220 protein-coding genes, 2 tRNA genes, 1 other RNA gene and 4 pseudogenes (1 of these 227 only partly in view) are annotated in these 221,517 nt (G+C 66.1%); 114 read left to right on the top strand and 113 right to left on the bottom strand.

Annotation, left to right across the window (positions count from 1 at the left end; genetic code table 11):
- From Q4F19_RS16940 to Q4F19_RS21505, 4 genes and pseudogenes are all read left to right on the top strand, one after another.
- Nucleotides 1-638 carry the 3' portion of a glycosyltransferase family 2 protein gene (locus tag Q4F19_RS16940; protein WP_303544995.1) on the top strand. The gene continues 331 nt to the left of window position 1, outside the view, so 638 of the gene's 969 nt are visible here — the last part of the coding sequence; the start codon falls outside the window, past its left edge; the stop codon is at nucleotides 636-638.
- A complete protein-coding gene (locus Q4F19_RS16935; RefSeq protein WP_303544993.1) occupies nucleotides 635-1,783 on the top strand; it encodes a glycosyltransferase family 4 protein in 1,149 nt (382 codons plus the stop codon). Before Q4F19_RS16940 ends, Q4F19_RS16935 begins: the two co-directional genes overlap by 4 nt.
- Before the next feature lie 218 nt (nucleotides 1,784-2,001).
- Nucleotides 2,002-3,315, top strand: coding sequence for a UDP-glucose dehydrogenase family protein (locus Q4F19_RS16930; protein WP_303544991.1), 1,314 nt, complete (start codon nucleotides 2,002-2,004; stop codon nucleotides 3,313-3,315).
- Nucleotides 3,316-4,372: 1,057 nt separating this feature from the next.
- A pseudogene (locus Q4F19_RS21505) lies at nucleotides 4,373-4,504 on the top strand (PEPxxWA-CTERM sorting domain-containing protein); the annotation flags it as partial.
- A 661-nt stretch (nucleotides 4,505-5,165) separates the two neighbouring features.
- Here Q4F19_RS21505 and Q4F19_RS21500 read toward each other — a convergent pair.
- Nucleotides 5,166-5,396 carry a hypothetical protein gene (locus Q4F19_RS21500; RefSeq protein ID WP_431312417.1) on the bottom strand — a complete coding sequence of 77 codons (231 nt, stop codon included), beginning with the start codon at nucleotides 5,394-5,396 and terminating at the stop codon, nucleotides 5,166-5,168.
- A gap of 333 nt (nucleotides 5,397-5,729) precedes the next feature.
- On the opposite strand from Q4F19_RS21500, the gene Q4F19_RS16915 reads away from it, so the two are divergent.
- Complete coding sequence (locus Q4F19_RS16915) at nucleotides 5,730-7,514, top strand: type I secretion system permease/ATPase (RefSeq protein WP_303544986.1); 1,785 nt, start codon at nucleotides 5,730-5,732, stop codon at nucleotides 7,512-7,514.
- A gap of 14 nt (nucleotides 7,515-7,528) precedes the next feature.
- The gene (locus tag Q4F19_RS16910; protein WP_303544984.1) at nucleotides 7,529-8,878 is read left to right on the top strand and encodes an HlyD family type I secretion periplasmic adaptor subunit; all 1,350 of its coding nucleotides are present in this window, start codon (nucleotides 7,529-7,531) and stop codon (nucleotides 8,876-8,878) included.
- Between the two features lie 159 nt (nucleotides 8,879-9,037).
- On the opposite strand, the gene Q4F19_RS16905 is transcribed toward Q4F19_RS16910, so the two are convergent.
- The 3 genes from Q4F19_RS16905 to Q4F19_RS16895 all read right to left on the bottom strand — a co-directional run bounded on the left by Q4F19_RS16905 (nucleotide 9,038) and on the right by Q4F19_RS16895 (nucleotide 11,702).
- Nucleotides 9,038-9,730, bottom strand: a complete 693-nt coding sequence (locus Q4F19_RS16905) for a sugar transferase (protein ID WP_341850199.1) — start codon at nucleotides 9,728-9,730, stop codon at nucleotides 9,038-9,040.
- A 438-nt stretch (nucleotides 9,731-10,168) separates the two neighbouring features.
- Nucleotides 10,169-10,375, bottom strand: a complete 207-nt coding sequence (locus tag Q4F19_RS16900; protein ID WP_303544980.1) for a hypothetical protein — start codon at nucleotides 10,373-10,375, stop codon at nucleotides 10,169-10,171.
- 112 nt (nucleotides 10,376-10,487) lie between these two features.
- Nucleotides 10,488-11,702, bottom strand: coding sequence for an argininosuccinate synthase (locus Q4F19_RS16895; protein WP_303544978.1), 1,215 nt, complete (start codon nucleotides 11,700-11,702; stop codon nucleotides 10,488-10,490).
- A gap of 347 nt (nucleotides 11,703-12,049) precedes the next feature.
- Between Q4F19_RS16895 and Q4F19_RS16890 the strand changes: the two genes are divergently transcribed.
- Nucleotides 12,050-12,436 carry a hypothetical protein gene (locus tag Q4F19_RS16890; RefSeq protein ID WP_303544976.1) on the top strand — a complete coding sequence of 129 codons (387 nt, stop codon included), beginning with the start codon at nucleotides 12,050-12,052 and terminating at the stop codon, nucleotides 12,434-12,436.
- 324 nt (nucleotides 12,437-12,760) lie between these two features.
- Here Q4F19_RS16890 and Q4F19_RS16885 read toward each other — a convergent pair whose 3' ends face one another.
- The 7 genes and pseudogenes from Q4F19_RS16885 to Q4F19_RS16855 all read right to left on the bottom strand — a co-directional run bounded on the left by Q4F19_RS16885 (nucleotide 12,761) and on the right by Q4F19_RS16855 (nucleotide 18,738).
- A complete protein-coding gene (locus Q4F19_RS16885; RefSeq protein WP_303544974.1) occupies nucleotides 12,761-13,012 on the bottom strand; it encodes a hypothetical protein in 252 nt (83 codons plus the stop codon).
- Nucleotides 13,013-13,703: 691 nt separating this feature from the next.
- Nucleotides 13,704-14,077: pseudogene (gene msrB, locus Q4F19_RS16880) on the bottom strand (peptide-methionine (R)-S-oxide reductase MsrB).
- A 118-nt stretch (nucleotides 14,078-14,195) separates the two neighbouring features.
- Nucleotides 14,196-15,026: an aldo/keto reductase gene (locus Q4F19_RS16875; RefSeq protein ID WP_303545049.1), complete on the bottom strand. Its 831-nt coding sequence runs from the start codon at nucleotides 15,024-15,026 to the stop codon at nucleotides 14,196-14,198.
- Between the two features lie 478 nt (nucleotides 15,027-15,504).
- Nucleotides 15,505-16,248 (bottom strand): sensor histidine kinase, encoded by a 744-nt coding sequence (locus Q4F19_RS16870; RefSeq protein WP_303544972.1) that lies wholly within the window; start codon nucleotides 16,246-16,248, stop codon nucleotides 15,505-15,507.
- A 371-nt stretch (nucleotides 16,249-16,619) separates the two neighbouring features.
- Nucleotides 16,620-17,192, bottom strand: coding sequence for a thermonuclease family protein (locus tag Q4F19_RS16865; protein WP_303544970.1), 573 nt, complete (start codon nucleotides 17,190-17,192; stop codon nucleotides 16,620-16,622).
- 66 nt (nucleotides 17,193-17,258) lie between these two features.
- Nucleotides 17,259-17,651 carry an aldo/keto reductase gene (locus Q4F19_RS16860; protein WP_303544967.1) on the bottom strand — a complete coding sequence of 131 codons (393 nt, stop codon included), beginning with the start codon at nucleotides 17,649-17,651 and terminating at the stop codon, nucleotides 17,259-17,261.
- Nucleotides 17,644-18,738 carry a mannose-1-phosphate guanylyltransferase/mannose-6-phosphate isomerase gene (locus Q4F19_RS16855; protein ID WP_303544966.1) on the bottom strand — a complete coding sequence of 365 codons (1,095 nt, stop codon included), beginning with the start codon at nucleotides 18,736-18,738 and terminating at the stop codon, nucleotides 17,644-17,646. Before Q4F19_RS16855 ends, Q4F19_RS16860 begins: the two co-directional genes overlap by 8 nt.
- A gap of 1,619 nt (nucleotides 18,739-20,357) precedes the next feature.
- Between Q4F19_RS16855 and Q4F19_RS16850 the strand changes: the two genes are divergently transcribed.
- Nucleotides 20,358-20,528, top strand: coding sequence for a hypothetical protein (locus Q4F19_RS16850; protein ID WP_303544965.1), 171 nt, complete (start codon nucleotides 20,358-20,360; stop codon nucleotides 20,526-20,528).
- A gap of 415 nt (nucleotides 20,529-20,943) precedes the next feature.
- On the opposite strand, the gene Q4F19_RS16845 is transcribed toward Q4F19_RS16850, so the two are convergent.
- Complete coding sequence (locus Q4F19_RS16845) at nucleotides 20,944-21,417, bottom strand: Ros/MucR family transcriptional regulator (protein ID WP_303544962.1); 474 nt, start codon at nucleotides 21,415-21,417, stop codon at nucleotides 20,944-20,946.
- Nucleotides 21,418-22,141: 724 nt separating this feature from the next.
- Nucleotides 22,142-22,417, bottom strand: a complete 276-nt coding sequence (locus tag Q4F19_RS16840) for a hypothetical protein (protein ID WP_303544959.1) — start codon at nucleotides 22,415-22,417, stop codon at nucleotides 22,142-22,144.
- A gap of 458 nt (nucleotides 22,418-22,875) precedes the next feature.
- On the opposite strand from Q4F19_RS16840, the gene Q4F19_RS16835 reads away from it, so the two are divergent.
- Nucleotides 22,876-23,664: a PEPxxWA-CTERM sorting domain-containing protein gene (locus tag Q4F19_RS16835; protein WP_303544957.1), complete on the top strand. Its 789-nt coding sequence runs from the start codon at nucleotides 22,876-22,878 to the stop codon at nucleotides 23,662-23,664.
- A 147-nt stretch (nucleotides 23,665-23,811) separates the two neighbouring features.
- On the opposite strand, the gene Q4F19_RS16830 is transcribed toward Q4F19_RS16835, so the two are convergent.
- Genes Q4F19_RS16830 through Q4F19_RS16815 form a run of 4 tightly spaced genes read right to left on the bottom strand, consistent with a single transcriptional unit; the run spans nucleotide 23,812 to nucleotide 32,810 of the window.
- Entirely contained in the window at nucleotides 23,812-26,568 is a 2,757-nt protein-coding gene (locus tag Q4F19_RS16830) for a patatin-like phospholipase domain-containing protein (protein ID WP_303544954.1), read from the bottom strand.
- 18 nt (nucleotides 26,569-26,586) lie between these two features.
- Complete coding sequence (locus Q4F19_RS16825) at nucleotides 26,587-28,440, bottom strand: GMC family oxidoreductase (RefSeq protein ID WP_303544951.1); 1,854 nt, start codon at nucleotides 28,438-28,440, stop codon at nucleotides 26,587-26,589.
- Between the two features lie 16 nt (nucleotides 28,441-28,456).
- Nucleotides 28,457-30,949, bottom strand: a complete 2,493-nt coding sequence (locus tag Q4F19_RS16820) for a hypothetical protein (RefSeq protein WP_303544948.1) — start codon at nucleotides 30,947-30,949, stop codon at nucleotides 28,457-28,459.
- A gap of 40 nt (nucleotides 30,950-30,989) precedes the next feature.
- Nucleotides 30,990-32,810: a di-heme-cytochrome C peroxidase gene (locus Q4F19_RS16815; RefSeq protein WP_303545046.1), complete on the bottom strand. Its 1,821-nt coding sequence runs from the start codon at nucleotides 32,808-32,810 to the stop codon at nucleotides 30,990-30,992.
- Nucleotides 32,811-33,252: 442 nt separating this feature from the next.
- Between Q4F19_RS16815 and Q4F19_RS16810 the strand changes: the two genes are divergently transcribed.
- Complete coding sequence (locus tag Q4F19_RS16810; protein WP_303544946.1) at nucleotides 33,253-34,023, top strand: N-acetylmuramoyl-L-alanine amidase; 771 nt, start codon at nucleotides 33,253-33,255, stop codon at nucleotides 34,021-34,023.
- 80 nt (nucleotides 34,024-34,103) lie between these two features.
- Nucleotides 34,104-37,964, top strand: a complete 3,861-nt coding sequence (locus Q4F19_RS16805) for a hypothetical protein (protein WP_303544943.1) — start codon at nucleotides 34,104-34,106, stop codon at nucleotides 37,962-37,964.
- Nucleotides 37,965-38,314: 350 nt separating this feature from the next.
- Here the strand turns inward: Q4F19_RS16805 and Q4F19_RS16800 are convergent, their stop codons facing one another.
- Nucleotides 38,315-38,869: an FxDxF family PEP-CTERM protein gene (locus Q4F19_RS16800; protein ID WP_303544940.1), complete on the bottom strand. Its 555-nt coding sequence runs from the start codon at nucleotides 38,867-38,869 to the stop codon at nucleotides 38,315-38,317.
- A 635-nt stretch (nucleotides 38,870-39,504) separates the two neighbouring features.
- Here Q4F19_RS16800 and Q4F19_RS21495 point away from each other — a divergent pair.
- The gene (locus tag Q4F19_RS21495) at nucleotides 39,505-40,107 is read left to right on the top strand and encodes an HIRAN domain-containing protein (protein ID WP_431312416.1); all 603 of its coding nucleotides are present in this window, start codon (nucleotides 39,505-39,507) and stop codon (nucleotides 40,105-40,107) included.
- Between the two features lie 22 nt (nucleotides 40,108-40,129).
- Here the strand turns inward: Q4F19_RS21495 and Q4F19_RS16790 are convergent, their stop codons facing one another.
- Nucleotides 40,130-42,529 carry a PAS domain-containing protein gene (locus tag Q4F19_RS16790; RefSeq protein ID WP_303544935.1) on the bottom strand — a complete coding sequence of 800 codons (2,400 nt, stop codon included), beginning with the start codon at nucleotides 42,527-42,529 and terminating at the stop codon, nucleotides 40,130-40,132.
- Between the two features lie 768 nt (nucleotides 42,530-43,297).
- Nucleotides 43,298-43,666: a hypothetical protein gene (locus Q4F19_RS16785; protein WP_303544932.1), complete on the bottom strand. Its 369-nt coding sequence runs from the start codon at nucleotides 43,664-43,666 to the stop codon at nucleotides 43,298-43,300.
- 1,415 nt (nucleotides 43,667-45,081) lie between these two features.
- On the opposite strand from Q4F19_RS16785, the gene Q4F19_RS16780 reads away from it, so the two are divergent.
- A complete protein-coding gene (locus Q4F19_RS16780; protein ID WP_303544930.1) occupies nucleotides 45,082-46,188 on the top strand; it encodes an acyltransferase family protein in 1,107 nt (368 codons plus the stop codon).
- A gap of 465 nt (nucleotides 46,189-46,653) precedes the next feature.
- Here the strand turns inward: Q4F19_RS16780 and Q4F19_RS16775 are convergent, their stop codons facing one another.
- The 8 genes from Q4F19_RS16775 to Q4F19_RS16740 form a co-directional block, all read right to left on the bottom strand.
- A complete protein-coding gene (locus Q4F19_RS16775) occupies nucleotides 46,654-46,995 on the bottom strand; it encodes a hypothetical protein (protein ID WP_303544928.1) in 342 nt (113 codons plus the stop codon).
- A gap of 829 nt (nucleotides 46,996-47,824) precedes the next feature.
- A tRNA-Arg gene (locus Q4F19_RS16770) sits at nucleotides 47,825-47,901 on the bottom strand.
- On the bottom strand, nucleotides 47,879-48,604 hold the full coding sequence (gene nth / locus Q4F19_RS16765) for an endonuclease III (RefSeq protein ID WP_303544925.1): 726 nt from the start codon (nucleotides 48,602-48,604) through the stop codon (nucleotides 47,879-47,881). The genes Q4F19_RS16770 and nth overlap by 23 nt, the downstream gene beginning before the upstream one ends.
- Nucleotides 48,601-49,362, bottom strand: a complete 762-nt coding sequence (gene dapB, locus Q4F19_RS16760; RefSeq protein ID WP_303544921.1) for a 4-hydroxy-tetrahydrodipicolinate reductase — start codon at nucleotides 49,360-49,362, stop codon at nucleotides 48,601-48,603. The genes nth and dapB overlap by 4 nt, the downstream gene beginning before the upstream one ends.
- A 32-nt stretch (nucleotides 49,363-49,394) precedes the next feature.
- On the bottom strand, nucleotides 49,395-50,006 hold the full coding sequence (locus Q4F19_RS16755) for an ABC-type transport auxiliary lipoprotein family protein (RefSeq protein ID WP_303544919.1): 612 nt from the start codon (nucleotides 50,004-50,006) through the stop codon (nucleotides 49,395-49,397).
- Nucleotides 50,007-50,020: 14 nt separating this feature from the next.
- Entirely contained in the window at nucleotides 50,021-50,956 is a 936-nt protein-coding gene (locus tag Q4F19_RS16750; protein ID WP_303544916.1) for an MlaD family protein, read from the bottom strand.
- On the bottom strand, nucleotides 50,956-51,891 hold the full coding sequence (locus Q4F19_RS16745) for an ABC transporter ATP-binding protein (RefSeq protein WP_303544914.1): 936 nt from the start codon (nucleotides 51,889-51,891) through the stop codon (nucleotides 50,956-50,958). Before Q4F19_RS16745 ends, Q4F19_RS16750 begins: the two co-directional genes overlap by 1 nt.
- Nucleotides 51,888-52,994 (bottom strand): MlaE family ABC transporter permease, encoded by a 1,107-nt coding sequence (locus Q4F19_RS16740; protein WP_303544911.1) that lies wholly within the window; start codon nucleotides 52,992-52,994, stop codon nucleotides 51,888-51,890. The genes Q4F19_RS16745 and Q4F19_RS16740 overlap by 4 nt, the downstream gene beginning before the upstream one ends.
- Nucleotides 52,995-53,132: 138 nt before the next feature.
- Between Q4F19_RS16740 and Q4F19_RS16735 the strand changes: the two genes are divergently transcribed.
- From Q4F19_RS16735 to Q4F19_RS16695, 9 genes are all read left to right on the top strand, one after another.
- Complete coding sequence (locus tag Q4F19_RS16735) at nucleotides 53,133-53,807, top strand: HAD family hydrolase (RefSeq protein ID WP_303544908.1); 675 nt, start codon at nucleotides 53,133-53,135, stop codon at nucleotides 53,805-53,807.
- 85 nt (nucleotides 53,808-53,892) lie between these two features.
- Nucleotides 53,893-56,220 (top strand): FtsK/SpoIIIE family DNA translocase, encoded by a 2,328-nt coding sequence (locus Q4F19_RS16730; protein WP_303544905.1) that lies wholly within the window; start codon nucleotides 53,893-53,895, stop codon nucleotides 56,218-56,220.
- Between the two features lie 98 nt (nucleotides 56,221-56,318).
- Entirely contained in the window at nucleotides 56,319-56,570 is a 252-nt protein-coding gene (locus Q4F19_RS16725) for a hypothetical protein (protein WP_303544903.1), read from the top strand.
- The gene (locus Q4F19_RS16720) at nucleotides 56,557-56,970 is read left to right on the top strand and encodes an aspartyl protease family protein (RefSeq protein ID WP_303544900.1); all 414 of its coding nucleotides are present in this window, start codon (nucleotides 56,557-56,559) and stop codon (nucleotides 56,968-56,970) included. The genes Q4F19_RS16725 and Q4F19_RS16720 overlap by 14 nt, the downstream gene beginning before the upstream one ends.
- A 19-nt stretch (nucleotides 56,971-56,989) precedes the next feature.
- Nucleotides 56,990-58,930, top strand: a complete 1,941-nt coding sequence (locus Q4F19_RS16715) for a S9 family peptidase (RefSeq protein ID WP_303544897.1) — start codon at nucleotides 56,990-56,992, stop codon at nucleotides 58,928-58,930.
- Between the two features lie 49 nt (nucleotides 58,931-58,979).
- Nucleotides 58,980-59,585 (top strand): LolA family protein, encoded by a 606-nt coding sequence (locus tag Q4F19_RS16710; protein ID WP_303544895.1) that lies wholly within the window; start codon nucleotides 58,980-58,982, stop codon nucleotides 59,583-59,585.
- Between the two features lie 276 nt (nucleotides 59,586-59,861).
- Nucleotides 59,862-60,665 carry an exodeoxyribonuclease III gene (locus Q4F19_RS16705; protein ID WP_303544893.1) on the top strand — a complete coding sequence of 268 codons (804 nt, stop codon included), beginning with the start codon at nucleotides 59,862-59,864 and terminating at the stop codon, nucleotides 60,663-60,665.
- Nucleotides 60,662-61,732, top strand: coding sequence for a GTP cyclohydrolase II (gene ribA, locus Q4F19_RS16700; RefSeq protein WP_303544890.1), 1,071 nt, complete (start codon nucleotides 60,662-60,664; stop codon nucleotides 61,730-61,732). Before Q4F19_RS16705 ends, ribA begins: the two co-directional genes overlap by 4 nt.
- Nucleotides 61,732-62,229, top strand: a complete 498-nt coding sequence (locus Q4F19_RS16695) for a L,D-transpeptidase family protein (RefSeq protein ID WP_303544887.1) — start codon at nucleotides 61,732-61,734, stop codon at nucleotides 62,227-62,229. Before ribA ends, Q4F19_RS16695 begins: the two co-directional genes overlap by 1 nt.
- Here Q4F19_RS16695 and Q4F19_RS16690 read toward each other — a convergent pair.
- Nucleotides 62,216-62,881: an HAD family hydrolase gene (locus Q4F19_RS16690; protein ID WP_303544881.1), complete on the bottom strand. Its 666-nt coding sequence runs from the start codon at nucleotides 62,879-62,881 to the stop codon at nucleotides 62,216-62,218. The genes Q4F19_RS16695 and Q4F19_RS16690 overlap by 14 nt on opposite strands.
- Nucleotides 62,878-63,555, bottom strand: a complete 678-nt coding sequence (locus tag Q4F19_RS16685; RefSeq protein ID WP_303544878.1) for a YggS family pyridoxal phosphate-dependent enzyme — start codon at nucleotides 63,553-63,555, stop codon at nucleotides 62,878-62,880. Before Q4F19_RS16685 ends, Q4F19_RS16690 begins: the two co-directional genes overlap by 4 nt.
- A gap of 21 nt (nucleotides 63,556-63,576) precedes the next feature.
- Here Q4F19_RS16685 and Q4F19_RS16680 point away from each other — a divergent pair, with 21 nt between their 5' ends.
- Nucleotides 63,577-64,116 (top strand): thiamine phosphate synthase, encoded by a 540-nt coding sequence (locus Q4F19_RS16680; protein ID WP_303544876.1) that lies wholly within the window; start codon nucleotides 63,577-63,579, stop codon nucleotides 64,114-64,116.
- A gap of 137 nt (nucleotides 64,117-64,253) precedes the next feature.
- On the opposite strand, the gene Q4F19_RS16675 is transcribed toward Q4F19_RS16680, so the two are convergent.
- Nucleotides 64,254-64,982 (bottom strand): hypothetical protein, encoded by a 729-nt coding sequence (locus tag Q4F19_RS16675; protein WP_303544873.1) that lies wholly within the window; start codon nucleotides 64,980-64,982, stop codon nucleotides 64,254-64,256.
- A gap of 196 nt (nucleotides 64,983-65,178) precedes the next feature.
- Between Q4F19_RS16675 and Q4F19_RS16670 the strand changes: the two genes are divergently transcribed.
- Genes Q4F19_RS16670 through holA form a run of 4 tightly spaced genes read left to right on the top strand, consistent with a single transcriptional unit; the run spans nucleotide 65,179 to nucleotide 69,784 of the window.
- Nucleotides 65,179-65,631 (top strand): DUF3576 domain-containing protein, encoded by a 453-nt coding sequence (locus Q4F19_RS16670; RefSeq protein ID WP_303544870.1) that lies wholly within the window; start codon nucleotides 65,179-65,181, stop codon nucleotides 65,629-65,631.
- A gap of 4 nt (nucleotides 65,632-65,635) precedes the next feature.
- Nucleotides 65,636-68,242 carry a leucine--tRNA ligase gene (gene leuS, locus Q4F19_RS16665; RefSeq protein ID WP_303544867.1) on the top strand — a complete coding sequence of 869 codons (2,607 nt, stop codon included), beginning with the start codon at nucleotides 65,636-65,638 and terminating at the stop codon, nucleotides 68,240-68,242.
- Nucleotides 68,239-68,745 carry an LPS assembly lipoprotein LptE gene (gene lptE / locus Q4F19_RS16660; protein WP_303544863.1) on the top strand — a complete coding sequence of 169 codons (507 nt, stop codon included), beginning with the start codon at nucleotides 68,239-68,241 and terminating at the stop codon, nucleotides 68,743-68,745. Before leuS ends, lptE begins: the two co-directional genes overlap by 4 nt.
- Nucleotides 68,746-68,758: 13 nt before the next feature.
- Nucleotides 68,759-69,784: a DNA polymerase III subunit delta gene (gene holA / locus Q4F19_RS16655; RefSeq protein WP_303544858.1), complete on the top strand. Its 1,026-nt coding sequence runs from the start codon at nucleotides 68,759-68,761 to the stop codon at nucleotides 69,782-69,784.
- Between the two features lie 9 nt (nucleotides 69,785-69,793).
- Here the strand turns inward: holA and Q4F19_RS16650 are convergent, their stop codons facing one another.
- Genes Q4F19_RS16650 through Q4F19_RS16625 form a run of 6 tightly spaced genes read right to left on the bottom strand, consistent with a single transcriptional unit; the run spans nucleotide 69,794 to nucleotide 75,417 of the window.
- Entirely contained in the window at nucleotides 69,794-70,672 is an 879-nt protein-coding gene (locus Q4F19_RS16650; RefSeq protein WP_303544855.1) for a ParB/RepB/Spo0J family partition protein, read from the bottom strand.
- Nucleotides 70,669-71,451 carry a ParA family protein gene (locus Q4F19_RS16645; protein ID WP_303544852.1) on the bottom strand — a complete coding sequence of 261 codons (783 nt, stop codon included), beginning with the start codon at nucleotides 71,449-71,451 and terminating at the stop codon, nucleotides 70,669-70,671. Before Q4F19_RS16645 ends, Q4F19_RS16650 begins: the two co-directional genes overlap by 4 nt.
- Nucleotides 71,448-72,074 (bottom strand): 16S rRNA (guanine(527)-N(7))-methyltransferase RsmG, encoded by a 627-nt coding sequence (locus tag Q4F19_RS16640; protein WP_303544849.1) that lies wholly within the window; start codon nucleotides 72,072-72,074, stop codon nucleotides 71,448-71,450. Before Q4F19_RS16640 ends, Q4F19_RS16645 begins: the two co-directional genes overlap by 4 nt.
- The gene (gene mnmG, locus Q4F19_RS16635; protein ID WP_303544846.1) at nucleotides 72,071-73,849 is read right to left on the bottom strand and encodes a tRNA uridine-5-carboxymethylaminomethyl(34) synthesis enzyme MnmG; all 1,779 of its coding nucleotides are present in this window, start codon (nucleotides 73,847-73,849) and stop codon (nucleotides 72,071-72,073) included. Before mnmG ends, Q4F19_RS16640 begins: the two co-directional genes overlap by 4 nt.
- A gap of 42 nt (nucleotides 73,850-73,891) precedes the next feature.
- Nucleotides 73,892-75,184 (bottom strand): tRNA uridine-5-carboxymethylaminomethyl(34) synthesis GTPase MnmE, encoded by a 1,293-nt coding sequence (mnmE, locus tag Q4F19_RS16630; RefSeq protein WP_303544843.1) that lies wholly within the window; start codon nucleotides 75,182-75,184, stop codon nucleotides 73,892-73,894.
- Nucleotides 75,181-75,417 carry a DUF6489 family protein gene (locus Q4F19_RS16625; protein ID WP_303544840.1) on the bottom strand — a complete coding sequence of 79 codons (237 nt, stop codon included), beginning with the start codon at nucleotides 75,415-75,417 and terminating at the stop codon, nucleotides 75,181-75,183. Before Q4F19_RS16625 ends, mnmE begins: the two co-directional genes overlap by 4 nt.
- Nucleotides 75,418-75,526: 109 nt before the next feature.
- Here Q4F19_RS16625 and Q4F19_RS16620 point away from each other — a divergent pair, with 109 nt between their 5' ends.
- Nucleotides 75,527-76,225: a dienelactone hydrolase family protein gene (locus Q4F19_RS16620; protein ID WP_303544837.1), complete on the top strand. Its 699-nt coding sequence runs from the start codon at nucleotides 75,527-75,529 to the stop codon at nucleotides 76,223-76,225.
- A complete protein-coding gene (locus tag Q4F19_RS16615) occupies nucleotides 76,222-77,196 on the top strand; it encodes a quinone oxidoreductase family protein (protein WP_303544835.1) in 975 nt (324 codons plus the stop codon). The genes Q4F19_RS16620 and Q4F19_RS16615 overlap by 4 nt, the downstream gene beginning before the upstream one ends.
- A 3-nt stretch (nucleotides 77,197-77,199) precedes the next feature.
- Here the strand turns inward: Q4F19_RS16615 and Q4F19_RS16610 are convergent, their stop codons facing one another.
- From Q4F19_RS16610 to hemE, 4 genes are all read right to left on the bottom strand, one after another.
- The gene (locus Q4F19_RS16610; protein ID WP_303544833.1) at nucleotides 77,200-77,844 is read right to left on the bottom strand and encodes a TerC family protein; all 645 of its coding nucleotides are present in this window, start codon (nucleotides 77,842-77,844) and stop codon (nucleotides 77,200-77,202) included.
- A 112-nt stretch (nucleotides 77,845-77,956) separates the two neighbouring features.
- The gene (gene rho / locus Q4F19_RS16605; protein ID WP_303544830.1) at nucleotides 77,957-79,213 is read right to left on the bottom strand and encodes a transcription termination factor Rho; all 1,257 of its coding nucleotides are present in this window, start codon (nucleotides 79,211-79,213) and stop codon (nucleotides 77,957-77,959) included.
- Between the two features lie 198 nt (nucleotides 79,214-79,411).
- On the bottom strand, nucleotides 79,412-79,882 hold the full coding sequence (locus Q4F19_RS16600) for a CopD family protein (RefSeq protein ID WP_303544827.1): 471 nt from the start codon (nucleotides 79,880-79,882) through the stop codon (nucleotides 79,412-79,414).
- Nucleotides 79,879-80,934, bottom strand: a complete 1,056-nt coding sequence (hemE, locus tag Q4F19_RS16595) for a uroporphyrinogen decarboxylase (protein ID WP_303544823.1) — start codon at nucleotides 80,932-80,934, stop codon at nucleotides 79,879-79,881. The genes Q4F19_RS16600 and hemE overlap by 4 nt, the downstream gene beginning before the upstream one ends.
- Before the next feature lie 305 nt (nucleotides 80,935-81,239).
- Here hemE and Q4F19_RS16590 point away from each other — a divergent pair, with 305 nt between their 5' ends.
- The 9 genes from Q4F19_RS16590 (at nucleotide 81,240) to Q4F19_RS16550 (ending at nucleotide 86,906) form a co-directional block, all read left to right on the top strand.
- Nucleotides 81,240-82,058: a pyruvate, water dikinase regulatory protein gene (locus tag Q4F19_RS16590; RefSeq protein ID WP_303544820.1), complete on the top strand. Its 819-nt coding sequence runs from the start codon at nucleotides 81,240-81,242 to the stop codon at nucleotides 82,056-82,058.
- The gene (locus Q4F19_RS16585) at nucleotides 82,055-82,654 is read left to right on the top strand and encodes a Maf family protein (protein WP_303544817.1); all 600 of its coding nucleotides are present in this window, start codon (nucleotides 82,055-82,057) and stop codon (nucleotides 82,652-82,654) included. The genes Q4F19_RS16590 and Q4F19_RS16585 overlap by 4 nt, the downstream gene beginning before the upstream one ends.
- Nucleotides 82,651-83,505 (top strand): shikimate dehydrogenase, encoded by an 855-nt coding sequence (gene aroE / locus Q4F19_RS16580; RefSeq protein WP_303544815.1) that lies wholly within the window; start codon nucleotides 82,651-82,653, stop codon nucleotides 83,503-83,505. The genes Q4F19_RS16585 and aroE overlap by 4 nt, the downstream gene beginning before the upstream one ends.
- Nucleotides 83,502-84,098: a dephospho-CoA kinase gene (gene coaE / locus Q4F19_RS16575; protein WP_303544813.1), complete on the top strand. Its 597-nt coding sequence runs from the start codon at nucleotides 83,502-83,504 to the stop codon at nucleotides 84,096-84,098. The genes aroE and coaE overlap by 4 nt, the downstream gene beginning before the upstream one ends.
- Nucleotides 84,099-84,107: 9 nt before the next feature.
- Entirely contained in the window at nucleotides 84,108-84,809 is a 702-nt protein-coding gene (gene dnaQ / locus Q4F19_RS16570; protein ID WP_303544812.1) for a DNA polymerase III subunit epsilon, read from the top strand.
- Between the two features lie 69 nt (nucleotides 84,810-84,878).
- Nucleotides 84,879-85,457 (top strand): ribosome hibernation-promoting factor, HPF/YfiA family, encoded by a 579-nt coding sequence (gene hpf, locus Q4F19_RS16565; RefSeq protein WP_303544810.1) that lies wholly within the window; start codon nucleotides 84,879-84,881, stop codon nucleotides 85,455-85,457.
- Nucleotides 85,458-85,494: 37 nt separating this feature from the next.
- A complete protein-coding gene (locus Q4F19_RS16560) occupies nucleotides 85,495-85,962 on the top strand; it encodes a PTS sugar transporter subunit IIA (RefSeq protein WP_303544807.1) in 468 nt (155 codons plus the stop codon).
- A gap of 1 nt (nucleotide 85,963) precedes the next feature.
- Nucleotides 85,964-86,290: a DUF1491 family protein gene (locus Q4F19_RS16555; RefSeq protein ID WP_303544805.1), complete on the top strand. Its 327-nt coding sequence runs from the start codon at nucleotides 85,964-85,966 to the stop codon at nucleotides 86,288-86,290.
- 133 nt (nucleotides 86,291-86,423) lie between these two features.
- Nucleotides 86,424-86,906 carry an MmcB family DNA repair protein gene (locus Q4F19_RS16550; protein ID WP_303544802.1) on the top strand — a complete coding sequence of 161 codons (483 nt, stop codon included), beginning with the start codon at nucleotides 86,424-86,426 and terminating at the stop codon, nucleotides 86,904-86,906.
- A gap of 115 nt (nucleotides 86,907-87,021) precedes the next feature.
- Here the strand turns inward: Q4F19_RS16550 and Q4F19_RS16545 are convergent, their stop codons facing one another.
- Nucleotides 87,022-87,633 (bottom strand): ankyrin repeat domain-containing protein, encoded by a 612-nt coding sequence (locus tag Q4F19_RS16545; RefSeq protein WP_303544800.1) that lies wholly within the window; start codon nucleotides 87,631-87,633, stop codon nucleotides 87,022-87,024.
- 76 nt (nucleotides 87,634-87,709) lie between these two features.
- Here Q4F19_RS16545 and Q4F19_RS16540 point away from each other — a divergent pair, with 76 nt between their 5' ends.
- Genes Q4F19_RS16540 through Q4F19_RS16530 form a run of 3 tightly spaced genes read left to right on the top strand, consistent with a single transcriptional unit; the run spans nucleotide 87,710 to nucleotide 89,431 of the window.
- The gene (locus Q4F19_RS16540) at nucleotides 87,710-88,306 is read left to right on the top strand and encodes an SCO family protein (RefSeq protein ID WP_303544797.1); all 597 of its coding nucleotides are present in this window, start codon (nucleotides 87,710-87,712) and stop codon (nucleotides 88,304-88,306) included.
- Nucleotides 88,303-88,734 carry a YcgN family cysteine cluster protein gene (locus Q4F19_RS16535; protein WP_303544795.1) on the top strand — a complete coding sequence of 144 codons (432 nt, stop codon included), beginning with the start codon at nucleotides 88,303-88,305 and terminating at the stop codon, nucleotides 88,732-88,734. Before Q4F19_RS16540 ends, Q4F19_RS16535 begins: the two co-directional genes overlap by 4 nt.
- Complete coding sequence (locus tag Q4F19_RS16530) at nucleotides 88,724-89,431, top strand: M48 family metallopeptidase (protein WP_303544792.1); 708 nt, start codon at nucleotides 88,724-88,726, stop codon at nucleotides 89,429-89,431. The genes Q4F19_RS16535 and Q4F19_RS16530 overlap by 11 nt, the downstream gene beginning before the upstream one ends.
- 111 nt (nucleotides 89,432-89,542) lie before the next feature.
- Here Q4F19_RS16530 and Q4F19_RS16525 read toward each other — a convergent pair whose 3' ends face one another.
- The 8 genes from Q4F19_RS16525 to Q4F19_RS16490 all read right to left on the bottom strand — a co-directional run bounded on the left by Q4F19_RS16525 (nucleotide 89,543) and on the right by Q4F19_RS16490 (nucleotide 99,850).
- Nucleotides 89,543-91,636 (bottom strand): transglycosylase domain-containing protein, encoded by a 2,094-nt coding sequence (locus Q4F19_RS16525; protein WP_303544790.1) that lies wholly within the window; start codon nucleotides 91,634-91,636, stop codon nucleotides 89,543-89,545.
- A 76-nt stretch (nucleotides 91,637-91,712) separates the two neighbouring features.
- Nucleotides 91,713-92,123: a peptide-methionine (R)-S-oxide reductase MsrB gene (gene msrB / locus Q4F19_RS16520; protein ID WP_303544789.1), complete on the bottom strand. Its 411-nt coding sequence runs from the start codon at nucleotides 92,121-92,123 to the stop codon at nucleotides 91,713-91,715.
- A gap of 31 nt (nucleotides 92,124-92,154) precedes the next feature.
- The gene (locus Q4F19_RS16515; RefSeq protein WP_303544787.1) at nucleotides 92,155-93,213 is read right to left on the bottom strand and encodes an NAD(P)/FAD-dependent oxidoreductase; all 1,059 of its coding nucleotides are present in this window, start codon (nucleotides 93,211-93,213) and stop codon (nucleotides 92,155-92,157) included.
- Complete coding sequence (locus tag Q4F19_RS16510; protein ID WP_303544785.1) at nucleotides 93,192-93,884, bottom strand: methyltransferase domain-containing protein; 693 nt, start codon at nucleotides 93,882-93,884, stop codon at nucleotides 93,192-93,194. The genes Q4F19_RS16515 and Q4F19_RS16510 overlap by 22 nt, the downstream gene beginning before the upstream one ends.
- Nucleotides 93,881-94,933 carry a type III polyketide synthase gene (locus Q4F19_RS16505; protein WP_303544782.1) on the bottom strand — a complete coding sequence of 351 codons (1,053 nt, stop codon included), beginning with the start codon at nucleotides 94,931-94,933 and terminating at the stop codon, nucleotides 93,881-93,883. The genes Q4F19_RS16510 and Q4F19_RS16505 overlap by 4 nt, the downstream gene beginning before the upstream one ends.
- A 3-nt stretch (nucleotides 94,934-94,936) precedes the next feature.
- Nucleotides 94,937-95,824, bottom strand: a complete 888-nt coding sequence (locus Q4F19_RS16500; RefSeq protein WP_303544778.1) for an aldose 1-epimerase family protein — start codon at nucleotides 95,822-95,824, stop codon at nucleotides 94,937-94,939.
- Entirely contained in the window at nucleotides 95,824-98,301 is a 2,478-nt protein-coding gene (gene gyrB / locus Q4F19_RS16495) for a DNA topoisomerase (ATP-hydrolyzing) subunit B (protein ID WP_303544777.1), read from the bottom strand. The genes Q4F19_RS16500 and gyrB overlap by 1 nt, the downstream gene beginning before the upstream one ends.
- Before the next feature lie 46 nt (nucleotides 98,302-98,347).
- The gene (locus tag Q4F19_RS16490) at nucleotides 98,348-99,850 is read right to left on the bottom strand and encodes a winged helix-turn-helix domain-containing protein (protein WP_303544774.1); all 1,503 of its coding nucleotides are present in this window, start codon (nucleotides 99,848-99,850) and stop codon (nucleotides 98,348-98,350) included.
- Nucleotides 99,851-100,054: 204 nt separating this feature from the next.
- Between Q4F19_RS16490 and Q4F19_RS16485 the strand changes: the two genes are divergently transcribed.
- Complete coding sequence (locus tag Q4F19_RS16485; protein WP_303544771.1) at nucleotides 100,055-100,363, top strand: UrcA family protein; 309 nt, start codon at nucleotides 100,055-100,057, stop codon at nucleotides 100,361-100,363.
- 65 nt (nucleotides 100,364-100,428) lie between these two features.
- Nucleotides 100,429-101,847 carry a M20/M25/M40 family metallo-hydrolase gene (locus Q4F19_RS16480; protein ID WP_303544769.1) on the top strand — a complete coding sequence of 473 codons (1,419 nt, stop codon included), beginning with the start codon at nucleotides 100,429-100,431 and terminating at the stop codon, nucleotides 101,845-101,847.
- A gap of 69 nt (nucleotides 101,848-101,916) precedes the next feature.
- Here Q4F19_RS16480 and Q4F19_RS16475 read toward each other — a convergent pair whose 3' ends face one another.
- From Q4F19_RS16475 to argH, 6 genes are all read right to left on the bottom strand, one after another.
- Entirely contained in the window at nucleotides 101,917-102,099 is a 183-nt protein-coding gene (locus Q4F19_RS16475) for a hypothetical protein (protein ID WP_303544767.1), read from the bottom strand.
- Between the two features lie 110 nt (nucleotides 102,100-102,209).
- Nucleotides 102,210-103,319: a DNA replication/repair protein RecF gene (recF, locus tag Q4F19_RS16470; RefSeq protein WP_303544764.1), complete on the bottom strand. Its 1,110-nt coding sequence runs from the start codon at nucleotides 103,317-103,319 to the stop codon at nucleotides 102,210-102,212.
- 168 nt (nucleotides 103,320-103,487) lie between these two features.
- Nucleotides 103,488-104,354: a UTP--glucose-1-phosphate uridylyltransferase GalU gene (gene galU / locus Q4F19_RS16465; protein WP_303545044.1), complete on the bottom strand. Its 867-nt coding sequence runs from the start codon at nucleotides 104,352-104,354 to the stop codon at nucleotides 103,488-103,490.
- 2 nt (nucleotides 104,355-104,356) lie between these two features.
- Nucleotides 104,357-105,634 carry a diaminopimelate decarboxylase gene (lysA, locus tag Q4F19_RS16460; RefSeq protein ID WP_303544761.1) on the bottom strand — a complete coding sequence of 426 codons (1,278 nt, stop codon included), beginning with the start codon at nucleotides 105,632-105,634 and terminating at the stop codon, nucleotides 104,357-104,359.
- 1 nt (nucleotide 105,635) lies between these two features.
- Nucleotides 105,636-105,875 carry a hypothetical protein gene (locus tag Q4F19_RS16455; protein ID WP_303544758.1) on the bottom strand — a complete coding sequence of 80 codons (240 nt, stop codon included), beginning with the start codon at nucleotides 105,873-105,875 and terminating at the stop codon, nucleotides 105,636-105,638.
- Nucleotides 105,872-107,248: an argininosuccinate lyase gene (argH, locus tag Q4F19_RS16450; RefSeq protein WP_303545041.1), complete on the bottom strand. Its 1,377-nt coding sequence runs from the start codon at nucleotides 107,246-107,248 to the stop codon at nucleotides 105,872-105,874. Before argH ends, Q4F19_RS16455 begins: the two co-directional genes overlap by 4 nt.
- 88 nt (nucleotides 107,249-107,336) lie before the next feature.
- Between argH and Q4F19_RS16445 the strand changes: the two genes are divergently transcribed.
- Nucleotides 107,337-107,837, top strand: a complete 501-nt coding sequence (locus Q4F19_RS16445) for a TlpA family protein disulfide reductase (protein WP_303544755.1) — start codon at nucleotides 107,337-107,339, stop codon at nucleotides 107,835-107,837.
- 56 nt (nucleotides 107,838-107,893) lie between these two features.
- Nucleotides 107,894-108,451, top strand: coding sequence for a 2'-5' RNA ligase family protein (locus Q4F19_RS16440; RefSeq protein ID WP_303544752.1), 558 nt, complete (start codon nucleotides 107,894-107,896; stop codon nucleotides 108,449-108,451).
- Between the two features lie 116 nt (nucleotides 108,452-108,567).
- Here the strand turns inward: Q4F19_RS16440 and Q4F19_RS16435 are convergent, their stop codons facing one another.
- Nucleotides 108,568-109,290, bottom strand: coding sequence for a sterol desaturase family protein (locus tag Q4F19_RS16435; protein ID WP_303545038.1), 723 nt, complete (start codon nucleotides 109,288-109,290; stop codon nucleotides 108,568-108,570).
- A 53-nt stretch (nucleotides 109,291-109,343) separates the two neighbouring features.
- On the opposite strand from Q4F19_RS16435, the gene crtY reads away from it, so the two are divergent.
- The 6 genes from crtY (at nucleotide 109,344) to Q4F19_RS16405 (ending at nucleotide 115,279) form a co-directional block, all read left to right on the top strand.
- Nucleotides 109,344-110,498 (top strand): lycopene beta-cyclase CrtY, encoded by a 1,155-nt coding sequence (crtY, locus tag Q4F19_RS16430; protein WP_303544749.1) that lies wholly within the window; start codon nucleotides 109,344-109,346, stop codon nucleotides 110,496-110,498.
- Entirely contained in the window at nucleotides 110,498-111,982 is a 1,485-nt protein-coding gene (locus Q4F19_RS16425; protein WP_303544746.1) for a phytoene desaturase, read from the top strand. Before crtY ends, Q4F19_RS16425 begins: the two co-directional genes overlap by 1 nt.
- Before the next feature lie 118 nt (nucleotides 111,983-112,100).
- Complete coding sequence (locus tag Q4F19_RS16420) at nucleotides 112,101-112,682, top strand: LOG family protein (protein WP_303544744.1); 582 nt, start codon at nucleotides 112,101-112,103, stop codon at nucleotides 112,680-112,682.
- On the top strand, nucleotides 112,679-113,614 hold the full coding sequence (locus Q4F19_RS16415) for a phytoene/squalene synthase family protein (RefSeq protein ID WP_303545036.1): 936 nt from the start codon (nucleotides 112,679-112,681) through the stop codon (nucleotides 113,612-113,614). Before Q4F19_RS16420 ends, Q4F19_RS16415 begins: the two co-directional genes overlap by 4 nt.
- 56 nt (nucleotides 113,615-113,670) lie before the next feature.
- Nucleotides 113,671-114,312, top strand: a complete 642-nt coding sequence (locus Q4F19_RS16410) for a DUF2490 domain-containing protein (RefSeq protein WP_303544742.1) — start codon at nucleotides 113,671-113,673, stop codon at nucleotides 114,310-114,312.
- Between the two features lie 82 nt (nucleotides 114,313-114,394).
- On the top strand, nucleotides 114,395-115,279 hold the full coding sequence (locus Q4F19_RS16405; RefSeq protein WP_303544740.1) for a 5'-methylthioadenosine/S-adenosylhomocysteine nucleosidase: 885 nt from the start codon (nucleotides 114,395-114,397) through the stop codon (nucleotides 115,277-115,279).
- Nucleotides 115,280-115,408: 129 nt separating this feature from the next.
- Here the strand turns inward: Q4F19_RS16405 and ahpF are convergent, their stop codons facing one another.
- The 4 genes from ahpF to Q4F19_RS16385 all read right to left on the bottom strand — a co-directional run bounded on the left by ahpF (nucleotide 115,409) and on the right by Q4F19_RS16385 (nucleotide 118,696).
- On the bottom strand, nucleotides 115,409-117,007 hold the full coding sequence (ahpF, locus tag Q4F19_RS16400; RefSeq protein WP_303544738.1) for an alkyl hydroperoxide reductase subunit F: 1,599 nt from the start codon (nucleotides 117,005-117,007) through the stop codon (nucleotides 115,409-115,411).
- 72 nt (nucleotides 117,008-117,079) lie between these two features.
- Entirely contained in the window at nucleotides 117,080-117,643 is a 564-nt protein-coding gene (ahpC, locus tag Q4F19_RS16395; RefSeq protein WP_303544736.1) for an alkyl hydroperoxide reductase subunit C, read from the bottom strand.
- 149 nt (nucleotides 117,644-117,792) lie between these two features.
- The gene (locus Q4F19_RS16390) at nucleotides 117,793-118,125 is read right to left on the bottom strand and encodes a hypothetical protein (RefSeq protein ID WP_303544734.1); all 333 of its coding nucleotides are present in this window, start codon (nucleotides 118,123-118,125) and stop codon (nucleotides 117,793-117,795) included.
- 73 nt (nucleotides 118,126-118,198) lie between these two features.
- Entirely contained in the window at nucleotides 118,199-118,696 is a 498-nt protein-coding gene (locus Q4F19_RS16385) for a sterol desaturase family protein (RefSeq protein WP_303544732.1), read from the bottom strand.
- Between the two features lie 129 nt (nucleotides 118,697-118,825).
- Between Q4F19_RS16385 and sucC the strand changes: the two genes are divergently transcribed.
- The 5 genes from sucC (at nucleotide 118,826) to Q4F19_RS16360 (ending at nucleotide 122,760) form a co-directional block, all read left to right on the top strand.
- Nucleotides 118,826-120,025, top strand: a complete 1,200-nt coding sequence (sucC, locus tag Q4F19_RS16380) for an ADP-forming succinate--CoA ligase subunit beta (protein ID WP_303544728.1) — start codon at nucleotides 118,826-118,828, stop codon at nucleotides 120,023-120,025.
- Between the two features lie 245 nt (nucleotides 120,026-120,270).
- Nucleotides 120,271-121,020: an electron transfer flavoprotein subunit beta/FixA family protein gene (locus tag Q4F19_RS16375; protein WP_303544725.1), complete on the top strand. Its 750-nt coding sequence runs from the start codon at nucleotides 120,271-120,273 to the stop codon at nucleotides 121,018-121,020.
- Nucleotides 121,017-121,943 (top strand): electron transfer flavoprotein subunit alpha/FixB family protein, encoded by a 927-nt coding sequence (locus tag Q4F19_RS16370; protein ID WP_303544722.1) that lies wholly within the window; start codon nucleotides 121,017-121,019, stop codon nucleotides 121,941-121,943. The genes Q4F19_RS16375 and Q4F19_RS16370 overlap by 4 nt, the downstream gene beginning before the upstream one ends.
- 179 nt (nucleotides 121,944-122,122) lie before the next feature.
- Nucleotides 122,123-122,482 carry a hypothetical protein gene (locus Q4F19_RS16365; protein ID WP_303544720.1) on the top strand — a complete coding sequence of 120 codons (360 nt, stop codon included), beginning with the start codon at nucleotides 122,123-122,125 and terminating at the stop codon, nucleotides 122,480-122,482.
- Entirely contained in the window at nucleotides 122,479-122,760 is a 282-nt protein-coding gene (locus tag Q4F19_RS16360; RefSeq protein WP_303544717.1) for an acylphosphatase, read from the top strand. The genes Q4F19_RS16365 and Q4F19_RS16360 overlap by 4 nt, the downstream gene beginning before the upstream one ends.
- A gap of 20 nt (nucleotides 122,761-122,780) precedes the next feature.
- On the opposite strand, the gene infC is transcribed toward Q4F19_RS16360, so the two are convergent.
- Nucleotides 122,781-123,320, bottom strand: a complete 540-nt coding sequence (gene infC, locus Q4F19_RS16355) for a translation initiation factor IF-3 (protein ID WP_303544714.1) — start codon at nucleotides 123,318-123,320, stop codon at nucleotides 122,781-122,783.
- A gap of 75 nt (nucleotides 123,321-123,395) precedes the next feature.
- A complete protein-coding gene (locus Q4F19_RS16350; RefSeq protein WP_303544711.1) occupies nucleotides 123,396-123,917 on the bottom strand; it encodes an ankyrin repeat domain-containing protein in 522 nt (173 codons plus the stop codon).
- 127 nt (nucleotides 123,918-124,044) lie between these two features.
- Here Q4F19_RS16350 and Q4F19_RS16345 point away from each other — a divergent pair, with 127 nt between their 5' ends.
- On the top strand, nucleotides 124,045-124,575 hold the full coding sequence (locus tag Q4F19_RS16345) for a PEPxxWA-CTERM sorting domain-containing protein (protein ID WP_303544708.1): 531 nt from the start codon (nucleotides 124,045-124,047) through the stop codon (nucleotides 124,573-124,575).
- A gap of 6 nt (nucleotides 124,576-124,581) precedes the next feature.
- Here the strand turns inward: Q4F19_RS16345 and Q4F19_RS16340 are convergent, their stop codons facing one another.
- The 6 genes from Q4F19_RS16340 to Q4F19_RS16315 form a co-directional block, all read right to left on the bottom strand.
- Nucleotides 124,582-124,953, bottom strand: coding sequence for a putative quinol monooxygenase (locus Q4F19_RS16340; protein ID WP_431312415.1), 372 nt, complete (start codon nucleotides 124,951-124,953; stop codon nucleotides 124,582-124,584).
- Nucleotides 124,950-126,944, bottom strand: a complete 1,995-nt coding sequence (thrS, locus tag Q4F19_RS16335; protein ID WP_303544705.1) for a threonine--tRNA ligase — start codon at nucleotides 126,942-126,944, stop codon at nucleotides 124,950-124,952. Before thrS ends, Q4F19_RS16340 begins: the two co-directional genes overlap by 4 nt.
- A 72-nt stretch (nucleotides 126,945-127,016) precedes the next feature.
- The gene (locus Q4F19_RS16330; protein WP_303544703.1) at nucleotides 127,017-128,042 is read right to left on the bottom strand and encodes a hypothetical protein; all 1,026 of its coding nucleotides are present in this window, start codon (nucleotides 128,040-128,042) and stop codon (nucleotides 127,017-127,019) included.
- A complete protein-coding gene (locus tag Q4F19_RS16325) occupies nucleotides 128,033-128,809 on the bottom strand; it encodes a glycosyltransferase family 2 protein (RefSeq protein ID WP_303544700.1) in 777 nt (258 codons plus the stop codon). Before Q4F19_RS16325 ends, Q4F19_RS16330 begins: the two co-directional genes overlap by 10 nt.
- Before the next feature lie 133 nt (nucleotides 128,810-128,942).
- Nucleotides 128,943-129,494: a recombinase family protein gene (locus Q4F19_RS16320; protein WP_303544697.1), complete on the bottom strand. Its 552-nt coding sequence runs from the start codon at nucleotides 129,492-129,494 to the stop codon at nucleotides 128,943-128,945.
- A 354-nt stretch (nucleotides 129,495-129,848) separates the two neighbouring features.
- A complete protein-coding gene (locus Q4F19_RS16315; protein WP_303544695.1) occupies nucleotides 129,849-130,064 on the bottom strand; it encodes a hypothetical protein in 216 nt (71 codons plus the stop codon).
- A gap of 49 nt (nucleotides 130,065-130,113) precedes the next feature.
- Between Q4F19_RS16315 and Q4F19_RS16310 the strand changes: the two genes are divergently transcribed.
- The 3 genes from Q4F19_RS16310 (at nucleotide 130,114) to Q4F19_RS16300 (ending at nucleotide 132,704) form a co-directional block, all read left to right on the top strand.
- Nucleotides 130,114-130,548, top strand: a complete 435-nt coding sequence (locus Q4F19_RS16310) for a hypothetical protein (RefSeq protein WP_303544693.1) — start codon at nucleotides 130,114-130,116, stop codon at nucleotides 130,546-130,548.
- A 268-nt stretch (nucleotides 130,549-130,816) separates the two neighbouring features.
- Entirely contained in the window at nucleotides 130,817-132,052 is a 1,236-nt protein-coding gene (locus Q4F19_RS16305) for a hypothetical protein (protein ID WP_303544691.1), read from the top strand.
- Nucleotides 132,036-132,704 (top strand): hypothetical protein, encoded by a 669-nt coding sequence (locus Q4F19_RS16300; RefSeq protein ID WP_303544686.1) that lies wholly within the window; start codon nucleotides 132,036-132,038, stop codon nucleotides 132,702-132,704. Before Q4F19_RS16305 ends, Q4F19_RS16300 begins: the two co-directional genes overlap by 17 nt.
- 268 nt (nucleotides 132,705-132,972) lie before the next feature.
- Here Q4F19_RS16300 and Q4F19_RS16295 read toward each other — a convergent pair.
- Nucleotides 132,973-133,486: pseudogene (locus Q4F19_RS16295) on the bottom strand (SOS response-associated peptidase family protein); the annotation flags it as partial.
- Between the two features lie 160 nt (nucleotides 133,487-133,646).
- Between Q4F19_RS16295 and Q4F19_RS16290 the strand changes: the two are divergent.
- A complete protein-coding gene (locus Q4F19_RS16290) occupies nucleotides 133,647-137,051 on the top strand; it encodes a class I SAM-dependent DNA methyltransferase (protein ID WP_303544681.1) in 3,405 nt (1,134 codons plus the stop codon).
- A 607-nt stretch (nucleotides 137,052-137,658) separates the two neighbouring features.
- On the opposite strand, the gene Q4F19_RS16285 is transcribed toward Q4F19_RS16290, so the two are convergent.
- From Q4F19_RS16285 to Q4F19_RS16260, 6 genes and pseudogenes are all read right to left on the bottom strand, one after another.
- Nucleotides 137,659-138,705: an acyltransferase family protein gene (locus tag Q4F19_RS16285; RefSeq protein ID WP_303544679.1), complete on the bottom strand. Its 1,047-nt coding sequence runs from the start codon at nucleotides 138,703-138,705 to the stop codon at nucleotides 137,659-137,661.
- Nucleotides 138,706-139,191: 486 nt separating this feature from the next.
- A pseudogene (locus Q4F19_RS21490) lies at nucleotides 139,192-139,302 on the bottom strand (PEPxxWA-CTERM sorting domain-containing protein); the annotation flags it as partial.
- Nucleotides 139,303-139,953: 651 nt separating this feature from the next.
- Entirely contained in the window at nucleotides 139,954-140,328 is a 375-nt protein-coding gene (locus tag Q4F19_RS16275; RefSeq protein ID WP_303544674.1) for a hypothetical protein, read from the bottom strand.
- Between the two features lie 186 nt (nucleotides 140,329-140,514).
- Nucleotides 140,515-141,117, bottom strand: coding sequence for a hypothetical protein (locus tag Q4F19_RS16270; protein ID WP_303544670.1), 603 nt, complete (start codon nucleotides 141,115-141,117; stop codon nucleotides 140,515-140,517).
- Between the two features lie 274 nt (nucleotides 141,118-141,391).
- Nucleotides 141,392-142,291, bottom strand: coding sequence for a hypothetical protein (locus Q4F19_RS16265; RefSeq protein ID WP_303544669.1), 900 nt, complete (start codon nucleotides 142,289-142,291; stop codon nucleotides 141,392-141,394).
- Nucleotides 142,292-142,361: 70 nt separating this feature from the next.
- Complete coding sequence (locus Q4F19_RS16260) at nucleotides 142,362-142,934, bottom strand: hypothetical protein (RefSeq protein ID WP_303544667.1); 573 nt, start codon at nucleotides 142,932-142,934, stop codon at nucleotides 142,362-142,364.
- 267 nt (nucleotides 142,935-143,201) lie between these two features.
- On the opposite strand from Q4F19_RS16260, the gene Q4F19_RS16255 reads away from it, so the two are divergent.
- Nucleotides 143,202-144,776, top strand: coding sequence for a recombinase family protein (locus Q4F19_RS16255; RefSeq protein ID WP_303544664.1), 1,575 nt, complete (start codon nucleotides 143,202-143,204; stop codon nucleotides 144,774-144,776).
- A gap of 53 nt (nucleotides 144,777-144,829) precedes the next feature.
- Here Q4F19_RS16255 and Q4F19_RS16250 read toward each other — a convergent pair whose 3' ends face one another.
- From Q4F19_RS16250 to Q4F19_RS16240, 3 genes are all read right to left on the bottom strand, one after another.
- Nucleotides 144,830-144,988, bottom strand: a complete 159-nt coding sequence (locus tag Q4F19_RS16250; RefSeq protein WP_303544661.1) for a hypothetical protein — start codon at nucleotides 144,986-144,988, stop codon at nucleotides 144,830-144,832.
- Nucleotides 144,985-145,545, bottom strand: a complete 561-nt coding sequence (locus tag Q4F19_RS16245) for a hypothetical protein (protein WP_303544659.1) — start codon at nucleotides 145,543-145,545, stop codon at nucleotides 144,985-144,987. Before Q4F19_RS16245 ends, Q4F19_RS16250 begins: the two co-directional genes overlap by 4 nt.
- A 76-nt stretch (nucleotides 145,546-145,621) precedes the next feature.
- Nucleotides 145,622-146,320: a glycosyltransferase gene (locus tag Q4F19_RS16240; RefSeq protein WP_303544657.1), complete on the bottom strand. Its 699-nt coding sequence runs from the start codon at nucleotides 146,318-146,320 to the stop codon at nucleotides 145,622-145,624.
- A 95-nt stretch (nucleotides 146,321-146,415) separates the two neighbouring features.
- Here Q4F19_RS16240 and nhaA point away from each other — a divergent pair, with 95 nt between their 5' ends.
- The 10 genes from nhaA to Q4F19_RS16190 all read left to right on the top strand — a co-directional run bounded on the left by nhaA (nucleotide 146,416) and on the right by Q4F19_RS16190 (nucleotide 155,877).
- Nucleotides 146,416-147,564, top strand: a complete 1,149-nt coding sequence (gene nhaA / locus Q4F19_RS16235; protein ID WP_303544654.1) for a Na+/H+ antiporter NhaA — start codon at nucleotides 146,416-146,418, stop codon at nucleotides 147,562-147,564.
- 18 nt (nucleotides 147,565-147,582) lie between these two features.
- Nucleotides 147,583-147,680: signal recognition particle sRNA small type (ffs, locus tag Q4F19_RS16230), an RNA gene on the top strand.
- A gap of 57 nt (nucleotides 147,681-147,737) precedes the next feature.
- The gene (locus tag Q4F19_RS16225) at nucleotides 147,738-148,064 is read left to right on the top strand and encodes a DUF1905 domain-containing protein (protein ID WP_303544652.1); all 327 of its coding nucleotides are present in this window, start codon (nucleotides 147,738-147,740) and stop codon (nucleotides 148,062-148,064) included.
- A gap of 10 nt (nucleotides 148,065-148,074) precedes the next feature.
- The gene (locus Q4F19_RS16220) at nucleotides 148,075-149,718 is read left to right on the top strand and encodes a DNA polymerase III subunit gamma/tau (RefSeq protein ID WP_303544650.1); all 1,644 of its coding nucleotides are present in this window, start codon (nucleotides 148,075-148,077) and stop codon (nucleotides 149,716-149,718) included.
- On the top strand, nucleotides 149,715-150,050 hold the full coding sequence (locus tag Q4F19_RS16215; protein ID WP_303544647.1) for a YbaB/EbfC family nucleoid-associated protein: 336 nt from the start codon (nucleotides 149,715-149,717) through the stop codon (nucleotides 150,048-150,050). Before Q4F19_RS16220 ends, Q4F19_RS16215 begins: the two co-directional genes overlap by 4 nt.
- A gap of 100 nt (nucleotides 150,051-150,150) precedes the next feature.
- Nucleotides 150,151-151,338 (top strand): glycosyltransferase family 4 protein, encoded by a 1,188-nt coding sequence (locus Q4F19_RS16210; RefSeq protein ID WP_303544644.1) that lies wholly within the window; start codon nucleotides 150,151-150,153, stop codon nucleotides 151,336-151,338.
- Entirely contained in the window at nucleotides 151,335-152,516 is a 1,182-nt protein-coding gene (locus Q4F19_RS16205) for a glycosyltransferase family 2 protein (RefSeq protein WP_303544642.1), read from the top strand. Before Q4F19_RS16210 ends, Q4F19_RS16205 begins: the two co-directional genes overlap by 4 nt.
- Before the next feature lie 58 nt (nucleotides 152,517-152,574).
- Complete coding sequence (gene lptB / locus Q4F19_RS16200) at nucleotides 152,575-153,345, top strand: LPS export ABC transporter ATP-binding protein (RefSeq protein WP_303544639.1); 771 nt, start codon at nucleotides 152,575-152,577, stop codon at nucleotides 153,343-153,345.
- 132 nt (nucleotides 153,346-153,477) lie between these two features.
- Entirely contained in the window at nucleotides 153,478-154,944 is a 1,467-nt protein-coding gene (gene rpoN / locus Q4F19_RS16195) for an RNA polymerase factor sigma-54 (protein WP_303544636.1), read from the top strand.
- A gap of 204 nt (nucleotides 154,945-155,148) precedes the next feature.
- Nucleotides 155,149-155,877 carry an EF-hand domain-containing protein gene (locus Q4F19_RS16190; RefSeq protein ID WP_303544632.1) on the top strand — a complete coding sequence of 243 codons (729 nt, stop codon included), beginning with the start codon at nucleotides 155,149-155,151 and terminating at the stop codon, nucleotides 155,875-155,877.
- Nucleotides 155,878-156,137: 260 nt separating this feature from the next.
- On the opposite strand, the gene Q4F19_RS16185 is transcribed toward Q4F19_RS16190, so the two are convergent.
- From Q4F19_RS16185 to Q4F19_RS16175, 3 genes are all read right to left on the bottom strand, one after another.
- A complete protein-coding gene (locus tag Q4F19_RS16185) occupies nucleotides 156,138-157,373 on the bottom strand; it encodes an SAM-dependent methyltransferase (protein ID WP_303544629.1) in 1,236 nt (411 codons plus the stop codon).
- 18 nt (nucleotides 157,374-157,391) lie between these two features.
- Nucleotides 157,392-158,594, bottom strand: a complete 1,203-nt coding sequence (gene rlmN, locus Q4F19_RS16180) for a dual-specificity RNA methyltransferase RlmN (protein ID WP_303544627.1) — start codon at nucleotides 158,592-158,594, stop codon at nucleotides 157,392-157,394.
- Between the two features lie 225 nt (nucleotides 158,595-158,819).
- Nucleotides 158,820-159,299: a hypothetical protein gene (locus Q4F19_RS16175; protein WP_303544624.1), complete on the bottom strand. Its 480-nt coding sequence runs from the start codon at nucleotides 159,297-159,299 to the stop codon at nucleotides 158,820-158,822.
- A 137-nt stretch (nucleotides 159,300-159,436) separates the two neighbouring features.
- On the opposite strand from Q4F19_RS16175, the gene Q4F19_RS16170 reads away from it, so the two are divergent.
- The 4 genes from Q4F19_RS16170 (at nucleotide 159,437) to Q4F19_RS16155 (ending at nucleotide 163,175) form a co-directional block, all read left to right on the top strand.
- Nucleotides 159,437-160,021 carry an outer membrane protein gene (locus Q4F19_RS16170; protein WP_303544621.1) on the top strand — a complete coding sequence of 195 codons (585 nt, stop codon included), beginning with the start codon at nucleotides 159,437-159,439 and terminating at the stop codon, nucleotides 160,019-160,021.
- Nucleotides 160,022-160,202: 181 nt separating this feature from the next.
- On the top strand, nucleotides 160,203-161,315 hold the full coding sequence (gene dnaN / locus Q4F19_RS16165; RefSeq protein WP_303544618.1) for a DNA polymerase III subunit beta: 1,113 nt from the start codon (nucleotides 160,203-160,205) through the stop codon (nucleotides 161,313-161,315).
- A gap of 157 nt (nucleotides 161,316-161,472) precedes the next feature.
- Nucleotides 161,473-162,213, top strand: a complete 741-nt coding sequence (locus Q4F19_RS16160; RefSeq protein WP_303544616.1) for a precorrin-2 dehydrogenase/sirohydrochlorin ferrochelatase family protein — start codon at nucleotides 161,473-161,475, stop codon at nucleotides 162,211-162,213.
- The gene (locus Q4F19_RS16155) at nucleotides 162,210-163,175 is read left to right on the top strand and encodes a zinc transporter ZntB (RefSeq protein WP_303544613.1); all 966 of its coding nucleotides are present in this window, start codon (nucleotides 162,210-162,212) and stop codon (nucleotides 163,173-163,175) included. Before Q4F19_RS16160 ends, Q4F19_RS16155 begins: the two co-directional genes overlap by 4 nt.
- 25 nt (nucleotides 163,176-163,200) lie before the next feature.
- On the opposite strand, the gene Q4F19_RS16150 is transcribed toward Q4F19_RS16155, so the two are convergent.
- Both Q4F19_RS16150 and guaA read right to left on the bottom strand, forming a co-directional pair.
- Entirely contained in the window at nucleotides 163,201-164,130 is a 930-nt protein-coding gene (locus Q4F19_RS16150) for a formylglycine-generating enzyme family protein (RefSeq protein ID WP_303544611.1), read from the bottom strand.
- A 139-nt stretch (nucleotides 164,131-164,269) separates the two neighbouring features.
- Complete coding sequence (gene guaA, locus Q4F19_RS16145) at nucleotides 164,270-165,829, bottom strand: glutamine-hydrolyzing GMP synthase (protein ID WP_303545030.1); 1,560 nt, start codon at nucleotides 165,827-165,829, stop codon at nucleotides 164,270-164,272.
- Nucleotides 165,830-165,940: 111 nt separating this feature from the next.
- Between guaA and Q4F19_RS16140 the strand changes: the two genes are divergently transcribed.
- The 4 genes from Q4F19_RS16140 to Q4F19_RS16125 all read left to right on the top strand — a co-directional run bounded on the left by Q4F19_RS16140 (nucleotide 165,941) and on the right by Q4F19_RS16125 (nucleotide 170,136).
- Complete coding sequence (locus tag Q4F19_RS16140; RefSeq protein ID WP_303544608.1) at nucleotides 165,941-167,026, top strand: methyl-accepting chemotaxis protein; 1,086 nt, start codon at nucleotides 165,941-165,943, stop codon at nucleotides 167,024-167,026.
- Nucleotides 167,027-167,145: 119 nt separating this feature from the next.
- The gene (locus Q4F19_RS16135; RefSeq protein WP_303544606.1) at nucleotides 167,146-168,399 is read left to right on the top strand and encodes a NupC/NupG family nucleoside CNT transporter; all 1,254 of its coding nucleotides are present in this window, start codon (nucleotides 167,146-167,148) and stop codon (nucleotides 168,397-168,399) included.
- A gap of 149 nt (nucleotides 168,400-168,548) precedes the next feature.
- Nucleotides 168,549-169,325, top strand: coding sequence for a transglutaminase-like domain-containing protein (locus tag Q4F19_RS16130; RefSeq protein ID WP_303544602.1), 777 nt, complete (start codon nucleotides 168,549-168,551; stop codon nucleotides 169,323-169,325).
- A gap of 244 nt (nucleotides 169,326-169,569) precedes the next feature.
- Entirely contained in the window at nucleotides 169,570-170,136 is a 567-nt protein-coding gene (locus Q4F19_RS16125) for a PEPxxWA-CTERM sorting domain-containing protein (protein WP_303544599.1), read from the top strand.
- 120 nt (nucleotides 170,137-170,256) lie between these two features.
- Here Q4F19_RS16125 and Q4F19_RS16120 read toward each other — a convergent pair whose 3' ends face one another.
- From Q4F19_RS16120 to Q4F19_RS16110, 3 genes are all read right to left on the bottom strand, one after another.
- Nucleotides 170,257-170,748 (bottom strand): methylated-DNA--[protein]-cysteine S-methyltransferase, encoded by a 492-nt coding sequence (locus Q4F19_RS16120; protein WP_303544596.1) that lies wholly within the window; start codon nucleotides 170,746-170,748, stop codon nucleotides 170,257-170,259.
- 81 nt (nucleotides 170,749-170,829) lie between these two features.
- Nucleotides 170,830-172,020, bottom strand: coding sequence for a DUF3667 domain-containing protein (locus Q4F19_RS16115; protein ID WP_303544594.1), 1,191 nt, complete (start codon nucleotides 172,018-172,020; stop codon nucleotides 170,830-170,832).
- A gap of 46 nt (nucleotides 172,021-172,066) precedes the next feature.
- Nucleotides 172,067-173,698: an ATP-binding protein gene (locus Q4F19_RS16110; protein ID WP_303544591.1), complete on the bottom strand. Its 1,632-nt coding sequence runs from the start codon at nucleotides 173,696-173,698 to the stop codon at nucleotides 172,067-172,069.
- A gap of 87 nt (nucleotides 173,699-173,785) precedes the next feature.
- Between Q4F19_RS16110 and Q4F19_RS16105 the strand changes: the two genes are divergently transcribed.
- Together Q4F19_RS16105 and Q4F19_RS16100 are read left to right on the top strand one after the other, a co-directional pair.
- Nucleotides 173,786-174,517, top strand: a complete 732-nt coding sequence (locus Q4F19_RS16105) for an alpha/beta fold hydrolase (protein ID WP_303544588.1) — start codon at nucleotides 173,786-173,788, stop codon at nucleotides 174,515-174,517.
- A complete protein-coding gene (locus tag Q4F19_RS16100) occupies nucleotides 174,518-175,282 on the top strand; it encodes a tetratricopeptide repeat protein (RefSeq protein WP_303544587.1) in 765 nt (254 codons plus the stop codon).
- A gap of 116 nt (nucleotides 175,283-175,398) precedes the next feature.
- Here the strand turns inward: Q4F19_RS16100 and Q4F19_RS16095 are convergent, their stop codons facing one another.
- Together Q4F19_RS16095 and pspF are read right to left on the bottom strand one after the other, a co-directional pair.
- Nucleotides 175,399-176,022 carry a superoxide dismutase gene (locus Q4F19_RS16095; protein WP_303544585.1) on the bottom strand — a complete coding sequence of 208 codons (624 nt, stop codon included), beginning with the start codon at nucleotides 176,020-176,022 and terminating at the stop codon, nucleotides 175,399-175,401.
- Between the two features lie 97 nt (nucleotides 176,023-176,119).
- A complete protein-coding gene (gene pspF, locus Q4F19_RS16090) occupies nucleotides 176,120-177,151 on the bottom strand; it encodes a phage shock protein operon transcriptional activator (RefSeq protein WP_303544584.1) in 1,032 nt (343 codons plus the stop codon).
- A 176-nt stretch (nucleotides 177,152-177,327) separates the two neighbouring features.
- Here pspF and Q4F19_RS16085 point away from each other — a divergent pair, with 176 nt between their 5' ends.
- The 8 genes from Q4F19_RS16085 to Q4F19_RS16050 all read left to right on the top strand — a co-directional run bounded on the left by Q4F19_RS16085 (nucleotide 177,328) and on the right by Q4F19_RS16050 (nucleotide 180,948).
- A complete protein-coding gene (locus Q4F19_RS16085) occupies nucleotides 177,328-177,810 on the top strand; it encodes a TonB family protein (protein WP_303544581.1) in 483 nt (160 codons plus the stop codon).
- 119 nt (nucleotides 177,811-177,929) lie between these two features.
- Nucleotides 177,930-178,610: a phage shock protein PspA gene (gene pspA / locus Q4F19_RS16080; protein WP_303545027.1), complete on the top strand. Its 681-nt coding sequence runs from the start codon at nucleotides 177,930-177,932 to the stop codon at nucleotides 178,608-178,610.
- 1 nt (nucleotide 178,611) lies between these two features.
- Nucleotides 178,612-178,908: an envelope stress response membrane protein PspB gene (gene pspB / locus Q4F19_RS16075; protein WP_303544578.1), complete on the top strand. Its 297-nt coding sequence runs from the start codon at nucleotides 178,612-178,614 to the stop codon at nucleotides 178,906-178,908.
- 37 nt (nucleotides 178,909-178,945) lie between these two features.
- The gene (gene pspC, locus Q4F19_RS16070) at nucleotides 178,946-179,335 is read left to right on the top strand and encodes an envelope stress response membrane protein PspC (RefSeq protein WP_303544575.1); all 390 of its coding nucleotides are present in this window, start codon (nucleotides 178,946-178,948) and stop codon (nucleotides 179,333-179,335) included.
- A 29-nt stretch (nucleotides 179,336-179,364) separates the two neighbouring features.
- Nucleotides 179,365-179,619: a hypothetical protein gene (locus Q4F19_RS16065; RefSeq protein WP_303544572.1), complete on the top strand. Its 255-nt coding sequence runs from the start codon at nucleotides 179,365-179,367 to the stop codon at nucleotides 179,617-179,619.
- Between the two features lie 42 nt (nucleotides 179,620-179,661).
- Entirely contained in the window at nucleotides 179,662-179,934 is a 273-nt protein-coding gene (locus Q4F19_RS16060) for a hypothetical protein (RefSeq protein ID WP_303544570.1), read from the top strand.
- A 2-nt stretch (nucleotides 179,935-179,936) separates the two neighbouring features.
- Nucleotides 179,937-180,191: a hypothetical protein gene (locus Q4F19_RS16055; RefSeq protein WP_303545024.1), complete on the top strand. Its 255-nt coding sequence runs from the start codon at nucleotides 179,937-179,939 to the stop codon at nucleotides 180,189-180,191.
- A gap of 52 nt (nucleotides 180,192-180,243) precedes the next feature.
- Nucleotides 180,244-180,948 (top strand): NAD-dependent deacylase, encoded by a 705-nt coding sequence (locus Q4F19_RS16050; protein ID WP_303544568.1) that lies wholly within the window; start codon nucleotides 180,244-180,246, stop codon nucleotides 180,946-180,948.
- A 3-nt stretch (nucleotides 180,949-180,951) separates the two neighbouring features.
- Here Q4F19_RS16050 and Q4F19_RS16045 read toward each other — a convergent pair whose 3' ends face one another.
- From Q4F19_RS16045 to Q4F19_RS16030, 4 genes are all read right to left on the bottom strand, one after another.
- Nucleotides 180,952-182,130, bottom strand: coding sequence for a vWA domain-containing protein (locus Q4F19_RS16045; RefSeq protein ID WP_303544565.1), 1,179 nt, complete (start codon nucleotides 182,128-182,130; stop codon nucleotides 180,952-180,954).
- A complete protein-coding gene (locus tag Q4F19_RS16040; protein WP_303544562.1) occupies nucleotides 182,130-182,558 on the bottom strand; it encodes a GFA family protein in 429 nt (142 codons plus the stop codon). The genes Q4F19_RS16045 and Q4F19_RS16040 overlap by 1 nt, the downstream gene beginning before the upstream one ends.
- Before the next feature lies 1 nt (nucleotide 182,559).
- A complete protein-coding gene (locus Q4F19_RS16035; protein ID WP_303544559.1) occupies nucleotides 182,560-183,405 on the bottom strand; it encodes an AAA family ATPase in 846 nt (281 codons plus the stop codon).
- A 118-nt stretch (nucleotides 183,406-183,523) separates the two neighbouring features.
- The gene (locus Q4F19_RS16030; RefSeq protein WP_303544558.1) at nucleotides 183,524-183,790 is read right to left on the bottom strand and encodes a hypothetical protein; all 267 of its coding nucleotides are present in this window, start codon (nucleotides 183,788-183,790) and stop codon (nucleotides 183,524-183,526) included.
- Nucleotides 183,791-183,980: 190 nt separating this feature from the next.
- Here Q4F19_RS16030 and Q4F19_RS16025 point away from each other — a divergent pair, with 190 nt between their 5' ends.
- The 9 genes from Q4F19_RS16025 (at nucleotide 183,981) to Q4F19_RS15985 (ending at nucleotide 190,799) form a co-directional block, all read left to right on the top strand.
- Nucleotides 183,981-184,619 (top strand): phosphoribosylanthranilate isomerase, encoded by a 639-nt coding sequence (locus Q4F19_RS16025; RefSeq protein WP_303544555.1) that lies wholly within the window; start codon nucleotides 183,981-183,983, stop codon nucleotides 184,617-184,619.
- Nucleotides 184,616-185,848 carry a tryptophan synthase subunit beta gene (gene trpB, locus Q4F19_RS16020; protein ID WP_303544553.1) on the top strand — a complete coding sequence of 411 codons (1,233 nt, stop codon included), beginning with the start codon at nucleotides 184,616-184,618 and terminating at the stop codon, nucleotides 185,846-185,848. The genes Q4F19_RS16025 and trpB overlap by 4 nt, the downstream gene beginning before the upstream one ends.
- Nucleotides 185,849-185,941: 93 nt before the next feature.
- On the top strand, nucleotides 185,942-186,277 hold the full coding sequence (locus Q4F19_RS16015) for an endonuclease domain-containing protein (protein ID WP_431312418.1): 336 nt from the start codon (nucleotides 185,942-185,944) through the stop codon (nucleotides 186,275-186,277).
- On the top strand, nucleotides 186,277-187,095 hold the full coding sequence (trpA, locus tag Q4F19_RS16010) for a tryptophan synthase subunit alpha (protein ID WP_303544547.1): 819 nt from the start codon (nucleotides 186,277-186,279) through the stop codon (nucleotides 187,093-187,095). Before Q4F19_RS16015 ends, trpA begins: the two co-directional genes overlap by 1 nt.
- Nucleotides 187,092-187,946, top strand: coding sequence for an acetyl-CoA carboxylase, carboxyltransferase subunit beta (accD, locus tag Q4F19_RS16005; protein WP_303544544.1), 855 nt, complete (start codon nucleotides 187,092-187,094; stop codon nucleotides 187,944-187,946). The genes trpA and accD overlap by 4 nt, the downstream gene beginning before the upstream one ends.
- Before the next feature lie 36 nt (nucleotides 187,947-187,982).
- The gene (locus Q4F19_RS16000; protein WP_303544541.1) at nucleotides 187,983-189,308 is read left to right on the top strand and encodes a bifunctional folylpolyglutamate synthase/dihydrofolate synthase; all 1,326 of its coding nucleotides are present in this window, start codon (nucleotides 187,983-187,985) and stop codon (nucleotides 189,306-189,308) included.
- A gap of 69 nt (nucleotides 189,309-189,377) precedes the next feature.
- Entirely contained in the window at nucleotides 189,378-189,821 is a 444-nt protein-coding gene (locus Q4F19_RS15995) for a DUF6628 family protein (protein ID WP_303544539.1), read from the top strand.
- A gap of 104 nt (nucleotides 189,822-189,925) precedes the next feature.
- Nucleotides 189,926-190,312: a vgr related protein gene (locus tag Q4F19_RS15990; RefSeq protein WP_303544537.1), complete on the top strand. Its 387-nt coding sequence runs from the start codon at nucleotides 189,926-189,928 to the stop codon at nucleotides 190,310-190,312.
- 55 nt (nucleotides 190,313-190,367) lie between these two features.
- Nucleotides 190,368-190,799: a pyridoxamine 5'-phosphate oxidase family protein gene (locus tag Q4F19_RS15985; protein WP_303544534.1), complete on the top strand. Its 432-nt coding sequence runs from the start codon at nucleotides 190,368-190,370 to the stop codon at nucleotides 190,797-190,799.
- Between the two features lie 12 nt (nucleotides 190,800-190,811).
- Here Q4F19_RS15985 and Q4F19_RS15980 read toward each other — a convergent pair whose 3' ends face one another.
- From Q4F19_RS15980 to rpmF, 5 genes are all read right to left on the bottom strand, one after another.
- Nucleotides 190,812-191,156, bottom strand: a complete 345-nt coding sequence (locus Q4F19_RS15980; RefSeq protein WP_303544531.1) for a MerR family transcriptional regulator — start codon at nucleotides 191,154-191,156, stop codon at nucleotides 190,812-190,814.
- Nucleotides 191,157-191,167: 11 nt separating this feature from the next.
- Entirely contained in the window at nucleotides 191,168-191,467 is a 300-nt protein-coding gene (locus tag Q4F19_RS15975; protein WP_303544528.1) for an integration host factor subunit alpha, read from the bottom strand.
- Nucleotides 191,468-191,552: 85 nt separating this feature from the next.
- Nucleotides 191,553-192,515 carry a beta-ketoacyl-ACP synthase III gene (locus Q4F19_RS15970; RefSeq protein ID WP_303544525.1) on the bottom strand — a complete coding sequence of 321 codons (963 nt, stop codon included), beginning with the start codon at nucleotides 192,513-192,515 and terminating at the stop codon, nucleotides 191,553-191,555.
- On the bottom strand, nucleotides 192,512-193,555 hold the full coding sequence (gene plsX / locus Q4F19_RS15965) for a phosphate acyltransferase PlsX (RefSeq protein ID WP_303544522.1): 1,044 nt from the start codon (nucleotides 193,553-193,555) through the stop codon (nucleotides 192,512-192,514). The genes Q4F19_RS15970 and plsX overlap by 4 nt, the downstream gene beginning before the upstream one ends.
- Before the next feature lie 40 nt (nucleotides 193,556-193,595).
- The gene (gene rpmF, locus Q4F19_RS15960; RefSeq protein WP_303544519.1) at nucleotides 193,596-193,775 is read right to left on the bottom strand and encodes a 50S ribosomal protein L32; all 180 of its coding nucleotides are present in this window, start codon (nucleotides 193,773-193,775) and stop codon (nucleotides 193,596-193,598) included.
- Between the two features lie 194 nt (nucleotides 193,776-193,969).
- On the opposite strand from rpmF, the gene Q4F19_RS15955 reads away from it, so the two are divergent.
- A complete protein-coding gene (locus Q4F19_RS15955; protein WP_303544516.1) occupies nucleotides 193,970-194,365 on the top strand; it encodes an MAPEG family protein in 396 nt (131 codons plus the stop codon).
- Nucleotides 194,366-194,372: 7 nt separating this feature from the next.
- Here the strand turns inward: Q4F19_RS15955 and Q4F19_RS15950 are convergent, their stop codons facing one another.
- A complete protein-coding gene (locus tag Q4F19_RS15950) occupies nucleotides 194,373-195,068 on the bottom strand; it encodes an MBL fold metallo-hydrolase (RefSeq protein WP_303544513.1) in 696 nt (231 codons plus the stop codon).
- Nucleotides 195,069-195,270: 202 nt separating this feature from the next.
- Between Q4F19_RS15950 and pabB the strand changes: the two genes are divergently transcribed.
- The 3 genes from pabB (at nucleotide 195,271) to msrA (ending at nucleotide 199,175) form a co-directional block, all read left to right on the top strand.
- A complete protein-coding gene (pabB, locus tag Q4F19_RS15945) occupies nucleotides 195,271-197,013 on the top strand; it encodes an aminodeoxychorismate synthase component I (protein ID WP_303544510.1) in 1,743 nt (580 codons plus the stop codon).
- Nucleotides 197,014-197,080: 67 nt separating this feature from the next.
- Complete coding sequence (locus Q4F19_RS15940; RefSeq protein WP_303544508.1) at nucleotides 197,081-198,283, top strand: pyridoxal phosphate-dependent aminotransferase; 1,203 nt, start codon at nucleotides 197,081-197,083, stop codon at nucleotides 198,281-198,283.
- A gap of 193 nt (nucleotides 198,284-198,476) precedes the next feature.
- On the top strand, nucleotides 198,477-199,175 hold the full coding sequence (gene msrA / locus Q4F19_RS15935; RefSeq protein ID WP_303544506.1) for a peptide-methionine (S)-S-oxide reductase MsrA: 699 nt from the start codon (nucleotides 198,477-198,479) through the stop codon (nucleotides 199,173-199,175).
- Nucleotides 199,176-199,336: 161 nt separating this feature from the next.
- Here the strand turns inward: msrA and pdeM are convergent, their stop codons facing one another.
- Nucleotides 199,337-200,008, bottom strand: coding sequence for a ligase-associated DNA damage response endonuclease PdeM (gene pdeM / locus Q4F19_RS15930; protein ID WP_303544503.1), 672 nt, complete (start codon nucleotides 200,006-200,008; stop codon nucleotides 199,337-199,339).
- A 155-nt stretch (nucleotides 200,009-200,163) separates the two neighbouring features.
- On the opposite strand from pdeM, the gene infA reads away from it, so the two are divergent.
- From infA to Q4F19_RS15905, 5 genes are all read left to right on the top strand, one after another.
- On the top strand, nucleotides 200,164-200,382 hold the full coding sequence (infA, locus tag Q4F19_RS15925; protein WP_003049127.1) for a translation initiation factor IF-1: 219 nt from the start codon (nucleotides 200,164-200,166) through the stop codon (nucleotides 200,380-200,382).
- Complete coding sequence (locus Q4F19_RS15920) at nucleotides 200,342-200,983, top strand: Maf family protein (protein ID WP_431312414.1); 642 nt, start codon at nucleotides 200,342-200,344, stop codon at nucleotides 200,981-200,983. Before infA ends, Q4F19_RS15920 begins: the two co-directional genes overlap by 41 nt.
- A gap of 1 nt (nucleotide 200,984) precedes the next feature.
- The gene (locus Q4F19_RS15915) at nucleotides 200,985-201,980 is read left to right on the top strand and encodes a ribonuclease (RefSeq protein ID WP_303544499.1); all 996 of its coding nucleotides are present in this window, start codon (nucleotides 200,985-200,987) and stop codon (nucleotides 201,978-201,980) included.
- Nucleotides 201,973-202,161, top strand: coding sequence for a DNA gyrase inhibitor YacG (locus Q4F19_RS15910; RefSeq protein WP_303544497.1), 189 nt, complete (start codon nucleotides 201,973-201,975; stop codon nucleotides 202,159-202,161). Before Q4F19_RS15915 ends, Q4F19_RS15910 begins: the two co-directional genes overlap by 8 nt.
- 38 nt (nucleotides 202,162-202,199) lie before the next feature.
- Nucleotides 202,200-202,275, top strand: a tRNA-Phe gene (locus Q4F19_RS15905).
- A gap of 287 nt (nucleotides 202,276-202,562) precedes the next feature.
- Here Q4F19_RS15905 and Q4F19_RS15900 read toward each other — a convergent pair.
- From Q4F19_RS15900 to Q4F19_RS15860, 9 genes are all read right to left on the bottom strand, one after another.
- Nucleotides 202,563-203,432: a hypothetical protein gene (locus Q4F19_RS15900; RefSeq protein ID WP_303544494.1), complete on the bottom strand. Its 870-nt coding sequence runs from the start codon at nucleotides 203,430-203,432 to the stop codon at nucleotides 202,563-202,565.
- Entirely contained in the window at nucleotides 203,429-204,766 is a 1,338-nt protein-coding gene (locus Q4F19_RS15895) for a lipopolysaccharide biosynthesis protein (RefSeq protein ID WP_303544491.1), read from the bottom strand. The genes Q4F19_RS15900 and Q4F19_RS15895 overlap by 4 nt, the downstream gene beginning before the upstream one ends.
- Nucleotides 204,763-205,482, bottom strand: coding sequence for a nucleoside/nucleotide kinase family protein (locus tag Q4F19_RS15890; protein ID WP_303544487.1), 720 nt, complete (start codon nucleotides 205,480-205,482; stop codon nucleotides 204,763-204,765). Before Q4F19_RS15890 ends, Q4F19_RS15895 begins: the two co-directional genes overlap by 4 nt.
- Nucleotides 205,483-205,484: 2 nt before the next feature.
- Nucleotides 205,485-206,420 (bottom strand): nucleoside/nucleotide kinase family protein, encoded by a 936-nt coding sequence (locus tag Q4F19_RS15885; protein ID WP_303544484.1) that lies wholly within the window; start codon nucleotides 206,418-206,420, stop codon nucleotides 205,485-205,487.
- Complete coding sequence (locus tag Q4F19_RS15880; RefSeq protein ID WP_303544481.1) at nucleotides 206,417-207,559, bottom strand: MBL fold metallo-hydrolase; 1,143 nt, start codon at nucleotides 207,557-207,559, stop codon at nucleotides 206,417-206,419. The genes Q4F19_RS15885 and Q4F19_RS15880 overlap by 4 nt, the downstream gene beginning before the upstream one ends.
- Before the next feature lie 45 nt (nucleotides 207,560-207,604).
- Entirely contained in the window at nucleotides 207,605-208,981 is a 1,377-nt protein-coding gene (locus Q4F19_RS15875; RefSeq protein WP_303544478.1) for a sensor histidine kinase, read from the bottom strand.
- Nucleotides 208,982-208,983: 2 nt separating this feature from the next.
- Nucleotides 208,984-209,673 carry a response regulator transcription factor gene (locus Q4F19_RS15870; RefSeq protein WP_303544474.1) on the bottom strand — a complete coding sequence of 230 codons (690 nt, stop codon included), beginning with the start codon at nucleotides 209,671-209,673 and terminating at the stop codon, nucleotides 208,984-208,986.
- A 251-nt stretch (nucleotides 209,674-209,924) separates the two neighbouring features.
- A complete protein-coding gene (locus Q4F19_RS15865; protein ID WP_303544472.1) occupies nucleotides 209,925-210,119 on the bottom strand; it encodes a hypothetical protein in 195 nt (64 codons plus the stop codon).
- A gap of 94 nt (nucleotides 210,120-210,213) precedes the next feature.
- Nucleotides 210,214-210,864, bottom strand: a complete 651-nt coding sequence (locus Q4F19_RS15860; protein ID WP_303544470.1) for a retropepsin-like aspartic protease family protein — start codon at nucleotides 210,862-210,864, stop codon at nucleotides 210,214-210,216.
- Between the two features lie 269 nt (nucleotides 210,865-211,133).
- On the opposite strand from Q4F19_RS15860, the gene Q4F19_RS15855 reads away from it, so the two are divergent.
- The 3 genes from Q4F19_RS15855 to fghA are packed head-to-tail and all read left to right on the top strand — an operon-like array spanning nucleotide 211,134 to nucleotide 213,504.
- Nucleotides 211,134-212,243, top strand: coding sequence for an S-(hydroxymethyl)glutathione dehydrogenase/class III alcohol dehydrogenase (locus Q4F19_RS15855; protein ID WP_303544468.1), 1,110 nt, complete (start codon nucleotides 211,134-211,136; stop codon nucleotides 212,241-212,243).
- An 18-nt stretch (nucleotides 212,244-212,261) separates the two neighbouring features.
- On the top strand, nucleotides 212,262-212,651 hold the full coding sequence (locus tag Q4F19_RS15850) for a VOC family protein (RefSeq protein ID WP_303544466.1): 390 nt from the start codon (nucleotides 212,262-212,264) through the stop codon (nucleotides 212,649-212,651).
- A gap of 13 nt (nucleotides 212,652-212,664) precedes the next feature.
- On the top strand, nucleotides 212,665-213,504 hold the full coding sequence (fghA, locus tag Q4F19_RS15845; RefSeq protein WP_303544464.1) for an S-formylglutathione hydrolase: 840 nt from the start codon (nucleotides 212,665-212,667) through the stop codon (nucleotides 213,502-213,504).
- A 216-nt stretch (nucleotides 213,505-213,720) separates the two neighbouring features.
- Here fghA and Q4F19_RS15840 read toward each other — a convergent pair whose 3' ends face one another.
- A complete protein-coding gene (locus Q4F19_RS15840; protein WP_303544463.1) occupies nucleotides 213,721-214,704 on the bottom strand; it encodes a cation diffusion facilitator family transporter in 984 nt (327 codons plus the stop codon).
- A gap of 131 nt (nucleotides 214,705-214,835) precedes the next feature.
- Here Q4F19_RS15840 and Q4F19_RS15835 point away from each other — a divergent pair, with 131 nt between their 5' ends.
- Together Q4F19_RS15835 and Q4F19_RS15830 are read left to right on the top strand one after the other, a co-directional pair.
- Nucleotides 214,836-215,612, top strand: coding sequence for an enoyl-CoA hydratase-related protein (locus Q4F19_RS15835; RefSeq protein WP_303545021.1), 777 nt, complete (start codon nucleotides 214,836-214,838; stop codon nucleotides 215,610-215,612).
- Complete coding sequence (locus Q4F19_RS15830) at nucleotides 215,609-216,928, top strand: amidohydrolase (protein ID WP_303544461.1); 1,320 nt, start codon at nucleotides 215,609-215,611, stop codon at nucleotides 216,926-216,928. Before Q4F19_RS15835 ends, Q4F19_RS15830 begins: the two co-directional genes overlap by 4 nt.
- 31 nt (nucleotides 216,929-216,959) lie before the next feature.
- On the opposite strand, the gene Q4F19_RS15825 is transcribed toward Q4F19_RS15830, so the two are convergent.
- The 3 genes from Q4F19_RS15825 to Q4F19_RS15815 form a co-directional block, all read right to left on the bottom strand.
- Nucleotides 216,960-217,352, bottom strand: a complete 393-nt coding sequence (locus Q4F19_RS15825; RefSeq protein ID WP_303544459.1) for a flagellar export chaperone FliS — start codon at nucleotides 217,350-217,352, stop codon at nucleotides 216,960-216,962.
- A gap of 2 nt (nucleotides 217,353-217,354) precedes the next feature.
- Entirely contained in the window at nucleotides 217,355-219,325 is a 1,971-nt protein-coding gene (gene fliD / locus Q4F19_RS15820) for a flagellar filament capping protein FliD (protein WP_303544458.1), read from the bottom strand.
- Nucleotides 219,326-219,416: 91 nt separating this feature from the next.
- Nucleotides 219,417-220,556 carry an EscU/YscU/HrcU family type III secretion system export apparatus switch protein gene (locus Q4F19_RS15815; protein WP_303544456.1) on the bottom strand — a complete coding sequence of 380 codons (1,140 nt, stop codon included), beginning with the start codon at nucleotides 220,554-220,556 and terminating at the stop codon, nucleotides 219,417-219,419.
- A 180-nt stretch (nucleotides 220,557-220,736) separates the two neighbouring features.
- On the opposite strand from Q4F19_RS15815, the gene Q4F19_RS15810 reads away from it, so the two are divergent.
- Nucleotides 220,737-221,162, top strand: coding sequence for a CBS domain-containing protein (locus Q4F19_RS15810; RefSeq protein WP_303544453.1), 426 nt, complete (start codon nucleotides 220,737-220,739; stop codon nucleotides 221,160-221,162).
- Nucleotides 221,163-221,517 lie beyond the last annotated feature (355 nt).

Below are 221,517 nucleotides of genomic sequence, written 5' to 3'. Positions count from 1 at the left end.
CGCCCTCCGTTGGCTTAGTTTACTCTGGGTATTACACGTTTCCTGATGGTGCTCTCAATGCCGCCCGTAAAGCACGCGTTTTGGATATTTCGGAAAGCAGAGGGGGGGCGGCTGGCGCCCTTACTCGGCGCTACTTTCTCAACGATCCGCCGATCATTCCCTCAACGGTGATCGTCCGCCGTGATCTGTTCGAAGCCGTTGGCCAATTCGACGCAAGTATTCGTGTTTTTGAAGACACCGACTTCTTTTTGCGCATGTCGAAGCTCTGTAGTTTTGCAATGGTGCACAACCCCTTGCTCTACAAACGCAACCATTCAGCGAGTATCACTGGTGGGCGTACAGACTTGATGGCACATCATGCTCGCGTGGCCTTCAACTTTGCGGTCAGCGATCCAGCTATGCTTACGCTCGTTCCACGACGTCTTGCGGAGCGGGCTCGCAAACTAGGAAATCAGAGATTTCTCGCTAGGGATCGCGAGGGCGCGCTTCGGCTTCTTCGGCTCGCGACGAAGCTAGACGTTTGGAACGGGCGCGCCTGGGGATCGCTTTTTGTCGCAAAGTTTCTCTCGAGACCGGTAGAGAGATTGCTTCGAAAATCACTGACGGCACGGCGTTCGGCGATGGGCGAGAGCAAATGACGACGGACAAAGCTTCCCGCAGCGTCGTGGTCCTCACCTGCGAGTATCCCCCCTTCCCCGGCGGTATTGCCAGCTATTCGGGACAGGTCGCAGCAGCGCTTCGCGACATTGGATATGCTCCAATCGTCGTTGCCCCAAACTATCCGGATCTCCCGAAGCCTACGGTCCCTGAACCTGGGGTGTTCCGGCTATTTAGTCACCATAAGATCACACCGAGAGCAGCCCTAGCAACGTTTCGATTACTTGCCACCCAGCCTAGTGATGCAATCATACTTGCAGCCGATATTCGCACTGTGTTGCTGGCTGCATCATTTTCGATCCTGACCGGTCGTCCCTTCCGAGCGATGGTTCATGGCAGCGAGGCAAGTAAGTTCGCTGGGCGATCGTTCGGTGGCGCCATTGTGCGGCGAGCATATCACCGGGCCGAGGTCATCCTTGCTAATTCGCTGGCGACGCTGAACATTTTTACGCAAAGCTTTGGCGTGCCAAGCGTAGCGCGCGTCACATATCTAGGAATAGACGCAAAGTGGTTTGGCGAACCCAGTGAAGGGACGTTCGATAACCCGGCGCTTTCCGCGCTTCCGATCGACACGCGGCTGTTCGTATCCGTAGGCCGAATTGAGGATCGCAAAGGCCAGCTCGCCGCGGTGCGCGCCCTCGCCGAGGTAAAAAAAACAACCGGATTACCGATTGCATATGTGGCGGTCGGGCGAACTGAGCAATCCGATTATGCGCAGAAAGTAGTCGCCACGGCTGCCTCGTTGGAGTTGCCGCTCATTATGGCAGGCCATTTAGGCGACGGTGATATAAAGTTGCTTTACCGTCGATCTATAGCGCATCTTCTGTTGGCGCAGCCTCACCCTACGAAGATTGAGGGTTTCGGACTCGTTCTTCTAGAGGCAGGCGCCCAGCACTGCCCTTCGGTTACGACCCGAGTGGGGGGCATCCCGGAGGTGGTTGGTGCCGACTGCGACCTACTGCTTGAGCCGGATGACGACAATGGTATCGTTCGGGCCCTCATCTTTCTCGCCACTGACGAGGCAAAGCGACAGAAGGAGGCTCAGCGCGCTTTCGACCGCACATCATTGTTCAGCTGGCGGCGGTGCACGGAACTCAGTTTTCCGGAGTTGGCCAGCTCGGATTGATCGTCCGGATCGGGCGACAGCGCCAAGCAAAAAGATTTTGCCGAGCGGCGCTGTCGATGCAGGAATACAGGAATGTCGTGCCGTTGAGTGGTGCAGTGCACAAAAAATTTGGCTAAGGCGATCGCTCGCTCTAAGGAAAATGTCGGAACACGACGTTGGTGGTGGTCTCCTGGTTGAGCACCTATCGGCGACGGCCAGAATTTGGACGGAGGGCTAACGTGCGTATTACGATGATCGGAACCGGGTATGTGGGGCTTGTTTCTGGAGCTTGTTTCTCGGATTTCGGCCACACCGTCGTCTGCGTTGACAAGGACGAAGCCAAAATAGAGGCTCTGGGCCGGAACGTCATGCCGATATTTGAGCCAGGCCTCGACGATCTGGTTCTTCGCAACGTTAAGGCCGGACAGCTCTCTTTCACGACGGACCTCGCAGCAGGTGTAAAGGGTGCGGACGCGGTGTTCATTGCCGTCGGAACGCCTTCGCGACGCGGCGACGGGCATGCAGATCTGAGTTATGTTTTCGCTGCGGTCCGAGAAGTTGCCCAAGCGGCGGACACACCGATCGTGATAGTTACGAAGTCCACTGTGCCGGTAGGGACGGGTGACGAGGTTGAGCGCATTGTCACCGAAGCGGCACCTGCCAAGGGTATCAGGGTCGCATCCAATCCCGAATTCTTGCGCGAAGGCGCTGCAATCGAGGACTTTAAGCGCCCCGACCGTATCGTCTGCGGCACCGATGACGAGGGAGCACGAGAGGTACTGCGAGGTATATACAGACCTCTGTCGCTCAACCAGGCCTCCCCAATCCTGTTTACCGGCCGTAGAACAGCCGAGGTTATCAAATATGCGGCTAACGCATTCCTGGCGACGAAGATCACGTTTATCAACGAGATGGCTGATCTGTGCGAGGTAGCTGGAGCAGACGTCCAGCAGGTTGCCCGCGGCATCGGGCTCGACAACCGAATTGGAGGGAAGTTTTTACACGCCGGTCCTGGATACGGTGGATCTTGCTTTCCTAAGGACACGTTGGCGCTGCTGAAAACAGCCGACGATTACGGGACGCCCTTGCGTATCGTTGAAGCGGTGGTTTCGGTGAATGACGCTCGGAAGCGCGCTATGGGCCGCAAGATAATCAAGGCTCTGGGCGGCGATGCGCGCGGGAAGACAGTTGGCGTGCTCGGCCTAACTTTCAAGCCTAACACCGACGACATGCGTGACTCGCCGGCCATAGCTATCATCCAGACGTTGCAAGATGCAGGCGCTCTGGTGCGTGCTTATGATCCGGAAGGAGCGGAGCAAGCAAAAAAGATGCTTTCTAACGTTGAGTTTGTCGAGGGGCCGTACGCTGCGGCTCAGGGTGCCGACGCCGTCGCGCTGGTAACCGAGTGGGATGCGTTCCGTGCGCTCGATTTGTCGCGATTGGCCGGGCTCATGAAGCAGCGAATCCTTGTCGACCTGCGCAACATTTACCCGCCCGAAGAGGCTGAGCGTGCGGGCTTTGAGTATCATGGGGTAGGCAAAGGGCCGGTCTAACGAGGGAGAGACCCTTCGGAAGTACTTTCGCTTCGCTGATCCTTGTTCGTAAAGCGGCGAAACGGGCGCATGAGGCACCCCACGTGGTCAGATTCCGGCTCTCGCTTACCAAGCCAATCGGTGAGCGAGAGCACCCATCGGTCTTTGCGTGGATCTCTGCGGTTCGCGGCGCTGGCGCGACTTTGTCGCTTGACCGTCAGTGGTCGAGCCAATGGGACGAGTTAACAGCGGATCCATTGTGGTGATCCTTTTGGCCGCGTGTCACCCAAAGATTTCCCTTCTAACGGCGCTCGCTTGTCCGCGAAGCGAAGGGTGTACGACCCAGCTATGTTCGGCGCCATGCCGTGGCGCGCCTTCCGCCTCCGGTTATAATCTTCGACCGCTATCTGGCACGACCATCCACGGCATCGAAATTAGTAATATGGGAAGCTCTGATTCGTTGCGACAATGACGAGCGAAGCAGCTTTCTCGGCATGGTCCACTTCGCCACAGCCAGATACTGGCTCAAATTTGCCCACGCGGCGTGGCGCATTAACCATTAAAATGAATCGGCCCTAACAAAACGTTAGGTCTTGAGGCTGCTTGATGTTACGTCTCGTGGCCCTTGGTTAGTAGCGTTCCGGAGAGTTTTGTAATGCGACACTGCCTTGCATTTGGCTTGGGTTTTTTTTTGGTGGCGGGTTCGGCGAATGCCGCGCCTATTACGAGAGTAATTGAGCTTAAAGACTTGGCTTCTGGTGCCACCTCCTCCATCGGCCCGGTAAATTTTGACTTCTCGGTTAGCTTTGACAATGCTGCCGATATAGCTGCAACCGATGTCGGACTGACAGTGACAAGTTTGAGCCCTATGCTCTCACCGATGTTTAAGTTCGTATACACAAAGAGCTCGGACACGCTGTCAGTCGGAAACCTGCCTCAAAACGGCGGGTTTGTTTTGGCGGGCCCGAATAAGTTTGGCGCGCTGATTGCAGCCATCTCGACGAATGAACCGCTGGCTATTCTATTCGGTTATAGTGACCAAGCAGGAAGACCCTATTTTTCAAGTCAGGTTTCGACGATTGCTTCGGTACCGGAGCCGGCGACTTGGGCTATGATGGTCGGAGGCTTCGGGTTAATCGGGAGCATGATGCGTCGTCGTAGATCGACCTCGCAAGGTGTCTCGGCGTTGGCAATTGGCAGGGCGCGATAATTTTTGTTTTAGGACATCCGACGCGGGACCAATGCAGGCCGCACGGACACGAAATTAAGCAATCTGCGGCTTTCTCTGCTAGTTGAGCGACTAGAGCATGGAGCATGGAATGTGAACCGTGTTGAGGATTCACTTCGTAAGCGGGTGCAAATGACCTTATGGGGGAGGTGGGTCATGGGCCTCATTGCTCGCAGGGCCAGCGCGATCTCCGAGCGTGGGACCATGTGTCGTCGGGTCAACCTCTACGCGATGCGGCGCGCCGATTTGGCCTGAGCGCGAGGCGCGTGCGAAGCCAGTTCACTTTTGACGAGGACAGGATCAGCGGCACCGGCTCACCGATGGCGTCCGCCTAACGCAGGCAAGCTCCTGCCGCATACGGTGAAGCTGGTCTCCATGAGTCGGAGCGCAGCAAAAAATTACCATGATGAAGCTTGTCGTGAAGCCTAAGTGCGGGGCAAAGGTCGTGGCGCATCCTACATTTCCATACCCGGCACTGATCGAGCAGATTGCGATATAATTAACCCTGATGGTGTCGGAGTCCGGGTTTAACGACGTCTCCCAGCACCGCAGCGCAGCGCTGCCGGCTCGATCGTCAATCGCGGATGCGCGAGCAGTCACGCACGCTGCGTCTTCATCGACCAAACTGCAACCTCAACGAAGATTACACGCCTGCGCGACCGAGCACCTCAGAGCAAGCTTGAAGGCTCGGGCAGCGTTCGGACATTAAAAGACGCAGACCGGCATCGCCGGGCTCCGCTACGGTGGCCTCACTGCCCCCTGGATCATCGATCGGCCGATGACGAAGGCCATCTTTGAAAAGTTCGTCGAAACCGAACTTGCGCCGGCGCTGGAAGCTGGCGACGTCGTCATCCTCGACAAACTGCCGGCTCATACGAACACATCTCAGACGCATCGCGGCCAAGCGCACCGACGACCCTTGGAAGGCCGTCGGCAACATCTGCGACCGCCATATAACCGACGAATGCCGACTACATCAAAGCCGCATGGTATACGTTCAGTTAAGCTCACCGCTCTGATATTGCCCAACCGTCAGCGCAATGGTCGCGAACATGCGACCTTGGTTAATCCACACAGTTAACCGGCTATTATTGAAGTCGCTTTATTCGACTCGGTGATCGGTTGGGCCGCAAGTGACGCGAATGTTCGCGTCGGCGGCTCCTGTGGGACGCGCTACATGCTGAGATTGCCGTTCGGATCTTCCTCCATGAGCGATCCTTCCGATCCTATCGGACGGGCGATCCAGGCGTGCCGCCGCCATTTCGTCCATGCGGCTTTGTTCAGCGCGTTCCTCAACCTGCTCTATCTCGCGCCGACGCTCTACATGCTGCAGGTCTATGACCGGGTCGTGCCGACGCGCGGCGCGGCCACGCTGGCGATGCTGACCGCAATTCTCGCCACCGCCGTCCTGACCCTCGCCGCGCTGGATCTGGTCCGCACGCGCCTGCTGGTCCGCGCCAGCGCACGGCTGGATCGCGATCTCGCCGGGCCGATCCTCGATGCGCTGCTCCGTGTCCCCGCCGCCGGCCGGGCGCGCACCACGATCGTGCTCCGCGAATTCGATACGTTCCGCCAGACGATGACGGGCGTCGGCGTGCTCGCGCTGTTCGATCTGCCGTGGGCGCCGCTCTACATCATCGTCTGCTTCCTGCTCCACCCCGCGATCGCCGCGCTGGCGCTCGTCGGCGCGATCCTGCTGTCGGGCCTCTCCTGGCTCAACGAGCGCGGCACGGCCGAGCCGATCAAGAATGCCAACCAGTCGGCGCAGCTCGCTTATACCGGCATCGACGCGACGCTCGCCGCCTCGGGCGTGGTCGGCGCGCTCGGCATGCGCCAGGCGATGGTCCGCCGCCATCTGCGCGACCGGCGCGCCTCGTCCGCGCTCACGATCGACGCGACCTTCCGCAGCGCGGGCTATACCTCGGCGATCAAGGCGCTGCGCCTGATGCTCCAGTCGCTGGCGCTGGGCCTGGGCGCCCTGCTCGCGATCGAGGGCAAGATCTCGCTCGGCTCGCTGTTCGCGGCCTCTTTGCTCGTCAGCCGCGCGCTCCAGCCGATCGAGCTGGTCAACGGCGCGTGGAAGAACATCATCCAGGCGCGCGCCGCCTATCGCGCGCTCGCCGATCTGTTTGCGACGCGCGGCGCGCTCCGCCGGCCGACGCAATTGCCCGATCCGGTCGGCGCGCTCTCGGTCGAGAATCTCGCGGTCGCCTCGCCCGCCGGCGATCGCGCGATCCTGCACAATATCCGCTTCGATCTCGCCGCCGGCGAATCGCTCGGCATCATCGGCCCGAGCGGGGCCGGCAAATCGACGCTCGTGAAGGCGATCGCCGGTATCGTGCCGGGCGCACAGGGCAGCGTTCGCCTCGACGGCGCGGCGCTCGAGGACTGGCCCGAGGAGCAACTGGGCCGCGCGATCGGCTATGTGCCGCAGGAGCCCATGCTCTTCCGCGGCACGATCAAGGAGAATATCGCGCGCTTCCAGACCGAGCTGCTGCCCCCGGGCGTGCTCGATACCGAGGTGGTTCGCGCGGCCAAGCTCTGCGGCGCGCACGATTTCATCCTGCGCCTGCCCAATGCCTATGAGACCGAGCTGGGCTGGGGCGGCGTGGGCCTCTCGGTCGGCCAGGCGCAGCGGATCACGCTGGCGCGTGCTTTGTTCGGCGCGCCGCCGTTGCTGATCCTCGACGAGCCCAATGCGAGCCTCGATGCCGATGGCGAAAAGCAGCTCGCCGCCGCGCTCGAGGAATTGCGCGCCAACAAGGTCACGATCATCATCGTCGCGCACCGCGTTGGCATCCTCGCCTCGGTCGACAAGCTCATGTTCCTGCGCGACGGCAAGATGGAGCTGTTCGGCGCGCGCAACGCCGTCCTCGCGCGCCTTTCGGCCAAGCCGGCCGCCGCGGGCCAGGCCCCCGACGCCGTTGATCAGGCCCCCGACGCCGTTGATCAGGGCGCCGCGCCCGCCCATCCCATCGTCCCGGCCCAGTGATACGGATGCCCAGCATGTCCACCGAGATCGTCGACTTCAGGGATTACCGGCAGACGATCGACGTCGATCTGCCGCGCGAGGCGCGGATCGGCTGGCTCGTCGTGCTCGCCTTCTTCGGCCTGTTCCTCGGGTTCGCGGCGCTCGTCCGGATGGATGCCGCCGCCTTCGCCGAAGGCACGATCAAGGTTTCGGGCAGCCGCCGCGCCGTCCAGCATCGCGACGGCGGCGTCGTGACCGCGCTCCACGTTCGCGAAGGACAGCGCGTGAAGGCGGGTGATGTCCTGATCGAGCTGGCCGGCGCCGAAGTCGCCGCCAATGAGCGCGGCCTCGCCTCGCAGGTGATAGGCCTCCAGGCGCAGCGCGCGCGCCTGCTCGCCGAGCAACATGGCGCGGCCACGATGACGCCGCCGCCCGAATATGCCGGCCTGCGCGGGCCCGACCGCCAGCTCGCCGACGATGCGATGCGGATGCAGACGAGCGAGATGGCCGCGCGCCGCAGCGCCATCGCGACGCAGAAAGGCGTGCTCCAGCAGCAGGCCGCGCAGCTCAACCTCAAGATCCAGGGCCTCGGCCAGCAGATCGGGTCCACCAAGCGCCAGAGCGAATTGTTCGGCGATCAGCTGAAGGGCATGCGCGAGCTCGCCACCAAGGGTTATGCCAGCGTCAATCGCGTGCGCGAGCTGGAGCGCGCCGAGGCGTCGCTCACCGGCGACACCGCCAATCTCGCCGCGACCAGCGCGTCGGCGCGCGAACAGATCGGCGAGACGCGGATGCAGGCGCTGACGATCGATTCGCAGCGGATGCAGCAGGTCGCCGACGATCTCCAGAAGAACGAATCCGCGCTCAACGAGGCGTGGCCCAAATGGCAGGCGGTCCGCCACCAGCTGGAGGCGACCCAGATCCGCGCTCCTGCCTCGGGGCAGATCGTCGGGCTCGGCGTCTTCACCGTCGGCGCGGTCATCGCGCCGGGGCAGAAGCTGATGGAGGTCGTGCCCGACGCGACCCCGCTCGTGATCGAGCCGATGATCTCGCCGTCCGACGCCGCTGATCTCTATGTCGGCCAGAAGGCCGAGGTTCGCTTCCCGAGCCTCCACGGGCGCGATCTGCCGATCTTCGAGGGTAAGATCACCCGGCTCTCGGCCGACAGCTTCGTCGATGAGAAGACCGGCGCGCGTTATTACACGGCCGAGGTCACGGTCCCGCCCGAGGCGCTCGCGAAGGCGAAGGATGCGGGCGACGGGCTCAGCCGGCTGAAGCCCGGTCTGCCCGCCGACGTGCTCGTGCCGCTACGCAAGCGGACCCTGCTCAATTATCTGTTCGAACCGATCGGCCAGTCGCTTTGGCGAAGCGGCCGCGAGCATTAAGAGACGAAATACATAACCAGATCAGACGATTCTAGCTGATCGTCTGAAATTGAAACTGTCATCGCAAACTGCGACCGCTGACGATGATTTCGACCTTCGGCCGTATCGCGCTAAAATTCTGGATCCGAAATTCGCGACCTGCGAACCTGACGAGCCGGATTAGCAAGAGCCTCGTGCAAGGAGTACACTTGGAACGGTCATAAAGAGAATCTTCACGTTAAGGCCCAGGGACCGCGACCGCGAATATGCGACATCCATCGCCACCCGACGACGATAAGTCGTCCCGCTGCGGCCGCTAACCTGCCAAAGACCAGTAATCCCGGGCCGAACCTGAGTGTAGTGGCTAAAGTAACGCCCGTACCGACGCACCTCATCTAGAACGATCGGACGTGGCCCTACTAAGCTCATGTCGCCGCGCAAAACATTAAAAAGTTGCGGAAGCTCATCTAGGCTGCTCTTGCGCAGGAACGCGCCGATCGGCGTAATCCGCGGATCGTTCTTGAGCTTGTGATCCCGCTCCCATTCCTGCCGCGCACACGCATCGGTCGCGAGCAAGTTGGCCAGACGCTCCTGCGAGTCGGTGACCATGCTGCGGAATTTAAGACAATGAAAGGCTCGGCCGTCGCGGCCTAGACGCTTGTGCCCGAAAATGATCGGACCGGGGTTGGTCACCAAAATGATCGCTGTGACGACCATCATCAATGGCGCCAGGAACACCAACAGCGCGAAGCTAACCAAAATATCGAAGATTCGAGTCGCCAGCAGATCGACAGAACGGCCCCGCCGTTTCTGCTCATGCGGCGCGCCGCGGCCCGCATTGGGCGCCGCCCCCTGATACGCTAAACTCGACATCTTACCCACTAGTCCTCGAATAAGTGGCACCAGCGATACCCGCATACACTTGCTGCATCGCAAAAGAAAGATGCTAACAAAAGGCTTAAGCCTATTTTGGCAGATTTCCGTCGGGAGCGAGGTTTTCTACCCACCGCGCCGCGCGACAACCATCAAACGGATATAGCTTTCGCCGCGGCGCACCTGCCGCTTTCGTCAGCACAGGAATCCAGATGTCTGGGATAATCGCGCGATTTCAGATAGTTTGTACGGCGCGCAGATGCGGATGTCGCTGAACCCTGCACGTGGCGAGACGACGCGTTTCCGTTGTCAGGATGGCGATATCAATCTCATCAGCGGCCGATAGCCTTGGCGCTGGAAGGCCCGAGACAAGCAAAATCCAATATTGATGCTAGTCGACTCGAAGAAGCGACGCGTGGGGTCCGAGTCGAGCCTAGCTCAACGGAGAGCGGTCACGGCAATCGCAACGCCGCTCATCCAAAGAAGCGCTGACACGGGAACCGCAAAAGCAAGCGCGCGGAAGAGTCCGTCCGGGTCCTTCGGCGCCGACGCGGGCGACGCAAACCCAGGCGCACGATCGAGATCACGCGTCACATGCGTGATCACACGATCGAAAACGGGCTTATGCGCCGCAACCTGATTCATGACACCCTCTCCGGTTTCATATTTCAGTAAGGTAAACGCAACTTTCGCGCCAGCCGTTCCTTAAGTGCGACGAAAAGAAAGCTTTGAAATCCGACTCTTGTGCAGTGCAGCACTACCGATCGCGACGCCCGAGCAGGCGAAGGCGTAATGCATTGAGCTTAATGAACCCGGCTGCGTCACGCTGATCATAGGCCCCTTGGTCATCCTCGAACGTAACGACCTTTTCGGAGTAAAGACTGTTGGGTGATCGGCGGCCGATGACGCTGACCGAGCCCTTGTACAGCTTCAGGCGCACTGTGCCCGACACCTTTTCCTGGCTGTGATCGATCGCCGCTTGCAGCATCTCGCGCTCGGGCGAGAACCAAAAGCCATTGTAGATCAGCTCGGCATAGCGCGGCGCGAGCTCGTCTTTGAGGTGCGCTGCACCACGATCGAGCGTGATCTGTTCGATGCCGCGATGGGCCAGATGATAGATGGTCCCGCCCGGCGTTTCATACATGCCGCGGCTCTTCATGCCCACGAATCGGTTTTCGACGAGATCGAGCCGGCCGATGCCGTGCAGCTTGCCAAGCTCATTCAGCTTGGTCAGCAGCGCCGCGGGCGACAGGGCCTCGCCATTGACCGCCACCGCATCGCCGCGCTCAAAATCGACCGTGATGACCTCTGGCGTGTTCGGTGCGGTTTCGGGATTGTCGGTGCGCGAGAACACATAGTCCGGCACTTCCTCCCAGGGATCCTCGAGCACCTTGCCCTCAGATGAGGTGTGGAGCAGGTTTGCGTCGGTCGAAAACGGGTTCTCGCCGCGCTTGTCCTTGGGCACGGGGATCTGATGCTGTTCGGCATATTCGATGAGCCGGGTGCGGCTCGTCAGATCCCACTCACGCCACGGCGCGATCACCTTGATGTCTGGCGCGAGCGCATAATAGCCAAGCTCGAAGCGAACCTGGTCATTGCCCTTGCCCGTCGCACCGTGGCTGACAGCGTCCGCCCCGACCTGGCGCGCGATCTCGATCTGGCGCTTGGCAATCAGCGGCCGCGCGATCGAGGTTCCGAGCAGATACAGGCCTTCGTAGAGCGCGTTGGCGCGCATCATCGGCATCACATAATCGCGTACGAACTCTTCGCGCAGATCATCGACGAAGATATGCTCGGGCTTGACGCCCATCAGCTCCGCCTTGCGGCGGGCCGGCTCCAATTCTTCGCCCTGACCCAGATCAGCGGTGAAAGTGACCACCTCGCAAGCGTAGGTCTCCTTCAACCATTTCAGGATCACGCTCGTATCAAGTCCGCCGGAATAGGCGAGCACGACCCGCTTGATGTCGCTCACGTGTAAGGCGCTCCATGCCTGTAGGACGATCGGTGTGGCTCGTCGGCGAGCCTGCCCGGTCAATTGCTCGCGGCCTCTAGCGGCATGCGGCGTCTGAGAAAAGACGCACGGCTAGGGCCGATTCGGTGCGAATCGTGGAAGCGGCCGGCCAGGCGCTTCGATGTGCGCCCCCGGGCCCATCAGGGTTCGCTCGCGCACTGCGCCACCGCTGCCTGCTGTCGCGCGACGCTCTTGCAATGGAAGTCGTGCCGACCCGCTGACTGCGGACAGATGAGCAGCTTTTTCGGCTTGCGGTTTGCGAATCGTAAATCAAGATGTCGAGCGCCGAACGAGAAGAGGAGGGGCAAATGACAGTGGCAGATAAAGCGGCGCAGCTTGCCGCGACCGGACGCTATTTCGACGCCAGAGACATCTTTTCGAAGCTTTCCAGAGACGGTTACAGCGACCCTGCTGGCGCGATCGACAGATCGACGCGCCAAAACTTGGATCGGGCATGCGCGGCGGCGATCCGCAAGAGTGCGCCTTCAGAAGCGGATCGCGCGCGAGCCCGCGCCCGACGTCGGGCGCGGCGCGAAAGGAAGCGCCGCCTTCGCACGGCCCTTGTCATCGCGAGCCTGACCGTCGTCGTCGGCACATTCCTTGCGATTGCGATCATGGCCTGGGCGCTGGTCGGCGACATCAATGTCAAAGCTGCCATCATGCGCACGGTGACCATCGCACATCGCGCGCTCTGACAAACGCGCGTCGCGCGGCGCCAATTGGCCGCCTCCGTAGATAATATGAGAGCGGATCTGCGTGGCACTGGATGACCGCAATACCAGACGCGCGCTCATATGGGGCGGCCCCGCATGTCGCTGCGGTGACGCGCGTTCGTCGAGCGTCGACGACGGCATTGATCGGCGAGGAGATTTGCGGGTCAGGATCCGCGGGGGGCCGTCCTTTTGCGTTTTCGGCACGCAGCGACGGGACGTAGCCTCTATCAGGCCTGGACATGGTGCCGGCTCTAAGCCGGCAAGCCATAGGAGCTCGTTTTGATCTGGTCGGCCTGTCGCACGCCGTCACCCGTGCGACAGGCCTTCGATCGACCATCGCATCAGGATCACGCCGGCCACGCAGCAAATGGCGCTGGTGAAAATGCCGACGAAGGACGGCGCACGCCCAAACAAGGGTGGCGCAAACCCTTCCGCGACGAGGGCGACGCCCATCAGTGCCACGATCTGAAGTCGGCTCTCATGGTGCCGGATCACCACGCGGCTGAGAAGTCCAAGCGCGAAGAAGGCCAAAGCGGACACGAAAAGGGGGTGTTTCATCAGGCCTCCCTGCCCGCGGTTACCTGCCACGTCAAAAACGCATCGCGCGTGACGCTTCTGTTGGTAACAACGCCGGGCTCCGGTGCGGGTTAGCGAATCGACTGCCGACCCGCGACGCGACGGTCGGACGCGCGACGTCGCCGATTGCGGGCTCGGCGCGAATACCGCCACAGCAATCAGTCGGCAGGCGGCGCCTCAGTAAAGCCGTCTGTTTTGGAGAGATTGCGCTGGTTCAAAAATGCCCGAGAAACCTGTTTGGCCTGCGAAACCGAGTCGGATCTCCCTCTCCCAGGTCGTGACGCGCTCCACCACTGCGCGTTCGCTGAGCGCTGCTACAAGCGCCGGTCAGCACCCGCCCACAATCCGCCGACCGGGCATCGCCGGCATCAACGATAGCCAGCAACGTGGCCAGCCGAGCCGAGGCGCCCCGCCACGTCCGATCCCGGTCCGGCCGCACCATGTGCGCGTTGAGCGATTGGATGGTGCTGCACGATGTCCGCCGAAGCCAACTGCCCGACAGCAAGCCGAAATGCTTCGCGGCCCGCGAGTCGCTGGATCGAGTTGCTCATCGCGAACAGAGACCCCGCCGCAGCACCGCAATAGCCTGCTCAGTCGAGACGACTCCGGGCAGCCGACGAATCAGGTCCTGCTGTCCCAGAACCAGTCTCCGCCAGGTCGGTGCGTTCGGTGCTCATCCCCTCAACCTGGGAGATCGGCGCCATAGCGCCTTCATATCGTCGCGATCGACGAAGCGCAGCGATGCAGAATTGATGCAGTAGCGCAGCCCGCCAGACTCGCGCGGGCCATCCGCCAAAACATGCCCTAAATGACTGTCGCCGTGCTTCGAGCCGACTTCGGTGCGGGTCATGAACAAGGATGTGTCGGCAAGTTCGGCGACATTTGCCGGCTCGATCGGTTGAGTGAAGCTCGGCCAACCGCATCCGGATTCCTATTTGTCCGAACTTGCGAACAGCGGCTCGCCGGAGACGATATCGACATAGCTGCCCGCCGCCTTGGTGTGGAGCAGTGCGCCCGTGCCCGAAGCTCGGTGCCGTCTTTCTGCATCACCTGATATTGCTCAGGCGTCAGTGCGCCGATTGCCTCGTCCGTCTTGCCATAGCTTTGCCTGGGATCTTCTCGTCTGCCGAGAAATTGGGGTCCGAGGCCATTTGCGAGCGGTGGCTCACAGCATCTCAAGCGCCAAACGATCGCGCGGTCGTGGGAAAGCGGCATCGAGCGCGGCCAGATCGTCGGTCGACAGGTCCAGGTCGGCGGCTGCCCGATTCTCTTGGACATGTGCGACGCTCGCGGCTTTCGGGATGGCGATCACGTCGCCTTGCCGCATGGTCCAAGCAAGCGCGACCTGCGCTGGCGTGGCGCCGATCCGGGCCGCGACATCCACCAGTAGCCGGTGGCGCAGCAATCGGCCTTGTTCCACCGGGCTATAGGCCATGATCGGGATGTCATGATCGGCGAGCCACGGCAGCAGATCATGCTCGGGCCCGCGACGCGTCAGGTTGTAGAGGATCTGGTTGGTGGCGCAGGCGCTACCGCCGGCGGCCATGAGCTCCTCCATATCCTCGGTATCGAAATTGCTGACGCCCCAGCGCAGGATCTTGCCCGCGTTCATCAGCCGACTCATCGCGTCCACGGTTTCGTCGAGCGGCACGTTGCCTCGCCAATGCAGCAGATAGAGATCGATTCGATCGGTTCCAAGCCGCTTCAGGCTGGCCTCGCACGCCCTCGCGAGCTGCGCGTGCGACGCGTTTTGCGGATAGGCCTTGCCGACCAGGAACACGCCGTCGCGGATGCCGGAGATGGCCTCGCCTACGAGCTGTTCCGACTCGCCGTCGGCATACATCTCCGCTGTGTCGATGAGCGTCAGACCAAGGTCGATCCCGGCGCGCAAAGCCGCGATCTCAGCGGCGCGGCGGCCGCTATCTTCCGCCATCATCCAGCTGCCCTGCCCGAGAGCAGCGATCGTTGTCCCGTCGGCAAAGCGGATCATTTTCATGGCAAATCCCCGAGCTTTCGTACCAGCTGACATAATGCGTATCGCGCACGCGGTGGCGGACTGAGAGCTCGCAGCCGCGCCACCAGACCGGACCCACCGTCGCCAAGCGCGACAGGCCGCATTGGCAGCGGCGCGAGCCACCGCCAGCAGGCCCGGCCGCAGTCTTGAGCGCGCGGCCAACAGCGCAGGCTTGCCGACACGCACCCGTTTTTCCTCATCGGCCGTTCCCGGATTGGTCACAGCCCCGGATTGGCCCACAGGCAGCGCGAACGACGCGATAGCGGCCAATGGGGGTGATCAGCGCGGCAACGATGGCGACAAGGCCATAGGACGGAGCGCGTATCGTCAACGCGAGGCTACCTGGCAGCCGCAGTCGGGGCGGCGGGATGGGTCCCAAGCGCCAGGCCAGTGCATTTGCGCGGGGGGCGCTCGCAAGCGGCAAGATGGCAGGGGCCCGGCGTCGAGTCGTAAGAACATGTCAGTGGCTCGGCTCGGTCGCTGCAGGCGTCGCGCCGACCAGCGGCATGCGGATCGTCGCATGAAAATCGTCGCCGATGCGTGCCACGCCGAGCGATGCGGCCTTGCCATAGCGCTTTGCGAGACGCTCACGGATGTTGGCAAGTCCGATGCCCTCGCGTTTTCGAGTGCCGTCCAACGGGGCGCGCTCGGCTTTGTCGGCAGGCGCGCTGTTCGCAATTCGAAGGACAAGAACGTCGCCTTCGCCTTTCGCCACAATCTGGATGATCGACGGCGCTCTGGCTTTTGCCACCCCATGCTTGATCGCATTCTCCACCAGCGGCTGGAGGATGAAGTTGGGCACTGCCGCGCCCATCACCGCGGATTCAAGGTCGAACTCGATCGAAAGCTCATCTCCAAAGCGTGTTGCCTCGATATCGAGATAGGCTTCGATGACTTCAAACTCTTGCGCGAGCGGGACGTCGCCCAAGGGATCTGAGTCGAGAGATCCGCGCAGAAAATCACACAGGCGCGTGATCATGACCTCTGCATCCTGCTTACGATCGACCAGCACGAGGCTCGAGATCGAGTTCAGCGTGTTGAACAGGAAATGCGGGTTCAGCTGAAGGCGAAGCGCCGCCGCCTGAGCATGAGCCGCCGCGATTTCGGCGCTCGCTGCGCGCGCATTATTGGCGTCAGCGGCTCTGGCGAGGCGCACCACGCCGAGCACCGTGAGCGCCAGGCAAAAGGTCCATAGATAGATCACCGCGGTGGTGACGATCCGCTGGGCCGTCAGCGTCAGCGACCATTCCTGCCAGCTGGGAACGAGCGTGAGCGCGATCCAGCGTATCCAGTAAAGATCGAAGAGAGATTGGATCAGCGACGTTGCGACGAGCGCGACCGCAAGGCCTGCCCACCGCCTGATCGGCGCGTACGCTGTCGAGGATCTGAGGCTCTCGAGCGCCAGCGTCTGCCCGACACCCAGCACGAACATCGGTGAACAGAAAATGAGATAAAGCCCGAGCGCGCTCCGCCCGGTCAGGAAGGCGAGCAGATCGGCCAGAACATAGCCGAACCCCCAGACGACAATGGCGGGCCCGAGCGCCGTCTGACCAAAGCCGTCCCGGAGCCGTGCGATCATCGGCGCCGCGGTATGCACGGGATCATCAGGCCCGTCGGATCATATTCGGGCCAGCGGACGGCTTTGCCGCTCTTGATCATGGCGCAGCTGACGTCGAGCCCCGTCGCCGTGCGGCAGCTGGCATCGACCCGGTTGTAGGAGGGGCCAAAGGACAGGCATTGCATGCGCCCGACCGCGATCCGGGTCAGCTCCGCCTTGGCCTCCGCCCCGGATGCGACGGGGCACAGATCTGCGTAACGGCAGCTATTGTCGACCTCCCGCGCCTCGATGCCGCGCAGGCGAACCTTGACCTGGTTGCCCGCGCTGTCGATCTCCGCACAGTTGATCGGGCCATCGCCGTCATACACGCTGAGCACGGTGCACGAAAAATGCTGGCCCTCGGCCGTATCGACGGTCACCGGCTTTCGCGACGAGAAGGCGCTGAACGCGATAAAAGCGAGCGCTGCCAGAATGATGGCTCCGACCGCCAAACCGGCCGCGCCGACGCGTTTCGGCTTTTTCTGAGTGTCCGCTATGGCCATAGCATCTCCTTGCCCGTCAAACGGGTCATTGCGCTGGGCGCCGAGCATCTGGTCACTCCGCGCGGCGATCGTCTGCCAGCGGGCAAGTCCGTCGACCTCGCCGCGCCAAGGACGCTAGCTGCCACGCTTCGCGACGTACATATGCAGGCTGTAATTGGTGCCGCGCCGCTTGCGCGAGGCGTCCGCCGCGGCGGTAGGACAGCGATCCGGCCGCTTGCCGCCAGGACCCTTGCGCATCCCGAACCTGGTCGCGATCAGCACGTCGTCGCGCCGACCGCGCGCCTTCAGCCATTCGCCGATGATCGTCCCGCTCTCGCCGCCGGCATTGCCCGGCACCCAGGCCGAATAGACTTCGGCGGTGTCGATCAGCATCCCGCCGCCGGCCACGAACGCATCAAGGATGTCGAAGCTCGTCCGGCGGTCGGCGGTCCAGCCGAAGACGTTTCCGCCGAGCATCAGCGGCGCGGTGACGAGCCCGCTCGCGCCGAGCGCGCGCCGCTCAGGCATCGAGCAGATCTTTCGCAACCGTGGTGAAGCGATCGAGCGTGACGTGGCCGTCGCGCTTCAAATGCTCGATCGCGCGCTTCACGTCCTGACTGGAGCCGCGCGGCAGGATCAGCACCGCATCGCCGGTCGCGATCACAATCAGATCGTGGATGCCGACCGCGGCGACGAGCGGGCCGTCGGTGCGGATCAGGCAGCCCGACGTGTCGATCGCGACGACTTCGCCATGATGCGCATTGTTGGCGGCGTCGCGCGGCGCGATCGCGTGGAGCGCGTCCCAGCTGCCGAGATCGGACCAGCCCATGTCGACGGGTACGACCGCGACGCGATCGACCTTCTCCATCACCGCATAATCGACCGATTCGCTCGGCGAGGCGCCGAAGGCGTGCGGATCGGGATAGAGGCGGCCGCCTTCGCGCCGCGCCTTGTCCATGCCCTCGGTCGCGGCGGCGAGCATCGCCGGCTCCAGCCGGCCGAGCGCGCCGAGATAGGCGGCGGCGGTAAACAGGAAGATGCCGCCGTTCCAGCTATACGTCCCCGCGGCGAGATAGGATCGCGCGGTCTCGATATCGGGCTTCTCGACGAAGCGTTCGACCTTGTTGACGCCGGGGGCGAGCTCGTCGCCGCGGCAGATATAGCCATAGCCGGTCTCGGGCGCGTCGGGGGTGATGCCGAAGGTGGCGAACCAGCCCTGCGTGCAGAGCGGCTCGGCGACGGCGACGGCGGCCATGAACGCGTCGACATCGTCGATCACATGGTCGCTCGGCATCACGAGCAGCAGGTCGGACGGCTGGGCGGCGAGCGCGGCAAGCGCGATGGCGGGCGCGGTGTTGCGCGCGGCGGGCTCCAGGACGATTCGGGCATCGGTGATGCCGATCTGTGCGAGCTGGCTCTCGATCTCGTCGGCATGCGCGGCATTGGCGACGATGATCGGACTGGCGAAACCGACGCGCGCCATCGTCCGCCGCGCGGTGAGCTGCAGCATCGTTTCCGCACCGGTCAGAGACAGCAACTGCTTGGGACGCTCCGCGCGCGACATCGGCCACAGCCGCGTTCCCGACCCGCCCGAAAGGATGACGGGTATGATCATGCTGAAATTCTCCCGGTAACGATCTTCGCGCGGACGCGCCGGAGGCAATGACGTTAAAGCCGCGCGCCTGTTGCACAAGCCCGCCATGCTGCCGCGAACGAGAGGAGCGCGTGTTCAAGATCTGGCCGCGCCAGAACGAAGTACCCCCAAATCAGACGCGTCGTAGCATGTGACGGCTTTGGGCCCCGCGGGTGCCGCATTTCGCGACATCCCGTGCTGTCACGCCCTTCATCGATGCTGTCACGGCTGACACGTGAGGAACCTTGCCGCCCAGAATGGAGCGACGAAACGTGGCTATGGAGAAGCGCGGGGGCGGCCAGAGCAGGGTGTGTCATCACGACCCCGCTTTTCTTGGTGCGTCGCGTCATAAAAAGACTGCAGCCCGCGCGCCGAGGTCGACAGCGCGGTGCGCGTGTCGCCACGGCCAGGATGAGGTCGGGATCGAGTCTCACGGTCGTCCGCCCTTTGCTGACGCCGCATCTTCACCGCCAAATCCTCATTGTAACCAACCAAATTGCGGGGCGCGGCAAACGCTTCGGGTCGGATCAGATCCTGCTTTCAGGCGGGCACGGCAAGATATTGTGGCCGTGCCGCTTCGCGCGCGCAGGCGGCGCCAAAGCGTAATAGCGCGAGGCGCGCCTCGCTCGGCCATGCTGGAGCAGGTGCCAGCGCTGCCTCCCCCGTGCGCCCCGATCGCGCCATCGTGGGTGGTGGCTGGCCGTCACGGTGACCGCTGGATTCACGGACGCCGATTCGGTATGAAAACGCATGACGAATGCGCTTCAAGCGGACGGCGTTGGAGCCTTTTTGGTCGTCATCCTGATCGTCGCATTGTCCCTCCTTTGCTGGACGACAATTCGTTGGTCGCGCATCACCGCGCGCGAACCCTGCCCCGACTGTGGACGACCAAGCGGCACCAATGATTCTTGCCCAGAATGTGGGCTGGATTCACCCTGGTGAGACCGTGAACGAGCAGGGCCAAACGACCGCGCTTCAGCGTCCCGGCAAGAGCAGGGCACGTCGCGACGCGTCGGCGGTGAAGAGCGCCAGCCGCACATAGCGGGTCGTCAAACAGCGTGCGGATCGTGCCCGAGCGTCCCTAGTGATGCGTGGGCGCGGCGAAAGGCGGCGCTGAATCCTGTCGGTCGTCGTCGCACGCTCTGGGCGCATCACCCACATGCGCGCTGCCGCCCTCATCAAAAGGATGAGAGGCGCTCTGCCGACGATTTTTGCGTCTCCGCTAACCCGCCGCCGACATGTTGCGACGCCGGCCTCTGCCTCCAAAGGTGAACCAGCTTAAGGCGATGGAGACAGGATCCTGCCAGATCGAAAGGTGCAATTCTGCGTCGCGAGCCTGACATCGGCTCAGTCTATCCGATCTGGGTAGTCCCTATGCTCATCTGCTAACCATCCTGAGTAGCCGCGTCCCAGCCCATCCTCTGAGACAATCATAGATCTGAGTTGCTCTGTGCCCACGTTGCTCCGTTTATGCACGAGGATGTCGGCCCCAAGTCAGGTTCTGCATCGGATCGACCTGTTGCCTTTTGGTCGAGCGGCAGGCGCCGGCGAACACATGGCACGCGTGCGCTCGGCATCGTTCCGCTGCGGCCTGAGAACCGGTGGACGGCGCGTTCCCGCAGGCTCGCCGACGTCAGAAGAGCCTCGATCAAGAGGCCAAGGACGATGTCGCCGCGACGAACGCGCGTCGCAAGGCCGTGCCCGACGAATCGGTGACCGGTGCGGGCGAGAAGTCGATCCTCAAGGGCAAACCCGTCGCTCTGCTCGTATAGTCTGCGCTAAGCGGAGTGGTTCGGAACCGACCGCGTCCCAGGAAGGAGCGACCGTGGCCTTTGCGGGCCAATTCCTCGGGCCCGTCGGCCGCAGACTGGAGACCTTTATCGAGCTTCTGTGGAACGAACCGATGTCCCATCTTCGCCGCTGGCCAAGCTTCGAACCGTTGCGCCCGATCGCCGCAAACCCGAAGGCCTTCACTTTGGGTGCTCGCGACCTGGCGTCTGTCCTAGCAAGGATGGCAGGACGATGGGTCCGGATCCGCTCAAGCCCGTCGACGAGGCGAGGCGGCACGCGGCTATCTTGCGCCCGCCGCCCCTACCGACGCAGGATGCGCGAACGCGACGCGCGCCTATCCTTGTCCCTGCGGGTGCCCGACACGCCCGAGGGCATGGCCCCATCTGCCGCCAAATGTCAGCCCTTTGCGAACGCGCTGATCGTTCCCGTGCGACGCTTAGGCACGGCTGGCGCGGCTTCCGCTTTCTGGCCGAGGCCGATCGCAAGCGCGATCGCGCGCCGTTTCTGGCTATAGCCAGGGGCAGTCATCGGATAGTCATGAGGCAGATTGAAGGCTTGGCGGTAACTCACTGGCGTATGCCCGTTATTGCTCAAATGCCGGCGCAGCATCTGATAGGCTTTGCCGTCGATCATGCTGATGATGCGGTCCGGGTCCGCGAGCGACCTGCGAACGCTGACCGCGCCCGGTGACGCGCCAAGTCTCGCAGGTGCCTCAGGCGCCGTCCGCAGACCGGCCAGCGTGCGGTGAATCTCTCCGATCAGCGCCGGCACGTCGCCCGCTTGCATCGGATTATGAGCGACATAGGCCGCGACGATCACGCCTGTCAGTTCGAGAAGTGTCTCGAAGCTCCCTGTCTCATCCTGGCTCATAAGTTATTCCGCATGACAAATGTTAGGTGACTGTCTAGCGACGTCGCCAGCCCGCGCAAGGCTTACAGTGTGTTAATCGCCTCATGGCCGTTATTCGCTGTGAACACTGTCATATAAAGTCTCGCCGCGGCGGAGGAGTCCAAAAATTGCCAGAAAGCTTGGTTTTTTTTAAGTCTGTGACCGAGACCACCCAGTCTTGGATCCACAAGCCGCCGCGATTCGGTTGAGCCACACGCCACCATCCGTCTTCGCCGACACGCTACCCGACATGCCACGGACTGCCGCTCGGTCCGCCGGCAATCCGGATCCGAGGTCCGCGCTATCGGCCGCTCGCCTCTGATCACCGACCTTGGCGCTCCTGTTCAATGTTATGCGCCAAACAACACGTTCCGATCAGGCAACGCGAGCGCCCGCCCCCGTCGCGGCGACCGCAATGCGCGGTTCAGTCTGTGTCGTCCGACAGCGCGACGCGCGCTTGGGCATTTGGGATGAGCGGCGGACCGGCTCGTGCCTGTGTTCGGCCGCGCCTCGCGGATTGGGCTTGCTCACCGCCGTCATGAGCCTGGCGGAATGCCCCGCCGCCTCGGCGGCGACCCTTGGACGATTGTTCACGAGACTATGCTCACCGCGCTCAACGGGATGCGGACGCCGCCGAAATCGCGCGTGGTGGATCTGCAGATCTATCGACGGCATATGACGGGCAAATTGGTGACAATGCGACCCCTCAGGCCGCTTGGCAGCGCTCGCGCACCGGATCAGGTTCCTGCGCGGTGGGCGCATCGCAAACCGGAGGATCTGCTGATCGCGCGCCCGCTGCGGGCGCGCTCGTCTCCGGGCGGGCGCTGCGCTGGAAGACAAGGTCCAACGCCACTGCCCGCTGAAACTCTCGCAACCGCTCCATGCGCTGCTCGTCGGGCCGCGCTTTGAGCTTTTCAATGGCGATCTCGCGATCGATCCGCCTTCGCTGCACGATCACGAAGTTCTGTAAGGTACCGGGCATAAACACTACTCACACAGGCGGCCACCGACTCGCGCCTGACAGCAAAGCACACTGCTCTTCGAAGGGAAGTCCTTTTGCAGATCTGGGGCATATATGAGGGGAGCCGTGCTGTCCGCAGGCTGAAATCGATCGCACGTTAACGATTCCGTCGCCGCCCCATGCGCGGAGCATAAAGCATTTGCTCTGTCCTCCAGCGCATGAAGAAGCCTTCTCCCCAAACACGCTCCGCCCGCCGTCAACCCTGCGCGCGACCGGCCGGAGCGCTGAGGTGCCAGATGGCAGACCGCGGCAATCGCAGCCTTTCCGCACAAATGTTGATGATAGATCCCGCGTTAACCATCTTTTCTTTTGCCCCGCACGCGCAGGTCTGTTTACGCAGCGTTAGCTGACGCCCCAAAGGCGCGGCCGACGCTCCCAGCCTATCGTTGGGACCGTGTGATAACAGGGGTGATGAAGTGATGACGTCTCGTATCCAGGGTCTGGCGATCGCCGCGACCGCCGCTGCCATCGCCATCGCCGCCCCTGCTGCGGCAACATCCTTCGTTTTCAACACCACCGGCAACAACACGACCGTGTCGTCGAAAGTGTTCAGCTCGACCGTCGCGGGCACGACCCTCAACGTGCGCGTCAGCGCCTGGCAGGCGGTCGACAAGGCCGGCAATACCGACCTCGACGACATCCAGTCGGCGAGCCTCGGCCTGTGGGACGGCGGCCTCGGCGTGACGGGCTATCTTAATGGCAGCTCCGGCTCGAGCGAAAGCACAGCGGGCAACCACCATCAGATCGACAATATCGGCAATGTCGATTTCATCATGCTGCAGTTCGACAAGGCTGTGTCGCTGACGAGCATCTATCGCAACGTCTATGATCTTGAGGGCGTCAAAGGCGCCGACGACAGCGATGCCGCATATTGGGCGGATACGGGCAAGGCCATCGGGACCGACTGGACTGCGGTGTATCCGCTGTCCGGGCTGGACGTGTCCGAGAAGCTCTGGACAGAAATCGCCGGCAATTCGTCGGACGGCAGCGCTGTGCTGACCGGCACCGTGCCGACCGCATCGGTCTGGCTGGTGGGCGCAAGCTTCCTCGCGACGCGCAACGACGGCTTCAAGATTTCGTCGCTGACGGTCAGCTACACCCCGCCGGCAGTCCCCGAGACCGCGACGTGGGCGATGATGGTCATGGGCTTCGGTGCCGTCGGTGCCGGTCTGCGCCGTCGCCCGCGGGTGGCGGTCACTTTGGCCTGATCCCGCCGCAGAGGTACCGGCGCCGCCGATCCCCAATCAGCGGCATTGCTATGTCCGCAGGCTATCGCGGCGCCGTCGCGTCTCGTTCGACACCAATGAGGCTCTCCCCGCTGCAACGCGATGCCGGCCTTACGCTATCCATACCCCTCAGCGTCGAACCGCGGGAGCGCGTCGCGCCTGATCCCCCTTCGATGTCGCGCCGGCGCGTCCTCCGACGGGCACTGGGTCGGCGAGCAATCGAGGGCATGCCGCGAGCAAGCGGCGCATCGCCTCCTCGCCCAGCCGCCGATAGGACTCCCACTGCGCCTCGTCGAAAAACTGGTCGCCGGTGGGCTGCTGCGGAAAAGGCGGCATCGTCGCCGCATAGCCCGCCACATCGGCCGGCATGCCAGGCAGCAGACGCGGCTTGATCCACAGCAGATGAAGCACGTCGTCGCCGAGTGTCACGCGCAGCAATAAGATGAACGGCCGGCTCCGGGCGTCGATCATGCTGGCCCTCCAGTCGGGATCGGCGGCCGGATCGACGAAGACCGACGCATCGACCACGCCCAATATCGCCAGCTGATCGGCCAGCTCGACGCCTTCGAGAATCATGGTCTCGCCGCCGAGATCGATGCGCGTCTGTCGCACCAATGTCTGCAGATCTTCGAAGGCATAGTCCGGATCGGCGCCATTGTCCGACACGATGATGAACGGCACACGCCGGCGGATCAGCGGATAGGCGCCGCTATTCTCATAATGGCCGCCGTCGGTGAGATATTTGCGATCATAGCCGCGTGAATAACGGCAGGTCATCTCGTTCGCGAGATAAACGAACGTCGCGAAATTCTGCGCGACCCATCCTTTGAAGCCGAGCGTCTGCGGCACATCCTCGCACATGCGCGGCGCCCACCACCAGTAGCCGAGCCGCACATTGGCAAAGGTGAACGCCAAAGCGAAACCCAGGCTCGTCATCCGCCCCATTGCCGAAGAGGCCGCCGCGCCCGAAATCGCAATCCACTGGCCCAGGCTGACATTCTCCGCGTGGCTGCGGTCGGGATCGGGCGGATCGTTCGTCAGCCGGCGCCAGTCGGCGAGCTGTCGCCCGATCCGCACGCCGCCCGGCTCCAGGCTCATAATATCTCCCTTGCGATCCCGCGCGACGATCTGCGAGCGCAGATCCAGCGTCTCGTTGATCGTCACATTGATGATATGGATCGGCGCGGGCAGATCGAGTTCGCCGTAGACGCGCGGCTGGATATAGTCGCCGGCATGATTCTCGTTGACGGGCACGGGATCGCGCGTGCGCACATGCCCACCGCGCACCGGATGCTCATCCTCGCGCACATCGGGCAGGGCGAGCCGCTCGATGTTGCCGGCCCCCAGATAGGCGCGCGTCAGCCGCGCGCTGTAGAGCGTGTGCAGCGACGAAAGGTTGATGAACCCCTCGGCTTTGCCGGACACGATCGCCAGCAGCCACGCCAGCGCCAGAAGCACGATGAGACGGGGCCAATTCGCTTGGTCCGTCCAGATGGTGTCGCTCCACGCGGCGTGATGGACGAGCGCGGTCGCAGCCACTGCGAGCAGTCCGTACAGCACGAGGCCGAAGACGAGCGCGGTCGTCGTCGCGAAACGCTTGACCAAGCTTTTGATGGCGGATTTGCCCGTGCCACCGAACCAGTCGGGCAGCTTTTTGATGAGGAAAGCAAAGACGGGCAGCATCCCGGCGAGGAGCGTGCGGCTGACCCCGCCTTCCACCAGGCGGTTCAGCATGGCCGCGAGGCTGTCGATGAGCCCGGCGCCGACAATCAAACCGAGCAGCAGGTTCGCGCGCGCGAGCCGATTGGTGAGACGCGCGCGCAATTCGGCCGTCAGCATCGTCCCTTGCGTCTTGAGCTGGTCCGCATGGTAGCGATCGGTCGCCGCGCCAAGCGAAGCGGCGACGATGCCGAGCACCACCGCGCCTGTCAGAAACCGCCCGACATGCCGGGTGACCGCCTGGCCGAGTGGCTCGGCATACCACCATGCCACCCCGATCAGCGCCACCAGCAAGACCACGGCCGCCGCAGCGGTGGCCACCGCCACGCGCCCCAGCGTCTGGTTGAGATTGTGGTGCTGCTTGGCCGCGCTCGGCTCGTTGGCGGACATCGCCTGCGTGCCCCAATAGCCGATCACCAGCGCCACGATCTGCACGATGGGAATCAGCGCGAGCCCGAACAGCGGGCTCGCCGGAAGCGGCCCGACAGGACCGCCACGCACCCAGCCGAGCAAGCCGAGCAGACCCGCCTCCACCGCCACCGTCACCGTCGCGACCGCGGTGCACGCCAGCACGAACAGATAGACCATCGCCAGCCAGTTCCGCGCGAGATAGGCAATGGCGAAACTGAAGTCGGTCGGCCCGTTGGGCGCGAGATAGCGACTATGTTCGCGCAGCCACCACATGGGGTTGCGCACGGTGCGCGGCTTCCCCTGATTGTGCGCCTGGAACGACAATTCCTGCTGGTTGGGCGCGCTGGCGAGCGCCGCGCGGGCAAAGGCATATTGCTCGGCAATGGCCTCGATCACGGCATCGTCGGCCAGGACCGGCTGCGCCTTGATCCCTCGCCGGGAGGCGGGGACGAACAGGCTTCGTAGGAAAACGCCCGCATAGCCGCCGCCCGACACGGTCGACAGCACGTCAATCTTGGACAGCGCGTCGCGCGGCGATTGAGCGAGGCCCTGGATGAGGCCGAGGCAGAAGGTTGCGCTGCGAATGCCGCCGCCCGAAAAGGCAAGGCCAACGGGTGGCTGCGGGTCTGCCGCGTCGCTCCACGCGTCGTCACCGCCCCACCAGATGCGGACCCGGCGCCGTCGGTCGATGAGCGCCTTGACCGACTCCAGCGCGGTGGCAGGCACCGCAACCGTCTTCGCCCCCTCTTGCGGCATCATGCCCCCCTTGCTCGTCTAGGCCGAGGCGCTACGGCGGGCGCACACGGGCTGCTCCAAAATCAGGTCCGCCGCGCGCTCCGCCGCCATGTAGACGGCACTCACGATGAAATAGCCGGGGATGCGCGGGAAAATCGACGCATCGACGATCCGCAAGCGGTTGACGCCGTGCACGCGCAGCCGGCCGTCCAGCACGCCGCCATCGCTGAGCTTGCCAATTGGACAGCTACACGATGCGTGATGCCCCCAGGCATGATCGCGGACCCAGTCGTCCAGAGCTGGGCCGCGAATGTCCTCGCCCGGATCCAGCTCCCCCTCGATCAGGCCCTTGCGCTTGAGCGGCGCGGTCGCCTCGCGCACGAACGCCACGCCCTGCGCGACCGCTCTCAGATCGCGTCCCGCATGGTCCGATCCCTCCTCAAAATAGTGAAACTGGACGAGCGGCGGATCACGCGGATCGGCGGATCTCAGCCGCACCGTGCCCGCGCGATTGTCCGTTCGCGCTTTCAAGATCGCCCAGCTGATCACGTCCGGCCCGGTTGCCAGCGCCTTCGAATAGCCCGGAAAATAGCCTTTGAAATTGCCGAGAAGCGCGAAGATGAACAGGTCCGCTTCGTCGAGCGCCGGATCCGATTTTCGCTTGAAGGCGAGCGCGGCGCCGTTCGAAATATAAATGCCGGTGCGCTTTTGCGCCCACATCAGCCCAACCGGATCATCCGCCTCATAGCGAACCTGCTCAAGCGACTCCCATGTGTGCGCGAGCTTCGACTGGACGCAGACCTCATAGCGATCCTGCAAATTGGTGCCCACGCCCGGCAGGTCGACGCGTACGGTGATGCCGTGACGCTCGAGCTCGGCGCGTGGACCGATGCCGGAGAGCATGAGCAATTGCGGTGTATTGAAGGCGCCACCGGACAGAATGACCTCGCGGCGAGCGCGCAGCGTGCGCAGCGCCCCGTCCGCGACCGCCGGGTTTGGCGCCGCGCGATACAGGCGCCGTCCAGAGCGATATTCAACGCCGATCGCGCCGCCGTCGGCGTCAAACAGGACGCGCGTGACGAGCGCATTCAGCTCAACGCGCAGACGCTCCGGATAGCGCTTCGCGACCGACAGCACGCGCTCGCGTGCACCGGTACGGCGATGACCGTCGTTCGCGAGCGGCGCGTAGCACAGGCCTTCGGCCCCGTTGGTGCGCCGATCGTTCGGATCCAGCGCGCCTTGGAACAGCCGCTCGATCGACGCGCGCAAGCCTGTGATGCGCCGCGCGGCTGCGATCCCCGCGACCTCGAGCAGATGGCGCAGCTTCGTGTCCGCTAGTGCCTCGCGCGGCTTGCCAACTTCGATCGGCAGCCACCCTCGCCAGCCATGGCCGGTCGGCGTGATCCCGAGCCGCGCGAGCCAGCGCCACACCGGGCGGTGGCGGCATGCCTCCACGCGCTCTTGGTAGCGCGCCATTGACGCGCTGCCCCACCCCGGATCGCCCGAGAGATGGGCAATCAGATCCCAGTCGCACGCCTGTGCGGTCAGGAAAATCATCGCATTGTGCGCGGTGCATCCGCCCAGCGTACCTGCCCGTGGATAGAGCACGCCCTTGCCGGGCACCCGTTTGGGATCGCGCGCCGCTTGCGTCGCATCCGCGAAATGTTCGACGAACATGTTCCACGCCATCGCCGGATGTTCGGAGGCGAACGGATGGAAAGCGGGGATGTCATAGTCGCCCGGAAAGCGATCAATCCCGACTTCGCTCCGGGGATCGCCGCCCGCCTCGAGCAGGATGACGTGCATCCCCTCTTCGGCAAGCCGCGCCGCCAGCGTGCCACCGCCGGCGCCCGATCCGACGACGATATAATCGCAGTCGAAGCCGTCGCTCATTGCGCGTGCCCTGCGATCACAGCGTCGCCAAAAAGGCAATCAGCGCCTTCTTGTCGGCTTCGGCAAGCGGTGCTTCTTCACCCCAGGACCGCTCGTCTGCGGTTCGCCCCTGGTTGAACTGCGCGGTGCCGAAATAATGGCCGCGATTGACGACGAAATCGGGACATTTGCTGAGCTGCAGGAGCGGTGCGCGAAGCGACGCGAAGGCTTGGCGCAGCGCATGATCGTCAAGCGACTTGCCTTTCGTCATGATCAGCGCCTTCTTCAGCTCGGTCAGCGCCACCAGCACCTGATGATAATGGCCGGCAATAGCGCCTGCCTCCTTGCTCTCGGCCAGGGGTTGAAGGCTGGCGAGCAGATTGATCGGCACACCTTTCGGAATGGGCCCCAGCACCAAATCTCCGTCCTTGTTGACGAGCTGGCGCAGTAGCCCGCGGTCCGGATCGGCCAGCAGGTCCTGCAGTCCGAGCAAATAGGATTTGGGCACGAACAAATAGGTTCGGCGCGTCGTGCGATCGATCAGCCCGCCCGCGCGCGCGCCAAGTTCGCTGTCCATCGCGCGCCGCTCGGGCCACAGCATCTGTTCGATCGAGCTTTGAAACTCTCGATAACGAGTCGCCACCGAAGGATCAGGGCTGAACGGACCGACCGTGTTGTTCACCAAATAGGGCGCCGTCGACCACAGCGAGATCAGGCTCGGCACGCGCGTATAGCCGCGCCCGCCCCCCGGCATCTTGTAGGCCGCAGGCTGTCCCGTGAAGGGATTGATCACCGAGACCGTTCCTACTGCCGGCAACGTCTTGTAGGTTTGCGATGAGAAATTGTCCCAGATGTTGCCGGCGATCGCGTTGGTGGCGAGCGGACTGCACAAATTGGTACGCAGCAGGGTCACCGGGATGCGGCGGTCGGTGGACAGGTAATTGTCCGCGAGGAAATCCGGGCGATGCACGATCGCGCGCATCTGTGTCTGGTAGTCGCCGCTCTGCGTCCACCGCCACCAACGATGCGTGCCGTCCAGATAGTCGCCCGCGCTTGTCTTTACGTCGGACGGAACCCGGTCGGGCTGCTTGCTCGAATGGCAGCGCGCGCAGCTCTGCGCAAACACATCCGCGCCATGCGAGACCAAAGCCGCTTGCGGTGCGAGCAAAGCCCGCCCGCCCGGCGCGTCGGCCAGCCTGTCGGGCTGGGCCGCCTTGAGGAAGAACAAGGCGATCGCAGGCGTGCCCTTCTCGGTCGCGCGCCAATAGGCCGAATGCGCGCGCGCGTCCGCGATTCTGATCGGCGACGGCGGCTTGCCCCCGACCACGGGATTGAAGTGGCGCAGCCATTCCTCGCTGAACAGGCCGATATTTAGGAAGACGCGGTTGAGCGCTCCCAGCGCGCCGACCGAATCCGCACCGTCTTTCAGCACGTGCGGCGTCCAGACCGTGGCGGGCTTTTGGAAGAAGTCGGTCAGCCAGCCGGTCCTGACCACTTGGTTGAACTGCGCATTGTCGAGCCCGCCGCCGGCGAGCGTCTCGCGCGCGTGCGGCTTGGCCGCGCGCAGTCGCGCACCCAGCTCGTAAATCGCATTCTGTGTGCGAGGATTGTTGATATTGTCGGTCGAGACGAGCGACGTGTCCAATGCGCCGGGCCGATAAGTTCGGATCCACTGATAAACAAAATTGGCCTCGTTCGGCTTCCAGAAGAACAGCCGGTCCGACCAGAGATATTGCGCACCGACGGTGGAATTCAGTTCGGACCATTTCGGGTTGGCCGGGTCAGCCGGCGGGTGCATCGGGCTTGGCCCCACATGGCAGAAGGCGCACGCCATGCCGACGCGATAAGGACGGACGAGGTTGGGATCCTGATAATAAGCCGGATCATTATAATAGCGGACAGGATCCCATTTCTTTTCGGCCGCCGCGTCGAACGCAGGATTGGGAAAAAGGCGCAGGCCCACAATTCCGGTGGGCCAGCCATAATAAGAGCCAAGCGGCAGCGTCTTGCCATCGGCGAATGTCGTGCCCCGCGCACCAATCATTACGCCCGGATATTTGGTTTCATCGGCGAACGGGTCGGCGGGACAATCGGCTTGGCGCTGATCGAAATACAGGCCGAACCGAATCGGATCCGGCGTGTCGGCGACCTGGAAACAGGGCTCGTTGACCGCGCCCAGCCAGCGCCAGCGGGTTGGCCGCCGCAGCGGACTGCCCGGCGGCGGCGCGACGATCTTGAGCAGATCGAAGGTGCCGAGCGTCGGCTTGCCCATTCTGTCCCAGAACCGGTCGTTGCCGCCCGACCAAACGAGCCACATATTGCGGCCCTTCACCTCCTCCGGCGAGAGCGCGACGCCATTGTCCATGTCGCGGAAATAATCCTCGCCCGCATGGACGAAGTGATCGTCGGCGACACCGGCCTGCACTGCTTCGTCGATCACCGGATCGATCTTGCGATGGCAGGCCGTTGCCAGCAGCGCGAGACCCGACAAAGTCACGCAGCGCGATGCGGCGATTCGCTTGCCCACCATGGTCCTCCCCTCGCTTCTTCTTCGGCGGCTCGCGCCCCTGTCACAGCGTCTTCAGATATTCGACGAGCGCCCGCCGATCGGCTGGGCTCAGCATCGGCCCGATCGTGCCCGGGCGCGGATGGGCCGGGTCCACCGGCGTTTCGAACAGATGCCCGCCATTGCCATTGCCCCGGATCGGCGCGCCTGTCCGTGCGTCCGCGGCGACCATGCGAAAGCCGCCCGCAAGCGGGCCGGTGACATAGCCCACCTTCACTGGATCGAATTCACGATTGCCGAGCCAGAAGTCGCGCGGCCGCTCGGCATAAGGCGACAGCAGATCGTACAGCGTCGGCACCGAGCCGTTGTGCAGATAGGGCGCTGTGGCCCAGATGCCGTCGAGCGGCCGCGCCTTGTAGGCGGGCACCGTTCCGTTCGGGCTCGCAATGCCATCGCGAATCCCGTTCGGGCGATAACCGTTCATCCGATCCCGATCGGCAGCCGGCGTCGGCGGCGTCTGCGCGTCATACCAGCGGATGACGACCTTCTCGACGATCTGCCCCAGCGCCGGCCCGAAGGGATAGAGTCCGACCGCGCCGTCCTTGCCCACTGCGCCGCTGAAGCCGAATGATAAAGGCGCCCGCACGACCCGATTCTTCATGTCCACCGCCTGCGCGGGGTCCGTGCCGATCGCGGTGACGGGCACGACGGCGAGCCGCAGATACCGTTCGCCAGCGGCGTTGGCGGGCGACCATGCGGGCGAGGACCAGAAAGCCGGCGTCTGCACCGCCGGCAGATGGCAGCGGCTGCAATGTTGCTCATAGAGGCCCGCGCCCCGCGCCGCCAAAGTGCGATCAATGCGCGACAGCACGTCCTCCGGCCACGCGGGTGACCTGAGTCCGTTGAAACGCGCGTGCGCGGTCGGCGCCTGCTTGCCGGCAAGCATCGTCTCGATCTCGTGCAGCGTCTGCATCGAGATCGTCGACGTAAACCGCGGCAAGGCGACTCCGTCATAGTTGACGAGCGCGCGCACCCCCATCGCCTCGCCCGCATTCCGGACCATCGGCTGCTCGATCGAGCTATTATACTGGACCCAATCGAACCAGGGTGCGTCCCAAATATGGGGATAGGCAACGGGCGCGCTCAGCGCCACATGGTTGCGATTGTCGCCGAGCTGAGCGGCGAACACCTCATTGCCGATGCGGTTGAGCGCGTCGAGACGACCAAAGCCCTCTTCCACATCGCCCTTGGGATGCGGCCCGGCCAGCTGGAGCTTGAAGCCTTCCTTGACGGTCGCTGCGAGCGCCAGCTTGAGCTGCGCCAGCGCCGCTGCTGAATAGCCAGGTCCCAGCACACGCTGTGCAAAACGCAGGAAGCGCGGTGGCGAAACCAACGTCAGGCCCAGCGCGAAGCCCAGCGCCCCGCGGAACTTGCCAATGTCCGTCATCGCCGGACCACCATCAATATAGACGGCAGTGCCGCGATAATCGAAACGTCCGGTGTGACAGGCGGCGCAGGTGAAGCCGAGCTGATCGAACGGCTTACCGTTTGTGGGATCGACGGCGCGCGTCCGTGCGAAGCCGACAGACAGCGCCCCAGGATTGCTGGCCGTTGCCGGGCTGGGAATGAAGCCGAATCGATCGAGAAAAGCGGGATCGCTGAACAGTCCGGGCGAGCGCAGCGACACGTTCGGCCGCTCGAGCGCCAGAAACCAGGAATAGGGGATCGGCAAAGTGTCGGTCCCCTGCGAAACGTGATGGAACCAGTCCCGATCGCCTGACGACCATCCCTGATCGAGCCACAGCGTGCGCGTGGCGGCCGCATAAACGGGGATCTGCGGCGGCTTGGCGGCGATGGGACCGCCGAGCACGAGGCCGGCCGACACCAACGCAAACCCCGTTCGCTGGATGACGGCGCGAAGCCGAAGCAACCTGAATTGCAAGCGTCCCCTCCCTGCGAGGCCGTCTATTATGCGATGATCAATAGCATGACCGGTGCGAAGCGCAACAGACGCGGTCTTTGACACGACCTGTAGACCGACAGATGAGCAGTGCAGCCCGAGGAGTCCACAGAAATAGTGATGCTACGGTCAGGCACCGGCTGCACTTGGTGCGCGTATCAGCTGACATGTAATCGGGTGTTCCGAGCCTGAGATGACTCCGCGCCATGGTCGCTAGCAGACGAAGGTGTTAGCATCGAGACCGCCGTCCGATGGCATCGATACGGAATGGGGGCGAACAATGGCCATCACCGGTCACACACTCAAAGATTGCTGGGTTGGACAGCCGCCCACTTGGAGTGATGCTTTGACGGAGGGTCCCTTTAGAGTGACGCACTTCACGGCGCACGGTGGCGGCGATCTCGGCGGCGATGCCAACTGGTTCCGCAACAAGCAGGCTCAGGCGGCAGCGCATGTCTGGGTCGGGCGCGATAAGACGCCGAAGCAAGCGACGCCCTTTACCATGAGGACGTGGCACGCCGACGTCTCAAGCTGGGGCGGGCGGCGTAACGGCACCGAGCATTCGATCGGAATCGAGGTCGATACCTGGCAGCGGCTTGCGACGGCCGCGGACACGCGCACGCGCTCTTTCACCGGTGCTCTGGTCGGGCCCGCGCGCGCCGCCTTTCTTCAGTTCAAACAGGAGCAGGCGCCGCGCTACGGGGACATCTATGCCGAAGCCCAGCTCGACCTGCTGGCCGACGGGAGCCGCATGGGCCTGCTCGCTTATCCCTCGACCACGCAGAGTGTCGGCCAAAGCGTTATCGCGCCGCCGCGAAAGGTCGATCCAGGCCCCGCTTTTCCTGATGAGCCGCTTCGTCAGCCGGGTCCGCGGGCGTGGCAATGCGCCGGAGGTGGAGCGCGCCGTTATCGACGCGAAGCCGAACGCGTGCGGCGGTGCGGGCCCGCCCATCGAGATGCTCGGCCAATTCACCGGGGGCGAGCGGGTCACGGTCTTATAGGGTTCACCAAGGAACCTGGGGGCAAGCCAAAGGCGCGCTCAGCATGGGCGCCGTCGTCACAGCCCGAGTCGCAAACGCGTCTCGGTGGTGAAGGCCTTGGCGCGCCATCGGATCGCCGCCTGATCCGGGAACGATAGTCATGGCCATATCCGCTGACGGTCCCGCCACTGCCCTTACGCCCACTGCCGCACCATCGCGCGTCGCCGGATGGCTGCGCATGGTGAGCCTTTTCATCATGGTGATCCTAGTGATCACGGCTTTGTGGGTGTTCCGCGCCGGCCAATTGTTTCTGGGCGACGCGCACCGGCGCAACATGCACGCTTTGTCCGTGGCCGCGAATGGGCTGCAATATTGGCCAGACTCGATGCGGGGTCTTGCAGTCTCGCAGCTGATCAACGCGAACGTTCAACCCGCCTCGCCGCGCCAGGAGCTCGAAGGCTGGCGGCTCACCACCACGATGCGCAATCCGGATCTCGGCACCTTCACGATCGTCTACGCCTTTGCCGGCAGCCCGCTGCGCGAGCAAGGCTCAGGCCAGCACGCGCGCGATTGCGCGACGCTGCAACAACGGATCGAGGGCAAGGAGGGAACAAGGCTCCCCTTCATCGACGGCTATGCCGCGGGCGAGGGCGCGGTGGTGAAGGTCTTAGGCTCAATCTCGCTGGCACAAGCGCGTCTGCTCGATTTCACGCGGCTGCACCCGACGATCGCGCCGACCGAGGACATAGCCGCCGTCCTGCAGAAAGCGGGCTTTAAAAAGCCGCCATCTTCCGCCGGCGTAGAGCTGTGCTTCGGTGCGTCGGTTGCGACGCGCAACCTGCTTTCGTTTGGCGAAACCCGCTCTTATTTTTCGAACTTCCTGATCGTCGACGGCGACAAACGTGTCGTGCAGCAGGTCGGCGAAGAGTCGCTGCCGGTCGAGGGACTCGAGCAGCTCCGTCGCAAGAGGGATGCCATCAGCCCGAAGCTCATGGCGGCGGCCCTCAGCGGACGGGTCGTGCCCGACACCCCAAGCGACGATCCTGAGCTTTCCCAGGCGTTGGCGCCCACGACGCTCGAAATCGCCGGACGTACTTATATCGCTTATGTCCGCCCCTTCCACCTACCCGGCGGCCTGCACGGCTGCGACAGCGCCAATGGAGCGAGCACGGCCGCCCAAGCAGGGCCGAAGCCCCGATCGACCTGCTATCTGGTCGGCCTGGTGCCCCGCGCGAAGCTTTGGAGCGACGCCGTGCGCGCGACGCCCATCGTCGTCATCAGCTTCTCGCTCCTCGTCGGGCTAATCGCCAGCCTCTTCCCCATCGCGCGATTGCTGCTGATCGGCCCCAATGAGTCGCTGGCCCGTTACAATCTCCCGTTGATCGTCGGGGGTGCCATCATCGGCATGAGTCTCGTCACGCTGGCCCTGCTCACTTGGGCGGATATCGCCTTCGAGCGCAATCGCATGCTGGCTGAGGCCGAGGCGACCGCAGGAATGATCGCCGAAGGCGCAGCCGCCGACCTGGCAGCGCTCATGAGCGCCGCCATCGCCCACCGCGAGCCCACAGTCCCTGAACCAACCGGCGGGGCCGATGTCGCGGCGCGCGCGGACACGGTGCTAATCGCACCGCAAAATCTCGGTTCGGCCGTCGCCGGTCCAGCGAGCTTTATGGCGGTTGAAGGGCTGGAAAGCGTCACGCACATTGCGGCCAACGGACGGCCCGTCGCATGCGGCGTACCGTCTATCTACACGCACGATTTCGGCACAAGTCGGTTCGAAGTGCCGGGGCGCGCCTATTTCCAGAAGTTCAGTGCGAATGCCTTTACCGGCTATTACCCCTGGGCGCAGACGCGCGGCGCTGCACCTCGCCTGCCCGCCGGGAAGGCCGTGCCCCCACTCGGCTATGTCGTGGACCAGGTCCGCGACCAAACGGACGGTGTGAATAAGGCGATCATCTTGTTCGAGGCGCCCGATCCCGCGCACGCAATACCCGGACGCCTTCCCCGCACGTCCAGCTCGCCTTGCTGGACCGCCGGCTACTTGGTGACCGGGGTGATCGGCTCGCTGCTGTCGCCGGCTCTGCCCCGCGGTCTGGAAATGGCGGTCGTCGATGCCACGGATCCGACGCTGCCCGTCAAATTCCATTCTCATTCCGAGCGGATCGGCGTCGAACAACTGGCCTATTCGATAAACGCGCGCGCGCTGCGCCAGCTTCGCCAATGGCTTGGCTACTCGCTCACCAGCGAAAAGGCCGCCGCCGAAAACTTGCCCTTCACCGCCACGAGCGACGGGGCGAGCCGGCAGTTCGTCGCGCAGCGCATTCCCCACACGCCCTGGGTTGTACTGGTGAGCTACGCTTATGCCGATGTCGACAAGCTGCCCGTAAAACGCACGGCGCGCGCGGTCATAAGCGGGCTCACATTAGGCCTTGTCCTGCTTCTCATCTGGTGGCTGTCGGCGCTGATCTATCCCCAGGTCGCGCGCAATCTGTGGCCGCACGAGAAATTGGCACCCGGCATCACCGGCATTATCCCGTCGCTCAGCTACGCCACCGTCACATTCGTGATGGTCGGGCTGATCGGGGTGGAGATCCTGACTCTGCTGATGGCCGGGCTTTACCCGATCGCCGCCATCGCGCTGCTCACCACATTGGCCGTCGCGCTGCTCTATTTCCAGTCACACGGCATCCCCCAGCTCACGGGAACGCTGTCTCCTGCCAGCGAGCGCGCGTTCACCCGCTTGTCCTTGGTCTTCCTCTGCTGCGTCTCCGTGCTCCCGACAATCGCGGTCTGGCGCGACGCGAGCATCTATACAGATAGCGAGGAACGGCTCGCGCGTGCGATCGCCTTCGCCGGACCGGACGGAACGGTTGCCAAGCATCGCCAGGCGCTCGCCGACATCGCCTCAAGCTGGTTCCCAAGCGATGCGGCGACTCGTGTCGCCGCGAGCGGCTTCTTGTGCGACCGACACATCTTCGTGGGCGGCGGACCGGCGCGCTGCGCCGAGCCGTCCGGCCTCGCGACTGTCGCTCGCCCCGACAGTTTCTATCAAACATGGTTTTCGCCGAGCATCGAATCGACCACGCCCGCCGACCTGACCGATGCCTTCCCAGGATGTGCCCCCGTTCGAGGCGGAGCGCCCCTCTCGCGCGACGATTTCTGCACATCTGCCAAGGACGGCGTCCGCGCCTTTGGCTATATGTCCGATCATCGATGGACCACGCCGGCGCTACACGGACGCTATGCGACATCGCTGCTACTGCTGCCGCCGGTGATGTTACTCCTTGGCTTCGCACTTTGGCGCCTGCTACGCGGCTCGCTCCGCGCGCTTTTTGGCTTTGGCGCTTCGCTCGGCATCGACGGGCGCACTCCGTCGGCGTTCGATTCCCGCTTCCCTCTGCGCCAGGCGCTTCCGGCCATGGCGGAGCGGCTCGACGCGCTGGGTATGGATCGCTCCGATGACGCACGCCGCGCTTTTCGCACCCTCATATTCGAGACGCAGCTGTTGCCGGCGCATGTGATTTCCGGGACCCTCGCGGCAGACAAAGGCGGCAGTCCTGCGATGACGGACCATCTCGACGAAGCGGCTGCGCTTGCCATCGCATTCGACTGGGCGACTCGCGTAGATGCGCCTTCGCGCGGCGAAGCGCTCGAGCATCTCCGGCGACTGCTTGCGCCTTACTACCAGGCCCGATGGGACGAGCTGACCACCACCGAGCGCATCGGCCTGCATCATCTGGCCAACCTGCGCGTCATGAATGTCGGGCGCGCGGCGCTCGTCGTCGGCGCGCTGCTTCGGCGCGGACTGATCGTCCTCGATCCTTCCCCGCGGTTGATGAACAGTAGTTTTGCCAATTTCGTGCGCCAGGTCGAACAGGTGTCCACCATTCATGGCTGGGCCAAGGAAGAGGGGCTGAGCGCGTGGAGCAGCAGCCGGTTGCCACTGCTGATTGGCGTCCCCGCGCTGCTGGTCTCGGTGACGCTGATTTTCTTCTGGGCAGATATGGACGCATCCACCGTCCTCCCGCTCTTCGCAACGGGCATTCCCGCGTTGTTCGCTATCTTCCAGAAGCTGAAGCCGGCCAAAGCGCTTCTCTGAAGGGCGGCTTCCTTCCGGTGGACATTGCGGTGAAGAGCGCGGCGCATCCGGGCAGCGACAGCGTGCGGCACAGCCGGCCCGATGCGCTGGAGTGCGGCGGTGCGCGGCGTGGCGCTCTCTTTGGGCGGCGGATCATTGGCCCACAGCGCTCGACCACGCAAAGCGTGAGCCTCACTCGTTCCGGCAGCCAGGCAACATTTGAGCCGGCTCGGACGCCACGCAAATGGTGTCCGGGCCGGCCCGTATCAGGCGAGCTAAGTTGAGCTTCGCCTAGGTGGAGCATGCGCAACCGTAGAGCCGTATTGCATCCACGCGGACGAGCGCGTTCGATACCGGCTATAAAGGCCGGCTCAGGCGAACCTGACCGTCCGGCTACGCGAGCGCATTGCGCCGCCGATCAGGCCAAAGCCGACGATCGTCATCATCCAGGTCGCAGGCTCGGGAACGTCGGCCGCCGCTGGGATGAAGGTGGCATTGCCCCCATAGGAACCGTTGCCACGCGACTGTCCTGCGACCGTGATTGTGTTGAGTTGCCCGAATATGATCGGAACAGACGAGATCGAGAAGAATTCGGACAGGTTGTCCGGCGTCATCATCTTCGTCGCTAACAGCCCATTGATGATGACCGACGTGATATCAAGGTCAGTAGGGCTTTGAAAAATCGACGTGCTGGTTGACAAGGACCCACTTCCAGTACCCGTCTGATCAATCGTGAAGCTGAATGTATCGGAAAAAGCGCCGAGCGCGATACCAGCATTTCCGATTGTAGCCGATACTGTACCATTGGTTATGTCACCGACGACCTGAAATTGCGGGTCGCCAGGAAAGAAATTGGTCGCACCTGCCGATGGTGCCAGCATCAGCGACGCACACAGTGCGACGCCGCTCAAGGCAAGCTTTCTCATGGCCCTTTACTCCCCAAACCTGACGATCACGCCACAACCGAGTATCGGAACAGCGACTCGCCCGATATCGACAGATTACTGAGAGGTTAACTCACCTGTCAATCTGGTGTAGTGCGCCGTAACGATCAGAGACTGTCGGTAACGGTACAGTTGGGAGCGAGCGCGACTCTGCGCTGACCGCTCTGATCTGACATGGTCAAATGTTCTGACCTTCTTTCTCGCCAATAATAGCCCATTATCCCCAATGATGGCCCATTTGCTTCACAGATGACCCTTTTTAGTCATGGACGGGTCGCGCAAAAGTCCGGCGCGCGCGGTGTCGCGAGTCGGACTGCGCCATTCGATGCCTTGCGCGGTCCACGCCAAACGCCGGCGCTACGACGCGCCCACCCGACTTTGCGCCAAGGATCACCGACGCAGCGCTCGGGAAACGTTTCGACGCCGGAAGCAAGGTCCGCGCCGCGGCGCCATCGTCGGACGCATCTATTGCGCGCACAGCCTCCATCGTCGCCCGCGCATTGCGCAGTCCCGCTTATGGTGGAAAGGGCACAGGCATAGCGAGTCGCCCGTGCCACGCTTATCCCTTTCGCGCTGTTAAACCTGATTGCTCAGCTGTTTTTAGCCGAATCGGGAGCATGACTGCGCGAATGCACCATCTCAGCCTCGCCGTAATTGGGCCCTGCCATTCCCACCGGAACGCGCCAAAGCGTGTTAGCGCCGCAGTACGATGCAGGCCGGGCGAACCCGTGATGCTTGTCTCGCAACCACAGGCCGATGACGACCGGCTCGTCGTTCAGATTATCACTCAGCAGGGTCAGCCAATCGGTCGCCTGACACCAGAACGCTCCGCCTGGTTGGTACGTCTCATGTCGGGGCGCGAAGTACGCGCGGTTTATCAAGAAATGGCAGAATATGGCGCCGTCATCCGCGTCGCATTTGACGGAGAGCAGCCTGCGGTGCCCGCCCCCCAACAGACTATATCCGGCGACCTTCATTCACCGGTCGGCGCAGCGCGCGTCCGGTCTGGTCAACCACGCGGCTCAAGCGGCGCGCTGACCGAACCCGTCAGCGTGCCCGGGCGATCGCCATCCAGCCTGAACGACACAGCAGCAAGCGATGCCATGTCGACGCACTTTGAAGGAATGCGCGACCGGTGGAGGACGCATCGCCGAGCGCGACACCGGCAATCGCCCGCATCGGCCCGGCTTGCCGGGTCCGTGTCTGGCGCGAGTGCCTAAAGTCGCCGCGATTAAAGGGCGGTCAGCGCATCATTTCGGCGACTTTCGTGGCGAACGCCGCGACCGTGAAGGGCTTCCTGAGAACGTCCATACCCGTCTCAAGGCTCAGGTCGCTGGTCGCGTCGCTGTCAGCAAACCCTGTAATGAAGAGAATTTTGAGCCCCGGCCGACGGGCTCTCGCTTTATCAGCGAACTGACGCCCATCCAGCCCATTGGGAAGTCCAACGTCGGTGATGAGAAGGTCTATCGACGCACCATTTTCGACGGCGGCGAGACCAGCAATTCCGTCGTCTGCGGCCGCCACCCTATAGCCTAAATCGGCAAGCTTTTCAGTAATCAAACCCCTGATGATAGGCTCGTCCTCCACCACCAAGACGGCCTTACCGGATTGATGAACCTGCGGTGTGGCTACAGCGCGCTTATCGACCTCGTCGAGGGAACCGCTGTGCCGGGGCAGATAGATGCAGATCGTCGTGCCGCGCGCAATTTGAGAGCGGATTTCAACATGTCCGCCGGACTGTCGCGCGAATCCGAAGACCATTGAAAGCCCGAGCCCGGTTCCCGCGCCGAGCGGTTTCGTCGTGAAGAATGGCTCGAATGCGCGTTTGATCGTCTGCTCGTCCATCCCGAGCCCGGTATCCGACACGCATATCGAGACATATGCACCCGGTGGGACATCCCGCTCGCGCGCGGTGCGATCATCGACGATCCTATTGGCGGTTCGGATATGCAGCTCACCGCCATTGGGCATCGCGTCTCGCCCATTGATACTCAGGTTCAGCATCGCATTTTCCAGCTGACCGCGATCGGTGTTGACCGACCACAAGGCTACCTCGCTCGTGACAGCAAGTTTGATGCTTGTTCCGAGCGTTATCCGCAAAATCTCGCGCAGATCTTCGATTAGCCAGTTCACATCAATGGGTCGCCGCTCTGGTTGCTGGCCTCGGGAAAATGCCAGCAGGCGCTGGGTCAGCGATCCGGCGCGGCGCCCCGCCCCTTCTGCTGCGAGCAGGTACCGGTTGAGGTCCTCCAGCTCCCCCCTCGCGAGGCGCGCCCGCAATATCTCCAGATTGCCCAGCAGGCCGGTCAGCAGATTGTTAAAATCATGCGCTAAGCCCCCGGTGAGCTGCCCGACCGCTTCCATTCGCTGAGCCTGACGCAAGGACTGTTCGGCAAGGCGCAATGCTTCGGCTTGCTCCTTTTCGGCCGTGATATCGCGGCCGCTCCCATAAGTGACGCCTTGCCCCGCGGCGTTCAGCCAGGAGATCCAGCGCGGGGAGCCGTCTTTGTGGAGGCACATTGCTTCGTGGGGTCGGCCGCAGACCAACCTGCTCGCAATTTCGGACGGATGATCGGGATGGACAAAGCTGCGGTGGCTTCGGCCGACGACTTCGCCCACGGGCCAGCCCAGAATGCTAGTCCAGGCGTCGTTCGCGGCGACGATAATGCCATCGTCATTGACCACCGACTGAAGATCGCGAGAATGCTTCCAAGCCAGCTCCCATTCTCGGGTGAGATGCTCCACCTCATTCTCAAGACGCCCGGCGAAGCTGCGAAGCTCTTCTTCGGCCTGCTTGATCGCTGTGACATCGCGCGCGACCGACAGAATTTTGTCAGGCTCGTGATCGGCGCCCACGATAAGAGAGAGCTGAACGTCCCACCACCGTTGGCTGCCGCCTATCACCGATACAGCTTGAAAGCGGGCGGTTTGTCCCGCCCGCGCCGCAGCGAGCGCCGTCGCTGCCGCCCCGCTGCCGCCCCACATATTCGCCCACGGGGCCTCGGTTAGGATAGGGGAGTCGTGCTCCTCAACAACGCGCCGACAAACGTCATTCCTGTAGATGATCCGCCCCTCCAGGTCGAGCACCATAGTACAGTCATTGCAGCTCTCTATAATACTTCTATTAAACGCTATGCTCCTCCGAAGTGAGGCGATAGCCGTTTCGCGCTCCGTGACGTCATATCCTTCGACGAAAATCCCGCTGATCTGCCCATTCTCGTCGAAGATTGGCTGATTGACGAAATCTAATAGCCTCTTCTCGCATCCTTCGTCGCCTGCGTGCGCAAATTCGGCAGCAACTGCGCGGCCGACAACGGGCGTGCCGGAGCGATACGCTTCGTCAAGCCGCTCGTAAAATCCTTGTCCGTCAATATCCGGCAACGCCTCGCGGACAGGTAAACCGATAATGTTCCGCTGCCCGACGATGCGGCGGTAAGCGGCGTTCGCCATTACGAAAACGTGGGCGGGACCCGCCAGCATGCAAATGAAGCCCGGCGCCTGCTCAAATGTGCGCACCAGATACGACAGGCAGTCGTTTGCACTATTGGCCGACGAGGCCCGAGCAATAGCTCTCTCCAGCTCGCCGACGCGCAGCGTCAGCCTCGACGAATCCGGACTTGCATCTTTCGTCTTTTCAAGCATCTCGTTGAGCTGCCTTTGCGACATTTCGCATGGCAAAGAGGACCGCGGATTACCGTGGCTCTGTCATCGAAACAGGCGCATTCTCGCCAAATTATCTCACTCCAATCAGGATAAGCTCGAATCAAACGCAAGTTTACTCGAGATCATTACCAAATCGATCGGCCCACGTTCAACCCGCTCGTCAAGGTTATATGCGCAACGACTCTATTTTTGCGTCAGAGACGCATCCAGGGATACTGCCGGCGATTGGAAAATAGCTGTTTTTTGTGAAAAACGTTAAATATGCATCGACGATGCTCGGCACTGCTGGCTATATTGCCGGCAAGCCCCTCACGCGCACGATCGATAGCGGGGCTGTCGTCGCCGATCGTGAGCGACGTGTTCGCTGGCTTGGGGAGGCGAATCATGGACGGGCCTAAGCATTATCATCACAGTCGACCGGCAAAGTCCGTCAGCTCAAGATCAGCCGGCGGATCCGCAGATTGACCACGTCTCCGACCGTCTTGAGCGAAACGGTCGGCCGCCGAGCTGGCGGCTTGATAGGGTAGAGTGGCTGCCGATCAGGGCTGCGGCGAGTCCGAGGCCCGCAAAGGCGAGTGCGGCACCCCCGGCGCAAGCATGAGCGGCCTGCCCTCTCCTCCGAAAATCCGCTGTCCGGTCCGCGCCCGCGAGGCGTAATACCGCCGCGGTGATGCCGACGCCGAGCCCGATACCGACCGATGCGCCGATCAATCTCAGACGACGCCTCCGCGAGCAGTGTGGCGCGTATCAGACGGCGTGAGGCACCGAGCATGCGAGCAGCGCGAAGTTGGGGCGTCGCCGCGCGACGGCAAGCGATTGCGCGGAAGAGACGAAAAAGGCGCCGGTCAGGAGTGCAACCAGCGCCAGCATGTCGATGTTGACGCGATAGGCACGCGGCCGCGCGTCGGCGCGGCTGCTATCACTCTCGACACCTCCGAACACTGCCTCGCGGTTGTTTACATTTTCAAAACCGCGCAGCAAATTTACCCCAAAGAATGGGGGAATTGTGATGCAGCAACCGATTCGCGACCGCAGGCCGATGAGCGCCGAGGAAATGACGCGTATCGCAATGTGTCGGCTTGCCGCCGCCGCCGCGATATGGGTCGGTGTGGCCATCCTGATCGCCGTGACTTTACGCTAGCACACGGGCTTCACTGCCTTGGACGACTCCGGCTTATGGCATGGCGCGAACGTCGTGGTCGGTGATTAGACACGGTACCATGAATCCAGCCTGGGTGTCCGAGGAACATGAAGCAGATTGACCGCGCAAGAGCCAAGCTAAGAGTCCATAATATCATGGCTTTGCGTACTCTCTCGATCGTGCTCGCTGGCGCGCTGTTGGCGAACTGCGCCACAGGCGATTCGGCTGCAAAGTCCATGCCGCCATGGACGAAGCCGCTTGGCTGTACGCGGGTTGAGCATCGCATGAACTGCTGAGCAGGCCGGCATTTCAGTGATGGGACCAAGCTAAGCCGGTCAGTCGGATCGGCAGCTCGAAGATCGATAGCCGTTCCGACTTGGGCTTGCCAGGACCTGCGGTCGCCAAAGCTTGTCATAGAGAGAATTTTGAGCGCGCTCCCCGGTGGCCGAAATGTTCGCAAAATAATTGGGCCATGAGTGGAAACGTTCTTGTGCTATGCCCTGTCATGCATGGCAACGCTTCGGCGGGAAACGGCTTTGCTTGCTTCCCGAACTATGGGTATCAGCGCTTTGGCTCTCGGGCCCGCTCGCCGGTCATGGCGTCAACAACCTGACCGGCGCGCGTAGCCTGGTTACCCCTTCACTTGCTAACCGCATAGTGGCCAACGCCACCATGGTTCTCTCGCCGCTTAAGGCAGGCTCTGATAGGCGAGCTACTTGTCCCGTCAAAGCGCTGTCGCGAAAGTCTGGAGCCGCTGATCGAGGCAGAGCACCAGGTCGCCCGCAAGGCCGCTTTCAAAGTGCAGCTCGCCTGGGATGAGACGCGCTTCGACGCAGGCGGGCGGGGCGGCAAACGCAGCATCGCGTGCGGAGGGTGTACGGACAATTGTGGGAAAAATGCGCGCGTCAGGCAAAGATCCTTGGGGAAATTGGTGCTCTCGGAATCGTGAAGATGCTCGCTAGCATCACTCAGATCAAGCGAGCCATCGGTCGGCAGGCCGTGCCTGATCCATCACGCTGAACGCGGCAAACGCGCGACTAACAATAGAAGTTGTTACGATAGGCAGTGAGTCAGCTGCGAATATTTGCCGCGATACATGCTTCCGTTGAAAAAGCGTAATGCCCGATTGTGACGATAGGTTTTTGCGCAGCCATCATATGACGAGCGGCCTCTTCAATTCTGCCCGATATTGCGCCTGGGTCATCGCCTCAGCGTCTCAATTTGGAACAGCGCATCGCGGCGTGATCTTCTCCCTGCGCGCCCGCTTCGACGACGCGCGGGCCGCATGGTGTGGGATCCGTAATAGCTGCGGAGCTCATCCCTTGTAGATCTTGCTGCACCGCTGCTAACGTCCAAATCTGCATGGCTTCTTAGCAGAAGGTCATGCGGTATGGATGCTGCGTCGGGATCGGGCCACGGCGAAAGACACAATAACGCATTTGGGCTGGCGCGGCTGCTATTGGCAATTGCGGTGGTCTTTTCTCACACGCCGGAGATCATAGATGGCGATCGCCATCGCGAGCCGCTGGTATACCTGTTCGGCACTATTTCGCTGGGCGATCTGGCTGTGGACGGCTTCTTCCTCGTCAGTGGCTATCTCATCACCAGAAGCTTCCTCGATCATCCGAAGCTTGGCGCGTTCCTTCTCAAACGGGCTGCGCGGATCTACCCAGCTTTCACCATCGCCACCCTCATCTCGCTTGCAGCAGGCGCGCCTCTCGCCGGAGCGCGTTTCTTCGATATCACGTCCTCCGCTGGTCGCTTGATCGCAAGATCAGTCGCACTGCAGCGACCGGAGTTACCAGGCGTCTTCGCTGGTACGCTCCATCCCTCGCTTAACAACCCGATGTGGACCATCGCCTACGAATTTCGATGCTACCTTCTCATCCCCGTACTCGGCGCGGCAGGTGTTCTGCAGCGTCCCCGAGCAATCTTTGCCTTAGCAATGATCTTGCTGGCCGCCTTCGAACTCGGCGATGCCGCATACTGGCGCCAGGTCAACGCCGTGCTGCCGAGCTCGTTGATATGGCTCGGCTTCTTCGATCAGACACTCAGGTTCACGGGGTTGTTCCTGTTCGGCGCGTTGTTCTTCCTATGGAGAGACGCAATTCCGTTCAACTGCATAGGCTTCGCTCTGAGCGCGTGCGGTCTGACATTGTGCCTCTTCGTACCCGCTCTCGCGGAGCCAGGCGCGGCAACCTTCGGCGGCTATCTGCTGATCGGTGCGGCTGTGTCATGCAGAGGTCAGCTATTCAGCCGCATCAACAACCGTACCGACATCTCCTATGGCCTGTACCTCTACGCGTGGCCCATTTCAAAGCTTCTTCTGTGGTCCTCGCCCGCCATGTCGATCGCGGTGGTCAATGGCGTGACGGTGCTTGGTGCAGCATTGTGCGGACTGCTCAGCTGGCACCTTGTCGAGAAGCCGATCCTCAGCCGATGGCGCCGCGCGGGGGCCTCCAGCTCCCCGCGAGCAGCGCAACCAGCGCTCGTTTGATCGGTGGCGATACATCGCCCCCCGTCTATCTCATTGCTCAGATCGCGGTGTCCGACACGCGCTTCGGACTCGAAGTCACGGCCCGGCACGCTGGTCCGGCGCATCTCGGTCGGAGCGGTAACGCGTAATGAGGCGGGCGCTCCGTGGCGTTTGGCGGCCTAAACATGTCGGCTCTTGCGCGATCGTCGGCGACCAACGCCTCCACGGTATGGTCAATGTCGAACGGTCGCCAGTCGCCCTGCCTTCACCGACGAAGCAGCGATCACTTTTGACCATCTCATCTTACGCAACGGCACGGCCACGCTCATCAGCAGTCGGCGCACGCCTGCAAAAGTCCCGGACTTGCCATACCGCGGACAAGCAGGTCATTTGCCGGACATCTTCGCCGCTTTGACCGACGCACGGACAGGGCAGGCGCCTTTCTTTAAGGACGGGGTCGACGGTCGCACCGCTAGCCGCTGACCTTCAGGGCGCACGGCCATGGTCGCCTTGCAAGCGACCCACTTCCCGGTGCGCCTTGCGCACGACCCGCTCCGTCACGTGGGCGGCTTTTTCGACCGTCCAGATGATCTTCGTGTGTCCTGTGAAGATGAGCGAGAGCAGGACCGCCCACATGAGCAATGAGACGAACGACGCCCATACCAAGGTGCGTCGTATCACATAGTGCCAGGCCGGTCGGCTCGGCGGCGTTTGATCTTCACGGTGTTGCATCGTCGGCATCGATACACCGTTGTGCCGGGCCGCGCAGTCGCCTTTGCGCGCCATCGATGCAGACCCATCCAGCATAGAAATCGCATATTTGCCCACCCCCCATGGGCAACGGCTGTGTGATCGCCGGCTAACGAATCGTCAATATGTACAATTTGAGCCGATATTCTTGTCGGACCCGGTTTGTTGCGCGAGCATCACCGCGCGGCCGTCAAGACAATGTCCTCGGCGCGGCAACCTAGTCCAAGATCAGGCTCAATATCGCACCGATCCCGGCCCAGGCAATGCTGCAATAAACAGCAGCACCGACAAGACCGACCATGGTGCGGCGTGACGGGGGCCTGATCCTTTGCAGATTCGCCCGCTCTATAGACGCTCGGCTCACCGCTGCCTCCTCATGACTTGCCCGGCGCGCACGGGGAGCAGACGGCCGGCCACAAGCGCTGGACGCTTTGCTACGACCATGCGTGGCGGCGCGATTCGATCATGCTGGGCGGGCGAAGTCAAACATCAGGACAAGTGCCCGTCCACAGCACAACTGTCTGTTGGAGCGGCAAGCTCTGGCCAGGGAGGATCGACACGTGCGCGAGACATCGCTGTGGCGATCTGCGGTTCCGCAAAGGGCGATGGGGTTGGCGTCGCTGCGGCACCGCGACCGGTTTGCGATCCGATCATCCGTCTCGCACGAGCAGCATTGTCCGGTCGGGCTCCCGCTCAGGATCCTCAGAATATAGCCGCCGCTCCTCCGCCTCGCCCGCGTTGCGGACGAGCGTCTTGTGTCGTGCGGGGGGGCATGCAGATTTTTGACACCGATCCCGACGAATCGTTTTTGCCTGGGGATATGCAGTGCTGGCGCGAACCGACTTGCGTACCGGCTGCGTACGCGCACCGGAGCGCGAACCGAAATCGGCCTAAGTCATTGAAATTATGGTGCACCCGACACGATTCGAACGTGTGACCCCTGCCTTCGGAGGGCAGTGCTCTATCCAGCTGAGCTACGGGTGCCTGGGCGCGCCGATAGCAGGGGATGGTCGCGCTCGCCACCCCCAGCGGCGACGGGCGCGACGTCTTTCGGCGCGGGCGTCTTCGGGCGGAACGCGCACAGATCGATCTCGATGCAGCGCCAGCATTCGGGCCGCCGCGCCTTGCACGTATAGCGGCCATGGAGGATCAGCCAGTGGTGGGCGTGCTGCCGGAACGGCTGGGGCGTCACCTTCTCGAGCCTGTCCTCGACGATGCGGACATCCTTGCCGCGGGCGAGCCCCGTGCGATTGCCGACGCGGAAGATGTGCGTGTCGACCGCGATCGTCTCCTCGCCGAACGCCACATTGAGCACGACGTTCGCGGTCTTGCGGCCGACGCCGGGCAAAGATTCCAGCGCGATGCGATCGTGCGGTACCTCGCCGCCATATTCGGCGATGAGCTTTTCGGACAAGGCGATGACGTTCTTGGCCTTCGTGTTGAACAGGCCGATCGTCTTGATATGCTCCTTCAGCCCCGCCTCGCCGAGCGCGACCATCCTGGCGGGCGTGTCGACCTCGGCGAACAGCCGCTTCGTCGCCTTGTTGACGCCGACGTCGGTCGCCTGCGCGGACAGCGCGACCGCGACGAGCAAAGTATAGGGGTTCGTCCATTCCAGCTCGGTCTCGGGCGAGGGATTGTCCTCGGCGAGGCGGCGATAGAATTCGAAGACGTCGGCCTTTTTCACGAAAAGCCGAGCGCGTCCGCCATCGAGTAGCGCCCGGCAGGCTTGCCCGCGAGCCACGTTGCCCCGCGCAGCGCACCCTTGGCGAAGATCGCGCGGCTCTCGGCGCGGTGGCCGAGCTCGATCCGCTCGCCCTCGCCCGCGAATATCACCTGATGATCGCCCGCGACCGATCCGCCGCGCAGCGACGCATAATAGATGCCGCCCTCCTCGCGCTCGTGCGCACCCTCTTGCATGCGATCGAAGCGGTTGCGGTCGGTCGTCGAGGAGGCGCCCCGCCCGAGGTTGGCCGAGGCCCCAAGCAACAACGCGGTGCCCGAGGGACTGTCCAGCTTGTGCCGATGGTGCATCTCGACGATCTCGATGTCCCAATCCGTGCCGAGGATGCGCGCCGCCTGCTCGACGAGCCCGCGCAGCACATTGACGCCGAGCGAGGTGTTGGCGGTCTGGAGGATCGCGATGCTCCCGGCGGCGCGATCGATCGCGGCATGATGCTGGGGCTGGAGGCCGGTCGTGCCGATCAGCAACGGGATGCCGGCGGCGACGGCGCCGGCAAGATTCGCGTCGAGCGCGGCGGGCGAGGAGAAGTCGATCAGCACGTCGGCCGCCGTGGCGAGGCTCGCCAGATCGGCGAACGGCCCCGTCACCGCTCCGTCACGGCCGATGCCTCCGGCCACCGCGACACCGGACTCCGCTGCCGCATTCACGATCGCGCGGCCCATGCGTCCGGCCGCGCCGAGGATTCCGATGCTGATCGTCATGGCCGCTCCCTAGAGCGCGGACGGCGCCGCGCCTAGCGGGTGCCGATCCAGTCGGCGACTTCGCCCGCGACCTGGTTCGCTGCCTGATCGAGCGCCATGCCGACCGGCTGCGGATCCTCCGAGGCGACCGGCACGCGCGCGGAGAAGCGGCGCGTCTCGATCTGCGTCGATCCCGATCGCGTGATCGTCCCGTCATAGGTGACGACCACCGTCATGCCCGGCCCGTCGAGCCCGAATTCGCTGAGCGTGCCGCTCAGCCGCGTATCCGGCTGGACGCCCGTGAAGCGCGTATCCGGCACGAACCGGCCGGTCTTGGCGCTGATCGTCTCGGCCAGCAGATTGCGCATCAGCACGGTCGGCGACGCCGCCCACAGCGCATTCTTGAGATAGGCGATCGAATTCGGGCCGGCCTGCACCATCACGCGCTGCGTGCCCAAGGTCGGCGGCGCGGCCGGCACGGTGACCGACACCGCATGCGCATCGTCGCTCGTCCGCGCCGCACCCGCGGCGAGCGGCGAGATCGCATGGAGCGACATCAACGTCGGCGGCGGCTTCGGGCCGAAGCTGATGCAGCCGGCGAGCGGCAGAGCAGCCGCGCCGATCAGAGTGGCGCGGACGAGCAGGCTGGCGAACTTGGCGGTCATGGCGTCCTCGTCCCTCACTTGGCGGGCTTGTAATCGGGCAGGCGGCTGCCGCCGATCAGGCCGGTCGCGCCGCCGCGATCGAAGCGGGCGGTGATCGCCTGCAAGGCGGCGGCGGTCTCGGCGAGATCGCGGATCAGCGCGTTCGCCGCGGGCACGGTCTGGGTTGAGATCGCCTTCATCCCCGGGCGGGCATCACTGATCGCGGCATCGAGATTGGCCATGCTCTTCTTGGCCGATCCGACCGCCTCATTCATGTTGACGAGCAGAGGCCCGACATTCTGGTTGGTCGTGTCCGCCAGCGCGCCGATCTTCTCGGCGGCATCGCCCGCCTGCTTCACCGCGGTACGCGCCTGCGCCAGCGTCGCGGCGATTTCGGGTCCGCGATCCGCGAGCGAACCGCTGAGCGTATCGATATGCTGGAGGATGCCGGTGATCGAGCGCTGATTGTCCGGATTGAGCAAGTCGCTCACGCGCTCGGTCAGCACGGTCAGCTTCTCCAGCAGGCGCGGCGCATTGTTCAGCAGCGCGCCGAGGCCGCCCGTCTTGGGCGGGATCAGCGGATAGCCCCACGGCCCCGGCTGATCGATCGGCGGCGCATTCTGGACCGCGCCATCGAGATTGATCTGGCTGACGCCGGTGAAGCCGACGCCCGCAATCGTCGCGGTCGTGCCCTGCAGGATCGGCGTGTCGTTCTTGATCGCGATGCGGACGCGGATCAGCTCGGGCTGATCGGGCATGATCGCGATATCCTCGACCTTGCCGACCGGCACGCCCGAGAAGGTGATCGCCGAGCCCTTCGCCAGGCCGTCGACCGAGGTCTTGAAGAGGATGTCGTAGCGCTTCTCGCTCGATCCGCCGAAACCCGCGAGCCAGATCAGGAAGACGACCGTGACGAGCAGCAGGACGAGCACGATGCTGCCGACGAGGATATTGTTGGACCGGTTTTCCATCAGCGTTCCTCATCCTTCGTCGTCGTCGATGCGGGCGTCGCCGCGGCATCCTCGCTTTCGTCTCCCCCGGCCGATGCCAGCGCCGCCTCGCGGCGGCGGCGATCCTCGGCCGGATCTTCCTTTTCGTGTCGTTCGGCAGACTCGGCGGCAGCGCGGCCGCGCGGTCCGCTGAAATATTCCTGGATCCAGGGATGATCCAGCGCGAGCAGTTCGGGAATCGTGCCGACTGCGACGACCTTCTTGTCCGCCAGCACCGCCACCCGATCGCAGATGGCGTGGAGCGTATCCAGATCGTGCGTGATCAGGAAGACGGTGAGGCCGAGCGTCTCCTTCAAGCCCTTGATGAGATCGTCGAAGGCCGCGGCGCCGATCGGATCGAGCCCGGCGGTCGGCTCGTCGAGGAACAGCAATTCGGGATCGAGCGCGAGGCTGCGCGCGAGGCCGGCGCGCTTGCGCATGCCGCCCGACAGCTCGGACGGGAATTTGGGGCCTGCCTCGGGCGGCAGGCCGGTCATCGCCACCTTGTAGGCAGCGATCTCGTCGAGGAACTTCTCGCCCAATTGCGGGAAATATTCGCGCAGCGGCACCTCGACATTCTCGGCCACGGTCAGGGTCGAGAAGAGCGCGCCGCCCTGGAACAGCACGCCCCAGCGCTGGCGGACGTTGCGCGCATCCTGCTCGTCGCGGCCGATCATCGGCTCGCCGAACACGTCGACCTCGCCCGCGATCGGCTCCTGGAGACCGATGATCGAGCGCATCAGCACCGATTTGCCCGTGCCCGATCCGCCGACCACGCCGAGGATTTCGCCACGCCGGACATCGAGATCCAGATTCTCGTGGACGACCTGCTCGCCGAACGCGTTCGACAGCCCGCGTACGCAGATGACCGCTTCCTGCTCGGCGGGCGCGGTTTTCGAGGCTGCGACCGCGTTCATATCCAGCCGACCGATGCGAAGAAGACCGCGAAGAAGGCATCGAGCACGATCACGAGGAAGATCGACTGGACGACCGCGGCGGTGGTCCGCAGCCCGACCGCCTCGGCATTGCCCTCGACCTGCATGCCCTGGAAACAGCCTGAAATGGCGATGATCAGTCCGAAGACGGGCGCCTTGATCAAGGCCTGCCACACGTCGGTGATCGGCACGACCTCGCGGATGCGCGCGACGAAGGTGACGGGCGGGATATCGAGCGAGGTCCAGCAGAAGAGTCCGCCGCCGACCATCGCCACCATCGCCGCATAGAAACCGAGCAGGGGCATCATCACCACCGCCGCAGTGATGCGGGGGATGACGAGCGCCTCCATCGGCGAGACGCCGATCGTGCGCATCGCATCGACCTCTTCGGCGAGCCGCATCGACCCGATCTGCGCGGCGAAGGCCGAGCCCGAGCGGCCGGCGACCATGATCGCGGTCATCAGCACGCCCAGTTCGCGGAAGGTCAGCCGGCCGACGAGGTTGATCGTGAACACCTCGGCGCCGAACTGGCGCAGCTGGATCGCGCCCTGCTGGGCGATGACGATCCCGATCAGGAAGCTCATCAGCCCGATGATCGCGAGCGCCTCGACTCCGACCACCTCGAACTGGCGGACGATCGCGTTCCAGCGCAGCCGCTTCGGATGCCGCGCGAGATCCCAGTAAGTGACGAGCACGCCGCCGAAGAAGCCGATCAGCCCGAGCGTCGTCCGCCCGGACATCCGCGTCGCCGCGCCGATCTGGTTGAGCACGCGGAACAGGGGCAAAGTGCGATCGGGCCGGATCTTGAGCGGCTTGTCGGCGGCGGCGACCTGCTCCAGCAGATGCGCCTCCTCGGCATTGGCGCCGACGATCTCGGCATCATTGTCGCGGACGATCCGGTGGACGAGCCACGCGCCGACCGTGTCCATCCGACCCACCTCGCCGATATCGACTTTGGCGGGGCGGCTGGCGAGCGAATCGAGGCGGTGCGGCAGCGTGCCCAGACGCGCGAGCGTCATGTCACCGGTGAAGCGCAAGGTCCCGCCGTCGCGGTCGTCGAGATTGAAATCGGCAGCCGCGCTCATGGGTTAGGGATATCGTGCCTGTGGAAAAGCGCAACGGGCGCGAAACGAGACGTTGCGAGCGAAGCGCGCGGCTGCGGCGAAGGTTCCGACGCGCCTCGCCCCTTGCGCGGGGCGCGCGCTTCGTGTCGGGGCGGCTGGATGATCGAACTCGCCATCTATGACATGGATCGCACGGTGACCCGGACGGGCACCTATACGCCCTTCCTGCTGCATGCGGCCGCGCGGCTGGCGCCGTGGCGGCTCGCGCTCGCACCCGCCGTGCCGTTCGTGATGGCGGCCTATGCGATCCGGGCGATCGACCGGCGGCGGCTGAAGGAGATCAACCAGCGCCTCCTGCTCGGCGGCGCGGTGCCGCGCGCGAGGCTCGCGCCGGTGACGGCGAGCTTCGCCGCCCTGATCCGGAAGACCAATATCCACCCCGGCGCGCGCCGCCAGATCGCCGAGGACAAGCAAGCGGGCCGACGGCTCGTGCTCGCGACCGCCTCCTATCGCTTCTACGTGGAGCCGATCGCCGCCTTGCTGGGCTTCGACGATGTGATCGCGACCGGCAGCGTCACCGGGCTCGACGATATCATCCGCGCGAGGATCGACGGCGAGAATAATTACGGGCCGGCCAAGCTGCGCCTGATCAAGGCATGGATGGAGAAAGAGGGCATCGCACGCGACGAGGCGCGCATCCGCTTCTATTCGGACCATGTCTCGGATGCGCCGGTGCTGGAGTGGGCGGACGAGCCCTTCGCGGTCAATGCCAGCAGGAAACTCCGCACGCTCGCCGCACGGCGCGGCTGGCCGGCGCTCGACTGGGGCCTCTGACCCGACGCGCGCGGATCGTCGCGGAAGGTTTGCCCCGGCGGAACATTTGCGGCACAATTGCCTGCGCAAAAGGGACGAAGCGGCGATGGCGACACGGGCGCGAGACGGAGGCTGGCAGGGCACAGTCGGCCATTTGGGCCGGCGCGGCGGGGCGATGGTGGGCGCGCTCGCGATCCTCGCGGGCATCCTCCTCACCGCCTTCGCGCTCGCCAGCTATCGGCCGACCGATCCGGGGCTGAACACTGCCGCGGGCGGCCCGCCCGCCAATGTGCTGGGCCTGCCCGGCGCGTGGATGGCGGATCTGCTGCTCACGCTCATCGGCCTGCCCGTGATCCTGCTGCTGCCGCCTTTGGTCGTGGTCGCGCTGCGGCTGTGGCGCGGCGTGGGCGCGGGCCGCTGGAAGCGGATGCTGCCGATCACCTTGCTGGCGATCCTGCTGCTCGATGCGGCGGTGGGCCTGTTCCGCGGCGAGACCGGCCTGCCTCTACCCGCGGGTCTGGGCGGCATCGTTGGCATCGGCGCATCGGCCGCTGCCGAAGCGGGGCTCGCCGCGCTGCCCGATCCCGGGCTCGCCCCGCCGATCCGGCTGGCGGGCGCGGCGCTGCTGCTGGCGCTGGGCCTGACCGTCTCGCTCTATTCGCTCGGCCTGGATGCGGCCGAGCGCGCGACACTCTTCCGGCGCCGCGAGCGCTACGAAGAGGATGAGGATTTCGTCGCCGAGGCGCCGACGATCGCGGTCGAGCCGCCGGCGAAGCGGCCCGCCAAGCCCGCGCCGCGCGCGACGATCGTGCCCGATGACGATGACGCGCCGCGCACCAACATCACCGCACCATCGCCCGCCCCGGTGATCAGCCAGCGCGTCAATCGCGAGCGGCAGGCGAAGCTGGCGCTCGGCGACACGTGGGTGCTGCCGACGCTCGACCTGCTCGCGCCCGTGCCGGTCGGCGGTGCGCTGCCGATCGACAAGCCCGCGCTGGAGCGCAATGCGCGGCTGCTGGAGACGGTGCTCGAGGATTTCCATGTGCGCGGCCACATCACCGAGGTCCGCCCCGGCCCGGTCGTGACGATGTACGAGCTGGAGCCCGCGGCCGGCATCAAGGCGAGCCGCGTCACTGCTTTGTCCGACGATATCGCGCGCAACATGTCGGCTTTGTCGGCGCGCATCGCGACCGTGCCGGGCCGGACCGTGATCGGCATCGAACTGCCCAACCAGAAGCGCGAGGCGGTCGCCTTCTCCGAAATGGTCGCGAGCCGGACGTTCGAGGAGCAGGCGCCGGGCACGCTGCCCTTAATTCTCGGCAAGAATATCGCGGGCGATCCGGTCATCGCCGATCTGGCGCCGATGCCGCATCTGCTCGTCGCGGGCACGACGGGTTCAGGCAAGTCGGTCGGGCTCAATTCGATGATCCTGTCCCTGCTCTACCGGCTGACGCCCGACGAGTGCCGGATGATCATGATCGATCCGAAGATGCTGGAATTGAGCATTTACGAGGACATCCCGCATCTGCTCGCCCCCGTCGTGACCGATCCGCCCAAGGCGATCCGCGCGCTGAAATGGGCGGTCGAGCAGATGGAGGATCGCTATCGGATGATGGCCTCGGTCGGGGTGCGCAGCATCGCCTCGTTCAACGACAAGATCCGCGCCGCCAAGGCCAAGGGCCAGCCGCTCGGGCGCAAGGTGCAGACCGGCTACGATGCCGAGAGCGGCCAGCCGATCTACGAGGAAGAGAAGCTCGAATTCGAGCCCTTGCCCAAGATCGTCATCATCATCGACGAGCTCGCCGATTTGATGATGACCGCGGGCAAGGAAGTCGAATTCCTGATTCAGCGCCTCGCGCAGAAGGCGCGCGCGGCAGGCATCCACCTCATCATGGCGACGCAGCGCCCCTCGGTCGACGTCATCACCGGCGTCATCAAGGCCAATCTGCCGACGCGGATCAGCTTCTCGGTCACCTCGAAGATCGATTCGCGCACGATCCTGGGCGAACAGGGCGCCGAGCAACTGCTGGGCAAGGGCGACATGCTCTACATGCCCGGCGGCAAACAGATCGTCCGCGTCCACGGGCCGTTCGTCTCGGACGACGAGGTCCGCGCGGTCGCCGATCACTGGAAGGCGCAGAAGACGCCCGAATATATCCAGGCGGTCACCGAGGAACCCGAGGATGGCGGGTTTGCGCTCGACGGCGCGCCCGCCGGCGACGATTCGCCCGACGCCGCGCTCTATCGCAAGGCGGTGCAGGTCGTCGCCGAATCGCAGAAGGCCTCGACCAGCTACGTCCAGCGCCAGCTGCGTATCGGCTATAACAGCGCGGCGCGGCTGATCGACCGGATGGAGAAGGAAGGTGTCGTCGGTTCCCCCGACCATGTCGGCCGCCGCGAAGTCCTGATCGATCGCAACGGCCAACCGGTCTGACACAGGCAACGCCCGGACTCGTTTTCGCCACGGTTCGACTCAAGGTTGCTGCGATAGTTGCGGCCCGTGGCACGATCGCCGGAAGTCGCGAGGACGCCATGGGACAATCTGCGCAATTGGCCGAGGTCGATCGGAATTACGATGCCTTCGTGCGCAACCTTTCGATGTATCTTCAAGACCATCGCGGCGCGTTCGCGCTCATGAAGAATGCGAACGTCATCGGATTCTATGGCAAGCCCGGCGACGCGTTCCGTGAAGGCGCCGCGCGATTCCCGGATGGAATCTTCTCGATCCAGGAAGTGACCGACGAACCGATCGATCTCGGCTTCTTGTCGCATGTCGGAAATTAGCTGGCGGATCGTAGATCGACGGCCGCTACTTCCAGTCCTGATCCTTTCGCCCGACGTCAACGATCTTCGCACTGTCGATGCCGTCGCGCTGGTCGATACGGGCGCCACTGCGAGCGCCGTCACGCGTGATCTGGCTGAGCGGCTGGCCCTTCCGGTTATTGGCAAACGTCTGGTTGCATCAGCGCACGGAGATCAGCACGTCGATCGCTATATTTTCCGGATCGGTATCCGCTTGCCCCGGGAGGGCGAGATGCCAGCCTTTCCTTTCGTTTTTGAAGCTGTGGAAGGCTTCCGTATCCGCTCGGGCTTTGCGTTCGACGCGCTTCTCGGCATGGACGTGCTTTCGCAGTGCGACCTGACCATATCGGGTGGCCAGACCGGCATTTTGCGATTCGGCTAGCGAGGGACGGGCGGACAGCATGGCTAGACTGATCTACGGACTCCTCTTCGGGATGCTTGCAGCCGGCGCCGGGGCGACCCAGGAACGCACCATCGCCCCGCCCGCCGCGATCACCGGCGATGGCGTGCCTGCGATCCCGGCGGCGCTGGCGGCGAAGACGCGGCCCTATCTCGAATATCGCGCGGCGATCTTCGAGGGCTGGAACCCGGCCACCAAGGCGGCGCTGATCGCGACCAATTTCGGCAATACGCGCCAGCTGCACGAAGTGGCGTTGCCGATGGGCGATCGGCGGCAGATCTCGTTCGAGACGGATACGATCGCAGCGGGCGATTATGCGCCGGGCAAGGGCGATGCGCTCCTTGTCCAGAAGGATGTCGGCGGCAGCGAATTCTGGCAGCTCTACACGCTCGCGAACGGCCGTCTGACCCTGCTGACCGACGGCAAGAGCCGCAACCAGATCGGCGCCTGGTCGCGCGACGGACATTGGCTCGCCTACAGTTCGACGCGCCGCAACGGGACGGACAGCGACCTCTATATCGTCGATCCGCGCGACCCGAAGAGCGACCGCATGCTCGCGCAGCTCAGCGGCGGCGGCTGGTCGGTGACCGGCTTCACGCCCGACGGGACGAGCGCGATCGTGCGGCGCTATGTGTCGATCGCGAAGAGCGACCTGTTCCTGATGGACATCGCCAACGGCGCGATGCGGCCGATCGGGGATCACAAGAAAGCGATATCCTACGCCGACGCGCGCTTCGCCAAGGACGGCGTGCTGTGGGCGACATCGGACGAGGGATCGGCCTTCCAGCGGCTCGGCACGATCGATCCGAGCAGCGGGATCTTTACGCCCGTCCCCGGCCAGACGAAATGGGACGTCGAATTGTTCTCGCTTTCGGCCGAGGGCGATTTCGTCGCCTTCGTCATCAACGAGGCGGGAGTCAGCCGTCTCAAGGTGCTGGACACGCGGACGGGCGCCATCCGCCCGGTCGCCGATCTGCCGGTCGGCGTGATCTCCGCGCTCAAGGTCGCGCCGTGGGGCGAGATCGGGCTGAGCCTCGCCTCGGCGCGCGCGGCGAGCGACATCTATTCGGTCGAGCCCAAGACGCTGAAGGTCACGCGCTGGACGCAGAGCGAGACGGGCGGGCTGGATCCGGCCGCGAACGTCGAGCCGGAGCTGGTGACGGTGAAGAGCTTCGACGGCGAAACCGTCTCGGGCTTCCTCTACCGGCCCGATCCGAAGAAATTCCCCGGCAAGCGCCCGCTGATCGTCGACATCCACGGCGGGCCCGAGAGCCAGACCCGGCCGGGCTTCCTCGGCCGCGCTAACTATTATCCGAACGAGCTGGGCGTCGCGCTCTTCTATCCCAATGTCAGGGGTTCGAGCGGCTACGGCAAGCGCTTCGTCGGGCTCGATGACGGACCGTTCAAGCGCGAGGATTCGGTCAAGGATATCGGCGCCTTCCTCGATCGGCTCGTCGCCGACCCGCAGATCGATGCGGCGCGGATCGGCGAGACCGGCGGCAGCTATGGCGGCTATATGTGCTACGCCAGCGCGATCCGGTACGGGCCGCGCTTCAAGGGCGCGATCTGCCTGCGTGCCGTCTCCGGCTTCGTCTCGCTGCTCGAACATACGCAGAGCTATCGCCGCGATCTGCGCCGCGTCGAATATGGCGACGAGCGCGATCCCAAGCAGCGCGCCAAGCTGCTCGCCATCTCCCCCGTCACGCATGTCGCGGAGATCAAGATCCCGCTCGTGATCATCACCGGCGGCAACGATCCGCGCGTGCCGCCGTCCGAATCGGAGCAGATGGTCAAGGCGGTGCGCGCCAACAACGTCCCCGTCTGGCACGTCCTCGCCGCCGACGAGGGGCATGGCTATGTGAAGAAGGACAATCTTGATTATCAATTCTGGGCGAGCCTGCTCTTCTGGCAGAAGAATCTGCTCGGCCCCGGGGGCAAGTGACCGCGCCGAGTTCAGTGCGGGTTCAATCCGCCCGCGGCAGGGTCACCGGATGATCCGATATCCTGTCACGGCGCTCGCCGCCGCTTTCGCCGTGCCGGTATATGCCGCGCCGGCGCCCGAACTCGTCCAGGTCCAGGCGCATCTGCGCGCGGTGACGACGATGACCGCCGCCTTCCAGCAGATCGACGCGACCGGCAAGACGCGCGCCGGCATGCTGACGCTGAAGCGGCCGGGCAAGATCCGCTTCCAATATGAAAAAGGCGTACCGCTGCTGATCGTCGGCGACGGCAAGGCCCTGACGATGATCGACTATCAGGTGCGGCAGGTGTCGCGCTGGCCGATCGGCGATTCGCCGCTCGCCGCCCTGATCGATCCGAATCGCGACGTCTCGCGCTACGGCCGGCTGATCCCGGCCCCGCCGGGGCGGATTCTGGTGGAGGGCAAGGATCCCAAGCATCCCGAATTCGGGACGATCACGATCGGCTTCACGAAGGCACCGAGCGCGCCCGGCGGGCTGATGCTGGCGGGCTGGACGGTGATGGATGCGCAGGGAAATCGATCGACCGTCGTGCTGACCGACCAGCGATTCGGGATGGCGATCAGCGACAAGGCGTTCCTCTGGAGCGACCCGCGCCCGCAAAATCGCGGACGCTGATCACCCATTCATGTTCGCGACAGGTCCCCTGTCCTAAACAGATTTTGCGGTCGCGAAGCCGCTCCTCGGATTCCCCCCTGTTCCCGAGGGCACTTGCTTCGCTTCCTGCCTGCGTGACGAACGCCAGGTCGGCCCTCGCTCCAAGCCCCCGGAGCGAGGGCCATTCCGTTTTCGGGCCAGGCCCGATCGGACCAGCCAACATCATACGAAACCGACGTTGACACTCAGGCCCGCCCCGCTGGCGGAGCGCCGCGCCCGTCGCTACATCGCACGCCTATGGCCGCCCTCAAGATCGCTTCGTGGAACATCAATTCGGTGCGCGCGCGGATCGGCATCGTCGAACAGTTCCTGACCACAGAGAATCCCGACATCCTCTGCCTGCAGGAGACGAAGGCGGCCGACGACGCCTTCCCGGCGCAGGCCTTTCACAAGATGGGCTATGTCCACCAGCGGCTGCACGGCCAGCGCATGCATCATGGCGTGGCGATCCTGAGCAGGATCCCGTTCCGCGACGCGTCGGACGCATGCTGGCGCTACGACTGGCAGGACAATGGCGAGGCGCGGCATGTCGGCGTCTGGCTGGAGGCCGGCTTCCGGCTCGAAAATGTCTATGTGCCCGCAGGCGGCGACGTGCCCGATCCCGCGGTCAATCCGAAGTTCGCGCAGAAACTCGCCTTCGTCGAGCGGATGGTCGACTGGTCGCGCTGCCTGAGCGAGCCGACGTTGGTGGTCGGCGACTTCAACATCGCCCCGCTGGAGTGCGACGTCTGGAGCCACAAGCAATTGCTCGACGTCGTCAGCCACACGCCGGTCGAAGTCGAGCTGCTCGGGCGGATGCAGGCGGCGCACGACTGGGTCGATCTCGGCCGCCATTTCTATCCGGCGCCGGCGCGGCTGCACACATGGTGGAGCTACCGCTCGCCCGACTGGACGGTCAATGATCGCGGCCGGCGGCTCGATCATATGTGGGCAAGCCCGGCGCTCGCGGCCAAGGCGACCGCGCATACGGTCCACGAATCGTGCCGCAACTGGCTGAAGCCGTCGGACCATGTGCCGCTCGTCACCGAGTTCGAGGTGTGAGCGCAGCCGACCCGCGCGCGGCGGCGCAGGCGATCGACGCGCTGCGGCGCGGCTGGCCGGTGACGATCACGAGCGACACCGGCGCGGCGACGGTGCTGGCGGTGGAGACCGCCGACGATGCGCGGCTTGCGGCCTATGATCCGGCGGCCGCCGCCGACCTTTTGCTCTCCTCGCACCGCGCGACGGTGCTGAAGCTCGCCAACCAGCGCGATGCGGCGACGCCGGGCCTGCCGGTGCTGGTCGAACGGGTGCGCTGGCTGGATCTGCCCGCCGCGCATGCGCTGGCCGATCCGGCGCACGACCTCGCGACCCCGCTCAAGGGCCCTTACCGGACGAAGCCGCTCGCCGATGCGGGGACCGCAGCCGCCGCGCTGGCGCTCGCGCGGCTCGCCGGGCTGCTGCCTGCCCTGTTCCTGATCGACGGCGCGATCGAGGGAGCGACGCCCGTCTCCGCCGCTTCTGTCGTCGGTTATGAGGACCCCGCGCAGCTCGTCATCGCCGTGCGCGCGCGGCTGCCGGTGGCGGCTGCCGAGCGCGCCGAGATCATTGCCTTCCGCGGGCCGGCCGATGCGGGCGAGCATGTCGCGCTCGTGATCGGTACGCCCGACGGGACGCCGCCGCTGGTGCGCCTGCACAGCGAATGCCTGACCGGCGACGTGCTCGGCAGCCTCAAATGCGATTGCGGCCCGCAGCTGGCGGAGGCGCTGAAGGAGATTGCCGGGGTCGGCTGGGGCATATTGCTCTATCTGCGGCAGGAGGGGCGCGGCATCGGGCTGGTCAACAAATTGCGCGCTTATGCGCTGCAGGATCAGGGCTTCGACACGGTCGATGCCAATCTGCGGCTGGGCTTCGCGATCGATGCGCGCGATTTCGGCGTCGCCGCGCGGATGCTGACGTTGCTCGGGCAGGAGCGAGTCCGGCTGCTGACCAACAACCCGGCCAAGGTGACGGGGCTCACCGCGCACGGCATCGAGGTCGTCGAGCGGCTGCCGTTGGTGCTGCCCGCGAACCCGCACAACGCGCATTATCTCGATGTGAAGCGCGATCGGACCGGGCATCTGCTGTGATGCTGGTGGCCGATACGCGCGCGGGGCTGCTGCGCGGGCCGATAGGCGACATCGCCTGCAGCATCGGACGGGGCGGGACGATCGCGGCGGCGGACAAAAGCGAGGGCGATGGCGCGACGCCGCTTGGCGATTGGCCGATCCGGGGCGTGTTGCTGCGGCCCGATCGCGTGGCTCCCCTGTCGCTGGCTTTACCCTGGCGCTGGCTGCGGCGCGACGATGGCTGGTCGGACGACAGCGCCGACCCCGCTTATAATCGCCCCATCCGCCACCCGCATCCCTATTCGGCGGAGCGGCTATGGCGCGACGACGGGCTCTACGACGCGATCGTCATCCTGGGCCACAATGACGCGCCGGCCGTGGCCGGCGCGGGCAGCGCGATCTTCCTGCATTGCTGGCGCGACGGCGCGACGACCGAGGGCTGCGTTGCTATCGCGCGCGACGCCTTGCTGACGCTGCTGCCGGCGCTTCGGCCCGGAGACCTGCTCAGGATCGAATGAAGGCGGCGACTTCGATGAAATCGTGCGCGATTCTCGAAACGCCGAGCGCGCGCAGCCGATCGGCATGGCCCAGGCCGCAATGGCGCCCGGCGCACAGCCCGATGACGGTGGCGCCCGAGGCGACCGCGCCGGTCGCGCCCACCACCGAATCCTCGAGGATGACGGTGCGTTCGATCGGCACGCCGAGCGCAGCGGCGGCGAAAAGATAGATGTCGGGCGCGGGCTTGCCGCGCACGACATGCTCGCGGCCGCTGAAGATCCGATCGCCGAATGCATCGCGCAAGCCCAGATGATCGAGACGCGCGACGATCCAGGCGGTCGAGCTGGACGAGGCGATCGCGATCGGCAGATCCGCGGGCAAGCCGCGCACGAACGCGATAGCGCCCGCGACCGGATCGAGGCCCTCGGCCATTTCGCGCGCCTGTTCGGCCTGGCGGATCGCCTGGAAATCGTCGGGCAGGCGCCGCCCGGCCCAGCCCTCGACCGCGCCGATGAAATCCGCGCCCGCGAGCCCCATGAACTGCGTCATCGCCTCTTCGGGGGCGATCGGGTGGCCGAGGTTCGTCAGATACTCGGCGAGATGACGATTGCCGGAATGCTCGCTCTCGAGCAGCACGCCATCGAAATCGAAGATGATCGCGTCGGGCGTCATCCGCGCCCTCCGAACAGAGCGGTGCCGACGCGCACGCAGGTCGCGCCAAGCATCACCGCGGTCTCGTAATCGCTCGACATGCCCATGCTGAGGCCAGGCAAATCGTGGCGGCGGGCAAGCTCGGCGAGCAGGGCGAAATAGGGCGCGGCCTCGGTCTCGGCGGGCGGCACCGCCATCAGGCCGACGATCGGCAGGCCCGCGTCGCGCGCCTGCGCCAGCAAAGCGGGCAGATCGGCGATCGCGCAGCCGGCCTTTTGCGGCTCCTCGCCGATATTGACCTGCAGATAGCAATCGGGGCGCTTGCCGGCCGCGTCCATCGCCGCGGCGAGCGCGGTCACGAGCGAAGGCCGATCGACGGCGTGGATCGCATCGAACAGATCGACCGCATCGCGCGCCTTGTTCGACTGGAGCTGGCCGACGAGATGGAGGCGGACATCCGGGAACAGGCCGCGCAAGGCCGGCCATTTGCCCGCCGCCTCCTGCACGCGATTCTCGCCGAAGCTGCGCTGGCCAGCAGCGAGCAACGGCACGATCGCCTCGGCGGGATGCGTCTTGGAGATGGCGATCAGCTCGACGCCGCTCGGCGCGCGCCCCGCCAAACCGGCGGCGCGGGCGAGCGCGGTGCGGACCTCCGCCAGATTTTGCGCGGCGGTCGGAATTTCGGGCTGGGGCATCGCGCCCCTATAGGAGGGGCCATGCCCGCTCGCCAACCCGTGCCGACGTTGTGGCTGTTCACCGACGAGCGCGCCGATATCGGGCTTGAGCGCGCGCTGGGGCGGCTACCGCGCGGCGCGGGAATCGTGTTTCGCCACCACGCCACCCCACGCGCGGCGCGGCGGGCGCGGTTCGAGACGGTGCGGCGGATCGCCAAGGCGCGCGGGCTCGTCCTCATTTTGGCCGGCGATCCGCGCGATGCGATCGGCTGGGGCGCGGATGGCTGGCACGGGCGCGGGGTGCTTCGGCTGCCGCTGCGATTCCGGACCGCACCGGTGCATGATCCGCGCGAACTGGTCGCCGCACGACGAGCAGGCGTGGATGTCGCCTTTGTTTCGCCTGTCTTCGCGACCCGGTCGCATCCGGGCGCGCCTGCATTAGGTCCGATCCGACTCGGGCAGATGGCAAAGCGATCGACGCTGACGATCGTCGCGCTCGGCGGGATGGATGCGCGGCGCTATCGGCGGATGCGCGCGCTCGGCGCTTCGGGCTGGGCGGCGATCGACGCGTGGAGCAGCTAACCTGCGGCGGTTTCTGGAGGAACTCCTTTACCGTTCGTGCTGAGCGTGCCGAAGCACAGCTCTTCTTGGCGGCAAAAAACACGGCACTTCGACAAGCTCAGTGCGAACGGCACGAGGGAAACTTATCCGCCGACGAATCAGAAGCGGAAGGTCGTGCCCAGATAGACGGACTGGCTGTCGCGGCGATCGTCGACGAGCGACTGGAACTGCTCGCGCTGCGCACGATAGCGGACGCCGCCGGTCACATCGAGATTGTGCGTGAGCGCGTAGGTCGTGCCCAGGCCCAGCGACCAGCTCTGATCGATGCCGACCGCGATCGGACGATCGCCCGCGGCGCGATCGGCAGCGAGATCCAGCTTCGTCGCCCAGCGGCGGCCATAATAAGCCAAGCCGATATCGGCCGATTCGCGGCCATCGGGGAGCAGCCCGCCATCGGTGCGCGACATGTCGCCCGAGATGGCGAAGCGCTTCCAGCCGACCGACATGCCGAGGCTGTAGGCCGACGGCGCGATATCGGCGGCGATCGCGAGATTGCGCGCGGCCTCCGCCTTCGTGACGACGCGCGAGCGGACCGCCACGGTGATCGCGCGGCTCTTGGCCGGCGCTGCCGGCGTGAAGCGGAAGGCGCCGCCTGCGAAATTGGACGTGCCGAGCCCGCTGCGCGCGAAGGCTGCGGCCATGCGCGGATCGGCGGCGGCGGGGGTGAAGGCGCCGAAGCCGGACATGGCCAGCGGCGATCCCTTGGCACTCTTGGCGCGCGGCGCCCGGGCCGAGGCAGGCGCGAGCGACAGCGCGGCGACGAGCGCGAGCGCGCCGCCCCATTTCGCCATCCTGTCACCCGTGCCGATCATCAGACTTGGACTCACCCCTGTTGCAATGTCGCCTACCATACAGCGCGCGCAACGTTCCACGCCGATATCCGAATCTTTTCGGTCTGTTGCACCTTATCCACAGGGCGACCATTGCGGCCGGAATGGCTGCGACGGGCCGCGCTTGCGGGTGTGGCGGCGCATCTATAACGGTGCCGCTCTTTCGCAAGCCCCTAATTCCAAGGTTTGATCCATGAACCGTGCCGCCCGCATCGCCCTCGGCCTCGTCCTGTGCACGAGCCTCGCCGCCTGCGGGGGTGGCCTGTTCGGCCATCGGGACAAGAAGGCGCCGACCGCCAAGCAGCTCGCGCCGGCGCGGATCACGACGATCGGTGTCAACGCCTATCTGTGGCGCGCAACGCTCGACACGCTCTCGTTCATGACGATCGCGCAGACCGATTCTAACGGCGGCGTCATTGTCACCGAATGGTATGTGAACCCGGCGATCCGCACCGAGCGGATGAAGGCTTCGGTCGCGATCCTCGATCAGGAGCTGCGCGCCGATGCGGTGCGCGTCTCCACCGCGCGCCAGATCCTGCAGGGCGGCCAGTGGGTCGATACGTCGGTCCAGGCGGGCACCAACCAGAAGCTGGAGGAGGTGATCCTCCAGAAGGCGCGCGACCTCAGGCGCAACGCCGCCGGCTGATCCGATGAGCGACGACCGGAACGACCGGCAGGCTGCGCGCTTCGATCCGGCCGCCGCCGATAGCCGCTGGCAGCAGGAATGGGCCGCGCGCGGGACCTTCCACGCCGACGACGACAGCCCCAAGCCCAAGAGCTACGTGCTCGAGATGTTTCCCTATCCATCGGGGCGCATCCACATGGGGCATGTCCGCAACTATACGATGGGCGACGTGCTGGCGCGCTTCCGGCGGATGACCGGGCACGAGGTGCTCCACCCGATGGGCTGGGACGCGTTCGGCATGCCCGCCGAGAATGCGGCGATGGAGAAGGGCGTCCATCCGGGCGACTGGACGCGTGCCAATATCGCGGCAATGCGCGAGCAGCTTCAGCGGATCGGCTTCGGGCTCGACTGGAGCCGCGAGCTGGCGACCTGCGAACCCGAATATTATGGCCAGGAGCAGGCGCTGTTCCTCGACATGTTCGCGGCGGGCCTCGTCTATCGCAAGGAAAGCGCGGTCAATTGGGACCCGGTCGACATGACCGTGCTCGCCAACGAGCAGGTCATCGACGGGCGCGGCTGGCGCTCGGGCGCGCTCGTCGAGCGGCGCAAGCTCAGCCAGTGGTTCCTCAAGATCACCGATTTCGCCGACGAGCTGCTGGAAGGGCTGGAGAGCCTCGACCAGTGGCCCGACAAGGTGAAGCTCATGCAGGCGAACTGGATCGGGCGATCCAGGGGGCTGCGCCTCCATTTCGCGCTGGACGGCGGCCCACTGCCGGGCGTCGAGGTCTTCACAACCCGGCCGGACACGATCTTCGGCGCGTCGTTCGTCGCGGTGTCGGTCGATCATCCGCTCGCGCAGGCGCTCGTCGCCGCCGGGACGCCCGGAATCGACGCGTTCGTCGCCGAATGCCGGCGCACGGGCACGGCGGCGGCCGAGATCGAGACCGCCGAGAAACTGGGCTTCGATACCGGCCTGTCTGCGGTGCATCCGCTTGATCCGACGTGGAAACTTCCCGTCTTCATAGCGAATTTCGTGCTGATGGACTATGGCACCGGCGCGGTGTTCGGCGTGCCCGCGCACGACCAGCGCGATCTCGATTTCGCGCGCAAATATATGCTGCCGGTGACGCGCGTCGTCGCCGCTTCGCCCGAGCAGGCCGAAGCGCCGATCCACGACGAGGCGGACAGCACGCCGGGCTTGATGGTCCATTCGCGCTTCCTCGACGGGATGACCTCGGAGGCCGCCAAGGCCGCCGTCATCGCCCGCGCCGAGAGCGAGGGCTGGGGCACCGGCACGACCGTGTTCCGGCTGCGTGACTGGGGGGTGAGCCGCCAGCGTTACTGGGGCACGCCGATCCCGATCGTCCACTGCGGCACGTGCGGCGTCGTCGCGGTGCCCAAGGCGCAGCTGCCGATCGTGCTGCCCGAGGATGTCAGCTTCGACATCCCCGGCAATCCGCTCGACCGCCACCCGACCTGGAAGCATGTCGATTGCCCGAAGTGCGGCCAGCCCGCGCGGCGCGAGACCGACACGCTCGATACGTTCGCGGATTCGTCCTGGTATTATATCCGCTTCGCCAGCGGCCCGGTCGACAGACCGTTCGACAAGGCCGTCGCCGAGCGCTGGCTGCCGGTCGGCCAATATATCGGCGGGGTCGAGCATGCGATCCTGCACCTGCTCTATGCGCGCTTCTGGACGCGCGCGCTGCGCCATCTCGGCCAGCTCGACATCGCCGAGCCCTTCACCGGCCTGTTCACGCAGGGGATGGTGACGCACGAGACCTACCAGACGAAGGTCGATCTGCCCGCCACGCCCGAGGAGAAAGGCGCGCTCGGCACCGATACGGTGAGCGTCTCGACTTGGGTCGCGCCCGAGGATCTCGATCGCCGCGCCGACGGCCTCTTCCACCGCCCGACCGGCCATCCGGTCCATGTCGGGCGCGTCGAGAAGATGTCCAAGTCCAAGAAGAATACGGTCGATCCGGCGCCGATCCTCGATCGCTATGGCGCGGATGCGGCGCGCTGGTTCATGCTCTCGGATTCGCCCCCCGAGCGCGATCTGCCGTGGAGCGAGGCCGGGATCGAGGGCGCGGCGCGGCTGGTCCAGCGCGTGTGGCGTTTGACCGAGCCCGCTTTGGACACGGTAGACGCCAGCAACGGCGACATCAGCTTGCGCAAATTGCTCCACCGGACGAGCGCCGGGATCGCCGAGGATGTCGAGGCGCTGCAGTTCAACAAGGCCGTCGCCAAGATCTTCACATTGCTCGGCGCACTCGAGAAAGCGGCCCCCTCGCCCGACCGGCGCGAGGCCGCACGAACATTGATCCTGCTCGTCGCGCCGATGATCCCGCATCTTGCCGAATCGGCGTGGGAGCGGATCGGCGGCGACGGGCTCGTCGCCGACGCGGCCTGGCCCGTGGTCGACCCGGCGATGCTCGTCGACGACGAGGTGACGATCGCGATCCAGGTCAACGGCAAGCTGCGCGACACGATCATGGCCGCCAAGGGCGCGCCGAAGGACGAGCTGGAAGCGCTGGCGATCGCGAGCGCAAAGGTGCAGATCATCCTCGCGGGGGCGAGCCCCAAGAAGGTGATCGTCGTGCCCGATCGACTCGTGAACATCGTCGCATGAAGCGGATCGCTCTCGCGCTGGCGCTCGCCGCCGCTCTCCCGCTGCTCAACGGCTGCGGCCTGCACCCGCTTTATGCCGCGGGCGGCAAAGGGCCGGTCGCGCAGACGCTCAGTTCGGTCGAGGTCGGCCCGATCGGCGGCAAGAATGGCTGGCTGGTGCGAACCGCGCTCGTCGATCGGCTCGGCCAGAAAGGCGCGTCGCGCTATCGGCTGGATGTCGAGCTGGACGACCAGATCCTGGGCATCGGCGTGCGCACCGACAACACCGTGACGCGCGAGCGGCGGACGCTGCGCGCGCGCTACAAGCTCGTCGATGCCGAAGCGGGCACCGTGCTGCTCGATGCGACCGCGGGATCGGATGCGGGCATCGACGTGGTCACCTCCGAATATGCGGTGATCGCGGCCGAGCAGACCGCGCTGGAGCGGCTGTCGGGCGAGGTTGCCGACCAGATCGTCGCGCGTCTCGCGCTCTACGCCTCGCGCACCAAGACCGCCGACCAATGACGCGGGGCGCGCGATGAAGCCCGCCGAGGCGCGGCTGGTCCGCGCGCTCGATGCCGCCGACCCCGCGATCCGCCTCTATCTGTTCTACGGCCCCGACGAGGCAGGGGCGCGCGCGCTCGCGGCGCGGCTGGGCAAGGCGATGGGGGAAGGCGTCGAGCGCGTAGATTTCACCTCCTCGCAGCTCAAGAGCGATCCCGCGCGGCTGGCCGACGAGGCGGCTTCCATCTCGATGTTCGGCGGGCGGCGCTGGATCCGGCTCGATCCCGCGACCGACGACGCCGCCGAAGCGGTGGCAGCTCTGCTGGAGGCGTCGGCGGCGGGCAATCCGGCGGTCGCGATCGGGCCGGGGCTGCGCAAGGATTCGAAGCTCGTGAAGGCTGCCACCGCGAGCGACGCGGCAATCGTCCATGCCTGCTATGCGCCCGAGGGCCGCGATGCCGACGGCTTGGCTGCCGAGATGGGGCGCGCGCTCGGTCTGTCGATGCGCCCCGATGTCGCGCGCCGGCTCGTCGCTGCCGCTTCGAACGACCGGGCGGTGCTCGCGCAGGAACTGAAGAAGCTCGCGCTCTACGTCGACGCCGCGCCGGATCAGGTGCGCGAGATCGGCCATGAGGCGCTCGATGCGCTCGGCGCGGGTATCGAGGAGGGCGACCTGACCCGGCTCGCGCATGCCGTGTTCGGCGGCGAGGCGGCCACCGCCGACTCCGAGCTCAAGCGCCTGACGAGCGAGGGGATCGAGGGGGTGCCCGTCCTGCGTGCGCTGAGCCGGCGGGCGTTGCTGTTGGCGCAGTTGCGTGGGCAGATGGAAGGCGGCGAGGGGATCGATCGGGTGATGGAGACCGCCGGCCGCGCGATCTTCTGGAAGGAGACCGCCGCGGTCCGCTCCGAACTGTCGCGCTGGACCGCCGAGTCGCTCAGCATCGCGATCGGGAGGCTCGGCGAGGCCGAGCGGCGGCTGAAGACGACGGGCTATGCGGGCAGCTTCGTGGCCGACGAGGAGATACTCGCGATCAGTCGCCACGCCGCGCGGCGGCGCTAGTGCCGCGCTCTAGATCGGTCCGCCGCTGAGCCGCTGGCAGATCAGATCAAGCTGATCGAGCGTCGAATAGGAAATCGTGACCGTCCCGCCCTTCGGGCCATGCGCGATCGCGACCTTGAGGCCCAGCAGATCGCCGAGCTGGCGCTCCAGCGCCTCGGTATCGGTGTTGCTGCCCTTATATTCGATCGGGCCGAGACGCTTTTCCTTGCCGCCCTTGGCCTGCTTGGCGAGCCGCTCGGTCTCGCGCACCGACAGGCCCTGGCGGATGACCTGATCGGCGAGCCCGGCGGGATCGGCGGCAGTGATCAGCGCGCGCGCATGCCCCATGCTGAGCCGTCCGTCGGCCAGAGCGAGCCGGACTTCGGCCGGCAGATCGAGGAGGCGAAGCAGATTGGCGATGTGGCTGCGGGATTTGCCGACGAGCTTGCCGAGCACCTCCTGCGTATGCCCGTAATCGGCTCCAAGCCGTTGATAAGCCTCGGCTTCTTCGATCGCATTGAGATCCTGCCGCTGGACATTTTCGATGATCGCGAGCTCGAACGTCTCGGCGTCGTTCATGCTGCGGACGATCGCCGGAATCTCGTGCAGCTGCGCGCGTTGCGCGGCACGCCAGCGCCGTTCTCCGGCGACGATCTGATAGCCGCCGTCGATCGTGCGGACGATGATCGGCTGGAGCAGGCCGCGCGCCTTGATCGAGGCGGCGAGCTCGTTGAGCGCGCTTTCGTCGAAATGGCGGCGCGGCTGATCGGGATTGGGGCGGATCGCGCCGACATTGATCGTGCGGATGCCGCCGTCAGTGCGCTGTTCGGGTGGCGTCAGCTGTTCGCGCTGCGGATCGCCGAGCAGCGCCGAAAGGCCGCGACCCAGGCCGCGCTTGACCTCGCTCACGCGGCCGCCGCCGTCGTCTGCGGCAGCCGCCCGATCAGCTCGCGCGACAGAGCCATATAAGCCTCCGAGCCCGGGCAGCGATGATCATAGACCAGCGCGGGCAGGCCGTGGCTCGGCGCCTCGGACAGGCGGACGTTGCGCGGGATGATCGTCTTGAACACGAGATCGCCGATCACGGCGCGGACGTCCTGCGCGACCTGTTCGGACAGGCGGTTGCGGCGATCATACATGGTAAGCGCGATTCCCAGGATCGTGAGGTCGGGGTTGAGCCGCGCGCGGACGCGCTCGACCGTGTGGAGCAGCTGGCTGAGCCCTTCGAGCGCGAAGAATTCGCACTGGAGCGGCACGAGCAGCGACGACGAGGCGACGAGCGCGTTGATCGTCAGCAGCCCGAGCGAGGGCGGGCAATCGATCAGGCAGATATCCCAGCGGCCATCGGCCTGATCGAGCGCCGCGCTCAGGCGATGCGCGCGATCGGCTTCGTCGACGAGCTCGACCTCGATCGCCGAAAGGTCCTGCGTGGCGGGGACGATGTCGAGCTTGGGGACGCTCGTCGCGCGGACGACCTCGTCGAGGCGCGCTCCGCCGGTGATGAGCTGGTAGGAGGATTTAGCGCGGCTGGTCTGATCGATGCCGAGCCCGGTCGAAGCGTTGCCCTGCGGATCGAAATCGACGAGCAGCACGCGCAGACCGGCCACGGCGAGCCCAGTGGCGAGGTTGATCGCGCTCGTCGTCTTGCCGACGCCGCCTTTCTGGTTCGCAATCGCGATCCGGTTCATGCCCGCTTCCTCCGTATGCCCCGCGCCACGACGATCGCCGAATCGGGATCCGAAAGACTCGGCACCAGGCGAAATGCACCCTGCCACTCTCGCCGCGCCTCCGCCACCTCGGCGGCTGCAGATCGGCCCTTCGGCAGGAGCCAAAGCGTGTCGTCGGTCGCATGGCGCGCCGCCATCGCGAGCAGGGCAGGGAGAGAGGCGACCGCGCGCGCGCTGATGATCGCGCAGGGGTGGTCGATCGGTGCCGTCTCGACGCGCGAGGCGAGGATCGTCGTCCGATGATCGACGCCGAGCGCGATGGCCGAAGCGGACAGGAATGCCGCGCGCTTGGCTCGCGGCTCGACCAGATAGGTCAGCTCGTCGCGCAACGACGCGATCACCAATCCTGGAAATCCGCCGCCCGCGCCGATGTCGAGCCAGGCCCCCGTCGTATCGCCTGCCAGCCGCAAGAGCTGCGAGGAGTCGAGGACGTGGCGGCTCCACATGATGGGAATCGTCGATGGGGCCACGAGATTCTGCCGCGTATTTTCTTCCGCTACCAACGTGACGAGCGCCTCAAGCCGCCCAAATGTTTCACGTGGAACAGTTTCGGCGACGAGCGCCCTTGCGTCATCTTCGGTCATGCGGCGCGGCGGACGGCAGCAAGGATCGCGGTAAGCGCCGCCGGCGTGATCCCGCGCACGCGACCGGCATCGGCCAGCGTTGCCGGACGCGCGCGGTCGAGCCGCTCGACCATCTCGTTCGAAAGCCCGGCGACGGTGCCGAAGTTCGCGATCCGTTGCAGCGGTATAGCCTCGTCGCCGACGCGGCGGGCGATCTGCTCGCGACGTTGGCGCTCAACGTACGGCCGATACGCGAGATCGGCGACGGCCTCTTCCAGGACCGTGGGCTGGACCGACGAAAGACCGGGGTCTGACCGCGCCACGGTTGCGGCGTCCAAACCGCGCAAAATCGCCTCTTTATGCGGGACCAACAACGATGCCGCCGTGGCCAATGCCTCGATATGACGATCGATCGCCGCGGACCTATCCGGCGAGGCAAGTCCCACCTCCTGAGCGAAGCGGCCGAGCCGCGACATGGCGTTGTCAGCGCGAAGGTGCAGCCGATATTCGGCGCGCGCGGTGAGCATGCGATACGGCTCGGTGACACCCTGCAGCGTCAGGTCATCGATCATGACGCCGATATAAGATTGCGTCCGATCGAAGATTGCCGGCGTCGTACCCGCCACGTGACGCGCCGCGCCCAGACCGGCGACCATTCCTTGCGCGGCCGCCTCCTCATAGCCCGTGGTGCCGTTGATCTGCCCCGCGCAATAGAGGCCCGGCACGTCGCGCACGCCAAGCGTATGATCGAGCACGCGCGGATCGATATGGTCATACTCGACTGCATAGCCCGGCTGCAGGATCTCGGCGCGCTCGAGCCCGGGAATGGTGGCGATCAGCGCCTGCTGCACGTCGCACGGCAGAGAAGTGGAGAGGCCATTGGGGTAGACGGCTGGATCGTCCAGGCCTTCGGGTTCGAGGAAGATCTGGTGCCCGTCGCGGTCGCCGAAGCGGACGATCTTGTCCTCGATCGACGGACAATAACGCGGGCCGACGCCCTCGATCACCCCGGCATAAAGCGGCGATCGATCGAGATTGGCGCGGATCACGTCGTGGGTCGCCGCGCTCGTCCGGGTGATCGCGCAGGCGATCTGCGGGAGCGGCCGCGCGGCGGAAGCGGAGGAAAAGGTCCAGGGCTCCTCGTCGCTCGGCTGCGTTTCGAGCGCCGCCCAGTCGATCATGCGGCCATCGAGTCGCGGCGGCGTGCCCGTCTTCAGGCGCGCGACGGGCAAGCCCAGAGCGGCGATCTGACGCGCGAGCGGATGCGCGCCGGGCTCGCCGATGCGGCCGCCATCGCACGTCTCCATCCCGAAATGGAGGCGTCCGCCGAGGAACGTGCCGGTAGCCAGGACAACGGCACCGGCGTGCACTGCTCTGCCATCGGCGAGGCGGACGCCCGTGATGCGCCTGGAATCGAGCAGCAGTTCGGTCACGCTAGCTTCGACGATGGCAAGGTTGGTTAGCGCAGCGATCTCCCGCTGGATCGCCGCGCGGAAGCGCTTGCGATCGGCCTGGATGCGCGGACCGCGTACGGCCGGGCCCTTCGAGCGATTGAGCATCCGATAATGGATCGCCGCCCGATCTGCGGCGCGCGCCATCAGACCATCGCAGGCATCGAGCTCACGGACGAGGTGCCCTTTCCCGATTCCACCGATCGCCGGATTGCACGACATCGCGCCGATCATGTCCGCACGCGCGGTGACGAGAATTGCCGACGCGCCGATGCGGGCGACCGCTGCCGCCGCCTCGACGCCGGCATGGCCTCCCCCGATGATGATGACGTCGGCGCCAAGCATAAGTCGCCCTTAATCGCTCCAGCCGCGATGTTCCACGTGGAACTATTTTCCTAGGCAGAATCGCCCGAACAGAGTGTCGAGCATCTCCTCGACGCCCGTGCGTCCGAGGAGCGCGTCAATCGCGTCGCGACACAGGCGCAGATGCTCGGCCTGAAGAATCACGTCGTCCGAGTGCAGCGCCGCCTCAATCTCCGCTCCGATCGACGCAACGAGATCCCGCTGTCGACGATTGAGCGCGAGCGCGTCGCTCGGGCCAATCAGCGTGCGACAGCGAAGGGCGATGCTGCGCCGCAGCAAAGCGAGTGTCTCCGCCTCGACGATGGAGACGCGCAAGGTCTCGCCTGCAGGATGGTCGGCGCGCTCGTCGGCGCGTGTGAATAACAACAGGCTGCGCTCCGGGGCAGGGCACGCCTCCGGATCGCCGCACCATAGGATCAGCTCGGCCGTCTCGATCGCCTGCTCGGCGCGGGCGATGCCCAGCCGTTCGATCTCTTCTGTGCCCTCGCGCAGCCCCGCCGTGTCGATCAGCAACAGCGCCTGCCCGTCGAGCGAGACGGGCGCTTCGATGATGTCGCGCGTCGTCCCGGCGATCGGCGTCGCTAGCGCGACATCGCGTCCGGCCAACGCATTGATCAGACTCGACTTTCCCGAATTCGGCGGACCCGCGACGACGATCCGAACGCCATCGCGCAGCCGCTCGGCCGGGGGCGTCGCCAGCAACCGCGCGGCTTGGTCGGCGAGCGCGCGCAGCGGTTCCTCGTGCATGGGCGTCGTGCCGACATCGCTCTCGCTCTCGCCATATTCGATCGCCGCCTCGATCTGCGCCGACAGAGCCAGGATCGTCTCGCGCCAGCGCGCGATGATCCGGCCTAGGCCGCCTTCGGCCATGCGTAGCGCGCGGGCATGCTGACCGGCGGTCTCCGCCGCGAGCAGATCGGCCAGCCCCTCCGCGGCCGTCAGATCGATCCGGCCGTTGAGGAAAGCGCGGCGGGTGAACTCGCCGGGCAGCGCCAGCCGCAGCCCGCTCATCCCCGACAGGCAATCGAGCATCGCTGCGGCCACCGCGCGGCCGCCGTGCAGATGGAATTCGGCGAGATCCTCGCCCGTCGCCGACGCAGGACCCGGCATCCACAGCAGCAACGCCCGGTCGATCAGCCGCCCTTCGGCATCGTGCAAGGCGGCATAGGTCGCGTGACGCGGCGCGGGTAGCTTGCCGGCGATCCGTTCCAGCGCCGTGGCGGCATCGGGCCCGCTGACCCGCACGATCGCGATCGCGGCCGGGGGTGCGCCGCTCGACAGCGCGAAGATCGTGTCCCCCGCGGGGGCGGGCGTCACTTCTTGCCCGATCCCGTCATCTGATCGATCAGCTGTTTCCACACGCCGAAGCCGACTTCGCCCATCGGCGTCCACGTCCGCATCATGTTCTCGATCACCTCCGGCGTGAAGCCTTCGCCCATCGTCTGCTTGAGCTTGTCCATATAGAGATCGTGGATCGGCGCCATGTCGGGCAGGCCCATCAGCCGCCGCGCTTCCTCCGGCGTGCATTCGATATTCATCGTGATGTTCATGGCCGGCCGGTTCCCGTTGCGCGAGGTTGCCGGATTGGTAGAGGATCGGGCCGAAACCGTCGAGGGACGCCAAAAGCGGCCCCGGCGACCCTGTAACGGAAGGATGAACATGGCAGAGACGATCCAGGTCGCGGCGCTCGATGGCAGCGGCAGCTTCGATGTCTATTGCGCGACGCCTGCGGCCAAGCCGACCGCTGCGATCATCGTCATCCAGGAGATTTTCGGGGTGAATGCAGGCATCCGCCAGAAGGCCGACGACTGGGCCGCGCTCGGCTATCTCGCGCTCGCGCCCGACATGTTCTGGCGCTTCGCCCCCGGCCTCGATCTCAATCCCGACATCCCCGAGCAGATGGCGGAGGGCTTCGAGATCCGGACCAAGTTCGATATCGACAAGGGCATCGAGGATGTCGAGGCGGTGATCCGCGCGGCGCGGGCGCTGCTGACGGGCGGCAAGATCGGCATCGTCGGCTTCTGCCTGGGCGGGCGGGTCTGCTTTCTGACCGCGACGCGCACCGACATCGACGCGAGCGTCGGCTTCTACGGCGCCGGGATCGACGGCATGCTCGGAGAATCGCACGCGATCGCCAGGCCGCTGCTCCTGCACTTCGCCGAGCAGGATCATTTCATTGATGCCGATGCGCGCGCCAAGATCCACGCCGCGCTCGACGGCAACGCGCATGTGACGATCGAGGAATATGCGGGCGTCGATCATGGCTTCGCGGACACGTTCGGCAAGCGCCGCAGCGACGAGGCGGCCAGTCTGGCCGAAGCGCGCACGCGCGAATTCTTCGCGGCGCATCTCGCATGAGCGACTATCGCATCGTGCTTCGCGCCACCGGCGGGCCGGAGGCGATGGAGCGCGAGGCGATCGGATCGCTGACGGCGGGGAAAGGCGAGGTCGTCGTCCGGCACAAAGCGATCGGGCTCAACTTCATCGATACCTATCATCGCGCGGGCGCCTATCCGCTGCCGCTGCCGACGGGGCTGGGCTCGGAGGCGGCGGGCGTGATCGAGGCGGTGGGCGAGGGCGTTACGGACTTCGCGCCCGGCGATCGCGTCGCTTATGCGGGCGCGCCGCTCGGCGCTTATGCGACAGCGCGGACGATGCCGATTGCGAGCCTCGTCAAATTGCCGGACGCGGTGGACGATCGGACCGCCGCCGCGGTGATGCTGAAGGGGATGACCGCCGATTTCCTCGTCGGCGAATGCGGTGGCGTCCAGGCGGGCCAGCACGTGCTCGTCCATGCGGCTGCGGGCGGCGTCGGCTCGCTGCTCGTGCCGTGGCTAAAGGCGCTGGGCGCGACCGTCATCGCGCATGTCGGCACGGCGGAGAAGGTCGCGCGCGTTGAGGCGCTCGGCGCCGATCATGTGCTGTGCGGCGGCTTCGATGCGCTGGCGGGCGAAGTGCGCGCGATCGTGCCCGCGGGCGTCGATCTGGTGCTCGACAGCGTCGGCAAGGCGAGCCTGCCGGCCTCGATCGCGTGCGCGGCGAAGCGCGGGCTGGTCGTCAGCTACGGCAATGCCTCGGGCGCGCCGGAGGCCGTTTTGCCATCGACGCTGCAGAAGGCCGGCTCGGTCTTCCTGACCCGGCCGACGATGTTCGATTATGTCGACACGCGCGAGCGGCTCGAAGCTGCCGCCGCGCGCCTGTTCGCGCGGATCGCCGACGGCACGCTGAAGGTCGAGATCGGCCAGAGCTTCCCGCTCGCCGACGTCGCCGAAGCGCATCGCGCGCTGGAGGGCCGCAAGACGATCGGATCGACCGTCCTGATCCCCTGAGGCTCAGAAGAGCGTCAGGATCCCGACATGGGGATTGATCAGCCCGTCATAGATCATCTTGCCCGCGACATAGAGGATCACGGCCAGCCCGATATAGGCGATCCAGCGATAGCGCTCGATGACCTTGGCGAGCAGGTTCGCGGCGACGCCCATCAGGATCACCGACAGCATCAGGCCGATGATGAGGATGCCCGGATGGTCGCGCGCGGCACCCGCGACCGCGAGCACATTGTCGAGGCTCATGCTGACATCGGCGACCGCAACTGCCCAGGCGGCGGCAGCGAAGCTGCGCGCCGGCTTCAGGCTCTCATGAACCTCGGTGTGGGGATTTTCGCGCAGCTCGCGCCACATCTTCCACGCGACCCAGATCAGGAGAAGCCCGCCCGCAAAGACGAGTCCGACGACCTGCAATAGCTGCGTGACGACCAGCGCGAAGACGATCCGCAGCACGAGCGCGGCGAAGATGCCGATCAGGATGACCTTGCGGCGCTGCTGGGCGGGGAGGCCTGCGGCGAGCGCGCCGACCACGATCGCATTGTCGCCCGCGAGCATCACGTCGATCATCAGCACCTGGCCGAACGCGCCGAGCGCGGCCGGAGAACCGAGATTCGCGAAATCGGTGACGATGTGCTGCCAGATGTCGAACATCGGGGGGTGTTATCCGGCCGGGGCGGGCCTGTCGATGCGTTCCGGTGGCGATGCCGCATGGGCGAAGCCCATGCGGCGGTCGGGCGTTGCCCGCCGGCCGCGCTCGCGGGAGTTACTGGTTCATAGAATCGAAGAAATCCTCGTTGGTCTTCGAATCCTTCATCTTGTCGAGCAGGAACTCCATCGCATCGGTCGTGCCCATCTGCATGAGGATGCGGCGCAGCACCCACATCTTGGAGAGCTTCGACTTGTCGAGCAGCAGCTCTTCCTTGCGCGTGCCGGACTTGCCGACGTCGAGCGCGGGGAAGATGCGCTTGTCGGCGACCTTGCGGTCGAGCACGATTTCCGAGTTACCCGTGCCCTTGAATTCCTCGAAGATCACTTCGTCCATCCGGCTGCCCGTATCGATCAGCGCGGTGGCGATGATCGAAAGCGAACCGCCCTCCTCGATGTTGCGCGCCGCGCCGAAGAAGCGCTTCGGGCGCTGGAGCGCATTGGCATCGACGCCGCCGGTCAGCACCTTGCCCGAGCTCGGCACGACCGTGTTGTAGGCGCGGCCGAGACGCGTGATCGAATCGAGCAGGATCACGACGTCCTTCTTGTGCTCGACGAGGCGCTTGGCTTTCTCGATCACCATCTCGGCGACCGCGACGTGGCGCGTGGCGGGTTCGTCGAAGGTCGAGGAGACGACCTCGCCCTTCACCGAACGCTGCATGTCGGTCACTTCCTCGGGCCGCTCGTCGATGAGCAGCACGATCAGGAAAACCTCCGGGTGATTGTCGGTGATGGCCTTGGCCATGTTCTGCAGCATCACCGTCTTGCCGACGCGCGGCGGCGCGACGATCAGCGTGCGCTGGCCCTTGCCCTGCGGGCTGACGAGATCGATGACGCGCGCCGACTTGTCCTTGACGGTCGGATCGGCGGGATCGAGCGTGAGCTTCTGTTCGGGATAGAGCGGCGTCAGATTGTCGAAATTGACGCGGTGGCGGACGGCCGAGGGATCGTCGAAATTGACCTGGAGGAGCTTGGTCAGCGCGAAATAGCGCTCGCCATCCTTGGGCTCGCGAATCTCGCCCTCGACCGTATCGCCCGTGCGCAGGCCGAATTTGCGCACCTGATTGGGCGAGACATAGATGTCGTCGGGGCCGGCGAGATAATTGGCCTCGGGGCTGCGCAGGAAGCCGAAACCGTCCTGGAGCACCTCGATCGTGCCGAGCCCGAGGATCTGCTCGCCTTCCTCGGCCTCGGCCTTCAGGATGCCGAACATCAGATCCTGCTTGCGCATCGTCGATGCGCCCTCGACGCCGCGCTCCTCCGCCATGGCGACCAGTTCGGCCGGAGTCTTCTTCTTGAGGTCTTTGAGGTGCATCTGGCAGTCCGGTGATGGAAGCGGAGGGGGGAGAACGCGCGGGCCGCAGGCGGGCGATGTTCTGCCGAGCTTGAAGGCTGAGGCCACGCAGGACGCGTTTGGCCGTTGGCGCCGGGCGTAAATGCCGCGCCGCGCGCCGTCAAGACTCAGATGGGATGTGCAGACCCTTGAGGCAACCCACTCCGTTCGTGGGCGAGATCAGAAGGGCTTGATGATCACCAGGATGACGATGAAGACGGTAGCGATGCCCGGCACTTCGTTCATCAGCCGCAGCGCCTTGCCGCTCACCGGCCGCTCGCCGCGCGCGAGCTTCTTGCCGTAGCCGACCATGTAGCCGTGATAGGCGGACAGGGCGAGCACGAGCAGGATCTTCATGTGCAGCCAGCCCAGACCGGGCGCGCCGGCGAACAGGCCGAGCTGCCAGGCGAGCGTCAGCCCGAACAGCCAGACGAGGATCATCGCCGGCGTCAGGATGATCGTGCGCAATTTGCGCTCGCGATCGATCCAGCGTTTCTCTTCGGCCGAGCCCGGCGGCGATTCCTGATGATAGACGTAATAACGCGGCAGCATGAACAGGCCCGCGATCCAGAAGATCACGAAGATGACATGCCCGGCCTTGATCCATTCATACGTCAAGGCAAGCACCGCTCCCAGCGACATCAGCGTCATCCGCGAAGCATAGCGAGCAGATGCTCGACATGCACGATCGGCGTTTCGGGAACGATCCCGTGCCCGAGATTGAAGATATGCGGGCGATCCTTCAGCGCCGCGCGGATCCGCGCGACCGCGCTCTCCAGCGCCGCGCCGCCGGCGACGAGCGCAAGCGGATCGAGATTGCCCTGGACGGGCATCCCGCGTGGCAGCGCGCCATCCGCCCAGAACGGATCGATCGTCTCGTCGAGCCCGACCGCATCGACTCCGGTCTCGCGCACATAGACCGACAATTTCTCGCCGATCCCCTTGGGGAAACCGATGATCGCGGCGTGCGGCCGCGCGGCGCGCACGGCGTCGACGATCGCGCGGTTCGGCGCGAGCACCCATTTGCGGAATTCGTCGGGGGCGAGACTTCCCGCCCAGCTGTCGAACAACTGGATCGCCATCACGCCGGCGTCGACCTGACCGACCAGATAGTCGATCGTCGCCGCGACGATCACATCGATGAGCCGCTGGAAGGCGCCAGGATCGCGATAGGCGAGCCTGCGCGCCGCGCCCTGATCCTTGGAGCCCGCGCCCGCCACCATGTACGTGGCGACCGTCCAGGGCGATCCTGCGAAGCCCAGCATCGTCGTCTCGCCCGGCAAGCCGGCGACGACGCGCTTCACCGTCTCGTAGATCGGCGCGAGCCGCTCGCGTGCCGCGACGAGCATCAAGAGATCCCCGTCGAGCAGGGGCGGGGCAAGGCGCGGCCCCTCGCCGGCCTCGAACCACAGCTCCTGCCCCAAAGCGTGCGGGATGACGAGGATGTCGGAAAACAGGATCGCGCCGTCGAATCCGAAGCGGCGGATCGGCTGGAGCGTGATCTCGGCGGCGGCTTCCGGATCGTAGCAAAGCGCGAGGAAGCCGCCTTTCTCCTCCCGTAGCGCCCGATATTCGGGGAGATAGCGCCCGGCCTGGCGCATCAGCCAGACGGGCGGAGGGTCGCGCCGCTCGCCGCGCAGGACGGCGAGCAGGGGCCGCTCGACGGCCGTTTCCAGGGTGAGCTCCGCCGGGATCGGGTGCATCCTTCTCTCTACCTTAAGTGTTTAAAAGGATATTGTTGGAGTCTGTAGGCGGGCCGGGAGCGGGGTTTATTCGCGCCCCGCCAACTTGCCAACAGCTTGACGGCCCGGAATATCCAACAGAACCGACGAGTCGCACGATCTGCCCCCGTTATCCACAGGCGCGGCTCGCATTCGTTCCCCTGTGGAGAAAGCGCGGGATCGTCGCTTCGGTGCGGGGATCGATCGGGCCGCTTGTCTCTGCCCACCGGGTTCCGCTAGCGATCACCCCCATGCTTTTCCACAGGCTGCGTTAGGCCCCATCCCGCATGCGCCTGCATCTCCATCTCCTGTCCGATTCCACCGGCGAGACGCTGGAGGCGATCGCCAAGGCGGCGATCGCCCAGTTCGACGGCGTCGAGACGATCAAGCATTTCTGGCCGATGGTCCGCTCCGAGGGGCATCTCGATCGCGTGCTGGGCGAAATCCTCCAGAAGCCGGGGCTCATCATCTACACGCTCGTCAATTCCGAGGTGCGCCGCACGCTCGAGCATCGCTGCCAGGTCGCGGGCCTGCCGCATGTCGCCGCGCTCGATCCGGTAACCGAGGCGCTGCAGCGGCTGCTCGGGCAGGAGGCCAAGGCCAAGCCCGGCCGCCAGCATACGCTCGACGCGGCCTATTTCGCGCGCGTCGATGCGATCCAGTTCACGATCGCGCATGACGACGGCATCGCCGCCGAGGACTGGGAGGAGGCCGATATCGTCCTCGCCGGCGTCTCGCGCTGCTCGAAGACGCCGACCTCGATCTATCTCGCCAATCGCGGCTACAAGGTCGCGAATATCCCGCTCGTGGTGGAGAGCCCGCCGCCGGCGTCGCTCTACACGCTGAAGAAGCCGCTCGTCGTCGGGCTGACGACAAGCCCGGATCGCCTGATCCAGATCCGTCGCAACCGTCTGCTCTCGCTCAATCAGGTGACCGAGACCGCCTATGTCGATCAGGAAGCGGTCGCGACCGAGCTGGCCTTCGCGCGGCGCATCTTCGCGGACAAGGGCTGGCCGGTGATCGACGTGACGCGCCGTTCGATCGAGGAGACGGCGGCGGCGATCATCAACCTGCTGACCGCGCATGCGACGGAACCACGGCCATGACCGACCTGATCCTCGCCTCGCAATCCGCGTCGCGCAAGGCGATGCTGGCAGCCGCCGGTGTGCCGTTCCGCGCCGAGGCGGCGGGGGTCGACGAGGAATCGGTAAAGGCCGCGCTCATCGCCGACGGGCTCGACGGGCGCGGGCTCGCCGATGCGCTGGCGGAGCTTAAGGCAATCAAGGTCTCGCGCCGCCATCCCGAGGCGTTCGTGCTCGGTTGCGATTCGACCGTGCAGGCGGCGGACGGCGCGTTGCTGGACAAGGCTGAGGATCGCGCCGAATCGCGCGCGCAGCTCGCGGCGCTGGCCGGAACGACGCATCGGCTCGCCAGCGCCGCTGTCGTCGCGCTCGGCGGGCAGCCGATCTGGCGGCATGTCGATGTCGCGCGGCTGACGATGCGGCCTTTCTCGGACGCGTTCCTCGATTCCTATATCGATGCCGAATGGCCCGCGATCGGCGGCTGCGTCGGCGGCTATCGGATCGAAGGGCTCGGCGCGCAGCTCTTTTCGCGGATCGAGGGGAGCCAGTTCACGATCATGGGCCTGCCCTTGCTGCCCCTGCTCGATTGGCTGCGGGTGCGCGGGGTCATCCCGGCATGACGCAGTATGCCGAGGTGATCGGCGATCCGATCGCGCACTCCAAATCGCCGGTCATCCACTGTTTCTGGCTGAAGGCGCTCGGGCTCGACGGCGATTATCGGCGGACGCAGGTGGTGGCCGACGCGCTTCCCGCCTTCCTCGCGCGCCGCCGCGCCGATCCCGACTGGCGAGGCTGCAACGTCACGATCCCGCACAAGCAGGCGGTGCTGCCCTTGCTCGATGCGGTGGATCCGGTCGCCGCCAAGATCGGCGCGGTCAACACGATCGTCGCGCGCGACGGCAGGCTGATCGGTTATAATAGCGATGCGGCCGGCTTCCTCGCGCCGCTCCGGCCGTGGCTCGACGAGCGGCACATGCTGCGCACCGCGCGCATCTTCGGCGCGGGCGGCGCCGCGCGCGCGATCGCGCACGGCCTGTGGGGCGAAGGCTTCACCCTGATCCTCGCCGCGCGCCGGACGCGTGCGGCCGCCGAGATCGCCGCGGGCTTCGATCCCGGCTTCGTCCACGTCACCGATCTTGCGCATTTCGCGGCGCCGCTCGACTTCGACTGGAAGGAAATGGACGGCCGTCTCGATGTGGTCGTCAACGCGACCTCGTGCGGGATGACGGGCCAGCCGCCGCTCGATCTCGATTTCAGCCACATGCCGCCCGGCGCGATTGTCTATGATGCGGTCTATGCTCCGCTGGAGACGCCGTTGCTGAAGCAGGCGAAGGCGCTCGGCCACCCGATTGTCGATGGGCTGCAGATGCTGACGGGCCAGGCGCGCATCGCCTTCCGCCTGCTGTTCGATGCCGATCCGCCCGCCGATGCCGAGAGCGAGGTGGCGCTGCGCGATCTGCTGCTCGCATGAGTCGCGTGATCGGCCTCACCGGCTCGATCGGCATGGGCAAGTCGACCGTCGCGGCGATGCTGCGCAAACTCCACGTCCCCGTCTTCGATGCCGATGCCGAGGTGCGTCGCCTCCAGGGGCCGGGTGGCGAATTGCTGGCGGCGATCGAATCGCTGCATCCGGGCACGACCGATGCCGCCGGGGTCGATCGCGGCAGACTGGGCCAGGCGGTGTTCGGCGATCGCGCCGCGCTCGATCGTCTGGAGCGACTCGTCCACCCCGCGGTCGATCGCGCGCGGCGCGGATTTCTGCGGCGGCATCGCGCCCGGCGGATCGTCGTCCTCGATATCCCCTTGCTGTTCGAGAAAGGCGGCTGGCGACGCGTCGATACGATATTGGTCGTGTCCGCCGCGGCCTGGCAGCAACGCCGCCGCGTGCTCGCCCGGCCGGGCATGACCGCTGCCAAGCTCGCGCGGATCCGCGCGCTGCAGACTCCCGATGCCGAGAAGCGCCGCCGCGCCGATTTCGTCGTGCCGACCGGGGGCACGCGGATGCGGACCGCCGCCAAACTGCGCTTTATCCTCGCTTGCGTGGGCGCGCGCACAGGTCGATAAACTGCATCGATGCGCGAGATCGTCTTCGATACCGAAACCACCGGCCTCAGCCCGCACGACGGCCACCGGCTCGTCGAGATCGGCTGCATCGAGCTCGTCAACCGCGTCGAGACCGGCGAGCATTTTCACTGCTACATCAATCCCGAGCGATCGATGCCGAGCGAGGCGGAGGCGGTCCACGGCCTGTCGATCCATTTCCTGTCGGACAAGCCGCTCTTCGCGCATGTCGCGGCCGATTTCCTCGCCTTCGTCGGCGATAGCCCGCTGATCGCGCACAATGCGTCGTTCGATTTCGGCTTCCTCAACTGGGAGCTGCAGGCCTGCGGCCTCGATCCGGTGTGCCTGACGCGGATGGTGGATACGCTGGCGATCGCGCGCACGCGCCATCCCGGCGCCAAGCATAGCCTGGATGCTTTGTGCAGCCGCTACGGCGTCGATCGCAGCCAGCGGGTCAAGCATGGCGCCTTGCTCGACGCGCAACTGCTCGCGCAAATCTATGTCGAGCTGACCGGCGGGCGCCAGATCGGTTTCTCGCTGGCGGATGCGACCGGCCCCACGACGGTGGAGGTCGGTTTCGATGCGGCTGCGATCGAGCGCCGGTTCCGCCCGGCCCGCCCGCATCATGCGAGCGAAATGGAACTCGCGCGCCACGCTGCGTTTGTATTGACCCTGGCCGATCCACTGTGGAGCGGGCTGCGTTCCGCAGCTTGACCTTGTGCCCATGCTGGGCTTGAGGCCGGCGCTTCCCGGCGAAGCGGCCCTGTTGAAGGAGAGCATGACATGGACATCCGGGTCTCTGGCCATCAGGTCGACACGGGCGATGCGCTCCGAACCCATGTCGAGGAACGGCTGCAGGGTGTGGCCGACAAATATTTCTCGCGGAGCATTTCGGCGCACGTCACCTTCGGCCACGCGCCGCACGGTGCTTTCTCCTGCGATATCGTCGCGCACGTGATGCAGGGCGTGATCCTGAAGGGCTCCGGCCAGGGCGGCGAGGCGCATCCCGCCTTCGATATCGCCGCCGAACGGATCGAGACGCAGCTGCGCCGCTACATGAATCGCCTGAAGAACAAGCATGCCTCGAACGGCGCCGCCGCCGAGCTCGGCGCGATCGCGGACGATGCCGGCTATACCGTCTTCCAGACTGCCGAGGAGGAATCGGCGGGCGATCATCCCCCGATCGTCGCCGAATTGCGCGTCGACGTGCCCGAGGCGAGTGTCGGCGATGCGGTGATGATGCTCGATCTGCGCAACACGAACGCGCTGTTGTTCAAGAATTCGGGAACGGGCGCGTTCAATATGGTGTATCGCCGCGGCGACGGCACGATCGGCTGGGTCGAGCCGCAACGCGCGGCCTGAGACCCGATCTTCCTCTTCTCGAAGCGTATAAGAGCCGATGGACGAATTCGCCGATATCCTCGCGCCGAGCGCCGTTTTCGCGGAGCTCGGGGTTCCCAACAAGAAGGTGCTGTTCCAGCAGCTCGCGGCCGCCGCCGGCGAGCTGACGGGCATCGATCCGCGCCTGATCGTCTCGCGTCTGGCGGAGCGCGAGCGGCTGGGCTCGACCGGCTTCGGCGGCGGCATCGCCATTCCCCACGGCAAGATCGAGGGGATCGGCCATGTCGTCGGCGCCTTCGCGCGGCTCGCCACTCCGATCGATTTCCAGTCGATCGACGACATGCCCGTCGACATCGTCTTCCTCCTGCTCTCGCCGCCCGATGCGGGCGTCGAGCATCTGAAGGCCTTGTCGCGCGTCAGCCGCCGGCTGCGCGATTCGGCGTTCGTCGCGAAATTGCGCGGCGCGGGATCGCGCGACGCGCTCTACGCGCTGTTCGTCGAGGCCGACGCGCGGGACGCCGCCTGACGTGAGCGAGCCGCGGGCCGCCTCGGGCCTGCTCGTCTTCGCGCTGGTGCGGCTGGTCGAGGCCAAGGGCGGCTCGGCGATGGTCCTGGCCAAAGGCGACGCCACCGCCGGCGCGATCCTGCTCGCTTTGGCGGATCGCGGCGTGGACGGGCCGCTGCTCGAGCGCAGCTTCGGGCCGGGCGGCTATGAATGGCGCGAGACCGGCCCGGCCGATCTCTCGGAGCGAACGACCTATCTGGCCAACCGCCGTCGTACCGATCCCGATCTGTGGATCGTCGAGATCGACCATGCCGACGCGCGCACGATCGCGCTGGAGCTTCTAGCCTAACGTCCAGTACTCCGGCGAAGGCCGGAGTGCTGGACGAGCATCGCACTTTGCATCCAACGCTCCGGCTTCCGCCGGAGCACAGGCCAGCGCGTTTCTCCTTTTCACCCGTTCCCGAATCGTTCTACAACGTGGCATGGCCAGCCAGCTCGCCTGCTTCGAAGATGCTCCGCTTGTCGCGGCCGATGTCGCGCGCGGCGTGGCGCGGCTCTTCTTCCGCCAGGATCTGGTCGCGCTGTGCGAGGTGCCGCTCGGCAATGGCCGGCGCGCCGATATCATGGCGCTGGATGCCAAGGGCTGCGTCACGATCGTCGAGATCAAATGCTCGCGCGCGGATCTGCGCGGCGACGCCAAGTGGCGGGATTATCTGGATTATTGCGATCGCTTCCTGTGGGCGGTGCCCGCCGGCTTCGATCTCGCGCCGTTCGAGGAAGCGCATTTCCTGCCCGACGTGGCGGGGCTGATCGTCGCGGATCGCTACGATGCCGCGGTGCTGCGCGAGCCCGCGCATCGCCCGCTCGCCGGCGCGCGCCGCAAGACCGAGACGTTGCGCTTCGCCCGCCGCGCCGCGCAGCGCCTGCTCGGCTCGCTCGATCCTGGACTGGCCGGGCTAGATTAAATAACCCCACCGTTTGCCCTGAGCTTGTCGAAGGGCCGTCCTTCCTTCCTCGACGTCAGAAGAAAAGGACCGTGCTTCGACAGGCTCAGCACAAACGGAAGAGGGGTATGCCTCTTTAGCGAACCGGTCCGGAAATCTTGCCGTTCGCTGCCTTCGCCGGCTTGGCTTCGTCGAGCAATTTCAGCATCGCCGTGCCGCGCCGGTCCTCGGTCGCATAATCGCGCGCGCTCTTGCCCGCGATCGTATCGCGCGCGTCCGGATTGGCGCCCGCCGTCATGAGCAGCCGCCCCACCGCCAGATCGCGATTGCGCACGGCGAAGATCAAAGATGTCTCGCCGCTATTGTCGATCGCATTCGCATTCGCGCCCGCCGAGAGCAGGAGCCGCGTCGCATCGGCGTCACCCGTCTGCGCGGCGGCCAGCAGCGGCGTCATCCCCTGCTTGTCCTTGATCTCGGTCGAGGCGCCGCGCCCGAGCAGGAAGCCGAGCCATGTCATGTCGTGCGCGCGCGTCACGATATGCAGCGCGGTCTCGCCCGTATTGGGATCGCGCGTGTTGAGCACGGGCGCGCCGGGCTTGTTGATCAAGGGCATCGCCTTGTCGCCGTCGCGATCCTTGACCGCCTTCAGGAACGAGAAGCTGTCCGAGAATTGCGCGCTCGCGGGCATTGCCAGGGCCAGGCCGATCGCGCCTGCGGCAATCATGGCAAAGCGATTGCGAACACCCATATTCGGCTCCTGGAAAGTGGCGCCCCACCGGCCGCGCTTGTCAGCCGGCCCGTAGCAAAGCATGATTGAGCGCACCATGAACAATCCACGTCTGCTCGCCGCCGCGCTGCTCGCGCTGGCGCTCGGTGCCTGCGGGCGCTCGCCGCCGCCGCCGCAAGATGCGCCGCTCGCCGGTGCGCGGATCGGTGGGGCCTTCGCGCTCACCGATCAGGACGGCAAGCCCTTCTCCAGCGAAGCGCTGAAGGGGCATTATGCGGTCGTCTATTTCGGCTACACCTTCTGCCCCGACGTCTGCCCCACCGACATGCTCAATCTCGGCAAGGGGCTGAAGGCGTTCGAGGCGCAGGATCCGGCGCGCGCGGCCAAGGTCCTGCCGGTCTTCATCACGGTCGATCCGGCGCGCGATACGCCGGCGGTGCTGAAGGCATTCGTCGGTGCTTTCCATCCGCGCATGATCGGGCTGACGGGCACCGGGCAGCAGATCGCCGCCGTCGCCAAGAATTATGCGACGAGCTTCAAGAAGCAGGATCCTGCGCCCGGCGCGACGGGCTATCTGATGGAGCATATGAGCACCGCGATCCTGTTCGGCCCGAAGGGCGAGCCGATCGCGCTTGTGCCGGTCGAAGCTGATGCCGGCCAGGTCACGCAGACATTGTCGAGCTGGGTGCGATGAGCCGCTTCTGGGAAGAGAAGCCGCTCGAACGGATGAACCGGGTCGAGTGGGAGTCGCTATGCGACGGCTGCGGCAAATGCTGCCTCAACAAGCTGGAGGACGAGGAGACGGGCGAGGTCTTCGCGACCAACGTCGCGTGCCGCCTGCTCGATCGCAAGCACGCGCAGTGCATGGATTATCCCAATCGCAAGCGTCACGTCCCCGATTGCGTGCGGCTGACCCCCGCCAAGCTCGCGACGATCGACTGGCTGCCCAAGACCTGCGCCTATCGTCTCGTCGCCGAGGGCAAGCCCTTGTACGACTGGCATTATCTGATCAGCGGAAGCCGCGAGACGGTGCACGAAGCGGGCATTTCGACGCGCGGCTGGACGGTCTCGGAAAACGACGCCGGCGAGCTCGAATATCATATCGTCGATCGTGAGCTCTGAGCCCAGCTTCGCCGATCCGCAGGGCGGCGCCCGGACATTGCAGGTGCGCCGCTCGGCGCGCGCGCGGCGGATGCGGCTCGTCGTCGATCCGCGCGACGGTGCGGTTAAGCTGACCCTGCCCGCGCGCGCGAACCTCGTCGCCGCCTTCCGCTGGGCCGAGAGCAAGCGCGACTGGATCGAGGCGACGATCGCCGCGCTGCCGCCGCCCGCACCTTTGGCCGATGGCGCGACCATTCCCTATCTCGGCGGCGACTATCGCCTCCGCTGGCGCGCCGATGCGGGCCGTCGGGTCACGATCGAGGGCGGGGAGATCGTCGTCGGCGGGCCGCAGGAACTGGCGGGCCAGCGCGTCATCCGTTGGCTGCGCGCCGAAGCCCTGGCGGTGCTGAGTGCCGAGACGGCCGACTATGTTCGGCGGGCGGGCGTCACGCCTGCGCGCGTCGGGATCGGCGATCCGCGCACGCGCTGGGGCAGCTGCTCGGCCTCGGGCGACATACGTTACAATTGGCGGTTGATCCTGGCGCCGCCCGAAGTCCGTCGCGCGACGGTCGCGCACGAAGTCGGCCACCGCCTGCACATGGATCACAGCCCGGCCTTCCACGCCGCGGTCACACGCCTGTTCGGCCGCGATCCCGCGCCCGAACGCGCCTGGCTCCGCGCCCATGGCGCCCGGCTGCACGTGTTCGGACGGGGCTGACAAGCTTCACCGTTTGTCCTGAGCCTGTCGAAGGACCGTCCTTGTCTGAGGCCGAAAGAAGAACGGTGCTTCGACAAGCTCAGCACGAACGGCTTTAGGGATAGCTAAGCGCTAGTTGCCGCGTGGCGGGCTCTGCGGTGGCCGTTTCTGGTCGCGCAGCACATTGTCGAGCCAGCGCTGATCGAGCTGCGGCTCTGCCGGCGTCTCGGCGCGCGGCGGCGCGGCCGGGGTGTCGGCGGGCGGCGGCACGTCGCCCGGCGCGGGCTGCACGTCGGGCACTTCGCCGGTCACTTCGTCCTGGGCCTCCGGCGCGGGCGCGCCGTCGCCGCCGAAGCCCTGGTCGGGATTGCCGAAATAGGCCTCGTCGTCGGGCTCCAGCTGCCATTCGGGCAGGGTCGGATCGGTCGCGAACTTCTCTGCCGGGCGCGTCTGCAGCGCGACGCGCATGAAGGCCGAGAAGGCCTGCGCCGGATTGCGTCCGCCCTGCAGGCCGGGGATCGGCTTGGCATCGTCGCGGCCCATCCACACGCCCGTCGTCAGCCCGCTGGAGAAGCCGAGGAACCAGCCGTCCTTGTTGGACGAGGTCGTCCCGGTCTTGCCCGCAACGGGGCGACCGATCTGCGCCGCGCGCGCGGTGCCGACATTGACCGCGGTCTGCAGCAGATCGGTCATCTCGGCCGCGACGAAGGGGGCGACGAGCACGCGCGGCTGCACCGCCTCGCGCTGGTAGATCACCGTGCCGTCGGTCGTGGAGACCTTGAGGATGCCATAGGGCGTTACCGCATTGCCATTGGCCGAGATCGCCGCGAAGGCGCGCGTCAGCTCGATCAGGCGCACGTCCGACGTGCCGAGCACCATCGAGGGGTGCGTATTGATCTGCGTGGTGATGCCGAAGCGGTGCGCCATGTCGGCGACCGAATCGAAGCCGACCTGCTGGCCGATCTTCGCCGCGACCGTGTTGATCGAGAATGCGAAGGCGGTGCGCACGTCGATCGGCCCCAGGAAGCGCCGGCTGCTGTTGCGCGGGGACCAGTTGTCGATCGTGATCGGCTCGTCGACGACCGGATCGCCGGGCTTCACGCCGGCTTCCAGCGCCGAGAGATAGACGAACAGCTTGAACGCCGATCCCGGCTGGCGCTGCGCCTGCGTCGCGCGATTGTAGATCGACGTCACGTAATCGGTGCCGCCGACCATCGCGCGGACCGCGCCGTCATTCTCCATCGAGACGAGCGCGCCCTGCAGGTCCTTGGGCGTGTTCTGGCGGATCGAGGCGTCGGCTGCGTCCTGCATCCTTTTGTCGAGCGTAGTCCACACGTCGAGCGGCGCGGCCTGCTCGTCGACGATCGTGTCGAGCTGGGAGAGCGCCCAGTCGGTGAAATAGCGCACGCTATTCTGCTTGGGCTCGGGCGCGAAGGTCACCGAATCGAGATTGACGCCTTTGGCCTGGGCGGGCGTCAGCGTGCCGGCATCGACCATCACGTCGAGCACGACCGAGGCGCGGTCGCGCGCGGCCTGCGCGTCGGCCGAGGGCGAATAATGCGACGGCGCCTTGACGAGCCCGGCGATGATCGCCGCCTCGGCCAGGTTCAATTTGTCGCCGGGATGGCCGAAGAATTTGCGGCTCGCGGCATCGATGCCATAGGCGCCGCCGCCGAAATAGACGCGGTTGAGATACAGCTCCAGGATCTGCGCCTTGGAGAATTTGCGCTCCATCGCCAGCGCCAGGATCGCCTCGCGGATCTTGCGGCCATAGCTATATTTGCTCGACAGGAAGATGTTGCGCGCGATCTGCTGCGTGATCGTCGATCCGCCCTGCAGACGGCGGCCCTCGTCGTGCAGTCTTTTGGCGACGTAGAACATCCGCGCCACGCCGATCGGATCGACACCGGGATGGCTGTAGAAACGGCGATCCTCGACCGCGACGATCGCGTTGCGCATCTCGGCGGGGATGCGGTCATAAGGCAGCCAATCGCCATAGCTCGGCCCGAGCGACAGGAGCAGCGAGCCGTCCGAGGCGTGGACGCGCACCGTCTGTCCATTAGGCTTCTGCATCATGTCCGCGAACGACGGCAGAGACGCCATCGTCACGAGCACGGCGACGACGAGCGTCGCGATCGCAGCGAGGCCGCCGAACAGGCAGACGCGGAAGATCAGGCGCGCGATGCGGCGCACACGGCCCGGGGAATCGGATTTTGCGGCTGGCATGATGCGGAAGCGCGATTAGCCCCTCCGCCGCTAGGCCACAAGGTCGCGGCGGCGGGGCGTCCCGCCGCCGGGCCGGTCAGCCCTTCGTCTCGTCCGCGCCGGGCTCGAAATCCAGCGAGGCCGAGTTGATGCAGAAGCGCAGGCCATCGGGTCCCGGGCCGTCGGGGAAGACGTGGCCCAGATGCCCCTCGCAGGTCGCGCAGCGTATCTCGGTGCGGACCATGCCGTGGCTCGCGTCGCGATGCGCGGTCACCGCGCTGTCGTCGGCGGCCTTGGTGAAGCTCGGCCAGCCGCAGCCGGAATCGAACTTGGCGTCGCTCTCGAACAAGGGCGTGCCGCAGCCGGCGCACTTATACTCGCCGCTGTCGTGATTGTCCCAGTAGCGGCCGGTAAAGGCGCGCTCGGTGCCCGCCTCGCGCAGCACATGATATTGTTCTGGGCTCAGCCGCTCGCGCCATTCGGTGTCGGGAATGTCGATCTTGCTCATGGCAACGATGTGGGAAGCGCGCCGAAACGCGTCAATGGCCGATCCGGGTGAGGCGGGCCGCAGCGCGTGCGATCCAGGGCGCGCGGCCGATGCAGGCGACCGCCAGCGCAGCGGGCCTCGGCGCCTCGGCGATCCCCCGGATCGTCTCGGCGCGGTCGATCGGAGCCGCAGCGCGGCGCGCGAAGCTCGCCTGGAAGCGCTCGGCGCTGTCGCCGGCGAGGATCGCAGCCGCCGCCGCGCGCCCGCCTGCCAGCGCGATCGCGATACCGTCGCCTGCAAGCGAGGCGATCACCGCCGCCTGATCGCCGACGCGGTAAGTGGCGGGCGTGGTCGACGCCGTGCGCCAGCCATAGGGCACGGCGGCGATCGCATCCCAATGCGCGGCCGTCGCGCCCAGTTCGGCGATGGCGGGCGCCTCGCGGGCGAGGTCGGCGAGCAGCGCCTCGGGTTGCCCGCCCGCCTCGCGCAGCCGCTCGGGCGCGACCGACAGGCACAGATTGGCGCGCCCGTCCTCCTGCGTCAGCAGCCCGGCATAGCCGCCGCGGAACAGGTGGAGCTCGATCGTTCCCGCCAGCGATGCCGGCGCGGCGACGGCGGCGCGGAGGCCGACCGATCCGCCGCTCGCATCCCGCGTGGCGCCGCGCAGCGCATATTTGCCCGTTGCGAGGATCAGCCGCTCGCCGCTGACGCGCGATCCGTCGGCGAGCTCGGCGGTCGTGACGTCCACCCGTCGCGCGGCCACGCCACGCAGGAGCTGGGCACCCTCGGCGTCGGCCAGCGCCAGCATCGCCTCGTCGAGCGTGGCGCGCGACAGACCGGCCGCCTGCGCCGGCAGCCGCGTCTCCGCGACATGACGTCCGGCGATGATCTTCACGCACGTGATCGGCACCGCGCCCAACGCGGACGGATCGATCCCGAGCAGGCGCAGCGAGGCGAGCGCATCCCAGCCGAGGAAGCCGCCGCAGACGATCCCGCCCGGGCGCTCGCGCTTCTCGATCAGCACCGGCGCGCGGCCGGCGCGGGCGAGGAGGATCGCGGCGGCGGCCCCGGCGGGCCCGCCGCCGACGATCAGCGTATCCGCTCGACGCACAGGCGAAACGGAAAGCGGCGGACGACGGTGGCGTCGCTTATGTCGGCCGCGGCCAGATAGGGCGCCCAGTCCGCCTCGCGCCAGCCGCGCGCGATCGAGAGCGTCCCGTCCTCGCGCACGATCCGGTGCCAGCGCATCGCGCGCGCCAGCAACGGATAGGAAGCGTGCGCGAGCGCGCTGCGGCGGATGTCGTTGACGAGCCAGCCGATCCGCGCCTCTGCCTCCATGAAGCGCAGGAAGGCGACGAGTTGATCGTCGCTCATATGATGCGCGACGAAGCTGCTGACGACGAAATCGAAGTCGCCTCCGCCCAGATCGGCATAGTCACCCGTGCGGAAATCGATCCCGGCTTCCGCCGGCGTGGCCGCCTTCGCGACGATCTCCGAACGCGGATTGAGATCGATCCCGACCAGCTCGGCGGCGATCCCGCGCGCCTGCGCCCAGGCCGATATGCTGCGCAGCATATCGCCATGTCCGTAGCCGACATCAAGCAATCGGAAGCGCTTGCGATCACCGATCGCGCGGGTCAGGAAACCCAATGTAGGTCGCGCCGACAGCAGCATGCGATTGACCTTCGAAAGGTCGGTCAGCAGCGCAGCATAAGACTCGAAATCGAGATCGAGCGCGTCCATCTGCTCGTCCTCACGGCTGCGGACGGCGAGCCTGCTCATGCCACGCTCCGGAAGCCGAACCCCTCTGCGGCCATGCCCGGCCCGAAGGCGAGCGCGATGCCGTTGGCGGCCGGACGCTCCTCGCGCAGCAGCCGCTCGAGCACGAACAGCAAGGTGGCCGACGACATATTGCCCTTCTCCGCGAGCACCGCGCGCGATGCGTCGAGCGCATCGTCGGCCAAGCTTAGCGCGCGCTCGACCGCGTCCAGCACCGAACGCCCGCCCGCATGCACCGCCCACAGGTCGACGGCATCGTCGCCTACGGTCGCGGCCCGCACCGCGGGGATCGACAGCGCGTCCGCGATTCTCGCCGGCACCGCCCCCGCCAGATGCATGACGAAGCCCGTATCGCCGATATCCCAGCGGATCATGTGCGCGCTGTCGGGCAAGGCAGCGGAGAACGTGCGCGTGATCGCCAGGCCCACTGGATCGGCGCTGACGATCGCGGCTGCCGCGCCATCGCCGAACTGGAGCATCGCCAGCAACGGCTCGATCTCGGTCGAATGCTGCAAGTGCAGCGTGCACAATTCCACCGTGACGACGAGGACCTTTGCTGCAGGTTCGGAGCGCACGATATGATGCGCGGTTCGCAGCGCGGCAACTGCGGCATAGCAGCCCATGAAGCCGACCAACGTCCGCTCGACCGACGCCGAAAGGCCGAGCCGCGTCGCGATGATCTGGTCGATCCCCGGCGCGACGAAACCGGTGCAGCTGGCGACGACGAGATGCGTGATCCCGTCGATGGCGCCCAGCCGGGCGATCGCCGCCAGCGCCAGCTTGGGAGCTTCCTCGGCATAGATGGTCATCCGCCGCGCGGTCGTCGGCGAATCGCCATGATAGAAGCCGCCCGGATCGATCTGGCGCGCCGCCGCATCGGGCTCGAGCACCGACCAGCGATTCTCGATCCCCGCGCGATCCGCCATCCGCGCGAACAGTTTGGCAGTGCGCGGATCGGTGATGCGGCTCTTGGCCCAGTCCACGAAGGTGCTGTGGACCTCGTTGGGTGGGGTGGCGGTTCCGACGCGATTGATGTGGGCAATCGCGACCATCGGTCAACTCAACGCATCAGGCTCGAGCGTGATCCGCATCGTAAAATGATGGCTCGATCCGGCGGGCAGCCGCAGGATGCCGGGCTTGTCGCGCAGCTCGCCCGCATAGCCCTGCGGATCGGCGAAGCCCGCCCAGGGCTCGACGCACAGATAGGGCGCGCCCGGCTTCTGCCAGATGCCGAGCTCGGGCATGTCGGGGAAGGCGATGTCGAGCCCGCGCCCGCCCGGCGCGCCGAAGCGCAGCGATCGGCTCGCCAGCCGATCGAAGATGATCGCATCGTCCTCGAACAGGCTCGCATCGGGGGTCAGCGTGTCGCCCACCACCGGGGTCGGCTCGGGTGCCGGCCGCATCAGCCCCGCGCCGTCGATCCGCCGGATCGGCGCAGGCTCGGGCGCGGCGAAGGTCAGGCGGTGATCCTCCTTGGCCGCGCCATAAGGCAGAGGCCAGCGCAAAGCCGGATGAAAACCGAAGCTCGCCGGCAGCTCCGTCGTGCCGCTGTTGGTCAGCACCGCGACCATCGCGAGCGTCGCGCCCTCGATCGAGAAGCGCAGATCGAGCCGGAAGGCGAAGGGATAGGAGGCGCGCGTCGCGTCGTCGTCTTCCAGCCGGAAGGTCGCCGCCGTCGCGGTCGTCTCGACCAGCTGCCACTCGCTCTTGCGCGCGAAGCCGTGCTTCTGGAGCGGATAGACCATCCCCCCCACACGGATCTCGTCGCCCGCAACGACGCCGACCACCGGGAACAGGATCGGCGCGCGCCCCGTCCACCAGGCGGGATCGCCGTCCCACAGCAGATCGCGCCCCGCCTCGTCGCGCAACGCCTGCAGCTCGGCGCCCAAGGTCGAGATGTCCGCCGACAGAGACGGCGAGGCGATGGAGACGATTTCGGACATCAGACGTCGAGATTCGCGACCGACAGCGCATTGTCCTGGATGAACTCGCGCCGCGGCTCGACCACGTCGCCCATCAGCCGCGTGAAGATCTCGTCGGCGACGTCCGCCTGCGAGACTTCGACGCGCAGCATCGAACGGTTGGCGGGATCGAGCGTCGTCTCCCAGAGCTGCTCGGCATTCATCTCGCCGAGACCCTTGTAGCGCGCGATGGCGAGGCCCTTGCGGCCCGAGGCGAGGATGCCTTCGAGCAGCTCGGACGGCCGCGTCACGCGGCGGCCCTTGGCGGGCTCGGGCGCGGCATCCTCGTCGATCGGCTCGTCGGCCTTCTCGGCCTGCTTCGCCGAGACGAGCCGCGCCTCGCCCTTGTAGCTCGCCGCCTGCTCGGTCGCGAGCGCGTGCATCCGCCGCGATTCGGTCGAGGCGACGAATGCCGCGTCGACGACATGATGATCGGTCACGCCGCGCCACAGCCGCCGCGCATGATAGCCGCCCTCGCCGGTCGCCTCGACCGTCCAGCGCGCATCGGGATCGGCGCGGTTGAGCCAGGTGGCGGCCTCGACGGCGACGGCGGTGCGGTCGCCGGTCTCGGGATCGAGCGCGCCGGCCAGAGCCAGCGCCTCGATCAGCCCCCAGTCGTAGCGGCGCGGCACATAGGCCATCAGCCGGCCCATGCGCTGCGCGTGCTCGATCAAGGTGCGCAGATCCTGGCCCGATCGCGCGCCCTCGCTCGTCTCCAGCGTCATCGCGCCGAGCCCGGCATCGACGAGATAATCGTCGAGCGCGCCGCCGTCCTTCAGATAGACTTCCGACCGGCCCTTCGCGACTTTGTAGAGCGGCGGTTGGGCGATGTAGAGATGCCCGCGCTCGATGATCTCCGGCATGTGCCGATAGAAGAAGGTCAGCAGCAGCGTGCGGATATGCGCGCCGTCCACGTCGGCGTCGGTCATGATGACGATCTTGTGGTAGCGCAGTTTCTCGATGTTGAAATCGTCGCGGCCGATGCCCGTGCCCATCGCCTGGATCAGCGTGCCGACCTCCTTGGAGGACAGCATCTTGTCGAAGCGCGCGCGCTCGACGTTGAGGATCTTGCCCTTCAGCGGCAGGATCGCCTGGATGTTGCGGTCGCGGCCCTGCTTGGCGGAGCCGCCGGCCGAGTCACCCTCGACGAGATAGAGTTCGCACTTGGCGGGATCGCGCTCCTGGCAGTCGGCGAGCTTGCCGGGCAGCGAGGCGATATCCATCACGCCCTTGCGCCGCGTCAGCTCGCGCGCTTTCTTGGCGGCCTCGCGCGCGGCGGCGGCGTCGATCACCTTCTGGATGATCGATTTGGCGTGCGCGGGATTTTCCTCGAGCCATTCGGCCAGCTTGTCGGCGATCAGGCTTTCGAGCGGCGCGCGCACCTCGGACGAGACGAGCTTGTCCTTGGTCTGCGAGCTGAACTTGGGATCGGGCAGCTTGACCGAGACGATCGCGGTGAGCCCCTCGCGCATATCGTCGCCGGTGAGCGTCACCTTCTCCTTCTTCATCACGCCGCTCTTCTCGGCATAATTGTTGAGCGTGCGCGTCAGCGCGGCGCGGAAAGCGGCGAGATGCGTGCCGCCGTCGCGCTGCGGGATGTTGTTCGTGAACGGCAGGACATTCTCGTAATAGCTGTCGTTCCACTCGAGCGCGACGTCGATCCCGACATCGTCGCGCTGGCCGTGAACCGAGATCGGCTCGGGAAAGAGCGGCGATTTGGCGCGATCGAGATATTTGACGAACGCGGCGATCCCGCCTTCATAATAGAGCTCGTGCTCCACTTTCTCGGCGTGGCGCGCATCGACCAGGAAGATGCGCACGCCCGAATTGAGGAAGGCCAGCTCGCGATAGCGATGCTCGAGCTTCTCGAAATCGAATTCGGTGATCTTGAACGTCGCCGGGCTCGGCAGGAAGGTGACCTTGGTGCCCTTCTTGCCCTCGGGCGACGGGCCGGTGACGCGGAGCGGCGCGACCGCATCGCCATAAGCGAAGCGCATCTCGTGCTGCTCGCCGTCGCGCCAGATCGTCAGGTCCAGATATTCGCTCAATGCGTTGACGACCGAGACGCCGACGCCGTGCAGACCGCCCGAGACCTTGTAGGCATTGGCGTCGTTGGTGTTGTCGAACTTACCGCCGGCATGCAGCTGGGTCATGATGACCTCGGCCGCGGACACGCCTTCCTCGGCATGGATCCCGGTCGGGATGCCGCGCCCATTGTCCTCGACGGACACCGATCCTTCGGGATTCAGCGTGATGACGATCCGGTCGCAATGGCCGGCCAAGGCCTCGTCGATCGCATTGTCGGAGACCTCGAACACCATATGGTGGAGGCCCGATCCGTCATCGGTATCGCCGATATACATTCCGGGGCGTTTGCGGACCGCGTCGAGGCCCTTCAGCACCTTGATCGAGGAGGCGCCGTAATCGTCGGAGCCGGTGGTCTTTTCGGGTTCTGCCATGCCGAGCATATAGGGATTTGGGGACCGTAACCCAAGCGAAATGGGATCAGGCCCGGCGGTAATCGGGCAACACGCCTGCCTCCTGCCAATAGCGCTCCAGCCCGAGTTCGGCGACGAGCCGCGAAAAGCGCGGATCGCTGCGCATCGGCGCGGTCGAGGGGAGGAACAGGATGTAGGTCCGGCGGTCGCCGAGCCGGGTATAGGCGCCCTGCTGCGCGGTGAAGCGCACGTCGGCCACGTCGAAATCGCGACCGAAATAATAGCCATTGGCGACCCGGAAGGCGTCGTCCAGGCGCTGCGTGAAGGCGGCGAACTGGATCATGTTCTCCGCGAAGCCCGCGCCGCTGTGCGCTGCCTCGATATTCATCGCGAGCGCCCGATCGATTGCGACGGGCTCACCCGAATGAACGGCTTCGGCCACGGCGATCACCTGGCGGAAATTGCTCTCGGGGATGCCGTTGGGCCAGCCGTCGCGATTGCGGCCCAGGACCAGGGCCTCGTCGATACGGCCGGTGAAAAGCAGGATGTAGAATCGCGTGAACCACACTGCGAAATGGGTCGGGAAAAGCTCGGCCCCACGTACGAGCACGCGATCGGCTTCTTCCAGCCGCCCGGCGGCCCACAGCGCCTGGGCGTGCGTATAGACCAATGCGGGTGTCGGCAGCTGCAGGCTCGCTTCGCGGTCCAGCAGGTTCGCGGTCTCGCGATAGCGGCCGACGGACGCCAACAGCCCGGCGAGCGCGACGCGGAGCAGGCCGTTGTCCGGATTGTCCGGCATCGCCGCCCGCAGCATCCGTTCGCGTTCGGCCCAATTGCCGATGCGCGGCATCACGACGACGCGCGCGGCACGGGCATTGCCGTTTTTCGGGTCGATCGAGAGGGCCCGGTCCGCCGCCTCGCGGCATCGCTGCGCCATTTCGCCGCTATGCTCGGCCGCACGACCGCGCGCCGCATTGGCATAGACGTAAGCAAGCGCACCCCAACCATCGGCATAATCGGGTGCCATCGTCACGGCCTGACGGAAGAAGCCGATCGCCTGGACATTGCCTTCGGGATCGGCCTGCCGGAGAGACGCCATGCCCTGCGCCATGAAGCCGGCGACCTGCGGCGGCAGCGTCACCGTCGACGGCCCCGCCCGGTGCCGGATCACCGCCCACCCGCCGAGACCGGCAGCAGCGGCGATCAGCGCCCCCCCGGCGATCACGCCTCGCCGATCGGGAAGGGCGCCTTGCGCGCGGCGGGGCGGCACCGATGCGGCCTTGGGATCGCGCTGGCCTGCGACGCGCAGCCGGTAGCCGACCTTCGTGATCGTCTCGATCCGGAAGCTGCGGGCACCGATCCCTTCGGCCGATCGGCGCAGGCGGGAGATCACGCGGTTGATCGCGTCGTCGCCGACGATCCGGCCCTCCCAGCAGCAATGCGAAAGATCGTCGCGGCTGACGATCGCGCCCTCGGCCTCCGCGAGCGCGACCAGCACCTGCATGACGCGGGGCTCCAATATTTCGTCCGTCCCGTCCTCGCGCGCCAACTGCCGGAGCGCCGGCCGCACGATCAATTCGCCCAGCCGGAAATCCGGCCGGATGCGCGAGATCGATCGTGTCGCCGTCCTTTGCCGTCACGGGATTCCTCAAATCGGTCGATCATCGGCATTTCATCAGGCGTTCGAAAGCTCGTCATCCTCTCCCATCGGGCCGCGCCGCGGCATGTCCGGCAGGTCGGACGCCGATGTCGCGTTCCGCCGGAGGACCCGATCATGAAGGCTTTTCTCGCTCTCGCCGCTGCCGCTACCTTTGCTGCCCACGTCGTCGCGCAACCTCGCTCCGGTAGCTGGCAGGTCGGCAACGACAGCATGCATATTTATTACGAGGATCTCGACGTGAACAGCCGGGCTGGTCGCGCCGCGCTGCTCGCGCGCGTCGATCGCGCCGTCGCGCGCCTGTGCCGCGCGGACATGAAGCTGGAGGAGACCGCCTGCGAGCAGGCGACGATGGCAGGCATCACGCTCCCGGCCTTGCGCCAGGCGATGACGGAGCGCGCCCCCACCGTGCTGGCGTCGCGCTGAATCGACCGCTTGCGCTCGCGGCGCGGCTCGCTCACTCTCGTCCCCGAATTCAGGGGATTATGCGAATGACGATCCGTGCCGTGACAGCTGTGGGCCTGCTCTCCGTCGCTATGCCGGCTCTGGCCCAGGCGCCCACGTTGCGGCCGGACCAGGTCCGCTTTCGCGGCCTCTATCAGGAGATGGTCGAGACCGACACGTCGATCACGACCGGTAGCTGCACCGCGCTCGCCGACAAGATCGAGGGACACCTGAAGACCGCGGGTTACGCCGCCGATCAGATCACGCGCTTCTCGGTGCCCGATCATCCCAAGGAGGGCGGGCTCGTCGTCATCCTGCCCGGCACATCGAAGACGCTGAAGCCGATGCTGCTGCTCGGCCATATCGACGTCGTCGTCGCCAAGCGCGAGGATTGGACGCGCGATCCGTACAAGCTGATCGAGGAGAATGGCTATTTCTACGGCCGCGGCACCTCGGACATGAAGGCGATGGACGCGATCTGGCTCGATGCGATGATGCGCTTCAAGGAGCAGGGCTACAAACCCAAGCGCACGATCAAGCTCGCCTTCACCTGCGGCGAGGAGACGAGCTGGGTGTTCAACGGCGCGCAGTGGCTCGCCAAGAACAAGCCCGATCTCATCGCCGCCGAATTCGCGCTCAACGAGGGCGGCGGCGGCCGCAGCGACGGCCATGGCAAGATCGCCGTCGCCAGCCTGCATGTCGGCGAGAAGAATGCGGTCAATTACCGGATCGAGGCGACCAATCCCGGCGGTCACAGTTCGGCGCCGGTGCGCGACAATGCGATCTACGAACTGTCCGATGCGCTCGCCAAGCTGCGCGACTATGATTTCCCGCTGATGCTCAACGAGACGACGAAGGCCTATTTCGCGAAGGCCGGCGCGGCGCGCGGCGGCGATGAGCTCGGCAAGGCGATGATCGCGATCGCCGCCAATCCGCAGGACAAGGCAGCCGAGGCGATCCTCAATCGCGACAAGGGCTATCATTCGATGCTGCGCACGACCTGCGTCGCGACCTTGCTCGACGGCGGCCACGCCAACAACGCCTTGCCCCAGCGCGCCGGCGCCAACATCAATTGCCGGATCTTCCCGGGCGTCTCCCCCGCCGATGTCCGCCAGGAGCTGATGAAGGTCATCGCCGATCCGAAGATGACCGTGTCGGAGGCCGAGACGCGCGGCCCCGTCGCGGCGCCGCCGCCGCTCGATCCTAAGATCGTCGGCCCGGCCGAGAAGATGGTCGCCAAATATTATCCGGGCGTGCCGCTGATCCCGACCATGTCGACGGGTGCGACCGACGGCATCTATCTCGAGGCTATCGGCATTCCGTCCTACGGCCCGCCGGGCACCTATGGCGATCCCGACGGCAACGGATCGCACGGGCTCAACGAGCGCGCGATCGTCAATTCGGTCTATACGGGGCGCGATTTCCTGACCGAACTGGTCAAGGTCTATGCGGAGGGGCCGCGCTAGGGCTCGATCGTCCGAGGCGGAGCGCCGCGCGCGTCCGCGTCAGGCGTGGATGAGGCTTTATCCGAACGTCTAGAGCGGCTGGCCGTACATCGCCTCGCGCACGCCGAGCCAGTACATCGCCTCGTCGATCCGCTGGCAGTCGAGCGCCCAGGCGATGCGGCGCTGAATCGCGGGCTCGGCATCATTGGCAAAGAGGTCGTGGAGCATGGTCGCTCCCTCCAGCACCTCGTCCTTGATCGGGTCGATAGCCATAGTGACTCCCGGACGGGACCCGCTGCAAGCGGGACTTCCCCAAGGCAACGACGCGTTAGGCCCAGAGCGGTTCCATATAGGTAGTGCGGATTATTAGCAATAATCAGACATTATTGCGGATCCGCCCGCCGTGCGTCTTCAGCCGCCTCCTCGCCGTCGAGCGGAATCAGCGTAGCCGGAGCGGGTAATTCCCCGAACGCGGCGAGGTCGGTTCCCGTCATCCACACCTGCCCGCCGGCCGCGGCCAGCCGGTCGAGCAAAGCCGCGCGGCGCAAGGGATCGAGGTGCGCGGCAACCTCGTCGAGCAGCAGGATCGGCCGGTCCCGGCGGTCGGCGGCGACGAGATCGGCATGCGCGAGCACGATGCCCAGCAGCAAGGCCTTCTGCTCGCCGGTCGAGCATAGGCCAGCCGGTTGGCGCTTGCCGAGATGCGTGACCGCCAGATCGGTGCGATGCGGGCCGGCCAGCGTCCGCCCGGCGGCGGCATCGCGCCCGCGGCCTGAACGCAGCTCGCGCGCCAGGGCGCCGATCCCGTCCTCCGCTGCGGGCGCCCATCCGCCCAGCGCCAGCCCGGCGCGGGCGAACGGCCCCTCGGCCTGCGTCGCCAGCCGCTCGGCGAGCCGATCGACGGTCCGCGCGCGCGCCGCAGCGATCGCGCTGCCATGCTCGGCCATCCCCGCCTCCAGCGCGGCGAGCCAGGCGGGATCGGCGCCCTCGGGCTCGGCGAGCAACTTGTTGCGTGCGCGCATCGCCGTCTCGTAGCGGCTGGCGTGGCTCGCATGGCCGGGCTCGCGCGCCAGCACGAGCCGGTCGAGGAAGCGCCGCCGCGCGCTCGTGCCCTCCACGAACAATCGGTCCATCGCCGGGGTCACCCACAGGATCGACAGATATTCGCCGAGGCCCGCCGCGCTCGCGCCGGCGCCGTTGATCCGCACCTGCCGCCGCTCAGGCGCGGCGGCGAGCGTCCCCGTGCCGAGATCCACGTCGCTGCCCGTCCGCGCGCCGATCGCGAATCCGCCCGGCCCGTCGCTGCGCGCCATTTCCGACAAGGTCGCCCCGCGCAGCCCGCGCCCCGGCGCGAGCAGCGACACCGCCTCGAGGATGTTGGTCTTGCCCGATCCGTTGAGCCCGGTGAGCAGCACGAGCCCCGGCCCCGGCGCGATCATCAGCTCGGCATGATTGCGGAAGTCGGTCAGCGCGAGGCGGGCGAGGGCGGTCATGAGTGCCGCTTCATCCGGCGGTTGCGCGCCGCTGTCGAGAGCGACTCTCTCCTCCCGTCATCCTGAACTCGTTTCAGGATCCAAGAACCGCACTCACAGCGAGCGGCGCGCCTGCCACTCACGTCGGTTCATGGATGCTGAAACAAGTTCAGCATGACAGTGCGACGCTCAGAGCGTGCTCAGCCACTCCTTCAGCGCCGGGCCGATATCGCTCCGCTCCAGCGCCAGCGCGACATTCGCCTGGATGAAGCCCAGTTTCTCGCCGCAATCGTGGCGCGTGCCGTCGAAGGTCTGCGCGTGGAAGGGCTGGACGCCGATCAGCTCGGCCATCGCGTCGGTCAGCTGGATCTCGTTGCCCGCGCCGCGCTTGCCCGCATCGAGGATGTCGAGCACCTCCGGCTGGAGGATATAGCGGCCGACGACCGCGAGGTTGGACGGTGCCGTACCCTGCTTGGGCTTCTCCACCATGCCGGTGATCTCCGTCACCGCGCCTTCGCTCGCGCCCGGCGTGATCACGCCATAGCGATGCGTATGCTCGGCGGGCACTTCGACCACCGAGATGACGTTGCCGCCCTTCGCGTCATAGGTCTCGCGCATCTGCTTGAGGCAGGGATTGGCCGGATTCCACAAAAGCTCGTCGGGCAGCAGCACCGCGAAGGGCTCGTCGCCGATCAGCCCCTTCGCGCACCACACGGCATGGCCGAGCCCCGACATCTCCTGCTGGCGCACGAACGCGGCCTGGCCGGGCTTCAGCCGCGTCGGCTTCAGCAATTCGATGATGTCGGTCTTCTGCTTGGCGTGGAGATCGCTCTCGATCTCGAACGCGCGATCGAAATAATCCTCGATTGCGTGCTTGGACCGGCCGGTCACGAAGATCAGCTGGTCGAAGCCCGCGGCCAGCGCCTCGTCGACCGCATATTGGATCAGCGGCCGATCGACGACGGGCAGCAATTCCTTGGGTACCGCCTTGGTCGCGGGCAGGAAACGCGTGCCGAAACCGGCGACGGGGAAGATGGCTTTCCGGACGGGCTTCACGCTCATGCAACGGGTTCCTTCTCGAGCCATGCGGGCAGGGAATCGGCGGATATCAGCGATTCGACGGTTTGTCGGGCGCGGACTATCGCCCAATCGTTACCGGACACCATCACTTCGGGCGTCAGCCCGCGCGAATTATAGGTGCTCGCCATCGTGGCGCCATAGGCCCCCGCGGTCAGGAAGACGACGAGGTCGCCTTCCTCTACCTTATCCATCTCGCGCCTTTTGGCGAAGGTGTCGCCGCTCTCGCAGATCGGGCCGACGATCGTCGCGGTGAAGCGCTCGCCCGTGGGCGCCACCGCGCGGATTTCGTGCCACGCATCGTAGAGGCTCGGCCGCAGCAGATCGTTCATCGCCGCATCGACGATCACGAAGGGCTGCGTCTCGCCCTGCTTCACGCGCACGACGCGCGTCAGCAGCACGCCGGCATTGCCGACGATCACGCGGCCGGGCTCGAACACGAGCCGCACCTCCCAGCCCGCGGTCACGTCGCGCACCATCTCGCCATAGACGGCGGGGCTCGGCGGGAGCGGCTTGGCGGCATCGTAGGGCACGCCGAGCCCGCCGCCGAGATCGGCGGTGGCGATGGCATGGCCGGCGGCGCGCAGCTCGGCGATCAGCGATCCGATCCGGACGAAGGCGGCGCGGCTTGGGCTAAGATCGGTCAGCTGGCTGCCGATATGGACGGCGACGCCCTGGATAAGGAGCCCCGGCAGCTCGGCGGCGCGCGCGTAAGCGTGCATCGCGCGGCTGATCGGCACGCCGAACTTGTCCTCGGAGCCGCCGGTCGAGATCTTGGCATGCGTGCCGGCATCGACGTCCGGGTTCACGCGGAAGGCGACGGGCGCGACCTTGCCCAGCGAGACCGCGACCGCCGACAAGGTCTCCGCCTCGGGCTCCGATTCCAGATTGAACTGGAAGATGCCGGCGCGCAGCGCCTGCGCCATCTCGTCGGCGGTCTTGCCGACGCCCGAAAAGACGATCCGGTCGGCCGGCACGCCCGCCGCCAGCGCGCGCGCCAGCTCGCCGCCCGAGACGACGTCCGCGCCGAGGCCAGCCTTCGCAAGCGTCGCGAGCACCGCCTTGTTCGGATTGGCCTTCACCGCGAAGGCGATCAGCGGATCTTGGAGACCCGCCAGCGCCTCGCGGAACACGCGCGCATGCCGCTCGATCGTGGCGGTCGAATAGACATAGGTCGGCGTGCCCGCAGCCGCGGCGATCGCGGCCAGCGGGACGTCCTCGGCATGCAGGCTGCCGTCGCGAAGCTCGAAATGGTCCATGTCAGCGCGGCGGCAGATCGAAATGGTCGTCGGGACGCACCTGGCTCTTGGTCAGCAACTCGTCGCTGCGGCCCGGGCGCAGCTGCGGCGGCGAGGCGAGCAGCTTGGTCGCGTTGGGCTGGGTCGGCGAGGTCGCGGGCTTGACCGGCAGCGCCTTGCCCTTGGCGGGCACCAGCGGCTGCATCTTGCCGCAGCCGGCCAGCGCGCCTGCCGCGAGAAGGGCTAGAGCGATCCGCTTCATGCGCCGGCTCCCAGAGCGATCTTCGCCTCGGCGACGCGCGCGCACACCTGATCGGGTGCGGTCCCGCCGAAGCTGCTGCGCGCCGCGACCGAGGCATCGATCGTCAGCGCGGCGAACACGCGTTCGTCGATCCGCGCGTCGATCGCCTGCAGCGCGTCGAGCGACAGAGCCGAGAGCGCGACATTCTCGGTCTCGGCGAGCTTCACGACACGGCCCGTAATGTGGTGCGCCTCGCGGAAGGGGATGTCGGCCTGCCGCACCAGCCAGTCGGCCAGATCCGTGGCAGTCGAAAAACCCGCCTCCGCGGCGCCGCGCATCCGCTCGGTCCGGAAGGTCGAGGTCTCGACCATCCCCGTCATCGCCGCGATCGAGAGCGCGAGCAGGTCGTGCGCCTCGAACACGGGCGGTTTGTCGTCCTGCATGTCCTTCGAATAGGCCAAGGGCAGCCCCTTCATCGTCATCGTCAGCGCCACCATGCAGCCCGCGATCCGGCCGCTATGCCCGCGCACGAGCTCGGCCGCGTCGGGATTGCGCTTCTGCGGCATGATCGAGGAGCCGGTCGAGTAGCTGTCGGGCAGCGACACGAAGCCGTAGGGCTGGCTCGCCCAGATCACGAATTCCTCGGCGAGGCGCGACAGATGCAGGCTGCACTGGGTCGCCGCCATCAGATAATCGAGCGCGAAATCGCGATCGGAAACGCTGTCGAGCGAGTTGCGCGTCGGCCCGGCGAAGCCCAGCGCCCGCGCGGTCGCGCTCCGGTCGATCGGGAAGCCCGTGCCCGCCAGCGCCGCCGCGCCCAGCGGGCAGAGGTTCGCCCGCGCCTTCGCGTCAGCGAAGCGCGAGCGATCGCGGCCGATCATCTCGTAATAGGCCATCAGATGGTGGCCGAGCGTTACCGGCTGCGCGACCTGGAGGTGGGTGAAGCCCGGCATCACGCTCGCCGCATGCTCTTCGGCGCGCGCGACCAAGGCGGCCTGCAAGCCGGCGAGCCCCGCCTCGACCGCGTCGATCGCGTCGCGCACCCACAATTTGAAGTCGGTCGCGACCTGATCGTTGCGGCTGCGCGCGGTGTGCAGCCGGCCCGCAGGCGCGCCGATCAGCTCGGCGAGCCGGCTCTCGGCGGTCATGTGGATGTCTTCGCGGTCGAGATCCTCGGGCACGCCGCCCGCTTCATATTCGGCGGCGATCGTCGCCAGCCCGCCGTCGATCGCGGCGACATCGTCTGCCGAGACGATCCCCTGCGCGCCGAGCATCGCGACATGCGCGCGGCTGCCGGCAATGTCTTGGCGCCAAAGTCTTTTGTCGAACGGAATCGAGGCGTTGATTTCGCGCATGATCGCGCTAGGCCCGCCAGCGAACCGTCCTCCCCACATGGCGTTGGAGTCAGACATGCGGCGTATCGCCCTTCTTCCTGTGATGTTGGCTGTGGTCGCGACCGGCGGCTGCAATAGGCAAGAGCCTGTGGCGCCGCAAGCGACGCAGACCGCCGCCGCCGCACCGGCCAAGCCCGCGCCCGCCTTCGATGTCGATGTCGATCGCAAGGGCAAGGCGCCACCCTCGACCAAGTTCGAGGATCTGGCCGACGGCAGCGAGAAGACGATGGACGATTTCAAGGACAAGCCGTTGCTCGTCAATCTGTGGGCGACGTGGTGCGTCCCCTGCGTGAAAGAGCTGCCGACGCTTGCCAAGCTCGGCGCCGACGCGCCCAACGGGCTCCAGGTCGTCGCAGTGAGCGAGGATATGCAGGGCGCCAAGGTCGTCCTGCCCTTCCTGAAGGACAAGAAGATCGCGATCCATCCCTATCACGACCGCGACAATGCGCTGATGCTGGCGCTGAAGGAGGCCTCGCTGCCGATGTCGATCCTGTTCGATGCGGACGGCAAGGAGGTCTGGCGGATTTCGGGCGATCTCGACTGGTCGGGCGCGAAGGCCAAGGAATTGCTGGCGATGGGCGGCGTCTGATCGTTCTTGATATGTTCCTCATGTCCTGACATCGTCAGGGCTGAGGAGTACGAGTCGTGTCGCTGCATCAGACGGATTTCCCGGCCGGCTCGCTGGTCAAGCATCGGCTGTTCATCGCGCTGCGTCCGCCCGCGCATGCGCTGCGCCGGATCGCGAGCGTCGAGGCGGGGATGACGTTCTCTCCGCGCGTCGCCGATGACCGGCGTCATTTGACCCTGTTCGTCTCCGAGGATTTCGAGAATGAGCCCGTCGATCTGATCCAGGCGATCACCGCCGAACTCGATCGCGTCCGCATCGACGCCTTTGATATCGCGCTGCACCGCTTCGGGCATCTCGGCACAAGCCTCGTCTCGGCGCGCGCCAAGCCGGTGCGCCATTTCCACGCGCAGATCGCGCAAAAGCTCGCGCTCGCCGGGATCGCGTCGCGCAAGGATTGGGCGTTCAATCCGCATGTCACGCTCGGTTATGGCGAGGCACCCGAACGGTCCGGCCGCGTCATTGCCCCGATCGCGTGGCGCGCGGACGAATTCGTGCTGATCCACAGCCTGCTCCGCCTGACGATGCACCGCACGATCGGCAGCTGGCCGCTGATCGAGCAGCCGCGTTTGCTGTAGCAGGGCAGACGGCCCTCACCCCGTTCGTCCTGAGCTTGTCGAAGGAGCGGTCTACCTTGCGTTCCAGAAGGCAGTGCTTCGACAGGCTCAGCACGAAAGGAGAGAAAGGCTGAACGTCATACCTTTCCGAACCGCCCGAGCCCCTTGTCGGTCCCGCACAGCCGGTCCCAATGGCGGAAGTAGAGCCCGTAATTGCAGCGATATTGCTCGTGATGGCGCTGGTGGTGGCTCGCCGTGATCAGCCAGCGCCCCGCCGGTCCTTCGACCAGGCGCTTCGGAAACATCTCCCAGCCCATATGATTGGTCACGCCCATCACCGTCATGATCGACAGCACCACTCCGAGCGCGCCGACATGGATCGGCACGAGGAAGACGAGCGCGGGAATCACGATCGCCCCGCTCAACGCCTCGGACGGATGGAAGCTCATCGCCGCCCAGGCGGTCGGCGGCCGGCTCGCATGATGGACGGCGTGCATCGCTTTGAAGGCGCGCGGGGCGTGCATCGCCCGGTGCGTCCAGTAGAACCACGTATCGTGCGCGAGCAGGTAGAGCAGCACCGATACGGGCAGCCACCAGAGCGGAAAGGCGTGAACGTCGTCATAGATTCGCGTCCAGCCGCGCTGCCGCCAGCCCCACGCGACGATCCCCGCCGGCGCGCCGTATATGCCCGCCGACGCCAGGCTCCAGCCGATCTCGCGCCCGATCTGCCCGCGCTGCCCGGCATAAAGTCCCGGCTGGCGCAGCTTCGTCGCCCAGGCGAAGCCGCCGCTCGCCAGAAGATAGCGCACGGCGACGATCGCGCTCATCGCCAGCGCGGACAACAGGATGGCGGCGATGATCTCCACATCGCCGCTATAGGCGCGCGCTTCGCGGCTGGGTAGAAGCGCGCGCGATGAAGAAAGTCGATCTGCTGATCGTCGGCGGCGGGCTGGCCGGCGGCCTCCTCGCGCTCGCCATCCGCGCGCGGCGCCCGGGCACGCGCGTGATGCTCGTCGAGGGCGCCGATCGGATCGGCGGCAACCATATCTGGTCCTTCTTCGGCAGCGATGTCGCGCCCGAGGATTGGGGCCTCGTCGCCCCGCTGATCTCGCACAGCTGGGAAGGCTATGACGTCGCCTTCCCGCGCTATCGCCGGACGATCGCCAACTCCTATCATTCGATCGAATCGGAGCGGCTCGACGCGGTCGTCCGCGCGGCGCTGACGCCCGAGGATCTCGTCACCGGCGCGCGCGTCCTCGCGATCGATCGCGGCGGGGTGACGCTCGCCGACGGCAGCCGGATCGAGGCCGAGGCCTGCATCGAGGCGCGGGGCGCGCGCGATCTCTCCGCGCTGGAGCTCGGCTGGCAGAAGTTCGTCGGCCAGCTGCTGGTGCTCGATCGCCCGCACGGGCTGACCCGCCCGACGATCATGGACGCGACCGTCGATCAGGCGGACGGCTATCGCTTCGTCTATCTGCTCCCCTTCGGCCCCGACCGCATCTTCGTCGAAGATACCTATTACACGACGACCCCCGATCTCGACGTGCCCGCGATCCGCCAGCGAATCGCGGATTACGCCGCGGCACGAGGCTGGAGCGTGCGGTCGGTCGAGCGCGAGGAGGTCGCCGCGCTGCCGATCGCCACCGGCGGCCATTTCGAGCTGCACTGGCGCTCGGGCCCCCAATGGATCGGCAAGATCGGCATGGCCGCCGCGCTCTTCCAGCCGATGACGGGCTATTCGCTTCCCGATGCGGTGCGCACCGCCGCGCTCGTCGCCGCTCTGCCCAGCCTCGACGGGCAGCTCCTCCACGATGCGCTGCGCACCCATGCCGAGAAGGCCTGGGCCGATCGAAGCTATTATCGCCTGCTCGCGCGGATGCTGTTCCGCGCCGCCGCGCCGATGGATCGTTATCGCATGCTCGAGCGCTTCTACGCGCTCGATCCCAAGCTCGTCTCGCGCTTCTATGCGGGGCAATCGACCAAACTGGACAAGATCCGCATCCTGTGCGGAAAGCCTCCCGTGCCGCTCGTCCGGGCTGCGCGCATATTTCTGGAAGGATCCGCTTGATGGCAGCGCGTACGGCGGCGGTGATCGGCGCCGGCTTCGGCGGCCTGGCGCTCGCCATTCGCCTGCAATCGGCGGGCATCGCCACCACTCTCATCGAAGCGCGGGATCGTCCCGGCGGCCGCGCCTATGTGTGGAAGCGCGAGGGCTTCACCTTCGATGCGGGCCCCACCGTGATCACCGATCCCGCCTGCCTGCAGGAATTGTGGGCGCTCTCCGGCCAGTCGATCGACCAGGACGTCACGCTCCAGCCGGTCTCGCCTTTCTATCGGCTCAACTGGCCCGACGGCACCAATTTCGATTATTCGAACGACGAGCCCGCACTGCGCGCCGAGATCGAGAAGATGTGTCCGGCGGATGCGCCCGGCTATGCGCGCTTCCTCGAATATTCGGCGGGCGTGTACGAGGAGGGCTACGTCAAGCTCGGCGCGCACGCGTTTCTCGATTTCGCGAGCATGATCAAGGCGGCGCCCGCGCTCGCCAAATATCAGGCGTGGCGCTCGGTCTATTCGATCGTCTCCTCCTACGTGAAGGACGAGCGGCTCCGGCAGGCCCTCTCGTTCCACACGCTCCTCGTCGGCGGCAATCCGATGACGACGAGCTCGATCTATGCGCTGATCCACAAGCTGGAGAAGATGGGTGGCGTCTGGTTCGCCAAGGGCGGCACGAGCGCGCTGATCGATGGCATGGTCGCTCTCTTCGAGCGGCTCGGCGGCACGGTCCGGCTCGGCGATCCGGTCGCCGAGATCGAGACATTGGGCGATCGCGCGACGGGCGTGCGCACGCAGAGCGGCTGGTCGGGCAAGTTCGATGCGGTCGCCTCGAACGCGGACATCATGCACAGCTATCGCGATCTGCTGAGCCAGTCGGGGCGCGGCAAGCGCGTCGCCAAGTCGCTCGAGCGCAAGCGCTGGTCGCCGTCTTTGTTCGTCGTCCATTTCGGCATCACGGGTCGGTGGCCGGGCATCCCGCACCACATGATCCTGTTCGGCCCCCGCTATGGCGGCCTGCTCAACGACATCTACCAGACGGGCGTGCTGCCGGCCGATTTCTCGCTGTATCTCCATCATCCGAGCGTCACCGATCCGGGCATGGCGCCCGAGGGCTGCTCGACCTTCTATGCGCTCGCGCCCGTGCCGCATCTCGGCAATCTGCCCGTCGACTGGGAGACGCTCAAGGAAAGCTATGCCGATCGCATCCTCGCCGAGGTCGAAGCCCGGCTGATCCCGGGCCTGAAGCAGCGGATCGTCACCCGCTTCTGCTACACGCCCGACGATTTCCGCGGCGATCTCAACGCGCATCTCGGCTCCGCCTTCAGTCTAGAGCCCTTGCTGACCCAGTCCGCCTGGTTCCGGACGCACAATCGCGATGACGTCATCCCGAACCTGTACTTCGTCGGCGCGGGCACGCATCCGGGCGCGGGGATTCCCGGCGTCGTCGGCTCGGCCAAGGCGACCGCGCGGCTGATGCTGGAGGATCTGCGGTGAGCGTTGCCCGAGAGTCCGTTCGTGCTGAGCGTAGTCGAAGCACGTGCAAGCGGCGCGGCTTGCGGCACGCCCTTCGACTATGCTCAGGGCGAACGGCAGGATGTTTGAGGGTCGCAGCATGAAGCGCCTCGCCATCTATTGCGGCTCGGCCACCCCCGCCGATCCGCGCTTCATCGACAATGCCCGCGACGTCGGCCGCACGCTCGCCGAGCGCGGAATCGGTGTCGTCTATGGCGGCGGCCGGCTCGGTCTGATGGGCGCGATCGCCGATTCGGCGCTGGCGGCGGGCGGCGCGGTGATCGGCGTGATCCCGAAGGCGCTCGTCGACGCCGAGGTCGCACATCGCGGCCTGACCGAGCTTCACGTCGTCGAGACGATGCACGAGCGCAAGCAGGCCTTTACCGATCTGTCGGACGGCTTCGTCACGCTCCCCGGCGGCACGGGCACGATGGACGAATTGTGGGAGGCGCTGAGCTGGGCGCAGATCGGCTATCATGCCAAGCCGGTCGGGCTGCTCAACGTCGCCGGCTTCTACGATGGCCTGCTCAGCTTCGTCGCGACGATGGCCGAGGCCGGTTTCCTGCGCCCCCAGCATCGCGACATCCTGATCGCGTCCGACAGCCTCGATGATCTGCTCGGCAAGATGGCGGCGCATGTCCCGCTGCGCACGATCACGCAGATGAAGGCGGCCGAACTCTGAGCGCCGACCGCGCCGCGCTCGTCGAGCATGCGCGGCTGTCGATTGCGCGTGGCTCCAAGTCGTTCGCGATGGCGTCGAAATTGTTCGATCCCGCCACGCGCGAGCGCGCCTGGCTGCTTTATGCCTGGTGTCGCGCCTGCGACGATATTGCCGACGGCCAGGATCATGGCCACGGCATGACGCGGCATTCCGACGGCCCCGAGCGCATCGCGCGCATCCGCGAGCTGACGACGCTCGCGCTCGCCGGGCACGCAACCGGCGAACCCGCTTTCGACGCGCTCGGCCTCGTAGCCGCCGAATGCGGCATCCCGGCCAACCTGCCGTTCGACGTGATCGACGGCTTCGCGCTCGACGGCGACGGCTGGAGCCCGCGCACCGAGGACGATCTGTATCGCTATTGCTATCATGTCGCTGGCGCGGTCGGGGTGATGATGGCGATCGTGATGGGCGTCTCGCCCGATGACGAGGCGGTGCTCGATCGCGCCTGCGATCTGGGCATCGCCTTCCAGCTCGCCAATATCGCGCGCGATCTCAGCGAGGATGACGCGGTCGGCCGCTGCTATCTGCCTTCCGAATGGCTCGCGGAAATGGACATCCCGCCCGGCGAGCATATGCGCCCCGCGCACCGCGCCGGGCTCGTCACACTGGTCCGCCTGCTGACCGACGGCGCCGCACGCCACGAGGCGAGCGCGCGGATCGGCGCCTACGCTCTGCCGTTCCGCGCGCGCTGGGCCGTGCTCGCCGCCGCCGACATCTATGGCGGGATCGGGCGCGAGGTCGCGCGGCGCGGTGCGCAGGCCTGGGATCACCGCGTCTTCACCTCGAAATGGGCGAAGCTCGGCGCGGTCATCGCCGCCTGGCGCGCGGCGCGCCGCCCCGCGCCGATCGATCCGCCGCCGCGTGGCGCCGCGCTCTGGACGCGCCCGCGCTGATCGTGCACGGGGGCGAAATGACCCCGAAGCGCCTGATTTGCTTGATCTTTGCTGGATTGTTTCTGGCAAGCCCCGCGTTCGCGCGAACCGACGAAGACGATCAGGCGTGGCTCAACGTCACGGTCATCGGCAATGTCGGCAAGCTTGCCTATTTCGCCGAGATTCAGCCGCGCGTCGGCGAGGATGTCAGCCGCATGACCCAGCTCCTGCTGCGCCCGGCGATCGGCTATCAGCTCTCGCCCACGGTCACGCTCTATGGCGGCTATGCGCATGTGGTTCTGCCGATCGAGAACGGCCCGGATCGCAACGAGGAGCGCCTGTTCAGCCAGCTCAACTGGTCGCTGCCCAAGATCGCGGGCGGCAGCATGCTGCTGCGCACGCGGCTCGAGCATCGCCGGCTCTCCAACGGGCACGATGTCGGCTGGCGGCTGCGCCAGATGATCCGCTTCATGCACCCACTCGGCAATCCGAAGAAGGTCCGCGCGCTCGCGCATGTCGAGGCGTTCGTCGCGTTCGACGATACCGATTGGGGCGCGCACAAGGGCTTCGATCAGGTCCGCAGCTTTGCCGGCATCGAGGTGCCGCTGCCGGGCCGCTCGACGCTCGATCTCGGCTATCTCAACCAGACGATCAACGATCCGAACAATCGGATCCGGATCAACCACGTCGCCTCGGCGACCTTCTGGATCAGGCCCTAGCCAGCCTCTTTTGCGCCGCAGCATTGGCCGCTAGGCTGCGCGTTTGACGAAGGGGAACAGCATGCGGATCACGGCGCGATGGATGGCTATGTTGGCGATGATCGGCGCCGCTTTGCCTGCCGCGGCCGCGGAGCCCGAAAAGCGCATCGCCGTCATCTCGGCGTTCGAGCCCGAATGGATCGCGCTCCAGGCCGCGATGACCGGCAAGAGCGAGCAGCTCATCAACGGCACGCGCTTCCTGTCGGGCACGCTCGGCGGCAAGAAGGTGGTGCTGTTCCTGAGCGGGGTCAGCATGACCAATGCGGCGATGACCACGCAGCTGGCGCTCGATCGTTTCCCGATCAGGAGCATCGTCTTTTCGGGCGTCGCCGGCGGGATCGATCCGAAGCTGGACGTGGGCGATGTCGTCGTCGCCGACAAATGGACCGAATATCTGGAATCGGCCTTCGCGCGTGCGACGCCGGCGGGCTTCGTGCCGCCCGATCGCGACGATGGCGCTGCCGGGCTGCCTGCTTATGGGATGATGTACCCCCGCACGATCGGCGTCCGCCACCCGGTCTCGGGCGCCTATGAGCGGCGCACCTGGTTCGATGCCGATCCGGCGATGATCGCGGTCGCGCGCGCCATGCCGCCGGTCACGCTCCGGCGCTGTTCGAAGACGCTCTGCCTGAAGGCGCAGCCGCGCGTGGTCGTCGGCGGGCATGGCGTGTCGGGGCCGGTCTTCATGGATAACGCCGAATATCGCCAATATCTGTTCAAGACGTTCGACGCGCAGGTGCTGGATATGGAGAGCGCGGCGGTCGCGCATGTCGCTTACTCGAACGCGGTGCCCTTCATCGCCTTCCGCTCGCTGTCCGATCTTGCCGGCGGCGATCCGGGCGAGAATCAGGCGCGCGCTTTCTATCCGCTCGCCTCAGAAAATAGCGCGCTGGTGGTGACGGCCTTCCTGAAGGCGCTGCCCGACTGAGTCGCAAATGTCCGCTCATCCTGAGGAGCCATTGAGCTTGTCGAAATGGCGTCTCGAAGGACATGAGGGTCCTTCGAGACGGGCCTTCGCCAAGCTCAGTCCCTCCTCAGGATGAGCGGGGTATCAGTTTTACGCCGCGATCGACTCGCGTTCGGCCTCGGCTTCCTGCGCCGGGGTCAGCCGGATCAGGTAATCGAAGGCGGACAGGCCGGCCTTCGAACCCTCGCCCATCGCGATCACGATCTGCTTGAAGGGCACGATCGTGCAGTCGCCGGCCGCGAAGATGCCGGGGATCGAGGTGTGGCCGCGCTGGTCCACCTCGATCTCGCCGCGCGGGCTGAGCCCGATCACGTCCTTCAGCCATTCGGTGTTCGGCACGAGGCCGATCTGGACGAAGATGCCTTCCAGCTCGACGAGATGCGTCTCGTCGGTCGTGCGGTCGCGATAGGAGAGGCCGTTCACCTTCTCGCCGTCGCCATGCACTTCGGTCGTCAGCGCCGAGAGGAGCACGGTCACGTTGGGCAGGCTGTAGAGCTTGCGCTGGAGCACCGCATCGGCGCGCATCTGGCTGTCGAACTCGATCAAGGTGACGTGCGACACGAGGCCCGCCAGATCGATCGCGGCTTCCACGCCCGAATTGCCGCCGCCGATCACCGCGACGCGCTTGCCCTTGAAGAGCGGCCCGTCGCAATGCGGGCAATAGGCCACGCCTTTGTTGCGATACTGGTCCTCGCCAGGCACGCCCATCTGCCGCCAGCGCGCGCCGGTCGAGAGGATGACGGTCTTCGCTTTGAGCGAGGCGCCATTCTCGAGCACCACCTCGTGCAGCCCGCCTTCGCGCGCGGCCGGAATCAGCGTGTCGGCGCGCTGGAGGTTCATGATATCGACCTCATAATCGCGGACATGGCTCTCCAGCTGCGCGGCGAGCTTCGGCCCTTCGGTGTGGCTGACCGAGATGAAATTCTCGATGCCCATCGTATCGAGCACCTGGCCGCCGAAGCGCTCGGCGGCGACGCCGGTGCGGATGCCCTTGCGCGCCGTATAGATGGCGGCCGCAGCGCCCGCGGGCCCGCCGCCGACGATCAGCACCTCGAACGGCTCCTTCGTGGCGATCTTCTCGGCGGCGCGCGTGACCGCGCCGCTGTCGAGCTTGGCGACGATCTGCTCCAGCTCCATGCGGCCCTGGCCGAACGGCTCGCCGTTGAGGAAGATCGTCGGCACCGCCATCACCTTGCGCTCGGCGACCTCGTCGGGGAACAGGCCCCCGTCGATCGCGACATGGCTGACGCGCGGATTGAGCACGCTCATCAGGTTCAGCGCCTGCACCACGTCGGGGCAGTTCTGGCAGGAGAGCGAGAAATAGGTCTCGAAATGGAAGTCGCCGTCGAGGCCCTTCACCTGTTCGATCAGATCCTGCGCGGCCTTGGACGGATGCCCGCCAACCTGCAGCAGAGCGAGGACGAGGCTCGTGAATTCGTGGCCCATCGGAATGCCGGCGAAGCGGACGCCGATATCGGTGCCGACGCGGCGGATCATGAAGCTCGGGCTGCGCTTGTCGCCTTCGCGCAGCACCGAGATCATCTCGGGCGCGAGAGCCGCAATATCCTCCAGCAACCGCGCGAGCTCATGCGATTTGGGCGCGTCGTCCAGCGACGCCACCAGCTCGATGGGCTGGCGAATGTTCGCGAGATAGGCCTTGAGCTGGCCCTTCAGATTGGCGTCCAACATGGGAGACTCCGGATAAGCTGGAGAGGAAGAAGGTGCCGGGGCGACGACGGATCGCCGCCCCGGATGTGTTGGTTAGATCTTGCCGACGAGGTCCAGGCTGGGTGCGAGCGTCGTGTCGCCCTCTTCCCACTTGGCGGGGCAGACCTCGCCCGGGTGGCTGACCCAATACTGGAGCGCCTTGATCTTGCGCAGCAGTTCGGCGGCGTTGCGGCCCACACCCTCGGGCGTGATTTCGACGAGCTGGATCGTGCCCTCGGGATCGACGACGAAGGTGCCGCGGTCGGCCAGGCCGACGCCCGGGCGCAGCACGTCGAAATTGTTCGAGATCACATGATTCTGGTCACCCAGCATGTAATAGTTGATCTTGCCGATCGCGGGCGACGTGTCGTGCCAGGCCTTGTGGCTGAAATGCGTGTCGGTGGAGACCGAATAGACCTCGACGCCCATGCCCTGCAGGGTCGGGTAGATGTCGGCCAGATCCTCGAGCTCGGTCGGGCAGACGAACGTGAAATCGGCCGGGTAGAAGAAGAAGACCGACCATTTGCCCTTCACGTCGGCGTCGCTGACGTCGACGAACTTGCCTTCCTTGAAGGCGGTCGCCGTAAACGGCTTAATGGACGTGCTCATGATCGCCATCGGTTCAATTCCCTTGCTGTGAGTCGGTCTCGACAGTGTCCATTTAGGAACCGGGGATTGAAAGAACAAATTGGATAATATCGGCGATCTGATCGTATTGGTCGATCAGTGGCGGGAGCGGGGCGACCGTAGCCGCCCCGCGTCGGACGTTAGAGCTTCAGCTTGTTCCGGCCGCGCTGCGAATCCTGCTTCTGCGCGAGGATGTGGCGGTTGGCGGCTTCCTGGCGCGAATGGATCAGGCGCTTGTCGGCCGCGGTCAGGTGGCCGCCGTGGCGTGCCTTCAGCTGCGCCTCCAGGCGCTTGATCGAGCGCTGCTCGGCATCCAGGCGGGCTTGCTCGGCGTGGGTCAGCTTGCCCGAACGCTCGCCGGCATCGATCCGGCGCTCCTGATTGGCCTGGCGAACGTTGACCGGGCCGGCGGCGACGGCGCTGGTGCCGATCGCGACGAGACCGACGAACAGAGCGGTTCCGAATTTACGCATGATGTCATCCTTGCAAGGGCTGCACGGGGCAGCTCGGGCGGAACAACGCGCGATCTGCGAAAAAGGGTCGGCTTCAACCGCGCGGCGCGCGGACGCCCTCCAGCGCGCGGCGCTTGAGTTCGGCCTTCAGCATCTCGGGCCGCGGCGCGACGAGGAAGCCGAAGCTGACCGTGCCATGCTTGGATTCCACCGCATGGTGCAGGCGGTGCGCCTGCACGATCCGCTTCATGTAGGTCGAGCGCGGCACGAAGCGGCCGGGGAGCCGCTGGTGGACGATCCAGTCGTGGAAGCCGAAATAGATCGCGCCATAAGCGGCGATTCCCGCGCCGATCCACGCGAAGCCCGGCCACCAGCCGAGCTGCACCCCGCCGAGCAGCAGCACGAACGAAGGCACGGCGAAGATCACCGCGTAGAGATCGTTGAGCTCCCAATTGCCCTTGCGCGCGCGGTGGTGGCTGGCGTGCAGGAACCAGCCCGGCCCGTGCATCACCCAGCGGTGCGCGGCATAAGCGAACGCCTCCATCCCGGCGACGGTTGCGACGAACAGCGAGAGGCCGGCAATCCAGGACATGGCCGCCTACATAGCGATCCGTTTGTGCGCTTGCGAGACGCAGCCTTGCGGGTTGCGTGCTGCTTATGCTTTAGGCCGGGGCACCTTTCCGCGGGGAGTCGATCCTCGCTCGCCCAAAAGGGGTTTCCGATGAACATCCACGAATATCAGGCTAAGGAACTGCTCGCGAAATTCGGCGTGGCGATTCCCGCCGGCTACGCGGCCATGAGTGTCGACGAGGCGGTCGAGGCTGCCGGAAAGCTGCCCGGGCCGCTCTATGTCGTGAAGTCGCAGATCCATGCCGGCGGTCGCGGCAAGGGCAAGTTCAAGGAACTCGCCCCCGAGGCCAAGGGCGGCGTCCGCCTCTCGAAGACGCTGGACGAAGTCCGCGCCAACGCCACCGACATGCTCGGCAACACGCTGGTGACGATCCAGACGGGCGATGCCGGCAAGCAGGTCAACCGCCTCTACATCACCGACGGCGCGGACATTAAGTCGGAATATTATCTGTCGATGCTCGTCGATCGCGCCACCGGCCGCGTCGCGATGGTCGTCTCCACCGAAGGCGGCATGGACATCGAGACCGTCGCGCATGACACGCCCGAGCTGATCCGCACCTTCACGATCGATCCGGCCGAGGGCTTCCAGGCGCATCACGGCCGCGCGGTCGCCTTCGCGCTCAAGCTGACCGGCGATCTCAACAAGCAGGCTGCCAAGGTCGCCGAGCAGCTCTACAACGCCTTCATCGCGACCGACATGTCGATGCTCGAGATCAACCCGCTGGTCGAGACGGTCGACGGCAAGATCCTCGTCCTCGATGCCAAGGTGTCGTTCGACTCGAACAGCCTGTACCGCCACCCCGATATCCTCGCGCTGCGCGACGAGACCGAGGAGGATCCGGCCGAGGTCGAGGCGTCCAAGTACGACCTCGCCTACATCAAGTTGGACGGCAATATCGGTTGCATGGTCAACGGCGCCGGCCTCGCCATGGCGACGATGGACATCATCAAGCTCAACGGCGCCTTCCCCGCCAACTTCCTCGATGTCGGCGGCGGCGCCAACAAGGAGAAGGTCACCTCGGCCTTCAAGCTGATCCTGTCCGATCCCGCGGTCGAGGGCATCCTCGTCAACATCTTCGGCGGCATCATGCGCTGCGACATCATCGCCGAAGGCATCGTCGCCGCGGCGAAGGAAGTGAACCTTTCGGTCCCCCTCGTTGTCCGTCTCGAAGGCACGAACGTCCAGCAGGGCAAGGACATCCTCGCCAATTCGGGTCTGCCGATCGTGGCCGCCGACGATCTGGGCGACGCCGCCCGCAAAATCGTCGCGCAGGTCAAGAAGGCCGCCTGAGCCGACTTGCGAAGGTCCGTTCTGCGGAATGGACCTTCGCAAGTCCGCAAATTCGCATTTGCAATCGCCGTCGGGCCGGTCGAACGGAGCGGACAGGCGATCGGACGCAACGAAGACGCAATGGGCAGCTTCTTTACGTATACGTCAATCCGCTGCTAAACCCTGCACACAGGACCGGGGCCAGCATGGGCGCATCCGGTTCGAGCTTCCACCGCTACGATGGGGGCCACGAGAGGAGACGAGCCATGAAGGTTCTGGTGCCCGTGAAGCGGGTGATCGACTATAATGTGAAGCCGCGGGTCAAGATGGACGGCACCGGCGTCGATCTCGCCAACGTGAAGATGTCGATGAACCCGTTCGACGAGATTGCGGTCGAAGAGGCGATCCGCCTGCGCGAGAAGGGCGCTGCCACCGAGATCGTCGCGGTCTCCGTCGGCCCGCAGAAGGCGCAGGAGACGCTCCGCACCGCGCTGGCGATGGGCGCCGACCGCGCGATCCTCGTCATGACCGACGACGAGGTCGAGCCGCTCGCCGTCGCCAAGATCCTGAAGGCGATTGCGGATGAGGAGGCTCCCGGCCTCGTGATCCTCGGCAAGCAGGCGATCGACGACGACAGCAACCAGACCGGCCAGATGCTCGCGGCCTTGCTCGGCTGGGGCCAGGGCACGTTCGCGTCCAAGGTCGAGGTCACGGGCGATGCGGTCGCGGTCACGCGCGAAGTCGATGGCGGGCTCGAGACGGTCAGCCTCAAGCTGCCCGCGATCGTGACGACCGATCTGCGCCTCAACGAGCCGCGCTATGCGAGCCTGCCCAACATCATGAAGGCCAAGTCCAAGCCGCTCCTGCAGAAGACGCCCGCCGATTACGGCGTCGAGACCACGCCGCGCCTGAAGACGCTGAAGGTGGTCGAGCCGGCCAAGCGCTCGGCCGGAATCAAGGTCGCCGGTGTCGATGAACTGGTGGCGAAGCTCAAGGCATTGGGAGTGGCGGCATGAGCGTTCTCGTCTGGGTCGAGCATGAGGCCGGCGCGGTCAAGGACGCGACGCTGTCGACTGTCACTGCCGCAAGCCAGCTCGGCGACGTGCATCTGTTGGTTGCCGGCGCCGGTGTCGGCTCCGTGGCCGAGGCCGCCGCGAAGATCGCCGGCGTCGCCAAGGTCGTGGTGCTCGACGATGCCGCGTTCGAACATGCTCTTCCCGAGAATGTCGCGCCCGCGATCGTCGCGATGATGGCGGACCATGACGCGTTCGTCGCGCCCGCCACCTCGAACGGCAAGAATATCGCGCCGCGCGTCGCGGCTTTGCTCGATGTCATGCAGATCAGCGACATCCTCTCGGTCGAGGGGCCGGACACGTTCACCCGGCCCATCTATGCGGGCAATGCGATCGCGACCGTCCAGTCGGCGGATTCCAAGAAGGTCATCACCGTGCGCGGCACCGCGTTCGAGAAGGCCGCGCGCGAAGGCGGCTCGGGCGTAATCGAAGCGGCGACCGGTAGCGATGCCGGCCTGTCGAGCTTCGTCGGTGCCGAGATCGCCAAGTCGGAGCGCCCCGAGCTCACCTCGGCCAAGATCATCGTCTCGGGCGGCCGCGCGCTCGCCTCGGCCGAGCAGTTCCACGAGGTGATCGATCCGCTCGCCGACAAGCTCGGCGCGGGCGTCGGCGCGAGCCGGGCGGCCGTCGATGCGGGCTATGCGCCGAACGATTATCAGGTCGGCCAGACGGGCAAGATCGTCGCCCCCGAAGTCTATGTCGCGGTCGGCATATCGGGCGCGATCCAGCATCTCGCGGGGATGAAGGATTCGAAGACGATCATCGCGATCAACAAGGACGAGGACGCGCCCATCTTCCAGGTCGCGGACATCGGCCTGGTCGGCGACCTGTTCAAGATCGTGCCGGAGCTGACGGGCAAGCTGTGAACTGAGGTTGGGACGGCCGCGGCCGTCCCACCTTCTACCCCCGATCGGTTCGAGCTCGTCGAGAACGCACAGGGATCGAGCGAAGTCGAGAGCCCGCGCCAAGGGCCTCGCATCCAGATCTCGGCGCAAAACCAGCCAGATCCCTCGACACCGACGGTCAGGTAGGTATCGCGTCGCTCATGATCGACGCGTCACTCCATTCCCTCAAAGCCGTCCTGCTCGAAGGCATGCGCCACTATCACGGCGCCGCGCTCTGGATCGAGCGCAACGGCCCCGCCAGCGACAAGCTGCTCCACATGAATGCGGGCCTGATCCTCTGGCTGGCGACGGTGCTGCTGCGCGGCCGGCGCTGGGGCGATCCGCGCAACCTGCTGCCGCTGATGCTGCTGGAAGCGCTCAACGAGACCGCCGACTGGCTCTTCCCGACCAAATGGACCTTGTCGGGCACGATCGCCGACATCTTCTGGACCCTGTTCTGGCCGATCCTGCTGACCGCGCTCATCGGCGGGCAGCCGGCCCGCAAGCGGGGCCGGCGATGATCCGCCGGCGGCTGTGCATCAACGGCCGTGTCCAGGGCGTCTTCTACCGCGCCTGGTTCGCCGAGCAGGCGAAGGCGCTCGGGCTCGACGGCTGGGTCCGCAATCGCGCGGACGGCAGCGTCGAGGCGGTCGTGCAGGGCCCCACGGAGATGGTGGAAGCGATCGTCGCGAAAGCGCGAGAAGGCTCGCCGGCGTCGCGCGTCGCGGATGTCGTCGTCGGCGACGATCCGCCACCGCACGAGACGCTGCAAGGATTTGAGAAAAGGCCGACCGTCTAGCAACGGCCGGCCCGAACGCCTTACTTGGGCGCGATCACCATCAGCATCTGCCGGCCTTCCATGCGCGGATGCTGTTCGACCTTGGCGACCTCGGCGACGTCTTGCTGGACGCGCTGGAGCACCTGCATGCCGAGTTGGCCGTGCGCCATCTCGCGACCACGGAAGCGCAGGGTGCATTTCACCTTGTCGCCTTCCTCGATGAACTCGAAGATTTTCTTCATCTTCGTGTCATAATCATGGTCGTCGATGTTCGGACGCATCTTGATCTCCTTGATCTCCTGCGTCTTCTGGCTCTTGCGGGCGAGGTTGGCCTTCTTCTGGGTCTCGTACTTGAACTTGCCGACGTCCAGGAACTTGGCGACCGGCGGATCGGCATTGGGCGAGACTTCGACGAGATCTAGGCCGATCTCGTTCGCCTGCGCCATCGCTTCGCGCGTGTACATCACGCCCAGATTCTCGCCATTCTCGTCGATCACGCGAACCTTCTGGCTCGAGATGAACTCGTTATAGCGGGGGCCGTTCATCGGCATCGGCTGCTGGCCGAGCGGACGACGCATCATGGGCGGTGGTATAACGCTTTCTCCTGTCGCGGCTGGATGCCGCACCGCGCCGATATAGCGAAGCGAGCGGCTTTTTTAAAGGCGGGCTGCGTCGACGCCCGCAGACTCTGCGAAGCGCGCCGCCAGCGCGTCATTTCCCTGCGCTTCGGCGAGCGACGCGAGCGTGTTGCCCGCGGCGTCGCGGCCGTGCGGATCCGCGCCGGCCGCGATCAGCAGATCGAGGATCTCTGTCCGGTTGAACAGCACCGCCATCATCATCGCATTCTGGCCCGCGCCGTTGCGGTAATCGACGTTCGCGCCGCCCGCGATCAGCGTCCGCGCGATCGCCGCATAGCCCTTGAACGCCACGCCCATCAGCGCGCTGTTGCCCGTCTCGCTATCGGGCCGCGCGCCCTCGGCCAGCAGCAAAGCGGTCGTGCTTTCCTGGCCGTTGTAACTGGCGAGGATCAGCGGCGAATGGTTACGCGCGTCGAGCCCCTCGATGTCCGCACCCGCGCGCAACAGCGCCGGGATGACGTCGTCGCGCCCCATGCGCGCGGCATCGAACAGCAATTCCTGGAGGCGCTCGGGGCTCGGCAGAGGCGGGAGATCATTCATATCGTTGAGATGCCTCCGTGGCGCGCAAAGTTCCTTCCACATCTTTCCGGTATGTTACCGGACTGTTAAGCGTCTTTGTCGAACCGCTCTTATCCCAAGAGAGCGGGTTCAACAGGGAGTAGCTTTCGTGACCATCCGCGCCATCGCCGCCGCACTTTTGCTCGTTCTGTGCGCCGCGCCATCTTCCGCCGCGAGCTTTCTGCTCAATTACACGACATTTGCGGACGGCGTGAACGCGCCCGTGTCGGTCTCGGCCGCGATCGAGGCGGATGCCGATCCCTATTTTGCCAATGGCTATCTCGTCACGGCGATCAGCGGCACGCGTGGCGGCATCGCGATCGACGGCTTCACCGATTTTTCCGAAGTCTATGTTCCGACCGTGCCTGATTACGGCTTCCAGAGCTACGTCGACAGCTTCGGGCTGACCTTCACTGCGGGCGGCGTCGGCTACACCCTCTACCGTGATTCCAGCGATACGAGCTTCTATCACGAATTCGCCGACAATGGCTTCGGACGGCTGATCCTGCCCGCATCGCTCACGCTGGCGGCGGCCCCGGCCGGCTCAGTTCCCGAATCCGCGACATGGGCGATGATGCTGCTCGGCTTCGGTACGATCGGCGCCGCGCTGCGTCGCCAGCGTCACGCGGCGACCGCCTGACGGCGATTATCGAGCGGCCGTCGCCGCATCGCCGAGCGGCTTCGTCTCGATGCTCTGGCCGAAGCCGGCGATGAGCGGCCGGCCCTTGGCGATCGCGGCGCGGACCGCAGGCAGCGAGAGCGAGGCGTCATGGCTCGCCTTGCTGTCCCACGTCTCGGTGATCCACAGCGCGTCGAGATCCTTGGCATCCTCGGCGATGAGATAGCCGAGGCAGCCCGGCATCTTGGCCGTGCCCGCCAGCAGGATCGCTGCCAGCTCGGCGCGCTTGCCCGGCACCGCCTTCATCTGGCCAATCAGCCCATAATGCGTCGGCGCGGGCTGGGCGGTCGCGGCGCCGGCGAGCATCGCGAGCGCGAGGAAAGCCGCGCCGCGCGTCATGCCATCAGGTCCGGTGGCGTCGCCTCGCCCGTCAGCAGGCGGATCGCCTCGTCGAGGCTCAGGATCTGCTGGCCCTCGCTGCCGAGCCGGCGGATCGCGACCGTGCCTTCCTCGGCCTCGCGCCGGCCGACGACGAGCAAAGCCGGCACGCGCGCGAGGCTATGCTCGCGTACCTTGTAGTTGATCTTCTCGTTGCGCAGATCGCCCTCGACGCGCAGCCCCGCCGCACGCAGCTTCGCGATCGCCGCATGGGCATAATCGTCCGCATCGGAGACGATCGTCGCCACCACCGCCTGCACGGGCGACAGCCACATCGGCATTCGCCCGGCATGGTGCTCGATCAAAATCCCCAGGAAGCGCTCGAACGTCCCGAGGATCGCGCGGTGGAGCATGATCGGCCGGTGGCGTGCGCCATCCTCGCCGATGAAGCTCGCGTCGAGCCGCTCGGGCAGGACCGTGTCGGTCTGTAGCGTGCCGCACTGCCACGTCCGCCCGATCGCGTCGGTCAGGTGGAATTCCAGCTTCGGCGCGTAGAAGGCGCCCTCGCCAGGAAGCTCTTCCCAGCCGAACGCCTCGGTCGCGCGGCCCGTCGCCGCGACCGCATCGCGCAACGACTGCTCGGCCCAGTCCCACATCTCTTCGGAGCCGAAGCGCTTGTCGGGGCGCAGCGCCAGCTTGATCTGGTAGCTCTCGAAACCGAGATCCTTGTAGACCGTGTCGAGCAGGTCGCAGAACGCCACGACCTCGCCGACGAGCTGGTCGGGCGTCACGAAGATATGCGCGTCGTCCTGCGTGAACTGGCGCACGCGCATCAGCCCGTGGAGCGCGCCATGCGCCTCGTTGCGGTGGCAGCAGCCGAATTCCGCCATCCGGATCGGCAGGTCGCGATAGGATTTGATGCCCTGCTTGAAGATCAGGATATGCGCGGGGCAGTTCATCGGCTTGAGCGCCATCAGGTCGCCCGTTCCCGAGAGGATTGCGCCCTCGTCCTCGGTATTGGGCACCTCGTCGGGCACGACGAACATATTCTCGCGATATTTGCCCCAATGGCCGCTCTGCTCCCACTGGCGCGCATCCATCAGCTGCGGCGTCTTCACCTCGCGATAGTCGGCCGCGTCCAGCCGGCGGCGCATATAGGCCTCCAGCGCGCGCCACATCACATAGCCCTTGGGGTGCCAGAAGACCGAGCCCTGCGCCTCGCTCTGGAGGTGGAACAGGTCCATCTCTTGGCCGATCCGGCGATGGTCGCGCTTGGCGGCCTCCTCCAGCCGCGTCAGATGCGCGTCGAGCTGCTTCTTGTTGAGCCAGCCCGTCCCGTAGATGCGGGACAGCATCGCGTTCTTCTGGTCGCCGCGCCAATACGCGCCGGAGACGCGCGTCAGCTTGAAAGCGTTCGGATCGAGCTTGCCCGTGGAGGCCATATGCGGCCCGCGGCACATGTCGAGGAACTCGCCCGCGCGATACACGGTGATCTCGTCGCCGTCGGGAAGTCCGGCCGCCCATTCGGCCTTGAACGTCTCGCCCTGCCGCTTCCAAAGCGCGATCAGATCGTCGCGATCCCAGACTTCGCGGATCAGCTTCTCGTCCTTGCCGATGATGCGCCGCATCTCGGCCTCGATCGCCGGCAGGTCCTCCTCGGTGAAGGCGCGGTCCTTCGGCGCGAAATCATAATAGAAGCCGTCGTCGGTCGAAGGCCCGAACGTGATCTGCGTTCCCGGAAACAGATGCTGCACGGCCTCCGCCAGCACATGCGCATAATCGTGGCGCGCCAGCTCCAGCGCATCCGCTTCGTCGCGCGCGGTGACGAGCGCAAGGCTCGCATCGCTTTCCAGCGGACGCATGATATCGCGCAGCTCGCCGTCGACGCGCGCCGCGATCGCCGCCTTGGCGAGGCCCGGCCCGATCGACGCGGCGATCTCCGCCGGGGTGGTGCCAGCCGCGACTTCGCGGACGGAGCCATCGGGCAGGCTGATCTTCAGCATCGCGGACATGGGAATACTCGATGTTTGCAGGGAGGGAGCGCTCTGGCGCGCGTCACGCATATAGGCAAGCGCCGCTCCCGCTCAAAGGTCGGCGGCGAGCGTAACGGCCACGCCCGATCCCGGCCGCGCGTCGCCCGCGACGCGGAAGCGTCCCTCGATCGCGAGGCTCAGCGTGTGATCGGCCACCGGCAGGCGCATCGCCGCGCGCGGCCCCGCGTCGATCCGGCTCGCGCCCGGCTGCGCCGCGCTCCACAGCCCTGCGCCGATCCCCGCTTCGCCTTGGCCGAGCCGCATCGCGCGTTCGATCCGGAGCGCGCCGTCGGCGAACAGATCGCGCGCATGCACCCCGACCACGCCCGCCTGCGCATACCCATCGAAGCGCAGCGCGCCCGGCAGCGCGCGATAGAATCCCCCGGCGGCATAACCCGACCATGCCCGCCGCCCCGCCGGATCCAGCCTCTGCCGCCGCTCGATCGAGACGCGCAGCGGCACGCCGGGCGCCGGCCGCCAGTCGATCCCCAGCGCCGCTTCCGCCCCTTTGCCGTTGAGCGGCGCATAGAATCGCGCCGCCGCTGCGATGCGTCCGGCCGGATCGATCGGCACCGCGATCCGCGCCGCCGCCTGGCTCCCGCCGAGCGCGCTTCCCGACGCCAGCGCCTGTCCGCTGCCGGGGCGGACGAAAAGATAGGCTTGCGCCTCGATCCGGCGCGGGGACGAGGCTGGAGCGGGTGCAGGGGGGAAAGGGCTATCGACGAGGGGCGGCGAGCTGGCCTGCGCCGATGGCTGCGCGAGCGCTTCGGCCGGCATCGGGCTGGCGTCGGTCAGGCGCAAGAGGGCCGGCAGCGTGCGATGCGTCGCCACAGGCCGGACGAATGCACGCTCGCCCTGGTCCAGCCGAATCGTTGGCGCCGTATCACCCGGAAACCGGCCCCCCGCCTGCGTCGGGATCCGTTCCGCAATCTCGGAAACCTGTCTGACCGGGGGCGCTCCTGGTCGCGAGAGCCGTCCCCCATCCGCACCCATCGGCAACAGCAGCATCGCGCGCGCCGCGATCCACGCGCCGAGCACGCTCGCGAGGAAGCGCGCCTGGCGCCCCTTCAATCGCACCGCGCGCTGTCCGGGAAGCGGTGCCGGGTCTTGTCCCAGATAGGGGTCTCGCCGGGTGTGTAGCGCCAGACCGCGCGTCTCGCGGCGACCATCTCGATCATGTTGCCGATAAATACCCGCGGTACCGCGAACAGGCCCTCGCGCCAGCCATAAGCGCGCGCGACGAGCAGCCCCCGGATCAGCAGCCGCCACGCGAGCAGGCCGGTCGTGATCCGGAAGGCGGTCGCCACGCCCGGCGGCCAGTCCGGCTCCGCGCCGGTCGCCCAGCCGAGCAGGATCAAGGCGGGCGTGACATAGGCCGCCGCCAGCACGAGCGCGGCGATCGGCGCGCGCCGATCGCGCAGGCGCATCCAGCGCTCGGTGACGCCGCCGTCCCAGCGCAGCCGGTCCCAGCCGGCGAGCGCGATGCCGATGATCCAGCGCGTCTTCTGGCGGACCGCCTCCTCGAACGTCTCGGGGAAATGCGCGCGCACCGCCACGGGGGCTTCGCCCGGAGCGCTGGGGATCGCGACGAACGCGCCGCGCCCGCCCAGCGCGCGGACGCGCAGCCCCAGCTCATAATCCTCGGTCAGGCAGTCGGCCGCGAAGGGCAGTCCGCCCCGCTCGTCGGCGATTCGCGCCATCATCGCGCGCGACACTGCGCAGCCGACCCCGGCCGAGGGCACTGCCGCCCCGATCGCCTCGCGCAGGCCCAGATTCTTCTGGTGCGATTCCTTGAATGGTGCGTTAGCGTAGTACCTATTCGGGTTCCAGGTCGGGCAATCCACGGCCAGCCGTGTGTACGTGAAGAGCGGCCGAAGCCACGGGGCCTGTGGATGGGCAAAGCCGAATTGACTCCGCCAGACAGGCTCGACCCGGATGGAGGACTTGCGCCCGGCTTAGGACTTCTCTCTTTGTGGGTCAGGGCGTCGCTGTGGACAGAACTCGATACACGCTCGCGCGCCCGACACCGATCTGCTTCGCGATCTCGGTCGCACCGATGCCCTGATCGCGCAGCGATCGTATGAGCGCGGCGTCGATGCTGGGTTTGCGCCCCCGATAGACGCCATTAGCCTTTGCGCGGTCGATGCCCTCGCGCTGACGCTCTCGACGGATGTCGGTCTCGAACTCAGCAATGGAGGCGAGCATTCCCAGTAGCAGCTTGCCCGTGCTGCTGGCCGTATCCATGCCTCCTTGCTGCAGGCAACGAAACTCGACCTTCTTCGCGCTGAGGCGAGCGACGATCGAATGCAGGTCAACGGCTGATCGCGCGAGGCGATCGAGACGCGTGACCATCAGCACATCCCCTTCACGCACAAAATCGAGCGCATCTGCGAGCGCAGAGCGTCCGGTAACGCTGGAACCACTCCGCTTCTCAGCGAAAACCTTCTCACATCCAGCCTCCTGCAGTGCCTCCTCCTGAACGTCGAGGGACTGTCCGCTGGAACTAACCCTCGCATAACCCACCAACATCAGCGCCCTCGTCTCGTTCGGTTCTAGATGATGTCACCATACGTCTCGGAAATGGACTTTCAACCCTAAAGAGACGACCCGGCCGCATGGCAAGCATCTCAACGTTTTGCCTCGGAAAGGTATACTTCAACGAGGCGACGAATGCTCGGATGAGATCAGTCTCGGCGGACCGGCTTGCCGATCTCATGCGGCCTGCGCTTGAGGTTCCTATCGAGCACAATTTCAAAGTGGCTTACCGGTTTGGGCAAGCACGTTTGGTACCCCACTTCGAGACAATCTTTTGACTGAATAGCTTGGCCACCAGCACGTCTCACCACCACTTGTCGCCATCACGTTGCGGCCTCGGTAGAATGCCTAACGCCTCGGCAGCAGAGACTGCGCATCGAACGGCGGCCGCTTCCCGTCTGCCTGGTCCGGCGCCTTGCTCGCGCTACCCTGCAGCCGATGCCCGGTCTCCACCGCGGCCTCGGGGGTGAATGAGATCATGATACCATCTGGTCCTTCAACGAGCACCTGGCCCGCCTCCGCGTCGACATCACTGGGCGTATCGTGCGACTTGTTTGGCTTCACTGGACCTCTCCTAACTTGCTGAAAACGAACGAGTGCTTGATCGGATGCGATGCCGACGGCGATCTGTTCGCCGGGCCGCAGCGAGCCTTTTGTGCGTGCCTTGCAAGCTGGAGTCTGGCCATGTCGAAGATCGAAGATCGAAGAACTGAACGCCAAGCCGGGCTTCAACGAAGAGTTGGAGGCCGTTGCGCGCGCCATCGCCGTAGCTGTCGCCGGGGCAAAACCGTCTGCCGTAAATGCCCAGGGGTCGATCGACATCGGGGTTACGCTGAGTGCGCTGATGCTGATTGCGGCGGGCATGATCGCCAGCGACATCAACCTGCAAACGCCTCGCGATGTTCGGCTCCAGAGCGAAGCGTTCGGCGCCATGCTGAAGGATATGGCGAAGGCGGATCGCGCTGCGGGCGATGCCGGTGAGCCCCGCTTTCTGGACCTGATCGGCGCGGGGATCGCACCTGGAAAGCATACGAAGGCGGTCAACTAAAAAGCCTGTGAGCAAGGCAGGGTTGCAGTGGGCGCCTTCTTCCTCGGTTCGGGTCGTCCATGGAACCGGTTACTCAACGTTGATCGCAATGCTCACCGGTCAAGAAAACTCGTTAAGTTTCACGGCATCGACGCGAGAAATGGGTTGCTTCTCTATCATTCGCCGGTCATCTTATAAGCTAGAGTAAAGTGTCAGTTGTTGGGAGACAACGACAATGCCGAAGGCACAAAGCGATGCGCGGCGACGTCTGGTTGCGTTCCTAAGTGCCATGCTTCTCTTCGCAATCGGTTGGTATGGCCTCTGGCGCTTGTCGATTGAGTATCCGCCACATTGGGCGACAGTAATTCCCTATAGCCAGCTGGCCGAGTCGCCACGGCTCGCGCTCGACAAAGCACTTGAGGCGATGGTGGATAAAAGTGGCCGCGTCGGTAGCGGGTCGCAGGCAGTTTTAGCCAAGTTCTTAACGATCGACGGTAAAGCGGTGACCTTGGTTGCAGCCGAAGCGCAATTTTACGATCGCTCGATCGAGCCGCACGATGTCTGGACAAAACGGGGCAAGGATTTGCTCCTCGTCAGTTCCGTAGACGAACGCATGTCCACGATGGGACGCTTGGCGGAAGCCCATTCGGCGGGCTGTGCGATCGCGCACGAACCCGACACGACTCAGGCTCTTGGAGAGGCTTCGATTGCCCCTTGCAGGGGGATTTATGGTAGCCGTTTCGGCGTCTCCAATCTTGCTCGCTTGTCCGTGATCGTTGATTCCAACCCCGGTTCGGAAAACCAGCCATGCTGGGTGAAATTTGGGATCTCCCTCTCGGAGAATGGCTATCAAGACTGTGTACGCACCGCGTTAGCTTCGAGCCTCGAGAGCCTCTTCCGTCAACTCGCAGACGGCCGGCATGTGACCAACGCCATTGTCTTTCCAGCAGTTGCGACCGGCGCAGGCGGCCTCAGCAAGGCTGCGTTTTATAAGGAGCTTGTTGAAAACGCGTTGGTCTCCGGCATTGGGCATGGCGGCCTTCCATCGATGACCTTGTACCTCCAGGTCGACCGGTACGATCGCCCAGAAGCTTGGCTGGAGACGCGTGTTGCTATTGCTGGGGCTGTGACGGCAGCGGTCTCGAAATGGGAAACGTCAGACCATCAAATTCCTTCGTCTGAGTGGCTGTCCCTTACAGGTGTTGCATTGGCCGGCGGCGTCATACTGTTGGCATACGCATCGGGTGTCGGCCGAATCCTGATCGCCGCGGGGCTCGGGAATGGCGTGGGCGCGACTCCACTCCTTCTGGTTGCGTGGCTTGCCGCGGCGGTAGGCATCGCCTCAACTTTCAAAGCATTTGTCAGCTTGCTGCCTACTTCTTACGGCCCATATGTTCAGATCGCCGCTGGAGCGGTGGCCGCAACACTGGCTGGCCCCCTCACCCGTGCCGCCGACAATATCAAAGATTCGCTGAAAGAAAGTCCCGATTCTAGCGAGGGAGATCCGCATGCGACTCCTGCTTAACTTGCTCCTCGCCATGATGATTATGCTTTCCGCTGCAGGTGCAGGGATTAGCCAACGGCCAGCTAACGTAGATCCGGTGACGTTCGTGGCGGATCAGTTTGCATGTGATCTCAAGATTGATGGTCGCCCGAGCGGACATATTACTCCCGGCCAACCGCTAACTGTAAGTCTACCTCGGAAGTTTGAATATCTTGTCGAGTGTGAGAGTCACGAGCTTCCCGTGAAGCTCTATGCACGTTATTATCTGACCGCACCGCGGAATGGGACCAGCGAGGCGCTGACACCTCAGGTTACCTTGTTGCCTGTCGCCGTCTTGCCAAATCTGATCAAAGCCTCGTCCGCACCTGGAATGGAAATGACGGCGATTTCGACGGCCCGCAGTGCCGGCTGCAAGCTATCGACCGGCTACCACGAGCAGCTGCAGGAAGGCACGCCGGCGGCACCTTCGGCGGTTCGGACGGTGACCGCCGGGTCTCGCGTGAAGCCGACCACTGCCGAACCTGTCCATTGTGGCGACACGAATCTCGTTGAATTACAGGGGCCGGGGTGGACGGCGTGGTTCCCAAACCGAGCATTTCAGTTCAGCTTTCGCGGGCGGCTAATATTTTTGTATGAACCCAGCCGAGATTTGTCGTGCTGCTGGATTGGATGAAGGGTCGTCCGCGAAGTGTTGGCTTGCGGGCCGACGTGTCTTGGCGAGATCGCCAGTAGCTTCAACTGCTTCGGCTAAGGATCGGGCACCCATTATCATGTGTTGGGCGGCACCTCACGATCGCTTGGAGCATGCCTGCGCTCGAGCTAGTCCCGAGACACAGTTGCTGTCATAGGTCGATCGCGCCGCCTCGGAACCGGCGCTCGGCGCTCATGATCTTTAAACTCGATCATTGCCATGGAAGCCGTACCTCATAGCATCGTTGAAGCTAAGGTCGCTCCCGCTCGCGTCGGAACTCCGGTCCGCGCACCGTCATGCGATCGGCGGGAAAGGGCTGCTGGAGCGCGATAACATCGTCATACGAGCCGGTCAGCCATCGCTCGTGATCCTCGCGCTCGAGGATCGTGATCATAGCCTTGGGATGGATCGGAGCAACGAGTCGTTCGAGTCACAGGTGATTATCGGGAAGCCTAGGCCATCCTTCACCGGCTGCCAGAACCCCGCCTCTGCGAACAGCGGCTGGTCCGTCACCTGAACCACATCTCGACCTTCACCGGCTTTTTGCCGTCAGCGAGGTCGTATGCGGCGGGCGTCCATTCGCAGAACTCGGTCAGCGGGATCAGGCAGCGGTTCTCCGGTCTCTCGGCGAGACGGCGCCATTGCGGGAGGCCCAGCTGCCGGACGTTAGTCATAGGCCACCTCGCCATGCCGCCGAGCACATCCCAGCTCATGATGTCGATGCCGATACCGCGATCGTTCTGGCGGACGACGTAGGCACGTGCACACTACCGAATGGGCGATCTCTATCGTGCGCTGTGATCGCCGGTCGGGCTGCAGTGCGATGGGACCGCTATTGGCGTCAGTACAAAATGGGAGAGTGCCTCTGACTGATATGCGAGCTCGCAGTTGCCCATGGCGGCAGTCTCTGGCTAGGTTCACTCGATGGGGGAAGACGCCGTACTCGAACGCTTCATCGCGCGCTGGCGTGCAAACGAGGGCGGCGCCGAACGCGCTAATTTCCCGCTGTTTTTAACCGAACTTTGCACACTGCTCGATCTACCGCAGCCCGAGCCTGCGGCGGCTACCCACCACCGCAACGACTATGTCTTCGAACGTGCGGTCACGTTCCGCGACGAAGCCGGCAAGTCCGGCCACGGCCGCATCGATCTCTACAAACGTGGCAGCTTCGTGCTCGAGGCCAAGCAGAGCCGCGAACCCGGCGGCGCCAAAGAAGTGACGCTCCCGCCCGAGCAGACCGCGCTCCCCGGCTTCATCTTGCCGCAGTTGCGCGGCCGCCGCAGCGCACAGCGCGGCTGGGACGTGCTAATGCGTAACGCCCGCGAGCAAGCCGAACAATATGCCCGTGCGCTGCCCACCGAGCACGGCTGGCCGCCGTTCATCCTGGTCGTCGATGTCGGCCACGCTATCGAGGTGTTTGCCGACTTCTCGGGGCAGGGAAAGAACTACCGCCAGTTTCCCGACCGCTCCGGCTTCCGCATCTACCTCGACGACCTTCGCAATCCCGTTATCCGCCAGCGGCTACGCGCAATCTGGCTGGATCCGCAGTCGCTTGATCCCGCCAAACATTCCGCGGCGGTCACACGCGACATCGCCAAGAGGCTCGCCAGCGTCAGCAAGCTCCTTGAGGAGCGCGGCTACCAGCCGGAGCCCGTGGCGCATTTCCTGATGCGTTGCCTTTTCACGATGTTTGCCGAGGACACGGGGTTGCTCGAGGCCGGAAGCTTCGCGGACGTGCTTTCCGACGCTCGCGCCAATCCCGAGAGCTTCGCGCCAATGCTTGAGGAGCTGTGGCAGAGCATGGACTTGGGCTTGGTTTCGACCGTTCTCCGTAGGAAGGTCCGCAAATTCAACGGCGGCCTGTTCGCCGAACGCACCGCAATCCCTCTCTACAAGGAAGAGATTGGCGAGCTCTACGAAGCCGCCAAGCACAATTGGACCGAGGTAGAGCCTGCGATTTTCGGCACATTGCTTGAGCAGGCGCTCGACAAAGTCGAACGCAAGCGGCTCGGTGCGCATTACACGCCGCGCGCTTATGTCGAGCGACTCGTGATCGCGACGATCATCGAGCCGCTGCAGCGGGAATGGGAAACTAAAGTCCTGGGGACCGTCGAGCGCGAGCGCACCGCCAACCCACAGGCCGCGATCCTTGCGGTCCACGATTTCCACGTCAGGCTGGCCGAAACCAAGGTACTCGATCCTGCCTGCGGTACCGGCAACTTCCTCTACGTCGCGCTTGAACTGATGAAGCGGCTCGAAGGCGACGTGCTCGAGGTGCTTGCCGATCTCGGCGGGCAGGAAGCGCTCGCGCTGGAGACCGCTACCGTCCACCCGCGCAACTTTCTCGGCCTCGAGCTCAATCCGCGCGCCGCCGCGATCGCCGAACTAGTGCTGTGGCTCGGCTATCTGCAATGGCAGATGCGCAACGGCGGCGAGATAGCGGATCCCGTACTCGAACGCTTGAGCAACATCACCGCGATGGATGCGGTGCTCAAGCACGATCCCGAGCGCCCGCGCGCCGACGGGAGCGGCATCGAACTCCCCAACCCGCGCCGCCCAGAATGGCCGCAGGCAGATTACATCGTTGGCAACCCACCCTTCATCGGCGGCAAGGACGTCCGCAGCCGGCTTGGCGAGTCCTATGCCGTCGCGTTGTGGAAGGCGAACCCGAAGATCAACAAGTCGGCCGATTTCGTGATGTATTGGTGGGACCGCGCCGCCGAACGGCTCACTGAGAAGGGTACCCGGCTCAAGCGCTTCGGTTTCGTGACGACCAATTCAATCACGCAGGAGTTCAGTCGACGAGTAATTGCGGCGCGGATGGATGCGAGAAAACCGATCAGTCTGGTGATGGCGATCCCGGATCACCCGTGGACTAAGGCTACCGCGGATGCGGCCGCGGTGCGGATCGCGATGACGGTTGCGGAGGCTGGGACGCGGAAGGGCGTGTTATACGAGGTCACACATGAAAGCGGGTTAAATAGCGATGCACCGCGTATCGAACTGCGAGATGCGGCAGACGAAATTCACGCTGATCTGACAGTAGGCTCCGATGTTACGCAGACTAAGGCTCTGCGGGCGAACAACTGGATTTGCTCGCCCGGCGTGAAGCTTCACGGTTCTGGCTTTATTGTGTCCCCCAAAGAGGCTGAGATGCTTGGATTCGGAAGGCGCGACGGCCTCAAGCAATACATCCGCCATTATCGCAACGGCCGCGATCTAATGGCCCGCTCGCGTAAACAAATGGTCATCGATCTGTTCGGCCTGAGCGAAGCCGAAGTTCGGCGGTCTTACCCGGAGATTTATCAGCACTTGTTGACCACGGTAAAAGTCGACCGTGACAAGCAAGCGATCAAGTCTCCCACCCCCGATGCCCAGGCGTATGCGAGCAGCTGGTGGATTTTCGGCAAGCCACGGACGGAACTGCGGCCGGCACTCGCAGGGCTGACCCGCTATATCGTAACTGTGGAAACCGCTAGACATCGCGTCTTTCAGTTTCTCAACGCTACCATTCTCGCCGACAACATGTTGATCTGCATTGCCAGCGATGATGCGTACCATATTGGATGTTTGGGGTCAAAATTCGATCTTGCGTGGACATCGGCGCAGGGTGGAACTCTTGAGGATCGGCCACGATACACGAAGAGCCAGTGCTTTGACCCATTTCCGTTCCCCGACGCCACACCGGGTCAGCGCACGGTCATCGGCGACCTCGCCGAGGAACTCGACGCGACCCGGAAGGACGTGCTCACCGAGCACGCCGACCTAACGCTCACTGGACTCTACAATCTGCGCGAAAAGCTGCTCCAGCACGGTCCGCTGACCGCGGCCGAGCAGGACCAGCGCCGCCGCGGCCGGATCGACATCCTCTCCGAGCTGCACGATCGCATCGATGCCGCGGTCGCCGATGCCTATGGTTGGCCGCGTGACCTGTCCGATGCCGAGATCGTCACCCGCCTCGTCGCGCTCAACGCCGAGCGCCATGCCGAGGAAAAAGCCGGCACGGTCCGCTGGCTGCGCCCCGATTATCAGATCGCCAAGGCAGGCCTCACCGCGCTGCCGACCGCCGCCAAGCCCGCGCAGATCGAGGCGCTACTGCCGGAGGCGAAGGCGAAGAAGCCCACCTTCCCGCGGGAAGCAATCGGCCAGACAGCCGCGGTCCTTGCCGACCTGCGTAGCGGTGCTGTGCTGACCAGCGCGGAGATCGCGCGGCGCTACGCGCAGGGGCTCAAAGTCGAGCCTCGAATAGCTGCCACGCTCGCCGCTCTCGTCAGGCTTGGGCATGTCGCCGCCGAACGAGAGCGCTACACGCTGCGCCGCGCTGCTTAACACGGCTGGCGGGATGGATCTGTAGTCGGGTGCTGGCCCCATGCCTCACCATCAACGCAGCTCAGCCATGCGGCCCGCGCGTCGGCGCGACAGAGCCCGATTTCGAAGATCTTTTTTTTGGGGGCAGCCGGGACACCACCCCGAACTGGCTTACCATTTCAGGGCAAGGTTCTTTTGGAACCCCACTTTGCGGCAAGCTTTGTCGGCGCGGTTTGGAGCGCCTCGGCAGATGCCTAATTTGGTGATCGCAGATGCTATGGTTGGCGGTGTGAGCTACGGAGGGCGGTCTTCAGTGCTCGGTAAAGCACTGCACCGAGAAGGAGGGCGTCGCCCGGCGCGGGCTGCGAAAACCCCCGAGCGCCGCACGCATGGGGTCGAGCATTGATGCTATTTGAGCGAGCCCTTCAGCCTCTGCCCAGGCCGAAACTTGGGTTGGCGGATTTTGCCGATGTTCAAAGGCGCGCCAGTATCTGCCCCATCATCTTTTGTTGGAGCGAGTAGCGGCACAGTGAGCTTTCTTAATGGCCTTCCGCCGCTCGTGCGGGCTGGAGCCCGTCTTGTAGGTATGCCGCCGATACCATGCCGGCCACAACGCGTTCGAGCCCTTCTAGCGCAGCCGCTTTCGCAGCGGTTGCTCAAACAGACGGAAGGAAAGCTCAGCTGCGGCGAACAGAATGATCGTTGCCAGCACGATCGAGGCAGCGAGCGCGGCTGGCGATGCCCCAAGCAAACGTGGGAAAACGAACGATAAAAATACGGTCGAGACTGGCACGTGCAGCATATAGAGCGAATAGGTGAGGTAACCGCGGTCGCTGATCGGCCGCCACGCCGCGATCGTCCGCCAGCCGTCGAGATCACATAGATAGGCGCTCGCCCCCAACCCCCAGATCAGCGCCAACAGCGTGTAGCTCGAGACTCCCAGCGCCATGCCCGCGACGGTTCCGATCGCAAACACGGTGAAGGCCGCTCGCACGGTTGCCCCACCTGCCCATCGGAGAATGTCGCCGCCGAAACGACTCATGAAGATCCCGAACGCGAAGCTCGGGATCACCCGCGGCAGCGAACAGTCCCAGCGGAGGGCGGTGAGCGGCCTGCCGAGCAGCCCCTCGGCAATTGCAATACTGAGGGCCAACATCAGCAGCAGCGCCGCCAGCCCCCAGGCCGCGCGCCGGGTGGCGAGCGCAGCGATCAACGGAAAGCAGAGATAAGCGAAGAGCTCCGCACTGATCGACCAAGAGACGAAGTTGTACGACAGCCGCCCGTTTGGAAACCATGCCTGCACTAGCAGCAGGTTCGGCAGGATCTGGCCGGTGTCGAAGCGCGACGGATCATCGACGGTGAGGTGATAGCGGGCCACCCCGAAGCCGATCGCGATATAAAAAAGGAGGGTGGCGAGATGAAGCGGATAGATGCGTGCGAGCCGGCGGCGCAGGAAGGTGCCGTACGTGCTCCAGTTCTCGATCGCGCCGACATAGAGCTGACCGATAACGATGCCCGAGATGACGAAGAACAAATCGACAAACAGATCGAACCCGTCGGGCGGGATAAGCCCGACATGAGGGAGCATGTGAATCGAGACGATCCCGAGGCTGGAGATCAGGCGCAGGCCTTCGAGGCTGCGCAGCAGGGGGATAGACGCTCTCGGATCGTCCACGTCTGCCCCGCGTGCCCCACGGGCGCCCGTGCGCCCGCCTCGTCCTACGCAGGCCGTTCGGTGCTTACAAGCGCCCGCCGCTTAGCTGTCCAGCCCGGTGAGCGACTTGGCTTGAGTCGCCAGCGCCTCGTTACGATCTATGTTCGCTCCGGCGAGCTGCTCCCCTCCTTTAACCAGCGTTTGACCGGCACGGCCGTGGGCACAATCTGGAGATCGGCGGGCGACGGCCCTGCTGATCCGGCGCAGCGACGCGCGTCCACGACGGCGATGGCCCGCTTTCGTATGCCAGCGGAGAGAAGGTGCGCGTGGCGGGCATCCAAGCCCCGGAGTTTGAGAATACCGAAACATGCCGTCGTGTTCAGCATGGGGCCTATCGCTGCGACGATCCGGTTGCCGAACGTAGCCTGTGCTAATCCATATCCTATTCGCTATCATACGGTTCCGCCGCCGACCTCGCGATCAGCGGCGCTCGCCGAACTCAATGTCTCAGACGTATTTGAAGTTAAATTTTAAACGACGGCGCATACCTGCACCGACCAATCCAAAGCCGCCAATGAACATCGCCCACGTCGCAGGCTCTGGGACAGCGCCGCTAGATCCAGCCCTGATAGTGACCTCGCGCCCCGAATAATAGTTCATGCCGTTCGTGCTGTAGCCGATTGACGCTTGAAGGTTCTGAAAGCTGCTCTGCGGAAGAAACAATATGAAGTCATTATTGAGCGGGCTCGGCGTATTATTCACCATGAGTGTGCTCGCTCCACCGATATTGCCGCCGATCGTGTATCCGCTGTTCTGAAACAAGGCGCTTGAGTTGGTCTCATCGAACAAGCGCCCACCGATATCGAGCGACAGACTAGAGAGCGTCTGCGTGTCATAATCGAGACTGAACGTGCCGCTGAAGCCACCGCTGATCGTATAGAGAATTGGCGCCGCCTGCGCCGAACCGGCGCCGACAGTCATCGCCACGATCGCCGTCAATATGCCGAATCTCATTGCGCACCCCATGCTCGTTTGCCCCTACGCGCATTGGCAGCACTGTTGACGCGTTGTAAATGGGTTGCGTTATTCTATTGGGAGGTTTCTGCGCATTAGCCGGTGTGCCGGCGCTGAGATCGCCCGCTCGCGGATGAGGCTCACGTCATTTGAGCGACCGTAGGTTTGATGTAGCAGCTTTGACCGCGACGACCGCCCCGAAAGCTCCGATTATTGCTCCAGCCGCTTATGACGGATCCACGTCAATGCGCGGCTTCAACACCAACGCAGCTCCGCCAATGCGCCTCGTGCGTTTGCCTCGATGAGCCGCGCCATGAACCGCTCCATGATCGCCATATGAGCGTCGTGCAGCGCGATCCTAGCCCGGAGGTCCTCTGCCTGCTGGATCGCCGCCTGTCGATCTCGCTCGTCGAGAGCAGCGATCAGTGGCGCTATCGCCTCGAGCGCGCGGCTACCTTTCTTAGCGCCGGCAGCCTTCAGCAGTCGGTAGACCGTGTTTTTGTGCACATGGTATAAGCTCGCGAGTTCTCGGCCGTTCGCTGTACCTAATTCAAAGTCTTCGATGATCGCCAATCGATCTTCGGAACTCAATCGAGTATAAAAGCGCGATGTTGAAGCGGTATGTGTCACGGCAAGATTATATCACGAGTGTGTTCGGGTAGGAAGGTTGCGTCAGGCAACCTTCCCGAAATCGCATCCTTATAGTTTGCACTCGTGAGACAGCCGTCCCCGTGACGGGGAGAAGTTTTCATTTGTCTTTTGTCAACGGACGTGACAATGTCGATGAGTCATACGATCGACCATGGGCGACTTCGATCATGCCTGTCTGATCACCGACCGGGCGCTATGCTCCCGAGGATCATCTTCCGGCGGATCGAGATCGAATGCCGCATAGTCGATCGGCAGGATTGCCCAGCCGGTGTCAGGCGAGTAAATTCCGACTCCCTCCCTCCGAAGGCTTTCGGCTGCTTGCTGGTGTCGACCGTGGCCTAGCAGCTGCCATTCCGACCACTCGGATCCCAGCCAGCCTGCAGGCATATGTTGGAGTTGGTGCTGGACGTGATCCCAGATCTCTTCCGCGCGTTCGACACTCTCGGCGAATATTGCAGCCTGGTGGTCACTGTCATCGGTGGCGAAGCCAACGAGGACGAAGGCCATAGGAGCCTCATCGACTCCGTAGATGCGCCAGATGTCCCCCTCCAGAACGCCGACGCCAGAGAGTCCGGCAGCCAGCGCACGGCGCAGTGGTAGGCCATAACGCTCGATGCGGGTCTTTGCCCAGCGGGCTATGGAAAACCGCTCCAACGCGTCTCCATAGTTGATCAGATGCCACGCGCAAAAGAGGTTGGCGGCATCGTCGTATGTTTTGGCAAAGATGGTGAGGATGTCCGTGTCGGTTTCGGCTTGGAAAATGTGCATTCAATGACTCCGTCGCGTTGTGACGAAGCGACGTTGCATTGTTCACTTATGGGACGCGGGTGGCTTCGCAGCACATGGTCGAGATATGCCCTGGATTGCGACAGGATGCGCGCAGGCGAGGCTAAGGGCGGCTTCGGTGGGTGTTCATCTTAAAAGGGCGGGCGTGCGCTGGTGACCGCCGCAGCGCTCCTATGCCGAGTGAGCCCGACTTCCTGATCGAGCTTACTTGACGATCGACCTTCAACTCATTCGGCGCTCACGGCTTCTCCTCTAGTTATTCAACCAGCAACGCGAGACTCTGTGACATGCTCCGCACCTGCGTTACGGGTCCCGCAGGCGATGGCTCTGAGGCGGGATAACGACGAAGTGACCACGCCTCCCGTGCCGTCTTGGTTAGCTCTTGCGACATGAACACGCGGCGCTTGCCGAGGACGGGGTCGTATCGCTGCACATTCTTGAGAATGTAGCTGACCCACCGCGCCCGCCCTCCAATCTCGTCGCGTGGATCATAGGCTCGCTTGACTTCAATCTCTCGCTTGCGACCGTGCTTCAGCAATGTCGGGTTGAGAGCGAGCTCGATTGCGGTCCGAAATCTGGACGCATCACGAGGATCGTCTGCCAGCACGAACCCATGAAGGTGTGGCCTCGTCTTTGAGCGACCAGAGCGCGAACGCGTCTCTACCACGTAGCAAAATTCGCTGTCCGCAATGTTCAGCTTATGCAAAGCCCGTCGAAGAGCTTGCTGCACATTGGCCATCAGGTCTCGACGCCCGCTCGTCCATCGGGTTATGAGATCCGGAGCGATGTGAGCGGTGAACGAATAGCAGCATTGAAGCTCTTGGCCGGTGTCAAAGGCCGCAAACATCTTGATAGCCTCAGAGAGCTGATCCCATTTCGGGAGCCATGAGGGTGAAAGCTCCGTGTGGTTTGAGCTATGGTCATTATCGTGCCATACTGAAAAGGGCTCGATAGGTTCGCCATGGCCGCGCAAGAATGCTGCTCGTATCAGTCCGTCGGACATCATGCTGTCGATGAGCTGGCGCTCGCGCTCAAGAAGCGTTTTCAGCTCTCGTTTCTGTCGAGCGATTGCCGGAATCGCTCGACGAGGGCCGCTAAAATCTTGACGTCGCCGAGCTGAGATCTTCCGGAGCATTTTGAAGCTTTCGTCACGCACGTTGAAACAATTTTCGGGCTTTTTTCCGTCTCGAGTCCCTCGGACACGCCCACCCATTATTGCGGGTGGGCTAGAACAGGCCGGGCTGACGAGGTTGGGCTTCGGCCACGACCGCGGCGATCGCAGACAAGGTGTTCGAGTCCAGCCCGAGACTGCTTGAGCTTGGATCAGCCTTTCTAACTGCCTCGACGAGAGGCACTTCTAGAGGCTTAATCCAGCGACGCTCCGGGTCGTCCGCATTCGCGACATTGGAGATGATGGCGAGCTGTTCATCGGTCATGTCCGAAAGCGCCCTGCCGGTCACGACGCGAAATACGGCGAGCTCCCTCTCGGCAGTCATCAGCAACCGTATTGCAGCCCAATCGAACTCAGGAAGGCGCTGCTCGAGCGCAGCCACCATGAACAGGTCAGCATCCAGCTTCAAGACAGATGCAATTTCATGAGCACGGTCGATTGGCACCGCGCTCCTTCCGGTTGCCATGTGAGATATGCTCACAGGCTCTGCGTAACGCATTTCTTTGGCGACCGCGCGGAGCGAAACGCCCCTTGCTTTGGCCCGTTCCAGACCCTCGGCGAGCAGCCGAACCGCTTCAGTGTGTCGGTACGGAAAGTCGACCGCGTCTTGTTTCTTCTTTGTCTGCATCGCCCGCTTATTTCACCCGCCCCTTGATCAATCAAGCGTTATGTGTGTATGAAAACACACACCCCGACGATGAGGTTCAAAGTGCGCGTTAGACTCATTTGCTGTTCGCCCCCGCCCGTCCAGGAGAATGAGCTCCCGTGACGATATCCGCCCGCTTCGACAGTGCTGTTGATCAGCCCAGCTCGCTCGTGATCGATTTCGTGAAAGCCCTCGCGAGGGCGGCAGTCGGTCGCGATTTCGCAGCTGTACAAAGGGGAGATCCCGCTCGTGCGGACCGTAATCTACGCCCGCTTCAGCAGCGATAATCAGAATCCTAGGTCAGTCGATGACCAGATTGCGGCCTGCCGCGCGCGAGCGGAATGCGAGGGCTGGACTATCATCGCCGAGTTTCGAGACGCCGCCTTGTCCGGTGCAGCAGGCATCGGTGAGGATCAGCGACCCGGCATGAACGCTATGCTTCGCTTGGTTGAAGCCGGCGGCATCGATCAGGTTCTAGCGGAATCGACTGATCGCGTAGCCCGCCACATCGCCGACGCTCACACGATCCGTGAGCGTATCGAGTTCGCTGGCGCGCGCCTCTTCACGCTGTTCGACGGCACGGTCACGCCGATGATCGGCCTCCTGAAAGGATTCATGGATTCGCAATTTCGGACGGATCTGGGGGCGCGAGTTCGGCGCGGTCAGCGAGGAGCGCTCGCGCAGGGGCGATCTTCAGGAGGGCCGGCCTATGGCTATCGACGCGCGAACCGCCTGGACGAAAAAGGCAACCTAATCGCCGGGCTCCGAGAGATCGAGCCCGATCGAGCCGAGATCGTCATCCGTATCTTCCGGGAGTTCGTTGCCGGTCGCAGCCCTCGCGCGATCGCCGAGCGCCTTAACGCTGAAGGTGTCGCCCCACCGCGGCAGGGATTCTGGCAGACTGGGACAATCAGCGGTAGCCCGAGCACTGGCTTCGGGATCCTTCGGAATCGGATCTACATTGGTAGGATCGTCTACGGCCGGTCGAAGGTCGTCACCAACCCTCAGACGCGGCGTAAGATGATGCGGCCAGGCGATCCGAGCCAGATCGTCGAGCAAGAGGTTCCGCGTCTCCGCATCGTCCCCGAGGATCTTTGGCAGGCGGCGCAAGACCGGCTGGAGGCGGGACGCCGAACACGACCGGAACGGCAGCGCCGGCCGAAGCATCTGCTGTCCGGGCTGGGCGTCTGTGCCGTCTGCGGCACCAGCTGGACAAAGATCACTGGCGATCACTGGGGCTGCCGCAACAATCGCAACGGTGGCACCTGCACTAACAATCGCATGATTAACTCGCGATTATACCAGGAAAGAGTGCTGGCGGATCTACAGGCTGGCATGCTCGCGCCGGACGTCGTGGCTGCCTATGTGCGGGAGTATCATCGGGATTTCGCGCGCCGCTCGGCCAGTCTCGCGAAAGATCGAGCCCGGCTCGATCGGAAGCTGGCGGAGGTGCAGCGCCGTCTGGATCGCCTTATTGAAGCCTTCACGTCGGGCTTCCGTGAGCTGCCAGAGATACGCGATGCGCTGGCGACCGCCCGGACGGAGAAGGAAGCCTTGGGACGCGAGCTGGCCAGCCTCGAGGCGTTGCCGACGGTCTTGGCGCTCCATCCTCGATTAGAAGAAGAATACCGCCGTCAGATCGCAGACCTGCAGACGGCGCTCGCCATGCCAGAAGCCGCCGACGAAGCCGTACCCCGTTTGCGTGCCATGATCGCTCGGATCATCGTGCGCCCAAGTGAAGAACGGCGCGGCGTTGAGATCGAGGTCGTCCGGCAGATTGACGAAGTGCTTTCGCTGGCTACGGGGCTGCGCGAGATAGGCTGACGGATCCCCGCGCTACGATGCAAGCACTGCTACTCAAACGTAGCAGATCAACCTTACGCGGCTTCAAGCTCTCGCATTGCAGAGAGCGCCTCTGCTTGATCCGATGATGCGAACCACGACATTCGGCGCACGCCGTCGATGCCGACAATTTCCACAGCTTCGTGGACTGCTTCTTGGATAGCCAGATACATCCTGGCGGTGCCCTCATTCATGCCGCACCCTCCTCAATCGACTCCGAAGGTTGCCCTTCGCCATTGCTCTTGGTGATAGCCAACCAAGCGCCGTGCATGCTCACTCGTGCAAATACGCCCTTGCTGTCAAGAGCGTTCCCAAACGCACGGAAGTAATCCATGTCGCCGGGGCTGCGAAGATGAAACTTCACATGCTCTGCAGGCAAAGTGGTTTCGGAAATCTGAACGACCGCCCACGTAAACGATACAAGCGTATCGGCGTAAGCATCTTTGGATAAAGCGCCATAATCTAAGAGTGGCGAGACAATTACATGGCGAACACGCAAGGTATAGCCGCTCGTTTTCGGTAGCATCGTGCGGTTCAGCATAGCAATCGCCACGCACCGGCTGTCCTCGAAGAGTCCTGCGGCCCAAGTGTCTTTTTCACACGACTCTGCAAAGCCATGGAGGAGCGCTCGTGATTCCGGCGCAAACTCATCTATTGACTCGCCGACCTCCTCGCATTGCCGTTGCCAGTCGTCGATTACTTTTTGCCAAGAGCCGTCTGCCGTCAGCAACCGATAGAATTTCGAGCTCATCAAATGATCCTGTCGTCTTCAGGATCATATAGCCGCTACGCGGAACAGCGCCACCCGCCGAGGCCCACGCCGTTTGCTACGCTAACGCGAAGTTTGGTTCGGAGAATTCGTCGGCGTAAGTGGCCGAGATGATCCGCGCCCACAGGCTTTCGCGCGCGATCAGCGGCAGCACCGGTATCTGGACGAGATCGAAGCGCTCGATCATCCGGTCGTAGAGCGTGAGCTCCAGCGGGTGGATGAGGTCCTCTGCATCATGGAGGATGATCGTCTTGAAGCGACGCCCCTCTGCCGCCTCGTCGGCCAGCATCGCCTGCCATACGCGGTTCAGGCATTCCGCCTTGGTCGTCGGACCCGGCAGGATCCCCCCGACCCGGCGGACGCGCGCGTCGCCGATCGCATCGACGGCCTGCTCCGTCTCCGGATCGTTCGGGTAGGTGCCGACATAGAGGCGGTAATCCTCGTGGCGGATGTTCGTCAGCGCAGTGCGCACCATCGCGCCGATGACCGCACCTTCGGCCCAGGCGCCGACGAAGATCGCAATGGCGCCGGGTGCCTCGGCCGGCGGCAGCGTCGCCATCGTCATCCGCGCGTGGCGGCGATAGACGGTCAGCCGGCGCCAGCCGCCCCGCGCGAGCCACAGAAGATCGACGAGCAGGTCGTCCAGCCCACCCACGAGTAGCCCGAACAAAGCGAATAAGGTGATCTCGCGCGTGACTGCGGCAAGCAGCCAGCCGGCGCCCGCTCGCACCGCATCGAGATGGATCGCCCCGTCCATGTCCCCCTGACGCGCATTTCTGTCGATCTTGCGTCGCTGGAGCAACGGCTATCGCGCGGTTGCGGCGGAGGCGTCCGGGGAATAGCGGTGCAGCGATGGCCGGCCGACAGACATTGCTGCCCGCCTTCGTGCGCGGCGAAGCGGCGGGCGGGATCGCGCTGATCGCGGCCGCCATACTGGCGTTGCTGGTCGCCAATTCGCCCTTGGTGACCGCCTACCAGAGCGCGCTGCACGCGCAGCTTGGTCCGCTCAGCCTCGCGCACTGGATCAACGACGGCCTGATGGCGCTCTTCTTCCTGCTCGTCGGGCTCGAGGTGAAGCGCGAGGCGCTGGAAGGCGCGCTCAGCACCGGCGGCGCGCGCGTCCTGCCGGTGATCGCCGCCGCGGCGGGCATGATCGTGCCGGCACTCGTCTATCTCGGCTTCGTGCTGTCCGATCCGGCGCTGGCGCGCGGCTGGGCGATCCCGGCCGCGACCGATATCGCCTTCGCCCAGGCCGTCCTCCTGCTCGCCGGTCGGCACGTTCCGCCATCGCTGCGGCTGTTCCTCACCACCGTCGCGATCGTCGACGATATCGGCGCCGTCCTGATCATCGCCTTCGGCTATACCGCCGCGGTCGATCCCGTGATGCTCGCCGCCGCCGCCGCGATCTTCGGCGTGATGCTGCTGCTCAACCGGCGCGGGATCGATCGGCTCTGGCCCTATCTCCTGCTGGCGGCTCTGCTGTGGGTCGCCGTCTATCGCTCGGGCGTCCACGCGACCGTCGCGGGCGTGCTCGCCGCGCTGACGATACCGCTCCGCGGCGGCCATGGCAGCGCGCCGTTGCCCATGCTGGAGCACCGGCTCCACCCGTGGGTCGCCTTCGCGATCGTGCCGCTGTTCGGTTTCGCCAATGCCGGGCTCTCGCTTAGTGGCTTGAGCGTCGCCAAGATGGCGGCGCCGCTGCCGCTCGCGGTCGCGATGGGCCTGTTCCTCGGCAAGCAGGTGGGGATCGGCCTCGGCACCTTCGCCTGCCTGAAACTCCGCCTCGCGCCGCGTCCCGAAGGCGCGAGCGGGCTCCAGCTCTACGGCGTCGCTCTGCTCGCGGGCATCGGCTTCACGATGAGCCTGTTCGTCGGTGGGCTGGCATTCGGGGACGGCGCGATGCTGGACGAGGTGAAGCTCGGCGTGCTCGCGGGCTCGTTCCTGTCCGCGATCGCGGGCTTCCTGATCCTGCGCTTCGCCAGACCCTTGCCAGCGGGATAAGCGTCGACCATATCGCCGCGCGGGAGTCGGGCGGACGGTGCCGTCGCCAACTTGGTCAGATCCGGAAGGAAGCAGCCACAACGATTTCGTATCGGGTCGTTCCGGCTCCCACCCGTTCACGCGCCGCTGTGGCTGATCCCGGTAAGCCGCGGGCGAGCCGATGGGCCTGATCGATGCGCGAAATCCTGCTCGATATCGGTTTCACCGCGCCTGTCATCCACTGGCGCGGGCCATCGCCTTTCCATTTCGTGGCAATCCCGTCCGCCTATGAGGGCGAGGTCAGCTATGCCGCGCGCCTGGCCAGCTACGGCTGGGGCGTCGTGCCGGTCGAAGCCTGCATCGGCGACACGGACTTCCGCACGTCGCTCTTTCCGAAGGCGGGCGGCTATCTGCTGCCGCTCAGAATCGCGGTCCGGCGGGCGGAGGCAATCGCGCTTGGCGACGCGATCCATGTCCGGATGCGGATCACGGGCCGTGACGCGGGCTCGCCGACACCCTAGATTGGCGCCAATGTCCGAATCCGCTCCCGTCTATCGCGTCCTCGCGCGCAAATATCGCCCGCAGCGCTTCACCGAGCTGATCGGTCAGGATGCGATGGTCCAGACTTTGGGCAACGCGATCCGCCGCGATCGCCTCGCCCACGCCTTCCTGCTCACCGGGGTGCGCGGCGTCGGCAAGACCTCGACCGCGCGGCTCATCGCCAAGGCTCTGAACTGCATCGGCCCGGACGGGACGGGCGGCCCGACGATCGATCCGTGCGGGGTGTGCGAGCCGTGCGTCGCCATCGCCGAAGGCCGCCATATCGACGTGGTCGAGATGGACGCCGCGAGCCATACCGGCGTCGACGACGTGCGCGAGATCATCGAGGCGGTGCGCTATTCGGCGGTCTCGGCGCGCTATAAGGTCTATATCGTCGACGAAGTCCACATGCTGACCAAGAATGCGTTCAACGCGCTGCTGAAGACGCTGGAGGAGCCGCCCGCGCATGTGAAATTCCTGTTCGCCACGACCGAGGTGAACAAGGTGCCGGTCACGGTGCTGTCGCGCTGCCAGCGCTTCGATCTGCGCCGCATCCCCGCAGAGTCGCTCGCCGCGCACTTCCAGCGCGTCGTCGATGCCGAGGGTGTCACGGTCGAGGAGGAGGCGCTCGCCTTGATCGCGCGCGCCGCCGAAGGCTCGGCGCGCGATGGCCTGTCGATCCTCGATCAGGCGATCGCGCACGGCGCGGCCGACGGCGGCGTCACCGCCGATCAGGTCCGCGACATGCTCGGCCTGTCCGATCGCGGCGCGATCCGCCGCCTGTTCGGGCAGTTGCTCGCCGGTGACGTGCCCGCGGTGCTCGGTTCGGTCGCGCACCAGCACGCGCTGGGTGTCGAGCCCGCCGCTCTGCTCAAGGGCCTGCTCGAGACCGTCCACGGCGTCACCCGTGCCAAGGTCGGTGGGGCCGACGATCTCGCATTGTCGGCCGAGGAGCGCGAGGCGTTCGGCGATTGGGCGAGCCGGATGGGCTTCGCGACCTTGCACCGCCTGTGGCAATTGCTGCTGAAGGGCCATGCCGAGGTGCAGACCGCCGTCCTGCCCCGCGAGGCCGCCGAAATGGCGCTGCTGCGCGTCGTCCATGCCAGCCAGCTCCCCGACCCGCAGGATCTCGCCAGGCGCATCCGCGCGGGCGAGCTCGGGTCCGCCGAGGCGCCGGCAGCGCCCGCACCCGCGCCTGAAGAGCAGCGCCCTATGCTCGCCGAGCCCGTCCTTCCGCGCCTGCCGCAAAGCCCGCAGGCGCTCTACGATCATCTGATCGAGAAGAAGGCGCATCGCCTCGCGTCCTGTTTCGAAGGCGCGCGGATGATCCGCTTCCAGCCGCCCGAAATGGTCATCGCCGCCGGCCAGGGCATCGGCCCCGGCTTCGGCAAGGAGCTGCAGGATTGCCTCAATCCGCGCATCGGCGAACTCGGCGAGCGCTGGACGATTTCGGTGCAGGACGGCATCGGCCGCCCCAGTTTGCTCGATGAAGCCAAGGCGCACGAAAGTGCCGCGCGCGATGCCTTGCTCGCGACGCCGGTCGTTGCCGCCGCTTTCGCCGCCTTTCCCGATGCCGAGCTGATCGGCTACGCCCCCGAAGACAGGGGCGATGATCCCAGGAGTATGTCGCGATGAAGGACTTGAACGAACTGATGGCCGCCGCGCAGGAGATGGCGGGCAAGGTCCAGGCGCAGATGGCCGATGCGCAGGCCGGTCTCGACAAGATCGAGGTCGAGGGTGCCGCCGGCGGCGGTCTCGTCAAGATCCGCGCCACCGCCAAGGGCCGCATCCTCGGCGTCGCGATCGATGATTCGCTGATGGTCCTGTCCGAAAAGCAGATGCTGGAGGATCTCGTCGCCGCCGCGCTCAACGATGCGCGCGGCAAGGCCGATGCCGCGGGCAACGCCGCGATGGGCGAGATGACCGCCGGCCTCCCGCTGCCCCCGGGCTTCAAGCTGCCTTTCTAAGCGGGGGCACTGAGCAGGGAGCGCTTGGTGCTCCCTGCTGGACGCTGGCGCGCGCGCCGGTTACGCCTTGTTCAGCGTTGCGGGGGCAGACGAACCGAACATGCGCGTCGCCTATCTCGTCAATCGCTATCCGGCCGTCAGCCACAGCTTCATCCGCCGCGAGATCGCCGGGGTCGAGGCGGCGGGTGTCGAGGTGCTGCGTTTCTCGATCCGCCCGCCCGATGCGTCGCTGCCCGACGCGGCCGATCGCGCCGAGCTACCCCGCACGATAGTGATTCTCGCGCAGTCAAAAGCCGCCTTGCTGGCGGCGGCGCTCGTTACCGCGCTCGCCCGGCCCGGCCGCTTCCTCGGCGCGATGGCGGCAGCGATAGGCATGGCGCAAGGCCGCCCGAAGATCGCGCTCCGCCACATCATCTATCTGGTCGAAGCCTGCTGGCTCGCGCGCCGGCTCGACGGCGTCACGCGCCTTCACGCGCATTTCGGCACCAATCCCGCCGCCGTCGCCCGCCTCGTCTATCTGCTCTCGGGCATCCCCTACAGCTTCACCGTCCATGGCCCCGAGGAGTTCGATGCGCCCGGCGCAATCGATCTGCCCGCCAAGATCGGCGATGCCGCCCAGGTCATGGCGATCAGCGATTTCGGCCGCAGCCAGCTCATGCGCTGGACGAAGCCCGATCAGTGGGAGAAATTGAAGGTCGTCCGCTGCGGAATCGACGAAGCCTTTTCCTCTCTCACACCCGCTCCACCCGTCTCCGCCGCCGAACTGTGTTGCATCGCCCGGCTCAGCGGCCAGAAGGGCCTGCCGCTGCTGATCGAGGCCGCCGCGAAGCTGCGTGCGCGCGATATCCCGTTCCACCTGACGCTCGTCGGCGATGGCGAGATGCGCGCGGAAATCGAGGCGGCGATCGTCGCTCGCGGGCTTGCCGACGCGGTCACGATCACCGGCTATCTCGATGCGGCGGGCGTTCGCCAGCGCCTGCTCGCCGCGCGCGCGATGGTCCTGCCCAGCTTCGCCGAGGGTCTGCCGGTCGTGATCATGGAAGCGCTCGCGCTACGCGTCCCGGTCGTGACCACCGCGATCGCCGGCATACCCGAGCTCGTCGATGCCGCCTGCGGCTGGGTCGTCCCCGCCGGATCGGTAGAAGCGCTGGTCGAGGCGATGGCCGCAGCGCTCGCCGCCGATCCGGCGCAGCTGCGCGACATGGGCGAGGTCGGCCGCGGCCGCGTTCTTGCCCGCCACGATGCCCGCGCGAACGGCGCGGCGATGGCGGCACTCTTCCGCGCATGACGATCCTCTGCCTTCTCGCCGCGATCGCCTGCCTGCCGCTCCTCGTCACCGACGCGGTCTTCCTCGTCGAAGTCCTCTTCGGCCTGCGCGCCGGCGAACATGGCAGCCCCGCCCGTCCGGCCGGACCGATCGCGCTGATCGTACCTGCGCACAACGAGGAAGGCGTCGTCCGCGCCTCGGTCGAGCGGATGATCGCCGAATCGCCCCCTGGCACGCGGGTGCTCGTCGTCGCGCACAATTGCAGCGATCGCACCGCCGAGCAGGCGCGCGCGGGCGGGGCCGAGGTCCATGTGCTCGACGAGCCCGATCGCCGCGGCAAGGGCTATGCGCTCGCCGGCGGCCAGGCGGTGCTGAGGGCAGCGCCGCCGGCGACGGTGATCGTCGTCGATGCCGATTGCACGCCCGCGCCGGGCGCGCTCGCGCGCCTCGCCGCCACCGCCGAGAAGAGCGGCCGCGCCGTCCAGGCCAGCTATTTGTTCGCGCCGCGCCGCGATGCCGGGCCGATCGTCCAGATCTCCAATTTCGCGATGCTGGTGAAGAATCTCGTCCGTCAGCGCGGCAGTCGCCGGATCGGCGCGCCGGCCTTGCTGACCGGATCGGGCATGGCCTTTCCCTGGCCGCTCTTCGCCATGCTCGATCTCGCCACCGGCAATATCGTCGAGGATCTGGCGCTCGGCGTCGAGCTCGTCCGCCAAGGCCGCCCGCCTCTGTTCGAATCGCGCGCGACGATCTGGTCGCACCCGAGCAGCGAGGGCGGCACCGCCACCCAGCGCGCGCGCTGGGAAGGCGGCTTCCTCGCCACCGCGCGGGGCTTCGGTCTGCCGCTGCTCGCGCGCGGCCTCGTCCGCTTCGATGGGCGGATGATCTGGATGGGGCTCCATCTGCTCACCGCGCCGCTGACCCTCCTGCTGATGCTCAACGGCGCCGCGATGCTGCTGTGGCTTGGGTTGTGGGCGATCGGCGTTGCTCCCGCTGCCGCGCCGATCGCGGCCTTCCTGCTCGGCGCGTCAGTCGTCGCCGCCGTGCTCGCCGCCTGGGCGTTGGCGGGCCGCGCAATGCTCTCGGCGGGCACGCTTGCGCGCCTGCCGCTCTACATGGCCTGGAAGCTCGCGCTCTACGCCCGGATCGTGCGCGGCCGCGAGACGCCGGGCTGGATCCGGACCGAACGCGTCGATTGAAGACCTGCAAGAACCAAGCCGAATTGCCGATCAAGCCCCGAACGGTTACGGATGCGCCATGAACGAGATGACCATGACGGCGCCCGCGCCTTCCGTGCCCGATCAGGTCGCGGGTCTCGCGATCGTCTCGATCGCCAAGGCCTATGACAAGCGCCAGGTGCTCCATGACGTGAGCCTCGAGGTCGCGCGCGGCGAGGTCGTCGGGCTGCTGGGGCCTAACGGCGCGGGCAAGACGACCTGTTTCTATTCGGTGATGGGGCTCGTGAAGCCCGATGCCGGCCGCATCCTGCTGGACGGAAACGACGTCACCGGCCTGCCCATGTATCGCCGCGCGATCCTGGGCCTTGGCTATCTCCCGCAGGAAACCTCGATCTTCCGCGGGCTCTCGGTCGCGCAGAATATCATGGCTGTGCTCGAAGTGTCCGAGCCCGACAAGGCCGCACGCGCCGCACGCCTCGAATCCCTGCTCGGCGAATTTCATCTCGAGCGCCTGCGCGATGCGCCTGCCACGGCGCTCTCGGGCGGCGAGCGGCGCCGCTGCGAGATCGCGCGCAGCCTCGCCGCAGATCCCTCGATCATGCTGCTCGACGAGCCGTTCGCGGGCATCGATCCGATCTCGATCGCCGACATTCGCGATCTCGTGAAGGATCTCAAGCGCCGCGACATCGGCGTGCTGATCACCGATCACAATGTCCGCGAGACGCTCGACATCGTCGATCGCGCCTGCATCATCTATGACGGCCGCGTCCTCTTCCAGGGCAGCCCCGCCGATCTCGTCGCCAACGAGGATGTCCGCCGGCTCTATCTCGGCGAGAGCTTCGAGCTCTAGAATGAGGTCCGGGGATATCTCTTCCCCGTTCGTCCTGAGCGAAGTCGAAGGACGTGCCGCGGGCGATGTGCTCGGTCGCACGTGCTTCGACTTCGCTCAGCACGAACGGAGGTCAAGGGGCGCGCCCGCCGCATGAGCCTCGCTCCGCGCCTCGACCTGCGGCAGTCCCAGTCGCTGGTGATGACGCCGCAGCTGCAGCAGGCGATCAAGCTGCTGGCCTTGTCCAATCTCGAGATCGAGGCCTTCCTCGCTGAGGAGATCGAGAAGAATCCTTTGCTCACCGGCGGCGCCGAGGAAGGGGAAGCGCCTGCCACCGAGTCCGACGGCGAAGCCCCCTCCGATGCGCCTGACGAGCCCGCCACCGCCGATCGCCTCATGGAGACGGGCGACGCCACCGCCGACGCCCCGCTCGACGTCGATTATGCCGAGGAGACCTTCCACCACGATAGCGTGATCGATTCGGGCGCATCCCCCGGTACGGTCCCCGACGAAGGCTTCGATTTCGACTCCGTCGCCACGGGCAGCCTGTCGCTCCGCGATCACCTCACCGCGCAGGCCGGCGAGCGGCTGGAGGGGGTCGATTTTCTTGTCGCCCAGCGGATCATCGATGCGATCGACGAGGCCGGCTATCTGACCGAGCCGCTCGATGATCTCGCCCGCCAGCTTGGTATCGACGCGGAGCATGCCGAGCGCATCCTCGCGCTCATCCAGAGCTTCGACCCCGCCGGCGTCGGCGCGCGCAGCCTCGCCGAATGCCTGATCATCCAGGCGCGCGAGGCCGATCGCTACGATCCGGCGATGGCCGCCCTGCTCGACAATCTCGATCTGCTCGCGCGCGGCGCGCTCCCGCAGCTGCGCCGGATCTGCGGCGTGGACGAGGAGGATCTCGGCGACATGATCCGCGAACTGCGCAATTACGATCCCAAGCCCGGCCTCAAGTTCGGCGGAGAGCCCGCCTCGCCCGTCTCGCCCGACATCTTCGTCGCGCGCACCCGCGCCGGCTGGCAGATCGAACTCAACAGCGCGACTTTGCCCCGCGTCCTCGTCGATCGTCGCTATCATGCCGAGCTTTCGGCGGGCGCGACCAACCGCCAGTCGAAGGCATGGGTCGCCGATTGTCTCGCCAGCGCCAACTGGCTGGTCAAGGCGCTCGATCAGCGCGCGCGCACGATCATCAAGGTCGCCAGCGAGATCGTGAAGCAGCAGGAGGGCTTCTTCCTCCACGGGGTCAGCCATCTGAAGCCGCTGACGCTGAAGACCGTCGCCGACGCGATCGGCATGCACGAATCGACCGTCAGCCGCGTCACCTCGAACAAATATCTGTCGTGCGAACGCGGCTTCCACGAGCTCAAATATTTCTTCACGAGCGGGATCGCCGGCGCCGACGGCGGCGATGCGGTCTCAGCGGAGGCGGTCAAGAACCAGATCGCCCGGCTCATCGCCGAGGAAGGCGACGACATCCTCTCCGACGACAAGCTCGTCGAACTGCTCGACGCCAAGGGCTTCGGCCTCGCCCGGCGCACCGTCGCCAAATATCGCGAGGCGATCGGCCTCGGCTCCTCGGTTCAGCGACGGCGGGCGCGGGCTCTCTCGAGATAGTCGCCGTTCGTCCTGAGCTCGAAGGACGGTCCTTCTTTCTGCGTCGGCAAAAAGGACGCTGCTTCGACAAGCTCGGCACGAACGGAGAGTGGGGTGTCACATGTCAGCGCCGACACTTCGCATCACCGCCGACCTATCCGGGCAAGACGACTCGGCGAGAGAGATCACAGTGCGGCAACGCGCCGCGAGTTTGGAGTGGAAACGATGCGAGCTTTTCTGACAGGCGTGGCGCTCAGCGTCCTGGTCGCCGGCGTGGCGGTCGCGCAGGATATGGGCCCGCCTCCGGGTGGCCCGGACGGACCAGGCGGCCCCCGCATGGCGCCGATGATGCAGCCGCTCAAGCGGACCGACGTGGCCGGCATAGTCGCCAAGCATTTCGCGATGATGGATCTCAATCACGACAATGTCATCGACGCCGCCGATCGCGTCGCGATGGTCGCCAAGCGCCGCGCCGATCGCGAGGCGCGGATGAAAATGCATCGCGATCGGATGTTCGCCGAGCTCGACGCCAACAAGGACGGCTCGATCTCGCGCGCCGAATTCGATGCCGCGCCGCCGCCTCCGCCGCCCCCCGGCGAGCGCGGCCCCGATGGCGGGCCGGGTGGGCCCGGCGGTCCCGACGGCATGCGTGGTCCCGGTGGCCCCGGTCCCGACGGCATGCGCGGTCCTCGTGGCGGCCCCGATGGTCCGGGCGGCATGGATCGGCCGATGCGCGGCCCCGGCATGGGCATGATAAGCGGACGCCTGCTCGAACAGGCCGATCTCAACCATGACGGCAAGGTCACGCTTGCCGAAGCGCAGAAGGCCGCGCTCGGCTGGTTCGACAAGGCCGACGTCAATCATGACGGCACGATCGATCGCGACGAGATGATCGTGGCGATGCAGGGCCACATGCGCGGCCGCGGTGGTCACGGCGGTCCGGAGGGAAAGTGATCGCGGCGGCGGCGTCCCTCCCCGAACGGAGGATCGCCGCCGCCCGCATCAGACGTCGGAGATAGGATCCTCCCCGGAACGGGGAGGGGGGCGTAGCGGCGGACAGCGCCATGCCCGGGGGCATGGCGCAGCCGCGAAGCCGGCTTGCGAAGCAAGCCGTGGGCGGAGCGTGGTGGAGGGGAGATCGGCGAAGCGGAACGCGGCGTGGAGAGCCCCCTCCGTCGCGCCTGCGGCGCGCCACCTCCCCGTCCCGGGGAGAATCAGTCGCCCCGCAGCTCGCGCTCGGCCTCGCCGATATAATCGCGCGTGATCGGCAGCGCGCTGCGGTCGCGCACATATTGCAGCTGATAGTTGATCATCTGCCCATTGAAGAATCCCGTCGCGGATCCCGCCAGATAGAATTCCCACATCCGGTAGAAACGCGGATCGTACATCGCCTCGATCTCGGCCTTCGCCGCCTGCGTCCGCCGCAGCCAGTGCATCAAGGTGATCCCGTAATGGTGGCGCAGCGTCTCCACATCGGTCGTGATCAGCCGTACCTGCTCGGTCGCCTCGGCGATCTCGGACAGGGTCGGGATATAGCCGCCCGGGAAGATATATTTGACCGTCCACGCATCGGTCGGGCGGCGCTTGCCGAGCCGTCCGATCGTGTGGAGCAGCATCACGCCCTCGTCGGCGAGCAAGGCGCGACACTTCGCGAAGAAGGCGCGGAAATGGCCCGGCCCGACATGCTCGAACATGCCGACCGAGACGATCCGATCGAACTTGCCCGTCACCGCGCGATAATCGATCAGCTCGAACTTGACCTTGTCGGCCACGCCCGCTTCCTCGGCGCGCCGGCGCGCGACGATTAGCTGCTCCTCCGAAAGCGTGACGCCGAGCACCTCGGCGCCCGTCTTCTCGTGCAGGTAAAGCGCCAGTCCGCCCCAGCCGCAGCCGATCTCCAGGATGCGCAAGCCGGGCCGGTCGAGCTTCAATTTCGCCGCGATATGCGCCTTCTTGTCGAGCTGCGCCTGCTCAAGGCTGTTGCCCGGATCAGTGAAGTAGGCGCAGCTATATTGGCGGTCGCTGTCGAGAAAAAGATCATAGAGCCGCGCCGACAAATCATAATGGTGCGCGACGTTGCGCTTGGCGCGGCGCTCGTAATTCCACGTCCGCAGCCAGCCCTTCAGCTGCCCACCCGGGATCCGCGCCTTGCGCTGCAGCTTGGGCCGGTCGCCGCGCTTCTCCCAGCGATTGTTGTAGGTGACGAGGTCGATCAGCGCATGGATGTCGCCCTGCTCCATGATCAGCCGGCCATCCATATAGGCCTCGCCCGCGCCCAGAGACGGCGCGCTGACGATCCGCTCGGGCGTGGTGCGATCGGTGAAGCGCACCGCGACGAGATCGCGGCCCGCCTCGGGGGCGCCATAACGATAGATCCGGCCCTTATGGTCGGTGACCTGGAGCTCGCCCTGGCGGATGAGTTTCTGGAAGGCGCGATCGAACAGCCACATGAAATCGGCTGTAAAGCTTCAGGCGGAGGCTGCAATCTCCGCGGCGGCCGCATCTTCGCGATCGCGCACGCTCCGCCGCTTTTTCTCGGCCGCGGTCTTCAATTGCCCGCACGCGGCATCGATGTCGCGCCCGCGTGGCGTACGCACCGGCGCCGAGATCCCGCCCTGGAAGACGATGTCCGAGAAGCTCGCGATCCGCGCGCGCGTCGAACATTCGTAAGCCGATCCCGGCCACGGATTGAACGGGATCAGATTGACCTTCGCGGGCAGATCGTAGTGGCGGATCAGGCGGACAAGCTCGCGCGCATGATCGTCGCTGTCATTCTTGTCCTTCAGCATCACATATTCGAACGTGATGCGCCGCGCATTGTTGGCGCCGGGATAGGCCGCGCACGCCGCGAGCAATTCCTCGATCCCGTATTTCTTGTTGAGCGGCACCAGCTCGTCGCGCACCTCCTTGGTCACGCCGTGGAGCGAGACCGCGAGGTTGACGCCGATCTCCGCGCCTGCGCGCGCCATCATCGGCACCACGCCCGAGGTGGACAGCGTGATCCGCCGCTTGGAGAGCGCGAGCCCGTCTCCGTCCATCACCAGCTTCAGCGCATCGCGCACCGCATCGAAATTGTAGAGCGGCTCGCCCATGCCCATCATCACGATGTTGGTCAGCAGCCGCCCCTCGGGCTGGCTCGGCCATTCGCCCAAGGCATCGCGCGCGAGCATCACCTGGCCGACGATTTCGCCCGCGGTGAGGTTGCGGACGAGCCGCATCGTGCCCGTGTGGCAGAAGGTGCAGTTGAGCGTGCAGCCGACCTGGCTCGAGACGCAGAGCGTGCCGCGATCCGCATCGGGGATGAACACCATCTCATAATCATGCCCGTCGTCCGACTGGAGCAGCCACTTGCGCGTCCCGTCGGTCGAGACCTGCGCCTCCATCACCGCCGGCCGGCCGACGACGAAGCGCTCCTCCAGCCACGGGTGCATGGTCTTGGCGATGTCGGTCATACCTGAGAATTCGCGCGCGCCGCGATTGTAGATCCAGTGCCAGATCTGCTTGGCGCGTAATTTGGCCTGTTTTTCGTCGAGCCCCGCCTCGGTCAGCACCGCGCGCAGCGTCTCGCGCGGCAGCCCGATCAGATCGATCCGCCCGTCGGCGCGCAGCGTCGGCGCACGTGGCACGGGCACGGGATCGATCAGTCCGGGGATGGCCATGGGGGCGTTCATGGCGCGCTATATAGGGGAAGGGGGGTCTTGCGGCTAGGCGGGAGGAGCGGGCGCGTGTGACCCCTCTCCCGCCAAGCGGAAGGGCCCGCCGCGTCGACGGTGGGAGGGTGAGGGTCTTCTTCGCTTGGCAAGCGGTCGCGCCCCGCGGTCTCGAAGGAAGCAGAAGACCCTCACCCAACCCTCTCCCGCAAGAGGGAGAGGGTAAAGGGCGCGACTCGCCTGCCGCTACCGCCCCCGCAGACACGCCAGATCGGCCGCGTCGATCGCGCTCGCCGCGCCCGCGCCGGGATAGACGTCGGTGATCCGCCGCCCCCGGATCCGCGCCGTCACCCGCACCGCCTCGCCCTCGCGCAGGAAGAGTGCGATCCGACGCCCGTCCCCCGCTGAAGGCCAGCCATCCGCCTCCTTCGTCACCAGCGGAAACCGCCGCTCGCCGATCGCCAGCACCGCGCCCGGCTCGGCCGCGCCGCGCAGGCGCACATGGACCTGGCGGAACAGTCGCCGCGCGGGCCAGGACGAGATCGTCAGAAAAGCCGCATCCGCCTTTCCCGATCGCGCCGGCTGCGCGATCGCATAGCAGCGCACCGGATCGCCGGCGCGGAACGCCCCCCAGCGCCCGAACTGCCCCAGCGACTGCGGCGCGCCCGCCGCAGCGGCCAGCCACGGCGCGAGCATCATCATCATCCCGGCCGCGCGTCGCTTCATCCCGTTTCTCTGCTGCAATGCGACGAAGCGCACAATCGCGCAGCCGATCGGCCGCGAGGTTCATCTTCGTGACAGGCGCAAGCGCGCTTTCCGCCCGCCCCGGCCACGGTCGGGCAAGTCATTGACGGAGTACCACTATGTTGAAATTCGCTTCCCTCGCCGCGCTCGGGCTCGCCGGCGTCGCCGCGCCCGCTTTCGCGCAGGACGCTTCCGCAACCAATTTCACCGGCCTCCATCTCGAAGGCATTGCCGGCTGGGATCGCAGCCAGGCCTATGGCGGCCACAAGGATGGCGTCCTCTACGGCATCAACGGCGGCTACGATATCGCAGCCGGCAGCAAGCTGATCGCCGGCATCGAGGGCGAAGTCACCGACAGCAGCGCCAAGGTCTGCGCCGGCCAGGGCAATGCCGCCGATCCCGAGACCTGCGCCCGCGCCGCGCGCGACCTGTATGTCGGCGGCCGCCTCGGCACCGTCGTCGGCGGCAAGACGCTGCTTTATGTGAAGGCCGGCTACACCAACGGCCAGTACAAGGCGACGATCGACGACGGCAACAGCCGGACGACGCTCGGCAAGAACAATCTCGACGGCGTCCGCGTCGGCGCCGGCGCCGAATATGCGCTGAGCTCCAACACGTTCGTGAAGGCCGAATATCGCTATTCGAACTACGAACAGGGCGTTTCGCGCAACCAGGTCCTCGGCGGCTTCGGCATGCGCTTCTGATCTAGCCCGGTTCAGCGTCGCTGAACCGGGTGCCGCACCGGCCCACTCCCCCACCCGACCTCCCACAGAGTATCCTGATTGGGAGGTCGGGTGGGGGAGTGGGCCGGTGCGGCAAACAAACCCTAGCGGCGGCTCCCGCCCACGCTATAAGCCTTGGTCCAAGCGGTTTTCGGGGCGGAACATGAAGGCGACGATCGAGCGGGCGACCTTGTTGAAGGCGCTGAGCCATGTGCAATCGGTCGTGGAGCGGCGGAACACGATTCCGATCCTGTCCAACGTCCTGCTTGAGGCTTCGGCCGATGGCGGCGTGAAGCTGATGGCGACCGATCTCGATCTCCAGATCGTCGAGACGATCGGCGCCGCGGTCGATACGCCCGGCGCGATCACCGTCCCCGCGCACACGCTGTTCGATATCGCCCGCAAGCTCAGCGAGGGGTCGCAGGTCCAGCTGACCGCCGCCGAGGGCAAGATGCTGATCGTCGCCGGCCGCGCGCGCTTCAATCTCCAGACGCTCCCGCGCGACGATTTCCCGGTCATCGCCGAGGGCGAGCTGCCGACCAGGTTCGAGCTCCCCGCCGAGACGCTCAAGCAGATCATCGACAAGACGCGCTTCGCCATCTCCACAGAGGAGACGCGTTATTATCTCAACGGCATCTTCCTCCACGTCTCGGACGATGCGACCCCGGTGCTGAAGGCCGCCGCGACCGACGGCCACCGCCTCGCGCGCGTCACCGTGCCCCGCCCCGACGGCGCCGAGGGCATGCCCGACGTGATCATCCCGCGGAAGTGCGTCGCCGAACTCCGCAAATTGCTCGACGAGGTCGACGGCTCGGTCGAGGTCTCGCTCTCGCCTACCAAGATCCGCTTCGGCATGGGCGCCGCGATTCTGACCTCGAAGCTGATCGACGGCACCTTCCCCGATTACAGCCGCGTCATCCCGACCGGCAATGACAAGCTGCTCAAGATCGATCCGCGCAGCTTCGAGGACGGCGTCGATCGCGTCGCGACGATCGCCAGCGAGAAGACGCGTGCGGTCAAGATGGCGCTCGAGCGCGACAAGATCACGCTCTCGGTGACGAGCCCCGAAAACGGCACCGCCGCCGAAGAAGTCTCGGGGGACTATACCTCGCTGCCGTTCGAGATCGGCTTCAACGCGCGCTACCTGCTCGACATTCTCGGCCAGATCGAGGGCGACACGGTCGAGATCCACCTCGCCGACGCCGCCGCCCCGACTTTGATCCGCGAGAACGACAAGGCCCCCGCCTTGTACGTGCTCATGCCGATGCGCGTCTGACGACCGCTTAGACCAGGATCGTCACCCCAGCGAAGGCTGGGGTCCATGTCTCTCACTTCGAAGCGCACCGCCCGCCGCGACAGACCTAAGTGCCAGCCTCGCTGGCATGAAGCGGTGTGGCGCTTGGCAACGCCGCGCCGCCACGCGACAAGGCGCCGTGGACAGCTTCCCTATCTTCGTCCGGTTGCGCGCCCAGCCGGTGATCCTGATCGGCGAGGGCGATACCGCCGACGCCAAGCGCCGGCTGCTGGAGCGCGCCGGCGCGATGATCGTCGGCGAGGCGGATCAGGCGGCGCGCCTGGCCTTCGTCGCGCTGGACGATCCCGACGACACCGCGGTCCGGCTCAAGGCGCGCGGCCTGCTCGTCAACGCCGCCGACCGGCCCGATCTGTGTGATTTTACCCTCCCCGCGATCGTCGATCGCGATCCCGTGCTGATTGCGATCGGCACGAGCGGCGCCTCCGCGGGGCTCGCCGCTGCGCTCCGCCAGCGTCTCGAAGCGCTGCTCCCGCCGAGCCTCGGCGCGCTCGCCCGCCTGCTTCACCAAAGCCGCGAGTCACTGCGCGCACGCTACCCCGACGCGAGCGCGCGCCGCCGCTTCATCGGCGGGCTGCTCGCCGCCGGCGCCCCGCTCGATCCGATGATCGAGCATCCCGACCCGGCAATTCCCGGGGAGGGCGCGCCCGACCCAGCCCGTCTTGAACGCATCACGCTCCGCTCATCCGATCCCGACGAACTGACCCTGCGCGCCGCGCGCCTGCTCGCGCTGGCGGACCGCATCTATCACCCGTCCGATGCGCCGCCGGCGATCCTCGATCGCGCGCGCGCCGATGCCGTGCGGATCGTCGGGCCCGCGCCTGCGTTGGCGCTGCCGGGCCTATCCGTGGAGATCTTGTGACTAGCCGCTTCGCGATCGAACTCGGCGCCGACGGCAAGGGCCATGCGGTCGAGCCCGCCGCCGCCTGCCGGCTGACGCCCGATCCCGCCCGTCTCGTCTGGGTCCATCTCGACGGGCGCGAGGCCGAGACATTGGGCTGGCTGCGCGAGCATGGCGGCATGCCCGAGACGGTCGTCTATGCGCTCACCGCGATCGAGACGCGCCCACGCTGCGAGGCGATCGCCGAGGGCGCGCTCGTCAACCTGCGCGGCCCCGCCGAAACCCCCGACGATGGCGATCCGCTCGTCTCGATCCGGCTGTGGCTGGAGCAGGGCCGAGTCATCTCGGTCAGCTACCGCCCGATCGCGACGATCCATGTCGTCCGCGAGCAGATGGAGCAGGGCCAGATCAAGGATCCCGGCGACTTCGTCTCGCATATCGCGATGCTGATCACCAAGCGGATCGATCCGACGATCACCGAACTGGGCGACCTCGTCGATGATTGCGAGACGATGCTGGAGCCCGATCAGGCCTATGAGACACGCCGCAAGATCGCTACCGCGCGCTCGGACGCGATCGTCTATCGCCGCTTCATCGTCCCCCAGCGCGAGGCGCTGACCACGCTCTCGACGCTCGAGGTCGGCTGGCTCGAGGAGGATGATCGCCTCCATCTGCGCGAGGCCGCCGATCGCTTCGCGCGCATGGCCGAAGAGCTGGAGTCGGTGCGCGAGCGATCGGCTTTGATCCACGAACAACTCACCGATCTGCGCTCCGAGCAGATCGAGAATCGCGCGCTGCTGATCTCGGTCGTCGCCTTGATCTTCCTGCCTCTGACGTTCCTCACGGGGCTGCTCGGCATGAATGTCGACGGCATCCCCTTCGCGCACGAGCCCTGGGCCTTTGCCGCCGTCACCGCCTTGTGCGGACTCGTCGCGCTCAGCGTCGGCGGCTGGTTCGCAGCGCAGCACTGGTTCGGGCGCTGACGAAGTCGCTTGCGCCTCGAATCGGTCAGCGCGCCCGTTTCCGCGGCGAAATGTCCGACGTCGCGACGCGCAGGCCGAAGCCGGCGCTCCGATAATCGGCGATGATCCGGCGCGGCGGCGGGGCGTAATTCCGGCTGGCGGATCGGATCAGCGCGGGCGGATCGCCCCATGTGCCGCCGCGCGCCACCCGGAAGGGACAGCCCTCCGTCTCGACCGCCACGGCCCGCGCCGGACGCCCAGCCAGCGTGTCGACATAGCAATCCTGCGTCCACTGCCAGACGTTGCCGATCATGTCGTACAGGCCGAACCGATTGGGCGGGAAAGACTGCACGGGCGACGTGTGACGCCATCGGTCGCGGCCCGAGGTCGCCGGCGTGCAACATTCGTCGGCACCGTAATTGGCCTGATCGTGCGAGGGGTCGCGGCCCCAAGGGAAGGGCGTCGTCGTGCCCGCGCGCGCGGCATATTCCCATTCGGCTTCGGTCGGCAGGCGATAGGCGCGTCCGGTCTTGGCGCTCAGCCATCGGACATAGGCCTGCGCCTCGGTCCAGCTTACGCAGACGACCGGCTCGTCGTCCTGCTGCGGGAAGCCGAGATTGCGCCACGAGGCGAGCCCCGCCTGATCCTTGGGAAGTTCGGTATAGGCGCAGCCGAGCCCGTCGGGCCGGCCGGTATCCTCGACGAAGGCGCGCCACTGCGCCCGGGTAACATCCGTCTCCGCCAGTGCGAAGCGGGAGACCTGCACCCGCTGCCGGGGGCCTTCGTCCTTGCCGCGCCCGACCTCGCCGTCTTCGGATCCCATCCAGAAGTCGCCCGCCGGCAGCGCGATCATCGCCGAACAGGCGCTACAGTCCTGGAACGTCCGCACCCGCCTGTGCGGCGCCGTGGCGGCGGGACTGCCTGCCGCCCATGCGCCGATCGCGATCATTGCAACCGGTAGGAGAGCGAGACGCATATCCGCTGCCTTTCAGGACTCTCCGGACCGGCGGATAAGCAGGATGCGGATCGCCAGCCGCTCTTGATGGCCTAATCGCATAGGTCGCCGATCGTTTCAGCTTTGTCCAACGGGGCCGCGACCGCCACGGATCAGCTCGCTACTCCCACTCGATCGTGCCGGGCGGCTTCGAGGTATAATCGTACACGACCCGGTTGATGCCCTGCACCTCGTTGACGATGCGCGTGGCGCAACGGGCGAGGAAGGCCGCGTCGAAGGGGTAGATGTCGGCGGTCATGCCGTCGGTCGAGGTCACGGCGCGCAGCGCGCAGACATTGTCGTAGGTGCGATGGTCGCCCATCACGCCCACGGTGCGCACCGGTAGCAGCACCGCAAAGGCCTGCCAGATCGCATCGTAGAGCCCGGCGCGGCGGATCTCGTCGAGATAGATGAAGTCCGCCTTGCGCAGGATATCGCAGCGCTCCTTCGTCACCTCGCCCGGGATGCGGATCGCGAGGCCGGGCCCGGGGAAGGGGTGCCGGCCGACGAAGGCGTCGGGCAGCCCCAGTTCCTTGCCGAGGACGCGGACCTCGTCCTTGAACAATTCGCGCAGCGGCTCGACGAGCTGCATGTTCATCCGCTCGGGCAGGCCGCCGACATTATGGTGGCTCTTGATCGTCACCGAAGGCCCGCCGGTGAAGCTGACGCTCTCGATCACGTCCGGGTAGAGCGTGCCCTGCGCGAGGAAATCCGCACCGCCGATCTTCTTCGCCTCGGCCTCGAACAATTCGATGAACGCGCCGCCGATGAACTTGCGCTTGGCCTCGGGATCGGTGAGTCCGGCAAGGCCGCCGAGGAACTGCGCCTCGGCGTCGACGTGGACGAGCGGGATGCCGTAATGCTCGCGGAACAGGCTGACGACCTGTTCGGCCTCGCCGAGACGCATCAGCCCATGATCGACGAACACGCAGGTCAGCTGATCGCCGATCGCCTCGTGGATCAGCACCGCCGCCACCGCCGAATCGACCCCGCCAGACAGGCCGCAGATAACCTTGCCGTCGCCGACCTGCGCGCGGATCTCGGCGATCTTGGCGGCGCGGAATTCGGCCATCGTCCAGTCGCCGGCGAGCCCGCAAATGTGGCGCGCGAAATTGGCGATGAGCTTGCCGCCGTCGGGGGTGTGGACGACTTCGGGGTGGAACATCATCGAATAGAAGCGGCGCGCTTCGTCGGTCGCGATGGCGTATGGAGCACCTTCGGAACGGGCGACGATCGAGAAACCGGGCGCGAGCGCCTCGACGCGATCGCCGTGGCTCATCCACACCTGATGGCTCTCGCCCTGCTTCCACAGGCCATCGAACAGGGCCGATTCGCCGACGACATCGATGAAAGCCCGGCCGAATTCGCGATTGTCGGAAGGGGCGACGCGCCCGCCGAGCTGGTGCGCCATCGTCTGCTGGCCGTAGCAGATCGCCAGGATCGGCAGGCCGCTTTCGAAGAAGCGCTGCGGCGCGCGCGGGCTATCCGCCCACATCACCGACGACGGGCCGCCGGAGAAGATGATGCCGGCGGGCTTGAGCCGATCGAAGGCGGCATCGGCGGCGTTGAAGGGCGCGATCTCGCTATAGACCCCCGCCTCGCGCACGCGGCGCGCGATCAGCTGGGTGACCTGGCTGCCGAAATCGACGATTAGGATGCAATCTTGCGGGGCGACGCTCATGCCCAAGGCCGGATAGGGACCGCGAGCGAGCCTGTCCAGCCGCGCGACGCTAAGCATATATTTACCATTCGGAGCGTAGATTTCGTTGGATTTTCGCCAACGGATCAACCCATGCCCCGTCGCATCCGAGCCTTATTGTCGGTTCTCCGCGAAGAAGTGGAGCTGCACGCTGCCGAATCGGAGCGGGTGGCGGGGCATACCAACCTGCTCGCGCTCAATGCGACGATCGAGGCGGCGCGCTCGGGCGAGGCGGGTCGCGGCTTCTCGGTCGTGGCGCAGGAGGTCAAGGCGCTCGCCGGCAAGGCGCGCAAATCGGCCGCCTCGTTCCGCGCGGACGTGCTCGACCGGCTCGATCTCGCCAACGGCATCGCCAGCGAGATGCTGGCCGAGATCGAAGGCGCGCGGCTCGTCGAGCTGGCCGAGACGATCATGCAGCAGATCACACGCACGCTCGCCGGCCGCGCGACGCATCTGGCGATGCTTTCGACCGATGCCGCGATCGTCAACGGCACGCATCTGCGGACGCCGGACGCCATCGCCACCGGCAATGCGCGGCTCGCGCGGATGGTCGACGTGGCGCAAGATTATCGCAACGCCTTCGTCGTCTCCGCAGACGCGCGGCTGATCATGAGCGCGCGCCCCGCACCCAGCCTGGCGATCCACGATTTCTCGGACGCCGATCAGTATCGCAAGGTGATGGCGAGCACCGACGGCGATGCCTGGTACACCGATGCCGTCTGGCAGAATCCCTTCTCCAATTATCACGCCGTGCTGATCTTCGTGAAGGCGATCCGCGCCGTCCCGGGCGGGCCGATCGATGGCGTGCTGTATCTGGAATATGACTGGCAGCAATTGATGGACGAGGTGTTCGCCGCGCGCATCGCCGAGCGCGAGACGGGGCGCGGCATCACGGTGACGATCGTCGATGTCGACGGGCGCTCGGTGGGCACTTCGGGCACGGGCGCGTTCGGGCGACCGGTGGAGCTGCCCACGGGCACCTCGTCGGGGATCGAGCGCCGCGCGACATCGGTCGCCGCCTTCGCCGCGGCGACGCCGTTCCGCGGCTTTTCGGGGCTCGGCTTTCGCTGCCTGATCGAGCAGCCCATGCCGAGCGAGGAGGAGATCGCGATCGCGATCGGGCTGGGCGACCGGCAAACGCTGCCCGCGCTGGACAGCCCCGCGCGCCGCGTCGCCTGACCGACAGGCATTTACCGCGCCCGAGAAGCGTCTAAGCTGCGCCGCAGCGGGGCCGGCACCCGCTGCGCGCCGGGGGGCGTGACGCCGGCCCTTCGCGGAATGAGGACGCCTGCACCCCGATGAACCGTTTCCTGCTCGGCCCGCTGGGCATGTTCGTTCTCATCGCGGTCGCGGTCATCCTGTCGAGCGATCGCAAGGCGATCCGGCTGCGCGTCGTCGGCGCCGCCTTCGCGCTGCAGGTCGGCATCGCCGTGCTGGTGCTCTACGTTCCGGCAGGGCGGCGCATCATCGGCGGGCTTTCGCAGGGCGTCGGCGCGCTGCTCGGCTATGCGCAGGCGGGCACCGACTTCATCTTCGGGCCGATCGCCGCGCCCGAGATCGGCGGCCACGCCTTCGCGATCGCGGCGCTGCCGGTGATCATCTTCTTCGCGGCTTTGGTCTCGATCCTCTATTATCTCGGCATCATGCAGTTCGTCGTCCGCTGGATCGGCGGCGGGATCGAGAAGGTGATCGGCGTCTCGAAGGTCGAGTCGCTCTGCGCGGCGGCCAACATCTTCGTCGGCCAATCGGAATCGCCGCTCGTCATCCGTCCCTATCTGGCGGGTTTGACGCCGACCCAGCTCTTCTGCGTCATGACGAGCGGGATGGCAGGCGTCGCGGGCACGATCCTCGCGGCCTATGCGGCGATGGGGGTCAAGATCGATTACCTGCTCGCCGCCAGCTTCATGTCCGCGCCGGGCGGGATCCTGATGGCCAAGCTGATCATGCCCGATCCGCGGCCGCGCTCGGGCGCCGCGCCCGAGCTGGTCGAGGACGAGGCGATCGCCCTCGCCGACGTTCACGAGGCCGAGGAACGCCCCGCCAACATCATCCAGGCCGCCGCCGACGGCGCGCAACTGGGCGTGCGGTTGGCGGTCGCGGTCGGCGCGATGGTGCTGGCGTTCGTTGCCCTCGTGGCGCTCGCCAACGGACTGCTCGGCGAGGTCGGCCAGCTGATCGGCCAGCAGGACCTGACCTTCCAGAAACTGCTCGGCTCGGTCTTCGCGCCCGTCATGTTCCTGCTCAACGTGCCGTGGAGCGAGGCGCGCGCGGCGGGCGGTCTGTTCGGCGAGAAGATCGTGCTCAACGAATTCGTCGCTTACATCCACCTGGGCAAACTCGCCCCGCCGCTGTCCGAACATGCAACCGCGGTGGTGACCTTCGCACTGTGCGGCTTCGCCAATTTCTCGTCGATCGCGATCCAGATGGCGGTGACGGGCAATCTCGCGCCCAACCAGCGGCCGATGATCGCCAAGCTCGGCATCCGCGCGCTCTGCGCGGGCAGCCTCGCCAATCTGATGTCGGCGGCGCTGGCGGGGATGCTGATCGCCTGACCGCGGCGAGCGCCAACGTCACGATCGTGACGAGAAGGAGTCGTCGAAGAGCGCGCCTTTCTCGTCTGTCATTTGTCTAATTTGTCGAGCTTCCGTGCGGCCGCTCCTGGCCCACCGGATCGATCGGCGCACGCAAAGGTTTGGGCGGCATGAGAATCAGCATCCACACGCAGCTCGATTATGATCTGCCGCACACGACCGACATCCTCCTGCAGATGGAAGCCGCCCAGCTGCCCGAGCAGTTCGTGGAATCCGCGCATATCGCGCTCTCGCCGGTCGAGCATTTCGCGCGCGTGGCGGCGCATGACGATATCGGCGAGCGGATCTGGATCCGCGCGAGCGGGCGTTTCACGGTCGACTATCGATCGACCGTCTCGATCGATCGGCTGCTGGGCGATCTGGGATCGCTGCCCGAAGTGCCGCCGCATCAGCTGCCCGGCGAGACGGTCCAGTATATGCTGCCGTCGCGCTTCTGTCAGTCGGACCAGTTCCAGACCTTCGTCGACGCCGAGTTCGGATCGTTGCGCGGCGGGCCGCGCGTCATCGCGATCCGCGACTGGGTAGCGAGCCACCTGACCTATGTCCCCGGATCGAGCTCGGGCAGCACGACCGCTCTAGAGACGTTCGTCAAACGCCAGGGCGTATGCCGCGATTATGCGCATGTCGTGACGACGCTCGTGCGTGCCTCGGGCATCCCGGCGCGCGTCGTCGCGGTCTATGCGCTCGGCGTCGAGCCGCAGGATTTCCACGCCGTCTCCGAGGTCTTCCTCGGCGGCGAATGGCATCTCGTCGATGCGACGGGGATGGCGCGCGAAGGCGGGATGGCGAAGATCGGCGTCGGCCGCGATGCCGCCGACGTCGCCTTCCTGACCGCTTATGGGACGGCTTTGCTCAACAACCAATCGGTGCAGGTCGGGCCGGCCTGAGCCGCCGGCGAACGACGCCGGGTCGCAGCAATTCCGGGCGCCGCGCTCATTTCGGCCCGGACATGACAAATCCGTGAAAACCCCGCTTTCGCAGTGCAGCATATGTGTTAACTGTTGTTAACCATTTCGCACGATGCGCGAAATGGTGCGTACAGAATCGGGATCGCCGGGCTCGATCGATCATCTCTTCGGGGGATCGATCATCCCGAACGACGTTCCGATCCGACTATAAGGGGGACAGCGGGTGAAGAAGTTTCGTGGCCTTTCTTACGCCGTCGTCAGCGCCGCTGCGTTCGTCGCAGCATCCAGCGCCCAGGCGACCATCATCGACAAGACGCTGACGCTGACCGCAGGCGCCTTTACCTCGACCAACGGCACCGCCGCGCCGATCAGCCCGGTGACCATCCAGTTCGCGATCACGTTCGACAACAGCGCCAATATCCAGGGCACGACGAACGGCCTGACGATCCTCAGCAGCAACCTGACCGGCTGGGGTCCGCTGAAATATGCATATGATGCGTCGCTCGACAATCTGTTCTTCGGGACCGACATCGGTCCGAACGGCTTTCAGGTCTTCTTCTCGCGCAACGACCTCGGCACGTTCATCCGAAACATCTCGTCCGCGACGCCGGTGGCGACGCAGGTCCAATATTCGGCTGCGGCCGGCGCGTCCTACCTGAGCGGGACGTCCTCGGTGACGGTGGCGCAGGCCGCCGTGCCGGAGCCCGCGACCTGGGCGATGTTCATCGGCGGCTTCGGCCTGCTCGGCGCGACGATGCGCCGCCGCAAGATCGCCGTCCACTTCGCCTGACGCCGTCGCGACGGTGCAAGGAGGGCGCTCCCGGCATGGCCGGCGGGCGCCCTTCTTTCTGCCCCGCGCACAGCCCGACCCGACCGGGGCGCTTGCCGGCACCCGCCGGATCGATGCCGCCTAGAAGGCCAGCTCCAGCCCTTCGTGGGCGAGCAGATAGCGCTTCGCCTCCAGCCCGCCGGCGAAGCCGGTGAGCGTGCCGTTGCCGCCGATCACGCGGTGGCACGGCGCCACGATCGAGAGCGGATTGCGGCCGTTGGCACCGCCGACCGCGCGGACCGCGCTCGGACTGCCGATCGCGCGCGCAATCTCGCCGTAGGTCCGCGTCTCGCCGAACGGGATCGCCAGCAATTGCTGCCAGACGCTCTTCTGGAAAGCGGTGCCCTGCATCGCCAGCGGCAGATCGAACGCCGTCCGCTCGCCCGCGAAATAAGCGCGAAGTTGCGTCTCGGTCTCGACGAGTATGGGATGATCGGGCTGCTTCGTCATCGGCCCGAGCTGCACCCGGCCCGGGCGGTCATCCTCCCACAGGATTGCGGCGAGCCCCTCGCCGCTTGCGACGAGCGTCAACCGGCCGACCGGCGAGGCCATGATCTTGAATGCGAACGTCATCCTGGCGGTCCTTCGAACGGACGGCACGATTAGCGACGCGCCGTGCGCCGCGCCTCCCGCCGCTTGCGATCAAACCGGGCTTCAGTCGCTGCCCATGTAGAAGACGAACGAGGAGAAGAGGCTCAGCGCGATCGTCGTCATGATCAGCAGCGCCGCGGTCCGCCACAGTGCGCCATAGCGGCCGAGCCCATAGGCGCCTTTCAGCTGGCGATACATGTGGACCGGCGGGACGATCATCGCCGCGATCGGGATGATCGCGCCGGGCATGCCGAGCCAGCTGCCGACCGCCAGCACCACCATCGCCAGTGACATGAAGGAGAGCGAGTAGATGCCGAAAATCGCGTGATCGTAGAGGCCGACGTCGCGCCGGAAGCAGAAGAGCAGCCAGATGAGCGGCACCGAGATCGGGATCAGCGCCCAGCTATATTTGTAGGCGTAATTCTTCATCTTGTAGACGACGAGCTCGGGATTCTGCGCGGCATGGGCGATGAGGCCGCCCACATACGGAATCTTCGTCACCGACGAATCGACGTGCGCGGCCGTGCTTTCCACCTCGGCGGCAGCCTTTCCGCCGGGCACGGCGCTGGTCTGCGCCGCCTTCGCCGCGAGCTCGGCCGCCTTGATCTTCGCGTTCGCGTCCGCGCCGGCCTTCTGGGCATCGACGACCGATTTGCCGATCCCGGCAAGGCCATGCTCCACGATCGGCTGCATCGCCGCATATTGCGAACTGAGCTCGGCGATCTTCCGATCGAGCCGCGCCTGGTCTTCGGGATCGGTCTCCTCGGCGCGCGCGCGGCGCGTCCGGTCGAGCTTGGCGCGGACCTTCACCATCTCGGCGGCGATGCCCTGCTGGGTCGCCGCCACCTTGGATCCGTGACCGCCGCTGAGGTTCGAGACGACCGCGAACATCAGGAACACCGAGAATAGGAACAGGGCGATCGGCGAGACGAACTTCGCGCGCTCGCCGGCGATATAGCGTTTCGTAAGTTCGCCCGGGCGCAGCGCCAGCATCGGCAGCGTCTTCCAGATCTTGCCCTCGAAGTGGAACACGCCGTGGGCGATGTCGTGGACCAGCGCCATCAGGTTGCGGTGGACATGCCCCGCCTGCCCGCATTCGTGGCAATAAGGTCCCTGGCGGACGGTGCCGCAATTGGCGCACGGCTCGTGCACGTCATGGCCCGCCGCCGGAAGTCCGACCCGCGCGCGCTCGATCTCGCCCGCCAGCAGGCCTGCCGTGGCCATCGCCCCGATTTCCTCCGCACCCCCGCTCATGCGCGCGATGATGGCCGAGCGAAATGCGTCCGTCGAGGGGCTCGGATCAATCCGCGGCGTGCAGCCGCCCCTGGGCGCGCCAGCGGAGGATCGTCTTGCTCAGGCGGCTCGGCTCGTCGGGCGCGATCTGCCAGCCCTGCGCGAAGGACGGATCGGAGGAAGCGGGCAATTTGTCCGGCTCCAGATCGTCGAACACGACGCGGATCGGCAGCGCGACGCCCTCGCCGACGACGACCGCCTCGCGGTTGCGCAGGCCCGGTATCGCCTCGATCAGCCCGCGCGCGCCCTCGGGCACGGCCGAGCGGACATGTGCCTGATCCTTGTCGTTGTTGAGCCGCATCGCGATGATCGTCCCGCATTGCGAGAGCACGCCCTCGGCGAGATCGGACGGGCGCTGCGAGATCAGCCCCAGCGACACGCCATATTTGCGGCCCTCCTTGGCGATCCGCTCGAGGATGCGGCGCGCGGGCGAATCCGCGTTGGCGGGGATGTAGCGGTGCGCTTCCTCGCAGACGAGCAGCACGGGTCGTGCATCCTTGCCGCGCGACCAGAGCGCGTGATCGAAGACGAGCCGCGCGAGCAGGGCGACGAGCACCGGCGTGATCTCGGACGGGACCGCCGAGAGATCGACGATCGCGATCGGCTTGCCGTCGGCGGGCAGGCGCAGCAGCCGCTGGAGCACCGCCTGCATCGTATCGCCGACGAGCATGCCGGAGAACATGAAGGCGTAGCGCGGATCGACCTTCAGTTCGTCGATCCGCGCCTTCAGGCGCAGATAGGGGCCGATGCCCGTGCCGCCCTTGTCGAGCTTGCCCATCTCCGCCGAGAGGATGTTGCCGAGATCGGAGAGCAGATAGGGGATCGGGCTGTCGGCGGTGAGGCGCTGGATGCCCTCGGCCAGCCGGTGCTTCGCGCGTGCCGTGAGCAGGCATTTGGCGAGGATGTCGATATCGATCTGGCGTTCGGGGCCGCGCGTGCTGACGAACACCTCGGCATGTTCCTCGAGATTCATCAGCCAATAGGGGATGGCGAGGCTCGTCACGTCGAACACCGCGCCGATCTGCGCGAAGGACGCGCCATATTCGCCGTGCGGATCGATCATCAATATGTGGCCGTGCGGCGCGGATTCGCAGATCCGGTGGAGCAGCATCGCGGTCGCGCTCGATTTGCCCGTGCCGGTCGATCCCAGCACTGCGAAATGCCGGCCGAGCAGGCCGTCGATGTAGAGCGCGGCGCGCGCGTCGCCGCCCGAATGGATCCGGCCGAAGGTGATGTGCGGGCGCTCGTCGGCGGCGAAGATGCTCGCGCGGTCGGCGTCGCTCGTCGGATAGAGCCGGGCGCCCGGCATCGGCAGATGGCTGACGCCGCGGCGGAAGCCCGTCAGGCGTGTCCCGTCCGCCTCGCCCTCGCCGACGAAGTCGACGCCAGCGACGATCAGATCGCCATCGGCCTCCTCGCGGCGCAGCGAACTGACCTGCGCGACGACCCATTTCGCGCCGACGCGCAGCTTCAGATAGCTGGAGATCGCGCCGGGCTGCGCGGGTCCGGCCTCGCCGAGCAGGCTGAGCGTGCGCGCATCGAGCATCGCCTGCGCGCCGGCGCTGGAAATCTCCAGCACGCGGCCGATTTCCATCTCGTCGCCCGATCCGGTGCTGATCCTGTGGTCCATCATCGACATGGGCGGAGGCCATAAGGCGCAAAGCTTAAGACGCTCCTGACGGCGTCTTGCGTGGCAAGCGCGCGCGTCCGGGGATAGAGCGGGGGGATGACCGATTATCTGATCCGCGACGGCAAAGCCTCGCTCGCCTACCATTACCGGCCCGGCGCGGGTCCGACCGTGGTGTTCCTGCCCGGCTATATGTCGAACATGCAGGGCGGCAAGGCGCTGGCGCTGGATGCCTGGGCCGAAGCGGGCAAGCGGGCCATCCTGCGCCTCGATTATGCCGGCTGCGGCGAGAGCGAGGGCGTCTTCGCCGAACAGACGCTGGCGAGCTGGCACGCCGACGTGCTCGATCTGATCGATAATGTCACCACCGGGCCGCTCGTGCTGGTCGGCTCGTCGATGGGCGGGTGGCAGATGCTGCTCGCCGCGCTCGCCAGGCCGGAGCGCGTCGTCGGGCTCGTCGGCATCGCCGCCGCGCCCGATTTCACCGAATGGGGCTTCGACGAGACGATGCGCGAGACGCTTGCCGAGGATGGCCTGATCGTCGAGGAGTCGGCGTATTCGGAGACGCCGTCGATCACGACCTTGGGATTGTGGGAGAGCGGGCAGGATCTGCTGCTGCTCGATGGCGAGATCGGCTTCGATGGCCCGGTGCGGCTCATCCACGGGCTCGACGATGCCGACGTGCCGCCCTCGATCGCCTTCCGGCTGGGCCGGGCGCTGCGTTCAGTCGATGTGCAGACGATTCTGGTCAAGGGCGGCGATCATCGCCTGTCGCGCCCGCAGGATCTGAATCTGCTCGTGCGCACGGTCGCCCACCTGATCGAGACTTGAGTGATCCTGACCCTTCTTCTCGCGGTTGCCGCCGCCAACGCCCCGGTCCCCCTGGCCAAGCTTCCGGGCGGGGACGAGGCGCGCTTCCAGGCCTGCGTCGCGCTGACCAAGACCGACCCGCCCCGCGCCGTGACCGAGGCGGAGGCCTGGGCGAAGCAGGCGCAGAGCCTGCCCGCGAGCCATTGTCTGGGCCTCGCGCAGGCGGCGGCGGGCAACTGGCTCCCCGCCGCGACCACCTTCACCCGCGCCGCGACCGCCGCCGAATCGGCGGGCGATCCGCGCGCCTCCTTGCTGTGGACGCAGGCGGGCAATGCCGCGCTCGCTGGCGACGAGCCCGCACTCGCGCGCACCGCGCTCGATCGCGCGCTGAAGCTGCCCGGGCTGACCGCGGTGATGCAGGGCGAGGCGTGGCTGGATCGCGGGCGCGCCGACGTCGCCTTGGGCGATATGGCGGCGGCGCGGACCGATATCGATCAGGGCAAGACGCTGGTTCCCAACGATCCCTTCGCCTGGCTGCTCTCGGCGACGCTCGCGCGGCGCGCCGACGATCTCGACCGCGCCTCGCGCGACATCAGCGAAGCGGCGAAGCTCGCGCCCGATGCGGCGGCGGTGGCGCTGGAGGCGGGCAATATCGCGATCGGCGCGGGCGCGGAGCCGGCGGCCAAGCTGGCCTGGGAGCGCGCGAAGCTGCTTGCCCCCAACGAGCCCGAAGGCCAGGCCGCGGCCGCGCAACTGGCCGAGCTGGCGACACCGTCGAAACCCTAGCCGGACCTTATTCCCGTTCGTGCTGAGCCTGTCGAAGCACGTGCCGCGAGCGCATCGCCTGCGGCACGTCCTTCGACTTCGCTCAGGACGAGCGGATCACTGTCGTCGAGTTCAGCTTATTGCTGCTGATCCGCGCGGCTCGCGCCGTTGCCGTCCAGATTCTGGGCGACGAAGTCCCAGTTGATGATGTTGCCGAGTACCGTCTCGGCGAACTTCGGCCGGGCGTTGCGATAGTCGATATAATAAGCATGCTCCCACACATCGAGCGTCAGGAGCGGCTTCACGCCCTCATAGACGATCGGCGTGTCGGCATCGTGATAGGAGGTGACCTTGAGGGCATCGCCCTCCAGCACCAGCCACGCCCAGCCGCTCGCGAAATGGCCGACCGCTTCGGCCGCCATCTTCTTGAGCAGCTCGTCGGTCGAGCCGAAGGTCGCGGTGATCTTCTCGGCGAGCGCGCCGGAAGGCTGCTGGCCTGCGGGTGCGAGGCAATTCCAGAAGAAGGTGTGGTTCCAGATCTGCGCGGCGTTGTTGAACAGGCCCTTGTCGGCGGTCGCCTTGGCCTTCTCGATCACCTGGATCAGCGAAAGGCCGGCGAGGCCCTTCTCGTCGATCCAGCCATTGGTCTTGTCGACATAGGCCTTGTGATGCTTGCCGTGATGATAGTCGAACGTCTCGGCCGACATGTGCGGCTCCAGTGCCGACTTGTCGAAGGGAAGCGGGGGAAGTTCGAAGGCCATGACCTGTCTCCTGGCTGAAAGTCGCGCCGCCCTAACGCCGGGAATGCGCAAAGGTCACGACCAAATCGACTGTTGCGAGTCGTTCGCGAAAACCGCCTCAGTTGGGCGCCTTTTCGAGCAAATCGTGGCGGCGCAGAGCATGGCGCAGTTGATCGTAGCTGAGCTTCAGCGCGGCGGCGGTGTGGCGCTGGTTGTAGCGGCAGCGCGCGAGCGCGGCCTCCAGCAGCATCCGTTCATAGGCATGGCAGGCGGTGCGCAGGTCCTCGCACTCGGCGGAGGGCGCGGCGGGGGCGGGTAGGGCCAGGGTCGCAGGCTCGGCGACGGGCTCGGTCGCGCGCTTCATCGGCGGCAGGCGCCAGGGCGAGGCGAAGGGATCGAAGCTGATCGTCTCGATCGGGCGGCGCTCATCCTCCCAGCGATAGACGGCGCGCTCGACGACGTTGCGCAGCTCGCGGACATTGCCCGGCCAGTCATGCCCCTGCAGATCGCGTGCGGCCTGCGCGCTGAAGCCCGGCCAGCGCTCCCAGCCGATCTCGGACGCCATGCGCTTGCCGAAATGCTCGGCGAGCACGGGCACGTCGCCCTCGCGCACACGGAGCGGCGGCAAGGTGATCACCTCGAAAGACAGGCGATCGAGCAGATCGGGGCGGAAGCGTCCCTCCTCGGCGAGCTGGGGCAGATGCTCGTTGGTCGCGGCGACGATGCGCACATCGACGCGGATCGCGCGGCTCGCGCCGATGCGCGTGACCTCGCCATATTCCACCGCGCGCAGCAGCCGTTCCTGCGCGCCCATGCTCAATGTCGCGAGCTCGTCGAGAAACAAGGTCCCGCCATCCGCCTCCTCGAAGCGGCCGATCCGCGCCTTGGTCGCGCCGGTGAAGGCGCCCGCCTCGTGTCCGAACAGTTCGGCCTCGATCAGCGTCTCGGGCAGGGCCGCGCAGTTGAGCGTGACGAGCGGTCCCGACCAGCGGCCCGACAGGCGATGCAGGCGTTCGGCGACGAGCTCCTTGCCCGTGCCGCGCTCACCGATGACCAGCACGGGGCGGTTGAGCGCGGCCGCGCGGCTCGCGCGCTCGACCGCGTCGAGGAACTCCGAGGACTGACCGATGAACTGGCTGTCTCGATCCATTCCGCCAACTTGGCGGATTTCACCACTTGTTGGCAAGAGGGGCGACTGCGGCGAACCGCGCCATTCGTAGAATAGCGTTTGAAATCAGATGGATGAGCATTTGGCACGGCGCATGCAATGCATGGGGCAACACCGGAACGACCGGTGTGCAAGGTTTCAGGATAGGAGATTTCGCCATGTTCCGTTTCGACACATTCGACGTGCAACGCCTCGCCATATCCGCTGTCGGCGCCGCCGTTCTGACCGCAACCTGCGTCGGCGCGGCCGTCGCCCCCGCCAGCGCCGCGACCGTGCCCGCCACGGTCCCCGGCTGGCAGAAGGCCGTCGAGCAGCAGATCGATCTGCGCAGCGGCGATCTGCCGGTTCGCATGAGCGAGAAGCGCGCTGAGGCCGTGGTCGCGGTCCGCTTCACCGCCGACGGCGATTATGCCGGCGCCGACATCGCCCGCTCGACCGGCGTCGCGGCAATGGACCGCCACGCGCTGCGCCTCGCTTCGCACATCGCCTACCCGCAGCTGCCCGAATCGGTGCGCGGCACGCCGCAGACGGTCGCGATGCGCCTCTTCTTCAACGGCGCCGAAGCCAAGCGCCGCGACCTTGGCGCCACCAAGCTTGCCCATGCCGACACCGCCGGCATGATCACGATCGCCGCGAAGTGACGGCGATGTCGGGGCCGGCTCTTTCCCCCTGGCCGGCCCCGGCGCTATCGTGGGGCGACTGGAAGGCCCGCGCCGCCCAGCCACCGCGCGCGACGGACAGTATCAAGGAGTATTTCACCATGGGCATCTTCTCCCGCACGCGCGACATCATCGCCGCGAACATGACCGATCTGCTGGATCGGGCAGAGGATCCCGCGAAGATGATCCGGATGATCATCCTCGAGATGGAGGAGACTCTGGTCGAGGTGCGCGCCTCCGCCGCGCGCCACATCGCCGATCAGAAGGAGATGCGCCGCCAGATCACCAAGCTGGAGCAGGTCTCGGACAGCTGGATCGAGAAGGCCGAGCTCGCTCTGTCGAAAGGCCGCGAGGATCTCGCCAAGGCCGCGCTCGTCGAGAAGCAGAAGGCCGGCGATCTTGCTGATCAGCTGAAGGACGAGATCACCCAGATCGACGATGCGCTGCGCGCCTGCGAGGGCGACATCGCCAAGCTGCAGAGCAAGCTGCGCGAGGCGCGCGCGCGCCAGAATTCGATTACCACCCGCCTCGAATCGGCGCACAACCGCACCAAGTTGCGCGAAATGTATGCCGGGCAGAAGGTCGAGGAAGCATTCTCGCGCTTCGACGTGCTGGAGCGGCGCGTCGATTTCGCCGAGGGCCGCGCCGATGCGGCTGGCCTCGGCGTCGAGAAGACGCTCGACGAGGAGATCGCCGAGCTGCGCTCCGCCGACAAGGTGGATGCCGAGCTCGAGGCGATGAAGGCCCGCGCGCAGGCGCGGCTGACCGACAAGGAGGGCTGAGATGCACGACCTCATTCCGCTGGCGGCGATCCTGTCGCTGTTCGTCGGGCTGCCGTGGCTGATCTTCCACTATGTCACGCAGTGGCGGAAGTCGGGTTCGCTGAGTATCCAGGACGAGAATCTGCTGGACGAGCTCCACGATCTCGCCCGCCGGCTCGACGATCGGCTCGCCACGATCGAGCGGATCGTCGCCGCCGACAATCCCGCCTTCCGCCGGCCCGAGACCGAGCGTCTCGCCGACGACGCGCAGGATGATCATGTGTTCGATCGCATCGCGGAGCGTCGCCGCCAGCGCTGAGCCGCCCGGCCGCCCCAAAACAGGGAAGGATTTCGAGATGACACCGCGCCGCACCCACTTCTATCTCGACAAACGCGAGGGCAAGTTCCTCGGCGTCTGCTCGGGGATCGGCGATTATACCGGCATCGATCCGCTGCTGATCCGCGTCGGCTTCGTGCTGATCGGCTTCGCGACGGGCTTCATGGGCGGCGGCCAGCTGCTCGCTTATTTCCTCGTCGCCTGGCTCGCACAGGATAAGCCGCGCGAATTCGATTACGAGGATCGCGAGGATCGCAAATTCTGGCAGAAGGTGCGCGCCAAGCCCGCCAATTCGGTGCGCGACGTGCGCGCCCGCTTCCGCGACATCGATCGCCGGCTGGCCGATGTCGAGACGCACGTCACGAGCCAGAACAGCCGTCTCGCCGCCGAGATCGAGGCGCTGCGCTAGGGCGCGGCGCGAACAGGGGGAACAGGATCATGGGTATCTGGCATTTCGTGTGGGTCGTCATCCCGCTCGCCGCGATCAGCGCCGGCGTCCTCAAGCGCTGGTTCCAGCTTCAGGAGCGCAAGCTCGATCGGATGTCGCACGACACGGTCGAACGCGCCGCCCAATATGCCGCCAAGACCGAGCGGCTCGAACAGCGCGTCGCGGTGCTGGAGCGGATCCTCACCGATCGCTCGACGCATCTCGGCGACGAGATCGAGCGACTGCGCGGCACCCCCATCAACTAATCTGCCCATCAACCAGCTGGTCCGATCGAAGGGACTGTCTTCATGATCGAGTTCGCCCCGTTCCTGATGATCGTCGCGATCGTCGCGATCGTCTGCTTCACCCGCCTGCAGCGCGCGCGCCTGAATGCCAGCGACGCCGCCGCCGCACCCGGCAAGGGGAGCATCGAGACCGATCGCGTGCTGGGCGAGGTACGCCAGCTGAAGGACCGGATCGCGGTGCTGGAGCGGATCGTCACCGATGGCGATCATACGCGCGGCCTGGCGCTGGAACGCGAGATCGAGGCGCTGCGCGATGCCCGGGAAGGAGCCAAGTGATGATGTCCGATGCCATTTCCTTCGCCGCGCTCGCGCTGACTGCGCTCGCCGGCGTCATCGTGCTGGCGCTCGCCGGGCTGCGCGCCTGGCATGAATGGGTCGAGCTGCAGCGTTATGCGCTGTCGGGCGGCCGGCGCGATCCCGATGCGCCGCCCAATGCGCTGATCGCCTCGCCGTCCGCGGCCCGGATCGAACTCGCCGATCTGCGCGAGCGGGTCCGCAAGCTGGAGGCGATCGCGGCGGGCGTCGATCTCTGATGCAGATTAGGCGGTCCTAGCAGTTCCCGGATTATTGCCGTATTCTCGGGTCGTGGGCCCGGTTCGCAACATCGTCGTCCTGACCGGCGCGGGCATTTCCGCGGAGAGCGGTCTTGCCACGTTCCGCGGGCCGGGTGGCCTGTGGGAAGGGCATCGCGTCGAGGACGTCTGCACGCCCGAGGCGCTGATGCGCGACGAAGCGCTGGTCCTGCGCTTCTACGATGCGCGCCGCGCCGCGCTGGCGACGGTCGAGCCCAATGCCGCGCATCAGGCCCTCGCGCGGCTGGACGCCGAATGGCCCGGCCAGCTGATGATCGTCACCCAGAATGTCGATGATCTGCACGAGCGGGCCGGGGCGCAGCGGCTCGTCCACATCCACGGCGAATTGCTGTCGGCGCTGTGCCGCAGCTGCGGCGAGAATGCGCGTTTCTCCGGCGCGATGATGGAAAGCAGGGTCTGCCCCTCCTGCGGGCGGGACGCGCTGCGCCCCGACATCGTCTTCTTCGGCGAGATGCCGTACGAGATGGAGCGGATCGAGCGCGCACTGATGGAGTGCGACACGTTCGTCTCGATCGGCACGTCGGGGGCGGTCTATCCCGCCGCGGGCTTTGTCCAGATCGCTAACGCCACCAATGCCTGGACGCTGGAGCTCAACCTCAAGCGATCGCCGGGCAGCCATCATTTCGATGAGGCCCGGGAAGGGCCGGCGAGCAGACTCGTGCCCGAATGGGTCGAAAGCGTGCTCGCGCAGGCCTGAGCGTCAGCCCTGGCGCCGCGCGAGCGAGCGCATCGCCTCCTCCAGTCCGCCGAGCGTCATCGCGAACATGCGATTGCCCATCAGCTCGCGGATCATGCGCGTGGATTGCGAATGGCCCCATTGCTCGGATGGGACCGGATTGAGCCACGCGGCGCTCGCATAGATAGTCGTCAGCCGCAGCATCCAGACCGCGCCCGCTTCGGGGTTCATATGCTCGACCGATCCGCCGGGGTGGCTGATCTCATAAGGGCTCATCTGCGCGTCGCCGACGAACAGCAATTTGTAGTCCGCGCCATATTTGTGGAGCACGTCCATCGTCGGCGTCCGCTCGGTGAAGCGGCGCGCATTGTCCTTCCACACGCCTTCATAGACGCAATTGTGGAAGTAGAAGAATTCGAGATGCTTGAACTCGGAGGTCGCCGCCGAGAACAGCTCCTCGCAGACCCTGACGTGCGGATCCATCGATCCGCCGATGTCGAGGAAGAGCAGCAGCTTGACCGCGTTGCGCCGCTCGGGCCGGAGCGCGATGTCGAGATAGCCCTTGCGCGCGGTGCCGGCGATCGTCGCGTCCAGATCCAGCTCGTCGGCCGCGCCCTCGCGCGCGAAGCGGCGCAGGCGGCGCAGCGCGACCTTGATATTGCGCGTGCCGAGCTCCCGGCTGTCGTCGAGATTGCGATATTCGCGCTTCTCCCAGACCTTGATAGCGCGCTTGTGCGTCGATTCGCCGCCGATCCGCACGCCTTCGGGATTGTAGCCCGCATTGCCGAAGGGGGAGGTGCCGCCGGTGCCGATCCACTTGTTGCCGCCCTGATGACGGCCTTGCTGCTCCTCGATCCGCTGCTTGAGCGTCGCCATGATCTCGTCCCACGATCCGAGCGCCTCGATCTTGTCCATCTCCTCGGGCGTCAGGAATTTCTGCGCGACGGCCTTCAGCCAGTCCTCGGGGATCTCGGCGCTCCCGGCGCCCGTGCCCTGCAGCCCGCGGAAGACGTGGCCGAACACCTGATCGAAGCGATCGATCAGGCCCTCGTCCTTCACGTAGATCGATCGCGCGAGATAATAGAAATGCTCGGGGCTGCGCTCGATCACGTCGGCGTCGAGCGCCTCGAGCAGCAGCAGATGCTCCTTCGGCGTCGCCTTGATCCCCGCGCGGCGCAGCTCCTCAAGAAACGAAAGGAACATCAGCCGGCGGGTGCGGGTCGGGGTGGCGGGGGTTGGCGGGGAAAGCGGTCCAGCCCGGGCGGGATCGCCGCCCAGGCGGGCGCCTCTTCGGTCCAGATCGCCGCGGTCGGCGCCAGGTCGTGCGGCGTGTCGAGCACGCCCAACCGGATGACGCGGAAATGCGGATTGCCCGAGGATCGTCCGATCACCTGCGTGCCGCAGGCCGGGCAGAAGCCGCGGCTGAGCTCGTTGCCGCTGTCGGCGCGATAGCTGAACCAGCCGAGCTCGCCGCGAATCGCGATCGAATCGACCGGGAAGATCGCGTTGACGGTCGGGCTGCCCGCCGCGGCCGTCTGGCAGCGGCGGCACCAGCATTGGCGCACCGCCACGGGTTCGCCATCCGCCGTCAGCGTCACCGCCTCGCAGGCGCAGCGGCCCGTATAGGCCATGTCAGTTGCCCTGCCGGCGGGTCAGGAAGGCGAGCCGCTCGAACAGCATCACGTCGGCCTCGTTCTTGAGCAGGGCGCCGTGGAGCGGCGGGATCGCCTGGCGCGCATCCTTGGTCTGGAGCACCTCCAGCGGCATGTCCTCGTGCAGCAGCAGCTTGAGCCAGTCGATCAGCTCGCTGGTGGAGGGCTTCTTCTTGAGGCCGGGCACGTCGCGAACCTCGTAGAAGATGTCGAGTGCGCGCGCGACAAGCCGCTGCTGGATGCCGGGGAAATGGACATCGACGATTCGCTGCATCGTCTCGCGATCGGGAAAGCGGATATAATGGAAGAAGCAGCGGCGCAGGAAGGCGTCGGGCAGTTCCTTCTCGTTGTTCGAGGTGATGACGACGATCGGGCGGTCCGCCGCGGCGATCGTCTCGCCCGTCTCATAGACGTCGAAGCTCATCCGATCGATTTCCTGGAGCAGGTCGTTCGGGAATTCGATGTCGGCCTTGTCGATCTCGTCGATCAGCAGCACCGGCAGCTGGGGCGAGGTGAACGCCTCCCACAGCTTGCCCTTGCGGATATAATTCTTGATGTCGTGGACGCGCGCGTCGCCCAGTTGGCCGTCGCGCAGCCGCGCGACCGCATCATATTCGTAGAGTCCTTGGTGCGCCTTGGTCGTCGATTTGACGTTCCACGAGATGAGCGGCGCGCCGACGGCGGCGGCGATCTCGTGCGCGAGGACGGTCTTGCCCGTGCCGGGTTCGCCTTTGACCAGCAAGGGGCGGCGCAAGCGGACGGCGGCGTTGACCGCGACCTTCAGGTCCTCCCCGGCGACGTAGGTGGACGTGCCCTCGAACCGCATCGCTATCCCTTCGAGCCTTCAGGCGAGGCTCCGGGCTAGAGGCGGCACGCGGCGGACGCAAGCGGGGCCCGGAACGCTGCTGCGCTCCGGGCCCCGCCGGTCATCATATCGATGAAGATCAGTTGATGCGCGCGCTCGGTGCGTCGTAGCGCACGTCGGTGCGGTCGTAGCGGCCGACGACCTTGCCGTTGATCAGCTTCAGATCGAAAGTGCGGCCGCTGTCCAGCTCCTTGCCGGTGATGCGGGTCACGCCATTGTCGGCGGTCATGACATTGGCTTCGTAGCGGATGCCGTCACGCTCGAAGGCGAGCGGAGCAACCTGGGTCTGCGCGACGGCCGGAGCGGCGATTGCGACAGCGAGAAGCGGAAGAGCGAACTTGATCATGGCAGGTCTCCAAAACGGAAGGGGTCTGCCTCTCTCTAGACGGTGCGATTATTCTGTATTGCGATGCAGCAAATGCCCGGCTCGGCCGGATGCTGCAACTGCGAAGCAGGCCGCCACGGTTGCATGATCTGCAATCGGCTGATGCGTATTTAGGCGATTACCGCGGCGCCAGAGGCGCTAAGAGGCCCGCATGCGCATCCAGACCAAGATATGCGGCGTCTCGACGTCGGAAGCCGTGACCGCCTCGATCGGCCATGGTGCCGCGTGGCTCGGTTTCATGATGTTCGCGAAGAGCCCACGTTATGTCACGGCGGATCAAGCCGCATCGCTGTCGGCGCCGATGCCCGGCCATGTCGGGAAGGTCGCCGTCCTCGTCGATCCCGACGACGAGCTCGTCGGTCGCGCGATCGGCGCGGGGATGAAGATCCTCCAGCTCCATGGCCATGAATCGCCGGAACGTGTTGTTGCGCTGCGGCGAAGCACGGGTGCCGAGATCTGGAAGGTGATTTCGGTCCGCACCGCTGCCGATCTCGCCGGTGCCGCCGCCTATCGCGGCGCGGCCGATCGCATCCTGTACGACGCCAAGACCCCCGACGGCGCCGCGCTCCCCGGCGGCATGGGCCTGCGCTTCGACTGGAATTTGCTCGCGGGCTTCGACCACCCCTTGCCCTGGGCGCTCTCGGGCGGGCTGGATGCGACGAGCGTCGCCGAGGCGGTCGCGATCAGCGGCGCGTCCGCGGTCGACGTCTCGTCGGGCGTCGAAAGCGCGCCGGGCGTCAAGGATGTGGACAAGATCGCCGCCTTCCTCCAAGCGACCGGCCGTCTATGACGCTTCCCAACAGCCTCCGCGCCCAGCCTGATCCGCAGGGCAATTTCGGCAGCTTCGGCGGACGCTATGTCGCCGAAACGCTCATGCCTCTCATCCTCGATCTCGACCGCGAATATCGCGCGGCCAAGGCCGATCCGGCGTTCCGGGCCGAGCTCGATGCGCTCGCCAGACATTATGTCGGCCGCCCGAGCCCGCTTTATTATGCCGAGCGATTGACCGAGACGATCCGCAAGGGCGCGGCGCCCGGGATGGGCGCCAAGGTCTATCTGAAGCGCGAGGAGCTCAATCACACCGGCTCGCACAAGATCAACAATTGCGTCGGCCAGATCCTGCTCGCGCGCCGCATGGGCCGCACACGGATCATCGCCGAGACGGGCGCGGGGTCGCACGGCGTCGCCACCGCCACGGTCTGCGCGCGCTTCGGGCTCAAATGCGTCGTCTATATGGGCGCCAAGGATGTCGAGCGGCAGCAGGCCAACGTCTTCCGGATGAAATTGCTCGGCGCCGAGGTTGTGCCCGTCACGAGCGGCGCGCAGACGCTGAAGGATGCGCTCAACGAGGCTTTGCGCGATTGGGTCGCCAACGTCGCCGACACTTTCTACCTGATCGGCACCGTCGCGGGCCCGCATCCCTATCCGGAGATGGTCCGCGATTTCCAGTCGGTGATCGGCACCGAGGCGCGCGCGCAGATGCTGGAGGCCGAGGGCCGCCTGCCCGATCTGCTTGTGGCCGCGGTCGGCGGCGGCTCCAACGCGATCGGCCTGTTCCATGCCTTCCTCGACGATCCCGAGGTCGCGATGCTGGGCATCGAGGCGGCCGGTCACGGCGTGCATACGGACAAGCACGCAGCCAGCATCGGCGGCGGCAGCCCGGGCGTGCTCCACGGCAACCGCACCTATCTGCTGCAGGATGAGGACGGCCAGATCAGCGAGGCGCATTCGATCTCGGCGGGCCTCGATTATCCCGGCATCGGCCCGGAACATGCGTGGCTGCACGACATCGGCCGCGTCAGGTACGAGGGCGTGACCGACCAGGAAGCGGTCGACGCCTTCGCGCTGCTGGCCGGCGTCGAAGGCATCATCCCCGCGCTTGAATGCGCGCACGCGCTTGCCGCCGTCCCTGCAAGGGCCAAGGCGATGCGCGCCGACCAGATCATCCTCGTCAACCTCTCGGGCCGCGGCGACAAGGACATGGCAACCGTCGCCGACGCGATGGGCACGTCCATATGAGCCGCATCCGCAAGCCCTCTCCCCTTCAGGGGAGAGGGTTGGGAGAGGGGGCGTAAGGTGCGCGATCCCGAGCTTACGCAGCGCGCGAAGGCGATGCGGCGCGAGCCGACCGAGCCCGAACGAATATTGTGGCTGGCGCTCAGGGCCAAGCGGTTCGAAGGCATGAAATTCCGCCGTCAGAAGGTGATTGGGCCGTACATCGCCGATTTCGCTTCGCGCGCACCTATGCTCGTGGTGGAAGTGGACGGCGACACGCACGGCGGGCGCGAGGCGGAGGACGCCGCGCGTTCGGTTTATTTGGAACGACAGGGCTATCGCGTGATTCGCTTTACGAATGCAGATGTGATGCAAAATCTGGAGGGCGTCTTGATGGCAATCGCTCCGACTCCCCCTCTCCCCACCCTCTCCCCTGAAGGGGAGAGGGCCTGATGAGCCGTATCGCCAACGCCTTCGCCCGCGCGCGCGCCGAGGGGCGCGCGGCGCTCGTGACCTTCGTCACCGGCGGCGATCCCACCCCCGAGGCAACGCCCGCGATCCTCGATGCGCTCGTCGCCGGCGGCGCGGATCTGATCGAGCTGGGCCTGCCCTTCACCGATCCGATGGCCGACGGCCTCGCCATCCAGCGCGCCAATCTCCGCGCGCTCGGCGCGGGCGCGACCAGCGCGAAGATGTTCGCCATCGCCCGCGATTTCCGCGCGCGCCACCCGGAGGTGCCTCTGGTGCTGATGGGCTATGCCAATCCGATGCTCCGCCGCGGGCCCGAAGCATTCGCGCAGGCCTGCGCCGAAGCCGGCATCGACGGCGTCATCTGCGTCGATATCCCCGCCGAGCAGGATGCCTCGCTCGGGCCGGCGCTGCGCGCCGAGCGCATCGCGAGCGTCCGCCTCGCGACCCCCACCACCGATGCCGCGCGCCTGCCCGCGGTGCTGGAGGGCGCCGACGGCTTCCTCTATTATGTCTCGGTGGCAGGAATTACCGGACAGCAGCAGGCCGCTTTGGCCAGCATCGAGGACGCGGTCGCACGGCTGAAGGCGGCGACCGATCTGCCCGTCGCGGTCGGCTTCGGCATCCGCACGCCCGAGCAGGCCGCGGCGATCGGCCGCGTCGCCGATGGCGTCGTCGTCGGCTCGGCGATCGTCGATGCGATCGCCGGGGCCGCCGCCGCGGGCACCGATCCCGCCGCCGCCGCGGGCAACATCGTCGCCGGCCTCGCCGCGGCGCTCAGCCGACAGGAGCAGGCCGCATGAGCTGGCTGGATCGCGTCCGCAACGCCGTTCCCTTCCTTCAGAAGAAGGAGACGCCCGACAATCTCTGGCACAAATGCCCGAGCTGCGGGACGATGGTGTTCACGCGCGAATATGAGGACAATGAGTCCGTCTGCCCGAAATGCGATCATCATGGTCGCATCGGGCCCGACGAGCGCTTCGATGCCCTGTTCGACAGCGGCGTCTATGTGCCGCTGCCCAGCCCGCACGTGCGCGAGGATCCGCTCAAGTTCCGCGATTCGAAGCGTTATGCCGATCGAATCAAGACGGCGCGGACCGCCACCGGCGAGACCGACGCGCTCGTCAATGCGAGCGGCCGGATCGAGGGGATGAAGGCGATCGTCGGCGTCCAGGATTTCGCCTTCATGGGCGGATCGATGGGGCTGGCGGTGGGTGCCGCCTTCCTGATCGGCGTCGAGGCGGCGATCGCCGAACGCTGCCCGTACATCATCTTCACCGCCGCCGGCGGCGCGCGCATGCAGGAAGGCATATTGAGCCTGATGCAGATGCCCAAGACAACCGTCGCGATCCAGAAGCTGCGCGAGGCAGGGCTGCCCTATATCGTCGTGATGACCGATCCCACGACGGGGGGCGTCACCGCCAGCTATGCGATGCTCGGCGACGTGCAGATCGCCGAGCCCGGCGCGCTGATCGGTTTTGCGGGCCAGCGCGTGATCGAATCGACGATCCGCGAAAAGCTGCCCGAGGGCTTCCAGCGGGCCGAATATCTGCTCGCGCACGGCATGCTCGACATGGTCGTCCACCGCCACAAGATCCGCGCCGAGCTCGCGCGGCTGATCGGCTATCTCTGCCCGGAGCAGGCCGCTGCCTGAGGCCGCCCGGCTTTTCCTTTTCCCGAAAGCGCGCTGATGGCCGATCATGCCGTCTCGTCCGATCCCGCCGTCCAGGCGCAGCTCGATCGGCTGGCGACGCTTTCGCTCGGCACCGACATACTCGGGCTCGAGCGAATCACGCTGCTGCTGGAACGCCTGGGCAATCCTGAGCGCCGCCTGCCGCCCGTCTTCCATGTCGCGGGCACCAACGGCAAGGGATCGACCTGCGCCTTCCTGCGCGCGGGGCTCGAGGCGGCGGGGCACAAGGTCCATGTCTATACGAGCCCGCATCTCGTCCGCTTCAACGAGCGCATCCGGCTCGCAGGCAGCCTGATCGAGGATGCTTTGCTCGCCGAACTGCTCGGCGAGGTGCTCGATGCCGGCGGCGATATCGGCGCCTCCTTCTTCGAGGTGACGACCGCCGCCGCCTTCCTCGCCTTCGCGCGCGTGCCGGCCGATGCCTGCGTGGTCGAAGTCGGGCTCGGCGGTCGGCTGGACGCGACCAACGCGATTCGAGAGCCCCTGATCTGCGGCATCGCCCAGCTCGGGCTCGATCATCAGCAATTCCTGGGCGATCGGATCGAGGATATCGCCGCCGAGAAAGCCGGCATCGCCAAGCCGGGCGCGCCGCTGGTGACGCTCCATTATCCGGCGCGCGTCGCCGAGCCGGTCGAGAAGGCGGCTGCGGCGGCGGGCACGCGCTGGCTGGCGGCGGATCGCGAATGGGCGGTCGATGGATCGCGCGGCCGGCTCGCCTATCGCGATGCCGATGGCGATCTCGATCTGCCGCTGCCGCGGCTCGCCGGCGCGCACCAGGCCGAAAATGCCGGGCTCGCCATTGCCATGCTCCGCCATCAGCGGGCGTTGGCGGTCCCGCCCGCCGCCTTGCGTGCGGCGATGGGCTGGGCCGAATGGCCAGCGCGGCTGCAGCGGCTCGATCGGGGGCCGCTCCCGGCCTTGCTCGCGCCGGGCAGCGAAATGTGGCTCGATGGCGGGCACAATCCGGCCGCCGCGCGCGTCATCGCCGAATATTTCCGGCTGCGCGTGGCGCCGGGCCGTCGCCTCCATATCGTGCTGGGAATGCTGGAGAATAAGGATCTCGCGGGCTTTCTGGAGCCGTTTGCGGGCAGCACCGCCGTGATCCATCCCGTCCCGGTCGCGGGCCATACCCATCACGATCCGGCGGCGATCGCCGCCGCTGCGAACAAAGCGGGGCTCGCCGCGCGCGGCGGCGGGGATGTCGCCGCGGCGCTGGCGGCCATCGCGGCCGAGCAGGACGATATGCCCCCGGTCGTGCTGATCGCGGGCTCGCTCTATCTGGCCGGCACGGTGCTCGACGCGAACGGCACTCCGCCCGTCTGATCACCGCTTATTGCGATTGACTTGCAATAGCGGGACTGTCAGCTTCCTCTCATGATGGAGGATCAGCCGATGAGAGAGAGCCATTCGCAGGCGGCCGGGATGCTGCCGTTCACCGTTCCCGAAAGCGCCTATGCGCGGCTGCTCCTCTATGCGGTCCGCCGGATGGCAGCGGGCGGCCTCGACGATGCCTTTGCCGCGCAGGCGATGATCGGCGGCTTCGGCGTCAATTTCCGCCGTCCGCTCGTCTTGCTCCGCGCTTTCATGGGCGAATCGGCGCGCGTCGCGGGCAAGCGGCTGATGGTCGCGCCCTGCTGCTGCGGGCGGATGACGGGCGACGAGCGCGCGCTTCTGTCGGCGGTGGCGCTCGCGCAGGAGCAGCCCGAAATGGCGCATGATAGGCTCGCCGAGACTTTGGGCGTGAAATGCTGCGTCGGTCTGCTTACCAGCGCTCAGGCCGTCGCGGCGAGCTTCGCCGATCTGGGGATGCCGCTGACGCTCGCTCTGGAGGTCTGATCGCCACGCGCCTGCGCTTCTCCCGCGATCCCGGCCGGCCGCTCACGCCCGGCGAGGAAGAGCTGGCGGCGCAAGCGTTCGGCGCGAGCCTCGATCCCGCGCGCGTGCGCGTCCACCGCGCGCGCTGGTGGCCGTTCCAGCCGAAGAACGTCATCATGGCGCCCGACGGCGACATCTGGGTTCACCCGCATGACGGCCTGTGGCGCGACGATTATGCGCTCGCCGACTGGCCGCTCCGCGCGCTCTTCGTCCACGAGCTGACGCATGTCTGGCAACATCAGCGCGGCCTGCTCCTGCCGCTGCGCCGCCACCCGTTCTGCAGCTACGCTTATGAGATCGTGCCCGGCCGCCCGCTGGAGGCTTACGGCATCGAGCAACAGGGCATGATCGTCCAGCACGGCTGGTGGCGCCTGGCGCGCGGCGAGCCGCTGGGGACCTATGCTGCGCTGCTCCCGGCGACGCGGGGCGGCGACGAAGCCACGCTTGGCTGAAGTCAGGGAGCAGTGCGTCGATGCGTGCGTTCTCCTCAGCGAAGAGGAGATGCCCATGGCCAAGACGATCGCCGATCTGGCGGAAAAGATGCGCGACGTGGATTTCGCGATGCTGTCCACGCACACCGAAGGCGGCGCGATCGGCGCGCGGCCGATGAGCAACAATCGCGACGTCAGCTGGGACGGCGACAGCCATTATTTCACGACCGAGGATTCGCGCATGGTCCGCGACATCGCCGCCGATCCGCAGGTGGGCCTGAGCTTCCTCGGCAAGAGCGGGCTGCTCGGAATGCGCCCCTTCTTCGTCGCGGTCGAGGGCGAGGCCGCGTTGATCCGCGACAAATCGGCGTTCGCCGCCCACTGGACGAAGGATCTCGATCGCTGGTTCGCGCAAGGCGTCGACACCCCGGGGCTGGTGCTGATCAAGGTGCATGCTGCGCGCGTCCATTATTGGGACGGCGAGGACGAGGGCGAATTGCGCGTCTGACCGAGGCCGGTCTCAGCCCGTCCGGCGCGCATCCTCGACGAGCGCGAGCGCCAGCGCGTCGCGGATCGTACGCAAGGGGGAAGCGGCGGCGGGCACTGCGGCGCCGTCCTTCTTCGCCTCCTCGCTCAGCTGCTTCTGCACGCCCTTGATCGTGTAGCCGTCGCGGTTGAGCAGCTGGTGGATGCGCTCGACCAGAGCGACGTCGGCGGGCCGGTAATAACGGCGGTTGCCCGCGCGCTGGAGCGGCTTCAGCTGCGGGAAGCGCGTTTCCCAGTAGCGCAGGATATGCTGCGGCATGTCGAGCATCTCGGCGACTTCGCCGATCGTGCGAAACGCGCCTGCCGCCTTGTCCGCCATCGGATCGGGGATCAGCCCGCCTGCACGATGCGTTCGCGCATCGATTGGCTCGCGCGGAAGGTCAGCACCCGGCGCGGTGCGATCGGCACCTCGATGCCCGTCTTGGGATTGCGGCCGACGCGCTGCGCCTTGTCGCGCAGCACGAACGTGCCGAAGCCCGAAACCTTCACATTCTCGCCGCTGTCCAGCGCATGGCAGAGGTGGCCCAGCAGGTCCTCGACGATCTCGGCGCAGGCTGCCCGGGAGAGACCGATCGTCTCATGGACGATCTCCGCCAGATCTGCGCGCGTCAAAGTCCCCGAATCGGCCATCTGCTTCCCCCCAAACTTTGGTCGGTCGTTCTAGACCGGGTAAGCCGTCGCCAGCAAGCGACCGAAAAGCGGGGATTCCGGGGGCTCAGAAACGCAGCGCGGCCGCACCCCAGGTGAAGCCGCCGCCCATCGCTTCCAGCACGACGAGGTCGCCGCGCTTGATCCGGCCGTCGCGCACCGCCGTATCCAGTGCGAGCGGCACCGAGGCCGCCGACGTATTGGCATGTTCGTCGACGGTGACGATCACCTTTTCGGGCGAAAGGCCCAGCTTGCGCGCGGTCGCGTCGAGGATCCGGCGATTGGCCTGGTGCGGCACGACCCAATCGATCGCCTTCATCTCCAGACCCGCCTTGGCGACGGCCTCGCCGAGGACGGCGGCGAGATTGACCACCGCGTGGCGGAACACCTCCTGGCCTTTCATTCGCAGCTTGCCGACCGTCCCCGTCGTCGATGGGCCACCGTCCACATAGAGGAGCTGGTTGTGCCGCCCGTCGGCGTGCAGCGCGACGGAGAGGATGCCGCGATCCTCCGTATCTTCGCCGCGAAGCACCACCGCGCCCGCGCCGTCGCCGAACAGCACGCAGGTCGTGCGGTCCTCCCAGTCGAGGATCCGGCTGAACGTCTCCGCGCCGATGACGAGCGCAGTGCGCGCCGAGCCCGCGCGGATCATGCTCTCGGCTACCGAGATCGCGTAGAGGAAGCCCGAGCAGACCGCGGCGACGTCGAACGCGACGCAGTCGCGGATCCCCAGCATGTCCTGGATCTTGGTCGCCGAGGCGGGAAAGGTCTGGTCGGGGGTCGCGGTCGCCAGCACGATCAGGTCGATCGCGGTTGGCTCGATCCCGGCGGCATCGAGTGCGCGGCGAGCCGCCTCGGCGCCCAATGTCGCGGTCGTCTCGCCCTCGCCGGCGATATGCCGCGCGCGGATGCCCGTCCGCTCGACGATCCATTCGTCGGACGTGTCGACGGTCTCGGCCAGTTCCTCGTTGGTCACGCGCCGCTTCGGCAGCGCGGAGCCCGTCCCGGCAATGACGGCACGCAAAGTCATGCCGCGGTATCGACGTTGGCGCTGCGAGTCTGCGCGAGATCCTCGGCGATGCGATCGGTGATCCGCGCGCGCGCCAGTTTCGCCGCGACCGCGATCGCATTGGCGAAGCCGACCGCGGATGCGCTGCCATGGCTCTTCACGACCGTGCCGGTCAGCCCGAGGAAGACCGCGCCGTTGCGCGTGTTCGGATCGAGGCCCTGCCGCAGCAGGGTGATCGCCGGGCGCGAGAGCAGGAAGCCGAACTTCGAGCGCAGCGACGAGGTGAAGGCGCGGCGGATCAGATCGCCGATGAAGGTCGCGGTGCCCTCGGCGGTCTTCAGCGCGATATTGCCCGAGAATCCGTCCGAGACGATCACGTCGGCCTCGCCGCGGCCGAGCGCATTGGCTTCGATGAAGCCGTCGAACTGCAGCGGCAGATGCGGCGCGCTGCGGATCAAAGCGGCGGCGTCGCGGACGACGTCGGTGCCCTTCATCTCCTCGGTGCCGATGTTGAGCAGCCGCACCTTGGGCTCGGCGATATCGTGGACGATGCGCGAATAGGCCGCACCCATGATCGCGAATTCGAAGAGGTTGCGCGCGTCGCACTCGGTGTTCGCGCCGAGATCGAGCATCACCAGATCGTGCGTGCCGAGCGTCGGCAGCAAGGCGGCGAGCGCGGGGCGATCGATGCCCTTGATCGTGCGCAGCGCGACCTTGGCGGTCGCCATCAGCGCACCGGTATTGCCGGCGGAGACGGCCGCGTCGGCCTTGCCGTCCTTCACGGCGGCGATGGCGAGGCCCATCGAGGTCTTCTTGGCGCGGCGCAGCGCAGCGCTGGGCTTTTCCTCGCCCGAGACGACTTCGGGAGCATGGGCGATGCCGACGCGCCCGGCGAACGCCTTGTGGCGCGCGACCAGAGGCGCGAGGATCGCCTCGTCGCCGAAGAGCGTGAAGGCAAGCGCGGGATCGTGGCGCAAGGCATGGGCGACGCCGGCGACGGTCGTCTCCGGCCCAGTGTCTCCGCCCATCGCGTCGATCGCGAGATGCGGTGTCCCGCTCACTCCAGTCTCTATCCTAGAAGATCCGGACCGGGCGATCGGTTCAGGCGCTGACCGGGAGGATCTCGCGACCGTTATAGTGGCCGCAATGGCCGCACAGGATGTGCGGCTGCTTCAGCTCGCCACAATTCGGGCATTCCTGGAACGATTCGGCGACCAGCGCATGGTGGCTGCGGCGCATGTTCCGCTTGGAAGGCGAGGTTTTTCTCTTGGGGACGGCCATCGAGGCACCTGTTCTACATTAGGGCAAAAAAATGCGCGACGGGCCAATGCCTGTGGCCACCCGCGAACCAAAGGGTCGGGGAAGGCTTGGGGCCGGCTCGTCGCGAACGGTGCGCCTATAGCGATTTCGGCCCGCGTTGCAACCCGATCACGCGCGTGGCAGGCGTCGCCGTCCACGAACGAAGGAACGATATCATGGTGCTGCCGATCACGACCACGATGGCGGGTGCGGCGACCATCCTCAACCTCTGGCTGGCGGTGCGCGCGGCGCAGGTCCGCGTCCAGGGCAAGATCATGATCGGCGACGGCGGCAATCCGAAGATGCTGGCGCGCAGCCGGGCGCACGGCAATTTCACCGAATATACGCCCTTCTTCCTGATCCTGCTGTTCCTGATCGAATATGCGCGCGGCCCCGAATCGTGGCTGTGGGGCATTTCGGTGCTCTTCATCCTCGCGCGAATCGCGCATCCGCTGGGGCTGGAGCGCCCCGCGCCCAACAGGCTGCGCGCGGGCGGCATCCTCGTCACCTGGCTGATCCTGCTGATCCTCGCCGGCTACGCGCTGTATCTGCCTTACGCGATGCCGCGCTGAGGCTGCGTCAGCCCGGCCCGGACGTGTTGGGCGACGCTCGGCCTCGCTCCAGCACGGCATCCGCCACGAACGGGTTGCTCTTCCGCTCGTGCCCGAAGCTCGACATCGGGCCATGGCCGCAGATGAAGGCGGTCGCGTCGCCCAATGGCCACAGCTTGGTCGTGATCGCGTCGAGCAGATCCTGATGGTTGCCGCGCGGAAAGTCCGTCCGCCCGATCGATCCCTGAAACAGCACGTCGCCGACGATCGCGAGCTGCGAGGGCGCGTGGTGGAACACGACATGACCGGGCGTGTGGCCAGGGCAGTGATAGACGTCGAGCACGAGCGCGCCGACCGTCACCCGGTCGCCATCCTCCAGCCAGCGGTCGGGCTCGAACGGCGTGCCCGCAATCCCGTATTTGCGGCCGTCATCGGCCAGCCGGTCGATCCAGAAGCGGTCCTCCGCGTGCGGTCCTTCGATCGGCACGCCGAGCTCCTTCGCGAGGATGGCGGTCCCGCCGCAATGATCGATATGGCCGTGCGTCACGAGCAATCTCTCGATCGTCACGCCCACCTGCGCCGCCGCCGCCTTCAGCCGCGGCAGGTCGCCGCCCGCGTCGACGAAGGCGCCGCGCATCGTCTGCGTGCACCAGATGAGCGAGCAATTCTGCTGGAGCGGAGTCACCGGCACGATCGCGGCGCGAAGCGGGGGTTCTGTGGTCATGCCGCCCGAAATGCGGGCGAAGCGCGCGCGGGGCAAGCGGCGGCTATCCCAACCGTTTGCTTCGAGCGAAGTTCGAGCTTGCCGAGAACGCAGTCGAGAAGGCGCGGGATGGTTCTCCACGGACGCATCTCGACTTCGCTCGATGCTGCTCGAACCCAACGGGAGAGCTTGCAGACCGAGTCGCTGGGGCTAAGGCCCCGCCATGCTGCCGCGCCCGCCCTTCCTCCTGCTCGACGATGCCCGGCCAGGCGGGCGCCGGCTGCTCTATCGCGATCCGGTCGAGATCGTAACGGCGATACACCCCGCCAAGGTCAGGCCTGCGCTCGATCGCCTGCGTGCGCTGATCCAGGCCGGCCACCATGTCGCAGGCTATCTGACCTATGAGGCGGGCTTCGCGCTCGACGATCGGCTCGCGCCGCTCGCGCGGGACGGCGCACCCTTGCTGTGGTTCGGCGCCTTTCCCGCGCCCGAAGCGCTCGCTGCCGACCTCTCCTGGCCCGATCCGGCGGGCGCCTGCGCCGGCGCGCCCGAGCCGCTGGTCTCGCGCGAAGACCATGAGGCCGCCGTCGCCGAGATCCAGCGGCTGATCGCGGCCGGCGACATCTATCAGGCCAATCTCTCCTTCCCCGCGCGGCTCCCCGTCGCGGGGCATCCCGCCGCGCTCTACGCGCGGCTCCGTCCGGCGGCAGGTGCGGGCTGGGGCGCGCTGGTCGCGACGGGCGCGCGCTGGCTGCTGTCCTTCTCGCCCGAAATGTTCTTCACACTCGAAGGCGAGAGGCTCGCTGCGCGGCCGATGAAGGGCACGAGCCGGCGCGGCGACGACGCGGCTGAGGACGATGCGCTCGCGGCGGCGCTCGCCGCCGATCCCAAGCAGCGCGCCGAAAATCTGATGATCGTCGATCTGATGCGCAACGATCTGTCGCGCGTCGCCAAGGCGGGCAGCGTCCGCGTGCCCGAGCTGTTCGCGGTCGAGCGTTATCCGACCGTCCTGCAGATGGTCAGCCAGATCGAGGCCGAGCTCGCGCCCGCGTGCGACGCGATCGATGTGCTCGCCGCGCTCTTCCCGTGTGGCTCGATCACCGGCGCGCCCAAGCTGCGCGCGATGGAGGCGATCGCAACGGTGGAGCCGGGCCCCCGCCACGCCTATACGGGCGCGATCGGCGCGGTGGCGCCCGATGGCGATGCGGCGTTCAACGTCGCGATCCGTACGATCGAGTGGGAGGAGGGGGCCAATGACGCACGTCTTGGGCTGGGCTCGGCGATCGTCGCCGATTCGACCGCGTCGTCCGAATGGGCCGAATGCCTGCAGAAGGCCGCGTTCGTGAACGCCGGTCTGCCGACATTCGATCTGATCGAGACGCTGCGCTTCGATCCGGACGAAGGGCTGCCCGATCTTGATCGGCACATGGCGCGGCTCAAGGAAAGCGCGACCGCGCTCGGCTTCGCGGTCGATCGCCACGCGATCCGCAACGATCTCCACGCCGCCACCTTCCGCCGGACCGTCGAGAGCAAGATCCGGCTGCGCCTGTCGCGCAGCGGTGCGGTCGCGATCGAGGTCTCGGCGGCGCCGCCCGCGCCCTCGGGCGAGGTCGGCGTCGCGCTCCGGCCGCTGCCGGTCGATCCCGCCGACGTGCGGCTGCGCCACAAGACGAGCGACCGGGCCTTTTACGAGGAGGCGCGGATCGCCGCGGCGCGCTTCGAAGTGGCGTTCGTCCACCCGTCGGGCGGGATCACCGAGGGCAGCTTCACCAACATCTTCGTGGCCGCCGCCGACGGGCGGCTGCGGACGCCGCCGATCTCGCTCGGCCTGCTGCCCGGCGTCCTGCGCGCGCGGCTGATCGAGGAGGGCCGCGCCTATGAGGATGCGCTGCACGAGGCCGATCTCGCCGACGGATTCTTCGTCGGAAACGCACTGCGCGGATTGATTCCGGCGCGTCTGTCCTAAGCGGTTGCGGCGGGCGCGACCCGGCCTCTATAGGCGCTCGCGCTTCTTCCCAACGCAGGATGGCCCCATGCCCTTTCTCTCGGCCGCGCTCGGCCGCATCACGCCTTCGCCCACGCTCGCGATGACCTCGCGCACGCTCGAGCTTCAGGCGAAGGGCGTGCACGTCATCGGCCTGGCAGCGGGCGAGCCCGATTTCGACACGCCCGATTTCGTCAAGGAGGCCGCGATCGAGGCGATCCGCGCCGGCAAGACGAAATACACCAATGTCGATGGCACGCCCGAGCTGAAGGCCGCAATCGTCGCCAAGTTCGCGCGCGAGAACGGCCTGACCTACGAAGCGTCGCAGATCAGCGTCAATTCCGGCGGCAAGCACACGCTCTTCAACGCGCTCGTCGCGACCGTCGAGGCGGGCGACGAGGTGATCGTGCCCGCGCCTTACTGGGTCTCCTATCCCGATATCGTCCAGTTCGCGGGCGGCACGCCGATCTTCATCCGCGCCGGCGCCAACCAGGGCTACAAGATCCTGCCCGAGCAGCTGGAAGCGGCGATCACGCCCCGCACCAAGTGGGTCATCCTCAATTCGCCCTCGAACCCGACCGGCGCGGCCTATAGCGAAGCCGAGCTGAAGGCACTGGGCGAGGTGCTCGTCCGCCACCCGCACGTCTGGATCATGAACGACGATATGTACGAGCATATCGTCTATGACGATTTCCAGTTCACGACGATCGCGCAGGTCGTGCCCGAGCTTTACGAGCGCACGCTGACCGTCAACGGCTGTTCGAAGGCCTATTCGATGACCGGCTGGCGGATCGGCTATGCCGGCGGTCCGGTCGCTTTGATCAAGGCGATGTCGAAGCTCCAGTCGCAATCGACCTCCAACCCGTCGTCGATCAGCCAGGCGGCGGCGGTGGCCGCGCTGAACGGCCCGCAGGATTTCCTCGCCGATCGCAACGCCGCCTTCCAGCGCCGCCGCGATCTCGTCGTCCGGATGCTCAACGCGGTCGACGGCATCCATTGCCCGACGCCGGAAGGCGCCTTCTACGTCTATCCCGACGTGACCGGGCTCATGGGCAAGCAGACTCCCAAGGGCGAGATCATCGATACCGACGCCAAGCTGATCGATTATTTCCTCGACGAGGCACGCGTCGCCGCCGTCCACGGCGCGGCCTTCGGCCTCTCGCCCGCCTTCCGCGTCAGCTATGCGACTTCGGAGGAGGCGCTGACCGACGCCTGCACCCGCATCCAGGAAGCCTGCGCGGCGCTGCGCTGAGCACCGTCTCCCCTCCCTGAAAGGGAGGGGCTGGGGGTGGGTCGATCACAACAGGCGACCGTTTCCCACCCCGGAGAGCCACCCACCCCCGCCCCCTCGCCTTGCAGGGAGGGGAGATACTGGCGATCCCGCCGCAACTTCCTACATTCGGCTTTCGAATCTGGGGCTTGAGTCCCCGAACGGAGAGCCTGTCATGTCGCCACTCGCTTCGCGCTTCCTTGCCGGCGTCGCCGCCCTCGGCCTCGGCTATGCCCTGATCGGCGGTACTTCCAGCCTCGCCGCCGAAACCGCGATCCACGCGCCCGCGCCCACCGTCGTCGCCCCCGCCACTGGCACGTCCGAGACGGCGGTCTTCGCCGGCGGCTGCTTCTGGGGCGTGCAGGGCGTGTTCCAGCACGTGAAGGGCGTCACCTCGGCCGTGTCCGGCTATACGGGCGGCACGCTGCGCGGGCCGAGCTACGAGCGCGTCTCCGAAGGCGATACCGGCCACGCCGAATCGGTGAAGGTCACCTTCGATCCGCGCGTTGTCAGCTATGGCGATCTGCTACGCGTCTATTTCTCGGTCGTCGCCGATCCGACGATGCTCAACGCGCAGGGCCCCGATCGCGGCACCCAATATCGCTCGGCTTTGTTCCCGACCAACGAGAGCCAATCGAAGGTGGCGCAGGCCTATCTCGGTCAGCTGAAGGCGGCGAAGCTGTGGCAGCGCCCGATCGTCACCCGCCTCGAGCGCGCCCAGGCCTTCTATCCGGCCGAGGGCTATCATCAGGATTATCTGACGCTCCACCCGGACGCGGGCTATATCCGCGTCAACGATCTGCCGAAGGTGGTCGCGCTCAAGAAGCTCTATCCCCAGCTTTGGCGCGAGAAGCCGGTCCTCGTGCGCGGCTGATTTTTCGCTTTCCTACATGCGCCGGGGTCGTCAGACTCGGCGCATGCGCATCCTTCGGCCCGCTCGTCGCCTGCTCCACCCGGAGCGCGACGCGCGGGAAGGCGTGCGACCCCTGACGTAGTGTCAACTTTGTCAACTTCCGCGCACCGACTCGGGGCGAATCAGGCCGCCAGCGGGAAGCGCAGCAGCCGGTCCGCGACCGGCACCAGCGCCTGCGCGCGTCCGCCCACCGCCTTGCGGATCACCGGATCATGCGCGTCGAGCCCGCCGGTCAGCGCGCCGAACGCCGGCAGGATCAGCTTGGTCGCGCCCGCGATGAAGCAGCGCCTGGCCACGCTGCGCCCGCGCAGGCTCAGCCGCAGCTTCGGATGGAAATGGCCGGAAAGCTCGGGCCGCGTCTCGGCCGGATTGGCTTCGTGCGTCAGCAGCAGCCCGTCCACGAACGTGTCGGGCATGAGCTCGCCGCCGCAATGATCGGCCATGTCGGCCGCGCCCGAATCGTGATTGCCGACGATCCAATGCCAGCGCACCGCCGCGGTCAGCGCGCGCAGCCGCGCCTGCTCGGCGGGGGCCATGCGCTTGCAGCCTGCCGCATCGTGGAAGCTGTCGCCGAGGCACCAGATCTCTGTGGCGCCGCTCGCCGCGACGAGCGCCTCCAGTTCGCCCAAGGTCGCCGCGGTGTCATAGGGCGGCAGCATCTGGCCGGATTTGGCGTACCAGCTCGCTTTCTCGAAATGCAGGTCGGCGACCATCAGCGCCTTGCGCGCCGGCCAATAGAGCGCGCCGGAGCCGATCGTGGCCAGCTCGACCCCACAGAACGAAAAGCGAACCATCGCCCGCCCCTATCGCGACGGGGGCGGATCGCGCAACCGATACTGGCGCCGCGGCGATCGCTTTCCCACATGGCGGGCACGCGCGCTTCCCTTTCGACGGCTTCGGAGCTAAGGCGGCGCGATTTTTTTCGACCCCTATTTTTTCGAGGTTTTGTTTGGCGAAGGAAGAACTGCTCGAGATGCGCGGCCAGGTGGTCGAGCTTCTGCCGAACGCGATGTTCCGCGTGCGGCTCGAGAATGATCATGAGATTCTCGGTCACACCGCCGGCAAGATGCGCAAGAATCGCATCCGCGTCCTCGTCGGCGACGAGGTCCTCGTCGAGCTTACGCCTTATGATCTCACCAAGGGTCGCATCACCTATCGCTTCAAGTAAGGCGCCCGGCGCGCCGGTGCCCACGCGCCCGCGCCTGATCCTCGCCTCCGCGAGCCCGCGCCGGCTGGACCTGCTCGCCCGCCTGGGCCTCGCCCCCGACGCGATCGACCCCGCCGACATCGATGAGACCCCGCTCAAGGCGGAGCTGCCGACCGATCACGCCCGCCGGCTCGCCGCTGCCAAGGCCGCGGCGACGGCGGCGCGCCATCCCGGCTGCGTCGTGCTCGCCGCCGACACCGTCGTCGCCGCCGGCCGTCGCATCCTCCCCAAGGCGGAGGATGCCGATGCGGTCGCGGCGTGCCTCGCTTTGCTCTCCGGCCGCCGACACCGCGTGCTGACCGCGCTTAGCGTGGTCGATGCAGGCGGCGTCGCGCGCCATCGCCTGTCGACGACGATCGTCGCCTTCGCGCCCCTCTCCGCCGCCGCCATCGCCGCGTATGTCGAAGGTGGCGAGGGCGTCGGCAAGGCGGGCGGCTATGCGATCCAGGGTGCGGCCGAGGCGTTCGTCCGCCGGATCGACGGCAGCCATTCGGGCGTGGTCGGCCTGCCCTTGTTCGAGACGCGCGGCCTGTTGATCGCCGCGGGGCTGCTCGAGGGCTGAGATGGCCGAGTGGCTCTACGAGGCGGGCATCGGCGAGGCGCGGGCCGCGCTCGTCGAGAAGGGCCGCATCGTCGAGATGCTGATCGAGCCGGACGATGGCGGCCTGCGCGTCGGCGCTGTCTGCGAGGCAAGGCTGCTCCGCAATCCGGATGCGAGCGGCCGGGCGCGTGTCTCGCTCGCGGGGGGTGAGGCCGATCTGGTGACGATGCCGCCGGGCCTGAGCCTCGGTGCCGCGCTGATCGTAGAGGTCGTGCGCGAGGCGCTGCCCGAGCGCGGCGCGGTCAAGCTGCCGCGCGTCCGCGTTGCGCCGGCGGGCGCAGGCGTCGCCGACGGTCCGGACCTGCTGACGCGGATCGCCGAATCGGGACTGGCGGTTCGCCGCAGCGCTCTGGGCGAGGATGCTTTCGAGGCGCACGGCTGGTCGGAACGGCTAGAGGAGGCGGCGAGCGGCATCGTCGCCCATGACGACGCCCTGCTCCGGATCAGCCTGACCCCGGCGATGACGCTGATCGACGTCGATGGCGGCGGTCCATTGGCCGCGCTTGCGATCGCCGGCGCGCGTCGCTCGGGCGAGGCGATACGCTGCTTCGGCATCGCCGGTTCGATCGGCATCGACCTGCCGACCCTGCCGGACCGCGCCGAACGATTGGCCGCCGCCGCCGCGCTGGACGCGGTCTTGCCCCAGCCCTTCGAGCGGACCGCGGTCAACGGCTTCGGTTTCCTCCAGATCATCCGTCGCCGCCCGCGCCGCTCGCTGCCCGAACTGATCGCCGCCGACCCCGCGAAGGCTGCCGCCCGCGCGCTGTTGCGCCGCGCCGAGCGCACGCAGGGCGCCGGCCCGGTCACGCTGGCCGCCAACGCAGCGGTCGTCGCCGCGATCGAGGCGCGTCCTGCATGGGGTGCCGAACTCGCGCGGCGGATCGGCGCCGGGGTCCGGTTGCGGGCCGAGCCTGGCCTTCCCATCTCCGGTGGCCATGCCCAACGCGAATATGCCTAACCGCCGCGCCAGCGCGCCGTGCCCCGTCTGCGGAAAAGCCGCCGCCGAAGGCCATCTGCCCTTCTGCAGCCAGGGCTGCCGCGATCGCGATCTGCTGCAATGGCTGTCCGACGGCCACCGCATTCCCGGGCGTTCCGTCGACGAAGGCGAAGATGGCAGCGACGACGGGCTAGACAGCTAGGCGAAGCTCCCCTTATAGGCGCGCCTCCCAACGCCCATGCCCGGGTAGCTCAGTTGGTAGAGCACGTGACTGAAAATCACGGTGTCGGCGGTTCGATTCCGTCCCCGGGCACCATCACCCTGTTTCAGGGGATGCCAGAGCGGTTCGGAAAATCTCATAAATCGCTGAAAACCATCGACGTAATGCGCAGTTGCGGGCTCGATCGGCCGAGTTGCATCCGTGCTGTCACGCCAAAAGGCGCGAGCACTCGCAATTCAGATACCGAATCGGCAGCGAGGAAACGAAGCCTTCGTTCGGACGCTTTCCGGAAGCTGGCTTCGCCGGCGAAACCGCGGATTGGGCTCTTCGTTCATTTGGCGCGGGTGGGTGCAGCCAAGTTCCGGGCCTTGGTGCCTGTCACGCTAAGATCCGAGAAGGCCCGACTGACCGTAACATGCAACCAGCCGCCCGATGCGGCATCGTATGTCCGGCGACAGGTCGAACCTGTCCCGATGATAGTCCTGCACGCCTGCGATCTTGCGTTCGACCAGCCGGTCATGCTCGGCGCCCATCAGGCCGTTGATCGCTGCCAGGTAGCGCGACATCTGATAGGCTTCGGCCGTCGGGCGAAGCGCGAGCAGGGCGTTGTAGAAGGCGACGAGGCGGCTGAGGATCTTGCGCAGGGCGTGAAAATCGGCGCCGGTCAGCGTCGGCGAGCGGACTATGCTTTCGACGCTACGAATCTCGCTGGCTACATAGGTTCGGAAGCCGTCGCGGGTCGAGGGACGGAAGCGATCCTGTTCGCGCCTGATCATCGCCTGCGGCACCGCCGTCAGCAACAGCCGGCACAAGCGAGCGCGCCGCGCAACGCGGCCATGCGCGCCGACCCTGTAGGCATCCTGCAATTGCCCGAGCGCGACCGTGAAATGATCCATCATGGTCGGGTACGCATGTTCAGTGCCGAACAGGGCACAGGCGAAGCGCAGATGCTTGAGCTTGGCGCGCGCATATTTGAAGCGGAGGCGGTCCTCGCCATCGAGAGTCCCGGTCTGGCGAAGGCGATCGACGAGCTCGATCAGGAGCTGCCGGTGGTCCGTCTCCGCCCAGAGCTGCCGCGAGACGCAATAGGCCTCGGTCAGGATCGCCTGATCGTAGTCCAGCGTGATGGACGCGGGCAGATCCGTCGTCTCGTCGACATCGTCGTCGACGAGGATCGCGTTGAACAAGGCGTCCAAGACGGCGCGGGGATACGGAGCCGCATCCAGCGCTTCGCGGGTCAGCAACGGCATCATGCTGCAAGCCCTAAGGGCGCGTGTCGATCGGTCGCCCGGCGAGCGTGATAGCTCTGCAAAGTCGGCAGCAGCATCAGGCACGCGTTCAGCGCGGTGCCGATCAGCACCGCATAGCCAGCACCGGATAGGCCCTCCCGTCGCGTCAGCCAGTCCAGCAGGGGAAGGTAGGCGAGGGTGGCGCAGGCTTGTGCCGCGAGCGCCGCCTTCTGGCGTCCGACCATGTAGAGTAAGGATTCGAGCGGGAAGGCCGCGGTCGAGATCGCCACCGACCATGCCATGATCTGGAGCAGGCCGGCCGCCGCGACATAGCGATGACCGAACAGCGCGCCGATCACCGGAGCGCCGCCCAGCATGATCAGCAGCACCAGCCCGACGCCTACGCAGGCGGACAGCAGGCCGAGCCGCAGTCCCAGCCGCCATGGATCGCGACTGGCAGGATCGAGCCGCATGATTTCGGGATAGAAGCCGCGACTGAGCAGGTCGGCGGGCTTGGTGGTCGAATCCACCAATGTCGCCGCGATCTTGAACAGACCGGCGGCGGCGGGCCCGAGTGCGGACGCCACCACCAGATTGCTGAGCGGCCCCCATGCCGCATAGATCGAGTGCGCGACGTTGGTCGTCCACACGAAGCCCCACGCACCGGGCAGGCGCCGGGCAACGCCGAGCAGGCCGGGACGAAAAGCCGAGAGCATGTCGCGCCGCCTCAGTTCACGCGCGGCAAGCGCCCACAGGACGAGGTCCCCGGCGAGATCGGCGACGTACCAGGTGGCTACGAACGCGCCGAAACCCGCATGTGTCAGGAAAGCGAGCACCGCTCCTGCCGCGCGCAGCGCCGGGGTCACCACCTGCTGGCTGGCGATCAGATCGAAGCGGTCGAGCATCCGCAGCGTGCCGGTCGGGGTCGCTGCGGTCATCGTCGGAACGAGCGTGCAGTAGAGCAAGGCGGGCAGCAGTGCGGCGTGCGGCAGGCCGAGCCAGCGCGCCATGACCGGCAGGAGCAGCATCGCGCCGATCATGCCGACGAGCCCGCTCGTCAGATCGAGCCCGGTCGAGAAGCGGACCGTATCGCGGGCGACATGCGTATCGCCCCGGAGCAGCGCCGGGGTGCCGCTGCGGATGATGAACTGCCACGTCTGGAACTTGGCGAGCGCGCCGACGCCGTTCGCGTAGGTATGAATGATCATCAGCGTGCCGAACAAGGCCGGGGTCAGGCCGCGCCCTGCACAGGCCAGCGCGAGAAGCCCCAGTATTGCGCCGGCGGCCTTGCCCGACGCCAGATAGCCGGCGTTACGCATCACCGCGCGGAACAGCCCGTCCTCGATCCAGCGCTTCACCGGCCCGATGCTCCGGTCTGGGGATAGGTCGCCAGAACGCGCGCGATCGCCTGCCTGGCCTGATCGAGAACGCGATCCAGCGGCTGTGTCGCATCGACATCGACGATCGGTGCGCCTTCGAACCGCAGCTGGGCGATGCTCGCGATCTTGATGGCAAGCGAGTTCGGCCGATGATCGGGTTTCCGCGCGACCGCAGTCGCGAGATCGACGGTCAGCCGTATCACCAGATCGGGCCGCTGCGCCGCCATGCGCGCATAGTGGCGCTGCTCGCGCGCCGCGAGCCAGCGCGTCAGGGCGCCGCGCGGGGTCTTTCCCGACAGACCCGGCCCATCGATCGCGCCGGGCAGGTCGATTTGCGGGAAACGATCGGCGAGGATCGCGATGCCGCGTTGCCGGAGCTTTTCCATGCGGCGAAAGCGGTGCACGCGCCGCATCGACAGAAGATAGATGATGATCGCGATGCCGGTGCTGGGGCCCGCCGGGGCCTCGGCCTCCTTCGTCTTGTGATCCAGCACGCGATCGAAGCGCCGTCCGAAGATCGGCCAGCGGGCGATGGCGCGCGCGATATTGCCGGTCTGCTTGCCAAGGTGGCAGAGCTCGGTTGGCCGCTGGGCCTGCATCCAGCTGAGCAACTCGGTGCCGACGGTCGATTTGCCCGCGCCATCCGAGCCGACGAGCGCGATGAGCGGCGCTGATCTGGGCGTGTTGGTCCCCATTTCTATGCCTGGACCGCGAATGTGCCGGAATCGGACCGCGGCTGACGCTCCGCAGATTGCGGCTGCCGTCCCAGAATGCCTTCGACCGAGGCGAAGGCCTGCCTGCGCACCTGATCATAGCTCGCCGTCGCGTCGATATCGACGATCGGCGCGTCGTGAAACCGCAGCAGCGGCGTGACCGCCACCTTCGCGGCAACCAGATGCGCCTTGTGGTCCGGCTTGCGGGCGAGCGCGGTCGCGGCATCGACGTTCAGTCGCAGCACGAGATCGGGGGTGAAGCTTGCCATCCATTGGTAGAGCCGCAACTCACGCGCGGCGAGCCGCGCGACGATCCGGCTGCCCGGCCGCGCCGCGGCGAGGCCGGGACCGTCGTAGAAACCCGGTATCTCCTCCTGCGGATAGCGATCGGTGATCACCGCAATGCCGCGGCTTCGCAACGCCAGGACGCGGCGGAAGCGATGGACGCGAAGCAGCGACAGGCCATAGACCACGAGCGCGGTGGGCAGACCCGGGATCTTCTCGCGCACGTCCCGCGTCTGCGAGGCCTTGCGCGCGAGCTTGCGCTCGATGCGGGCGCCGATGATCGGCCACTGCTTGATGCGATTGCCGAGGTCGCCGGTGCCCAGACCGAGATAGGCGAGTGCGGTCGGCCGCTTCCGGACGAACGAACGGCACATGTCCGCCGACAGAGTGGACTTGCCCGAGCCGTCCGTGCCGACGATCGCGATGAGCGGAGCGAGCGTCCCGCGCATCAGCACGGCATCGCGCTCCACCGCTTCGATCGAGCCCAGCACGGTAAGCAACAGCAAGGTCGACAGCGCCAGCTCCGCCTCGATCAGGTTGCGATGGACGTGGCTGGCGAGCAGGATCAGGCCGAGCGCCAGCCCTGCAAAAACGAGCCCCTGCGTCCAGCGAAGGCGCGTGCGCGATCGGATCATGCTGCTTGTCCTGTTGAGGTTTTGCGAGAGGGCGGCCGTGCCGTCAGCGGTCTTGGGAGAGACGGGATTTCCCACCCCTGGCCGGGTTCGGTGGTGCGGAACCGCGCCGGATCGATGCCGCGCGCGATCAGCGCCGCGCGCAGCCGCTCGGGTGCGCCGTCGATCGGTTCGTCTCCGAGCTGGAAGGTGCCCCAATGCACGCCCAAGGCAAAAGCCGGGTTCATCATGGCGAAGGCGGCAACCGCCTGATCGGGATCGATATGATTGCCGGTCGGGGTCGACGCGATCTTGTAAGGCGCTATCGGCAGCAGCGCCAAGCGCGGCCGCGGGCCGGCCGCCGCCTCGCGCGCCCACGCCATGTCGCCGGGACCGGTATCGCCTGAATAATAGACGTCCCCGCCGGGCAACATGACTCGGAAGCCCGCCCACAGCGTGCTGTCCTTGTCGTTGAGCCAGCGTGCGCTCCAATGATGAGCGCGCATCACACGGACGGAGACGCCGGGCCGTACGGGGATGATCTGCCCCCAGTCGCCGGCGGTCGCGCTGAGCCCATATCCGGCGAGCAGCCGATCGTTGCCGAGACCGGTGACGATCCGCGGATGATCGCGCTTGGCCAGATAGCGAAGCGTGTCCAGATCGAGATGGTCGTAATGGTCGTGGCTGATGAGGATCAGATCGATCGGCGGCAGATCCTCGAGCTTCACGCCGGGAGCGCGAACGCGCTCGGGCCCCGCGAACTGGACCGGCGAGGACCGGTCCGCCCACACCGGATCGAACAGGATGTTGAGGCCGTCGGTCTGCACCAGCGTCGAGGCGTGACCGATCCAGGTGACGCGCATGGCATCGCCCTCGACGCGACGCGGAGGGACCGTCTGATGCACGGGAATGCGGGGCCATGGCACGTGCTTGGTGTCGCCCGCGCCGATCTCCAGGAAGCGGACGATGCCGTCCTTTTGCGCGCCGCCGGAACCGCTTTCGCCCTCGGGATTGAAGAAGTGCTTGCCGTCGAAATGATCGGAACGCGGGCCGCTATAATAAGCCGGCTGCGTCATCATGCGCTCGGCGCACCCTGCGAGCACGAGAAGGCCCGCCGAGAGCGCCGTGACCAGGAAGCGTTTACGTGATGGTGTCGGGGACATTCCGCCCGATAGCCGCCGCCGGCTGCCGCCAGCGTGGACGGATCATTAAATCGATGTAATCTTTGCTTTGGGCGTTCCCGCCGGAAGCGTGATCGTCACCCAAAGACCCGGCAGATTGTCGTTGAGAGCGAGACTGCCGCCGTGGAGCCGCGCGACTGCGGCGGCGAGCGGCAGGCCTAGTCCCGCGCCCGTCGAGGAGCGGGCCGCATCCAGCCTGCCGAAACGGCGAAGCGCCTCGTGATGATCGGCCGCGGCGATGCCCGGGCCACGATCGCTGACGCCGACGACGATGCGGTCCGCCTCGTTCCGCGCCCGGACGTCGACCGGTCCGACGCCGTATTTGAGCGCATTGTCGATCAAATTGGCGAGCGTCTGCCCGAGCAGTTCGCGGTGGACCATTGCAACGAGACCCGGCTCGGTCTCGGTCCGGATCGTCACACCGAGATCCTCCGCGACCGGCCCATAGACTTCGGCGATATCTGCGATCATCGCGCCGATGTCCGTGGACACGAAGCCCTCGCGCCCGAGCCCCGCTTCGGCGCGCGTGATACGAAGCGCGGTGTCGAGCATCGCCAGGAGGCGGTCGCCTTCGTCCATCCCGCGTTCGATGAGCGCGCGCGCCGCTTCGCTCTCTCCGAGCGCAAGCGCGCGCTCCAGCGTGGAGCGCAGGCGCGTGAGTGGCGACCGCAGATCATGGGCAAGCCCGTCGGTTGCGACCTTCAGCTCGGTCATCAGCATCGTGATGCGATCGAGCATCATGTTCACGGCCGTGCCGAGCTCGGCGAAGGCGTCGCCGCCGCCGTCGAGCGGTACGCGCTGTCCGAGATCCCCCATCGCGACGGTCCGCGCGGTATCGACGACGACCCTGAGCCTGTTTTCGATCAGCCGCGCCGTGATCCAGCCTGCTAGCACAGCGAGCGCCACGGCCAGCGCGATTGCGCTCAGCAGCGCCTCGCCGAGCAGGACCGTGAAGTGACGTTCAATCTCGATCACATGCCCGGTGAGAAGCCGGCCGCCGCCGGGCACCGGCGTGACAATGATGCGCATCCGTTCGCTCTTGTCCCGCCCGATGCGCAGCAGCTCGGTCATCGCGCCGCCCTGCGAGGCGGGAAGCGCAGCAGGCCATGTGGCGAGGTTGCCGGCCAGGCGCCGTCCGGCGCCGTCGACGAGAAGCATCACCGAACCCGGGCTGCGCCCGAGCGCGAGCGATTGCGTGATCCGCTCGGCCAGCAGCACGGACGGGGTCGCCGGGTTTCCGCGGGTGAGCGCGTCGCGCGTCGCGACCGCCTGGGATTGGGCAAAGGCGGTCAGCTCGGTCGTGGTCAGCAGCCGGACCGCGACCAGCAGCGTGCCCGCCGCGCCGAGCTGGAGCACGAACACCAGAGCCGCGATCCTCGCCGTCGTCGATTGCAGCAGGCGCATGGTCAGCCTTCCGCGCCGAGGCGGTAACCCGAACCGCGCACTGTGTAGAGCAAGGGCGGCAAGCCGGGCATGTCGATCTTCTTTCGCAACCGGCTGACATGGACGTCGATCACGTTGGTACCGGGATCGAAGTGATAGTCCCAAACGCCTTCCAGCAGCATCGTGCGCGTCACGACCTGGCCGGCATGACGCAGCATATATTCGAGGAGCCGATATTCGCGAGGCTGGAGATCGATGACGCGTCCCGCGCGGCGGACGACGTGTGCCAGCAGGTCCATTTCCAGATCGGCGGAGATCAGCTTCGTCTCGGGCGCACCGCGCTGGCCGTCGGCATGACGAAGCAGGAGCTTGATGCGCGCCAGCAATTCTCCCAGCGCGAACGGCTTGACCAGATAGTCGTCGGCGCCGCCCTCGAGCCCGCCGATGCGATCCTCGGCGGAGCCCATCGCCGAGAGGATGATGACGGGGGTGGTGATCCCGGCGCCGCGGATCGCGCCCAGCACCGACATGCCGTTCATGCCCGGCAGCATCCGGTCCAGGATGATGCAGTCATATGTGGCATCGGTTGCGTGAAAGACACCGTCCCGGCCGGTCGCGGCATGGTCCGTCGTCATGCCATGCTCGTGAAGCGCCGCCGCAATATAGGTCGCGGTGGGCACATCGTCTTCGATGATCAGGATCTTGCGGCCCATGCCCCCCCCTTCCGCGTGCCGTTCGCGAATGTCGAGGGCCGAACGCCGATCCTGCATCCCGGGGCGGGCAGGCAGCCATCTGACCACCGCGCTTGCCACGAAAAGGCGCACTAGAGCAGCAAGGTCACGGCCGGGCCGGCCGGCGCAATCGCGGGAGACGGCGCCGTAGCCGTGATGATCTCCCGGCGATCCGACTGGGGCCTTCCCACTTTCCAGGGGGCGGGGCACGCTTTGGTGCTTCCGCTCCTCAATCAGACCGGCTTCGCGCTTGCTTCGGCGAATTGCGGGAAGGCGGATTTGGCGCGCTTCGAATATTCGATCGACAGGCCGTGATGGGCGCTCGCCACTTCGGGCTTGCCGGCGCACAAGGCGAGCCGCGACTCCTCCTTCGCCCTCCGCATGAAATATGCGGCCTCGGTCTCGCCCTCCGGCATCGCGCTCTCCATCGAGTCGTTTTGGAGAGAGTATCAGTGGATCGGTCGATTCACCTCATCCGAACTGGAGGAGCGCCGCGCGTCCGCCGATCGGTCACCGATGCGTTCAGCCGATGATGATCTTGTCCTTCTCCATCCGCACGCGCCCGAGACGCGCCAGGAGGTTCTGGCCGAGCAGCGAGACGCCGGCATCGTTCGAGAGCACGGCGGCGCGGACATCCTCGACCCGGTGCCCCGCGACCTCGACCGTGGCGATCTGCGTCCAGCCGAACACGGCGCGGCCATTGGCGGTCTCGGCGCGGCCGCTCGTCAGGCTGTCGGGCATGATATCAAGCCGTTTGGCGTCCTCCTCGGTCAGCGTCACGACGCTGGCGCCCGTATCGACGAGGAAGCGGACCGGCTGGCCGTTGATGAGCGCGGTCGCGTAGAACAGGCCATCGGTGGCGCGGCGGAGCGAGGTCGCGGTCGGCGAGATAGGTGCATCGGGATCGGGCGCCTCGACGACGGCGGGCAGCGCGGAGAGATCGCTCGACGCCACCGCGGCGCGGGCGGAAGTCGCATAATGTCGGTCGATCGCCTTCGGCATCATCAGGCCGGCCACACCGAGCGCGACGCCTGCCATCACCGAGGTCACGTCGCGGCGGCGGAGCTTGCGCGAGATATCGGTGCGCCGTGCGGCGCGGCGCAGCGTCTCCGACGTCGGCTTCATGCGACGGCGCTTCTTCGGCTCGGGCGTCTCGGTCTCGATCGTCGTCATGGCATGGTCCGCAATTGCGAAGCGGGCGGCAATGGCACCGTCGTGGAAGATACGATGTTCCGATGGCCCCGGATGCGGCCGCCTCGTGCGGATCGCGTTTCCGGACGAGGAACTGGACTGCGACTTACCATAAGCGGGCGCGTCGCCAAAACCGGCGAGACGGGCATGTCGCAGGATGCGACGAAGATGTTGGCGCCGATGATCCGCAGAGCAGGCTTTTCAACGTGCCGCGATTGTGGTCCGGGAGGTCCGGATCCAAGGAGAGACGCATGAAGACCCGTGCCGCCGTCGCGTTCGAAGCGAAGACCCCGCTGGAGATCGTCGAGGTGGATCTGGAAGGCCCGAAGGCGGGCGAGGTGCTCGTCGAGATCATGGCGACGGGCATCTGCCATACCGATGCCTACACGCTCGACGGGCTCGATTCAGAGGGTATCTTCCCCTCGATCCTCGGCCATGAAGGCGCGGGCATCGTCCGCGAGATCGGCGCGGGGGTCACCAGCGTGGCGCCTGGCGATCATGTGATCCCGCTCTACACGCCCGAATGCCGCCAGTGTAAATCGTGCCTCAGCGGCAAGACCAACTTGTGCACCGCGATCCGCGCGACGCAGGGCAAGGGGCTGATGCCCGACGGAACGAGCCGGTTCAGCTACAAGGGCCAGCCGATCTTCCATTATATGGGTTGCTCGACCTTCTCGAACTTCACGGTGCTGCCCGAGATCGCGGTGGCGAAGATCCGCGAGGACGCGCCGTTCGACAAGAGCTGCTATATCGGCTGCGGGGTCACGACCGGCGTCGGCGCGGTGGTGAAGACCGCGAAGGTCGAGCCCGGCTCGAACGTCATCGTCTTCGGGCTGGGCGGGATCGGGCTCAACGTGCTGCAGGGCGCGCGGATGGTCGGCGCCGACAAGATCATCGGCGTCGACATCAATCCCGCGCGTGAGGAATGGGGCCGGCGCTTCGGCATGACCCATTTCGTGAACCCCTCCGAGATCGATGGCGACCTCGTCGCGCACCTTGTCGCGCTGACCGATGGCGGCGCGGACTATACGTTCGACTGCACGGGCAATACGCAGGTGATGCGGCAGGCGCTCGAGGCGTGCCATCGCGGCTGGGGCACCTCGATCGTGATCGGCGTGGCCGAGGCGGGCAAGGAGATCGCGACGCGGCCCTTCCAGCTCGTGACCGGGCGCAACTGGCGCGGATCGGCGTTCGGCGGTGCGAAGGGGCGGACCGACGTGCCCAGGATCGTCGACTGGTATATGAACGGCAAGATCGAGATCGATCCGATGATCACGCACGTGCTGACGCTGGACGAGATCAACAAGGGCTTCGATCTGATGCATGCCGGGGAGAGCATCCGCAGCGTGGTGGTTTACTGATCAGGAAGGGGGAAGCCGATGTTCAGTCATGTGATGGTGGGGACGAACGATCTCAACATGTCGCGGTCCTTCTACGATGCCGCGTTCGGGGCGCTGGGCCTGTCACCGGGCTTTCCGGACGAGAAGGGCCGGATCTTCTGGATGGCGCCCGGTGGGTTCTTCGCGATCACCAAGCCGATCAACGGCGAGGATGCCTGCCATGCGAATGGCGGCACGATCGGCTTTGCGATGACATCGCCCGAGCAGGCCGACAGCTGGCATTCGGCGGGGATCGCCGCGGGCGGGGCGAGTTGCGAGGATCCGCCCGGCTGGCGCGAAGGCGGCTTCGGACCGATGTATCTCGCCTATCTGCGCGATCCGGCCGGCAACAAGCTGTGCGGCGTCCACATCCCCCAGCGCGCGACTTGATAGGCGGCTGACGATGGAGACGTTATCGGTGAATCGCGCCCATGGCGGCGAGCAGGGCGTGTATCGCCATGCCTCGACCGCGACGGGTACGGACATGACGTTCTCGGTCTTCGTGCCGCCGCATGCCGAAGGGGAGACTCTACCGGTCGTCTGGTATCTGTCGGGCCTGACCTGCACGCATGCCAACGTCACCGAGAAAGGCGAGTATCGCGCGGCCTGCGCGGAACTCGGGCTGATCTTCGTCGCGCCGGATACGAGCCCGCGCGGCCCGGAGGTGCCCGGCGATCCGGACGGGGCCTATGATTTCGGACTGGGCGCAGGCTTCTATGTCGATGCCACCGAAGAGCCGTTCGCGGCCAACTACCGGATGTGGACCTATGTGACCGAAGAGCTGCCGACGCTGCTTGCGGCCTACTTTCCGGCCGATCTCGAGCGGCAGTCCATCATGGGCCATTCGATGGGCGGGCATGGCGCGCTGACCATCGGGCTGACCTTCCCCAAACGCTACAAGGCGGTGTCGGCGTTCGCGCCGATCGTGGCGCCCTCGCGTGTCTCGTGGGGCGAGAAGGCGCTCGGCGGTTATCTTGGGCCGGATCGGGCGGCCTGGGCGAAGCATGATGCGGTCGCGCTGATCGAGGCGGGCGCGCGGGTGCCCGATCTGCTGATCGACCAGGGCGAGGCGGACGTCTTCCTCGCCAAGGAGTTGCGGCCCGAATTGCTGGAGCAGGCCTGTGCGGCGGCGGGGCAGAAGCTGACGCTGCGGATGCAGCCCGGCTACGACCACAGCTATTATTTCATCTCGACCTTCATGGCCGGGCATCTGGCCTGGCATGCGGCGCGGCTTAAGGGCTGACCGGGCCTGAAGGGGCCAAAGGACAGCGCGATCCGCTTGCGGCGGGCGGATGCGAGGGGAGCCAAAGAATAGCGTCATCCGACGCTCTCCCGGCTGCGGCAGAGGGTCGGCGCAGATTTGCGCGGGACATGTCTCGACGGTGGAAAGAGCCTGGTTCGGGATCCGGGCACACACGCTGACAAAGGCTTTGCGTGTAGGACAGCGAAATCTTTTCCGTCAGGCGGTGGCCTCGGCGTGGAGGGTGCAGCCGCCGCAATCGTCGGTCTCGATCTGGATCGTCGTGTGATCGATGCCGAATTTGTGCTGGAGGCGATCGGCGAGGCCGGCGGCGAAGGCGTCGCCCGGATAGCCGGTCGGCAGGATCAGGTGGACGGTCAGCGCCGTCTCGGTCGTGCTCATCGGCCAGACGTGGAGATCGTGAATCGCAGAGACGCCGGGCTCGGCCGCGAGGAAGGCGCCGACCGCGGCGGGATCGACGCCGGGCGGGGCGGCGTGGAGGCTCATATTCACCGAATCGCGCAGCAGCCCCCACGTGCCGAACGCGACGATTGCGGTGACGATGAGGCTGACCGCGGGATCGATCCAGACGAGCCCGGTCTTGAGGATCAGGAAGCCGGCGACGACGACGCCGGCCGAGATGGCGGCATCGGCCGCCATATGGAGGAAGGCGCCGCGGATGTTGATGTCGTCCTTGCCGCCGCGCGCGAACAGCAAGGCGGTGATGCCGTTGACGAGGATGCCAATGGCGGCGACGATCATCACCGTGCCCGCGGCAATCGGCTCGGGATGGAAGAAGCGGCCGACCGCCTCGACCGCGATCACGCCGATCGCGACGAGCAGCAGGAGCGCGTTCACGAGCGCGGCGAGGATCGAGCTGCTGCGCAGGCCATAGGTATAGCGGCCCTTGGGCGCGCGCTTGCCGAGGCTGGCGGCGGTCCAGGCGATGCCGAGGCCCAGCACGTCGGAGAGATTGTGGCCCGCATCCGCGAGCAGCGACATCGATCCGCTGGCGATGCCATAGCCCGCCTCGACCGCGACGAAGCCGAGATTGAGCGCGGTGCCGATCGCGAAGGCGCGGCCGAAGCTGGCGGGGGCGTGACTGTGGCCGCCATGGCTATGGCCAGCATGGCTATGGCCGTGATGGGAATGGCCATGATCGCCATGGGCATGAGCGTGGGAGTGACTGTGCGCGCCGGACATGGCCCGCCTTATGTCAGGCGGGGGCGGCGATGTCGCCGGGTCTGTGCCTCAAGATCGCGGCGGCGGCGCTGCGGCGCGTTGCAAATGCGGCGGGCTGCGGCGAAAAGCGGGCGATGCCCGAGGGGAGAAACATGGCGGATTACGAGACCTTGCTGATCGAGCGGCACGACGCGGTCACGCTCGTCCGCCTCAATCGGCCGCAGGCGCTGAACGCGATCAACTCGCAGGTGCTGGCCGATCTGACCGCCGCCTTCGCCGCTTACGATGCCGATCGCGAGCAGCGCTGCCTCGTGCTGACGGGCAGCGAGAAGGCGTTCGCGGCGGGCGCCGACATCAAGGAGATGCAGAGCAAGGGCTTCGCCGAAGTGTTCGGCACCAATTATTTCGCAGGCTGGGAGCGGGTCACCGCGACGCGCAAGCCGTGGATCGCGGCGGTAGCCGGCTTCGCGCTCGGCGGCGGCTGCGAACTGGCGATGATGGCCGATTTCATCCTTGCCGCCGACACCGCCAAGTTCGGCCAGCCCGAGATCAAGCTGGCCGTGGCGCCGGGCATGGGCGGATCGCAGCGGCTGACGCGCGCGGTGGGCAAGGCCAAGGCGATGGAGATGTGCCTGACGGGGCGGATGATGGACGCGGAGGAAGCCGAGCGCGCAAGCCTCGTCGCGCGGATCGTGCCGGCGGCCGACCTGATTGCGGACGCGCTGAAGACCGCGGCGACGATCGCTGGCATGGCGCCGCTGGCCGCGCTCGCCAACAAGGAGATGGTCAACGCCGCCTTCGAGACGGGGCTGTCGATGGGGCTGCTGTTCGAGCGGCGGCTGTTCCATTCCCTGTGCGGGACGGAGGACAAGACCGAAGGCATGAGTGCCTTCGCCGAGAAGCGCGCCGGCGTCTGGACCGGCCGATGAGGGCCGCCTTCGCAGGCGTGGCGGCGATGCTGCTGGCCGGATCGGCGGCGGCGATGGAGCCGAAGGCGGCGGTGCAGGCGGTGGATGCCTCGATCGCCAAGAACTGGGCGGGGCTGGATGCGCTCTACAAGGATATCCACGCGCACCCCGAACTCGCCTTCACCGAGACACGATCGGCCGCGATCCTCGCCAAGGAGATGCGTGCTCTGGGCTTCACCGTCACCGAAGGCGTCGGCAAGACGGGCGTCGTCGCGATCCTGAAGAACGGCGCGGGGCCCGTGATCATGGTGCGGACCGAGATGGACGGGCTGCCGATGGAGGAGAAGACGGGGCTGGCCTATGCGAGCCGCGTCCAGGTCGAGATGGCGGGCGGCGGCAAGAGCTTCGTCGCCGAAAGCTGCGGGCACGACAATCACATGGCGTGGTGGATCGGCACGGCCAGGGCGCTCGTCGCGATGAAGAGCGCATGGCAGGGGACAGTGATGTTCATCGCCCAGCCCGCCGAGGAGATCGGCGCGGGCGCCAAGGCGATGCTCGCCGACGGGCTGTTCACGAAGTTCCCGAAGCCCGACTTTGCGATCGGCGCGCATGTCGGCTCGGCCGAGTCCGGCACGGTCGGGGTCAAGGACGGCGCCGCCACCTCGAACAGCGACACGCTGGAGATCCTGTTCAAGGGGCGCGGCGCGCACGGCTCGATCCCGAGCGCGTCGATCGATCCGATCGTGATGGGCGCGCATTTCGTCAGCGACGTGCAAACGGTCGTGTCGCGCGAGAAGGAAGCGGGCAGCTTCGGCGTGGTCACGGTCGGCAGCTTCCAGGGCGGCACCGTGCCCAACATCATTCCCGACAACGCAATGGTGAAGCTCAGCATCCGCTCCTTCTCGACCGAGGTGCGCACGCGGCTGCTCGACGGCGTGACGCGGACCGCGAAGGGCGCCGCGATCATGGCCGGCGCGCCCGAGCCCGAAATCCGCCACCCCAATGCGCTCGATGCGGTGATGAACGATCACAAATTGGCGGTGCAGGCGGCCGATTATCTGACGAAGGCCGGTGGCGACACGATCAACTATGTGCGGCCCGAACTGCCCGGCTGGTCGGCGAGCGAGGATTTCTCGGCTTATGTCGAGGCGGGGGTGCCGTCGCTCTTCTACAGTATCGGCGGCTATGATGCGGACGTGATCGCCGATTATGCGACGAAGGGTCAGCCGGTGCCGACCAACCATTCGCCCTTCTTCGCACCCAACCACGACAAGGCGATCCGGACGGGCGTGCGCACGCTGACGCTGACGGTGCTGATGCTGGCGCCGGCCAGCTGATCGCCCGCGTGCGGGTGTCTGGAGACGTCTCTCAGCCGATCGACATCCAGGCGCCGGCGACCTCGGCGAGCATCGTGCGCGCCTGCTCCAGCGCGGCATCGCGGGTCGGGCCGCTCGTGTTGAGCAGGCGGCGGGCCTCGCGGTAGATCTTGGCGAGGCTCAGCGCGATCTCGCCGCCCTTGTCCATGTCGAGCCCGGTCTCCAGTCCGTGCAGGATCGAGAGCGCGCGCGACTGGAGCGGAGCCGATCTGCCGCGGTCGCCGGCCGCCTCGGCCGCGCGCAGCGAATCGAGCGCTTTCATCAATTCCTCGAACAGGATGACGATCAGCTGATGCGGGCTCGCGCCCTCGACGCGCGCATTCACGTCGACCGAGCGATAGCGTGCCGCGGTGCCGGCGCCGTAACGGGAGGGTGCTCCGAACATTCTTAACTGTCGCTCTTCGTCCAGACGGCAACCTGCTGCTCGATATAGCTCTGGGTCGCCTTGTAGGCGGCGACGCGGGTCGTCATCGCCGAGAATTGGGTGACGAGCCGCGCGCGATAGGCGGTGCTGTCGTCGGTCAGCTTGGTCAGCTGGCTGGCAAGATCGGTCTTCTCGCTGGTCAGCTGCGTGCTGAGCGAATCGAGCACGCCGCCGCTGGAGCGCAGCGAATCGCGGATCGCCTGCAGCGCGCCGCCGAGCCCGAGATCGACCGTGATCGTCGCGCTGGAGATGTCGCCGCTCGGCTCGATGACGAGCCCGCTCGCGCTGGAGCCGACCGAGGCATAGAGTTTCGAGCCCGTCGTCACGCCGGCGACGCCGGCGATCGAGCCCGAGGCGGAATGGCCGCTGGTCTCCGCGACGATGTCGGTCAGCTGATAGGTGCCGGGCTTGGTCGCGCCCATCGCGCTCGTGATCTTGATGAGCGGGCTCGACGCATGCTGCGTGGGATTGAACATCGCCTCGACCGCGTTGGGATAAGCGGTGAGCTGCTTGGTCAGCAGGGCGCTGTCGAGCGTGAGGCTGCCGTCGCGATTGGTGGAGACGCCGATCTCCGCAAGCGTACTCGGCCCGCCGCTCGTGTTGAGCACGGTCGAGGTCAGGCGCGAGAGCTGCGTCTGCATCTGGCGGATCGCGCTGTTATTGTAGAGCGGGCCGGTCGTGATGTTGCCGTCCGCATCCGCGACGCTGGACGCGCTCGCGACGTCGATCTGGCCTTTGAGCTCATTATAGGCGGCGACGAAATCGCTGACCGCCTGCGTGATCGCCGCGGTCGGGCGCGTCGCGCCCAGCGTGATCGTCTGCGTCGGCGCGGCCGAGACGAGCTTCAGCGTGATGCCGTCGACGATGTCGTCGATCGTGTTGCTCGCGCGGGTGACGTCGACGCCGTCGACGCGGACGATCGCGTCCTGCGCGGTCTGCGCGCGCGTCATGCCGTTGGTGGGCACGGGGAAGGCGAAGCGGACGAGCCCGATCTGCGCATCGCTCGCCGGCGCGAGCGTGAAGCTGGGCGCACTGCCGCTGCCGTCGCTCAGCGACAGGCGCGAGCCCGACGAATCGGTGACGATCGAGGCGGTGAGGCCGAGCCCCGCGCCGTTGATCGCCGCGGCAAGGCCCGTCAGATTGTCGGATGACGCATCGATCGCGAGCGTCGCGCTGCCCTGGGCGGTGGTCAGCGTGAAGCTGCCCTGGCCGACGGCGGCGGTGGTTGCGTCGGTGAGCGTCGGCGAGACCACCGCGGTGCCCGAGACGGTCATGCCCGAACTGTCGAAGGCGAGCGCGGCGAGGCCCGCAGCCGCATTGGGTCCTGGCGTGAGCGTGAAGGCGTTGGCGGCGCCGGTCGCGCCCTTGATCGTCAGGCGCGCACCGGTCGCGTCGGTGACGACGCTGGCGGTGAGGCCCGCGCCGCTGCCGTTGATCGCGCGGGCGACGCCGGCGAGCGTATTGTTGGTGCTGTCGATCGTGACCGCATAGCTCGCCGCGCCCGAGCCGATCAGCAGCGTGCCGGTGCCGACCGCTGCGCCCGAATTGGCGTAATAGCCAGAGACGAGGCTCTGCGCCTGCGCGACTTGGCGGACGCTGAGCTGCGCCGATAGAGCACCGATCTGTGCGCCGGCATTGGCGGTCGCGGTCAACACGCTGCTGTCCGAGCTGGTCGGCTGGGTGAACAGGGTGCCGCCCGAGATCAGGGTGCCGAGCGCGGTCGAGAAGGCGTCGATGCCGTTCGAGAGCGTCGCCAGCGTCGAGACCTTGGCGGTGTTCGCCGTCTCCTTGGCGGTCACCGCGCTCGTCTTGGGATCGTAGGTCGCGGAGACGAGGCTCGTGACAAGGCTCGCCGTGTCGATGCCCGAGCCGGCGCCGAGCGCCGTCAGGATCGCGCTTCCGCTCGACGCGGCCGTGGATGAGGTGGTGGTCATAAGCGGCGGCGTCTCCGGTTCGGAATAACGGCGGTTGGGCCTTGCGGTTTAGCGTTTCGCGCGACGAAAACGGGTCGGGTCGGCCGGGTCATCAGGCGCTCGCGCGGCCCTTTTCGTCGAAGCGCGCGGCGGGCGGCACGTCAATCTGCGGCTGGCGGACGCCCTCCGCCATCGCCCGATCGAGATTGAAGACGAAGGCGAGCACGGTCGCGACCGCGATGAACAGATCGTCGCGGATCGTGTGGCCCGTGCGCGAGGTGAAATAGAGTGCTCGGGTGAGCTGCGGATAGCTGAGGATCGGCACGGCATGCTTGTCCGCCAGCTCGCGGATCGCGCGCGCAGTCTCGTCCTTGCCGCGCGCGACGACGATCGGCACCGAATCGAAGCCCGGCCGATAGCGCAGCGCGACCGCGAAGTGGGTCGGGTTGGTGAGCACGACGGTCGCCTCGGGCACGGCCTTGCGCGCGGATCCGCTGAGGATCTCGTGCTGGCGGCGGCGGCGCGCGCCCTTCATCTCGGACGAGCCTTCGCTCTGCTTATGCTCTTCCTTGACCTGCTGCTTGCTCATGCGCAGCCGGCCGGCGCGCTGATAGAGCTGGGTCGGGATGTCGAGCCCGGCGATCGCGCCGAGCGCCAGCGCCATGACGAGGATCGAGACGGTGAAGACGTGGCCGATCTCGCCCAGTTCGCCGGCGATGTCGCCGCGGCCCATGCCGACGAGCTGGGGCATCCGCCCCTTCAGCATCCAATAGGCGACCGCGCCCAGCAGGCCGACCTTGACCATCGACTTGCCGAGCTCGATCAACCCCTGCATCCCGAAGATGCGCTTGATGCCGCTCAGCGGATTGAGCTTGTTGGGCTTGAACGCGACCGCACCCCAGCGAAAGCCGAGTGAGCCCAGCACGGCGGGCGTGCCGACCGCGGCGACGAGCGTGACTCCGAACAAGGTGGCGAGCGGCAGCAGCACGGGGAGGATCAGGCCGATCGCGACCTGGCGGGGATCGAAGCCGTCGATCGACGCGCGATCGAAGGTCAGCCCGCGCGCGAGCACGTCGCGGCAGGCGCCGACGAACCAGGGGCCGGCGAGCGCGATCCAGGCGGCGCCCGACAGGATGACGAGCGCGGTGCCGAGCTCGCGCGACTGGAGGACGTCGCCCTGCTCTACCGCCTCCTTCCGATGCTTCTCGGTCGGGGCTTCTGTCTGTTCGTCGCGATCGGGCTTGTCTGCCATGACCCCCGCATGCCGCGGATATGGTTAAGACGAAGTTAGGAGAGGTTGCCGAAATGCCTCGGCGGGCACCGGCGACGCCCGGCTCGGGAGGCGAAAGCGCTTCCCTTTGCGTCCCGCTCGTGAAATCATCGAGGCGCCGGCGTTGAGATCGGCAAGAGAGGATCTGAAGGAGGCTGCGTTGTGACGATAGCCGCTATACTCCGGGACAAGGGCGACGAGATCGTCACTGTCTCCCCGCAGACGAGCCTGCGCGAACTGATCGACATCCTGACCGAGAAGCGCATCGGCGCGGTCCCCGTGACCGAAGGCGGCGCCGTGAGCGGGATCATGTCCGAACGCGACGTGATCCAGTCGCTCAAGCGGCTCGGCCCCGCCGCGCTCGATCGCCCCGTGCGCGAGATGATGACCGCGCCGCCGATCACCGTCGATCTCGAGACGAGCCTGCTCGCCGGTCTGTCGCTGATGACCCGGCGGCGGATTCGGCATCTGCCGGTGATGCACGAGGAGCGGATGGTCGGCTTCGTCTCGATCGGGGACCTCGTGAAGGCCCGGATCGACCGGATCGAGAGCGAAGCAGAAGCGATGCGGGCCTATATTGCGGGGTGACTCCTTGCGATTCGGGGGCCGGGATGGCTCGCGAAACTGTTCGAGGAGCATGATTTGTCGCAATCGCGCGCCGATCAAGTGATTGATGTCTAACGTCTTTTCAGCTGGATGTCGCCGTCACGACACAAAATTGCAAAGCGCGGTTGACGGGTCCGGGCTCCCCGCCTAGATACCCCCTCGTCAACGGCGCTTCGCCAACCAGTGAAGCGCGGTTCACCGCTAAATCGGTAGCTCACCCAACCACCCTGGCAACAGGAGGGAAGGAAAGTTGCCGATTGGGCGGTTGGCTTTTTCTCATTGTTGGAATGATGAAGGGACATGTGGGCGGCGGCTCCGGGTCTCGGCGGTTTTAAGG

It is taken from the genome of Sphingomonas natans (assembly GCF_030546695.1).
Taxonomy (GTDB): domain Bacteria; phylum Pseudomonadota; class Alphaproteobacteria; order Sphingomonadales; family Sphingomonadaceae; genus Sphingomonas_I; species Sphingomonas_I natans.
This window is presented reverse-complemented; position numbering and strand designations above follow the sequence as displayed.

What these genes read in the sequence shown, in the direction of transcription:
- Q4F19_RS16690 (WP_303544881.1), bottom strand. Translation starts at nt 62,881, where the DNA reads ATGACGCCCGACGCGATCATCTTCGATTTCGATGGCGTGCTGCTCGAG.
- dapB (WP_303544921.1), bottom strand. Translation starts at nt 49,362, where the DNA reads ATGACGATCAGCATCGGAATCCTCGGCGCGGCCGGACGCATGGGCCGC.
- Q4F19_RS16820 (WP_303544948.1), bottom strand. Translation starts at nt 30,949, where the DNA reads ATGGTGGGCAAGCGAATCGCCGCATCGCGCTGCGTGACTTTGTCGGGT.
- Q4F19_RS16025 (WP_303544555.1), top strand. Translation starts at nt 183,981, where the DNA reads ATGCGCATCCAGACCAAGATATGCGGCGTCTCGACGTCGGAAGCCGTG.
- infC (WP_303544714.1), bottom strand. Translation starts at nt 123,320, where the DNA reads ATGATGCGTCGTCCGCTCGGCCAGCAGCCGATGCCGATGAACGGCCCC.
- ahpC (WP_303544736.1), bottom strand. Translation starts at nt 117,643, where the DNA reads ATGGCGATCATGAGCACGTCCATTAAGCCGTTTACGGCGACCGCCTTC.
- Q4F19_RS16485 (WP_303544771.1), top strand. Translation starts at nt 100,055, where the DNA reads ATGAAGGCTTTTCTCGCTCTCGCCGCTGCCGCTACCTTTGCTGCCCAC.
- Q4F19_RS15910 (WP_303544497.1), top strand. Translation starts at nt 201,973, where the DNA reads ATGCCTAACCGCCGCGCCAGCGCGCCGTGCCCCGTCTGCGGAAAAGCC.
- Q4F19_RS16185 (WP_303544629.1), bottom strand. Translation starts at nt 157,373, where the DNA reads ATGTGGCTGTTCGATCGCGCCTTCCAGAAACTCATCCGCCAGGGCGAG.
- Q4F19_RS16320 (WP_303544697.1), bottom strand. Translation starts at nt 129,494, where the DNA reads ATGTTGGTGGGTTATGCGAGGGTTAGTTCCAGCGGACAGTCCCTCGAC.
- Q4F19_RS15995 (WP_303544539.1), top strand. Translation starts at nt 189,378, where the DNA reads ATGAGAGAGAGCCATTCGCAGGCGGCCGGGATGCTGCCGTTCACCGTT.
- dnaQ (WP_303544812.1), top strand. Translation starts at nt 84,108, where the DNA reads ATGCGCGAGATCGTCTTCGATACCGAAACCACCGGCCTCAGCCCGCAC.
- Q4F19_RS16645 (WP_303544852.1), bottom strand. Translation starts at nt 71,451, where the DNA reads ATGAACCGGATCGCGATTGCGAACCAGAAAGGCGGCGTCGGCAAGACG.
- dnaN (WP_303544618.1), top strand. Translation starts at nt 160,203, where the DNA reads ATGAAGGCGACGATCGAGCGGGCGACCTTGTTGAAGGCGCTGAGCCAT.
- Q4F19_RS16560 (WP_303544807.1), top strand. Translation starts at nt 85,495, where the DNA reads ATGGACGAATTCGCCGATATCCTCGCGCCGAGCGCCGTTTTCGCGGAG.
- Q4F19_RS16300 (WP_303544686.1), top strand. Translation starts at nt 132,036, where the DNA reads ATGCGACTCCTGCTTAACTTGCTCCTCGCCATGATGATTATGCTTTCC.
- ahpF (WP_303544738.1), bottom strand. Translation starts at nt 117,007, where the DNA reads ATGTTGGACGCCAATCTGAAGGGCCAGCTCAAGGCCTATCTCGCGAAC.
- Q4F19_RS16680 (WP_303544876.1), top strand. Translation starts at nt 63,577, where the DNA reads ATGCCCGCTCGCCAACCCGTGCCGACGTTGTGGCTGTTCACCGACGAG.
- Q4F19_RS15920 (WP_431312414.1), top strand. Translation starts at nt 200,342, where the DNA reads ATGATCTCACCAAGGGTCGCATCACCTATCGCTTCAAGTAAGGCGCCC.
- thrS (WP_303544705.1), bottom strand. Translation starts at nt 126,944, where the DNA reads ATGTCCGCGATGCTGAAGATCAGCCTGCCCGATGGCTCCGTCCGCGAA.
- Q4F19_RS16825 (WP_303544951.1), bottom strand. Translation starts at nt 28,440, where the DNA reads ATGAGCGACGGCTTCGACTGCGATTATATCGTCGTCGGATCGGGCGCC.
- Q4F19_RS16140 (WP_303544608.1), top strand. Translation starts at nt 165,941, where the DNA reads ATGCCCCGTCGCATCCGAGCCTTATTGTCGGTTCTCCGCGAAGAAGTG.
- accD (WP_303544544.1), top strand. Translation starts at nt 187,092, where the DNA reads ATGAGCTGGCTGGATCGCGTCCGCAACGCCGTTCCCTTCCTTCAGAAG.
- Q4F19_RS16525 (WP_303544790.1), bottom strand. Translation starts at nt 91,636, where the DNA reads ATGCCAGCCGCAAAATCCGATTCCCCGGGCCGTGTGCGCCGCATCGCG.
- Q4F19_RS16385 (WP_303544732.1), bottom strand. Translation starts at nt 118,696, where the DNA reads ATGTCCTGGATTGCCGGCCTCTCGCTGTTCGTCGCAACCGTCGCCGGG.
- Q4F19_RS16620 (WP_303544837.1), top strand. Translation starts at nt 75,527, where the DNA reads ATGGCAGAGACGATCCAGGTCGCGGCGCTCGATGGCAGCGGCAGCTTC.
- Q4F19_RS15975 (WP_303544528.1), bottom strand. Translation starts at nt 191,467, where the DNA reads ATGGCCGATTCGGGGACTTTGACGCGCGCAGATCTGGCGGAGATCGTC.
- Q4F19_RS16830 (WP_303544954.1), bottom strand. Translation starts at nt 26,568, where the DNA reads ATGCCGCAAGAGGGGGCGAAGACGGTTGCGGTGCCTGCCACCGCGCTG.
- hemE (WP_303544823.1), bottom strand. Translation starts at nt 80,934, where the DNA reads ATGCACCCGATCCCGGCGGAGCTCACCCTGGAAACGGCCGTCGAGCGG.
- gyrB (WP_303544777.1), bottom strand. Translation starts at nt 98,301, where the DNA reads ATGGCAGAACCCGAAAAGACCACCGGCTCCGACGATTACGGCGCCTCC.
- argH (WP_303545041.1), bottom strand. Translation starts at nt 107,248, where the DNA reads ATGTGGGGAGGACGGTTCGCTGGCGGGCCTAGCGCGATCATGCGCGAA.
- Q4F19_RS16550 (WP_303544802.1), top strand. Translation starts at nt 86,424, where the DNA reads ATGGCCAGCCAGCTCGCCTGCTTCGAAGATGCTCCGCTTGTCGCGGCC.
- Q4F19_RS16615 (WP_303544835.1), top strand. Translation starts at nt 76,222, where the DNA reads ATGAGCGACTATCGCATCGTGCTTCGCGCCACCGGCGGGCCGGAGGCG.
- pspB (WP_303544578.1), top strand. Translation starts at nt 178,612, where the DNA reads ATGCACGACCTCATTCCGCTGGCGGCGATCCTGTCGCTGTTCGTCGGG.
- Q4F19_RS16480 (WP_303544769.1), top strand. Translation starts at nt 100,429, where the DNA reads ATGACGATCCGTGCCGTGACAGCTGTGGGCCTGCTCTCCGTCGCTATG.
- Q4F19_RS16670 (WP_303544870.1), top strand. Translation starts at nt 65,179, where the DNA reads ATGAACCGTGCCGCCCGCATCGCCCTCGGCCTCGTCCTGTGCACGAGC.
- Q4F19_RS16695 (WP_303544887.1), top strand. Translation starts at nt 61,732, where the DNA reads ATGCTGGTGGCCGATACGCGCGCGGGGCTGCTGCGCGGGCCGATAGGC.
- Q4F19_RS16365 (WP_303544720.1), top strand. Translation starts at nt 122,123, where the DNA reads ATGATCGACGCGTCACTCCATTCCCTCAAAGCCGTCCTGCTCGAAGGC.
- Q4F19_RS16060 (WP_303544570.1), top strand. Translation starts at nt 179,662, where the DNA reads ATGATCGAGTTCGCCCCGTTCCTGATGATCGTCGCGATCGTCGCGATC.
- Q4F19_RS16215 (WP_303544647.1), top strand. Translation starts at nt 149,715, where the DNA reads ATGAAGGACTTGAACGAACTGATGGCCGCCGCGCAGGAGATGGCGGGC.
- leuS (WP_303544867.1), top strand. Translation starts at nt 65,636, where the DNA reads ATGAGCGACGACCGGAACGACCGGCAGGCTGCGCGCTTCGATCCGGCC.
- Q4F19_RS15855 (WP_303544468.1), top strand. Translation starts at nt 211,134, where the DNA reads ATGAAGACCCGTGCCGCCGTCGCGTTCGAAGCGAAGACCCCGCTGGAG.
- recF (WP_303544764.1), bottom strand. Translation starts at nt 103,319, where the DNA reads ATGACCGCCCTCGCCCGCCTCGCGCTGACCGACTTCCGCAATCATGCC.
- Q4F19_RS16340 (WP_431312415.1), bottom strand. Translation starts at nt 124,953, where the DNA reads ATGACGCGCGGCGCGGCTTTCCTCGCGCTCGCGATGCTCGCCGGCGCC.
- Q4F19_RS16175 (WP_303544624.1), bottom strand. Translation starts at nt 159,299, where the DNA reads ATGAAGCGACGCGCGGCCGGGATGATGATGATGCTCGCGCCGTGGCTG.
- pspC (WP_303544575.1), top strand. Translation starts at nt 178,946, where the DNA reads ATGACACCGCGCCGCACCCACTTCTATCTCGACAAACGCGAGGGCAAG.
- mnmG (WP_303544846.1), bottom strand. Translation starts at nt 73,849, where the DNA reads ATGCTTGGCGCCGACGTCATCATCATCGGGGGAGGCCATGCCGGCGTC.
- trpA (WP_303544547.1), top strand. Translation starts at nt 186,277, where the DNA reads ATGAGCCGTATCGCCAACGCCTTCGCCCGCGCGCGCGCCGAGGGGCGC.
- Q4F19_RS15890 (WP_303544487.1), bottom strand. Translation starts at nt 205,482, where the DNA reads ATGGGGACCAACACGCCCAGATCAGCGCCGCTCATCGCGCTCGTCGGC.
- Q4F19_RS15955 (WP_303544516.1), top strand. Translation starts at nt 193,970, where the DNA reads ATGGTGCTGCCGATCACGACCACGATGGCGGGTGCGGCGACCATCCTC.
- Q4F19_RS16135 (WP_303544606.1), top strand. Translation starts at nt 167,146, where the DNA reads ATGAACCGTTTCCTGCTCGGCCCGCTGGGCATGTTCGTTCTCATCGCG.
- Q4F19_RS16245 (WP_303544659.1), bottom strand. Translation starts at nt 145,545, where the DNA reads ATGAGCTCGAAATTCTATCGGTTGCTGACGGCAGACGGCTCTTGGCAA.
- Q4F19_RS16875 (WP_303545049.1), bottom strand. Translation starts at nt 15,026, where the DNA reads ATGAAAATGATCCGCTTTGCCGACGGGACAACGATCGCTGCTCTCGGG.
- Q4F19_RS16855 (WP_303544966.1), bottom strand. Translation starts at nt 18,738, where the DNA reads ATGATCATACCCGTCATCCTTTCGGGCGGGTCGGGAACGCGGCTGTGG.
- Q4F19_RS16000 (WP_303544541.1), top strand. Translation starts at nt 187,983, where the DNA reads ATGGCCGATCATGCCGTCTCGTCCGATCCCGCCGTCCAGGCGCAGCTC.
- Q4F19_RS15880 (WP_303544481.1), bottom strand. Translation starts at nt 207,559, where the DNA reads ATGTCCCCGACACCATCACGTAAACGCTTCCTGGTCACGGCGCTCTCG.
- Q4F19_RS16610 (WP_303544833.1), bottom strand. Translation starts at nt 77,844, where the DNA reads ATGTTCGACATCTGGCAGCACATCGTCACCGATTTCGCGAATCTCGGT.
- Q4F19_RS16475 (WP_303544767.1), bottom strand. Translation starts at nt 102,099, where the DNA reads ATGGCTATCGACCCGATCAAGGACGAGGTGCTGGAGGGAGCGACCATG.
- Q4F19_RS15865 (WP_303544472.1), bottom strand. Translation starts at nt 210,119, where the DNA reads ATGGAGAGCGCGATGCCGGAGGGCGAGACCGAGGCCGCATATTTCATG.
- Q4F19_RS16685 (WP_303544878.1), bottom strand. Translation starts at nt 63,555, where the DNA reads ATGCCCCAGCCCGAAATTCCGACCGCCGCGCAAAATCTGGCGGAGGTC.
- Q4F19_RS16910 (WP_303544984.1), top strand. Translation starts at nt 7,529, where the DNA reads ATGTCCACCGAGATCGTCGACTTCAGGGATTACCGGCAGACGATCGAC.
- Q4F19_RS16055 (WP_303545024.1), top strand. Translation starts at nt 179,937, where the DNA reads ATGTCCGATGCCATTTCCTTCGCCGCGCTCGCGCTGACTGCGCTCGCC.
- Q4F19_RS16640 (WP_303544849.1), bottom strand. Translation starts at nt 72,074, where the DNA reads ATGACCGAAGATGACGCAAGGGCGCTCGTCGCCGAAACTGTTCCACGT.
- Q4F19_RS16780 (WP_303544930.1), top strand. Translation starts at nt 45,082, where the DNA reads ATGGATGCTGCGTCGGGATCGGGCCACGGCGAAAGACACAATAACGCA.
- Q4F19_RS16170 (WP_303544621.1), top strand. Translation starts at nt 159,437, where the DNA reads ATGTTGAAATTCGCTTCCCTCGCCGCGCTCGGGCTCGCCGGCGTCGCC.
- Q4F19_RS16505 (WP_303544782.1), bottom strand. Translation starts at nt 94,933, where the DNA reads ATGGTCGCGATTGCCCACATCAATCGCGTCGGAACCGCCACCCCACCC.
- fliD (WP_303544458.1), bottom strand. Translation starts at nt 219,325, where the DNA reads ATGACCACCACCTCATCCACGGCCGCGTCGAGCGGAAGCGCGATCCTG.
- pdeM (WP_303544503.1), bottom strand. Translation starts at nt 200,008, where the DNA reads ATGGTTCGCTTTTCGTTCTGTGGGGTCGAGCTGGCCACGATCGGCTCC.
- Q4F19_RS15915 (WP_303544499.1), top strand. Translation starts at nt 200,985, where the DNA reads ATGGCCGAGTGGCTCTACGAGGCGGGCATCGGCGAGGCGCGGGCCGCG.
- Q4F19_RS16205 (WP_303544642.1), top strand. Translation starts at nt 151,335, where the DNA reads ATGACGATCCTCTGCCTTCTCGCCGCGATCGCCTGCCTGCCGCTCCTC.
- Q4F19_RS16310 (WP_303544693.1), top strand. Translation starts at nt 130,114, where the DNA reads ATGCCGACGGCGATCTGTTCGCCGGGCCGCAGCGAGCCTTTTGTGCGT.
- Q4F19_RS16110 (WP_303544591.1), bottom strand. Translation starts at nt 173,698, where the DNA reads ATGTCGATGATGGACCACAGGATCAGCACCGGATCGGGCGACGAGATG.
- Q4F19_RS16045 (WP_303544565.1), bottom strand. Translation starts at nt 182,130, where the DNA reads ATGTTCCTTTCGTTTCTTGAGGAGCTGCGCCGCGCGGGGATCAAGGCG.
- msrA (WP_303544506.1), top strand. Translation starts at nt 198,477, where the DNA reads ATGTCGCCACTCGCTTCGCGCTTCCTTGCCGGCGTCGCCGCCCTCGGC.
- Q4F19_RS16510 (WP_303544785.1), bottom strand. Translation starts at nt 93,884, where the DNA reads ATGAGCAGGCTCGCCGTCCGCAGCCGTGAGGACGAGCAGATGGACGCG.
- Q4F19_RS16705 (WP_303544893.1), top strand. Translation starts at nt 59,862, where the DNA reads ATGGCCGCCCTCAAGATCGCTTCGTGGAACATCAATTCGGTGCGCGCG.
- guaA (WP_303545030.1), bottom strand. Translation starts at nt 165,829, where the DNA reads ATGAGCGTCGCCCCGCAAGATTGCATCCTAATCGTCGATTTCGGCAGC.
- lptB (WP_303544639.1), top strand. Translation starts at nt 152,575, where the DNA reads ATGAACGAGATGACCATGACGGCGCCCGCGCCTTCCGTGCCCGATCAG.
- Q4F19_RS16360 (WP_303544717.1), top strand. Translation starts at nt 122,479, where the DNA reads ATGATCCGCCGGCGGCTGTGCATCAACGGCCGTGTCCAGGGCGTCTTC.
- Q4F19_RS16600 (WP_303544827.1), bottom strand. Translation starts at nt 79,882, where the DNA reads ATGACGCTGATGTCGCTGGGAGCGGTGCTTGCCTTGACGTATGAATGG.
- Q4F19_RS16790 (WP_303544935.1), bottom strand. Translation starts at nt 42,529, where the DNA reads ATGCTTGAAAAGACGAAAGATGCAAGTCCGGATTCGTCGAGGCTGACG.
- Q4F19_RS16915 (WP_303544986.1), top strand. Translation starts at nt 5,730, where the DNA reads ATGAGCGATCCTTCCGATCCTATCGGACGGGCGATCCAGGCGTGCCGC.
- Q4F19_RS15970 (WP_303544525.1), bottom strand. Translation starts at nt 192,515, where the DNA reads ATGACTTTGCGTGCCGTCATTGCCGGGACGGGCTCCGCGCTGCCGAAG.
- Q4F19_RS16420 (WP_303544744.1), top strand. Translation starts at nt 112,101, where the DNA reads ATGAAGCGCCTCGCCATCTATTGCGGCTCGGCCACCCCCGCCGATCCG.
- Q4F19_RS16905 (WP_341850199.1), bottom strand. Translation starts at nt 9,730, where the DNA reads ATGTCGAGTTTAGCGTATCAGGGGGCGGCGCCCAATGCGGGCCGCGGC.
- holA (WP_303544858.1), top strand. Translation starts at nt 68,759, where the DNA reads ATGAAGCCCGCCGAGGCGCGGCTGGTCCGCGCGCTCGATGCCGCCGAC.
- Q4F19_RS16290 (WP_303544681.1), top strand. Translation starts at nt 133,647, where the DNA reads ATGGGGGAAGACGCCGTACTCGAACGCTTCATCGCGCGCTGGCGTGCA.
- Q4F19_RS16725 (WP_303544903.1), top strand. Translation starts at nt 56,319, where the DNA reads ATGGGACAATCTGCGCAATTGGCCGAGGTCGATCGGAATTACGATGCC.
- pabB (WP_303544510.1), top strand. Translation starts at nt 195,271, where the DNA reads ATGCTGCCGCGCCCGCCCTTCCTCCTGCTCGACGATGCCCGGCCAGGC.
- Q4F19_RS16835 (WP_303544957.1), top strand. Translation starts at nt 22,876, where the DNA reads ATGACGTCTCGTATCCAGGGTCTGGCGATCGCCGCGACCGCCGCTGCC.
- Q4F19_RS16890 (WP_303544976.1), top strand. Translation starts at nt 12,050, where the DNA reads ATGACAGTGGCAGATAAAGCGGCGCAGCTTGCCGCGACCGGACGCTAT.
- aroE (WP_303544815.1), top strand. Translation starts at nt 82,651, where the DNA reads ATGACGCAGTATGCCGAGGTGATCGGCGATCCGATCGCGCACTCCAAA.
- Q4F19_RS16240 (WP_303544657.1), bottom strand. Translation starts at nt 146,320, where the DNA reads ATGGACGGGGCGATCCATCTCGATGCGGTGCGAGCGGGCGCCGGCTGG.
- Q4F19_RS16900 (WP_303544980.1), bottom strand. Translation starts at nt 10,375, where the DNA reads ATGAATCAGGTTGCGGCGCATAAGCCCGTTTTCGATCGTGTGATCACG.
- pspA (WP_303545027.1), top strand. Translation starts at nt 177,930, where the DNA reads ATGGGCATCTTCTCCCGCACGCGCGACATCATCGCCGCGAACATGACC.
- Q4F19_RS16370 (WP_303544722.1), top strand. Translation starts at nt 121,017, where the DNA reads ATGAGCGTTCTCGTCTGGGTCGAGCATGAGGCCGGCGCGGTCAAGGAC.
- Q4F19_RS16375 (WP_303544725.1), top strand. Translation starts at nt 120,271, where the DNA reads ATGAAGGTTCTGGTGCCCGTGAAGCGGGTGATCGACTATAATGTGAAG.
- Q4F19_RS15900 (WP_303544494.1), bottom strand. Translation starts at nt 203,432, where the DNA reads ATGATGCCGTTGCTGACCCGCGAAGCGCTGGATGCGGCTCCGTATCCC.
- Q4F19_RS15815 (WP_303544456.1), bottom strand. Translation starts at nt 220,556, where the DNA reads ATGGCAGACAAGCCCGATCGCGACGAACAGACAGAAGCCCCGACCGAG.
- Q4F19_RS16885 (WP_303544974.1), bottom strand. Translation starts at nt 13,012, where the DNA reads ATGAAACACCCCCTTTTCGTGTCCGCTTTGGCCTTCTTCGCGCTTGGA.
- Q4F19_RS16865 (WP_303544970.1), bottom strand. Translation starts at nt 17,192, where the DNA reads ATGCTCGGCGCCCAGCGCAATGACCCGTTTGACGGGCAAGGAGATGCT.
- Q4F19_RS15885 (WP_303544484.1), bottom strand. Translation starts at nt 206,420, where the DNA reads ATGATCCGATCGCGCACGCGCCTTCGCTGGACGCAGGGGCTCGTTTTT.
- Q4F19_RS16715 (WP_303544897.1), top strand. Translation starts at nt 56,990, where the DNA reads ATGGCTAGACTGATCTACGGACTCCTCTTCGGGATGCTTGCAGCCGGC.
- Q4F19_RS16040 (WP_303544562.1), bottom strand. Translation starts at nt 182,558, where the DNA reads ATGGCCTATACGGGCCGCTGCGCCTGCGAGGCGGTGACGCTGACGGCG.
- rho (WP_303544830.1), bottom strand. Translation starts at nt 79,213, where the DNA reads ATGCACCTCAAAGACCTCAAGAAGAAGACTCCGGCCGAACTGGTCGCC.
- Q4F19_RS16210 (WP_303544644.1), top strand. Translation starts at nt 150,151, where the DNA reads ATGCGCGTCGCCTATCTCGTCAATCGCTATCCGGCCGTCAGCCACAGC.
- Q4F19_RS15860 (WP_303544470.1), bottom strand. Translation starts at nt 210,864, where the DNA reads ATGACGACGATCGAGACCGAGACGCCCGAGCCGAAGAAGCGCCGTCGC.
- Q4F19_RS16585 (WP_303544817.1), top strand. Translation starts at nt 82,055, where the DNA reads ATGACCGACCTGATCCTCGCCTCGCAATCCGCGTCGCGCAAGGCGATG.
- Q4F19_RS16095 (WP_303544585.1), bottom strand. Translation starts at nt 176,022, where the DNA reads ATGGCCTTCGAACTTCCCCCGCTTCCCTTCGACAAGTCGGCACTGGAG.
- Q4F19_RS16270 (WP_303544670.1), bottom strand. Translation starts at nt 141,117, where the DNA reads ATGCACATTTTCCAAGCCGAAACCGACACGGACATCCTCACCATCTTT.
- Q4F19_RS16130 (WP_303544602.1), top strand. Translation starts at nt 168,549, where the DNA reads ATGAGAATCAGCATCCACACGCAGCTCGATTATGATCTGCCGCACACG.
- Q4F19_RS16710 (WP_303544895.1), top strand. Translation starts at nt 58,980, where the DNA reads ATGATCCGATATCCTGTCACGGCGCTCGCCGCCGCTTTCGCCGTGCCG.
- Q4F19_RS16120 (WP_303544596.1), bottom strand. Translation starts at nt 170,748, where the DNA reads ATGACGTTCGCATTCAAGATCATGGCCTCGCCGGTCGGCCGGTTGACG.
- pspF (WP_303544584.1), bottom strand. Translation starts at nt 177,151, where the DNA reads ATGGATCGAGACAGCCAGTTCATCGGTCAGTCCTCGGAGTTCCTCGAC.
- Q4F19_RS15870 (WP_303544474.1), bottom strand. Translation starts at nt 209,673, where the DNA reads ATGGGCCGCAAGATCCTGATCATCGAAGACGATGTGCCCACCGCGACC.
- Q4F19_RS16755 (WP_303544919.1), bottom strand. Translation starts at nt 50,006, where the DNA reads ATGACCGCCAAGTTCGCCAGCCTGCTCGTCCGCGCCACTCTGATCGGC.
- Q4F19_RS16860 (WP_303544967.1), bottom strand. Translation starts at nt 17,651, where the DNA reads ATGCCTGAGCGGCGCGCGCTCGGCGCGAGCGGGCTCGTCACCGCGCCG.
- rpoN (WP_303544636.1), top strand. Translation starts at nt 153,478, where the DNA reads ATGAGCCTCGCTCCGCGCCTCGACCTGCGGCAGTCCCAGTCGCTGGTG.
- Q4F19_RS16805 (WP_303544943.1), top strand. Translation starts at nt 34,104, where the DNA reads ATGGTGAGCCTTTTCATCATGGTGATCCTAGTGATCACGGCTTTGTGG.
- Q4F19_RS21500 (WP_431312417.1), bottom strand. Translation starts at nt 5,396, where the DNA reads ATGAGCCGGCAGTTTGTCGAGGATGACGACGTCGCCAGCTTCCAGCGC.
- Q4F19_RS21495 (WP_431312416.1), top strand. Translation starts at nt 39,505, where the DNA reads ATGACTGCGCGAATGCACCATCTCAGCCTCGCCGTAATTGGGCCCTGC.
- Q4F19_RS15980 (WP_303544531.1), bottom strand. Translation starts at nt 191,156, where the DNA reads ATGGCGGACAAGGCGGCAGGCGCGTTTCGCACGATCGGCGAAGTCGCC.
- Q4F19_RS16260 (WP_303544667.1), bottom strand. Translation starts at nt 142,934, where the DNA reads ATGCAGACAAAGAAGAAACAAGACGCGGTCGACTTTCCGTACCGACAC.
- Q4F19_RS16220 (WP_303544650.1), top strand. Translation starts at nt 148,075, where the DNA reads ATGTCCGAATCCGCTCCCGTCTATCGCGTCCTCGCGCGCAAATATCGC.
- Q4F19_RS16500 (WP_303544778.1), bottom strand. Translation starts at nt 95,824, where the DNA reads ATGTCCGAAATCGTCTCCATCGCCTCGCCGTCTCTGTCGGCGGACATC.
- crtY (WP_303544749.1), top strand. Translation starts at nt 109,344, where the DNA reads ATGAAGAAAGTCGATCTGCTGATCGTCGGCGGCGGGCTGGCCGGCGGC.
- Q4F19_RS16305 (WP_303544691.1), top strand. Translation starts at nt 130,817, where the DNA reads ATGCTTCTCTTCGCAATCGGTTGGTATGGCCTCTGGCGCTTGTCGATT.
- Q4F19_RS16225 (WP_303544652.1), top strand. Translation starts at nt 147,738, where the DNA reads ATGCGCGAAATCCTGCTCGATATCGGTTTCACCGCGCCTGTCATCCAC.
- Q4F19_RS16405 (WP_303544740.1), top strand. Translation starts at nt 114,395, where the DNA reads ATGGCTATGTTGGCGATGATCGGCGCCGCTTTGCCTGCCGCGGCCGCG.
- Q4F19_RS15850 (WP_303544466.1), top strand. Translation starts at nt 212,262, where the DNA reads ATGTTCAGTCATGTGATGGTGGGGACGAACGATCTCAACATGTCGCGG.
- Q4F19_RS15840 (WP_303544463.1), bottom strand. Translation starts at nt 214,704, where the DNA reads ATGTCCGGCGCGCACAGTCACTCCCACGCTCATGCCCATGGCGATCAT.
- Q4F19_RS16350 (WP_303544711.1), bottom strand. Translation starts at nt 123,917, where the DNA reads ATGAATGATCTCCCGCCTCTGCCGAGCCCCGAGCGCCTCCAGGAATTG.
- lysA (WP_303544761.1), bottom strand. Translation starts at nt 105,634, where the DNA reads ATGGACCATTTCGAGCTTCGCGACGGCAGCCTGCATGCCGAGGACGTC.
- Q4F19_RS16540 (WP_303544797.1), top strand. Translation starts at nt 87,710, where the DNA reads ATGAACAATCCACGTCTGCTCGCCGCCGCGCTGCTCGCGCTGGCGCTC.
- Q4F19_RS16545 (WP_303544800.1), bottom strand. Translation starts at nt 87,633, where the DNA reads ATGGGTGTTCGCAATCGCTTTGCCATGATTGCCGCAGGCGCGATCGGC.
- Q4F19_RS16845 (WP_303544962.1), bottom strand. Translation starts at nt 21,417, where the DNA reads ATGAGCCAGGATGAGACAGGGAGCTTCGAGACACTTCTCGAACTGACA.
- Q4F19_RS16455 (WP_303544758.1), bottom strand. Translation starts at nt 105,875, where the DNA reads ATGAAGCGGATCGCTCTAGCCCTTCTCGCGGCAGGCGCGCTGGCCGGC.
- Q4F19_RS16105 (WP_303544588.1), top strand. Translation starts at nt 173,786, where the DNA reads ATGACCGATTATCTGATCCGCGACGGCAAAGCCTCGCTCGCCTACCAT.
- Q4F19_RS16390 (WP_303544734.1), bottom strand. Translation starts at nt 118,125, where the DNA reads ATGCGTAAATTCGGAACCGCTCTGTTCGTCGGTCTCGTCGCGATCGGC.
- Q4F19_RS15825 (WP_303544459.1), bottom strand. Translation starts at nt 217,352, where the DNA reads ATGTTCGGAGCACCCTCCCGTTACGGCGCCGGCACCGCGGCACGCTAT.
- Q4F19_RS16250 (WP_303544661.1), bottom strand. Translation starts at nt 144,988, where the DNA reads ATGAATGAGGGCACCGCCAGGATGTATCTGGCTATCCAAGAAGCAGTC.
- Q4F19_RS16720 (WP_303544900.1), top strand. Translation starts at nt 56,557, where the DNA reads ATGTCGGAAATTAGCTGGCGGATCGTAGATCGACGGCCGCTACTTCCA.
- coaE (WP_303544813.1), top strand. Translation starts at nt 83,502, where the DNA reads ATGAGTCGCGTGATCGGCCTCACCGGCTCGATCGGCATGGGCAAGTCG.
- Q4F19_RS15950 (WP_303544513.1), bottom strand. Translation starts at nt 195,068, where the DNA reads ATGACCACAGAACCCCCGCTTCGCGCCGCGATCGTGCCGGTGACTCCG.
- Q4F19_RS16735 (WP_303544908.1), top strand. Translation starts at nt 53,133, where the DNA reads ATGATCGAACTCGCCATCTATGACATGGATCGCACGGTGACCCGGACG.
- Q4F19_RS16625 (WP_303544840.1), bottom strand. Translation starts at nt 75,417, where the DNA reads ATGAACATCACGATGAATATCGAATGCACGCCGGAGGAAGCGCGGCGG.
- Q4F19_RS15875 (WP_303544478.1), bottom strand. Translation starts at nt 208,981, where the DNA reads ATGCGCCTGCTGCAATCGACGACGGCGAGGATCGCGGCTCTGGTGTTC.
- Q4F19_RS16840 (WP_303544959.1), bottom strand. Translation starts at nt 22,417, where the DNA reads ATGCCCGGTACCTTACAGAACTTCGTGATCGTGCAGCGAAGGCGGATC.
- Q4F19_RS16740 (WP_303544911.1), bottom strand. Translation starts at nt 52,994, where the DNA reads ATGAGCGCGGCTGCCGATTTCAATCTCGACGACCGCGACGGCGGGACC.
- rlmN (WP_303544627.1), bottom strand. Translation starts at nt 158,594, where the DNA reads ATGAACGCCCCCATGGCCATCCCCGGACTGATCGATCCCGTGCCCGTG.
- Q4F19_RS16425 (WP_303544746.1), top strand. Translation starts at nt 110,498, where the DNA reads ATGGCAGCGCGTACGGCGGCGGTGATCGGCGCCGGCTTCGGCGGCCTG.
- Q4F19_RS16730 (WP_303544905.1), top strand. Translation starts at nt 53,893, where the DNA reads ATGGCGACACGGGCGCGAGACGGAGGCTGGCAGGGCACAGTCGGCCAT.
- Q4F19_RS16750 (WP_303544916.1), bottom strand. Translation starts at nt 50,956, where the DNA reads ATGGAAAACCGGTCCAACAATATCCTCGTCGGCAGCATCGTGCTCGTC.
- msrB (WP_303544789.1), bottom strand. Translation starts at nt 92,123, where the DNA reads ATGAGCAAGATCGACATTCCCGACACCGAATGGCGCGAGCGGCTGAGC.
- lptE (WP_303544863.1), top strand. Translation starts at nt 68,239, where the DNA reads ATGAAGCGGATCGCTCTCGCGCTGGCGCTCGCCGCCGCTCTCCCGCTG.
- Q4F19_RS16935 (WP_303544993.1), top strand. Translation starts at nt 635, where the DNA reads ATGACGACGGACAAAGCTTCCCGCAGCGTCGTGGTCCTCACCTGCGAG.
- Q4F19_RS16800 (WP_303544940.1), bottom strand. Translation starts at nt 38,869, where the DNA reads ATGAGAAAGCTTGCCTTGAGCGGCGTCGCACTGTGTGCGTCGCTGATG.
- Q4F19_RS15830 (WP_303544461.1), top strand. Translation starts at nt 215,609, where the DNA reads ATGAGGGCCGCCTTCGCAGGCGTGGCGGCGATGCTGCTGGCCGGATCG.
- Q4F19_RS15835 (WP_303545021.1), top strand. Translation starts at nt 214,836, where the DNA reads ATGGCGGATTACGAGACCTTGCTGATCGAGCGGCACGACGCGGTCACG.
- Q4F19_RS16590 (WP_303544820.1), top strand. Translation starts at nt 81,240, where the DNA reads ATGCGCCTGCATCTCCATCTCCTGTCCGATTCCACCGGCGAGACGCTG.
- Q4F19_RS16785 (WP_303544932.1), bottom strand. Translation starts at nt 43,666, where the DNA reads ATGGCCACACCGACCCATATCGCGGCGGCGGCGGCAAGCCGACACATT.
- Q4F19_RS15940 (WP_303544508.1), top strand. Translation starts at nt 197,081, where the DNA reads ATGCCCTTTCTCTCGGCCGCGCTCGGCCGCATCACGCCTTCGCCCACG.
- Q4F19_RS16535 (WP_303544795.1), top strand. Translation starts at nt 88,303, where the DNA reads ATGAGCCGCTTCTGGGAAGAGAAGCCGCTCGAACGGATGAACCGGGTC.
- Q4F19_RS16745 (WP_303544914.1), bottom strand. Translation starts at nt 51,891, where the DNA reads ATGAACGCGGTCGCAGCCTCGAAAACCGCGCCCGCCGAGCAGGAAGCG.
- hpf (WP_303544810.1), top strand. Translation starts at nt 84,879, where the DNA reads ATGGACATCCGGGTCTCTGGCCATCAGGTCGACACGGGCGATGCGCTC.
- fghA (WP_303544464.1), top strand. Translation starts at nt 212,665, where the DNA reads ATGGAGACGTTATCGGTGAATCGCGCCCATGGCGGCGAGCAGGGCGTG.
- Q4F19_RS15985 (WP_303544534.1), top strand. Translation starts at nt 190,368, where the DNA reads ATGGCCAAGACGATCGCCGATCTGGCGGAAAAGATGCGCGACGTGGAT.
- Q4F19_RS16015 (WP_431312418.1), top strand. Translation starts at nt 185,942, where the DNA reads ATGCGGCGCGAGCCGACCGAGCCCGAACGAATATTGTGGCTGGCGCTC.
- Q4F19_RS16065 (WP_303544572.1), top strand. Translation starts at nt 179,365, where the DNA reads ATGGGTATCTGGCATTTCGTGTGGGTCGTCATCCCGCTCGCCGCGATC.
- rpmF (WP_303544519.1), bottom strand. Translation starts at nt 193,775, where the DNA reads ATGGCCGTCCCCAAGAGAAAAACCTCGCCTTCCAAGCGGAACATGCGC.
- Q4F19_RS16085 (WP_303544581.1), top strand. Translation starts at nt 177,328, where the DNA reads ATGTTCCGTTTCGACACATTCGACGTGCAACGCCTCGCCATATCCGCT.
- Q4F19_RS16115 (WP_303544594.1), bottom strand. Translation starts at nt 172,020, where the DNA reads ATGAGCGGGGGTGCGGAGGAAATCGGGGCGATGGCCACGGCAGGCCTG.
- Q4F19_RS16190 (WP_303544632.1), top strand. Translation starts at nt 155,149, where the DNA reads ATGCGAGCTTTTCTGACAGGCGTGGCGCTCAGCGTCCTGGTCGCCGGC.
- Q4F19_RS16035 (WP_303544559.1), bottom strand. Translation starts at nt 183,405, where the DNA reads ATGCGGTTCGAGGGCACGTCCACCTACGTCGCCGGGGAGGACCTGAAG.
- sucC (WP_303544728.1), top strand. Translation starts at nt 118,826, where the DNA reads ATGAACATCCACGAATATCAGGCTAAGGAACTGCTCGCGAAATTCGGC.
- Q4F19_RS16150 (WP_303544611.1), bottom strand. Translation starts at nt 164,130, where the DNA reads ATGCGTCTCGCTCTCCTACCGGTTGCAATGATCGCGATCGGCGCATGG.
- nhaA (WP_303544654.1), top strand. Translation starts at nt 146,416, where the DNA reads ATGGCCGGCCGACAGACATTGCTGCCCGCCTTCGTGCGCGGCGAAGCG.
- Q4F19_RS16030 (WP_303544558.1), bottom strand. Translation starts at nt 183,790, where the DNA reads ATGATCAAGTTCGCTCTTCCGCTTCTCGCTGTCGCAATCGCCGCTCCG.
- trpB (WP_303544553.1), top strand. Translation starts at nt 184,616, where the DNA reads ATGACGCTTCCCAACAGCCTCCGCGCCCAGCCTGATCCGCAGGGCAAT.